Raw genomic sequence first — 226,057 nt, forward strand, 5'->3', positions numbered from 1 at the left:
CAACCACGGGCCGGTGCCGATGGGGCGGCGCGAGCTGATGGACGTGATCCTGCCGCCGTTCGGGCCGGGCCGCCCCTCCCCCTTTTCGTCTCAGGCCCAGAGCTGGCCTTCGAGCCGCTGCTCGGCCTCGTCCAGGGTGCCTTCGTACGCGCCCGTGGACAGGTACTTCCAGCCGCCGTCGGCGACCACGAACACGATGTCGGCCCGCGCGCCCTCCTTGACGGCCTTGCGCGCCATGCCCAGCGCGGCGTGCAGGGCGGCCCCGGTGGACACGCCGGCGAAGATGCCCTCCGACGTCAGCAGCTCGCGGGTGCGGCGCAGCGCGTCGGCCGACCCCACCGAGAAGCGCGTGGTCAGCACGGACTCGTCGTACAGCTCAGGGATGAAGCCCTCGTCCACGTTGCGCAGCCCGTAGACGAGCTCGCCGTAGCGCGGCTCGGCGGCCACGATCCGCACGTCCGGCACCCGCTCGCGCAGGAAGCGGCCGACGCCCATGAGGGTGCCGGTCGTGCCGAGCCCGGCCACGAAGTGCGTGACGGACGGCAGGTCCGCCAGGATCTCCGGCCCGGTCGTCTCGTAGTGGGAGCGCCAGTTGGCCGGGTTTCCGTACTGGTAGAGCATCACCCAGTCGGGATGCTCCGCCGCCAGGCCCTTGGCCACCCGCACCGCCTCGTTGGAGCCGCCCGCCGCGGGCGAGGAGATGATCTCCGCACCCCACATGCGCAGGAGCTGGCGGCGCTCCTCGGAGGTGTTCTCCGGCATGACGCAGATCAGCTTGTAGCCCTTGAGCTTGGCGGCCATCGCCAGCGAGATGCCGGTGTTGCCGCTGGTGGGCTCCAGGATCGTGCAGCCGGGGGTGAGCAGGCCGTCCTTCTCCGCCTGCTGCACCATCCACAGAGCCGGCCGGTCCTTGATCGAACCGGTCGGGTTGCGGTCCTCCAGCTTGGCCCACACCCGCACGTCAGTGCTCGGCGACAGCCGGGGCAGGCCGACCAGCGGGGTGCGGCCCACCGAGTCGATCAGCGAGTCGAAGCGCATGTCACCCGCCGGCGACGGCCGGCAGCACGGTCACCGTGTCGCCGTCGGACAGCGGGGTGCCGAGACCGCCGAGGAAGCGCACGTCCTCGTCGTTGAGGTAGACGTTGACGAACCGGCGCAGGCCGGACTCGTCCACCAGCCGGTCCTTGATGCCCGGGTGGCGGGATTCCAGGTTGGTGATCAGGTCGTCGAGGGTGGCGCCCTCGGCGTCGACGGCCTTGGCGCCGTCGGTGTAGTTACGCAGGATGGTCGGAATGCGAACCTCGATGGCCATCGCTGTCAGTCTCCTCGGATCAGGTCGTCCCATCGGCGGCAACGCCGAATGCTGGCTGGCGAATTCCGGCTCAGCGACAGTCGTAGACGACAACGGCAGGGGTGTGCGCGAAGAGGAAACTCTGCACCGGCCTGACCATCATGGGATGAACCTTACCTCTTCCTCGGAAATCTCTCCGTCGAGGATCCGGTACGAGCGGAACTCCACCTGGTCCTCGTCCCGCGTGGAGACCAGAACGTAGTGGGCGTCCGGCTCGGAGGCGTAGGAGACGTCGGTGCGCGACGGGTAGGCCTCCGTCGCGGTGTGGGAGTGGTAGATGACGACGGGCTCCTCGTCGCGGTCGTCCATCTCCCGCCACACGCGGAACTGCTCCATCGAGTCGAACCGGTAGAAGGTGGGCGAACGCTCGGCGTTCTCCATCGGGATGAACCGCTCCGGCACCCCGTTGCGCCCCGCGATCACGCCGCACGCCTCGTCGGGGTGGTCGGCCCTGGCGTGGGCAACGATCTTGTCAACCAGTTCCTGCGAGATCGTCAGCATGCTGCGGAAGTTACCAGAGCGCGCGCACCAGGCTGTCCTGGAGGTAGGTCAGCCAGTCATAGGTGACGAACGCCGGATAGCGGGGATCGTCCTCGGACATCTTCTCGATCTCCTCGTGGATCTCCTCCGTCACGCCCAGCTTGGTGCCGAGCGTCAGCCGCACGTCGTTGAGCGCCCGCAGCCACGCCTGCGCCTGCTCGGGCGTCAGCTCGCCGCGCCCCGGCTCGGCCGTGTCGAGCAGCGTCTGCGCGTCGGCCCGCTTGCCGTCGCGCAACGTCGCCTCGGTGTAGCGGCGGAACTCCGACGCGTCCTGCGCGTCCTCGTACGCCGACGGGAACAGCCGCGCCAGCACCGGATCGGACGGCGCCACTCCCCCGCCGATGCCCAGCGCCCGCTCCAGCGGGTCGTCGCTCGTCTCACCCGGCGCCACCAGGCCCAGCACCATCGACACCAGCGAGCGCAGCAGCGCCACCTCGCCCGCCTCGAACGTGGCGACCACCTTGCCGCCCCGGCCGGCGGAGAACCCGGAGCTCACGTGGCCGAGTCCGGCTGGACGGTGGCCCACAGGCCATAGGAGTGCAGGATCTGCACGTCGCGTTCCATCTCCTCGCGGGTGCCGCTGGACACCACGGCCTTGCCCTTCTGGTGGACGTCCATCATCAGCTTCTCGGCCTTGGCCTTCGGGTAACCGAACACGGTCTGGAAGACGTACGTCACGTACGACATCAGGTTGACCGGGTCGTTCCAGACGATCGTGACCCATGGCAGATCGGGCCGGACGTCCGTTGCCGGGCGCTCGACGGTGGTTGGAGAGGTGCTACCCACATCCAGCAGTCTGCCCTATGTGAGCCGTAGTCTTCGACTCGTGAGGATGAGCATGAGCACCGCGTTGCTGACGGATCACTATGAGCTGACGATGCTCCAGGCGGCCTTGCGGAGCGGCGCCGCGCACCGGCGGGCGGTCTTCGAGGTGTTCGCCCGCCACCTGCCCGGCGGGCGCCGCTACGGCGTCGTGGCCGGCACCGGGCGCGTCCTCGACGAGCTCGAACGCTTCCGCTTCGGCGAGGAGGAGCTCGCCTTCCTGCGCGACAACCACGTGGTCGACCAGCCCACCCTCGACTTCCTGGCCGACTACCGCTTCTCCGGCGACGTCTACGGCTACCGCGAGGGCGACCTGTACTTCCCCGCCTCTCCCATCATGGTCGTCGAGGGCACGTTCGCCGAGGCCGTGCTGCTGGAGACCGTGATCCTGTCCGTTCTGAACCACGACTGCGCCATCGCCTCGGCCGCCTCCCGCATGAGCGTCGCCGCCGGCAAACGGCCGCTCATCGAGATGGGCTCGCGCCGCACCCACGAGCGCGCCGCCGTCGCCGCCGCCCGCGCCGCCTACCTGGCCGGCTTCGCCTCCACCTCCAACCTCATGGCCGGGCACGTGTACGGGGTGCCGACCGCGGGCACGGCCGCGCACGCCTTCACCCTGCTGCACGACTCCGAACGGCAGGCGTTCGAGACCCAGATCGCCTCGCTCGGGCCCGAGACCACGCTGCTCGTCGACACCTACGACGTGGCCGAAGCCGTCCGCACCGCCGTCGAGCTGGCCGGGCCCAAGCTCGGCGCCGTCCGCATCGACTCCGGCGACCTGGCCGCCGCCGCCCAGGAGGTCCGCGAGCAGCTCGACGCGCTCGGCGCCTTCGACACCCGCATCCTGGTCACCTCCGACCTGGACGAGTACGCCATCGCCGCGCTGGCCGCCGCGCCCGTCGACGGCTACGGCGTCGGCACCTCCCTGGTCACCGGCTCCGGCGTGCCCACCGCCGCCCTGGTCTACAAGCTCGTGGCCCGCGAGACGGCCACCGGCAAGCTGGAGCCCGTGGCCAAACGCTCGGTCGGCAAGCCGTCACGCGGCGGGCGCAAGGAGGCCTACCGGCTGCTCGACGACACCGGCCACTACGAGACCGAGCTCGTCACCACCTCCGGCCTCGTCCCCGAAGGCGGCATCCCCCTGATGCACGAGCTGGTGCGCGACGGCCGGGTCGTCGGCCGCGAACCGCTCGACGAGGCCCGCGCCAGGCACGCCGACGCCGTCGCCCGCCTGCCGCAGGACGCCCTCCACCTGGGCAGGGGGTACGCGGCCATCCCCACCGAGTTCGCCTGACGTATCGTGAGCCGTATGGGAACCGCGCTGATCATCGTGGACGTGCAGAACGACTTCTGCGAGGGAGGCAGCCTGCCCGTCGCGGGCGGCTCCGAGGTCGCCGCCGCCATCACCCGCCACGTCGCCGAGCACGGCTACGACCACGTCGTGGCCACCCGCGACTACCACGTCGACCCGGGTGACCACTTCTCGGCCGCGCCCGACTTCGTCGCCTCGTGGCCCGCCCACTGCGTCGCCGGCACCCCCGGCGCCGACTTCCACCCCGCCTTCGACGTCGCGGCCGTCGAGGAGGTCTTCAGCAAGGGCGCCCACGCCGCCGCCTACAGCGGCTTCGAGGGCACCAGCGGCGACGGCGTCCCGCTCGCCGACTGGCTGGCCGAGCACGGCGTCCACGACGTCGACGTGGTCGGCATCGCCACCGACCACTGCGTCCGCGCCACCGCCCTCGACGCCGTCAAGCACGGCCTCGCCGTGCGCGTCCTGCTCGACCTGACGGCCGGGGTCGCCCGCCAGACCACCCAGGCGGCGCTCGCCGAGCTCGACGCCGCCGGCGCCACGCTCCACGGCGCCCCGATCGTCCGCTGACACCCGGCGGGACCGGCCCTAGTTCAGGTCGGCGGGCAACACGGTGAAGCAGTCACCCCACAGCGGCTTCATCGCCCGGAAATGCCGCTGATCCAACGTCAGCACCCGGGTGGTGCTGTGCCGTGCGGCGATCAGCGCCACGGACGCGTCGGTGAGCCCGATCTCCATGTCGGCGTAGCGCTCGGCGATGTCGACCGCCCGCCGCACGTCGAGCGTCGACATGTTGACCATCTCGTAGTCGCCGGTGCTGACGCTTCGGAGGAACTCCAGCTCCCGGCGCACGCCGGCGAGCTTGAGGATCATGTAGTCGGTCTCCGCGAGCACGTAGGGGGACAGCAGGACCGGCCCCGTCTCGGTCCGGAGCACCTCCCGGGCCTCCTTGTGCTGGGGCTGCCTGGGGTCGATGGCGGCCAGCAGGCCGCTGGTGTCGAGGACGAGCATCAGTCGAGCCCGTCCCTTCCGTAGCCCTCGGCGAGGATGTCGTCGAGCCGCTCGGCCGTGACCGGCTCGTCGCCGACCTCGAAGACCGGCAGGCTCGCCCGCTGCCGTCGCTCGACGACGATCTCGTCGCTGAGCACGCGCGCGATCGCGTCGCGCATGTAGTCCTCCTCGGACAGGCCGTGCGCCCGCGCCGCCTCGGCGACGCGGTGCTTCATGTCCTCGGGCAGGTACAAGCTCACCTCTGGCACCTTTCTACGTTAGCTCGGCACCCATGTGCCGTCACCGATCACGAAGAGTACGCATCCGGCAACGCTCTGGTCAGGCGAGTTTCCAGATACGCGAAAGGTGCTCCCGATACGGGAGGAGGATCGTTCTACCGGGGTGGCAGTTTCTCCAGCCAGGGATGATCCCCCAACTCCTCGGTGAGGGCCGCGGCCAGCCAGGACCGCTGTTCGCCGGTGAGCAGGGGCGCCAGGTGGGCGAAGTCGGCGTCGTCCTTGGGGCGGCGGTGCTTGGCCTTGTAGAGGAGCTGGATCTCGGACGCCAGCCGGGGCGGCCCGGCGTCGCGGACAACGACGGTGTCGAGGGGCCGCCGGATGCCGGGGGCGCGCCGGTAGACCCAGTCGTCGCCGTCGGACTCGTCGAGCATGAGCTGGAGCCGCCACGGCCCGCCGGTCGCCTCGCGTACCCAGATGTCGTGCACCCGGGCGGGCAGCGTCTCGTCCACGGGCCAGGGGCGCAGGGAGCCGGCGGGGTCGGCCGCCCAGCAGTCCCAGCCGGACAGGAGCCGCCGCACGGTGAGGTGGTCGCGCCGCAGCACGCCGACGTCCACGTCGCCGTGCTCGCGGAAGGCGCGTCCGACGGCGAGTTCGACGGCGTGGCCGCCGCCGATCCACCAGGGCGCGTCCAGGCCGGCGAAGAACCGGGCGACCTCGGACACCGGGATCGGCTCCCAGGGGTGGTCGACAGGGGACATGCGGATCACCTCCAGCGAGGGTCCAGCCTAGCGACGGACCGGCGGCCCGCGCGGGGCCGCCGGTCCGGGGGTCACTCGGTCACGCTGTTGAGGCTCGGACCGTCGTCCTCGCCTCCGGTGCCGGAGCGGACCCCCTGCTCGCCCGGCAGGGCCGGGGCGGTGGGCTCCGGCATGGCCACCGGCTCGCACGGCGCGACCTCACCGTCCACGACGGTCAGCGACATCGAGGTGGGCGGCTTGCCCGGGTCGTCCCGGTCGACGCCGGCCGCGAGCACGAGCGTCTGCCCGTCCTTGATCTGGCCGGCGGTGACCGAGAAGGAGATGCCGCCCCGCTCGCTGCCGATCTTCGTCTCCAGCCGGCCGCCCGGCGCGGGGTGCGCGCCCCTGGGCTCCTTGCAGGTCTGGCCGGCGGGCAGGTAGTCCACGACGGCCTTGACCCCGGCCGCGGCGAGCTCGGCCTCCAGGTCGCCGGGGTCGCGGAACTCGTTGATCCACACCTCGACGGTCCCGTCGGCCTGCTTGTCCACCGCGAACGCCGGTGTCGCCGTCGTCCCGTACAGGGTGACGGCCGCGACGGCGGCCGCCGCGGCCCCCGCCAGCGCGGCGCCCACCCTGCGCAGGCGGCGGCGCGGCGTGCGCCGGGCCAGCGTGGCGCGTGCCGAGCCGTCGGCGCCGGCCGCCAGCGGTTCGTACGGCTGCGCGGTGGCGCCACCCATTGCCGTGTTCATGACCGTGTTCATCATCGTGGCCCGCATGCGGGTCAGGCGGTCGGCGGCGGGCTCGGGGGCGTCGGCGCGCATCTCCTGGAGCATCCGCAGGTCATCCATGGTCTGCCTCCTCGGCGATCTGGGTCGGGTCCGTGCCGCCCAGCGCGGCACGGGTCTTCTTCCTGGCCCGGTGCAGCCGGGACCGCACGGTCCCCACCGGGATGCCGAGCGCCACGGCCACCTCCTCGTAGCCGAGGTCCGCCCAGGCGATCATGAGCAGCACGTCCCGCTCGTCCGGGGTGAGGGCGGCGAGCGCGCGGGCGAGGTCGCGGTGCGCGGCGGAGGCCGACACCCGTGACTCGACGCGCTCGGCGTAGCTCTCGGCCACCTCGTCGACGCCGGTCCTGGCGAGCGCCTGGTAGGCACGGACCTCGGCGCGGCGGTGCTTGCCGACGAGGTTGGCGGCGATGCCGTACAGCCAGGGCCGCGCGTCGGCGTGGCTCAGGTCGTAGCGGTCGCGCCGCCGGAAGGCGGCCAGGAACGTGTCGGCGACGACGTCGTCGGCGAGCGAGTCGCCCAGACGCCGGGTGACGTAGCGGTGCAGGGCCGGAGCGTGCCGGTCGAACAGGGTGGAGAAGGCCGCCGGTTCCTGCCTGGAGCGTTGGATCACCTCGGCGTCGGTGGACACGCGTGCAGTGTCCGTGATCAAACTCGCCCCCTTTCGTCGGGTGTCGTCACCTGCTATCACCCGGACGAGGAAGACGGGTTCTCACGAGTTCGCGTGGCGCAGCGCCTCTTCGTAGGTGTCGAAGACCTCGAAGGCGTTGCGCAGCCCGGTGATGTAGAGGACGCGGGCCATGACGCCCTGCACGCCGCCGAGCAGCAGGCGGGTGCCGCGGGCCTCGCACCGGTGCATGATGTCGACGAGCTCGTTGAGCCCGATCGAGTCGCAGAAGCCGACCCCGGCCAGGTCGATGATGAGGTAGGGGGTGGGCGCGATCTCCCACACGCGCTCCAGGTGGTCGCGCAGGATGAGCACGGCGTCGCCGTCGACCTCGCCGTCGAGCCGGACGATGACGGCGTTGCGCGAGAGGCCGGAAGAGACGCTCAGCAGTGACTTTCCCGTGGCCTCAGACGACATCGGCAACGTCCTTCTTCATCTCCCAAGGCGGCCAAGGTCAGTGTTGCCTCATCCGTACGTGCTCTAACGGAAGGTCACGACTCTGTCGCCAAACGAACAGAGTCGCGCAGCGTGACGGTCACCGGCCGGGCCGGTGACCGTCAACTGACCTGGCGGGCGCTCAGCGGCGCTGGGTGGCCCACTGGCGGATCTTGTCGATGCGCTCCTGGATCTGCCCGGCCGTCGCCTGGGCGATGGCCGGGCCGCCGCAGGCGCGGCGCAGCTCGGAGTGGATGACGCCGTGGGGCTGGCCGGTGCGATGGTTCCAGGCGCCGACGAGGCCGTTGAGCTCGCGCCTGAGCTCGGCGATCTGCTCGTGCGGGGCCAGCGCGGGGGCCCGCTCGGCGGGCTGGGCGCGCTTGGCGGCCTGCTGCTCGGACTGGCGCTTGCGCAGCAGCGTGGCGACCTGGTCGGGCTCCAGCAGGCCGGGCAGGCCGATGAAGTCCTCCTCCTCGGCGGAGCCGATCTCCGCGCCGGTGCCGAACTCGCCGCCGTCGAACAGGACCCGGTCGAACGTCGCCGACGTCTCCATGGTCTCGAACGGCAGCTCGTCGCCCAGGACGTCGGGGTTGTCCTTCTTGCGGTTGGCGTCCTCCAGGAGGCTGTCGTCCAGGCCGTCCTCCGGCGGCCTGCGGTTGAGCACGTGGTCGCGCTCGACCTCCATCTCGTTGGCCAGGCCCATGAGCGTCGGCACCGACGGCAGGAACACCGAGGCCGTCTCGCCGCGCTTGCGGGCCCGCACGAACCGGCCGACGGCCTGGGCGAAGAACAGCGGGGTCGAGGTCGAGGTGGCGTAGACGCCCACGCACAGGCGGGGGATGTCGACGCCCTCGGACACCATGCGGACCGCGACCAGCCAGCGGTCGCCGGACGCGGCGAACTGCTTGATCTTCTTGGACGCGCCGGGGTCGTCGGAGAGCACGACCGTGGCGCCCTCACCGCTGATCGAGCGCAGGTGGCGGGCGTAGGCGCGGGCCGTCTCGTGGTCGGTGGCGATGACCAGCCCGCCGGCGTCGGGCACGCCGCGCCGCACCTCGGTCAGGCGCCGGTCGGCGGCCTGCATGACCTGGCGGATCCAGTCGCCCTTGGGGTCGAGCGCGGCCCGCCACGCCTGGGAGAGCTGGTCCTTGGTGAGCGGGGTGCCGAGCGTGGCTGCCAGCTCGTCGCCGGCCCTGGTGCGCCACTTCATCTCGCCGGAGTAGGCCAGGAAGATGACCGGCCGCACGACGCCGTCGTCGAGCGCCGGGCCGTAGCCGTAGGAGTAGTCCGAGACGCTGCGCTTGGCGCCGTCGGCGTCCTCCTCGTAGGTGACGAACGGGATCGGGCTGTCGTCGGAGCGGAACGGGGTGCCGGTGAGCTGGAGCCTGCGGGTGGCGGGCTCGAACGCCTCGCGCACGCCGTCGCCCCACGACTTGGCGTCGCCCGCGTGGTGGATCTCGTCGAAGATGACGAGGGTCTTGCGGGCCTCGGTGCGCGCCCGGTGCAGCGCCGGGTGCATGGCGACCTGGGCGTAGGTGACGGCGACGCCCAGGTAGTCGCGGCTGGTGGCGCCCTGGCTGTTCTTGAACTCGGGGTCGATGCTGATGCCGACCTTGCCGGCGGCGTCGGCCCACTGGCGCTTGAGGTGCTCGGTGGGCGTGACGATGGTGATCGCCCGGATCACGCCGTTGGCGATCAGCTCGCTGGCGATGCGCAGGGCGTAGGTGGTCTTGCCCGCTCCGGGGGTGGCCACGGTGAGGAAGTCACGCGGCTCGCGCCTGAAATACAGGTCGAACGCCTGCTGCTGCCAGGCCCGGAGCTTGGGGGCGGTGCCCCACGCGGCCCGGTCCGGATAGGAAGGCGACAGGTGGGATGCGGCGAACGTGCTCACCGCATCACCTCTGGGGTTCGTGTGCTTCGCTCTCTCACAGTGACCCAAGAGTAATCGGGCTCACCGACAAGACGTGCCGTGCATCGTCGATCCTGGCCAAGCCGCCCCAGGAGTGGTATGGGCGGGTCGCGGCATATCGCACGCTGGCGAGCACGGTGTCCACGACCTGCCTGCCCGTCTCGTCCTCGGGCTGGAGCAGGCCGACGAGCAGTGCCGATCTGCCGTTCTCGGTGACGAGTGTCACGCGCAGGTAGGCGGGCCGGTTCACCACGTCGTCGTACTCGGCCCGCAGCGCCCTGGTGTGCCCGAGGGCCAGGGGCTCGTCGGAGACGACGGTCACCCGGTCGCCCTTCAGGAGCAGCTCGGAGTAGCGCTCGGCGGCCTCCTTGACCGCCCCGGCGGGGTCGGCCGGGGCGCCGGTGACCGGTCTGGCCATGACGAGCGCGCCGCCGCCGGGCGCCCTGGCGACCGAGGTGAACCCGGTGACGGGCGGCACCTTGCCCTCCTGCCATCCGGCGGGCAGCGCCAGCCGCACCCCGGCGATGGTGTCGGTGAGCGGCGCCCCCGCGCCGCCCGGCGCGGTGATCCGCAGCACGACGGCGGTCAGCCCGGCCACCGCCGCCACGGCCACGGCTGCGCCCAGCACGGCGCGGCCCCACCGGCCTCCCGCCAGCCCCCGCAGGAGGGCCCACACGCGGCGCAGGGCACTGCGCCGGACCCGGGGGCCGCCGGGGGCGGCCGGAGCGCCGTAGAGGCGGGCGGAGGGCGGCAGGGAGTCCCACGCCTGGCCGACCGGCTCCTCGGGTTCGAGGCCGCGCGTGGCGGCGCGGGCGGCCGGGTCCCACAGCTCCTCCGGCTCGCCGCCGCGCCTGCCGCCGCGCCCGCTCCCGTGCCCGCCGCCGTAGGGCCGCCTGCGGTGATCACGCTCCATGGCACCTCCTCGTGCCGCAGTCGTATCACCGCAGGACGCGAGGCTTCAGGCGTTCCGTGATCGCTGTGGCGGGAGGGGCAGAATCACCTTGCCGCGACCCGTGAGGACAGCAGCAGGGCGGCGACCGCGATGGCCGCCATGAGCCCGCAGATCACCGCGAACCCCCACACGAGCTCGGCGGGGCCGTGCCCGATGAGGTTCACCAGCGCGCCGCCGATGCCCAGCGTGAGCGCGGAGCCCAGCATGTCGGTGACCGACAGGGCCGCGCTGTTGGCGCCCTGCTCGCTGACCGGCGACTGCTTGAGCGCGGTGACGTTGACCGTGGTCAGCCCGAGCCCCATGCCGAACCCGGCCACCACCCAGGCCGGCACCGCGATCCAGCCGGTGACGCCGGGCAGCACCGCCAGGACCGACAGCGCGATGCCCACGGTCACGCAGGCCGCGCCGAACCTGATCCGCCGGTGCGGCTCGGCGGTGCGCCTGCTCTGCAGGTACGAGCCCGCCGACCAGCCGAGTGCGCCCGTGGTGAGCGCGAGGCCGGCGGCGCCGGTCTCGAACCCCTTCACGTCGTGCAGGGCCAGCGGGATGAAGCCGTTCACCCCGAAGAACGCGGCGGAGAACAGGCCGCGCATCATCACCGTGGTCGGCAGCCCGCGACCGAACCGCAGCGCGCCCTTTGGCAGCAGCCTGACGAGCCCGTACAGCAGCAGCGCCAGCCCGCCGGCGCACGCGAGGCCGCCGATCAGGGCGGCCTTGTGCACCGTGTCGACGCCGTACAGGAGCACGCCGGCGCCCAGGGCGGAGGCGGAGGCGGCGACGGTCATGGCCACGGGCCGCGAGCGCGGCCCCTCGCCGGGCGAGGTCTCCTCGTCGGAGGGACGCCGCTTGAGCGCCGGGACGAGCATGACCAGGGCGGGCAGCACGAGCGGGATGATGCCGTAGAACACCCAGCGCCAGCCCCAGGTGTCGCCCACGAAGCCGGCGACGGCGGGGCCGACCATGGCGGGCACCACCCAGGCGGCGGACAGCGCGGCGAACACGCGGGGCCGCATCACGGCGGGATAGACCCGGGCGATCATCACGTAGAGGGCCACGATCGACGCCCCGGCGCCCAGGCCCTGCACGGCCCGGGACACGAGGAACAGCATCTCGTTCACGGCGGCCCCGGCCATGCCCATGCCGAACACGAACAGCACCACGCCCGCGACGAACGGCAGCGCGTAGCCCCGCCGGTCCGACCACAGGCCGGCGACCACGTTGGCGAACAGGCTGGCGATGAGGAAGGCCGAGAAGCTGACCCCGTAGATCTCCTGCGCGTCGAGGTCGGCGGCGACCTGCGGCATGACCACACCGACCGACATGCCCTCGAAGGCGATCAGGGTGACGACGAGGAGGATGCCCACGGTCGCCACCCGGTACGGATGGCTGAAGATGCGGGGGATCTCGTGAGGGGCATCTAGTGCGTTTGGTGCTGTCACCCGGACATCGTAGGGCGCACCCGGTATGCCGCCCACATCTGGCGCATACGCAGGCCCTGGCCCGCGGTGAACTCGCGCATGCACCGGTCCTGCGCGTAGTCCATGAAGTTGTGCACGCCGTCGAGGCCCGGCGCCGCGCAGGTGTCCTGCTCCACCGGGCAGCCCTCGGTCGGCCCGGCCTGCGCGGGGGTGTCGGCCACGCCGTCGCCGGGCTCCTCGCAGCCGTTCTCGAAGGTGTGGAACAGGCCCAGCCAGTGGCCGATCTCGTGCACGCCGGTGTAGCCCTGGTCGTAGCCGTCGAGCGTGCCGCCGGGCAGGCCGCGCCAGTCGATCACCACGCCGTCGAGCCGAGGCTGGGACTCGTACCAGTAGGGGTAGGAGGAGAAGCCGAGCACCAGGTCGCCGGGCTGGGCGAGGTAGAGGTTGAGCGTCTCGGGCCCGCCCTTGCGCAGCGACGTCTTCATGGCGCGCTCGTGCGCGATCGGCGCGGTGAACCAGGCGGCGTCGCGGGTGACGGCGATGCCGTCGAGTCGGAAGCTGACGCCGGTGTCGGCCCCGCCGAGACGGCCCGCGTAGGCGTCGTTGAGCGTGGCGATCTGCGCCTTGACCGCCTTGGTGGTGGCCTTGGCGGCGCCGTCGGTGATGACGTGCACCCAGGTCGGCACCGTGATCCGGGCGGGCGTCCTGACGCCGCGCAGCCGCTGGGCGAGCTCGGCGGTGACCGCCGCCACGTCACCCGGCTTGGGCGCGCGCGGCTCGGGCGAGCGCGGATGACCGGCCGCGCGCAGGCAGCTCGACGCCGCCGCCGGCGAGGCCGGCGGCGTGAACCCGGCCGCGAGCACGCAGACGATCAGGACGGCGGCGCGCCGGGTCATGTGATCTCCCGTTACGGTAGGGGGCGGTCCGGATACGAACCGTAGCCCTCCCGTGGGCGATCACCGGTCAGCAACACTCACTGCTTGTCGTCACCCTCGCCGCCACCGGACGGCAGGCCCTCGTAGATCTCCTTGCACTCCGGGCAGACCGGATATTTCTTGGGATCGCGGCTGGGCACCCAGATCTTGCCGCACAGCGCGCGGATCGGCGTGCCCGTCACCATGGACTCAGTGATCTTGTGCTTGTCGGCGTAGTGGGCGAACCGCTCGTGGTCGCCGTCGCCGTGCGAGGTCTGCGGACGGGTGTCCTGCTCTGGAAGGATCTTCGTGCTCACCCCATCGAGTCTATTCCCGCCGCCGACCGCTCCCGCTCGCGAACAGCGATACGGCTCCCGTCCCCGAAAGGAAGGGAGCCGTACGGGAGAGAGCGTCAGCCGACGTGGACCGGCGCGCCCTCGGTCTTGCGGCCGGCCTTGACGAACAGGGCCAGGACCGCGGTGAGCAGCGCGATGCCGGTGCTGACCAGGAAGGCCAGGTGCATGCCGTCCATGAACGCGCTGTTCACGGCCGGGCCCACGACCTGCACGAGCTGCTCGGGCGTGCCCGCCGGCAGGCCGCCGAACGCGGCAGCCTTCTCCAGCAGCCCCAGTTGGTCCGGTGGGATGCTCGCGGCGGCCGGGCCGAGGTAGCCGGGCAGCTTGTCGGAGATCTCACCGGCCATGACGGCGCCCAGGATCGCGGTGCCGAGCGCGCCGCCGACCTGCATGGCCGACTGCTGCAGGCCGCCCGCGACGCCGCTGAGCTCGACGGGCGCGTTGCCCACGATGACCTCGGTGGCGCCGACGAAGACCGGCGAGAGGCCGAAGGCCAGCACCACGAACGGAATCGCGCTCTCCAGGAACGAGGCGTCCATGCTGAGGCGGGACATCAGGAACATCGCACCGGCGGTGACCACCAGGCCGGACGCCATCGTGATCTTCGGTCCGAGCTTGCCGATCATCATGCCGGCCAGCGGCGAGGCGACGATCATGCCGGCGCTCATCGGCAGCATGCGCAGGCCGGCGTCCAGCGGGCTCAGGCCGTGCACGCCCTGGAAGAAGAAGCCCAGGAAGAACATCGCGCCGAACATCGCGAACGCGACCATCATCATCAGCACGGTGCCGATGGAGATCGAGGCGTTGGTGAACAGCGACAGCGGCACCAGCGGCTGCCGGGCCCGGCTCTGCCAGAAGATGAACGCGGCGATCAGCACCGCGAACGCGCCCATGAAGCCCAGCGTCGTGGAGTCGCCCCAGCCCCACTCGGGCGCCTTGATGATGGTCCACACGAGCGCGAACATCGCGCCCGACAGCAGCACCACGCCGCCCCAGTCGATGCGGTTGAGCACCTTGACCGGGCTCTCCTTGATCAGGAAGATGCCCATGACGAGGGCGATGACGCCCACCGGGGCATTGATGAAGAAGACCGACTCCCAGCCCTGGTCCTGGACCAGCAGGCCGCCCACGATCGGGCCGGCGGCGCTGGACAGGCCGATGATCGCGCCCCACGCGCCCATCGCCTGGTTGAGCTTCTCGCCGGGGAAGGCGTTGCGCAGCAGCGCCAGCGCGGCCGGCTGCAGCAGCGCGCCGAACAGGCCCTGCAGCACGCGCAGCCCGATGAGCGCGCCGACCGGGGTGACGCCGGGCACGATGTCGGCGAGCTGCTGGCTGAGGCCGATGCCCACGGAGGTGATCGCGAAGCCGGCGACGCCGATGAGGAACACGCGCTTGTGGCCGAACAGGTCACCCAGCTTGCCCGCGGTGATCAGGAAGACCGCCAGCGCGAGCAGGTAGCCGCTCGTCACCCACTGCAGGTCGGCGAGCGAGGCGCCCAGATCGGACTGGATCACCGGGTTGGCGATGCCGACCACGGTGCCGTCGAGCATCACCATGATGACGCCGAGGCTGACCGCGAGCAGCACCAGCCACGGATTGGCGGCCTTCTCCCCCGGTGGTGGCGCCTCTACCACCTTCGTCTGTGCCATGAAGTCCCCCTAAACACATCCCGCCCCACACCGGGGCGTACGTCTCATAAGCCCGGGTAATCTACGTCAGAGTCTGCCAGATGACAAATGAGTTTTATTCGTCGCATCCTGACTTGTGTCATACTGTGACAGGAAGGTTTCAAGGGAGTGACGCCGGTGGGTCTACGGGAACGCAAGAAGGAGAAGACGCGGCTCGCGCTGCTCGACGCCGCGCTGGACCTGTTCCTCGAACAAGGGTACGACTCCACCACCGTGGAGCAGATCGCGGGGGCGGTCGACGTCTCCTCCCGCACCTTCTTCCGCTACTTCACCAGCAAGGACCACCTGCTGCTCTGGTACCACGACCAGGGCGAGGAGACGATGCTGGAGACGCTGGCCGCCAGGCCGCCCGACGAGCCGCCGTTCACCGCGATGACCCACGCCGTGCGCGCGGTGCTGCGCGAGATGGAGCAGTCGACGACCGCCGACACCGAGAGGTTCCTCAAACTGCGGCGCGTCCTCGACGACAACCCCCACCTCGTCGCCTTCACGATCGCCCGGGGCATGGAGAGCGAGCTCCGCCTGGCCGAGGCGGTCGCCGCCCGGATGGGCGTCACCCTCGACTCCGGCCCGCTCCCGGCGCTGGTCGTGGCGTTCGCGATGTCGCCCATGCGCGTCGACTACGGCTGTGCGTCGGACGCGCTCGACCTCAAGCTCATGGTGCGCCGCGTCGAGCAGACCCTCCAGGTCGTGGAACGCTCGCTGCGGCCCGGCTGGGACGCCTAGCTCATCGGACTAGTTCATCGTCGGGTCGTCCGGGCACGTGGCGACGAAGGCCAGCTCGCCCGGCTGCCGCCGCAGCACGTGACGCCAGAGCGAGCCCGGGTCGGTGTGGAAGGTGTCGCCCGCCTCGGAGTCGACGACATACCAGGCGCCCTCGGCGATCTCGCTCTCGAGCTGCCCCGACGTCCAGCCCGCGTAACCGGCGAAGATCCGCATCTGGGCGATCTCGCCCTGGAGGATCTCCGGCGGCGCGTCCAGGTCGACCGTGCCCAGCCGTGACACCGCCGGCGTGCCCGCGTGGAGGCGGCGCCAGCCCAGCGGCTCCTCCCCGCTCGGCACCGCCGCGAGCGCCAGCGCGCTGTCGGTCTGCACCGGGCCGCCCTCGAACAGCACCGGCGGGCCGGTCACCAGCGGGTCCCACACGGGCAGGACCTGCGTCACCGAGATCTCGCTCGGCCTGTTGAGAACCACCCCGAGGGTGCCGCCGTCGAGGTCGTGTTCGAGGATCAGCACGACGCTACGCCGGAAGTTGGGGTCGTCGAGGAGCGGCGTCGCCACCAACAAACCGCCGACGTAGATCGCCTCCGCCATACCTCCATCATGAGGGGTCAACCGGCCTTCCCGCTCCCCCGGTCCGGCGATGTTACTTTTCGTAGTCATATGGGCACGGTAGGTACCAAAGTTCGCGAACTCGGGAGGGTCACATGCGCCGTCTCGCCCTGGCAGGTCTGGGACTGCTCCTGGGTCTCATCCTCTTCCCTCCCGCGGCGGCGCCCGCCTGGCCCAAGCCCGACACCGGCGACCCCTTCACGATGAGCGTCGACCGCATCGGCTGCCGGGCCGGCACCGTACGCGTGACACTGCGCAACCAGACCCGCCAGCTCGCCCGGTTCGACCTGCGCGCCGACTCCGCGACCGTGGCGACGGGCTCCATCCCCGCACGCAAGGCGATCACCCGGCACGTGCGGATCCGGCACGGCGGCAGCGTCGAGATCGAGGCGTACTCGGTCAGCGAGAGCCACCCCGACACCCTGATCGACTCCACGCGGGTGCGTAACGACTGCCCCGGCGGCCGGCGTCACCTGCCCTTCACGGGGCCTCCGGTGGACTTGATGGGCAAGCTCGCCACCGCCGGCGGCATGGTGCTCACCGGCGGGATCATCTGGTGGTACGGGTCGCTGTGGCCCCGGTCGCGGCGGGACCCGTACTGACGCCCGGCACGGCCGGCTCCGCACCGAGGCCGGGCACGGCCGGATCCGCACCGAGGCCCGCGGTGGCGGGGCCGGTGACGAAGGCGCCGGCCCGGGCCGCGATCAGGGCGACGGTCACGGCGCGCACCGCGGCCTCGCGGTCGACCGGCTCGCGCGTCACCACCAGGCGGTAGTAGAGCGGCGCGGAGACGGCCTTGATGAGCTCCTGGCCGTCGGTGCCGGGCGGCAGGTCGCCGCGCGCGATCGCCTGGTCGGCCACCGTCGCCCACTCCGCGATGCGGCGGCCGTAGAAGGCGCGCAGCGCCGCGGCGGCGCCCTCGTCACAGGTGGCGGCCGCGATCACGGCCTGGAAGGTCGCGCCGAGGCGCGGGTCGTTGACGGCCTCCATCACGCTGATCGCGTTGGCCTCCAGATCGCCCTGGATGCTGCCCGTGTCGGGCGGCGGCGAGGACTGGGCGGCCAGCTCGGTCATGAGCTCCGTGACCAGCCCGGCCGTGGTGCCCCAGCGGCGGTAGATAGTGGTCTTTCCGATGCCTGCCCTGGTGGCCACCTGCTCCATGTTGAGGCCGTGGAAGCCGCGTTCGACCAGCTCGTCCTGGGTTGCCTGCAACACTGCCGCGCGCACCTTCGCCGTACGGCCGCCAGGACGGACCGTTCCCGCCAAACGGGACCCTTGTTCCATTAATTCTCCCCATGTGTTAAGGTCACGCCATCCTAATGGAACAGATTACCCGTTAAGGGGGATGACGTGACTGTGCTCGATGAGCGGATGACCGATCGGATGAGCTCCCGGCAGCGCTTGGTCCTCGTGCTGCTGCTGGGCTCCCAGTTCATGCTCGCTGTTGACTTCTCCATTCTGAACGTGGCGCTCCCGGTGATCGGCGCCGGACTCGGGTTCGGCCTCGCCGACCTGCAGTGGGTGGCCACCACGTTCGCGCTGGCCGCCGCCGGGTTCTCGCTGCTGTTCGGGCGGATCGCCGACCTGTTCGGACGCCGCCGCCTCTTCCTGGCCGGGATGGCGCTGCTCGGCCTGTCGTCGCTGGCCGGCGGGCTCGCCACCTCGCCCGGCATGCTGCTCGCCGCCCGCGTCGCCCAGGGGCTCGCCACCGCCGTGGTCACGCCCGCCGGGCTGTCGCTGCTCACCACGTCCTTCCCCGAAGGGCCGCTGCGCGCCAGGGCGCTCGGGCTGAACGGCGCGCTGATGTCGGCCGGGTTCACCTCCGGCGCGATCCTCGGCGGGCTGCTGACCGAGCTGCTGAGCTGGCGCTGGGCGTTCTACGTCAACGTGCCCGTCGCCCTGGCCGTCCTGGTGGCCGCGCCCGTCGTGCTGGCCGAGAGCCGGCCCGACCGCCGCCCCCGCATGGACGTGCTCGGCGCCGTCACGGTGACCGGCGGCCTGCTCGCCCTCGTCTACGGCCTCACCCGCGCCGGCGAGCACGGCTTCGCCGACCCGGTCGCGCTCGCCGGGCTGGCCGCCGGAGCGGTGCTGCTCGTCGCCTTCTGGTTCGCCGAGAAGCGCGCCGTCGCGCCCCTCGTGCCGGTCGCCGTCCTGGCCCGCCCCAGCGTCAAATGGGGCAACCTGGCCGGCCTGCTCGCCTTCGCCACCGAGACCTCTCTCGTCTTCCTCATGACGCTCTACCTGCAGAAGGTGCTCGGCTACTCGGCGCTGGCCACCGGCCTGGCGTTCGGCGTGCTCGGGCTCGGCACCGTCGTCGGCGGCGTGCTCGCCCCGCGCGTGCTGGCCCGCGTCGGGCTCCGCAAGGCGCTGGCCACCGGCTTCGCCCTCCAGGCCGCGGCCACCGCGTCGCTCGCCCTGCTGGGCACCGCGCCCGGCTGGATCTGGCTGCTGCTGGCCGCCACCTTCGCCGGCGGGATCGGCAACATGGTGGCGATCGTGGCCTTCATGGTCACCGCCACCTCCGGACTGCCGGACTCCGAGCAGGGCCTGGCCACCGGCCTCGCCACTATGACCCAGCAGGTCGGCATCACCATGGGCATCCCGGTCATGAGCGCCGTGGTCACCGCCGCCATGGGCAGCGTGCTCCAGGGCGTGATCGTCGCCGTGCTGGTCAACGCCGCCCTCGCCCTGGCGGGCGCGTTCATCCGCGTGGCCCGCTGACATCCCCATCACGGGCTCTCCCCCGCTTCCGACGCGGCCCGCGAACCCCGCGACCGGCCCTCGTCACGACATCTCCCCGGTACGGACCCCGTACCGGGGAGAACGCGTCGGCGGCGAGGGCCGCCGCTGCGGTCACGCCTCGGTGAAGCCCCGGGCACGGCCCCCGGCGGACTCGCGGACGGCGGCGGCCACGGCGCTCGCCACGTCCGGGTGGAAGACGCTCGGGATGATGTAGTTGGGGCCCAGCTCCTCGGGCGTGACCACGGCGGCCAGCGCTCCGGCGGCGGCCAGCAGCATCTCCGAGGTCACCTCGGTCGCCTGCGCGTCGAGCAGCCCCCGGAAGACGCCCGGGAAGGCCAGCACGTTGTTGATCTGGTTGGGGTAGTCGGAGCGCCCCGTGGCCACCACCGCGGCGTGCTCGCGGGCGTCGTCGGGAGAGACCTCCGGCTCCGGGTTGGCCAGCGCGAACACCACGGCGCCCGGCGCCATCGTGGCGATGTCGTCACCGGTCAGGATGCCCGGCGCGGACACCCCCACGAACACGTCGGCGCCCTTGACCGCCCCGCGCAGGTCGCCCGAGTAGCCCTCGGCGTTGGTGTGGTCGGCGATCCAGCGCAGCGAGTCGTCGAGGTCGTCGCGGCCCTGGTGGACGGCGCCGAGATAGTCGCAGACGATCACGTTGCGGGCGCCCGAGGCCAGCAGCAGCCGCAGCACGGCGTTGCCCGCCGCGCCCGCGCCCGCCATCGTGATGCGCACGTCCTCGATCCGCTTGTCGACCACGCGCAGCGCGTTGGTCAGCGCGGCGAGCACGCAGATCGCGGTGCCGTGCTGGTCGTCGTGGAAGACCGGGATGTCGAGCAGCTCGCGCAGCCGCCGCTCCACCTCGAAGCAGCGCGGCGCGCCGATGTCCTCGAGGTTGATGCCGCCGAAGCCGGGCGCGATGAGCTGCACCGCGCGGACGATCTCGTCGACGTCCTGGGTGTCGAGGCAGATCGGCCAGGCGTCGATGCCCGCGAACCGCTTGAACAGCGCCGCCTTGCCCTCCATCACGGGCAGCGCGGCCTCCGGCCCGATGTTGCCCAGCCCCAGCACGGCCGAGCCGTCGGTGACGACGGCGACCGTGTTGCGCTTGATGGTCAGGCGGCGGGCGTCCTCCTTGTTGCGGGCGATCGCCATCGACACCCGGGCCACGCCCGGCGTGTAGGCCATGGAGAGCTCGTCGCGGTTGCGCAGCGGCACCTTCGACTTCATCTCGATCTTGCCGCCGAGGTGCATGAGGAACGTGCGGTCGGAGACCTTGTGGATGACGACGCCCTCGACCGCTTCGAGCTGGTCGACGATCGCCTGGGCGTGGTCGGTGTCGCGCGCCGCGCACGTGACGTCGATGCGGAGCTTCTCGTGGCCCGCGTTGGTGACATCGAGGGCGGTGACCACCCCGCCGGCCGACTCTACGGCATGGGTGAGCTGGCTGACGGCCTTGCCGCCGGCCGGCACCTCGAGCCGCACGGTGATGGAGTACGACACACTCGGGACGGTCGCCACGTCAATCGCTCCTTCGCGCCTGACCAAGAAGTCCTCCCATGGTAGGGGGCAACTGGTCAAGCGAGCGCCGTCGCGGCTGTCACGATCAGGTCGACACAGGCCGCCACCGGGATCGCCGTGCTGTCGACGACCAGGTGGTAGAGCCGGGGGTCGGCGGGGTCGGCACGATAGAAGTGGCGCACGTAGGCGGTGCGGGCCCGGTCGTTGTCCTCGATGATCCTGCGCGCCTCGCGCTCGGTCAGCTCGCCGAGCGTGGCGGTCTGCCGGACGCGGCGCTCGATCGGGCCGTCGAGCCGCACGTGCAGCGCGCCCGGATGCTCGGCCAGCACCACCGCCCCGGCCCGGCCCAGGAAGACGCCGCCCTGGTCGCGGGCGGTCTCGGTGAGCACCCGCTCGGTGTGGCGGACGAACTCCTCCGGCGCGTGCGGCAGCACCCCGGGCACGTACATGTCGACCCCACCGAACGTGACCGTCGGCAGCCGCATCGCGCCCGACAGCAGCCTGCCCAGGCCGCGCTCGGCCCGGTCGTCATGGGCGAGCGCCTCCTCCAGCGTGCAGCCCAGCTCCTGGGCCACGGCGCCGGGGATCGCGCGGTCGACGAAGGGCACGCCCAGCCGCTCGGCCACGGCCGGGCCGATGTGGCTGCCGGCCGTGCCGTAGGTCGCGGAGAGCGTGACTACACGCATACCTCCAGGTTAGAACAGAGCGCTCGACAAAGCTCTACGCGCCTTCGCCAAAGACGGATCCTCGGCCGGCAGCGCGTCGAACAGGCCCAGCAGATGCCGCCTGGCCTTGTCACGGTCGTCGCCGGACGTGCGCTTGACCACCGCGATGATCCGGTTGAACGCCTCGTCGACCGAGCCCGACAGCATCTCCAGGTCGGCCGCCAGGAGCTGGGCGTCGATGTCGGCCGGGTCGTCCAGCCTGCGCTGCACCTCGGCCGGGTCGGCGTCGGCCGTCCGCTTGATCAGGCTGACGCCCGCCAGGCCCATCCTGGCGTCCTCGTTGCCGGGGGCGCGGGCCAGCAGCCGCTCGTAGGCCGCCGCGGCCGCGTCGAGGTCGCCCTGGTCGATGGCCTGCTCGGCGGCCACCAGGTCGGGGTCGGCCGGGGGCGCCTGCGGCGCCTCCTCACCCGGCTCCGCCGCCGGCGGCCGGGCGCCCGGGTTGGCCTGGTAGAACTGCTCGACCGCGCCCATCAGCTCGTCGAGCCAGCGCTGCACCTCCTGCTCGGGCAGCACCTGCTGGAAGCCGGTCACGGCCTGCCCCTGGAAGATCGCCAGCACCGTCGGCACCGCCTGCACGCGCAGCGCCTGCGCGATCTGCGGGCTGGCGTCGACGTTGACCCGGGCCAGGACCACCTTGCCGCCGGCGTCGCCGACCACCTTCTCCAGCACGGGGCTGAGCTGGGCGCTGCCGGGCGCCCGCGGCGACCACAGGTCGAGGACGACCGGCGTGGTCATCGAGCGGTCGATGACGTCGCTCGTGAACGTCTCCTCGGTCACGTCCACGACCGAGGCCGGCGAGGCCCCCTGGGGACCCGCCGCCTCCCGCCGGGCCTGCGATTCCAGGGCTTGCTTGCGCGCGCCCAGATCCACGGCTCCGTAGAGCGATCCGGGCCTAGAGAAGTCCGCCATGCTCCTCATCTTGCCGCATGTCCGGCCCGGAGAAGTCACCCGCCGCCACCCGCAGGGTGCGCAGCTGCTCGAACATCTGCCGCAGTTCGGTCTCGCCGTACATGCCCAGGCCGAAGTCGGCGCCCATGAGCTCGGCGGTGGCGCGCCGCACGACGTCACGGCCCGCCTCGGTGATCTCGGCGAGCACACCACGGCCGTCCCGCGGATTGGGCATGCGGCGGACCAGGCCGGACCTTTCGAGCCTGTCAACCGTGTTCGTGACGCTGGTCGGGTGGACCATCAGCCGCTCCCCGATTTTCCAAAGCGGCAGCGCCCCGGTCCGGCTGAAGGTCAAGAGAACCAGAGCCTCGTACCTGGCGAAGGTCAAGTCGTACGGCTTCAGGAGCGAGTCAAGTTGCGACAGCAGGATCTGATGCGCTCTCATGATCGACGTGACGGCGGCCATGGCGGAAGAGGGACCGAAGTGAGCGCGCCAGGACTCCGCGGCACGGTCGATGGGATCGAACGGCAGGTTGAGGGGCTTGGGCTGCGACACAGCGCTACGGTAGCGCGCTGCTCGTCCAGGTTCGTGCGCTTACGGAGCGCGATCGGATTCTTCGCTTGGCCAAGAATCCGGGCGGCAATCATCACGCTCAGTTATGGTTCTCGCATCGAATGGTGACGGGGAAGCCAAGTCCATCAGCCGTGGGGACGGCCGGGCCTGACCGCTTCGCCGCGCCTACGGGGCACGGGGGGTGCTTTGATGAACTTCAACGGGGACAAGGGTGCGTGAGCACGGGGGCGTTTCACGGGAGGAGCTGAGACAGAGCGCGGCCGTCACGGTGGCCGTGCTCCTCGCTCTCGGCCTGGTCGCGGCGTGGAGCGTCCTGATCCCTGGCGTCGACGCCTGGGAGAACATCGTGGCGGCGGTCATCGGATCGCTCCGGCTGACCGGGCCCGTCGCCGCCGCGTTCGCCGCCTGGGTGGCGCTGCGCAAGCGCCGGGCGTCACGCGGCCTGCAGCTGACGACCTGGCGAGCCCTGCGGGCGCCGCTGGCCATCCTGGTGGTGGTGCTGGGCTCGTTCGCCGCGACCGTGCTGGTGCTGGCCGTCAAGACGGTGCTGACCGAGCAGTCGGGGCGGCTGAGCCTGTCGGGCCTCGGCATGGGCATGGCGGGGCTGGCGCTCTACTCGGTGATCGGGTGGGTGGCCGGCTGGGTGCTGCCGTACGCGGTCACGCCGCCGATCGCCGGCCTGGCCTGCTACGGGCTGTTCACCTGGCTGGCCGACGGCGAGGGCTGGGCCGACCGGCTGGCGCCGGGCACGGGCGAGCCGTACGACCTGTTCCAGGGGCTCAGCGGGACGATCTTCCTCAACCAGATCATCTGGCTGCTGGGCGTCACCTGCGCACTGCTGCTGGGCTGGGCGGCGCTGGTGACCCGGCAGGCGCTGGTGCTGGCGTTCGCGCTGCTCGCGGTGCTGCTCGCGGGCACCGGCGTCGCGCGGGTGCTGGCCGAGCCGAAGCCCGCCGCCGCCCAGGAGATCGCCTACAGCTGCCAGGAGTGGCCGATCACGGTCTGCGTCCATCCCGGCATGCGCGCCGGGCTCACCGAGCTGGGGGCGGCGTTCACCGAGATCGCCTCCCGCCTGGCCGAGACGCCGGCCGCGTTCACCCGCGTCGAGCAGCGTCCGCTGGACGACCCGCTCACGCCGTCGTCCGGGCTGGCGCCGATCCACCTGCCCGACCTGTCGGCCGGTTTCGCCGACGAGGCCGCGCGCGAATACCTCGACGCGCTGGCCGCCCGCTGCCACGGCCGGCCCGCCGACGGCTACCGGGAGATCGTGATGGCGTGGCTGCGCGGCGAGCCGCTGCCCGGCGGCCCGCTGCTGGAGCACGAGTACGCCGCCGCCTGGTTCTCCGGGCTCAACGAGCACCAGCGCCGCGAGTGGCTGCGGATGTTCTTCAGCGACTTCCAGACCTGCAAGCTGTCGACCACCCACTTCGGCGGCGGCCCGGCCGGCACGTCCGTCCAGGTGGCCACCCCGGTCGCCACCGAGCCCGACACCGCGAGCAGCCCCCAGGTCTACCCGGTCTACCCCGACCCGAGCGCCTCTCCGGGCTGGGGACCGAAGATGTCACCCCACGGGTGGCACTGATGATCTCTCCTCGGGTAGGCAAGCAGCATGACGACATCCCGTACGGCGCCGCCCGCGCCAACCCCCCGGCGGCGCCGCAGGTGGCGATATCTGGCCGGGCTGCTGGTCCTGGCGGTCCTGCTCGTGGTGGCCGGCCGCGTGGCCTGGACCTGGCTCAACCCGCTCGGCGAGCGCGCGATCGACCGCTCCGGCCCGGCCCTGCTCCAGTCCATCAAGGACATGAGCCGGTACGAGGCCGCGACCGGCTCCTTCCAGGTCGTGGTGGACCTGGAGAAGGACGCCAACTTCCTCCCGGACGCCGTCAAGGGCAGCCGCACGCTGTTCGTCGGGGCGGGCAGCGTCGACGCCTACGTGGACTTCTCCACCCTGGCCAAGGACGCCATCACCGTGTCGGAGGACCGCACCCGGGCTGACGTGCGCCTGCCGCGCGCCCAGCTGGAGAAGCCCAACCTGGACAACACCCGCTCCTACGTCTTCGCCCAGCAGCGCGGGCTGATCGACCGGGTCCAGGACTTCCTGTCGTCCTCCCCCGGAGACCAGCGGGAGCTGTACGTGCTCGCGGAGAAGAAGATCGCCGAGGCGGCCGTGGCCAGCGACCTGCGCAGCCGCGCCGACGCCAACACCCGCGCCATGCTGGAGGGCCTGCTCAGGTCACTGGGCTTCACCAAGGTCACCGTCAGCTACGCTGGGGAGCCTTAGGCCGTGCCCGCCGTGCCCGGCGCCGTCCTAAGTACCCTCTAGGCCCCCGGACCGGGGCAGATAAGGCATCCGCCCGATGTGTCGCCCGGGGCCTTAGGACCATTCTTGAGAGTGCAGGGAAACAACAACCAAGGAGCACTCTCCATGAACGCCGAGTTCGAATACGTAGTCATGCAGAACCACGCGCGTGAGCTGCGCGAGGCCGCCGCCGAGCACCGCAGGGTCCGGCAGGCCGTCAAGGAGCAGCGCGGCGAGGGCCGCCACCGCTCCGTCTTCGCCCGCCTGCTCTCGTCATGACCGCCCCAAGCACGCCCGGCCGCAACCTCCCTCGCGGCCGGGCGCATCAGCCGCCCTGAACCCGCGCCCCGCTCTCCTGGGTTGGAGAGCGGGGCGCTCCTTTTCTCACGACATATACGGATGCGCCCTTATATGGGTGCGCCCTGCTGCTCGGACTACTCGGACACGTCCTGCGCGGGCACGCTGATGATCAGCGCGTCGCCCTGACCGCCGCCGCCGCACAGCCCGGCCGCGCCGAGACCGCCGCCCCGGCGCCTCAGCTCGTGGGCCAGCGTCAGCACCAGGCGGGCCCCCGACGCCCCGATGGGGTGACCGAGCGCGATCGCGCCGCCGTTGACGTTGACGATCTCCCTCGGCACGCCGAGCTCCTTCGCCGACTGGATGACCACGCTGGCGAACGCCTCGTTGATCTCCACCAGCGACAGGTCGCCGGGCGTGAGACCCTGCTTGCCCAGGGCGTGCTTGATGGCGTTGGCCGGCTGCGACTGCAGGGAGGCGTCCGGCCCGGCGACATTGCCGTGCCTGCCGATCTCCGCCAGCCAGGGCAGCCCCAGCTCCTCGGCCTTGGCCTTGGACATCACGACCACCGCGCACGCCCCGTCGGAGATCTGCGACGCCGACCCGGCGGTGATCGTCCCGTCGGCCGCGAACGCCGGCCGCAGCCGCGCGAGCGCCTCGACCGAGGTGTCGCCGCGCACGCCCTCGTCGTCCTTGACCACGATCGGCTCGCCCCGCCGCTGCGGGATCTCCACCGGCACGATCTCCGACTCGAACGCGCCGTTCTTGGCGGCCGCGGCGGCGAGCTGGTGCGAACGGGCCGACACCTCGTCCTGCTCCTCGCGGCCGATGCCCAGCCTGGCGTTGTGCCGCTCGGTCGACTCGCCCATGGCGCACTGGTCGAAGGCGCAGAACAGCCCGTCGTGCGCCATCGAGTCGACGACCTGCGAACCCCCGTACTTGACGCCCTTGCGCAGGCCCGGCAGCAGGTGCGGCGCGTTGGTCATCGACTCCATGCCACCGGCCACGACCACGTCGAACTCACCGGCGCGGATCAGCTGGTCGGCCAGCGCGATGGCGTCCAGCCCCGACAGGCACACCTTGTTGATCGTGATGGACGGCACGGTCATCGGGATGCCCGCCTTGACGGCCGCCTGGCGTGACGGGATCTGCCCCGCCCCCGCCTGGAGCACCTGCCCCATGATCACGTACTCCACGGCCTCCGGCGACACCCCGGCCCGCTCCAGGGCCGCCTTGATGGCGATCCCCCCGAGCTCCACGGCCGACAGCCCGGACAGGGCGCCTAGCAGCTTGCCGATTGGGGTGCGAGCTCCGGCGACGATGACGGAACCAGACATGGCGGGCCTCCTGTGCGCACGGTGGATTCTTTGACACGATACCCACGCATCGCCGGGTGTCCGCTATGGAGGTTGGCCACACATGTTCATGCGTATCGACCACATCGGGATCGCCTGTCACGACCTCGAGGAGAAGATCCGGCTGTTCGCCGAGACGTTCGAGCTGACCGTCGTGGCACGGGAGGTCAACGAGGAGCAGGGCGTCAAGGAGGCCATGCTGCACGTCGCCGACGGCGAGGGCGGGGGCTCCTACATCCAGCTGCTGGAGCCGCTCTCGCCCGATTCGCCGGTCGGGAAATTCCTGGCCAAGCGGGGTGAGGGAGTGCACCACGTGGCGTTCGGGGTTCCGGACGTCGCCGAGGCGATGGGTAAGATCGGTAACAGGGGCGTCCGGTTGCTCGACGAGCGTCCCAGGCACGGCTCGATGGGGTCGCAGATCGCGTTCCTGCACCCCAAGGATGTTGGAGGAATGCTCACGGAGTTGGTTCAGGCGACTAGGCCCTAGCTAACGCAAAAATCGTTCATTTGTAACTAGTCACGCAGAAACCTGGACGGGGCTTCGCACGCGGCAAGTGCGGAGTACGCTGGCTTTCCACCGGACGAGGAGCCTGCCGCGAGGCACAGGCTCCTGGCTCGGGTGCCCCGAACCCCCCGTCCGGCCCGTGTAGCCGTCTCGACAACCCAGGATCGAGCCTCCATGCAGTCCGACATCGACGCCCAGCTCAACAACTTCTTCGAGGATGCCCCAGCCCGCGAGTTCGACGTCGTGCTCCGCGGTTATGACCGGCACCAGGTGCACGATCATCTGAAGCAGCTCGACGCCGAGTTGCGGCAGGCCCGCGAGCAGGTCTCCGGCCTGCAGCGCGATCTGTCCGACTCCCAGCGCCAGCTCCAGGAGCAGGAGCGTCCCACCTACTCCGGTCTGGGCGCGCGCATCGAGCAGCTCTTGCGGCTGGCCGAGGAGCAGGCCACCGAGCTCGTGCAGGCGGCCAGGGCGGAGGCCAACGAGATCAAGGCCGCCGCCAAGGTGGAGGCCGCCGATCTGCGGGCCGCCGCCGAGGCCGAGGCGGCCGACAAGCGGGCGCAGGCCACTCGCGAGAGCGAGGAGATGCGCACCAGCGCCGAGCGGGATGCCGAGGAGATCCGTTCGACGGCCCGCCGGGAGGCCGACGAGCTGACCGCCACGACGGAGCGGGAGGTCGCCAAGCTGCGCGCGACCGCCGACCACGAGGTGGCGGAGAAGCGGGCCGACGCCGAGCGCGAGATCGCCAAGCTGCGCACGACCACGGAGCGGGAGGTCGCGCAGCTGCGCGCCTCGACCAAGCGTGAGCGTGACGAGGTGCTGACCACCGCCAAGCGTCAGGCCGACGAGATGCGCGCGCAGGCACAGCGCGTGCTGGAGGAGTCGGAGGCCAAGCGGGCGCAGGACGAGGCGGAGTTCGAGATCCAGCTGGCGTCGCGCCGCGAGGAGGCGGAGCGCCAGGAGGCCGAGCGCCACGCCACCACGCAGGCGGCGACGCAGAAGCTGGTCGCGGAGGCCGAGCAGCGCGCCGCGACGGCGGAGTCCCGGGCCACGAAGGCGACGCAGCAGGCCGACCAGACCCGCCGCGAGGCCGATCTGCACGCCAAGCAGCTGGTCGCCAACGCCCGTAAGAGCTCGGAGCAGATCGTCGCCGACGCCAAGAGCAGCGCCGAGACAATCGTCACCGAGGCCAAGAACGAGGCCGAGCGCACCCGCACGTCGATGCAGCGTCAGGTCGACGAGCTGACCCGGCAGCGTGACAGCATCACCAGCCACCTGGCCCAGCTGCGTCAGCTCCTGGGCGGCGCGGCCTTGCCGGGCCTGGAGCCGGAGCCCGCGGTCACCGCGGCCCCGCCGAAGCCGGCTATCGCCGCTCCGGCGCCCGACCCGGTCGAGGAGCGTCCGGCCTCGGCTCCGGTCACGGCCAAGGCGGAGACCAAGTCCGAGGACGACGCCGAGTGGTGGCAGGAGTAGCCACGACGAGCTGACATGGGCGACATGCACGGGGGCTGATCTGGCAGCCGGAGAGAGCCTGGCGACCGCGAAGGTCGCTAGGCTCTCTTTCTGTTCACGCCCCCGCCTCCGCAGGAGCCCGCCCGGTGACGACTGACGTCGAGTCCCCGAAGCCCGCCGCCGACGACAGCCCGCCGGTGCCGCCACCGCCGCCGTACGGGCTGCCGGGCAAGCCGCTGGCCCGGGGGCCGTTCCTGTTCGGGCTGGTGGGCGGGCTGGGGGTGCTGACGGCGATCGGGCTGGCGCAGATGGTCGTCAGCTCGCTGAGCACGATCATCCTGGTGATCGTGGCGATGTTCCTGGCGGTGGGGCTCAACCCGGCGGTGGAGGCGTTGCAGCGGCGCGGGATGGCCAGGCGGTGGGCGATCTCGATCGTGTTCGCGGCGGTGATCGTGGCGTTCACCCTGTTCGGCCTGGCGGTGGTGCCGCCGGTCAGCCAGCAGTTGTCCGATTTCGTCCAGGCGGTGCCGGGGTATGTCGCCGAGTTGCGGGCGCATCCGACGGTGCGGGCGCTGGAGGCCGACTATCAGATCCTGCAGCAGCTCGCCTCGTTCGTGACGGGCACGCTGGCGGCGTCGCTGGCGAGCGGGGTCGTGGGCGCGGGGCTGGTGGTGCTCGACGGGCTGTTCACGACGGTGACGCTGCTGGTGCTCATGCTCTACTTCCTGGGCTCGCTGCACACGATCAAGGCGTATCTGCTCAAGCTGGTGCCGGCGTCGCGGCGGGAGCGCACGAGCGCGATCAGCGAGCAGATTCTCGCGGGGATCGGCGGTTACGTGGCGGGCAACGTGCTCATCTCGGTGATCGCGGGCGTGATCACGTGGATCTTCCTGTCGATCGCCGGGGTCGACTACGCGCTGGCGCTGTCGTTGATCGTGGCGCTGACCGACCTGATCCCGCTGGTGGGCGCCACGATCGGGGCCGTGGTGGTGACGAGCGTGGCGTTGCTCGGCTCGGTGCCCGCCGGCATCGCGTGCGCGATCTTCTTCCTGATCTACCAGCAGGTGGAGAACTACCTGATCTACCCGCGGATCATGAAGCAGTCGGTGAACGTGACGCCGGCGGTGACGGTGATCGCCGCGCTGTTCGGCGGGGCGCTGCTGGGGATCGTGGGCGCGTTGCTGGCGATCCCGGTGGCGGCGGCGATCGCGCTGATCATTCGCGAGGTCGTGATCCCGAGGCAAGCTCGGAGCTGAGGAAGCGCTCGACCGCCGCGTTGAACGCCTCGGGCTGCTCGACGGCGGTCAGGTGGCCGGCCTTGGGGATGACCTCGACGCGGCTGTCGGGCACGGCCCTGGCCATGGCCTCGCCTTCGGGCAGCGGCGCGAGCTCGTCCTCCTCGCCGACGAGCACGAGCGTCGGCACCTTGAGCGCGCCGAGCGTGTCGAAGGAGTCGGGCCGGGCGGCCATCGCCCGCTGGGCCCAGGCGACGGCCTGGGGCGGGGCCGACTGCACGAGGCCCTTGACGCGCCCGAACACCATCGCCCTGCGCTGGCGGGTGGTGGGCCCGATGAGGGTGGGCAGCACGTCGGTGACGAGCACGTCGTTGCCGTCGGCGAGGACGGCCTGGGCGATGCGCTCGCGGTTGTCGCGGACGGGCTCGGTGTCGGGCCCGGCCTTGATGCTGGCCAGGATGACGCCGAGCAGCCGGTCGGGGTGGCGGCGGCAGAAGGCCATCGTGACGTAGCCGCCCATCGACAGTCCGCCGACCACGGCCCGGTCGATGCCTTCGGCGTCGAGCACGCGGGCGACATCGTCGGCCATCACCTCGACCGACGGCTCGTCGTCGCCGAGGCGTGATCCGCCGAAGCCGCGCAGGTCGGGGGTGATGACGCGGCAGGAGCCGGCCAGCCCTTCCCGTTGCGCCAGCCACATGGCCGACGAGAGCGGGAACGCGTGGAGCAGGACGACCGGGAGCCCGGTCCCGGCTGATCTCGTGTAGAGCTGCACTCACACAAGGTAGCCTCGTTCCCCGCGACAATCACTCCGCCCGATAGACCGATATACCGGATTTACCTGACCGGTTTACGCGGCTGTCGCGCCACCGTCGACGAACAGCACCTGTCCGGTCACGTACGCGCTGGCCGGGGCGGCGAGGAAGACGGCGGGCTGGGCCATCTCCTCGGGGGTCCCCCAGCGCCGCATCGGCACGCCCGCCACCGTGGCCTGGTTGCTGGCCTCGTCCTCCCACAGGTTGCGGTTGAGGTCGGTGGCGGTCCAGCCGGGGCACAGCGCGTTGACCCGCACCCCGGCCTGCGCCCATTCGAGCGCGAGCGTCTTGGTGAGCGCGACCAGCCCGGCCTTCGCGGCGGCGTACGGGGCCAGGAAGGGGGCGCCGAGCGCGGCGACGGAAGCGACGTTGATGACGGACCCGCTGCCGCGCCCGAGCAGGTGGGGCGCGACGGCGTGGCAGACGGCCATGGCGGAGTCGAGGTTGAGCCGCATGATCTTGTCCCAGCCCGACAGCCGCAGGTCCTTGAACTCGACGAGGAAGTTGGAGCCGCCCGCGTTGTTGACCACGACGTCGAGGTGGCCGAGCCCGTCGACGGCCCGGGTGACGGCCTCGCCGGCCGCCTCCCTGCTGGTCAGGTCGGCGGGGATGACGACGGCCCGCCGGCCGTGCGCCTCGACCTCCTTGGCGACCCCGGCCAGCGACTCGGCGTTGCGTGAGACCAGCGCCACGTCCGCGCCCGCCTCGGCGTAGGCGAGCGCGATGGCCTTGCCGATCCCCTTGGACGCCCCGGTGACCAGGGCCTTCTTACCGTCGAGGGCAAACGCGCCCATCGTGCCTCCTCGCTCGGGACCGAACAAGATTCTAGCGCGATCAGACCTCGGTCGGCAGGGGGTACGCCTCCGGCACGACGCGCCGGACGATCTCGTTCAGGACGACGCGCACGTACGGCTCGCCCACCCACAGGTGCTTGGCCCCGTCGACGCCGACGACCTCCGCCTGCGGCACCCGGGCGAAGCGCCGCCTGGCCTCCTCCGGACGCAGGTAGTCGTCGAACTCCGGCACCAGCGCCACCAGCGGCCGGCCGAACGCCGCCCAGGCGTCGAGGTCGTCGTCGGTGGCCCTGTGGAGCGGCGGGGAGAGCAGGATCGCGCCCTCCACCAGCGGGTCGTGCGCCCACTTGAGCGCCAGCTCGCTGCCGAACGACCAGCCGACCACCCACACGCGCGGCAGGTCGTGATACTCGGCGTACTCCAGCGCCGCGGCCACGTCGAACCGCTCGCCCTCGCCGCCGTCGAACGCGCCCTGGGAGGTGCCGCGCTCGGACGAGGTGCCGCGCGTGTTGAAGCGCAGCACCGCCATCCCGGCCAGGGCGGGCAGCCGGTTGGCGGCCTTCTTGTACACGTGGCTGTCCATGAACCCGCCGTGCGTGGGCAGCGGGTGCAACGTCACCAGCGTCGCCACAGGGGGCCGGTCCTCGGGCTGGGCCAGCTCGCCGACCAGGGTCAGGCCGTCACCGGTGTGCAGCTCGATCGGCTCCCGCCGGGCGGGCAGCACGCTCGCCGCGCGAATCTCCACGTCGTTCCTCTCAGTAGCGGCTGCGGCCGGGGCCGCGGTCACGTCTCTTGCGCCAGCACACCGTGTGCCAGTGGCGGCGCTCCTCGTCGCCGCCCGTCCAGTTGGGCCAGGTCACCAGGTGCGGCTGGCCGGTGCGGATCTCCTGGTCGCAGCCGGGACAGCGGTAGTTCTTGGCCGAGGAGGCGCCGCTGAGCGCGCGCACCTTCCACTCCCCGTCGGGCCACTCCTCCACCCGGTCGGTGGCGCTGGGGAAGGCGATCGGCCGGGTGGACTCCTTGCGGCGGGCGCGGCGCGGGCTCATGGCCGGGGGAAGGCGCGCACGCCGGCGGTGACGAGCTGGTCGAGCAGCGGCGCGGGGGCGTAGGCGGGCTCGCGGTACTCGGCGTAGAGGGCGCGCAGCCCGTCGCGCACCACGGCCAGGCCGATCGTCTCCAGCGTCTCGAACGGCCCCGCCGGGTAGCCGCAGCCCAGCCTCATGGCGGTGTCGATGTCGCCGATGGAGGCGTAGCCCGACTCGTACATGCGCACGGCGTCGTTGAGGTAGGGGTAGAGCAGCGCGTCGGTGACGAAGCCGGCCCGGTCGCGGCAGGCGACGGGCGTCAGCCCGATCACCTTCATCAGGTCGCGGGCGCAGCGCGCGGCCTCCGGCGAGGTGAGGATGGTGGCGGCGAGCTCGGCGACGCGGTCGCCGACGACGCGCACGCCGACGAGCTTGGCCGGGTCGCGCAGCTGGACGGCGTGCTCGATCACCGGCCGGTCGGCGGCCCGCAGGATCACGTCGGGCTCGTCGGAGGACTTGAAGCCCGCGGCGCGCAGCCGCTCGCCGATCCCGGCGGGGTCGGGCCCGTCGACGCCGAAGGTGATGACCGACGATTTCTCGGGCTCGCGGCGCATCGGCTCGTCGCCGTGGAAGCCGCGCCCGGTCTTGCGGCCGAGCAGCCGGGCGGCGACGAGCTCGCGCAGCAGCGGCGCGGGGGCGTGCCGCCGGTCGCGGGTCTCGTCGAACAGCACCCCCATCACCTCGTACGCGGTGTCGAGCCCGATGAGGTCGAGCAGCTGGAAGGGGCCCATCGGCAGCCCGGCGCCGCGGGTCATGGCGGCGTCGATGTCGTCGCGTCCCGCCACGCACTGTTCCAGCAGCACGGCGGCGTGGTTGAGGTAGGGCAGCAGGAGCCGGTTGACCACGAACCCGGCGCGGTCGCCGACGGTCACCGGGGTCTTGCCCAGCCGGGCGGCCAGCTCGGCGATCTCGGCGGGCAGCCCGTCGTCGGTCACGACGGTGCCGACGACCTCGACGAGCTTCATGACCGGTGCCGGGTTGAAGAAGTGCATGCCCACGACCCGGCCCGGCCTGCCGGTGGCGGCGGCCAGCGCGGTGACCGGGAGCGAGGAGGTGTTGGTGGCCAGCACCGTTTGCGGCTTGCAGATCCGGTCGAGGTCGCGGAACAGGCCGATCTTGTGGTCGAGGATCTCCGGGATCGCCTCGACGGCCAGGTCGGCGTCACGCAGGTCCTCGCGTGAGGTGGTCAGCGTGATCAGGCCGAGGATCCGGTCCCGGCCGGGGCCGTCGAGCCTGCCTCTGTCGACCGCCCGTTGCGTCGATCTCTCCAGGTGGCCGCGCCCCCTGGCCAGGGCGTCGGCGTCGGCCTCGACGCCGATCACCCGCAGCCCGGCCCGTGCGAACACCTCCGCGATCCCGGCCCCCATCGTGCCGAGCCCGACCACTCCCACCATTTCGAACGCCATACCTGTAGTTTTCCAGAGCCGATAGGGTTGCCAGTCATGCGGCTGGTCATCGCGCGATGCAGCGTGGATTACATCGGACGGCTCACGGCACACCTGCCGATGGCGCCGAGGCTCGTTCTCATCAAGGCTGACGGCAGCGTGTCCATTCACGCCGACGACCGCGCCTTCAAGCCGCTCAACTGGATGAATCCGCCGTGCAAGCTCAAGGAGGACGACGGCACCTGGACCGTCACCCACGGCAAGACCGGCGAGAAGCTGGTCCTGACGATGGCGGAGATCCTGCACGACTCCAGCCACGAGCTGGGCGTCGACCCTGGCCTGATCAAGGACGGCGTCGAGGCGCACCTCCAGGAGCTGCTGGCCGAGCACATCACCACGCTGGGCGAGGGCTATTCGCTGATCCGGCGCGAGTACATGACGGCCATCGGCCCCGTCGACATCCTGTGCCGTGACGGCGGCGGCGCCACGGTGGCGGTGGAGATCAAGCGCCGCGGTGAGATCGACGGCGTCGAGCAGCTCACCCGCTATCTGGAGCTGCTCAACCGCGATCCACTGCTGTCGCCGGTGCGCGGTGTGTTCGCCGCGCAGGAGATCAAGCCGCAGGCGCGGGTGCTGGCGGCCGACCGCGGCATCGACTGCGTGACGCTCGACTACGACGCCCTGCGCGGCATCGAGCCGGAGAACCCCACGCTCTTCTAGTAAGTGCTGATTTACCGGTCTATCGTGACGCCATGACGACGCTCACGTTCGACTCGCTCAACCCGGCCACCGGCGCGGTCGTCGGCAGCCATCCCAACCAGGACGCCGAGGCGGTGAGCGCGGCCGTGGCGCGGGCGGAGACGGCCGCCGCCTGGTGGGGCGGGCTGGGTCACGCCGGGCGCCGGCGGCGGCTGCTCGACGCCAAGGCGGTCGTCACCCGCCACCTGCGGGAGCTGGCCGCCCTGGTGCACGAGGAGACGGGCAAGCCGGTCGGCGACGCCACGCTGGAGATCGTGCTGGCCATCACGCACCTCGACTGGGCGGCCAGGCACGCCGAGAAGGTGCTGCGCAGGCGGCGCGTCGCGACCGGGATGATCGGCGTCAACCTGGCGGCCAGCCTCGAATATCTGCCGCTGGGCGTCGTCGGCGTGATCGGGCCGTGGAACTATCCGGTCTTCACGCCGATGGGCTCGATCGCCTACGCGCTGGCGGCGGGCAACGCGGTCGTGTTCAAGCCGAGCGAGCTCACGCCGGGCGTCGGCGTGCGGATGGCGGAGCTGGTGGCCGAGGCGGTGCCGGAGCACCCGATCTTCCAGACGGTGACCGGCCTGGGTGAGACGGGCGCGGCGCTGGCCCGTGACCCGCGGGTCAAGAAGGTCGCGTTCACCGGCTCGACGGCGACGGCCAAGCGCGTCATGGCCGCCTGCGCCGAGAACCTGACGCCGGTGGTGATCGAGTGCGGGGGCAAGGACGCGTTCATCGTCGACGCCGACGCCGACCTGGAGGCCGCCGCCGACGCGTGCCTGTGGGGCGCGCTGTCCAACGCCGGGCAGACGTGCGTGGGCGTCGAGCGGGTGTACGTGGTCGACGCGGTCTACGAGCCGTTCATGCGCGAGCTGTCGCAGCGGGCCGCCTCGGTCCGGGCGGGCGAGCACTACGGGCCGATCACCATGCCGGGCCAGCTCGACGTCATCAGGCGGCACATCGACGAGGCCGCCAAGTCGGGCACGGTGGTCACCGGCGGGCCGGACTCGGTGCGGGCGCCGTTCGTCGACCCGGTGATCGTGGCGGACGTGCCGGAGGACTCCCCCGCCGTCCGCGAGGAGACGTTCGGGCCGACGATCACCGTACGGCGCACCCGCGACGTGCACGAGGCGCTGGAGCTGGCCAACGCCTCGGCGTACGGGCTGGCGGGCACGGTGTTCTCGCGCAACAGGCGCCGGGCGATGGAGCTGGCCCGCGCGATGCGGACCGGGATGACGGCCGTCAACTCGGTCATCTCGTTCGCCGGAGTGCCCGCGCTGCCGTTCGGCGGGGTGGGAGACTCGGGGTTCGGGCGCATCCACGGCGCCGACGGGCTGCGCGAGTTCGCCCGGCCCAAGGCGGTCTCCCGTCAGCGGTTCGCGCTGCCGGGGATGAACCTGACGTCGTTCACCAGAGGCGAGCAAGAGCTTGAGCGGCTGATCAGACTTGTCACGTTCTTGCACGGCCGACGTAAGAGATAATCTTCATACTCTTTCCCTAATGCGATCATCCATCCATAATTGTGTGCTCGGGGGCCACGATCATGCGGACGGGTGGAATGTGAACCGGTCTTACCGGGGAATGTCGGCTGAGCAAAGGCTGGCGGACAGACGCGAGCGGCTGATGACAGCCGCCTACACGCTATACGCGAAACCAGGTTTCACGGTCACGACCATCGAAAGGCTGTGCTCGGAGGCGCGGATCTCCAACCGCGCCTTCTATGAATGTTTCAGCAGCCAGGAGGAACTCCTTCAGGTCCTCCACGAGCGGTGCGTGGAGGAAAGCCTGGCCGTCGTGGCCAAAGCGTTACAAGATGCGCCTAACACACTCGACGGGCGGATCAAAGCGGGGATACGGGCATATATCGAGTTCGCTACTGCCGACTGGCGCCGAGCCCGCATCATGCACGTCGAGGTGCGCCGGAGCGGCGACATCCTCTCGGCGTCCCGGCAGCGCGCCATCGACTCCTTCGCCCGCCTCGTGGAGGACGCCTCGGCCGAATTCCCGGCGGCCATCGTGGCGAATCGACGCCTGGTGGCGCTCGGCGTAATTGGGGCGCTTCAGGAGCTACTCATCGAATGGCTCCTGGCAGAGGATCCGCCCGAGATCGACGAACTGGTGGCCGTGGCCGTGCACATCTTCGGCCGGTCGCTCGGAGCGTCGTGATGATTTGATTACGCACCGTGGTTTCATGGCCGAGTGATACGCGGGATTATCGGCATTTTCCTTATAGCGACGACCACCTCCTGCGCCGGACAAGTCCGGCAAATCAGCACACCTAGCGAGCCGCCCGGGGAAAAGGCCGTCCAGAAGACGGCCACCCGGCGCGATTGGTGCGAAAGCGTGCGCTGCGGTCTCGCCGACGGCGAACGGCCACCCCAGTTCGTGGTCATCTCCTTCGACGGCGCCGGGGTGGGCAACGGCTGGTTCCGCGCCTTCCGCGAGGCCGCGGCCCGCAACCGGGCCACCCTCACGTTCTTCCTGTCCGGCGTCTACCTCCTGCCCTCCGACCACCGCCGCCTCTACCGTCCCCCCGGCCACCGGCGCGGCAGCTCCGACATCGGCTTCCAGCGGCCCGCCCGGATGCGGCTGCAGGCCCGCGAGCTGACCGCCGCCTGGAACGCCGGCCACGAGATCGGCACCCACTTCAACGGCCACTTCTGCGGCAGCCGCGGCGTCAACTCCTGGTCGGCCGCCGACTGGCGCAGCGAGATCCGCCAGTTCCACCGCTTCGTCACCGACTGGCGGCGCAACTCCGGCCTGACGCACCTGCCCGACCTGCCGTTCCGGGTCCGTGACGCCGTCCGCGGCGGCCGTACCCCCTGCCTGCAAGGTGACCGGCAGGCGATGTTCCGGGCCTTCCGCTCGTACGGGTGGCGTTACGACGCGTCGGGCACCGGCGTGGCGGCCTGGCCGCGCAAGCGGGCGGGCCTGTGGCAGTTCCCGCTGCCGGGCATCGACGTGGGCGGCCGGCAGGTGCTCGCCATGGACTACAACCTCTACGCGGTGCAGAGCGGCGCCAGGCCCGGCCCGCGGCGGCTACGGGACCGCTGGGAGCGGCAGGCGGGCCGCGCCTACGAGCGCGCCGTGGAGCGCTCGCTGCGCACCGACCGGGCCCCGGTGTTCATCGGCCACCACTTCGCGAGCTGGAACGGCGGCATCTACCAGCGGGCGCTGCTCGGGCTGATGGACCGGGTCTGCACCCGGCACGAGGTGCGCTGCGTGTCGTTCGAGCAGCTCGCCGACTGGCTGGACGCCCAGACGCCGGCCACGCTGGCCAGGCTGCGGGGCAGGACCTGAAGGGAGCGGGCGGCGGCTGATCGCCACCCGGTCCGATATGTGTCGCTCAGGCCACCGCGGCGTGCGTCACCTCGACGTGGAGCACCCGATTCAGCCGGGTCACCGCAAGTATCCGCATGATCCGCGGGGGCACCCCCCGAAGGACGAGGCGGCGTTGCGCGCTCAGCGCGAGCCGATGCGTGCCCACGAGCACTCCGAGACCGGTGGCGTCGATCATCTCCAGCTTGGAGAGGTCGAGGATCAGGTCGCCCTCGCCGGAGTCGACGGCCTCGTGCAGCATCGTCCGCACGCCCGCCGACGTCCCCGCGTCGAGCCGCTGACCGGTCCGCACCACCTGTGCCTTCGGATTGCCCCGGACGCGCATGCCACCTCCTCAGAACAACGTGCGCCGGGGCGAACCCCGACACCTTCCCACTACCCAGCAATCGGCAACGACACGACCGCTCGCAGCAGAAAGTGCCCGTCGTCGACCGGACCGGCCGTCAGCGTGCCCCGCACGGCGCCCACCCGCTCGGCCAGCCCCGAAAGCCCGCTGCCCAGCTCGTCGCCGCTGCGGCCGGTCGCCCCGTCGTTGCGGACCCGCACCTCCGCCTCCTCGTCGGTGAACCGGATGAGGATGTCGCAGAAGGTGGCCGTGCTGTGCTTGAGCACGTTGGTCACCGCCTCGCGGACGACGTAGGCGAACACCGGCGCCACGCCTTCGGGCAGCTCGCGGTGGGGCAGGCGCGTCTCGCAGCGCACCCCCGCCGCTTCCAGGACCCCTTTCACGCTATTCAGCTCCGCGCCCAAGTCAAGCTCGCGGTAGCCGCGCACGGCCTGCCGCAGCTCCTTCAGCGCCTTCCTGGTGAGCGCGTGGACCTCGGTCATCTCCGCCTTGGCCGCCCCGGTGTCGGCGTCGGCCAGGCGCACCGCCAGCTCGGTCTTGACCGCGATGGCCGAGAGCTGGTGGCCGACCAGGTCGTGCAGGTCGCGGGAGAAGCGCAGCCGCTCCTCGGCGAGCGCGAGCCGCGTGTGCGCCTCCTTGCCCTCGCTGGCCTGGACGGCGAGCTGCCAGATCCACATCCACACCCGGTTCGTCCACGGGAACGACACGCAGAACAGCCCGTAGATGAAGACCAGGTACGCCACGACGGGGCCGGCGGTCACGTCACGCAGGAGCAGGACGTCCGGGTCCAGCAGGTAGTTGCCCAGGCCCAGCAGCACCCCGGCGGCCATCGTGCCCACCGCCATGACCGTGGCGGTGCGGACCCGTACGCCGATCGCCGCCACCGACAGCCAGGCCGCCAGCGTGAATCCCCAGCTCATCGGGTCGGCCCCGCCGGCGCTCGCGGTCACCAGCGCGAGCGCCCCGGCGATCGTGACCTCCCGCCGGGCGTAGCGGTCGCGCAGCACGGCCGAGACGGCCCGGTGGTAGTACCAGGTGAACGCCGTCACCGCGATCAGCCCGGGCACGACGCGCTGCCAGTGGACGTCCTCGGCGTGCAGGAACAGCCGCCCGATGATGAACAGCCACAGCATCACCACGATGGAGGCCATCATGTGCAGCGTGTGGCGCCGTGCCCGATCGATCGGATTCATCACTTGGCGCGCAGCACTTCACCCAGCTTGACCCGGGCGCCGGTCCGCAGCACGGCCCGCTCGTACACCTTGGCCCCGAAGGACAGCGTGGCGAGCACGGCGACGATCATCAGCGCGGCCGAGGCCCCGACCTCCCACAGCGGCACCTCGGTGGCGGCCATCCGCACCGGCATCACCATGGAGGAGAACGGCGGGACGAACGACACGATCGTGGCCAGCGTGCCGGTCGGGTCGCTGGTGGCGTAGAAGGCCACGAAGTAGGCGGCCATGATGAGCATGGTCAGCGGCGACATCACGTTGCCGACCTCCTCCTGGCGGGAGACCAGCGAGGCCAGGGCGGCGGCGAGCGTGGCGAAGAAGGCGTAGCCGAGCACGAACCAGACCAGCACGCCCGCCACGATGCCCGCCATGCCCGGCGGGAAGTCGGCGGCGAAGCCGGAGGCGAACGAGGCGGCGAGGCCGACCACGAGGATCGTGCCCAGGTTGATCAGGCCGAGCACGCCCAGCCCGATGATCTTGCCGCCGAGGAGCTGCCACGGCCGGATCGAGCTGAGCAGGATCTCCACGATCCGGCTGCCCTTCTCCTCGACCACGCCCATGGCGACCATCATGGTCTGTCCGATGATCAACATGAAGAGCACCAGCACGAGCACCACGGCGATTCCGGTGCGGGCGGCCTCGTAGCGGGTGTCGGCGCCGACCGACTGCATCTGCAGCGGCGGGATCGACACCCCGGCCGCGCCCAGCTTGACCTCGCGGTTCGTGCTCTGCATGAGCACGCCGAGCTCGGTCTCGATCTCGCCGTCGGTGATGACCTTGACGCCGTCGATGAGCGCGGCGTCCACGTCGCCGGCGAGCACCGCCTCCTTGGCCGCCTCCTCGTCCGGGAACGCACGCCACTCGAACGTGGCGTCGGGCGCCGCCTGCGCCAGCGGGAGCTGCTGGGAGTTGACCGTGCCCACGGTGTAGGAGTCGGGGCGGTCGAGCAGCTTGGGGGCGAAGGCCAGCGCGCCGACCAGCACCGCGGTGATCAGCAGGCTGATCTTGAAGGCCCGCGTCCTGACCTGGGTGCCGATCTCGCGCCTGGCCACCAGCATCATGCCGTTCACGCCACGGCCTCCTTGAAGATCTCGGTGAGGGTCGGCTGCTCGACGCCGAAGTGCTCCACGTGCCCGGCCTTGAGTGCGCGGCGCAGGATCTCCTGGTCGTCGCCGCCGGCGACGAGCAGGGTGTGGCGGTCGCCGGTCACGCTGAGCTCGCCCGGCAGGCCGTCGGCCCAGCCCGGCGTCGCGCCGCGCACCACGACCCGCAGGGTGCCGCCCTCGGCGGCGCGCAGGTCGCCGACCGTGCCGCTGGCCACCATCCGGCCGGCCGACACGATGCCGACCGAGTCGCACAGCCGCTCGACCAGTTCGAGCTGGTGACTGGAGAAGATGACGGGGACGCCGCCGCGGCAGCGCTCCTGGAGGGCCGTGGCCAGCGTCTCGACCGCGATCGGGTCGAGCCCGGAGAACGGCTCGTCGAGGATCAGCACCTCGGGGTCGTGCACCAGCGCGACGGCGAGCTGCACGCGCTGCTGGTTGCCCAGCGACAGCGACTCCACCGAGTCGTTCCTGCGCTCGGTCAGGCCCAGCCGCTCCAGCAGGTCGTCGGTGGACTTCTTGGCCGCCGGCGCGCTCAGGCCGTGGAGCTGGCCGAAGTACTCGATCTGCTCGCCGGCGCGCATCTTCTGGTAGAGGCCGCGCTCCTCCGGCATGTAGCCGAACCGCTGCCGCTCGCCGTAGCCCAGCGGCTTGCCCTGCCAGCTGACCGAACCGGAGTCGGCCTTCAAAACCCCCATGACGATCCGCATCGTCGTCGTCTTGCCGGCGCCGTTCGCGCCGACGAACCCGAACATCTCCCCCGGCCGGACCGTGAAGCCGATCCCGTCCAGGGCGAGCTTACCCTCGGTCGCCCCGGGGGCCGCGGCGAAGCGCTTGCGCAGTTCGCTGATCTCGAGCATCAGGTTCTCTCCTTCGTCATGCACCAATCGTCCCGTAACAGGCGTTCGCCCTGGTAGGTGCTGAAATCAGGAGCCTGGCATGCGCTACGCGTCCGTTCCGGATGACATTTGTCATTACGCTGGGCTCATGACGCGCGCAGACAAGGACAAGCCGGTCGTCCTCTCCCGCATCTACACCCGCACCGGAGACGACGGCACGACATCGCTCAGCGACATGAGCCGCACGTCCAAGACCGATCCGCGACTGGCCGCCTACGCGGACGTGGAAGAGGCCAACGCCCACCTCGGGCTGGCCCTCGCGCACGGCAGCCTGCCCGCCGACCTCGTGGAAGTGCTGGTACGGGTCCAGAACGAGCTGTTCGACCTCGGCGCCGACCTCGCCACCCCGGTCACGGCCGACCCCGAGTTCCCGCCGCTGCGCGTCGAGCAGTCCTACATCGACCGGCTCGAAGAGCAGTGCGACCACTTCAACGCCCGGCTCAAGCCGCTGCGCAGCTTCATCCTGCCCGGCGGCGACCCCGCCACCGCGAGCCTGCACGTCGCCCGCGTCACCGTACGCCGGGCCGAACGCACCACATGGGCGGCCCTGCACACCCACGACGACATGAACCCGCTGACCGCCACTTACCTCAACCGGCTGTCGGACCTGCTGTTCATCCTGTGCCGGATCGCCCACGCGGGCGACGAGATCCTCTGGAAGCCCGGCGGCACCCGCTGATCAGGCCCGCTGATCAGGCCCACTGATCAGGCCCACTGATCAGGCGACGTCCAGGTAGGCGCTCGGCGGCGCCGACTCCAGCCAGGCCAGGAAACCGGTCAGCGCGTCGGCGCTCATCGCCAGCGACAGGTCACGGGTGGAGCCGGAGCAGTCGACCGCGTACAGGCCGCCGTCGATCTCCCTGCGCTGGGAAACGACGAGGCCGCGCCTCGCGATCGCGTGGCGCGGCCTCAGTCGCACACCCATGAGCGGAATCCAGTGGAGCTCTCCGTCGGCGTAGCGCGCTACGCCGCTCTGCCAGGCCCCCTGCCCGACACGCAGCCGACAGGGTACGCTCCCCCGGCGCGCAAGCATGAAGTAACGCACGACCGCCAGAGCGGCGGCAAGCAGCGCACAGATCACCAAAGTCTCGACCATGCCTGCCGCCCCCTAGCGCTCGTAATATCAGACCTCTTCGCCCGCCGCGCGCAGCCGGGCCCTGGCCCGCTTCGCCTCGATGGCCGCGTCAGCGTCCTCCTGGTTGGCCTCGATCGAGGCCTGGGCCCGGTCGAGAGCGTCACGGGCAGCCGCGACGTCGACCTCGGAACCGAGCTCGGCCACCTCGGCGAGCACGGAGACCTCGTCGTCGGCCACGGAGATGAAACCGCCGTGGACCGCGGCGACCAGGTCGTCCTGGCCCTCCCGCTTCACCTTCAGCACGCCGCCCTCGACGAGGACGCCGAGCACGGGTGCGTGTTGCGGCATAATACCGATCTCGCCGTCCACGGTCTTGGCAATCACCATGTCGGCCTCGCCCGACCAGATCTCACGCTCGGGTGAGACAACCCCTACGCGTAGCTTCGCCACTTGTGTAGGTTCCTTTCCGATCAGGTGGTGGCCCGGCCGCAACCGCGCCACCACCGGTAGGGCGGCTTAGCGACGCTCGAGTTCCTTGGCCTTGGCCACGGCCTGCTCGATGCCGCCGACCATGAAGAACGCCTGCTCGGGCAGGTGGTCGTACTCACCCGCGCAGAGGCCCTTGAAGGAGGCGATGGTCTCGTCCAGCGGCACGGTCTCGCCCGGCTGGCCGGTGAAGGCCTCGGCCGCGTACATCGGGTGCGACAGGAAGCGCTCGATGCGGCGGGCCCGCTGGACGGTGACCTTGTCCTCCTCGGAGAGCTCGTCGATACCGAGGATGGCGATGATGTCCTGGAGCTCGCGGTACTTCTGCAGGATCCGCTTGGTCTCCTGGGCCACCCGGTAGTGCTCCTCGCCGACGATCTGCGGGTCGAGGATCCGGGACGAGGAGTCGAGCGGGTCCACCGCGGGGTAGATGCCCTTCTCCGAGATCGGCCGCGAAAGCACGGTCTGCGCGTCGAGGTGCGCGAACGCGTTGTGCGGGGCCGGGTCGGTGATGTCGTCGGCGGGCACGTAGATCGCCTGCATGGAGGTGATCGAGTGACCGCGCGTCGAGGTGATGCGCTCCTGGAGCACACCCATCTCGTCGGCCAGCGTCGGCTGGTAGCCCACCGCGGACGGCATACGGCCGAGCAGCGTGGACACCTCGGAACCGGCCTGCGTGAAGCGGAAGATGTTGTCGATGAACAGGAGCACGTCCTGTCCCTGAACATCGCGGAAGTACTCCGCCATGGTCAGCGCCGACAGCGCCACCCGCAGACGGGTGCCCGGCGGCTCGTCCATCTGACCGAAGACGAGCGCGGTGTCCTTGAGGACGTCCGCCTCCTCCATCTCCAGCCAGAGGTCGTTGCCCTCACGGGTGCGCTCACCCACGCCGGCGAAGCACGAGGTGCCACCGAAGTTACGGGCGACGCGGCGGATCATCTCCTGGATGAGAACGGTCTTGCCGACGCCCGCGCCGCCGAACAGACCGATCTTGCCACCCTGCACGTACGGGGTGAGCAGGTCGATGACCTTGATGCCGGTGACCAGCAGCTCCGTGCGGGACTCGAGCTGGTCGAAGGCCGGCGACGGACGGTGGATGCCCCACCGCTCCTCGATCTTGAGCGAGGAGGTCGGCACGTCGAGCGTCTCGCCCAGCGCGTTCCACACGTGGCCCTTGACGACGTCGCCGACGGGCACCGAGATCGGCGCGCCGGTGTCGAGCACCGCCTGGCCGCGGACCATGCCGTCGGTCGGCTGCATCGAGATGGCCCGGACGAGGTTGTCACCCAGGTGCTGGGCGACCTCGAGGGTCAGGGTCTTGGTCTCGCCGCCGAGGGTCACCTCGACCTTGAGCGCGTTGTAGATCTCGGGCATCCCCTCGACGGGGAACTCCACGTCAACGACGGCGCCGGTGACGCGGGCCACGCGGCCAGTGCCGGCCGCGGGGGTTTCTACAGTTTCAACAGCCTCTGCAGTCATTTCACTCTTTCCCCGCTGCGGCGTCAGCGAGCGCGTTGGCGCCACCGACGATCTCGCTGATTTCCTGGGTGATCTCGGCCTGACGAGCCTGGTTCATCTGCTGGGTCAGCATCCGCATCAGCTCGTTGGCGTTGTCGGTGGCCGACTTCATCGCGCGCCGCCGCGCGGCCTCTTCGGAGGCCGCCGACTGCAGCAGCGCGGTGAAGATGCGCGACTCCACATAACGCGGCAGCAGCGTCTCCAGCACGTCGCCCGCCGTGGGCTCGAACTCGAAGTACGGCGGGATCGTGGTGGACTCCGTCGCCTCGGTCTCCTCGACCTCCAGCGGCAGGATCCGCCTGACCACGACGTTCTGCGTCAGCATCGAGACGAACTCGGTCGAGACGATGTGGATCTCGTCGATCCCGTTGTCGTCCTTGAAGGAGTCGATCAGCGTGTTGGCGATCTCCTTGGCGTCGGCGTAAGCCGGGTTCCTGGAGAAACCGACCCACTGCCCGCCCATCTCCCGCTGGCGGAAGGAGTGCCAGGTGACACCCTTGCGCCCGGTGACGAACGGGACGACGCTGAGGCCGCGGCCCTCCAGCAGCCCGCGCAGGGCCTCGGCCTCGCGCAGGACGTTGGCGTTGAAGCCGCCACAGAACCCGCTGTCGCTGGTGACGATGAGGACGCCCGCCTTGGCGGGGTTCTCCTTCGCCACGGTCAGCGGATGGTCGACGCTGGCCGCGTTGCTGACGACGCCGGTGACGGCGCGAGTGATCTCACGCTCGTACGGCAGCGCCGCCTGCATCCGCATCTGCGCCTTCACGATCCGCGAAGAGGCGATGAGCTCCTGGGCGCGCGTGATCTTCGCGGTCGACTTGACCGAGCTGATCCGCCGCCGCAGCAGCCTTAGCTGGGCACCCATGTCCTACTTCTCCGCCGCCGGACGGACGACCTTCTTGATCTTCTCCTGGCCGACCTCGTCGGCACCGAGCGGCGCCACCGGCTCGTCCTTGACCAGCAGCTCACCCGAGGAGGTGGTGAAGCCCTTCTTGAACTCCACGATCGCGTCCTTGAGCACGGTCACCGCGTCGTCGGACAGCTCGTTGGTCTCCCGGATGCCGTCGAAGACACCCTTGTGGGAGGAGCCGAGGTAGTCGAGGAACTCACCCTCGAAGCGGCGCACGTCCTCGACCGGCACCTCGTCGAGCTCACCGGTGGTGCCGGCCCACACCGACACGACCTGCTTCTCGACCGGGAACGGCGAGTACTGCGGCTGCTTGAGCAGCTCGACCAGGCGCTGACCGCGGTCGAGCTGGGCCCGGGATGCGGCGTCCAGGTCGGAGGCGAAGGCCGCGAACGCCTCCAGGTCGCGGTACTGCGACAGGGAGAGCTTGAGCGTGCCGGCCACCTTGCGCATGGCCTTGACCTGCGCCGAACCACCGACTCGGGAGACGGAGATACCGACGTTGATCGCGGGACGGACACCCGCGTTGAACAGGTCGGTCTCCAGGAAGCACTGGCCGTCGGTGATGGAGATGACGTTGGTCGGGATGAACGCCGAGACGTCGTTGCCCTTCGTCTCGATGATCGGCAGACCGGTCATCGAGCCGCCGCCCATGTCGTTGGAGAGCTTCGCGCAGCGCTCCAGCAGGCGGGAGTGGAGGTAGAACACGTCGCCGGGGAAGGCCTCACGGCCCGGCGGGCGACGCAGCAGCAGGGACACGGCGCGGTAGGCGTCGGCCTGCTTGGTCAGGTCGTCGAAGACGATGAGAACGTGCTTGCCCTGGTACATCCAGTGCTGGCCGATGGCCGAGCCGGTGTAGGGGGCGAGGTACTTGTAGCCGGCCGGGTCGGAGGCGGGGGCGGCGACGATGGTCGTGTACTCGAGCGCGCCGGCCTCCTCCAGCCGCGCCTTGACCTGCGCGATGGTCGAGCCCTTCTGGCCGACGGCGACGTAGACGCAGCGGACCTGCTTCTCCGGGTCGCCCGACAGCCAGCCCTCGCGCTGGTTGAGGATGGTGTCGACCGCGATCGCGGTCTTACCGGTGCCACGGTCGCCGATGATCAGCTGACGCTGGCCGCGGCCGATCGGCGTCATGGCGTCGATGGCCTTGATGCCGGTCTGCAGCGGCTGCTTCACCGGCTGCCGCTGGACGACCGACGGGGCCTGGAGCTCAAGGGCGCGCAGGCCCTCGGACTCGATGGCGCCCTTGCCGTCCAGGGGGTTGCCCAGGGGGTCGACCACGCGGCCGAGGAAGGCGTCACCGACGGGCACGGACAGGACCTCGCCCGTCCGGCGGACCGTCTGGCCCTCCTCGATGCCGCTGAACTCGCCCAGGACCACGGCACCGATCTCACGGGTGTCGAGGTTCAGTGCCAGGCCGCGCGTGCCGTTCTCGAACTCGAGCAGCTCGTTCGCCATCGCCGAGGGAAGGCCGGAGACATGGGCGATGCCGTCGCCGGCGTCGACGACGGTCCCGATCTCCTCGCGCGCGGCGCCTTCCGGTTCGTACGCCTGGACGAAGCGCTCAAGCGCGTCCCGGATCTCGTCCGGCCGGATCGTAAGCTCCGCCATCTCTACTCTGTCTCCCTCTTCGCCTAGCCGGCCAACCGGCGGCGGACTTCTTCGATTCGTCCCACGATTGTGGTGTCGATGATCTCGTCGCCGATGCGGACCGAGAACCCACCGAGCACTCGCTTGTCCACCTCGACATTCAGGTGCACGTCTCGGCCGTAGGAGGAGCGCAGCCAGGCGGCGAGCCGCTGCTTCTGCGTCTCCGTCAGCTCGACGGCACTGCGCACGACCGCCACGAGACGCTGGCGCTGCTCGGCCACAAGGCGGCCGAACTCCTCCAGCCCCGTCTCCAGGCTACGTCCTCGCGGATGCACTGCCACCTGCGCGATGAGCCGCTGGGTGGTCGGTGCTGCCTTGCCGCCGAGCAGACCCGCGAGCAGCTCGCGCTTGCCCGCCTCGGGGGCGGCGGCATCGGCGAGCGCCCGGCGCAGGTCCGGGTTGGCGGCGACGATGCGGCCGAAGCGGAAGAGCTCGTCCTCCACCTCGTCCAGCTTGCGCTGACCCTCCGCCTCGGCGGCGGCGGCGACCACGCCCAGGCGCTCCAGCACGTCGGCCAGGTCGCCGGCACGCGACCACCTGGCCGAGACGGCGGCCTCGGTCGTGGCGACCGTGGCCTCGCTGACCTTGCCCTGGAGCAGCGCGCGGGCCGTGGCGGCCTTCTGCTCGCCGGCCCGGGACTGGTCGGACAGGGCGCGACGCAGGCCGTGCTCGCGGTCGAGCAGATCCGCGACAGCGAACAGCTCGTCGGAGAGCGCGCCGAGGTCGGCACTACCGGCGACCGCGTTGAAGCGCTCCTCGACCTCTGCCAGCGAAGTCCTGCTCAAGCCCCTCATTAACGCACCGCCTGCGCGTTGGAGCTCTCCAGCTCGTCGAGGAACCGGTCGACGATGCGGCTCTGCCGCGACTCGTCCTCCAGGGACTCGCCGACGATGCGGCCGGCGAGCTCGGTCGACAGGCGACCGACCTCGTTGCGGAGCTGGGCGAACGCCGCCTGCCGGTCGGCCTCGATCTGGGCGTGCGCCGCCTCGACGAGACGGCGGGCCTCGGCCTGCGCCTCCTCGCGGAGCTCAGCCTTGATCTGCGCGGCCTGCTCGCGAGCCTCCTCGCGCAGCCGGGCCGCGTCACGCCTGGCCTCTTCGAGCTGCTCGGCGTACTGCTGCTGCAGGACCTGGGCCTGGGCCTGGGCTTCTTCCGCCCTCTTGATGCCGCCTTCGATGGCGTCGGTGCGCTCGGCCAGCGTCTTCTGCACACGCGGGACGAGGATCTTTCCGACGACCAGGACGACGACGAAGAACGCGAAGACGCCGACGACGAGCTCGTAAGTGTGCGGCATGAGAGGGTTGGCGCCCTCCTCCGCAACGATGAGCTTAGCTGCCGTGATCATGGTTGCAGCCTTTCGTCAGAGGGGATGATCAGGCGATGCCCTGGAAAATGAACGGGGCGACCAGACCGATCAGGGCGAGGGCCTCGGTGAGGACGAAGCCGAGGAGCATGTTCTGGCGGATCAGGCCGTAGGCCTCGGGCTGACGCGCGATGGCCTGCACGCCCTGACCGAAGATGATGCCGACGCCGATGCCGGGGCCGATGGCGGCGAGACCGTAACCGATGGCGGTGACGTTGCCGGAGACCTCAGCGAGAACGCTCATTGCTGTTTTCCTTTACTGGACGGCCGGTGATTCGGAATTTCACCGGTCTGGACTAATCCGGTCTGTGGTTCTCAGTGATCCGCGTGCAGCGAGCTGCCGATGTACATCGCGGCCAGCATCGCGAACAGGAACGCCTGCAGGTACATGATGAACATCTCCAGGCCCGTGAGCAGGATGGTCATCACCACCCCGATGACGCCGATGGGGGCGCCGAGCGGGGTCAGCTTCTCGAAGAGGAACCAGAAGCCCACCATGCTGAAGAAGGCCAGCAGCATGTGGCCCGCGAACATGTTGGCGAACAGTCGCACCGCGTGCGTGAAGGGCGCGATGATCATGTTCGACAGGAACTCGATCGGGGCCAGCAGGAAGTAGATCGGCTTCGGCAGTCCCGGCGGGAACATCATGTTCTTGAAGTAGCCGATGCCGCCCTGGTGCTTGATGCCCAGGTAGATCTTGAGGATGTAGATGGTTGCCGCGAGCACGATCGGGAAGGCGATGTGCGAGGCGACCGGGAACTGGAGGACCGGGACGACGCCCAGGAGGTTCCAGACCAGCACCAGGAAGAAGATCGAGACCAGCAGGCCCATCCACCGGTCGGCGTCCTTGCCCAGGAAGGGCCGGGCGACCTGGTCGCGGACGAACATGTAGCCGAGCTCGACGACGTTCTGCATGCCCCGGGGCACCAGCTTCGGGCTGGCGAAGGCCGCCCAGCAGATGCCGATCACCAGGACCGAGCTGAAAAGGGCGAGGAGCACCGGCTTGGTGAACCATTCGACCCCGGGAATGATCGGGGGCAGAGTGAACAGCTCGTCAGGCGTAGGCGCCCCGAACTCTCCCGGAGGTGCTAGGACCGTCAGCGCACTCACGCGGCGTTCCCTTCAACGTCGTAGTGGATCACAGAAGTTTCCTCGGAGATGCGGTCGCGCCGTACGGCTAGCGACCGTGTCTCCGGTAGACCGCGTAGCCGGCGAGCGAGACCCCCAGGACGATGCCTATGGGGAAGAACGCGGACATGTCGAGCCAGCGGTCCAACAGCCACCCGAGTCCGCCGTAGACTGCCATCCCGGCGAGGAGGTAGCTGGGGACCGACCACATGGCGTCGGAGAAGTCCCGACCGTCGGTTTCCGGTCGGCGTTCCTGTTGGCTCATCGCGGCCCTGACGATAGCAGGCGAGCAGAGGACTAGTCATATCGGACCCCGCGTTTTACCAGGCTCATCAGTCGCCCTGCCCGGGGACCTTGGCGTCGGGGTCGACGTAGAGCATCTTCGTCTTCATGAAGGCGCGGACTTCGAAGGCGGTCCAGACGACGGTGCCGGCCACGACGGTCCAGGCGAACGCCTGCGTGTTCCACAGCGTGGTGTCACGGAAAGTGACCAGCATCACCATGATGACGATGACTTTGACGAGGTAGCTGACCATCGCGGCGATGGCCATCATCTGCGGAGAGACGCGCGCCGCGTAGGCGACGGCCACCACGCTGATGCTGAAGAAGACGCCGACGAGCAGAACGCCGAGCAGTGCGCCGAGGGCGCCGCCGCCGCCCGCCACCAGAAGGCTCACGACCACGGCCACCGCCCCTACCCCGAGGGTGGGAATCGCGGCGCTTTTGAGTACGCGCACGTCGTTGGCCTGCATCGGAGCTCCATCAACGAGTTATCAAGCGAGCGTTTGCTACCCCCAGAACATTCGCGTTTGGGGGTCCCTGCTCGTGAAAGATATCACAAGCTCACGGAAGACCGCTTTTACCTGTGGTTTCTAGTTCACGATCATGAACGGCCCGGGTAGACCGGAATGACCGGGTTACGCTCCGCGCTCGCCCGGTCCTGCTGCGACGGGCCAGCCTCCGGCGGCATCCGCCGCCTGACCTCGGACTCCGGCACGATCGGCGGCATCGGGCCGGTGGGCGGGCCGTCGTCGTCATGGTTTCCGCCGGCCCTGCGCGCGCCGCCCCGGCCCCGCCACCGGGGCGCGGCCATCAGCAGCACCAGCACCGCCAGCGCCACCACGATCACGATCGGGAACAGCAGCACCGGCACACCCCACGTGGCCATCGCCACGATGCCGAACGCGAACACGAACGCCCACGCGTACATGATCAGCACCGAACGCCGGTGCGAGTGGCCGATGTCCATCAGCCGGTGGTGCAGGTGACCGCGGTCGGGCGCGAACGGCGACATGCCGTGAGAGGTGCGCCGCACGACGGCGGTGATCAGGTCGATCAGCGGCAGGACCAGCACGCCCGCCGGGACCAGCAGCGGCAGCAGCACGCCGAAGCGGTTGATGCCCTCGATGACCGACGGGTCGACCGGCGTCACGGTGACGATCGACGACGCCAGCACCAGGCCGATCAGCATCGCCCCGGTGTCGCCCATGAAGATCTTGGCCGGATGGAAGTTGTGCGGCAGAAAACCCAGGCAGGTGCCGATGAGGACGGCGGCGATCGCCGCGGTCGTCGTGATGCGGTCACCCGAGATGCTCTGCGCGAGAAAGATCGAATAGGCCCAGGTGGCCATGCCCGCGATGCACACGATCCCGGCCGCCAGCCCGTCGAGCCCGTCGACGAAGTTGACCGCGTTGATCGCCACCACCACGACGAGGATCGTGATGATCGTGCTCAGCGTGTAGTCGAGGCTGGTGGAGCCGCCCCAGTCCTTCGGCAGCGGGATGTAGGTCAGCCGCAGGCCGAAGGCGACCAGCACCCCGGCCGCCGCGATCTGGCCGGCCAGCTTGATGAAGGGGTCCATGCCCCACCAGTCGTCCAGGAAGCCCGTCACCGTGATCAGGCCGCCAGCCACGATGAGCGCCAGCACCGGCTGGCCCTCCGCGACGCCCAGCGCCCGGCCCGTGTTGGCCAGCTCGCTCGCGATCAGCAGGCCCGCGACCAGCCCGCCGTACATCGCCAGCCCGCCCAGCCTGGGCGTCGGCGTGGTGTGCACGTCACGTTCGCGAATCTCCGGCGCCGCCCCGATGCGGATGGCGAAGCGGCGCACCAGCGGGACGAGCAGATACGTCACCGCGGCCGCGACGAGTGCCATGAACAGATATTCGCGCACGGACCTAGTTTCCCGGATGCTCCGGCCGGCTGTGACCGGAAAACGACACAGACCAGCTTAATATTCGCTGAGATATGGCCGATGTATGGCGACGAGAGCGGCCACCCTTTCCCGGACCTCCGCCGCCGCACCAGGCTCTCGCACCACCCGCGCGACCAGCGACCCGATCTCCTTCAATTCCTGGAGCCCCATCCCCTGCGTCGTCACGCACGGCGTGCCCACCCTGATCCCCGACGTCACGGCGGGCGGCTCCGGGTCGTACGGGATCGCGTTGCGGTTGAGCGTGATGCCGGCCGCCGCGCACCTGCGCTCCGCCTCCGCGCCGGAAACCCCCAGCTCACGCAGGTCGATAAGGGCCAGATGCGTGTCGGTGCCGCCCGACACCGGGCGCATCCCCTCCGCCGCCAGCGTGTCGCACAGCGCCCGCGCGTTGGCCACCACCTGCCGCGCGTAGCCGGCGAACTCCGGCCGCAACGCCTCCCCGAACGCCACCGCCTTCGCCGCCACCGCGTGCATCAGCGGCCCGCCCTGGATGAACGGGAACACCGCCCGGTCGATCCGCGCCGCCAGCTCCTCCGTGCACAGGATCCCGCCGCCGCGCGGCCCGCGCAGCGCCTTGTGCGTGGTGAACGTGACCACGTCCGCGTACGGCACCGCCGACGGGATCGCCCCGCCCGCCATCAGCCCGATCGGGTGCGCCATGTCCGCCAGCAGCCACGCGCCCACCTCGTCCGCGATGCCGCGGAACACGCCGTAGTCGATCAGCCTCGGGTACGCCGTCGCCCCGCACACGATCAGCTTCGGCCGGTGCCGCAACGCCAGGTCACGCACCTCGTCGTAGTCGATGAGCTCGGTGTCACGGCGCACCCCGTAGGAGGCCACGTCGAACCAGCGGCCCGAGAAGTTCACCCGCGAGCCGTGCGTCAGATGGCCGCCGTGCGGCAGCGCCATCGCCAGCATCGTGTCGCCCGGCTGCAACAGCGCCGCGTACGCGGCCAGGTTCGCCGACGCGCCCGAATGCGGCTGCACGTTCGCGTGCTCCGCGCCGAACAGCTCACGCGCCCGGTCGATCGCCAGCCGCTCCGCCCGGTCCACCACCTCGCAGCCGCCGTAGTAGCGCCGCCCCGGGTAGCCCTCCGCGTACTTGTTGCTCAACGTCGAGCCCAGCGCCGCCAGCACCGCGGGCGAGGTGAAGTTCTCGCTCGCGATCAGCTGCAGGCCGCCGCGCACCCGCGCCATCTCGTCGAGAAGCACCTGCGCGACCTCGGGATCCTGCTCCCGCAGCCGCCCGAAGTCGGGCCCGTAGTCGGGTGTCGCACCCATGATCCCACTGTACGACCGAGTGTCCGGATTTCCCACTTCCCCGGCTCAGGAGAACGCGTGCGGCGCGCCGATCGGGCTCGGGATCCAGCGCGGCGTGTCGGCCGCCTCGTCGCTGATCGACGTCAGCACCGCCTGCCGGTAGAGCGCCAGCCTCGACCGCCACTCGCCGATGTCCTCCACATACCGGCCGCCCACCGGCGCGTCCCACGTCTGCGGGCTCCTGGCCAGCTGGTAAGCCTTGTCCAGCGCCGCCGACATGCTCTCCAGCAGCGGCATCACGTTCTGCCACGCCGTCACCAGGCGCTGGTAGTCGGGGTTGAACTCCCACGCCCTCGGCTGGCCGTCCAGCGGGCCGCCGCCCCCGGCCTTGGGCGGCATCTCCCCCGGCTGCCGCGGCCTCGGCGCGGGCGGATCGACGTACATCACACGCTCCTCTCCTGCGTCCGCGGATCGACCGGCCCGTCAGGCCCGTCAGGCCCGTGGTCCTCAGGCGCCTCGACCGACGGCATGTCCATCGGCCGCACCTCCGTCGCGCTCTCGACCAGGGCCCGGATCGCCTCCTGGCTCGGCGGTCTCACCTCGACCGACACCACCCTGCCGTCACCCTGCCTCTCCCGGTACGCCCCCTCACCCCGCCGGGGGTCCTGCTCCGTGGAGCCCCCGGGCTGCGGGTCCGGGTTGCCGGAACCGCCGGGGTACGGGTTACGGGGTTGCTGGTCCTGGCCGGAGGGGCTGCCGGGCTGCGAGTCCGGGTTCCCGGAGCCACCGGGGTACGGGTTACGGGGTTGCTGGTCCTGGCCCGTGGAGCCGCCGGGCTGTTGCTCCTGACCGGCGGAGCCGCCGGGCTGCGGGTCCGGGTTCCCGGAACCGCCGGGGTACGGGTTACCGGGCTGTTGGTCCTGGCCGGAGGAGCCGCCGGGTTGTGGCTTCTGGTCGATGGGGGCGTCGGGTTGACGGTCTCGGTCGGGGGTGGGTTGGGAGGGTTCCGGGCAGTCCCGGGGGGCTTGTGCGTTGTCGGGTTGGCGGGGGTCGGCGACGTCTTGCGTGCCGTTCCGGCCGCCGTCGACGGGGGTGTCGGGTGCGCCGCCGACTGCTGGCGGTGTGCTGGCCCCGCCCTGCGCTTCAGGACCGCCGTATCCGCCCACTGCGCCGCCCGTGACGCCGCCTTGGGCACCGCCCTCTATGCCGCCTTGGGCACCACCCGTGACGCCGCCTTGGGCGCCGCCTGCCGCTCCGCCATGCACGCCGTCACCCAGGCCGCCGTACGCTCCTGTGGCTCCGCCTGAGACGCCCCCAGGTGCGCCTCCTACGGCGCCATCCGGGACGCCCGCCGTGCCCAAGGGGGCGGCGCCTCCCTGGGCTGGTGGGCCGCCGTAGCCGCCTTCTGCGGCGGGCAGGGGGTGGGGCTGGTACTCGCGGGCGTTCTCCGTCACCGTGCCGAGGGCTTCGGGGTCGAGAGGGCGGCCTCCGATCGAGATCACGTTGGCGCCGTCGCCACCCGCACCCGTGCCTGCGACGCTCTGGGCGGTGGATCCGGCGCCTCCGGTGGCTGAGTCCGGTGGCGGGGTCGGTGGTACGACGAAGCCTTGCCCGTCGTTACGTGGTGCCTCCGGGGTGCCGTTGTGGGCGCCGTTCTGGGCGGCGTCACGTACGGGCGCGTCGTCGGGCCGGCCGTTGCCGGGCTGTTTGTCGCAGTCGTCCGTGGTGGTCGGGGGCTGCGTACCGGTGGAGTCGTCGGGCGTCGACGGCATGTCGGCGGGCTGGGCGCGGTCGAGGTTGTCGAGGATGCCTTCGAGCTCTCTGGCCGTGGGCGGGTCCAGGGGGATCTGGAGCACCTTGGTGCCGTCGACCTCGACGACCTGCGGCCTGCTGGGGTCGGGGTCGTCGGGGTGGTCCTTGCCTGGGGTGTCGGCTATGCCCTGGTCGCGGTTGCAGTCCTGGTCCTGTTCGCCGCTGCGGTCCGGCTCGGCGCCGTGGTCTCGCCTGCTGCCCCGGTCCTCGTCCTTCGGCTCGTCCTTCGCCTCAGGCTTTCCGTCGGCGTCGGACTTTCCGTCAGGCTTGGCATCCGGCTTGGTGTCCGCCTCGGGCTTTCCGTCCGGCTTGGTGTCCGCCTCGGGCTTCCCGTCGGGCTTGGCGTCCGGCTTGTCGCCCGCGTCCGGCTTTCCGTCCGCTTCGGGCTTGCCCTCCGGTTTGGCGTCCGGCTTTCCGTCCGGCTTTCCGTCCGCTTCGGGCTTGCCTTCGGGCTTGGTCTCACCCTCCGGCTTTCCGTCCGGCTTGCCGTTCGCGTCCGGTTTGGGGTCCGGCTTCGGGTCCGGCTTGGCGGTGGGGGTGTCGTCCGTGGTGGGGAGGGAGGGCTTGGGCGGATCGGCGCGCTTCTCCAGCACCGCGAGCCGGGCCTTGACGTCCTTGACCATGCGGTCGGCGGCGTCCGCGATCTGGACCGGGCGGTGGGTGGTCTGGGTGGAGAGCCCGGCGGTGGACATGATCTGCGTGACCCGGGCCTCGACGCGGCGCAGCTCGGCCGTGGCCCGCTCCGTCTCGGCCAGCAGCTCACGGACCAGCTTGGGATCCATGCCGTCGAACTTGCCCATGGGTCACTCCCGGACGTCGCAGCTCCGGGCTCAACCGTAGGCACGTGGCACCGCCCGGCGCAGCCGGGATAGCCAGACGGTATATCTCAGTCCTCGGTGGCGACGTACCCGATGATGCCCCGCAGCTTCTCGACGGGGATGCTGCCGCGGCGCAGCAGGCGGGGCACGGCGGTGGTGAGGTCGAGGATGGTCGAGGGCGTGTTGTCGCTGGTCCTGCCGCCGTCGAGGTAGACCGAGACGGACTCGCCGAGCTGCTCCTCGGCCTCGGCGGCCGTGACGGCGGCCGGGGCGCCGGAGCGGTTGGCGGAGGAGACGGCCATCGGGCCGGTCTCCTTGAGCAGGTCCAGCGCGACGGGGTGGAGCGGCATGCGCACGGCCACGGTGCCCTTGGTGTCGCCGAGGTCCCACGACAGGGCGCGGTTGGCCTTGCAGACGAGGGTCAGCGGCCCGGGCCAGAACGCGTCGATGAGGTCCTGGCCGTAGGGGCCGAGGTCTTCGACGAGCGCGTTGGCGGCGCGTACGGTGCCGACGAGGACGGGCGGCGGCATGTCGCGGCCACGGCCCTTGGCCTCGAGCAGCGAGGTGACGGCCGCGGCCGTGAAGGCGTCGCAGCCGATGCCGTAGACCGTGTCGGTCGGCAGCACCACGAGCTCGCCCCGGCCGACGGCGGTGGTCGCCTCGCGCAGGCCCTCGGCCCGCTGGTCGGCGTCGGTGCAGTCAAAGCGTCTTCCCACGGCGTGCATCCTAGTCCTGGCCGAGTCGGGCGGTGACGAAGCGGTCCCTGCGGGTGAGGTCCTGGCGCAGCCGTACGTCGCGCCAGCCGTTGTCCTCGGGGAAGGTGAGGTAGACCGACCGGCCCTGCTCGTCGGCGTGCTCGACGGCGACCCAGCCGCCGGGGCGCAGCAGCCGCCGGGCGGTGCGCTCGACGGCCCGGACCTCGCCGAGGCCGTCGTCGCCGGTGCCGTAGAGGGCGCGCGCCGGGTCGTAGTCGCGCACCTCGGGGTCGCGCGGGATCGCGCCGGGCGGGATGTAGGGCGGGTTGGAGATGACCAGGTCGACCTTGCCGTTGAGCTCGGGCAGCGCTTCGGCGAGGTCGTCGGGGTGCAGGTGGGTGCGGCCCTGGCCGTGCTCGGTGATGTTGCGCTTGGCCCAGCTGTAGGCCCGGGGGTCGACCTCGACGGCGTGCACCTCGGCCAGGGCCACTTCCTGGGCGATGGACAGCGCGATCGCGCCGGAGCCGGTGCCGAGGTCGACGACGAGCGGCGCGGTGACGTCCATGGCGCGCAGCGTCTCGATGGCCCATCCGGCCATGACCTCGGTCTCGGGCCGCGGCACGAACACGCCGGGGCCGACGTCGAGCTCCAGGTAGCGGAAGTAGGCGTGGCCGGTGATGTGCTGGAGTGGCTCGCGGGCTTCACGCCGGGCGACGCCCTCCCAGAACAGCGCGTCGAAGTCGGCGTCCTTGACGGTGTGCAGCTCGCTCCGGCGCACGCCGTGGACGAACGCCGCGATCTCCTCGGCGTCGGTGCGCGGGGACGGCACACCCGCCTCTGCCAGCCGCGCGGTGGCGAGGGCGATCTCGTCCAGCAGGAATGTCATGAGTGTTGTGCGAGCTTCTCCGCCATTTCGGCGTCGATGAGGGCCTGGGTGACGGCGTTCAGCTCGCCGTCGAGAACCTGGTCGAGGTTATACGCCTTGAAGCCGACGCGGTGGTCGGAGATGCGGTTTTCCGGGAAGTTGTAGGTGCGGACGCGCTCGGAGCGGTCGACGGTGCGCACCTGCGACTTGCGTTCGGCCTGAGCGGCCGCGTCGGCCTGCTCCTGGGCGATGGCCAGCAGCCGGGCGCGCAGGATGCGCATCGCCGACTCCTTGTTCTGCAGCTGGCTCTTCTCGTTCTGGCAGGAGACGACGACGCCGGTGGGCAGGTGGGTGATGCGCACGGCGGAGTCGGTGGTGTTGACGCTCTGGCCGCCGGGGCCGCTGGAGCGGTAGACGTCGATGCGCAGGTCGTTGGGGTCGACCTGGACCTCGACGTCCTCGGCCTCGGGGTAGACCAGCACGCCGGCGGCGCTGGTGTGGATGCGGCCCTGCGACTCGGTGACGGGCACCCGCTGCACGCGGTGCACCCCGCCCTCGTACTTGAGCCTGGACCACACGCCGTCGTCGCCCTTGGCCTTGATCGCGACCGTGACGTCCTTGTAGCCGCCGAGGTCGGACGGCTGGCTGTCGATGATCTCGGTCTTCCAGCCGATGCGCTCGGCGTAGCGCAGGTACATGCGCAGCAGGTCACCGGCGAACAGCGCGGACTCCTCACCGCCCTCGCCCGCCTTGATCTCCATGATGATGTCCTTGTCATCGTTGGGATCACGCGGGATGAGCAGGTGTTTGAGCCGTTCCTCCAGCTGGGGGATGCGCGTCTCGATCTCGGCGGCCTCTTCGGCGAACGCCTCGTCCTCGCGGGCCAGCTCCTTGGCGGCCGTCAGGTCCTCGCGGGCCGTCTCCAGCTCGCGGTAGGTGCCGACGATCGGGGTGAGCTGCGCGTAACGCTTGCCGAGCGTGCGGGCCCTGCCCTGGTCGGCGTGCACGGCGGGATCGGCGAGCTGCATCTCCAGCTCGGAATACTCCTTGAGCAACTCGTCGAGGTTCACCGTGGGTCCTTCGTCGTGCGGGTGGGCGGGCCGTGCACCAAGAAACGCCGGCCCGGCGCACGCGGGTGCGTCGGAGCCGGCGTCGCTGAAGCTACTTGCCCGAGGCCTTCTTGCCGAAGCGCTTCTCGAAGCGCGCCACCCGGCCGCCGGTGTCGAGGATCTTCTGCTTGCCCGTGTAGAACGGGTGGCAGGCGGAGCACACGTCGGCGTGGATGACGCCGTTCTTGGCGGTGCTGCGGGTGGTGAACGTGTTGCCGCAGGTGCAGGTGACCTGGGTCACGTGGTAGTCGGGGTGGATGTCGGGCTTCATGGTTTTCCTTTCGGGGTGCGGTCGCCGGGTCGCCTCTGAGCTCATGGCGGGAACCGGTACCGCAGCAAGCGGTCGGCTACCAGTGTGCCAGATGGTTCAACCAGCCCGGGCCACCGGCCATTCCCCGATCTTCCCCCGGTCTTCACTGCGGCGTCACGCTAGGCTCCCCCGCACATACCATCACTTTCACCACCGAAGGGTCACTCATCGGATGAGAAGAACGGTGCGGTCGCTGATAGCGGCCGCCACGGGGGTCGCTGTTCTGTTCGGGGGTCCTGCCGCAGCCGCCCAGGAGGCCAAGCAGCCGGACTTCACCAGTGCCGGCTGGTCCGGCGCGTACGTCCCGCTCCAGGGGGAGACGGGAGCCACGGCCACGCTGAAGCTCAGGGACCCGGAGACGGTCAAGGGCGTGAAGGGCGCCATCGAAGCCCCGGGCAAGGCCGAACGGCCCGTCACGTTCGACGTGAAGCCCGGCGAGGCCGTGGTGACCGGCCGCTGGGCCATCGGCGCGAACGACCCGCCCGGCGACTGGAAGCTCACCGTCACCGTCACGCGCGACGCCCCGCGTGACAACACCTTCAGCGTCAAGGTCGCCGGCAAGCAGAGCATCACCGACGCCTCCGTCACCCCCGACCCCGTCAGGCTCGTCAAGGGCAAGGACGTGGAGGTCAAGGTCGAGGCCGCGGTCAAGGGCGCCCGGACGGTGACGGCCAAGCTGCGCAGCGACACGACCAGGAAGTTCTACGACCTCGGCGTCATGGCGCTGGAGCCCGACGGCCACCACCGCGGCTCCACGTACTTCAGCGACGACACCGCGCCCGGCGCGTGGACGCTGGAGGTGTACGCGACCCGCGGCGGCGAGGCGCTCAAGGGCGTCGTCCCGTTCACCGTCGAGGCCCCGGCCGCCGGCGTCAGCCGCAAGGCCACCGCCAGGGTCACCATCAGCGCCGCCAAGAAGGTCAAGCAGGGCAGGAGCTTCAAGGTGTACGGCAAGGCGTACCGGGGGGCCAAGCCGTACAAGGGCACGAAGCTGCGCATCTACTTCAAGGCCAAGGGCACCAAGACGTACAAGCTCGTCGCGTACGCGAAGACGAACGCCTCCGGCAGGTACACCCGCACGTTCAAGGCCGTGAAGGACGGCTACTACCGCGTCAGGTCGCTCGCCACGAGCAAGACGCGCGGCGCGCTGTCGCCGCAGCGGCTCGTGGACGTCCGCTAGAACGCCACCAGAACACACAGAAGCGGCGGGAGGGGATCCTCCCGCCGCTTCCGCGTCGTGCGCGCTAGTCGCGGTCGTTGCTCACCGTGGTCTTCTGGACCTGGAGCAGGAACTCCGCGTTGGACTTGGTCTCCTTCATCTTCTCCAGGAGCAGCTCCAGCGCCTGCTGCATGTCGAGCGCGTGCAGCACCCGGCGCAGCTTCCAGACGATCTGGAGCTCTTCCTTGGCCATGAGGATCTCTTCCTTACGGGTGCCGGACGCGTCGACGTCCACCGCGGGGAAGATGCGCTTGTCGGCCAGGGAGCGGTTGAGCTTGAGCTCCATGTTGCCGGTGCCCTTGAACTCCTCGAAGATGACCTCGTCCATCTTGGACCCGGTCTCGACCAGGGCCGTGGCGAGGATCGTCAGCGAGCCGCCGTTCTCGATGTTGCGGGCGGCGCCGAAGAAGCGCTTGGGCGGGTAGAGGGCCGTGGAGTCGACACCACCCGACAGGATGCGCCCGGACGCCGGGGCCGCCAGGTTGTAGGCGCGGCCGAGCCGGGTGATCGAGTCGAGCAGGACGACCACGTCGTGGCCCAGCTCCACCAGGCGCTTGGCGCGCTCGATGGCGAGCTCGGCGACCGTGGTGTGGTCCTCGGCCGGACGGTCGAAGGTCGAGTGGATGACCTCGCCCTTGACCGACCGCTGCATGTCGGTGACCTCTTCGGGCCGCTCGTCCACGAGCACGACCATCAGGTGGCACTCGGGGTTGTTGCGGGTGATCGCGTTGGCGATCGACTGCAGCACCATCGTCTTGCCGGCCTTGGGCGGCGAGACGATGAGACCGCGCTGGCCCTTGCCGATCGGCGACACGAGGTCGATGATCCGCGTGGTCAGGATGTTGTGCTCGGTCTCCAGGCGCAGGCGCTCCTGCGGGTAGAGAGGCGTGAGCTTGTTGAAGTCGGGCCGGTTGCGGGCCTGCTCCGGGTCCATGCCGTTGACGGTGTCGAGGCGGACCAGGGCGTTGAACTTCTCGCGGCGCTCGCCCTCGCGCGGCTGGCGGACGGCGCCGGTGATGACGTCGCCCTTGCGCAGGCCGTTGCGGCGGATCTGCGCCAGCGAGACGTACACGTCGTTGCTGCCCGGCAGGTAGCCGCTCGTCCTGACGAACGCGTAGTTGTCGAGGATGTCGAGGATGCCGGCGATCGGGATGAGGACGTCGTCGTCGCCGATCACGGGCTCGCTGCTGTCGAAGCGGTCACGGCCACGGCCGCGGTTGCGCTCCCTGAACCGGCCGCGCCGGCCACGGCCGCCGCGCTCGTCGTCGTCGCCGCCCCGCTGGTCGCCGCGCTGGTCACCGCGCTGGTCGCCGCGCTGGTCGCCGCGCTGGTCACGCTGGTCGCCACGGCTGCCGGAGTCAGCGGTCCGCTGGTCGGCGCGACCGTCACGACCGTCGCGACCGTCACGGCCATCGCGACCGTCACGACCGCCGTCGCGGCTGTCGCGGGTGTCGCGGGTGTCGCGGGCGCCGTCGCGGCTGTCGCGGGCGGCATCGCGGCCGCCCTCGCCGCGGTCGTTGCCGGAGCGGTCACCGCGGTCACGGCGCTCGCCGCGGCTGCGGCGCTCACGACGGCTCTCGCCGCGCTCGCCACGCGAGTCGCCCTGCGGCGCCTCCGCAGGCTGTACGGGCTGCTCGACGACCGACTCGGCCGGAGCCGCCACGGTCTCGGCGACCGGGGCCGCGGCCACCGGCTCGGGGGCCTGCACCGCGGGTTCGTCAGCGGTCTTCGCACGGGAACGTTCCCGGCGCGTCCTGGTGGGCCGCTCGGCGGCCGGGGCCGCGTCGACCGCGGCAGGCGCCTCGGCCGCCGCAGCGGGGGCGCCGTCTCCCGTGCCACCCTGCTTCTCCTGGATGGCCGCGATGAGCTGGCTCTTCCGCATGCGCCCGGTCCCGCTGATGCCCAGTTCGGCGGCCATCTTCTGCAGCTCGGGCAGCACCTTGGCGGACAGGCCGGTGCCGGAGCGACGCGCACGAGGCTTGGCCGCGGCGCGGGTGGGGGTGTCGCCGGACGCCGCAGATGTGCCTGGTGCGTCGGAGAGGAGTTCGGTGGTGTCGCTCAACTAAAAGGTCCTTCCCAGGGGTCGGGCGCCGGTTTCGTTCAGCCGGGCGTCCCGGAGGTGCTTGCGATCCGGCGGGACAGACCGGGTCGGGGTGCACTTTGCGATCTTCGGCCGCCGCTGGGGACGGTCGCCACTCTTGGCCAGGGGTTCTTCCGCGCAGTCACAGAGCCGTGACGCTTGGCTGACACCCCCGAGATTGCTGCCGCCAGCCAGATGTCGAGGTGATTCGAACGCGCAGCTCCCCGTCGTCGCCACCTCACGTCGGGCCAACCGGGTGTGGGCCAACCGGAGGCAACGGATTCCGGGGAGACAGCCGCGCTGCTCACGCCTCGCGACGTGAAGCATGATGCAGCGATGTACGGCTGACAAGCACGCACCCAACAAGGGGGCATCTGGTGCGGCTATCAGCCTAACATCACCAGCGCACACGGCTATTCCCTGAAGGTCTAAAGAGGCATCAGCGTGTCTCGGGGAACTGAACGGTCGCACCACCAGGGTCGACGTCCATTAGCTGGATGTGCCAGTCATTACCCACTTCTGGCGCGATCAAATCCTGCGAATCCGAGGTCGAAAACGCAAGGACCGTGGGACCCGCTCCCGAAACGACCGCGGGCACGCCCACTGCACGCAGACGTTCTACCAGATCCGCGCTCTCAGGCATCGCAGGCGCGCGGTAGTGCTGGTGGAGCCTGTCTTCGGTGGCGGCGAGCAGCAGCGCCCGATCCGGGCTCCGGGTCAGCGCCGCGATCAGCAACGCGGCCCGGCCGGTGTTGAAGGAGGCGTCCTTGTGGGGCACGTCCTTCGGCAGCAGCCCCCGGGCGGTCTCCGTCGACAGCCGCGTCGCCGGAACGAGCACGACAGGACGGACGCCCGCGTCGGGAACCAGCTTCACCCTACGCGGTGCGCCGTCATGCTCGGTCCAGGCGATCGTCAGGCCCCCGGCCAGGCACGGGGCGACGTTGTCCGGGTGCCCTTCCATCTCGGTCGCCAGCGCCAGCACGTCGTCGTCGCTCAGCACCGCGTCGCCGTGCGGCGGGTCACCGCGTGTCACGTCGCCGTGCGTCGTGGCGCCGTGCGTGGCGCCGGCCAGGCTCCGGGCCGCGAGGATGCCCGCGCAGACGGCCGCCGACGAGCTGCCCAGGCCGCGCGCGTGCGGGATGCTGTTACGGCAGTGCATGCGGATCCCGGCGGGCTGGGGCAGACCCATCCGGTCGTACGTCTTCCGCATCGCCCTCACGACGAGATGGCCCTCGCCGGTGTCCACCTCACCGGCGCCCTCGCCCTCGACGGTCACCCGCGCCCCGTCGCCGTCGAGCGTCACCCGTACGTGGTCGTACAGGCTCAGCGCCAGGCCCAGGGAGTCGAACCCGGGGCCCAGGTTGGCCGACGTGGCCGGCACGCGGATGTCAACGGTGGTCATTCATCGGCCCTTTCTTCGTGGGGCGTGCCGGTTCTCGCACGCCCCCTCCGCACACACCTGCCCCCGACGCACACCCCGAGCCCGGGACGTACGCCGTGAGGCCGTGCCGTTCGTTCGTGAGGCCCTCGCCTCCACCCCACCCGGAGCGCCGTACTGGGGCGCCGGGCTCCACCGCACCCGCACTCGCCGTACCGGCGCCGGGAGGGGGCGGGGGCGCCTTGCCCAGCGCGTCGCGCCTGGTCGGGCCTGGGGTGCCGGGCTCCGCCGTACCGCAAGCCGCCGTACCGGCGCCCTGGGGCGTTCGGCTCTCCCACCCTGGGCGCCGTTCCAGGGCGCCGGGCTCCGGCGTACACCGACTCGCCGTACCGGCGCTGGGAGGGGGACGGCGGGTGGGTGCTCGGGTGGGTTCGCGTCTCCCCGCCCCGTCCCTCGCCTTGGCGCCATTGCCAGGAGCCGCCGGGGCGGTGGGGAGGGGGTGCCGCCCTGGGGCGGGCATGGTCAGGCGAGGCCGAGGGCTGCGGCGGCCGCGTGGACGTCGATGGGGATGGTGACCGGCGAGGGGGCGCCGGAGATGGCCCAGTCAGGGTCCTTGAGGCCGTTGCCGGTGACCGTGCAGACGATCCGCTGTCCCGGCTTGACGAGGCCCTGGGCGTGGGCCTGGAGGAGGCCGGCGACGCTGGCCGCCGAGGCGAGCTCGACGAAGACGCCCTCTTCCTGGGCGAGGAGCTTGTAGGCGGCGGCGATCTGCCGGTCGGTGACCGACTGGATGGCGCCGCCGGACTCGTCGCGGGCCGCGGTGGCGAGCTGCCAGGAGGCGGGGTTGCCGATGCGGATGGCCGTGGCGATGGTGTGGGGGTGGGTGACGGGGGCGCCGTCGACGATGGGCGCCGCGCCGCTGGCCTGGAAGCCGAACATGCGCGGCCGCTTGGTGGCGATGCCGTCGTCGGCGTATTCCTGGTAGCCCATCCAGTAGGCGGAGATGTTGCCGGCGTTGCCGACGGGGATGCAGTGGATGTCGGGGGCGTCGCCGAGCGTGTCGACGATCTCGAACGCCGCGGTCTTCTGCCCCTGGAGGCGGAACGGGTTGACCGAGTTGACCAGGGCGATCGGGTAGTTGGACGACAGCTTGCGCGTCATCTCCAGGCAGTCGTCGAACGAGCCCTCGACCTGGAGCAGCGTGGCGCCGTGGACGAGCGCCTGGGCGAGCTTGCCCATCGCGATCTTGCCTCGGGGCACCAGGACGGCGCAGGTGAGGCCGGCGCGGACCGCGTAGGCGGCGGCCGAGGCGGAGGTGTTGCCGGTGGAGGCGCAGATGACCGCCTTGGCCCCTTCCTCCACGGCCTTGCTGATGGCCATGGTCATGCCACGGTCCTTGAAGCTGCCCGTCGGGTTGGCGCCTTCGACCTTGAGGTAGACGTCGCAACCGGTGAGGGCGGAGACGCGGTGCGCGGGCACCAGCGGCGTCCCGCCTTCGAGGAGCGTGATGACGGGCGTCTTCGCGGTGACCGGGAGCCGCTCTCGGTACTCCTCGATGAGGCCACGCCACGACCTGCTCATTGGTCTCTCCCTACCTGCGCTGTTGGGCACCGAGTGTACGGGGTCCGCAGGGGGGAGGCGGATGGGCGTCCAGCGTGTGGACACGGGCCCTGACATCCCCATTATTCAGGAAATTCTCAGCATCCCCCGCTAGGGTCGGAGCAGGGGGTTCACAACCATGAACGCGCGTCCTGCTTTGCCGCAGAACGACTATTCAGCCTTGACGCCACCGGAGCTCGGCTCCTGGTCGCCTGCCCTGTCCGTGAGCGTGGTGATCCCCGCGCACGGCGGGCCGCATCTCGATCTGACGCTGGCGGCGCTGGCGGCGCAGACGTATCCCGGCCACCTCATGGAGGTCCTGGTCGTGGACGACGGCAGCGAGCCGCCGATCCGCCTGCCGGAGATCCGCCCGGACAACACGCGGATCGTCCGCCCGAGCACGGGCTGGGGCATCTCCAACGCCGTCAACGCGGGCGCCAACGCCGCCGACGGCGAGATCATCCAGCGGCTCGACGCCGACATGGTGACCTGCCGCGAGCACATCGAGGCGCTGGCCCGCTGGCACCACGTGACGGACTATCTGGTCACGATCGGCATGAAGCAGTTCGTGGAGGCGCCGCCGCTGACCGCCCGCCAGGTGGCCGGGGCCGCGCATCTGGGCGAGCTGTTCGACCTGGACGCGGCGGTGCCCAGCTCGACCGAGGCGACGATCGCCAAGACCGACGGCCTGCGCAAGAGCCGCAACCCGTACCACGTCTGCACCGGCCCGACGTTCGCGCTGCCCAGGGACGTCTTCCACGCGACCGGCGGCCTCGACCCGAACGTGCTGCGCGGCGAGGACACCGAGTTCGCCTACCGGCTGGCCATGCAGGGCGTGGTGTTCGTGCCGGACCCGGAGGCGCGGGCGGTGCACCTGGGACTGCCCGCCCAGCACCGCGACCGCGAGCGCGCCGTGCGTGCCGTCGAGCCTTACCTGGCGCACCGCATCCCGCTCCGGCGCGACCTGCGCAAGGACCGGGGCCGCCGGTGGCTGGTCCCGTACGTGGAGGTCGTCCTTGACGTGACGGACACCTCCGAGTCAGTGGTGCGGCAGGCGGTGTCGGCGGCGCTGGACGGCAAGCTGCAGGACGTGGCCGTCACGCTGGTCGGGCCGTGGTCGCGGCTGCACGACGGGCGGCGTTCGGTGCTCGGCGACCCGTGCTTCGAGCTGCGGCTGATGCGTGACCTGTTCGCCCACGACGAGCGGGTCAGGCTCATCGACGAGGCGGCGCCGACGCCCGCGCCCGCGCCGTTCCGCTACCGGGGGCCGGTGGACGTGCCGCTGCACCGGGTGACGCTGGACCGCATGATCGAGACGGTGCAGAAGGACCTGACGGGCGTGCTGGTCGTGGACCTGCCCGACGGCCGCGCCGCCCGGCTGGAGCGCACGTCGGCGCTGGCCCGGGCGTTGCTGCTCACCGGGCCCGGTGACGACCTGGACGAGGTCGTCCGTGAGACCCACGGGGTGCGGCACGTGTCGCCGGAGCGTTACTGGCCGCAGCCGTCGGAGCGGCAGCCCGCGCCGGTGACGATCCCCTCGGCGCCCGGCGTCACCGCCGACGCCGAGGCCGAGCAGTCCTCGCTGTTCGGCCGCCTGAAAGCGGCCCTCCGCCCCAACTGAGGGGTGGCGGGTAGGGCGGCTAAGGGCGTTGGGTTTTGCCGAGGGCGCGTTTGAGCGTGGTCGCCACCAGGGCGCGCAGGCTTTCCTGGGCGCGGGTGGCGGCGGCGAGCCTGCGGCGCAGGTCGGCGCTCTCACGGCGGAGCGTGCCGACCTCGCGGCGCAGCTCGACGGCGCTCTTGCGCCAGCGGCCCGCCTCCTCGCGCCACCGGGTGACCTGGGCGCGCAGGCGTTCGGTCTCGGCGGCCAGCCGGGCGTTCTCGGCCTCGGCGGCCAGCCGCGCGTTGTAGGCGGCGCGCCGCCCGGTGGGCTTGCGCGGCTCTCTGGTGAAGCCGTACGCCTCGCCCTCGACCCAGGCGACGCCCGACACCTCGTCCACGACGTCGTCGAGCCGTTCGCCGGGCCTGGCGAGCAGGCGAGCCCGGGAGAAGTAGGCGACGCGCTCCAGCCGGGCGGTCTCGATGCCCGTGGCCGATTCGGCGAGCAGCACGTTGACCAGCCCGAACACCTCGCCACGCGCCAGGTCCAGGAGCCGGGCCAGGGAGTCCTCGCCGGGCGCCCAGCCGGGCGGCAGGCGCAGCAGGAACGGCACGCGCGGGTCGACCTCGTCGGTGGTGACCAGGCCGACCCGGCCTTCGTGCTGGTAGTGGCCGTGCACGAGCACCTGGTCGAGGCGCGGGTCCTTCAGCGGGGCGCGGCGGTCGCGGTCGAGCTCGTCCCAGGGGCCGACGAGGTGCACGCGCACGTCGTTGACGGTGCCGGCGAGCAGCGCGTCGACGGTGGCGCGCACGTCCTCGTACGGCGCGGTGCCGTCGACCAGGGCGACGACGCTCGGGACGAGCCACTGGCGGGCCGGGTGGGAGCGCAGCCAGCGGTAGGCGGGGATGCGGTCGGCCACGAAGGCGTGGCTGACGCGGTCGATGCGCGGCTTGTCGCGCATCCGCATGGTGGGGCCGAGGTGGTAGGCGCGGGCGCCGGGCTCCGGCACGAACACGGCGCCGGCCTGCGCGAGGCGGTAGCCCATCTCGGTGTCCTGGCCGAGGATCAGCTCGTCGTCCATCGGCCCGGCGGCCTCGACGAGCCGGGCGCTGACGGAGGTGTTGCCGCCGACGTGCACGCTGAACGGGCGCGGCGAGTTGGCGGTGAGCCCGTCGGTGCGTTCGACCAGGTCGACGATCCAGGCGTGGGGTTCGGCGGGCTCGAAGTACGCCTCGAGGTCGGCGGGCAGCTCTGCGGGCAGCTCGGCCTCGCTGAAGCGCAGGTGGCCGTAGACGACGAGGTAGGGGGCGGCGTGGTGCCAGCGCATGTGGGCGGTGAGCGCGCCGGGGGTGAGGACCACGTCGGAGTCGAGCCAGTGGATGACGTCGCCGGTCGCCTCGGCGAGGCCGGCGTTGCGGGCGCTGGCGCGGCCGGGCCTCTCGCAGCGGATCAGGCGGGTGCCGGCGGGGCGTTCGGCGGGCAGGCGCAGCGGCGGCGTGGTGCCGTTGTCGACGACGACGACCTCGGTCAGCCCGGCCGGGTAGGTCTGCCTGGCGAGCCCGGCGAGCGCGAGGTCGAGCTTGTCCTGGCCGCCGTAGGCGGGCACGATCACGCTGACGCGCAGCTCCGGGGTGTAGCCGGCGGGCGGTCGCAGCGGACGGTAGTCGTTGCCGCGCAGCCTCATGCGGCTTCCATGAGCAGGCTGGGGCGGAAGCCGTGCCACTGGTTGGCGGCGACCTTGAGGAAGTGGCCGAGGGGAAGCTGCCAGGTGTGACCGCCGCCGAGGCCGCGCCGCAGCATGTAGCCGAGGCCGTGAGTGCGGTAGATGCGGGCGCCGGACTCGTGGGCGGCCTTCAGGAACTCGCGGTCGACGGACCGGGGCAGCGCCGGGAAGCCCCCCAGGTCATGAAATGCCGCCCGGGAGACGGTGATCGTGCCGCCCGCCACGTGGTCGGACCACACCTCGCTCGGGTACGAGGCCCCGCTGGCGAACGTGACGCGCCTGACCGTGACGTGGAGCGGCTCCAGGTAGAAGAACTCGCCGGTGGTGCCCACGACGTCGGCGCCGGAGTAGGCGGCCGCCATGACGAGGTCGGCCAGGTGGTCGGGGCCGTACCAGTCGTCGTCGTCCCACTTGGCCAGGTGGTCGCCGGTGGCCTGTGCCGCCGCCCGGTTGAGCACCTCGCCGAACGGCACCGCGCGCTCGGCCTCCACCCAGGACACCGGTAGCGGGCAGGACTCGACCGCCGGGCGCACCTCGTCGTACGTGAACCCGTGCAGCCCGAGCACCACCTCGGCCTCGACGCCGCGCTGGCGTGCCATCTGCGCCAGGGCCTCGCCCACCAGGCCCGGCCGCATCGTCGCCATGACGATGCTGACCTTGGGCGTCGCGGTGGGCCTGGCCAGGCGGCGCAGGCGTACGCTGTGCTCCTCGCGCCGCAGGTCGGCCAGGCAGCGCAGGCCGCCGCCGGGCTCGTGGGCGAGCCAGTCGCGGTCGGTGAGCAGCGCGGCCAGGCCGGCGGGGACCCAGGCGGGCGCGTGGGCGGCGGTCAGCGGCACCCCGGCGGCGGCGAGCTCCATGACGTCGTCGAGCGGCACCTCGCCGGCGGGCCAGTCGATCTCCAGGCCGCGCAGGCGGCGCAGCTCCGCGGCGGGGGGCCGCACCCAGCCGCCGTCGTGCCAGTGGAGGCGCGCGAATCCCTGGTCAGCCGTGCGGGCGAAGCCGGCCGGGGTGAGGGACATGCGCTGCTGCTCCTAGCGGGTCGGACTTGATCGGCGCCTACCTTACGCCGCTTTTTACTGACACGTACCCGCAGGGTTCCCATCCGGTATGGGCGGTCACGGCAGATTCACAGTGTGTACACAGGAAACTCTGGCACGGTGGTGACTGTTGTTGAATAAGGTGTCATTAATGCCCTAACGCCCGGATAAGTCATAACGAAAGGTTTGAGCGGATGCTTGCGCCACGCCGGCCGGCAGCCACCGCCGCCGCTCTGGGAGCACTGGCCCTGGCCGTGCTCGTGCTGCTGGTGCTCGCCGGCCTGTTCTCCCTCGCGGAGGCCGCGACGGCCGGTGGATTCGTGATCTCGCTCGCCGCGCTCGCCTTCCTGGTCCTCGCCGTGCGCCGCATCGACGGCAAGGCGCACCGCATCGACCTGCGCGTCAAGAAGTACGAGGCCGAGCTGGCCAGGACCACCACCGCGCTGCGGCAGATCGACGCGCGCCTGGACAAGCTCACCCGCGCCGTCGAGGAGTCGGGCGCCCGGCGCGGCGACGACATCGGCGCCATCCTGGCCTCGCTCGGCGAGGACCGCGTCAACGCCATGGCCAGAGCCCGAGAGGTGGAGGAGCTGCGCGAGGAGGTCCGCGCGCTCTCCAAGGACCGGGTATGACCCGCGTCCGGCACAACGACTACGGGGTGCTGAGCCCGCCCGCGCTCGGCTCGTGGCGGCCCGAGCTCAGCGTGTCCGTGGTCATCCCGGCCTACGACTGCCAGGAGGCGCTGGAGCGCACGGTGGCCTCGCTGGCCGCCCAGACCTACCCCGCGCACCTGGTCGAGGTGGTCGTCGCCGACGACGGCAGCGACCCGCCCGTCCACCTGCCGGGCGCCCGCGTCGTGCGGGTGGAGCAGGGCTGGGGCCGGGGCGCCGCCCGCCAGGCCGGGCAGCTCGCGGCCACCGGCGACGTCGTCCACTGGCTCGACTCCGACATGGTGCTGAACCCGGGCCACCTGGAGGCGCACCTGCGCTGGCACCACCTCATCGACCACGCCGTGGTGATCGGCGAGACGAGGTTCGTGGACGCGCCGGGCGACGAGGGCGCGCCGACCCCGTACACGCTCAAGACCCTGGAGTCCACCAGGTGGCTGCGTGACGCCGGCGCGAGCGCGTACCTGCTGCACACGGGCGCGTCCAGCTCGGTCCGCAGAGAGCTGCTGCGCGCGGCGGGCGGCGTCGACCCCGGCCTGAACATGGCGGAGGACACCGAGCTCGGCTACCGGCTGGCGCAGGCGGGCGCGGTGTTCATCCCCGACCCGGAGGCCGTCGGCAAGCACGTCGGGCCGTCCACGGTCATGCTGCGGGAGAAGGAGGTGCACCGGCACAACTGGTCCTACCTGGGCGACTACATCCCCGACCTGCGCTGGCTGCGCCGCCATCCGCGCCGTACCTGGCTGGTCCCGTACGTGCGCGTGGTCGTGACGGCCACCACGTACGAGGAGACGCGCACCACCGTCGACTCCGCGCTGGCCGGGACGCTCGTCGACGCGGCGGTCACGATCGTCGGCCCGTGGGGCGAGCTGACCGGCGGGCGCCGCGCCAGTCTGGACGAGCCGCTGCTGGACCTGCGCCTGCTCGGCAACCTGTACGCGCACGAGCCGCGCGTGGCGTTCGCCGAGAGCGCGCCCGCGTCCGTCGCGCCCGCGCCCTTCTCGCTGCGCGTCCCCGCCGGCTGGCCGCTCGGCGCCGGCACCCTGTCCTCCCTCGTACGCCTCGCCGAACAGGACACGCTCGGCCTGGTCAGCGCCGTGCTGGCGGAGACCGCGACCGGGGTCGTGGCCGCCAGGCTGGAGCGCACGGCGGCCTTCGCGCGCGCGGCGCGCTTCCCCGGGGCGGCGGACGACCTGGTGGACGAGCTGTTCGGCTCGCTGTGGGTGGGCGGGGACGAGCACGGGTTCGTCCCCGCCGATGAGGCCGAGCCGCCGGGCGGCGACGCGGCCAGGTGGCGGGCCGTCGCCGCCGAGCGGGCCGCTGAGCTGAAGGCGGCCAAGGCCGAGATCGACCGGCTGACCGCCGAGGTCGAACGCCTGTCGGCGCCCGCCGCCGACGACGACGGGACCAAGGGGCCGCTGTCGTCCCTGATGAGGCACCTGCGGAGCGCCGGATGATCGACCGGTTGCTGGCCGAGCTGCCCAAGGCCAGGGTGTTCCTCGCGGGGATCGACGACGCGGCCGTGCCGGGCGTCGACCTGGACCGCGACCTGCTGGAGCCGGGCGGCGACGCCGAGCAGGCGGCGGAGGTGCTGGTGATCGCCCGCACCCCGGCCGACCTGCGGCGCGCCGCGACGCTGCACAAGCTCCTGCCGGAGGCCCGCCGGGTGGTCGTGGCCGTGCTCGACACCCCGGCCGCCCACCCCGCGCCGGTGCCGACGCCGACGCCCGCGCACCGCTGGCGCTCCCTGTCGGACCTGCGCGTCTACCGGCCCAAGGACCGGGTGTGGGTGGTGGACGCCCGCTTCTCCGCGCCCGCCCCGGCAGGCCGTACCGTGACGGCGACGGCCCGCGCGTTCGCCGGGCACCGGCTCGACGTGATCGCCGCGCCCGCCGCCGCGATCGCCGGCGTCGGCGCCGCCGACTGGCGGCCGGGCGACCCCAACGCCACCCCCGCCGACGTCGCCGGGCCCGTCCCGGAACGCGTCGGCGCGCCCGGCAGCGACCTGGTGCTGCGCACACTGGACACCGAGACCGCGCCCCCGTCGGCCGCCGGCTCCGCCCGCTCCTGGGACGGCGCCGAGACCCCCGTCGAACGGCCGACGCTCCGGGCGGCGAGCTGGGAGCGGCTGGGCCGGCCCGGCGGGTCGGAGCTGCCGCTGGCCGACCCGGACGTGCTCGCCGAGCCGTCCATGATCCCGCCGGTGGACGAGCGCCTGGTGAACCCGCAGGGCTTCGTCACCACTCCGACCCGGGGCGTGGCCGCGCTTGCCGAACGCGACGGCCGCTGGACGGTGCTGCTGGACGGCAAGCCGGTGACGACGTTCGCCGAGTCGGGCGGCGTCACCGACGCCGACGTGTCCCGGCTGCGGCAGATCCGCGCCGTCGAGATCGACTGGCACCACGCGCACAGCGGCCCGCTCGCCGCCGTGCGCGTGCTGGCCGGGCTGGCCGCCGCCGGCGTGCCGCTGTTCTCCGGGCCGGTGCCCCGCTGGGCGGGCGCGCTCGGCGAGGAGCTCGTCGCGCTCGTCCAGTCTCCGCCCGACCTGGCCGACGACCTGCGGCGCGAGGAGCACAGCATCCGGCTGCGCCGCACCGCGCTGCGCACCCACGGCGTGGCCGCCCGCTGGGAGCAGCTCGGCGCGCCGCCGCCCGCTCCCCCGCTCACCTCGGTCCTGCTGGCCACCCGCCGCACCGACATGGTCGGCTTCGCGCTCGACCAGATCGCCCGCCAGCGCGACGTCCGGCTGGAGGTCGTCCTGGCGCTGCACGGCGTCCCGCCGGGGCATCCCGACGTGGCCGCCGCGGTCGCCGCGTACGACGGGCCGCTGACCGTGTTCGAGGCGGGCGCGCAGGCGGTGTTCGGCGAGGTGCTGAACGAGGCCGCGGCCAGGGCGTCCGGCTCATTCCTGCTGAAGATGGACGACGACGACTGGTACGGCCCGGACTTCCTGTCGGACCTGCTGCTCGCGCACTCCTACTCGGGGGCGCAGGTGGTGGGGACCGTGCCGGAGTTCGTCTACCTGTCGTCGATCGACGTCACCGTGCACCGCAAGCAGTTCACCGAGCAGATCACCAGCTTCGTCGCGGGCGGCACCATCCTCGTGGAGCGCTCGGCGTTCCAGGCGGTGGGCGGCTTCCGGCCGCTGCGCCGCTCGGTCGACACCCAGTTCCAGGAGGCGCTGCAGGCCGCCGGCGGCCAGATCTACCGCACCCACGGCCTCGGCTACATCCTGCGCCGCGGCCCCGCCGCCAACCACACCTGGCGGGAGCCGATCGGCACGTTCCTGCAGCGCAACCGGCAGCAGTGGCGCGGCTTCCGGCCGAACGCCCTCATGGAGCTCGACGGGAGCCCGCGTCCATGACTCCCCGCATCCGCCGCAACGACTACGGCGTCCTCACCCCGCCCCGCCTGGGCGCGTGGGAGCCCGCCCTCACCGTCACCGTCGTCATCCCGGCGCACGACCGCCAGGCGACGCTGGACCTCACGCTGGCGGCGCTCGCCGCCCAGTCCTACCCGGCCGAGCTGATGGACGTCATCGTGGTGGACGACGGCAGCGCCGTCCCGCTGCGCCTGCCGCCGCTCGTGCCCGGCCGCACCAAGCTCATCAGCAGCCCGCCCGGCGGCTGGGGCCGCGCCTGGGCGGTGCAGGCGGGCATCGACGCCGCCGCCGGCGACGTCGTCTTCGTGCTGGACGCCGACATGGTCCCGCACCGCCACCACGTCGAGGCCCAGCTCCGCTGGCACCACCTGGCCCCGTACGTGGTCGCGCTCGGCTGGATCGACTTCACCTCGGCCACCGACGAGCTGCCCGCGCCCGAGACCGTGCGCAAGTCCGTGGAGAACGGCCGCGCGGACGAGCTGTTCCCGCTGTCGGCCCTGCGCCACGACTGGGCCGAGAAGATCATCCACGACCACGACGGCCTGCGCACCGCGCCGAACTCCCTGGCCACCCGCATCCACGTGGGCGCCACCGTCTCCTACCCGGCCGCGCTGCTGCGCTCGATCGGCGGCATGGACACCTCCCTCGTCCTGGCCGAGGACACCGAGCTGGGCTACCGCCTCACCCAGGCGGGCGCGGTCTACGTACCGGACCCGGAGTCGCGCGCCTGGCACCTCGGCCTGCCGACCGCCATGCGCGACTTCGCCGCGCTCAAGCGCTACAACGACCCGTACGTGGCCGACCGCGTCCCCTACCGCCGCTACCTGCGCACCGACCGGGGCCGCCAGTGGCTGGTCCCGTACGTGGACGCGACCGTCCCGGCGGGCGGCTACGAGGACGTACGGGCCACCGTCGACGCCCTGCTCGGCGGCTCGCTCCCGGACGTGCGCGTCACGATCCCAGGCCCGTGGGAGTCGCTGACCGACGGCCGCCGCTCGCCGCTCGGCGACCCGGACCTCGACCTGCGGCTGATCCGCGCCACGTTCGAGCACGACCCGCGCGTCCACCTGGCGGACGCGCCCGGCGGGACGTCGCCCGCGCCGTTCAGGCTGATGGTCCCGCCCGGCTGGGTGCCCGGCGAGGACACCGTGGAGCGGCTGGTCGCCCACCTGGAGGAGCACGACGGCGGCTCGCTGTGCGTGGCGCTGGATGAGACCGCCGACGGCGTCGTCGTCGCCCGCCTCGACCGCACCGCCGCCCTGTCCCGTGCCGCCCTGGTCGCCGAACCCGGCGAGCATCCGGACGACGTGCTGGACGAGGTCTTCGGGCTGGAGTGGACGGACGGCGAATCGTGGGGGTTCGCGCCCCGCCCGGAGGTGTACCCGCCGCGCCGCCGGCCGCCCTCCGAGGCCGAACGGCTCGCCGCCCAGCGGGAGAAGGAGCTCGCCCTCTACCGCAAGCGCACCGCCGCGCTGCGCGCCGAGCTGTCGCAACTGCGGCGCGAGGCGGGCAAGAACGGGCGGGACGCCGCCCGGTGGCGCGAGAAGGCCGAGGAGTGGCGGCGCGAGGCGGTCCGCCTGGCGCGCGCCCGCGAGCGCGAGCGTGACCGCACGGTCATCAAGCGCGCGGTGCGGCGCGTCCGCAAGCTCGCCTTCCCCGACGGGCCGTAGCCCCGGCCGCTCTCCTGGTCCTCAGGACCGCAGGAACGTCACCTGCGTGGAGCCCTCGATCACGCCTGCCCGCTCATGCGCCCCTCTGAGCGCGTCCGACTGGAAATGCGCCCGGGTGGCCTCGACGTCGGCGCAGGCGAACAGCACCACGGCCTCGTCCGGGCTGTCCACGTTCGTGGACACCAGCACGGTGCGCATGCCGGCCGCGGCCCGGCGCTCGTCCAGGCTGTCGAAGGCGGTCCGCCAGGTGTCGTGGTCGGCGAACCTCTGACGTACCAGCAGGTGGAACTCGGCCATGCGGATTGTGCCCCTTTACCGGTCCGAAACTTGACTGGGTCACCTGACGGTAGCAGCGACATGATCATTCATTGCGTGATTTATGCACATAAATCGGCCCACAAAGATCTTCTACGCCAGAGGAAGATTCACATCCCACCGGTGCATTGGGACCACTCCACGGCGATTGACCATCCGAGACGACTCGAATGCGGACAGTAATCTCCCGCCCATGGTTACCCCCCTGCACGAGGGTCTCATCAGCATCACGACCCTCGACACCACCCGGACCGGGCACATGCTCCGGTCCCTCTTCGACCTCCCACTCCCCCGGGACTCGGAAGCCCGCCTCGTGTCCCCCGACCTGTCGGAGTGCGTCCCCGCCAGCTTCCACGCCGACGCCGCCCTGCTGTACGGCGAGAAGGAGGAGAATCTCGGCGTCATCGCGGAGGTCCAGCTCAAACGGGACCCGATCAAACGCTGGACCTGGCCCGTCTACCTGGCCACGATGCGCGCCCGCGACCGCTGCAAGGCCACCCTCGTGGTCATCTGCCCCGACCACTCCACCGCCCGCTGGGCGGCCGAGCCCATCGACACGGGGCATCCCGGGTACGTCCTGCACCCGCTCGTGATCGGGCCCCACAACACCCCGGTCATCACCGACGTCGCCGAAGCGGTCGGCGACATCGGCCTGGCCGCCATCTCGGCCATCACCCACAGCGACCACCCCGAGATCCACGCCATCCTCGCCACCTTGGCCGAGGCCCTGGACAACATCGATTCCAAGCTGGCGCGTCGGTACGCTGAATATGTCACCGTGGCGTTGACCGGCAGTGCACAGAAAGAGATGGAGCGCCTGATGGCCACCGAAACCTACCTCTACCAGGGCGAATACGCCCAGAGCCTCTTGACGAAGGGCCAGGAGCGCGGCAAGGCGGAAGGCAAAGCCGAGGGCAAGGCCGAGGGCGAGGCGCGAGCAGTGCTGCTGTACCTGAAAGCCAGGGCGATCCCGGTCCCGGACGAGGCCCGCGAACGCATCTCCGCGTGCACCGACATCCCCACGCTGGAGACGTGGATCGAGCGCGCGGTCGTCATCGACACCATCGACGAACTCTTCGCCTGAGCCCAGCTCAGACTCCAGGCGGGCTCCCCCTCGACACCGCGGCCCGCACAGCAAACAAAGGAGCTGAGCGCATGATGACCACCGAGACTTACCTGCACCAGGGCGAATACGCCCAGAGCCTCCTCGCCAAGGGGCAGGCGCACGCGCTGCTGCTGATCCTGAAGGCCAAAGGAATCCAGGTCACTGGCCAGGACCGCGAACGCATCTCCACCTGCACCGATATCCCCACACTGGATACCTGGATCGGGCGAGCAGCGGTCAGCGACACCCTCGACGAGGTCTTCGCCTGACCCTCCACCCCGGCCCGACTCAGGGCGCCTGCCAAGGGGGACCCCGGGTGGCGCCTGCGAAGATTGCGCCATGCTGCAGGTTTGTCTCAACGGTGCTCGAAGCCGGGCCGAGTGTCCCCATCTGCCGGTGACCCCCGACGAGCTGGCGGTGGCAGCCCGTGATGCTGTCGCCGCCGGCGCCGAGGACATCCACCTGCACCCCAAGGACCACGACGGCCAGGACACGCTGGAAGCCACCGCCGTCGCCGCCGCCGTGAGCGCGGTGCGGGCTGCCGTCCCAGGCATCCCGGTCGGCGTCACCACCGGCGCATGGGCCACAGCGGACCCTCATGCCCGTGCCGCCCAGGTCCGGGCCTGGACCGTGCTGCCTGACCACGCTTCCGTGAACTGGCACGAGGACGGCGCCACCAAGGTCGCCGCAGCCCTGCTGGACAGGGGGATCGGCATCGAAGCGGGCATCTACTCCGGCACTCCCGCAGCACGACGGTTCCTGAGCGGGCCCGGATCCCGCCGATTCCTGCGTGTCCTGGCCGAGATCACCGAAGCCACCCCGCAGGACGCGCTTCACTCCGCAGCCGGCCTGCTGGACGAACTCGAACCGGCTGCCGCGCCGATTCTCCTGCACGGCGAGGACGCCACCGCGTGGCCCGTCCTGCGGCTTGCCGCCTCCCGCCGCCTGCATGCCCGTATCGGCCTGGAAGACGTGCTCCACCTCCCCGACGGCACCCCCGCCCCGGACAACGCCGCCCTCATCCGCGCAGCCCGCGAGATCATCCAGCACACACCACAGGGCACGACTTAGCGAGTCGCTATCACGCACCCGTGCGGGAGGTTCGCGGCCGCAGACCCCCGAAGGTCGAGGCCACGCACCAGAGCGTCGGGGAGCGAGCTGCGCGAGGAGTCTACGTCGGTGAAGTCGCAGGCCGCTGAGGCGTGGGAGGAGTCGGCGCACGCGGCTGGCGCCGTGGCGGTGGCCATGCACGCCGGGACAGGCACCAGGCCGGACGGCTTCAGCTACGTCTTAACAGAGGCCACCGCCGCATAGGGCCGCGCTCACGTGAAGAGCGCGGCCTGGCCTTAGCTGCTCGCAGGATCGTCCGGCCCTGCCGTGGGCTCCCTCAAAGATGCGAGCGAGAAGGTCGCGCGATACTGCCCGAGATCATCGAAGCTGCGCGAGTACAGGGTGATGTCATCGTCCAGAGTGTCGTAGAGGGCAGCGCGTACGTCCGCGATGCCTATGAAGGACCAGGTGACGGTCTCGTCGTAGACGTTCTTATAGGAACTCGTCTCCTCATGACCCATCGCTTCGGCCGCAGCGCGCGCTTCCTCAATAGAGGCGGCGTGGATCAACACGATGTCCTCGCTGTAACGAGGGCGCGCGTAGCCTCCTTCGACCGTCGTTGCATAAACCAAAATCGCGATGTGCGGGCTTTTCGGATGGTCGTTCACGCTGGCCCCCTCCTGCATGGCGCACGCCGACCCCATTCGCATGGGGGTCGGCGCGTATTGGGAACGTTTAGTGTCCCGTTCCATGCTGGCTTTGTGAACCGGTTATTGGTGAGCAGCTTCCATGCTTCCGGCCCTGCGTGTTGATGGCGCACCCGGGTGTGATGAAGCTCGCGGCGGCGACCGAGCTCAGTGCCGATGATGCAGGCGGCGCAGGGGGTCGGACTATCGTCTTCATGGTTGCGACCCTCCTCACTTGTTCATGTCGGTCTTCCGTCGGGTTCAACTGTCGGCGGCGGGTCTCCTCTCTTCGCGGACCTTCATCCGGACGATGACCGTGCCCGGAACGCGAGGTGGCGCAGGGCCCCTCGCGTCGGGGCCGGAGGTTACTTCCTTGTCGTCGAAAGACGTGACCGCGACGTTCCCCCTGGAAATGTCGGTGTGCGCGGGCATGGCCATGGCTAATTGGATTTATTTCAAAGTCTTGACAGCCGTCCAGAGCGGCCAGCGCGAGGGCGTGCGGCGGCCCGGCTGGGGTCCGGTGCTCAGGTCGGGTGGATGCGCAGTGCCTGGAGGTTGGCCAGTTCGTAGACGCCCCACCTGCCGAGTTCGCGCCCGTAGCCGCTGGCCTTGATGCCGCCGGTCGGGAGGCGCGGGTCGGTGGCGGAGATCGTGTTGACGAAGACGGACCCCGCGTGGATGCGCTCGCTCACGGACGCGGCGTGTTCGCTGTCGGTGCTCCACAGGCTGCTGCTGAGCCCGTAGCGTGAGGAGTTCGCGAGGGCGATGAGTTCGTCGTCGTCCGCGCCGGTCGTCAGCGCGCCGAGCGGGCCGAACGTCTCCTCGGTCAGGAGGGCGGAGTCGTGCCCGTCCACTTCGACGATCGACGGCGGGAACCAGGCGCCTGCGGCGGAGTCGGGTGCGGTCGCCTGTGCGATCACCTTGGCTCCCGCCGCCAGGGCTCGGGCGCGCTGGTCACGGAGCGTGTCGCGCAGGTCGTGGCGGGCGAGCGGGCCGACGTCGACGGTCTCGTCCGTCGGGTCGCCGACTCTCAGCGCGTGGACGTGGGGGGTCAGTGCCTGCGCGAACGCGTCACGTACGTCGCGGTGGACGAGGATGCGCTTGGCGGCGATGCAGCTCTGCCCGCTGTTGAGGAACCGGGATCGCACGGCGGCGGCGGCCGCGGCCGGGAGGTCGGCGTCGGCCAGGACGATGAACGGGTCGGACCCGCCGAGCTCCAGCACGCACTTCTTGATCTCGGCGCCGGCGCGCGCGGCGACGAGGGCGCCGACGCGGTCGCTGCCGGTGAAGGTGACGGCGGCGATCCGGCGGTCGCCGATGAGGTTCGACGCCGTGGCCGCGTCGGCCACGACGGTCTGCAGCACCCCCGTCCCGAACGCCTCCTGGAACGCCTCCTCGATCGCCAGGGCGTTGCCCGTGACGGAGTCGGCGTGCTTGAGCACGACGGTGTCGCCGGCCGCGATCGCGGGCAGCATTGCCCGGATCACCTGCCACCAGGGGTAGTTCCACGGGAGGATGGCGAGCACGACGCCGATCGGCACGATCCGGACGATCGCGGTGTCGCCGTCCAGATCGAACGTCTCCGGCCGCAGGATCTCGGGAAGCCGGTCGGCGTAGTAGCGGCAGGCGGTGACGCATTTGTCGATCTCGGCCCGTGCCTGCGTGATCGGCTTGCCCATCTCGAGCGTGATGAGTGCGGCGAACGTCTCTCGCCGCTCCGCCAGGACGGCGCCGAGCCGGCTGATCGCCGCGACGCGTTCTTCCGTACGGGATCGTCCCCAGGTGGAGGTCGCGGCGGTGTCGAGCACCCGATCGATTCCCTTGGGAGTGGTGTACGGGTGGAAGCCGAGTTCGTCGCCGGAGGCGGGGTTGACGGTGACGATGCCGCCCATGCCGCCGATGTCGCGGGTCACGCCGCGGCCTCGGCGACGGCATGCACCTCGCGGAGCCAGCGGGTGAAGCGTCCCGTGAGCGAGACGGGGTCGACCAGCAGCTTCTCGACGTCTGGAGCGTTCCCTTCCTCGATCGTGGCGTACAGGAACGCCGGCCCCTCCACCGTGAGCAGTTCGGCGAAGGCGGCGCTCAGCCCATCGGCGGTTCGCGCCGCGCGCGTGGTCCAGCCGGCCGCGTCGGCCAGGCGTCGCAGGTCGACCTTCGGTGAGTAGGTCGGCAGCGCCCCGGTGGACCCGTACACCCCGTTGTCGAGGAGGACGAGGAGCAGGTTGGGCGGCGCGAGGTAGCCGCCGGTCGGCAGCACGTTCGGGTTCATGAGCAGCGAGCCGTCCCCTTCGATGGCGACGACCTTGGGCGTCGACGGGTTCACGCTGAGCGCCAGCCCGGTCGCCACCGATCCCGCCAGGCCCATCGCGTCGAGGAGGTAGAGGTGGTTGTCGCTGTCCTTCACCGAGGCCAGCTCTCTGCTCGTCGCCGCGCAGGTCGCGATGACGGGATGGGAGCTCGTCAGGTCCGCCAGCACGCCGAGTGCTTCGATCCGCTTCATCAGGCGACCTTTCCGTCGGTGTTCCAGAAGGACCCGAGGACGACCACGGGCCGGTACGTCATGACCGCGTGCCTGCCGGCCTCCTGTACGGTGTCGTGCCAGTCTTCGGGGCCGCTTGTCCTGTCCAGTTCGATGACGGGCAGCCCGACGGCGCGCAGGAGGGCCGGCACGGGCTGGCTGATGGAGTGGATCATCGAGTTGTACTCGCCGAGCCCTCCCCGGGTGTTGGCGAACACGAGCAGCGGCAGGTGGTAGGAGAGCGTGAACGTCGTCAGCGCCGTGAGCGCGTTCCCGAAGCCGTTGTCCTGCATGACCACGGTGCCGAGCCCGCCGGTGAACGCCACCGCCCCCATGACGCCGACCGCTTCCTCCTCCCGCGACAGCGGGGTGACGCGCGGCGAGACCCCGTTCGTGCCGCCGTCGTACGCGACCAGCGCGTTGATGACCGGCGCCACGGTCACGGACGGGATGTAGCCGACCCGGGTGGCTCCGGCCGCCCAGATGCCGTCGGCGACGGCTTGTGCGTATGTCATGGGTGTGCTTCCTCGGGTGTCGTGGATGCGGTTCCTCCGGGTGAGGAGGTGAGCGCGCGGACGAGGACGGCCGGGTCGACGTTGCCACCGGACAGGACGGCGACCGCCCGCCCGTACCTGCCGGGATCGGCGAGCTGGGCGGCGACGCCGAGGGCTCCGCTGGGTTCCGCGACGAGACGGGCGTGACGGGCCAGGCTCGCCACCGCGGCGAGGATCTCGTCCTCGCTCACCGTGACGATCTCCTCGACGGTCGCCTGGATGATCGGGAAGGTGAGTTCGCCGACGAGCGGCGTCCGCGTTCCGTCGGCGATCGTGCGGTGCGTGGCGCGGGCGTCCCAGGCGACCCGTCGTCCGCTCGTGAGCGAGTCGCGCGCGTCCGCGGCCAGTTCCGGCTCCACGCCGACCACGCGCGTGCGCGGGGACGAGGCCGCGATCGCGACGCCCACTCCCGAAATCAGCCCGCCGCCGCCGACCGGTACGAGCACGGTGTCGATGTCGTCCAGGTCTTCGAGCACTTCGAGGGCGAGCGTGCCCTGCCCGGCGATGACGTCGGCGTGGTCGAAGGGCGGGATCGTCGTCATCCCGCGCTCCGCCCGTACGGCGTCGGCGACGGCCTCCCTCCGGTCACTGGGGACGAGGACGACTTCGGCTCCCAGCGCCCTGGTGGCCGCCACCTTGACCGCTGTCGCCGAGTCCGGCATGACGACCACGGCCGGGATGCCCGCCGCGCGTGCGGCCCAGGCGACCGCCTGCCCGTGGTTGCCGCTCGAATGCGTGACCACGCCGTGCGCGCGGGTCTCGGGGCGGAGCCGGGCGATCGCGTTCACGGCCCCGCGGAGTTTGAAGGCCCCGATCGGCTGGAGGCTCTCCGCCTTCAGCCACAGCTCTCCTGGCGTCCAGGGGGCGGGGAGCAAGGGCGTCCGTACGACGTGGCCGGTGATCCTGTCCCGTGCCGCGACGACGTCGCGGATCGTCACGGGGAGCGCGGGCCTCGGCCCGGTCGCGTCCTGAGGAGCGGTCCGCATTCAGGCTCCGCCCCGCGCGGCGATGGCGTCGAGCTCGATCCGGGCGCGATAGGGCAGCTCCGCGACCGCGACGCAGGTGCGGGCCGGCCGCGGTTCGGGAAGGATCTGCTCGTAGATGGCGTCCACGGTGGTGCGGTCGCCCATCGACGCCAGATAGACCGTGATCTTCACGACGTGCCGGAAGTCCAGCCCGGCCGAGGCCAGCCTGGCGCGCAGGTTCGCCAGGGCTTGGCGGGTCTCGTTCGCGACACCGCCCGCCACCAGTTCGCCGTCGGCGATGCCGAGCTGTCCTGAGAGGAAGACGAGTCCGGTCTCGGTCTCGCGCACAGGGCTGTAGGGGTGGCGCGCCTGTGAGGGGCTCGCCGGTGCGAGGTTGGTCATGCTCGATCTCCTAGGGGTGGTTCACGGGCACGCCCGTGACGAGGTGGCCGCGCATCCTGCGCACCAGGAAGGTCCCGGGGATGGCCGCGAGGACGAAGACGCAGCCCGCGACCGCGATGTAGGAATGCACGCCGAGCGAGGAGTTCACGGTCTGCCCGTCGACCACGAGGTCCGTCGCGCCGAGGATCGCCGAGCCGATGAAGCTCATCGTCACGGAGCCGACCGCGACCATGACCATGACCATGCTGGAGACGGTGCCCTGCCGCTCGCGCGGCGCCAGGATGGAGGCCAGGTTGAAGCCCGAGGTGACCAGCGAGCCCGCCGTGAGGCTCAGCAGGAACGAGCAGACCACGGCGATCGGCAGATTTCCCGCGCCGACGAGGAACATCCCGAGGGAGGCGATCGTCCCCAGCGCCACGCCGACGGCCAGCGGCCAGGCGGGGCCCACGCGGGTGGCGATCGCGCCAGCCACGATGCCGCCGAGCATGATCCCGATCGACGGGATGCCGAACATCAGGCCGAGCGCCGCCGGTCCCGCGATCCCGTAGCCGAGGCCGTCGTCCGGGGAGACGTCGATGAGCAGGCTGAACAGCGCGAGCAGACTGCGATAGGCACCCGTTCCCATGACGACCACGAGAAGTCCGAGCCCGAGGGCCAGCGGGATGCCGCGGATGTCGATCACGGGCTCCGGGACGCGGCTCAGCACGACGAACCAGACGACCAGCGCCACGACCCCCGCGACGAGGACGACCAGCGGCACGAGCGCCAGCCAGCCGAGCTCCTGCCCCAGACTGATGTACACCAGCACTCCCGCGAGCCCGCCGCCGAGCAGCAGCCCGCCCGCGACGTCGACCTTGCCCGTTGTCCTGAGCCGCGTTCGCGGGATCACGGCGCGGACGAAGAGCGCGCCCACGACCGCGAACGTCGCGGAGACCACGAACACGAACTGCCAGCCGAAGGCCTCCGTGGCGACCTGCAGGATGAAGGGTGAGACGATGCCGAAGACCGCCGAGCCCGAGGTGACGACACCGGTCACGATCATGGAGAACGTGGGGGCGCAGAGGTCACGGATGATCGCGACAGTGAGGAACAACGCCGCGACGGCGGCGCCCTGGAGGACCCGCCCAAGGACGAAGACGCCGATGTGCGGCGCGGCCAGGCAGATCACCCCGCCCAACCCGGCGACCAGCAGCGTGATCACGAGGACCTTGCGCTTGCCGTAGATGTCGGCGGACTTGCCGAGCAGCGGCGCCCACATCGCGCCCGCCAGCATCGCGCTGGAGTCGAGCCAGGCGAACTGGGTGGTGTCGAAGGCGTCGCGCAGTTGCGGAAGGACGAAGGTCGGCGCGGCGAGCACGGTGTCGACCATGACGTTCACCAGGACGAGGACGGCTACGTACCCGATCACCCGGCCGGTCCAGCCGGTGTGCAGATCATCGGGTGCGGGCGTTCCCGCTGTGGTGCTGGAGCTCATGTCCTGCATGAGCGTCTCCTTTCTGCGGAACACGCCGGGCTCAGGGGCGTGCCCCGGCGTGCGGTCCGTTCCGTCCGGCTGCTCGCGGCTCCGCAGGGGGGAGGGCGAGCCTGTGGATGACGCCCTGCTGGGCGACCAGGGCGATGTTCTCCGGCGCCGACAGCACGCCGATGTCCCGCAGGGGATCGCTCGCGCAGAGGACGAGGTCGGCGGCGTATCCGGTGCGCAGGGTCCCGAGCGTGTCCTCCACGCCGAGCAGCCGGGCGCCGGCCGACGTCGCCGCGCGGATGGCCTCCATCGGCGACATCCCCAGCTCCACCAGGCACGAAAGCTCGAAGAGGTTCTGCCCGTGCGGCGTGATCCCGGCATCCGTGCCCGCCGCGATGCGCACCTTCCGCGCGATGGCCTCGGCGAGGTTCTCCTTGGCCAGCTCGTTCCAGCGCAGCTTCTTCTGGTAGCGCCACGGCGTGGTCGTACGGGGGTCCAGCGGCTGGAAGACGGCCGACAGGGTCGGCACGAGGAAGGCCCCCTTCTCCCCGATGAGGTCGCAGCCCTCGTCGTCGATGCCGAAGCCGTGCTCGACCGAGCGGACACCGCCGCGGATCGCGGCCAGGATGCCGGCCCGTCCCTGCGCGTGCGCGGCGACGGGGCGCCCGCCGTGGCGCCGCGCCTCGTCCACGACCGCCGTGATCTCCTCGTCGAGCAGATCCTGGTCGTCGGGGTCGTCGTGCGCGCTGCTGATGCCGCCGCTCGTGCAGATCTTGATCACGTCGGCGCCCGACCGGAGCATCCGCCGCGCGGCCTTCCGTACGCCGGGCACGTCGTCGGCGAGCTCGCAGTAGTCCAGACCGAGGCTCCTGCCGCCTGGCAGGGTGTCGTCCGCGTGGCCGCCGGTGTGGCTGATGACGCCGACCGAGGTCTGCACGCGCGGCCCGGCCACCAGTCCCGTGGCGACGGCGTCGCGGAACGCGGCGGGGAGCCCGCCCAGATCCCGGACCGACGTGATCCCTGACGCGAGCGTGCGGCTCAGGCGTTCGGCGGTCCGGAGCGTCGCCAGGACGGGGTCCGTCAGCAGGGCGGTCTCCACGAGCGAACGGTCGGAGGGCAGGCCCAGGTGGGTGTGGCAGTCGAACAGCCCAGGCAGCAGCGTGCCGCCGCGGCCGTCGATCACCCTGACGTCCGGGTGCGCCTCGGGGGCCTGGGCGGCGGGGCCCGCGTAGGTGATCCAGCCGTCGGCGTCGGACTCCAGGACGGCGTCGTCCACCACGTCATCGCTGACGCCGTCGATGAGCCGTACGTTCTCGACCCGCAGCGCGGCCCCGCTCCGTTCGAATGTCGCCTGTCCGAGTCCCACGCGCTCTGAACCCCCTCGTCCGGCCTGCGTTCTCACGCCGGCTGCCGGTTGTGTCGGTTCTCGTCACGGTAGGGTGATCCTGAGATTCGGCCGCGATATCGCAGGTAATCTCCATTGACTGCTTGATTCGCGCAGGAAAGTTCGAATGACATGGCCGCTACGTCCTATGACGAGCTCGACGTCGCCATCGTCGACGCCGTGCGATCCGCGCCGCGCGCGAGCTGGCGGAGCCTCGGGGAGGTTCTCGGGGTCGACCCGGTGACCGTGAGCCGGCGCTGGGCGCGCATGGAGTCCGAGGGGGTCGCCTGGGTCGCCGCCCACCCCTCGGGACACGCGACCCCGGCGTGCGCGCTGGTGGAGATCGACTGCGCGCCGGGACGGACGACCGAGGTCGCGCGTACGCTCGCGGAGCACCCGCAGGCCGCCACCGTCAAGGTGACCGGCGGCGCACGAGACGTGCTCGTGCTGGCGCAGGCGCCCGACCTCGCCTCGCTCTCGGTCTATCTCCTCGACCTCGTGGGGCGGGTCCCCGGGATCGCGAAGATCCGCAGCCATGTGGTCACCCGGTCGATCCTGCAGGCGAGCAACTGGCGGGAAGGCGCGCTCGACCCGGAGCAGCGACGCCGCCTCGGCCCGGCCACGGAGCCGGGGTCAGGAAGGGCCGACGCCGTCGACCGGACCGACCTGCGTATCGTCCGCGCGCTGCACCTCGATGGGCGGATGTCGTTCGAACGGCTCGCCGAGCAGGTGGATCTCGGGCCGGTGTCGGTACGTCGCCGGTTGTCGCGCCTCCAGGAGGCCGGGCTCATCCGCTTCCGCTGCGACATCTCCCGGCATCTGTCCGGCCGGTCGGTCTCGGCGGTGTACTTCGGCTCCCTGGACGTCCAGGACATGCGGGCGGCGGAGAAGCGCATCCGTTCCTTGCCGGGGGTCCGGGCCTGCACGTTCGTCGCGGGGCCGTTCAACGTGACGGTCGACGCGTCGTTGCGGTCGGCGGCCGAGGTGCACGACCTCGAATGGCGCATGAGCCAGGAGTTGCCGGCCCTGCGCGTGCAGGACCGCTCCGTCGTGCTCAGCATGACCAAGCTGCTGGGCCGGGTCCTGGACGCGGAGGGACGATCCGTACGCGCCGTGCCGCTGGTGTTCGACGAGGGCGATCAACCGTAGGCGCGCAGAAAGGCGTCCACCCCGTCGGCGATGATCGCCAGGATCTCCTCGACCTCGGCGTCCTTCCTGGTCTCGAGTGCCTCCAGCGCGAGGCTGAGCGTCAGGGCGGTGTAGTGCCGGGCCATCAGACGGGGGTTCGCGGCGCGGATCTTCCCCTGGTCCGCCAGCGCGGCGAAGCGTTCCTCCAGCATCAGGTCCGGACGGTCGCGCTCGGCCTCGGCCAGCTGTGGTATCGACCACCGTTGCGAGGTCAGCCGCCGGAAGGTCAGGTACGCGGGCGACGGGAAGGTCTGCGTGACGATGCGCCGGCCGAAGGCGGTCAGCGCGTCGCGCAGGTCGCGGCCCGGGCTCAGCTCCTCGTCGATCGCGGCGCGTACGGTGTCGGCGAGCGTGTCGTTCACCCGCTCGAGCACGCGCAGGAAGATCGTCCCCTTCTCGCCGAAGTGGTCGTAGACGGTGCGCTTGGAGACCTGCGCCCGGGCCGCGATCGCGTCGACGCTCGTCCGTTCGTAGCCCTCGGCGATGAACAGGTCCTCCGCGGCATCCAGGATCGCCGCCTTCTTGCCCTCCGACCGTCGACGGCGTCCTGGCGTCTGAACCGCCGCTATACCCCTCGACATGATCTCAGCGTACGGCACCAGATGAAAGCACACTGACAAGTGTGCTTTTATGGGGATGCCCGCCGCACGCCCGGCGAGCGCACCCCGGCACCGCCCGCGGCGGTGCCCCTGCCGCATGGAGGTAGTGAGCATGGCATTCGATCCGGCAGACCACTGGGAGGGCTACCTCGCCCCGCCCGCCTTCGACGAGTACGCGGCCAGGTACGCGGACTTCTTCCGCATGAGGCGCGAGGACGGCATCATCGAGGTCCGCCTGCACACGAACGACGGCCCGTACGCCCACACCGCCGCCGCGCACAACGCGTGGCCGCGCGTGTGGCAGGAGATCGGCAACGATCCGGAGAACCACGTCCTGATCATCACCGGCACCGGCGGCAGATGGATGACGGGCGACCCCAAGGGGCTCAACCCCAAACCCGCCTCCGAGCTGGACCCGGACCACATCTACCAGCGCATGGCGGACGGCTGGAAGCTCATCGAGAGCTTCGTCAACAACATCGACATCCCGACGATCGCCGCCGTCAACGGTCCTGGCGTGCACACCGAGTTCGCGATGATGAGCGACATCACGCTCGCCGCGCCGGACGCCGACTTCATGGACCCGCACTTCTGGCTCGGCTCCCCGCCGGGAGACGGCCAGGGCATGGCCCTCCAGACGCTGATGGGCATCAAACGCGCCGCGTACTACATCTACGCCGCCAAGCCGATCCCGGCGGACAAGGCCCTTGAGTGGGGCATCGTCAACGATGTGCTCCCTCGCGAACACCTCCTCGACCGCGCCTGGGAACTGGCCAGGTTCATCATGAAACGACCGCGTTACACCAGGTGGGCCACTCACAACATCGTGTCCCGGCACTGGAGGAAGGTCGTCGCCGAGGACTTCGGCTTCCACATGGCGCACCAGATGCTCGCCAACGTCGCCAGCAAGTCCCGGGTGCCCGACCCGGACCTGTTCGCCGACTCCGAGGCCCGCAAGCTGTTCTGACCGGAAGCCCCACGATCGGAGCCCTCCGCCATGCCCGACCCCTCGCAACCGCTTTCGCGCCTCCTCACGGACGCAGCCAGGCGACTCCGCCCCGAGTCGCCCTGGCTCGTGGTCGCCGCGGTGCCGGCACACCCGGCGCCGGCCGAGCTCCTTGCCACGAGCGGGGAGGACCTGCGGCGATGGCTCAGGCGACATGTCGCGCACTGGCCGGCTCCCATCGCCATCGGCGCGGAGCCGCCACAACCACGCCCGGACGGCGCGCTGGCCTTCGCGCCGTCACGGCATCCGGGCCACCCGGCCGCTGGCGGGTACTACTGCGAGTTCCACCCGGACGGCTCCGCGCTCGCAGGACTGCAGGTGGCGGCACTGCGCGACAGCCCCGCCGACGGCCGCCAGGTCTGGGCGCTCGGCGAGGGCGCCGTCGCGTGGATCACCGTCGCGCTGGTGCGCCTCCTGGCGGCGAACGCCGCACGAGCCTTAGGGGAACGCGATGCCGACCCCACCGCCGAGCTCGCCGTCGAAGCGGCCCTCATCCCCGCTACGGACGCCGGCCGCGCGGCGCCGATAGAGGTGTGGAATCACGCCGGCACAACGTACGGCCCGGCGGGAGACCGCCGGCTCACCGGGACCGCCTCCGCTCGCCACCTCGCCGACCTGGCGGCATGCCTGTCACCCGCGCTCATGACGGCGGTACGACCGCTCATCGTCGATCTGCTGCGCCGGTTCGGGCTTTCCGGGTCACGCCACATCGACCCCGCCGGGGTCCTCCGGCGCGACCATTTCACCGGCTATGACCAGGAGATCCACGCGTGGGCCGACGCGATCGGCGTCCCCTCCCGCTCCGGCCCGCCCACCGCCGCCGTACGCGACCGGACAGGAGAAACGCATGAGACCGCCCCCCACCGGCCCGGGTGAGCGGCACGCCGCGAACCCGTCATGGGAGTACAGCGGGCGCCGGTGCCCACCCCGCCAGGCTCAGTCCACCCGGCTGAGGCCGGACGGGTCGATGACGACGAATCCGTTTCGGCGGTGACATCGTCCTGGCGCCGTGAGGAACATCGGGTCCTCACGGTGCCAGGTCGCGGTCCCGCTGAACCGGTCACCGGGCAGAAGATTCCCGACACCGGGCAGCACGACGCCCCGGCGCTCCCCCGCGCGGAACGGCGCCGCGCCGATCGGCCACAGGGGCACGACCATGCTGCCGCCGATGTCCACCGCCAGACAGGACTGGTCGCCGACCCACGTCAGCCGCCCGCTGAAGGGCACGCGGGCACCCACCTGTGTGTCGTGCACGAGGATCTGCGGATCCGCGCCGACCATGCACACGGCGGCCCGGCACGCTGTCGTGGGCGGTGATGCGAGGACGGGCTGGGCCGGCGTGCCTGACATGCTCGGCAAGAGTGCAAGGCCGACGAGCGTGGCGGCGAAGGGCCATGACTTCATGGCGACCTCCAAAGGTGAGCGGAAGGCATGGCCGTCGACAAGGTGCTCCAAGCATGCTTGGCACGGCGGCTCAGTGGCAGGCTAGCGGGTCCAAACGTAGTATTTTGCCCCGTTGTAATATCGGTTCACGGGAGTGAAGGCGCATCGGAGGTAGTTGTCCTCATCGACGAGGGCGCCTTTGAGAACTCCGTAGGCTTCCGCGTCCCGGTAGAAAGGGCCGCCGCTGTCGCCGAAAGTGCAGGTATCAGAGCCGTTGAGAATGGTCGTGAGGACCTGGCCGCCGACCACCACTCCGAGGTCGCCGTCATAGACAGTTTGGTTGAGCGCGATGACTCTCCCGCAATCGCGTTTGGACTTCTGCCCGAATTTGCAGACCGGATCATTGATCTTGGGGCCTGCGGAGCGGGCGTCGGCGTAGCGCTTGCTGCCCACGTCCCAGTAGAACGTGCGGGTGGCGACCCAGCCGTTCGGACCGTGGTCGTACATGGCGATATCGCCGCCAGGCCCGTAATGCACCCATTTGCGTTCCGTCGTGGTACCACAGCCGCCGTCCCCGGACTGGTTGCAGTAGTACCGGTAGCGTTCGTTGCCCTCATCAAGGGCGCAGTGTCCAGCCGTTCCGAGTCGCTTGGTGTTTCCGCTCTCGGAGATCAAGTTGAAGCTGGTCGTGCAGTCTTCGAAATTGCCGCCGCCTCGGATGTACGTGTCGTAATTCTTGAACAGCGGCCCTTTGCCGAGCTTCACGCTGACGTGGATGTGCGGGTTGCTCACCGCGGAGGCGGCAGTGGCCTGCAACGTGTCGGCCGAGGGTGCGGTCTTCACGCGTGATGAGGGCACAACGAGGGCGCCCAGTCCGGTACGAGGGTCATACCAGGTGGAGACGTTTGACACGTCGGGACGGCTCTGCAGCGCCTTTTGAAGCTGTTCCTGAGCCTTCGGGAGGTCAGTTTCGGCGTAGCCGAGGTTGCCGCGCAGTTGCACCCGAACGGGAAGGGTCTTCGCCATTTCGACAGCTTGCGGCGGGATCGCACCCTTGAAACCTATCCACGCGCTCCCGTCGTCCTGGGTAGCGAACCCGGACAGCTCGGCGGGGAATGTCTGGGCGAGTTGGTCGGCCACTCGAGTGTTGTACTTGTAGTAGCCGTAGCGGTCGATGGATGCTTCCAGGGTGATCTTGTCGGCTTCCGCCAAGCCCTGTAGGTCAAGTAGTTGTACTGCCGACAGGTCGTCGATCAGGACGTCCGGGGTGTCCACCGGGCCATCTGGCCAGTTGGCGGTGGCGGCCGGATCAGTCTTGGCCTTCTGATCGACATAGTCCTTGATGACGTCGATGAGGGGCACATTCTTGGCCGTGGCCTCAGCCTTGAGCTTCTCCAGGGTAGGCCGTGGCACTTTCGGCTGGTGTTCAACGGCAAGCGTGATGTCGCTGGCATGGGTCAGGGCGGTCGCTGTGGCTGCCGTAGCTGCTGATGGTGCGCTGACACTGGAGAGCGTCAGGGCCGCTGTGGCCAGCGCGATAGACAGTCCGACCCGTCGTGGACGTTTCGCCGGTAAGTGCACTCGCTTTCCTCTCCTTGACGAAGTAGTCAAAGGGCATCGTCAGCGCAGCGGCGGTCGACAGCAAGGTGAGAAAGGCCCGGTGTGACGGGATCGGTATGCGGTAATGCCTCTATCCGCTTGGGCTTCCGACAGCAGTCATCCTGCCGATCCAAGGGATGTCGATGTTGCCTCGTGCCTGAGCATGTCTCGGCCCAAACGCGACTTTCGCTGAAGTCCGCCCCTTGACCTGGGCACGACCTGAAGGCTGCGGCCGTCACACTGGAGGACGTCAAGGCCAGATCTTGCTGGGTTCCGCCGCCACGCCCCTCCTGCCGGCAAGTACGATCACGCCCGTTTGAAGGGATTGCGCCACAGGATGGACTCTTACCCAAGTTGCTGCAGCACGCGTCGTGACCGAGTGGGCGGCCACTACGGCTACCCTCCAGGCAGCCTGGTCATACGTCTTTGGGGTGGCCGCATTGATCCTGCGTGCGCAGGTAGGCTCGGTGAGCGCAGGGATGAACTGGGGACTGCCAGCGGTCAGAATGATCGACGGCGGGCGGCATCTGCGGTCGGCGGCGAGGTGAACCTTGCTGATCCGCCCGGCCCGCAAGCGCCCCCAGGAGGATGACCCTCAGGCCAAGCTTTCAGCGGCACCGGACGCGTCTTTCCTCCCACTTGGGACCCGATTCGGCGCCTCGTCGGGAATGCGCGATGGGGCCCTCCAGCACGCCCTTGCACACACCGGCGTCACGCCACTGGCGGACGGGTTGGAGACGGTCGACCAAGCACCGAACTCATGCGGCATCTCCGGCCACTATCCGACCGGGCTTGAACCGCCAGATCATGTCCTTGAACTGCTGCCGCAGCCGCTCGGGATACAGGCCATACTCGCCGATCGGCAGGTATGGCCGGATGAACTCACCCTCTTCGCCCGCCAACCGCACAGGCGATTCACCGCATCACCATCCGACACCCGCCCACACGCGGGGGTCCGGGGGCCGGAAGGCCCCCGGCAAGGGGGCTCGGGGGAGCTGGGCTCCCCCGGACGACACAGCCCGAGCCCGCCGGGTGCGAAGCGCCTGACGGGCGAGGACCTTCGCGTGAACAGGGGCCCTACTCGTCCCCCTCCACCCGCATCACGCTGGCGATGGCCCGGACGATGTCGAGCTCCCGCAGCCCCTCCATGGTCGCCGTCAGGGCGGCGTCGCTGGCCCGGTGGGTGACGATGACGAGCTGGGCGTCGTCGCCGTGCCCTTCCTGCCTGACCGTCTGGATGGACACGTCGTGCTTGGCGAACAGCTCCGCCACCCGGGCCAGGACACCGGGCTTGTCGGCCACGTCGAGGGCCACGTGGCAGCGCGTGACGGTCTCCCCCATGGGGTGGACGGTCAGCGAGGCGTAGGTGGACTCCTCGGGCCCGCGGGTGCCGGCCAGGCGGTTGCGGGCAACGGCGACGAGGTCGCCGAGGACGGCGGAGGCCGTGGGGGCGCCGCCCGCGCCCTTGCCGTAGAGCATGAGCTGCCCGGCCGACTCCGCCTCGACGAAGACCGCGTTGTACGCCTCCCGTACCCCGGCGAGTGGGTGGGTGCGCGGGATCATGGCCGGGTGGACGCGGACGCCGATGGAGCGGCCGTCGTCGGAGCGGGCGCAGATGGCCAGCAGTTTGATGACGTAGCCCATGGCCTTGGCGGAGGCGACGTCGGTGGCGGTGATCTCGGTGATGCCTTCGCGGTGCACCTGTTCGGCGGTGACGCGGCTGTGGAAGGCGAGCCCGGCGAGGATGGCGGCCTTGGCGGCGGCGTCGAAGCCTTCGACGTCGGCGGTGGGGTCGGCTTCGGCGTAGCCGAGGGTCTGGGCCTCTTCGAGGGCGTCGGTGAAGGACGCCCCGGTGGAGTCCATCTTGTCGAGGATGTAGTTGGTGGTGCCGTTGACGATGCCGAGGACGCGGTTGACGTGGTCGCCGGCGAGGGATTCGCGCAGCGGGCGCAGCAGCGGGATGGCTCCGGCGACGCTGGCTTCGAAGTACAGGTCGCCGTTGCCGGTGCGGGCGGCCTCGTGGAGGGCGGCGCCGTCCTCGGCGAGCAGCGCCTTGTTGGCGGTGACGACGGACTTGCCGCGGGACAGGGCGGCGATGATGAGGGAGCGGGCGGGCTCGATGCCGCCGATGACCTCGATGACGATGTCGATGTCGTCGCGCGTGACGAGGGCTTCGGCGTCGGTGGTGAGGAGGGCGGGGTCGACCTCGACGTCACGCTTGCGGCCGAGGCGGCGTACGGCGACGCCGGCGAGCTCCAGGGGGGCGCCGATGCGGGCGGTCAGGTCGTCACGCTGCTCGTGGATGAGCCTGATGACCTGGGAGCCGACGACGCCGCAGCCCAGCAGGGCCACCTTCAACGGTTTGCTCATAGTTGCCCCCTCAGCAGGTCGTCCTCGGTCTCGCCCCGTACGATCACCCGCGACTGCCCGCTGTTGACGGCGACGACGGCGGGCCTGGGCAGGTAGTTGTAGTTGCTGGCCAGCGACCGGCAGTAGGCGCCGGTGGCGGCGATCGCGATCAGGTCGCCGGGCGCGAGGTCGGCGGGCAGGTAGCAGTCGCGCACGATGATGTCGCCGCTCTCGCAGTGCTTGCCGACGATGCGGCTGAGCATGGGCTCGGCGCTGCTCTCGCGGCTGGCGAGCACGGCGGTGTACTCGGCGCCGTAGAGGGCCGTGCGCACGTTGTCGCTCATGCCGCCGTCGATGCTCACGTACGTGCGGAGCCCTTCGACGTTCTTGACGGTGCCGACCTCGTACAGGGTGATGCCGCCGGGGCCGACGACGGCGCGGCCGGGCTCGACGGTGAGGCGGGGGACGGGCAGGCCGGCGTCGGTGCAGACCTTGCGGACGATCTCGCGCAGGCCGTCGGCGATGCGCTTGACGTCGAGGGCCTCGTCGCCGTCGAGGTAGGCGATGCCGTAGCCGCCGCCGAGGTCGAGCTCGGGGAGCACGACGCCGTGCTCGTCCTTGATCTGGACGAGGAGGGTGGCCAGGCGGCGGGCGGCGACCTCGAACCCGGCCACGTCGACGATCTGGGAGCCGATGTGGGAGTGGAGGCCGACGAGCTCCAGCGACGGGAGCTGGAGGATGCGGCGGACGGCCTCGGCGGCGGCGCCGGCGTTGAGCGAGAGGCCGAACTTCTGGTCGTCGTGGGCGGTGGCGATGAACTCGTGGGTGTGGGCCTCGACCCCGGTGGTGACGCGGATCATCACCTTGGGGCGCAGGCCGCGCTGCTCGGCGAGGTAGCCGAGGCGGGCGATCTCCTCGAAGGAGTCGACGACGATGTGGCCGACTCCGGCGTCGAGGGCGCGGGTGAGCTCGGCGGCGGACTTGTTGTTGCCGTGCAGGGTGATGCGTTCGGCGGGGAAGCCGACGCTGAGGGCGACGGCGAGCTCGCCGCCGCTGGCCACGTCGAGGCCGAGCCCTTCGGCCTCCAGCCAGCGGACGATCTCCTTGCACAGGAAGGCCTTGCCGGCGTAGTGCACGTCGGAGCCCTGGAAGGCGGCCGCGTAGTCGCGCATGCGCGAGCGGACGTCCTCCTCGTCGAGGACGTAGAGGGGGGTGCCGTGCTCGCGGGCCAGGTCGCGTACGTCGGCGCCGCCGATCGTGAGCGCGCCATCGGTCCGGCTCGACGTTCGGGGCCAGATCGCGGGGTTGATCCGGTTGAGGTCGTCGGGCGCCAGCGGGGGGCGCTCGTGGGGCGGCGTCTCGGCGTGCCGGTCCCCGGCAGGATGGGCGAATCGACTCACCCGATCGAGGCTATCGGACCCGGTGTTCACCACGGACCCGATGCCCACGTATCGAGACGCGATCACCGCCCAAACGCGAATATTTTACGATTTTTCACCGTTTGGCCGGATATTTTGTGATCCCTCAGAGCTGATCCGGCCCCACCAGCACATCCCGTACGGCCCGCGCCAGCCTCACCCGGGCCCCGTGCAGCGGCCCCGCGGGCGTGTCGCCGATCGGCACGGCCGGGGCGTGCTCGTGCGCGTCGTGGTAGGCGAGCGCCAGCCGCACCAGGAAAGCCTCCCATCCCGGGTCGCGGCTCGCCAGTCGTCCGGGCACCTCGGCCAGCGCCCGCAGCACCGCCCGGTCGCGGGGATCGTCGAGCAGCTCGGGCCGGAACTCCTCCGGCACCCCCAGCTCGCGCCCCCACCGCTGCACGGCCACCGCCCTGGCATGGGCGTAACGCACCACGAATCCGGGGTTGTCCCACGTACGAGGAAAGTCCGGCCAGCCGGGATCGCGGAGCTCCAGCGGCTCGATCTCGGTCACCAGCTCCCCCGGCACGGGCACCACCACGCGCAGGAACCCGTTGCCCCGCACCTCGACCGGCCCCACGCCGGGCAGCTCCCGCACCCGCGCGGCCAGCTCGGCGGCGGGGACGCGGCGGCGCAGCGCGGCGGCCGACACGTAGGCGGCCTCCCGCTCCCACGTGCCGTCGGGCACCGGCGGCTCGCCGAGCACCCCGGCCAGCCGCCCGGGCGTCACGGGCTCAGATGAGCGCGTGCGGCTCGGCGGAGCCGTACTCGACCAGGTGGGCGGCGCCCAGCAGCCACCGGTCCTCGTCACGGACGCGCACGTAGCCGAAGCGGTCGGCGGAGAAGACCTTGATCCCGTCCTCGCGGCAGCGGCGCATGAGCACCTCGTCCCAGCCGTCGGTGAGGTCGGCGAAGCCGAGCTCGCGCAGCGTGTTGCGGCGGGCGAGCAGCGTGCCGCCGGTGATCTCCGGCAGGTAGGTGTACTCGGCGTCGGGCTGCTTGAGCAGCGTGGCCTGCGGCTTGCGCAGGTGGGCGTAGAAGGCGGCCTTGCCGACGATGTCGGCGGTGCCGAACAGGAACGCCCGCCGCAGGTCGGTCAGGTAGTGGGAGCCGTAGACGTCGCGCGGGTCCATGACCGCGACCAGGTCGGCCTCGCACAGGTCGAGACCGCGGCCGAGCATCGCGCCGACGGTCATGCCCGGCTGCAGCGGCCGATGGATGACGTCGGCGCCGGGCAGCGTGTCGCGGGCACGCTGCTCGGCCTCCGGCGGGCCGATGACGATGAGCTGGGTGATGCCGCTCTGCCGGCCGACCTGGGCCAGCGCGTGCTCCATGCGGGTCGCGTCGGGGACGGCCAGCAGCACCGACACGTCGAGCGTGGCGCGGGCGCTGGGCAGCCCGATCGTCTCCAGGAGCGCGTCGACGTGCTCGGTCATGGTGCCGGAGGCGTAGGCGCGGCGCAGGGCGACGTGCGCCCGGCGGCTGTCGGGGTCGTCGCCGATCGGCGTGCCGCAGGCGGCGAGCTCGGCCAGCCGCCACGTCGGGGTGCCGGGCGGGCAGGTGACCGCGGCCGGCCAGCGGTAGGAGGTGAGCACGTCCGGGTAGGCCAGGTGGTCCGGCAGGAGCTGGTCGAGGCTGAGCACCCGGTCGATGCGCCCGCCGGCCAGCGGCAGCGGGTTGTGCACGCGCGGCTGCACGCCGAACGGCAGCCTCGGCCAGGCCGCGGCCGGGTCGGCGGAGAAGCGGTGCTCGAACAATCCGGCCGAGGCGGCGAAGTCGGCGGGGTCGCCGTGGGTGTGCCAGAACACGGTCCGGATGCCGCGCTCGGCGCACCAGGCGAGCAGCGCGCGCAGCCCCTCGCCGGGCTCGCCCAGCAGCTCCTCGGCCCACGGCCCCTGCGTCACGGACTCGACCAGCAGCAGGTGCGGCACCTCCTGCGGCAGCACCCGGGCGAAGTCGCGCGGGGTGAAGCCGGTGGTCTGCCGCCACTCGTAGCGCAGCAGCGCCTCTGCGTGCGGCTCGGCGACGACCGCCGCGGTGATGTGCGGGCGGGCGTTGGGGCCGGTCGGCACCCGGTAGGGCTTGAGCTTGAAGGAGGCGCCGCCGAGCGTGCGGGTGGTGGCGGTGGCCTGGTAGGCGGCGCCGGGCCGCTCGTCCTGGGCCCTGGCCGCGGCCACGGGCTTGCGCTTGGGCGCGGTCGGCCGCTTGACCGGCCGGGCGGCGCCCTTGAGCTCCTTGGCCAGGCGGACCGGGTTGCTCTTGCCGGTCTTGATGGCGTCGCCCAGCCGGTTCCAGCGGGCGACCTTGATCGAGGAGAGCTTCCAGTTGGCCACCTCGGCCTGGTAGCGCTGCTCGGCGAGCTCCTTGCGGAGCTTGTCGGCGGCGGCGCGCTCGTCGGCCAGGCGCTCCTCGGCCTCGCTCAGCCGGTCGGCGAGGGCCTTGACCTCCTCGGCACGGCTCTCGGCCTCGGCCAGCCTGCTCTGGGCGGCGTCCAGCAGCCTGGCCAGCTCCGCCGCGTGCTCGGCCTGCGCGACCGCCTCACGCAACGCCCTGCGCGTGCTTTCCAGCTCGGTAGACAACAGGACCTCCGTCTCTCAGCCCGGCAAAGGATACTCTTTTGCGGGAAGCGCCTCGAAGGGATGAGATCCGGTGCAGTTCAACGTACGACCCTACGTCTGCGGCGGTCTCGGCCGGATCGACACCGCGGTGCTCGGCAAGCTGTCGGCCGCGGGCCCGCGGGTGCGTCCCGCTCTCCAGACGGCCGAGGCGGCCCTGTTCAGCTCGGCGCCGCTGCCGCCCTACCGGCGCTCGGGCGAGGCGTTCGCGTTCGCCTGGGGCGAGCGCAGGCCCGCCGGCGAGAGCGACTGGATGACGGTCGCGGAGACGTACGAGGCTCCGGGCCTGATGGGCGACGGCCCGCGCGTCACGCTCCACACGGGCGCGCTGGGGCTGGTCGACGTCTATTACGTACGGGTGGGCGAGGCGGTCTACTTCTCGTCCCTGATCGAGCCGCTGCTGTCGCTGGCGCCGGTCGAGATCGACTGGGCGGCCTGGGCGTCGATCCTTCAGGTGACGTTCCCGCTGGGCGAGGCGACGCCCTACCAGCGGATCAAGCGGCTGCCCGGCTCCAGCGCGCTGGTGTGGGACCAGGGCAGGCTGTCCACCGAGCGGCGCCTGCCGCGCTGGCTGCGCACCGAGCCGTACGAGACGTGGACGAGCGCCGGGGAGATCCTGGAGCTGCTGCACGAGGTCTACAAGGACTACGACGGGCGCAAGCTGCTGGTGCCGATCAGCGGCGGCTACGACTCGCGGCTGCTGGGCAGCGTGGCCAAGGCGCGCGGGTTCGACGTGGAGTCGTGGACGACCAGCCCCGACGACGGCACCGACACCGACATCGCCTTCGCCCGGGCCATCACCCGCGAGCTGGGCATCCCGCACCGGGTGATCGAGCAGGACCCGGCCGCCTACCCGGACGACGCCGTGGAGGTGGCGCGCAGGCTCGAATACCTGACGCCGCATCACGCCTGGTACGCGCCGTTCGCCAAGGAGGTGCACCAGGCGGGGCGGGTGCTGGTCGACGGGCTGGCGGGCGGGCCGCTGCTGAAGAACTTCATGGTCAGCGGCGCCGCCCTGGAGGCCACCACGCAGGCCGAGCGGTCGGCGGCGGTGCTGGGCTCGCTGAGCCTGGGCGCGCCGTCGCAGCCGTTCCTGTCGAAGGCGGCGGCGCAGTGGATGGCCGAGACCGTGCAGGAGCAGTTCCTGGCGGCCACCTCGATGCTCCACGGGCACCGGGCCGAGCTGCCGCTGTCGGTGCTGCACACGCGCACGGTGCGGGGCATCGCGCGCTCGGCGGTCAACCTGGTGGGGCCGGAGGCGTCGTTCGCGGCGCCGTTCATCCATCCCGACTTCTTCGACGCCGCGCTCTCGGTCGGGGTGGCGCGCAAGGCGCAGGGCCGCTTCTACCGCGAGGTGCTGCACGCCGCCAACCCGCGCGTGGCCGCGCTGCCCTCGACGAACGTGGTCAAGCAGCCGCTGCGGCGGGTGCCGCTGCGCTCCACGGCCGCGCCCGCGCGCGCCTACTCCCACCGCATGCTGGACGTGGTGGCGACCCGGGTGCCGGGGCTGCTGTCGGACGAGCTGCACGAGGTGGTGGCGGGCGGGCCCGACGCGCTGACGCGGTTCAACGGCTGGAACGACCGGTTCTGGGTGCGCGGTCTGGTGCTGTTCGGGCTCTGGCTGAGCGACTTCGAAAGCGAGCTGGACGACCTGTCTGCCCCCTTCTAGTTACAGGGAGAAGAACGGTCGGTAACATCACGATTACACAGCGATCTCTTGGGTATTACAGCTCGCACAGCACAAGCGGGTTCCGGAAAGCCAACGGGCTGGTAGTGTTCGGCCCGTAAGCGCCGCACAAGCGGGCACCGGATCACAAATCCGGTCCTGTCGAGGGCATGGGATCGCAGGGATGACGACCCAGGCGGCGCGGTCACCAGAGATAACAACGCCGGGGAAACCGGTGACTTCGTCCTGCCCACATCTCCTTCTGTGAGCGACATATGATCAACGCATCCCCAACGCCGGAGCCGGTCGCCGAGACCTTCATTTCGGAAGACCCGTCCTGGTACAAGCGGGCGGTGTTTTACGAGGTGCTCGTCCGGGGGTTCAAGGACTCCAACGGCGACGGCACCGGAGACCTTCGCGGCCTCGTGGAGAAGCTGGACTATCTCGAATGGCTCGGCGTCGACTGCCTGTGGCTGTTGCCGCTGTACGAGTCACCGCTGCGTGACGGCGGTTACGACATCTCCGACTACATGAAGATCTTGCCGGACTTCGGCGACCTCGCCGACTTCATCCAGCTGATCGAGTCGGCGCACGAGCGCGGCCTGCGAATCATCACGGACCTGGTGATGAACCACACCAGCGACCGTCATCCCTGGTTCCAGGCATCCCGGCACGACCCCGAGGGGCCGTACGGCGACTTCTACGTGTGGGCGGACGAGCCGACCGCATACCCCGACGCGCCGATCATCTTCATCGGCGCCGAGGAGTCCAACTGGACCTACGACCCGGTGCGCAAGCAGTACTACTGGCACCGGTTCTTCCACCACCAGCCGGACCTCAACTACGACAACCCGGCGGTCCAGGAGGCCATGCTGGAGGTCCTGCGCTTCTGGCTGGACCTGGGCATCGACGGCTTCCGCCTGGACGCGGTCCCGTACCTGTTCGAACGGGAGGGCACCGCGTGCGCCGGCCTGCCGGAGACGCACGCGTACCTGAAGAAGATCCGCGCCGAGGTCGACCGGCTCTACCCCGACCGGGTGCTGCTGGCCGAGGCCAACGGCTGGCCGGAGGACGTCGTCGAGTACTTCGGCGACCCCACCACCGGCGGCGACGAGTGCCACATGGCGTTCCACTTCCCGCTCATGCCGCGCATCTACATGGCGGTCAAGAAGGAGACGCGCGAGCCGATCTCGGAGATCATGTCGCGCACGCCCAAGCTGCCCGACTGCGCCCAGTGGGGCATCTTCCTGCGCAACCACGACGAGCTCACGCTCGAGACGGTGACGGAGGAAGAGCGCGACTACATGCACAGCGAGTACGCCAAGGACCCGCGCATGCGGGCCTACCTGGGCATCCGCCGTCGCCTGGCGCCGCTGCTCGACAACGACCGGGACCGCATCGAGCTGTTCACGGCCCTGTTGCTGAGCCTGCCGGGCTCGCCGGTCATGTACTACGGCGACGAGATCGGCATGGGCGACAACATCTGGCTGGAGGACCGTGACGCGGTCCGCACGCCGATGCAGTGGAGCCCCGACCGCAACGCGGGCTTCTCCACGGCCGACCCGGGGCGGCTCTACCTGCCGGCCGTCATGGACCCGATCTACGGGTTCCAGGCGGTCAACGTGGAGTCGCAGCAGAGGAACGAGGGTTCGCTGCTCCACTTCACCCGGCGGATGCTGCAGATCCGGCGCGACCACCCGGTGTTCGGCGTCGGCGCCTACACGGAGATGTGGTCGTCGAACCCGGCCGTCCTGACCTACGTCAGGGAGGACGGCGACGACATCATGCTGTGCGTGAACAACCTGTCGAAGTTCCCGCAGCCGGTCGAGCTCGACCTGCGCAGGTTCGAGGGCATGACGCCGGTGGAGGCGCGCGGTGGCGTGCACTTCCCCGTCGTCGGCGAGCTGCCCTACCTGCTCACGCTGCCGGGGCACGGCTTCTACTGGTTCGCGCTGAAGAAGCTGCCTTCAGCGTGAGGTGACGGGCACCTGGGCACGGGCCGCCCGCCGCGCGGGAATCAGCGCGACGGCGAGCGCCGTGCCCACGGCCACCAGCACGGCGACGGTCAGCGTCATGGCCGAGGGCGGACGGGCGATCCCGGCGCCCACCCCGCTGGTGTGGCCCTGAAGGTCGATCAGCCCGGTCACGACCGACGCCCCGACCGCCGCGCCCGCTCCCACTCCCAGCACCACGAGCAGCCCGGTGCCGGTCACCAAGGTGGCCATCACCTGGCGCGGCGTCAGCCCCATCGCCTTGAGCACGGCCAGGTCGAAGGCGTGGTCGCGCAGGCCGAGCGCGCTGGCCGTGAGCAGGTTGGCCAGCCCGATCAGCGTGAGCACGGCGATCAGGGCCACGATCACCACCCGGATGACGGCCAGCCGGTCGGCCGGGTTGACCACGATCTGCACGTCCAGGCTCTCCGACGACTCGGTGAGCAGCCTCCCGGCCACCTCCGACGGGTCGGCGCCCGGCTTGAGGGCGAGCGCGTAGAACTCGGGCGGCACGGTGTCCTTGGCGGCCAGGCTGTCCAGCCCGACCGACAGCACCTCGCCGTCGGAGTCGGGTTCGATGGCCCGGCCGACGATCCGCACGATCAGCGGCGAGCCGCCCACGGTCAGCCGGACCCGGTCGCCGATCTTCACACCCAGCAGGTCGAGCAGCCCCTGCCCGGCGACCGCCTCGCCCGGCTCGGCGTACATGCGGCCCTCGACGACGGGGAACGGGTAGGGGTCGGTGGTGGAGCCGCCGATGGCGCGCACCCGCACCGAGCGGCCCTCTCCTGGGGCCAGCGCGTTCACCTCGACGCCCGGGTAGACGGCCCGCACGTCGCGGTCGGCGCGCACGTGGCGCTCGGCCTCGACGGCGGTCAGCTTGCCGGGCCCGACGTGCAGGGCGGCGTGCTGGCCGACCTGCTCGGGATGGCCGGCGAAGTTGTCCAGCGTGGCCCACACGCCCAGCCCGATCGTGATCATCATCATCGGCACGGCCAGCCCGAACGCCGTCAGGAACGCCGGCACCCGCCGGGTGAAGGCGTCGCGGGCGCCCAGCACGAGCGCCGGAGGCAGGCGTACCAGGAGGGCGAGCCTGGCCAGCCGGGACAGGTGACCGCGCGGCGGCAGGGCGGGCGCGGCCGGGATCGGCGGCGTGCGTCCGCCGCGCCAGGCGGGCAGCCCCACGGCGGCCAGCACGACCAGCGCGGTGCCCGCGAGGATGGCCAGCACCGGCATGGGGGCGACGGAGGTGGTGCCGAGCACCGCGACCGTGCCGCCCCACCCGGCCAGCGTGCCGACGGCGATGCCGAGCAGGCCCAGCGCGCCGTGCTCGACCAGCAGCAGCAGCGCGATCTGGCCTCTGGTGAAGCCCATCGACTTGAGCGTGGCCAGGTCGCGGAGCTGGCCGAGCACCCGGCCGCCGGCCGCGTTGGCCAGCGCGAGCGCGGCGGCGACCAGCCCGACGACGCCGAACAGCGCCAGCAGCGTGCCGAGCAGCCGGTTGTCCAGCTCCATCGCGGCGCGGATCTCCCGCCAGGTGTAGAGGCGCTGGAGCTCGTCGTCGAGCATGACCACGACCCGCTGCGAGACGACCTGGGCCGACTCGGCGTCGGTCAGGCGCAGCCCGGTCACCCACTGGCTGCGGCCGAGCATCGGCTCGACCCGGTCCAGGGTCTCGGGCAGCACCCAGGCCAGGCCGGGGGTCCATTCCGGGTAGAAGCCCTGCTCGGCGGAGTCGGCGATGCCGCGTACGTGCAGGCTGTGGCGCTCGCCGCTGAGCGCGATGATCGTGAACGGCGCGCCGATGCGCAGGCGCAGGGCGCGGGCGTAGGAGCGTTCGACGACGACGCCGCCGGGCTCTGCGGCGTCGAGCCAGCGGCCCTCGGTGACCACCGGGTGGGCCACCGCGGGCGGCTTCGCCGGCAGGGCGCGCAGCTCGGCGGGCTCCTTCTTGCCGTCCTGGACGACGGTGGCGGGCGCCGAGCGGTAGGGGCCGGCGGCGCTGGTGACGCCGTCGATCTCGCGGGTGGCGACGACCTGGGCGGTGCTGTCCTTGGTGTAGAACCACACGTGCGCGCCCTCGGTCTGGGCGAACAGCCCGCGCCAGGGGTTGGTGCCGTCCTCCAGGAGGGTGACGGCGGCGATCAGCGCGGCCACGATGGCGGCCACGACGAGCACGGTGAGTGTCGCCTGGCCCTTCCTGGCCCGCAGGTCTGCCCGGATCCAGCGGATGCCCGCCCGGGTGGTGCTCATCGGAGGTCGATCACCGCGCCCGCGGTGCCGGTGCGGCGCCGGGTGATCCGGCCGTCGTCGACGACCTCGCCGTCGTGCAGGGCGACGACCCGGTCGGCCAGCCCGGCGACGCGGGCGTCGTGGGTGACCATGACGATGGTCTGGCCGTCGCGGTGCACCTCGCCGAGCAGGCGCAGCACGTCGCGGGTGTTGCGGCTGTCGAGGTTGCCGGTGGGCTCGTCGGCCAGCAGCACGCTGGGCTTGTTGGCCAGGGCCCGGGCGAGCGCGACGCGCTGCTGCTCGCCGCCGGAGAGCCGGGCGGGCGGGGCGTCGGCGCGGTCGGCCAGGTTGAGCGCGCCGAGCAGGTGCCGGCTGCGCTCGCGGGCCTCGCGCGGCGAGGCGCCGCCCAGCAGGGCCGGCAGCTCGACGTTGTCGGCCACGGTCATGCTGGCGACCAGGTTGAAGAACTGGAAGACGAAGCCGATCTTCTTGCGGCGCAGCAGGGCCCAGGCGCTCTCGGAGAGCGTGTCGGCGCGGGTGCCGTCGATCCAGATCTCGCCGCTGGTGCGGGTGTCGAGGCCGCCCAGCATGTGGACGAGCGTAGACTTGCCCGACCCGGACGGGCCCATGACGGCGATGAACTCACCCGGCTCGACCTGCAGATCCACCCCGCGGACGGCGTGCACGGGCACGGCGCCGCCGGAGTAGACCTTCACCAGGTTGACCGCCTTGAGGGCGGGATCACTCATGCCAGGTCCTCCTGACAACGTTCGAGCCAGTCCAGATCGGCTTGCAGATGCAGCATGGCACCCTCGATCAGCAGCAGCGCCACCCGGTCCTCGGGCGGGGTGCGGGCCATCAGGTCGTTGAGGTCGCCCATGAGCGACAGGTAGTGGCGGCGCTGGCGGTTGATCAGCGCCATCCGGTCGGCGATGCCGGTGAGCGGGGCCAGCACGAGCTTCATGAAGAACTCGTCACGCACCCGGGGCCCCTCGGTGGGCTCGTCCGCCCAGAGGGTGAGCACGTCACGCCCCTTGGCGGTGCAGTAGTAGACCTTCTTGTTGGGCCGGTTGGACTGCTCGACGTCGACCGCCCTGACCAGGCCGTCCTTCTCCAGGCGGCCCAGCGTCACATAGATCTGGCCGATGTTGGGCGAGGGGTAGGCACTGCCGAACGTCTGCTCGAGGGCCTGTTTGAGCTCATAACCGTGGGCAGGCTCCTTGGCCAAGAGCGCCAGCAGGTGAAGCCGCACACCTCACCTCCCCGCGCGTTACGGATGCGTTACATGGCCAGCAGTTGACCTTCAGATTACATGTATGGATAACATGCATGCATCTACCTAACACGAATGTAGCCCCCTCTAAACCTGGAGGAAATCGAGGTGTTTCGCCCATTTGCTGTTGCTCTGGCCGTTCTTGCGGCGGCCGGGTGCGCGGCGGCGGGCGAAACCGGCGGCGGCGAGCCGGGAACGGGCGGCACTGGCCCGATCACCTTCGCCACCGGGCGCGACACCACGGCGTACCTGCAACCCCTGCTGGACCGCTGGAACCAGGCCCACCCGGCCGAGAAGGTGACGCTGCTCGAGCTGCCCGAGGCCGCCGACGAGCAGCGCGCTCAGATGGTGGCCAACCTCCAGGCCCGCAGCAGCCGCTACGACGTCCTCGGCCTGGACGTGGTGCTGACGGCGGAGTTCGCGGAGAACGGCTGGATCATCCCCTTGGAGCGCGGGTACTTCCCGCTCGACAAGTTCCTGCCGCCTGTCGTGGACACCGCGGTCTACAAGGACAAGCTCTGGGCCGTGCCGTACACGAGCAATGCCGGGCTGCTGTACTACCGGACCGACCTCGTGAAGAAACCGCCCAGAACCTGGGCGGAACTTCGCGAACAAGCCCAGGAGATTACGAAAAAACACGATATTGAGGGCTATGCCGGGCAGTTCCTCGCGTACGAGGGACTGACCGTCAACTTCTCCGAGGCCGTGCAGTCCGCCGGCGGCCAGATCCTCGGCCCTGACGGCGACGAGGTGACGCTCGACACCGCCAAGGCCGCGACCGCGCTGGGGTTCCTGCAACAGGGCCTGCGCGAGGGCTGGATCCCGGAGGAGTCCCTGAACTACAAGGAGGAGGAGTCCCGCCTGGCCTTCCAGGAGGGCCGCCTCGCCTTCGCCCGCAACTGGCCGCACGCGTACGGCCCGGCCAGGAGCAGGCTCGGCGAGAAGATGGCGGTGACCAGGCTGCCCGGGCTCGACGGGCCCGGCTCCAGCTCGCTGGGCGGCAGCAATCTGGCCATCAGCGCCTACTCCAGGCACCAGCACACGGCTCGTGAGTTCATCCGCTACTTCACGAGCCTGGAGAACGAGCGCCGTGTCCTCACCGAGGGGTCCTTCCCCCCGGTGTGGGCCGAGCTCTACGACGACCCCGAGCTGATCAAGCGCTTCCCCTACCTGCCCGTGCTCAAGGAGAGCATCCTCGCCGCCAAGCCGCGGGCTGCCAGCGCCAACTACAACCAGCTCAGCCTGGTGATCGCCAGCTCGGTCGCCAAGGCGCTCAACCCCCCGTTCAAGGACACGGCCGACGACGTCGCGGCGTCCTTGAAAGCCGAACTCGAAGAGATCATCAGAACCCAGTGAGGCAGCCATGCGAAAAGGCAGAGCAGCAGCGATCCTGGCCGGACTGGCCGTAGCAGTCGCGGCCTGCGGCAACGCGCCGACCACCAACGACCCGGCGGCCTCGGCCCCCGCCTCGGGCGAGGCCACGAGCGGCGCCAAGACGCTCGAAGGCGTCACGCTCGAGGTCGCGGCGAAGTGGACCGGCGAGGAGCAGAAGAACTTCGAGCAGGTGCTCAAGGCCTTCTCCGAGAAGACCGGCGCGAAGGTCACCTACGCCTCCACGGGCGAGGACACCGGCGCCTACCTGGGGCCGCGCATCCAGGGCGGCAGCCCGCCCGACGTGGCGATCCTGCCGCAGCCCGGCCTGGTCCAGCAGTACGCCGACCAGAAGGCGCTCAAGCCGCTCACGGCCGACGTCACCAAGGAGATCGACGCCAACTACACGCCGTACTGGAAGGAGCTCGGCTCCGCGGACGGCCAGGTCTACGGCGTGCTGATCAAGGCGGCGCACAAGTCGCTGGTCTGGTACCGCGACCAGGCGCTCAAGGACGCCGGCGTGCAGCCTCCCACCACGTGGGAGGAGCTGGTCAAGACCTCGCAGACGATCGCCGACTCCGGCACCGCGCCGCTCTCCCTCTGCGGCGCCTCCGGCTGGACGCTCACCGACCTGTTCGAGAACGTCTACCTCTCCTCGGCCGGTCCCGAGAAGTACGACCAGCTCGCCAAGCACGAGATCCCGTGGACCGACGCGAGCGTCACGACGGCCCTGGAGAAGATCAAGGAGCTCGTCAGCAAGGACGAGTACCTGGTCGACGGCCGCTCCAACACGATGCAGACCGACTTCCCGACCTGTGTCACCAAGGTCTACGGCCAGGACAAGGCCGCCATGGTGATCGAGGCCGACTTCGTGGCCGTCACGGCCGTCGAGTCCGGCGCCAAGGTCGGCGAGGAGGCCAAGTACGTGCCATTCCCGAAGGTCGGCGAGACCGCCCCGGTCGTGCTCGGCGGCGACGTCGCGGTGGCCATGAAGGACTCCCCCGGCGCGATGGCGCTGCTGCAGTTCCTGGCCTCCAAGGAGGGTGGCGAGATCTGGGCCAAGCTGCCCGGCTACCTGTCCCCCAACCGCAACGTCTCGCCCGACAACTACCCGGACCCGCTGACGCAGGAGCTCGGCAAGACGATCATCTCGGCCGGCGAGACCGTCCGCTATGACATGTCCGACCTCGCGCCCAGCGCCTTCGGCGGCACCGACGGCAAGGGCGAGTGGAAGATCCTCCAGGACTTCCTGCGCGACCCGTCCGACATCAAGGGCGCCCAGGAGGCGCTCGAAGCCGAGGCCAAGAAGGCCTGGAAGTAAAGAGGAATGGCCGTGACCGAAAGGTTGGACGGCCCGAAGGTCCCGCCCGAGAGCACCTCGGGCGGGCCTGCCTCCGGACCGGCTGATACCCCCCGTAAGAAAAGCCGCCTCGGCCCCTCCCCGTGGCTCGCGATCGCCTTCCTGCTCCCGGCAGCGGTGCTGCTGGGGGTCTGGGTGGTCTATCCCATCGGGTTCTCGATCGTCCGAAGCCTGTACGACGCGTCGAACACGCAGTTCGTCGGGCTCGACAACTTCGCCACGATCTTCAGCGACGGCAACATGTTGCGGACCATCCGCAACAACCTCATCTGGGTGATCGTCGCGCCCATCGTGGTCACCACGCTGGGCCTGATCTTCGCGGTGCTGACCGAGCGCATCCGCTGGTCGACCGCGTTCAAGCTGATCGTGTTCATGCCGATGGCCGTCTCGCTGATGGCCGCCGGCGTCATCTTCAGGCTGGTGTACGACGGCGACCCGGACAAGGGTGTGGCCAACGCCATCCTGACCACCGTGCACGACACGTTCTCCTCCTCCCAGGGCTACCCGGAGGCCCGCCCGCGTGAGGGCGAGCAGTCGCCGGTCGCGGCCGAGGGCGGCGGCGTCGTCACCAAGCAGCCCGTGCAGGCCGGCCAGCCGGTGCTCATCCCGATCGTCGGCGTCAAGCCGGAGGTGCTGCCCTCCGACGCCGCGCCGGCCAAGGCGCCCGCCGGCGGCGACACCCTGTCCGGCACCGTCTGGTTCGACTTCACCCCGGGCGGCGGCGGCGTCAACGGCCAGCTCGACGGGAGCGAGAAGGGCCTGCCGGGGATGACCGTCGAGGCGGTCAGCGATGGCAAGGTGGCGGGCACCGCCACGACGGCCGAGGACGGCACGTTCGCCTTCGACGGCCTGCCCGCCGGCTCCTACACGCTGCGGCTGCCGCAGTCGAACTTCGAGGGGGCCTACAACGGCCTGGCCTGGCTGGGCCCGACACTCATCACGCCGGCGATCATCGGCGCGTTCGTCTGGGTGTGGGCCGGATTCGCGATGGTGCTGATCGCGGCGGGTCTCGCGGCGATCCCGCGTGACGCGCTGGAGGCAGCCCGCATCGACGGCGCCTCGGAGTGGCAGGTGTTCAGGAAGATCACCGTGCCGCTGCTGTCGCCGGTGCTGCTCGTCGTCTTCGTGACGATGATCATCAATACGCTGAAGGTGTTCGACCTGGTCTTCATCATCGCGCCGTCGTCGGTCCAGCCGGAGGCGAACGTGATCGCGCTGGAGATGTGGCGCGTGGCGTTCGGCGGCGGGAACAACCAGGGACTCGGCAGCGCGCTGGCGATCTTCCTGCTCATCCTGGTGCTGCCCTTCATGGTCATGAACATCCGCAGGTTCAAGAGGGGAGAGTCATGACCACCGCGACCGCATCCGCACCCCGCGGGGCGCACGCGGGAGCCCCGCGCCGGAGCTTCGCCGGCCGCATCGTCGACCGCCTCGGCAGCGGCGCCGTCCAGGTCGTGATGATCCTGCTGGGCCTGTTCTGGCTGGTGCCCACGCTGGGCCTGCTCGTGGTCTCGCTGCGCTCGGTGGAGACCAACACCGCCGAGGGCTGGTGGACGATCTTCACCAAGCCCGCCGAGCTCACCCTCGAGGGCTACGCGAACCTGCTGGCCAGCGGCTTCACCGCGTCGTTCTGGAACACGATCGCGATCACCGTGCCGACCACGATCCTGGTGATCGGCATCGCCGCGATGGCCGCCTACGCGTTCGCCTGGATGGAGTTCCGGGGCCGCGACACGCTCTTCCTGGTCGTGGTCGGGCTGCTCATCGTGCCGATCCAGATCGCGCTGATCCCCGTGGCCGCCCTCTACGGGCAGGCGGGCATCTTCGGCTCGATCCCCGGCGTGGTGCTGTTCCACGTGGCGTTCGGCCTGCCGTTCGCGATCTTCCTGCTGCGCAACTTCTTCGTCGGCATCCCGGCCTCGCTGCTGGAGGCGGCGCGGATGGACGGGGCGCCGGAGTGGAAGATCTTCGTCTCGGTGGTGTTCCCGCTGGGCAAGCCGGCGATCGCGTCGCTGGGCATCTTCCAATTCCTGTGGGTGTGGAACGACATGCTCATCGCGCTGGTCTTCGCCAACACCGAGAACCAGCCGATGACCAAGGCACTGCAGTCGCAGATGCGGCAGTTCGGGACGAACATCGACGTGCTGTCCTCCGGGGCGTTCCTGTCGCTGATCATCCCGCTGATCCTCTTCTTCGCCTTCCAGCGCTACTTCGTCCAGGGCATGATGGCCGGCTCGGTCAAATAGCCCCACCCGAGCTCACGGGCGTCCGGCACGACCGGGCGCCCGTGATCATTTCTCCCGGTTCGGTACGCATGCCGTACCGGACCTGACTAAGCTGATCGGCCATGGCCGGTCGTCCCCTGAACGAAGTCGTCGAAGCCGGATGGGCCCAAGCTCTTGAGCCCGTGTCCGAGCGCATCTCCCTCATGGGCGAGTTCCTCCGCAAGGAGATCGCCGAGGGCAGGCAGTACCTCCCCGCGGGCCCCCACGTCCTGCGTGCCTTCAACCAGCCCTTCGACGACGTCAAGGTGCTGATCGTGGGCCAGGACCCCTACCCGACGCCCGGCCACCCCATCGGCCTGTCGTTCTCCGTCGCCGCCGACGTGCGGCCGCTGCCGGGCAGCCTGCTCAACATCTACAAGGAGATGGAGAGCGACCTGGGCCTGCCCCGGCCGTCCAACGGCGACCTGACGCCGTGGGCCGAGCAGGGCGTGCTGCTGCTCAACAGGGTGCTCACGGTCATGCCGGGCAAGCCCGCCTCCCATCGGGGCAAGGGCTGGGAAGAGGTCACCGAGCAGGCCATCCGCGCCCTCGTCGCGCGTGACAAGCCCATGGTGGCGATCCTGTGGGGGCGCGACGCGCGCAACCTGGCGCCGATGCTCGGCGGCGTGCCGCGCATCGAGTCGGCCCACCCGTCGCCGCTGTCGGCGCGTAACGGCTTCTTCGGCTCGCGGCCGTTCAGCCGGGCCAATGAGCTGCTCGTCCAGCAAGGCGCATCCCCTGTCGAGTGGAAGCTGCCCTAGGCTCGCTCCATGAGTGATGCACAGAAGTTCCTACGCCTCACGGTCGAGCTGACCGTCGAGGTGCTCGACGTTGACGCCCTCCAGGCCGCCGCGATGGCGGAGATCCGCCACCCCGACGCCGAGCTGACCGACGAGGAGCGCACCGAGCAGGCCGAGCTCGTCTCCTCCGACGAGACCGGCGCGTCCGCGTTGCAGTGGCTCATCGAGCCCGAGCACGTGCTCCAGCTCGTCGACCACATCGAGGAGATCGAGCCGCGCGAGGCCGTCCTGGGCGTGGAGCCCTCCGAGGGTCCCAGCGAGGACGAGGACGACGAGGACCACATCCACGCGTGATCCCGTAGCGTCCGGCATCCGGTGTGATGCGGACGAGATGGCCGGCGCCGGCCTGCTCCGGCGGCGTCGGTCGGCGGGGCGGGCTCCGGCCCGTCCTGGCGCGCTCACTAGGATCGATCTTCCGGGCCGGTGAGCGCCTTTCTTCCTGATCGCGGGCGCTCCTGGCCGAGTTCGCCGGCGCGGCCGGTCCGCGCCGTGACCCCGGGAGGGCACACCGTGATCGTGGCATTCTCCATCACCCCGCTGGGCGTCGGCGAAGGCGTCGCCGAGCCGGTCGCCCGCGCCGTCAAGGTCGTCCGCGACAGCGGCCTGCCCAACCGCACGGACGCGATGTTCACCACCGTCGAGGGCGAATGGGACGAGGTGATGGGCGTGATCAAGCAGGCGGTCGACGCGGTCGCCGAGGTCGCGCCGCGGGTCAGCCTCGTGCTCAAGGCCGATCTGCGGGCCGGGGTCACCGACGGCATGACCAGCAAGCTGGAGTCGCTCGAACGCCACCTCTCCTGACGCCGCCCCCGCCTCCCAAACGCGATATGTCTTGACCTGTCGGACACTCGCGACATATCGTGTCGCTCGCACACGACACGATAGTACGCGTTTCCGGAGGTGGGTCATGGAACAGCCGCGAGTCCCCGTCCTCGTCGTCGGCGGCGGCTACGCGGGGCTGAGCGCCGCGATGATGCTGGCCTGGCGCGACGTCCCCGTCATGCTCGTCGAACGGCACCCGGGCACGTCCGTCCAGCCCAAGGCGTTCGGCGTCGGGCCGCGGGCCGTGGAGCTCATGCGCCCCGTCCCCGGCGTCGAGCAGGCGCTGGCCGACGTCTGGGCCGGCATCGGCGACAACATGCGCATCGCCATCGCCACCAGCCTGAACGACCCCGACCCGCAGATGATCATCTCCGACGAGAAGGAGGAGTTCGCCTTCCTCGCCGACGCGACGCCCGCCGCCCAGGTGGGCGCCCCGCAGGCCGAGGTCGAACGGGTGCTGCGCGCCAAGGCCGAAGAGCTCGGCGCCGACCTGCGCTTCTCCACCGAGCTGGTCTCCATCGAGCAGGACGGCGACAGCGTGCTCGCCGTCCTGCGCTCCGGCGGGCAGGAGAGCGTCGTCCGGGCCGACTACGTGGTCGCCGCCGACGGCTACCGCAGCCCGCTGCGCCACCAGCTCGGCATCCCCGTCGGCGGCAAGGGCGAGCTGGGGCAGATGTGCTCCATCATGTTCGACGCCGACCTCACCGGGCTCGTCCGCGACCGCGAGGTCACCCTCTGGTACCTGCGCAACGACACCTTCACCGGCGTCATCGTCACCGGCACCGGTGCCGGCGCGCACGTGCTGGGCGTCAACCACGGCCCCGGCCAGAGCGCCGCCGACTTCACCCCCGAACACTGCGCCGAGCTGGTCCGGCTGGCCGTGGGCGTGCCCGACCTGGACGTGCGCGTCCTCGACACCACCACGTTCCCGATGGCACACGTGCTCGCCGAGCGCTACCGCGAGGGCCGGGTCTTCCTGGCCGGCGACGCCGCCCACACCATGCCGCCGACCGGCGGCCAGGGCGGCAGCACCGCGCTCCAGGACGGCTGCGACCTCGCCTGGCGGCTCTGGCTCGTGATCACCGGGCAGGCCGGGCCCGGCTTCCTCGACACCTACGACGCCGAACGCCGGCCCATCGGCACGCTCACCGCCGACGCCCAGCTCGCCAACCTCGGCGTACGCATGCCGCCCGCGGCCCGCATCGGCTACCCGGAGCCGCTCGACGACCCCATGAGCGCGATCCTCGGCTACCGCTACCACTCGACGGCCGTCATCCCCGAGCCCGGCGACGACGGCTCCCTGCTGGAGGACCCGCGCCACCCCACCGCCCGCCCCGGCAGCCGCGCGCCGCACGTGCTGCTCGACTGGGACGGGCAGCCGATCTCCACCATCGACCTGTACGGGTCGGGCTTCGTCCTGCTGGCCCACCAGCACGGCGGCCGTCCCTGGGCCGAGGCGGGCAGGCTGGTCGCCGAACGGCTCGGCGTACGGCTCGCCAGGATCCTGGTGGACGAGGAGCTGATGGACGTCGAGGGCCGCTGGCAGGAGCGTTACGGCGTCAGCGGGGGCGGCGCCGTGCTCGTCCGGCCGGACGGCTACGTCGCCTGGCGCTCCCCCGGCCTGACCGGCGACCCGGCGGCCACCCTCGAACACGTCCTGCGCACCGTGCTGAGCCGCTGAGCTCCTGGCCCGCGTCCCGTACCAGAACAAGCCCGTACGTTCCGGGCCGGCGAGGCGCTGCGGCTCGAACGGCTCATCCTTGTCGTGGACCGGCTGCGGGTCGTCCGGCACGTCGCCTTCCCGTGCTGGACATCCCCTCCGCCATCGCCGCCGCCCACGAAGCGGCCAGAGCCGTATGACGTTTGTCGGACCCGCGTGGGAGCATGCCGTCATGGCGACCTCGAAACAGCCAGTGACCGTCCCGACCGGCGCCGACGTGGACGCGTTCCTGGCGGCGGTCCCCGGCGAGCGCCGCCGGGCCGACGCCCTGCGCCTGCGCGCGATCATGACCGAGGTGGTCGGCGAGCCGGCCGTGATGTGGGGGGCCGAGCATCGTCGGCTTCGGCAGCTACCACTACGTCTACGCCAGCGGCCACACCGGCGACTGGCCTCTCGCCGGGTTCTCACCGCGCAAGCAGCACCTGGTCGTCTACCTGGTCGGCGGCTACGAGGAGCGGCACGCGTCCGTGCTCGCCCGGCTCGGCCCGCACACGACCGGCAAGGGGTGCCTCTACCTGAAACGGCTCGACGCCGTCGACGAGGGCGCCCTGCGCGAGCTCATCGACCGTACGGTGCGCGTCCACCGCGGCGTCGACCGAGCCGGCCGCCCTCCTGGGCCCTGACCTCCTCAGCGGGCCCGGTCGTAGACCATGGCCATCTCGCCCATCGCGCCGGTCTCCTGGTGGGTCAGCTTCCACGACGTGGCCGGCAGCCCGTCCTCGAACAGCCGCTGCCCGCCCCCGGCGATCTCGGGGAAGATCATGAGGTAGAGGCGGTCGATCAGGTCCGCCGCCAGCAGCGGCTTGATGACGCTCGCGCTGCTGTTGACCAGGATGTCGCCGCCCTCCTGAGTCCTGAGCTCGGCGACGACGTCCGCGGCGGGCGCGTTCACCACCCGGGCCCGCCCCCACGGCGCCTCCGTCAGCGTGCTGCTGAAGACCACCTTCTCCACGTCGACCAGCCACTTCGCGTAGCCGCGGTCACGCGGGTCGGCGTCCTCGTCCTCGGCGACCGGCGGCCAGTAGCCCAGGAACCCCTCGGCGTTCACCCTTCCGAGCAGCGCCGTCGTCGCGCTCTCCCACATGCGGGTCATGTGATCCCTGGCCACCTCGCTGGTCACGTACGGCGCGAACGCCGCGAAGTCGGCAGGCCCGCCGGGGCCGTTGTAACGCCCGTCCATCGTGAGGCTGAGGTTCGCGGTGACCCTGCGGTTGTCCTGAGTGGTCATGTCGTGCTCCCTGTAGTGGTGTCGTCCGTGTGGTTGGCCTGTCCGGCCTGATTGACCTGATCGGCCTGATTGACCTGATCGGCCTGATTGGCCTGGCGGGTCTGATCGGCCTGGAGGGCCTGGAGGGTCGCAGCGAGCTTGTCGAGACTCTGCCCGAACCCGAGCTCGATCCCCGCGATGAAGTCCGCCGAGTCCACCGTGCTGTCGGCGACCCGGAACCGGACCTCCAGCTCCGTCCCCCCGCCCGTACCGGCGCCGCCGGAACGCAGGTCGAGGTCGAGGTGAGCGGTGAACGCGACGCCCCCACCGGGCAGCCGGGGAGAGAGCCGATAGGACAGCCGCTCCCCTGGCTGCGCCTCGACGACAACCCCCTCCGCGCGCCCGGCGACCGGATCGGAGCCGTCGGTGTCCTCGGCGTCGCGATACTCGTGCACGATCCGCCCGCCCGGCCGCGCCTCGAACACCAGCTCCGAGACGCGCAACTCGTCCGGCGTCCACCAGCGGGCGAGCAACTCCGCCTCGGTCAGATGCCGCCACACCAGCTCGGGCGATGCGGCCAGCGACCGATGGAAGCGGAACGAGCGACCATCGGCCCACCCCGCCTCCCGCGCGGCCAGCCGCTCCGCCTGAACACTGAGCCCATAACGGTCATACGTCTCACCGGCCTGATCCGCGGAATCGGCCAGCCCGTTGAGCACGGCCGCCAGATCCCGCAGCGGCCCGGGCCGGAGCGCGTAGATCCGGCGCTGGCCCGTGCGCTGCGAGACGACAACCCCGGCCCGCTCAAGGTTCTGCAGGTGCTTGGTCGTCTGCGGCTGCCGTGCCTCAGCCAGCCGCGCGAGCACCCCCACGGGCCGCGGCCGCTCAGCCAGCAGCCGTACGAGCCGCCAACGCGCCGGATCCGCCAACGCAGCGAGGAGTTCGTCCATGCCTAGAAGTATTCACCATGACGAATATTCGTGTCAAGGAATAACTGGGCAGCTCGCTTGCACCACACCGCCCCGCTTCCGACCCGCCCCCTCCCGAGAGCAGACCGAACCCAGGGACCCCCAAACCGCACCGTCGGGGCTGGGACCGGACCAGCGGTGGCCGGGAGAACCGGCGGCGCCCACGAACGGACCGGCGGCGCGTCCGCACGACAGGCCAGCGGACGCGGCGGACGACGCCCACACCGCACCCCGCAGCCCCGAGGGCCGACGCCCACACCGCACCCGGCAGGCTCGGGGAACGACGGCCGCACAACACCCGGCAGGCCGGGGGCCGGACCGGCCGGACGCGGGACCAGAGCAGCGCCCACGAACGGACCAACGGCGCGCCCGCACGACAGGCCAGCGGACGCGGCGGACGACGCCCACACCGCACCCGGCAGGCCCGGAGAATGACGCCCGCACCGCACCCGACAGGCCGGAGGCCGGACCGGCCGGACGCACGACCAGAGCGGCGCCCGCGAACGGACCGGCGGGGGTGCCCGCGCGACGGACCAGCGGCGCGCTACGGACAAGGTCCATACCCGGCTCCGCAAGGCCCAAGACCGAACCAGGCCGGACCGCCGAGGCCGGGATCGGATGGCCTGGACCCAGGGCCGGATGGCAGCGCGCGGAGGCCGCCGGGCTCGTGGAGGGTGCCGGGCTCGTGGAGGGTGCCGGGCAGGTGAGGGCGACCGGGCTCGTGGGGAGCGAGCGGGCAGGTGCCAGCGCGGGGGTACGGTGCGGGGCTGCGAGAGGGCGCGGCGCCAGGTGGGCGCGATGCGGGAGGCAGGTTCGATGCGGGGACTGCGGTCCGATGCGGGGACTGCGGCAGCCCGGTCCGGAGGTGGGCCCGATGCCAGGGACGGGGCGGGCGGCGCGCTGGCAGGCGGGCGCGATGCCAAGCGGCGGGGCGGCAGGGGACAGCGGGCGTAGGGGCGACAGCGGGCGTAGGGGCGACAGCGGGGACCGGGGCCGGGTGGGAAAGCGGGTGGGCTTGGGCGTGAGGCGGGTGGGTGAAGGGCGAGGTGGGGGCTGGGGTGAAGGGGCGGGGGCTTGGGCTTCGGCGGGCGGTGCCAGGTCCGTGGGTTGCGGCGCTTTGGGGCACGGGGGCGTGCCCCTGGTTGGTGGGGTTAGGCGGTTAGGAGGTGTTCTCGTTCCTGGAGGAGTTGGGTGTGGAGGGCCGCGAGGTCGTTTCGCTGGGCGGTGAGGGTGTGGAGGGAGGTGCCCAGCCACTGGGACATGGCTGTCACGGCGTTGCGGGTGCGGTTGATGCGCTGGTGTTTGAGGGCGTCGGTGATGATGTTGTCGAAGAAGGTGTCGGCGAACCAGCGGGTGTCCACCTTGGGGAGTCGTGGGGTGGCGGTCCAGCCGATGTCGGCGAGTTCGCGGGAGAAGACGTCGAGGGCGCGCTGGGCGTGCCAGGCGACCTGGTCGGCTGCTCTGAGGTGGTGGTGTTCGACCGCGTCGGCGAAGGCACCGCCGCCGAGCATGTCGAAGGTGGAGGCGCCGTGGGCATGCTTGAGGAGGGCGAGCATCTCGGCGACCGCGCGGCGGGCCGTGTCGCCCGCCTGGATGGCCTCGTCGTGCTCTCGGAGATCGGCCTCCGTGTCGGCTAGTCGGGTGGCCAGGTCGATGAGGCGTTGCGCCCGGGGGTCGGCCAGGTTGACCAGGAGGCGTTCCTTGTCGGCCAGCGCCTGCTCGTAGGCTTCGGCGGCGCCGGCCAGGTGGGACAGCACCCGGCCCGTGGCTTCGAGGTCGGCGGTGAGGTCGGTGAGGCGGTGGCGCTGGCCGTCGAGGCGTTCGGCGGCGGCCTGGGCCTCGGCCCGTTCGCGGGTCAGGCGCTCTTGTTTGCCGCCCGTCAGGCCCGCCAGGAACCCTGAGAAGCCGCCCTCCAGTCGGGTCACGTCCCGCTGTTCCTTCTTGAGCTCGGCCTCCAGCCGGGTGACTGCTTCGGTGACCTCCCTGAGCTGGGTGTTGACGGTGGAGCGCCGGGCGGCGAGCTGGTCGAACCTGCGAACGGCTTCACGTGTTTCCCGCAGGCGACGGTCGAGGTCTTCGATTGGGTCCACGACTTTGTGGACGAATGGGGGGCGGTGGGTGTTCCTCGGAGGGTTCCCGTGCCGGGTGGCGTTCCTGCACGGGGCGGGGGCTGGCGTTTCTGAACGGGTGGGCGGGGTTCTAGCACGGGTGGGCGGGGTTCTAGCACGGGTGGTGGGTTCCTCAGGGTGCCGTGTGGTGGTCGCTTGGGCTGGGGGGTGGGCGCGGGGCGGGGCGGGGGGCGGCGTTTCAGGCCGCCAGGGCAGGGTCGGCGTTTCAGGCTGCCAGGGCGGGGGTGGGGTGGGGGGCGCAGAGCCAGTCGTTGAGGGAGCCGGTGAAGCCGGAGGGTGGGCCGACGCGCAGGCAGGTGATCTGGTCGCCGCCGGTCGTGGGGGCGATCTTGAGGCGTCTGATGCTGCCTGTGCGGCCCAGGTCGGTCGGGGTGGTCGAGCAGGGGGTGAGGCGGACGCTCAAGGATGATGGCGGGCCGATGCGCAGGTGGTCGTCGATGAGGCGGAGACGGGCGTCCGGGTGGGCGGCGAGGAAGGCCAGTTGGTCGGCCACCAGGCGGTGGGCGACCGTGCGGAGCAGGTCAGTGGCGCACAGGCGGTGGGCGCAGGCCGCGCCGTCGAGGGTGATCTCCGGCAGGGCGAAGCGGCTCAGCCCTCGGGAGGTGACGCTCAGCGCGTCGCAGGTGCCCGTGTCGGCGGGGTTCCACGGTGGGCAGGTGGCGTCGTCGTGGACGCGGACGTCCCAGCCGAGCCAGCCGTCGCCGAGGTGGAACTTAGCGGGTTCCGCCACGGGGCGGGCGGGGATGGGCTGAACAGGGTGGGTGGGGGTGGGCCGAAGGGGGTGGGGCTGGGTGGTGCCGGTCAGGGGGTCGATGAGGAGGCCGGCGCTGGCGTGGGCGAGGGTGCGGGCTGTGGCTCGGGCGAGCTGGGCGGCGGCCGGGAGGGCGGTGGGCGGGGTGGTGGCGGAGATGACGACGTGCTCGGTGGAGCGGCGCAGGAGGCGGCGTTCGGCGTCGGTGAAGGTGGTGGTGCCGGGCTGTCTCCAGGGGGACGGGTGGTGGGTGAGGAGGAGGGACCGGGCGCCCACCTGGGCGATGGCGGCCCGGCGGTAGGGGGTGCCGACGCGCCACGGCAGGGCGGTGAGCTCGAACGGCAGCCGTTCGACGGCGACGACGAACAGTGAGGTCAGCAGGGCGGGCAGGGCAAGGGCGATCTGCATGGCGGCCTCCCGGGGGATGGGTGCGGTGAGGCAGCCAGGATCGGGCAGCGGGGCGGCGGGGCGTGGAGGAGAACGGCGTTCTGTGGACGCTGGAGGAGGGAGGCCGCCGCGCCTGTGGACGACGGGCGCGCGGGCCCTCTCCTGTGGACGGCGGGCGCCCCGGCCCTCTCCTGTGGATGACGGGGCGCCCGGCCCCCCTTCTGGATGACGGACGCCCAGCCCTCTTCTGTGGATGGCGGGTGGAGGGGCTAGGGCGTGGGAGGCAGGGGGCGGTGGATGACCAGGGATTGGCCGGGGAGGCGGATGCCGTCCTCACCTGCCTCGATCGGCTCGTCGGAGGCCAGGAGCACCGTGCCCAGCGTGCCCGGCAGGGTGCGGGTCTCGGTGCTGAGGTTGACGCTGACCGCCAGCGGACCGCGCCGCACCACGAGCCAGTCGCCCGCCGGGTCCGTCTCGACGCGCACCCGGTCCAGGCGTGGGTCCGACAGTTCGGGCAGCGCCTTGCGCAACGCGATGAGGTCGCGGTACCAGCACAGCAGCGACCAGTGCTCCTCCCCCTTGAGCTCGTCCCAGTCGAGTTTGGAGCGCAGGAACGTCTCCTCGTCCGACGGGTCGGGCGCCTCCCAGGCGTAGCCGAAGCCTTCGAACTCCTTCTGCCTCCGCCCGCCCTCGCTCTCGCGCAGGTGGGGCTCGACGTGGTCGGAGAAGAACAGGAACGGCGTCCCGGCCCCCCACTCCTCCCCCATGAACAGCATCGGCGTGAAGGGTGAGGTGAGCAGCAGCCCGGCGCCGAGTTTGAGCGCGGGCATCGGCAGCCGGTCGCCGGCGGGCCGGTTGCCGATCTGGTCGTGGTTCTGCAGGCAGGCGACGAGCCGGTGGCCGGGGACTCCGGTGAGGGGGGCGCCGTGGGCGCGTTCGCGGAAGCTGGAGTGGCCGCCGTCGTGCAGGACGCCGCGGGTCAGCACCTTGGCCAGGGCGGGCAGGCCGGCGAAGTCGGCGTAGTAGCCGTGGGTCTCGCCGCTGACGGCGGTGTGGAGGGCGTGGTGGACGTCGTCGTCCCATTGGGCGGTCATGCCGAGCCCGCCGGCGTCGCGGGACCGTACCGTGCGGGGGTCGTTGAGGTCGGATTCGGCGATGAGCGTGAGGGGCCGGCCGAGGGAGCAGGCGAGGGCGTCGGTCTCGTCGGCGAGTTCGGCGAGCAGGTGGGTGGCCCGGCGGTCGTGCAGCGCGTGGACGGCGTCGAGCCGGAGCCCGTCGAGGTGGTAGTCGCGCAGCCATTGGAGCGCGTTGTCGATGAAGTAGCGTCGCACCACGTCGGAGCCGGGCCCGTCGAGGTTGACCGCTTCGCCCCAGTAGCTACCGGCGAAGCCGGAGAAGTACGGGCCGAAGGGGTGCAGGAAGTTGCCCGACGGCCCGAGATGGTTGTAGACGACGTCGAGGAGGACGCCGAGCCCGGCCCGGTGGCAGGCGTCGACGAAGGTCTTGAGGCCGTCGGGGCCGCCGTAGGTCTCGTTGACGGCGTAGAGGTCGACGCCGTCGTAGCCCCAGTTGCGGGTGCCGGGCACGGGCGCGACCGGCATGATCTCGACGAGGTCGACGCCGAGCTCCACCAGGTGCTGGAGCCTGTCGGCGGCCGCCTCGAAGGTGCCCTCGGGGGTGAAGGTGCCGATGTGCAGCTCGTAGATCACGCTGCCGCGCAGGTCGCGGCCCTTCCAGTCGTGGTCGGCCCAGGTGAAGCGGTCGTGCTCGTAGACGGCGCTGGGGCCGAAGACGCCTTCGGGCTGGCGGCGCGAGCGCGGGTCGGGGTAGGGCCCGTCGCCGTCGAGCACGAACCCGTAGCGGCTGCCGTGGCCGGCCTCGGCCACCTCGGCGGACCACCAGCCGCCCGCGCCGGCGGTGAGGGGGTGCCGCCGGCCGTCCACGTCCACGTCGACGGCCGTGGCTCTGGGTGCCCACACCTCAAAGATCATGTCTCTCCAGGAGTGCGACGGGATACGTACCGAGCAGGTGGGCGAGCGGGACGCGGCCGGTGTGCCGGCCGCCGGCGAGCAGGTCGCGCCAGTAGCCGGGCGGCAGCGTCAGCGTGGTGGCCCCCCAGCCGCGCCGGGCCAGGCGCACGGGCAGGCGGGTGGCGACGGCCACGGCGGCGGGCCGGTCGCCGCGGGCGAAGGCGATCACGTGCTCGGCGGCGTCGCCTTCGGCGCTCATGGGGGTGTACGCGGCGGCGGGTTCGAGGCGGCGGCGCAGCCGCAGCGCCTGGGTGGTGACGAGGAGCTTGGCCGCGTCCCACTCGGTGGCGGGTTCGCGGGGGAAGCTGACGGGCCGCCGGTTGTCCGGGTCGACCAGGGAGAAGTCGGTCGTCTCGTTGCCCTGGTAGACGTCGGGCACGCCGGGCATCATGAGCTGCACGAGCTTGGCGCCGAGCGAGTTGGACATCGCGTAGGGGTCGATGCGCCGGGTGAACGCGCCCACGTCCAGCCGCACCGCGGCCTCAGCGAAGGCGCGCAGCCGCTGCTCGTAGCCGGGGTCGGGGCGGATCCAGGAGATCGCGGTCTTGGCCTCGCGGGCGGCCTTGAGCAGGTAGTCGGTGAACCGCTCGGCGGAGATCGGCCAGGCGGCCATGAGGTTCTGCCAGGCGAGGTAGTCGAGGTGGCGGTCGAAGCTGAGCTCGGCCGACCAGCCCGCGACGGCCTCGGCCCACTCCTCGGGCAGCTCCGACAGCACCGACAGCCTGGCCCGCACGTCCTCGGAGCGTTTGGTGTCGTGGGTGGACAGCGTGGTCATGGAGTGGGGCGGCATGCTCGCGCAGAACGCGTGGAACTCCTCGGCGGAGAGCCCGAACAGGTCGGGTTCGCCGCCGACCTCGTTCAGGCACGACAGCGGGAACCACCGGTAGAGCGCGGTGTCCTCGACGCCCTTGGCCATCACGGGCCCGCACGCCTGCTGAAAGCGGATGATCGCCTCGGGCGAGCCGTACAGGGCCTGCTGGACGAGCGGCCGGACGGCGGGTGAGCAGGCCGCGGCGGCCTGCTCGACGATCTCCACGGACCGGCGCGGCGGCGGCTCGCCGGGCACCACGTAGGCGCGGTAGACGGGCATGGCGGCGAGCAGTTCGGCGGCGGCCTCGGGGGTGCAGGAGGCGGCGCGGGCCAGGCGGCGCACCTCGGGGCCGAAGAACAGGTCGATGACCTCGCGTTTGGCCCTGGCCATGACCGCGTGGTAGTCCTCGGGCTCGCCCGTCAGGCGGGTGAACAGCTCGACCAGCGGCGCCTTGCCCTCGGGGTCGACGAACAGGCCGTTGACGCGGTTGAGCGCCTCGTAGCCGGTGGTGCCGTCGCACGCCCAGTCGCCGGGCAGCCGTTCGGCGCCGATGAGGATCTTCTCCACGACCGTCCACACGCCGCCGGTCCTGGCGCGCAGCGCCTCCAGGTAGCCGCGCGGGTCGGCGAGCCCGTCGGGGTGGTCGATCCGCAGTCCGTCGACGAGGCCCTCGTCGAGCAGCCAGAAGATCACCTCGTGGGTGGCGAAGAACACCTCCGGGTCCTCGACGCGCAGCCCGATCAGCGTCGAGACGTCGAAGAAGCGCCGGTAGCCGGGGCCCTCCCGCCAGTCGACCAGCTTGTGGTGGCCGGGCTGGGGGTAGCCGCGCTCGGCCTCGGCCGGGTCGGTGTCGTCGCCGAGGACCGGCAGCGCCACCTTGCCGCCGTCCCACTCGATGTCGAACCAGCGGGCGTACGGCGAGCCGGGCCCGTCGCGGAGCACGGCCATGAACCGCTCGTTCTCGGTGTTCATGTGGTTGGGGACCAGGTCGAGGACGATGCCCAGGTCGTGGGCGGCCAGCCGCTGGGCCATCTCCCTGAAGCCCTGCGCGCCGCCGAACTCCTCGCGGACGCGGGAGTGGTCGGTGACGTCGTAGCCGTGGCGGGAGCCGGGCACGGCCTGGAGGATCGGCGACAGGTAGACGTGGGTGACGCCGAGGTCGCGCAGGTAGCCGGCGAGGTCGGCGACCTGGGCGAAGCCGAAGTCGGGGGTCAGCTGGAGGCGGTAGGTCGAGATCGGCCTAGACACGGCGCAACACCCGCACGCTGCGTCCGGGCACGGCCACTCCCTCGCCCGCCCGGCACATCCGGACGTCCAGCCTGATCGGCATGGCGGTGTCGATCTCGGTCTGCCACATCTCTCCGTAGTCCTTGGGGATCGTGAACCTGATCGTGTCGTGGTGCGCGTTGAACAGCAGCAGGAACGAGTCGTCCCTGATGGGCCGGCCGCGGCGGTCGGGCTCGGTGATGGCGTCGCCGTTGAGGAAGACGGCCAGCGACTTGGCGTAGCCGACGTTCCAGTCGCTGTCGGTCATCTCCTCCCCGGACGGGGTGAGCCAGGCGATGTCGCTCAGGCCGCGCACCGGTTTGCCGTAGAAGAACCTCCTGCGGCGGAACACCGGATGCTTCTTGCGCAGCGCCGCCAGGCTCTGGGTGAACTCCAGCAGCAGCCAGTTCTCCCTGACGTCGGACCAGTCGACCCAGGTGATCTCGTTGTCCTGGCAGTAGCCGTTGTTGTTGCCCTGCTGGGTGCGGCCGAGCTCGTCGCCGTGGGAGAGCATCGGCACGCCCTGCGACAGGAACAGCGTGGTGAGGAAGTTGCGTTTCTGCTGCTCGCGCAGGGATTCGACGGCCCAGTCGGCCGGGCCTTCGGCGCCGCAGTTCCAGGACCGGTTGTCGTCGGTGCCGTCGCGGTTGCCCTCCTTGTTGGCCTCGTTGTGCTTGTGGTCGTACGAGACGAGGTCCTGGAGGGTGAAGCCGTCGTGGCAGGTGACGAAGTTGATCGAGGCGGCGGGGCGGCGGGTGTCGGCCTGGTAGAGGTCGCTGGAGCCGGTGAACCGGTAGCCGAACTCCGGCATGGTGGCCGGCTGCCCGCGCCACAGGTCGCGGATGGTGTCGCGGTAGCGGCCGTTCCACTCGGTCCAGCGTGAGGGGAAGTTGCCCACCTGGTAGCCGCCGGGGCCGACGTCCCAGGGCTCGGCGATGAGCTTGACCTGGGACAGCACGGGGTCCTGCTGGACCAGGTCGAAGAAGGCGCTCAGCCGGTCGACCTCGTGCAGCTCGCGGGCCAGCGTCGAGGCGAGGTCGAAGCGGAACCCGTCGACGTGCATCTCGATCACCCAGTAGCGCAGCGAGTCCATGATCATCTGGAGCACGTGCGGTGACCGCATGAGCAGGCTGTTGCCGGTGCCGGTGGTGTCGACGTAGTAGCGCTTGTCGGTGGGCACGAGCCGGTAGTAGTCGGGGTTGTCGATGCCCTTGAAGCTGAGCGTCGGCCCGAGGTGGTTGCCCTCGGCGGTGTGGTTGTAGACGACGTCGAGGATGACCTCGATGCCGGCCTCGTGCAGCGCCCGCACCATGGCCTTGAACTCCAGCACCTGCCCGCCGCGCTGGCCCTGGCTGGAGTAGCGGTTGTGCGGGGCGAAGAAGCCGATCGAGTTGTAGCCCCAGTAGTTGGACAGCCCGCGCTGCTCCAGGATGTGGTCGGTGACGAACTGGTGGACCGGCATGAGCTCCAGCGCGGTCACGCCGAGCTTGGTCAGGTGGTCGAGGATCTCGGGGTGGCCGAGGGCCGCGTAGGTGCCGCGCAGGTGCTTGGGGATCTTCGGATGCCCTATCGTCAGCCCGCGCACGTGCGCCTCGTAGATCACGGTGTCGTGGTACGGGGTCGCGGGCGGCCGGTCGTGGCCCCAGCCGAAGAACGGGTTGATGACGATCGAGCGCGGCACGTACCGGGCGGAGTCCTTGTCGTTGCGCGTGTCGGGCGAGCCGAAGCGGTAGCCGTAGACCGCCTCGTTCCACGTCACCCCGCCCTCGATCGCCATCGCGTACGGGTCGAGCAGCAGCTTGGCCGGGTTGCAGCGCAGGCCGCGCGCCGGGTCGTAGGGGCCGTGCACCCGGTAGCCGTAGCGCTGGCCGGGGCCGATGCCCGGCAGGTAGCCGTGCCAGATGAACCCGTCGACCTCGCTCAGCCGTACGCGGGACTCCTTGTTGTCGTCGTCGAACAGGCACAGCTCGACGGCGTCGGCGACCTCGGTGTAGAGCGAGAAGTTGGTGCCCGCGCCGTCGTAGGTGGCCCCGAGTGGATACGGATCTCCCGGCCAGACTTCGATCATCGAGGCTCCCTCACGGTCTCTCCCATGTTCCGTTCCCCCGCTCCCCCGGACAAGCCGTGGGGCATCACGTTCCTTCCCCGGCCCTCCGGACGATCACCTCAAGGCTGCGGCAAAACGGGTGGGCCGCCTCCCCTGGCGCGGCTGGGGAGGCGGCCCACGTACTCCAGCATGAGGGTTTGGTCCGCTTTTGCCCGGCTACATAGCCCTTCCATGGGTGGTTTCAAGAAATTCCTGTTACGCGGAAACATCGTGGAGCTGGCGGTCGCGGTGATCGTCGGGGCCACGTTCAGCGGGCTGGTGCAAGCGCTGGTCAGGGACCTGGTGACGCCGCTGATCGGGGCGGTCACCGGCGGGCGGCAGCCGAACTTCGCCGAGTACTCCTTCACCGTCAACGGCAGCGAGTTCAAGTACGGCGACTTCGTCAACCATCTGATCACGTTCCTGCTGATCGCGGCCATCGTGTACTGGCTGGTCGTGATGCCGATGACGCGGCTGATCAGCCTGTTCGACCGGAACGAGAAGGCGGCCACCAAGCAGTGCCCCGAGTGCGTCGGCGACATCCCGGCCGAGGCGCGCCGGTGCATGCACTGCACGGTGGAGCTGGTCCCGGCCTCCGAGAAGCCGGACCGATAACCGACATATCCGGAAAAGATGCGACCCACCACGCCGACGCCACGCGGACGACGGGCGCGCTGGGCGTGGGTTTCGTGTTCTTACGGCCACTACCGCACCAAGTGCGGCGACAGTTCGACAAGATGGACGGGTGAGCGTTGAGTTGATGGTCTGGGACGAGCCCGCCCCTATCTCCAGAGACCGGGCGCGGGCCGCGTACCTGGAGGTCAAGAAGACCGAGCCCGTCAGCGGGGAGCTGCCGGAGATCGCCAAGGAGCTGCCCGGGATCGTCACCGCCTACGACGATCACGTGCTGGTGACGATGGACCTGGACACCATGGACGAGATGTCGGCCCAGGTGTTCGCGACCGCGCGGGCGCACGGGCTGGTGTGCTACGACCCGCAGCGCGACCTGGTGCACAACGTCGCGCCGCTGGGCGTCTACGCGGGCATGCAGCTCCACACCGGCGACGGCCTGATCGTGCACGACCCGGACCTGGGCCTGGTGCACGACGTGCTCGCGACGATGTCGCCGCAGAACCCGTTCACAGCCCTGGTCACCTTCGGCCACCACTTCATCCAGGTGTCGCCGGGCTTCGAGCTGGAGTACAAGGAGGGCTCGCTGGTCCGCACCCTGGTGGAGGACCTGGAGGAGGTGCGGCGTGCCTTCCACGAGTACGCGACGGGCGAGCGGGGGTTCCTGACCCGTCACGAGTGGTCGGCCTAGCGGGCGGCCAGGCGTAGCCGGGCCAGCTTGACGACCGGGGTGACGGCGCCCACCAGCAGCAGCGCGAACAGGGGCGCGAGCACCAGGCCGAGCACGAACCCGGCGGCCACGTCGTGCGGGTAGTGCACGCCGACGAACACCCGCGAGAACGCCATGACGGCCGCCAGCGGGACGACCACCCAGGCGAGCGTGCGCCACGCCAGCACCAGCGCTCCCGCCGCGCCCGCGGCGATGACCGCGTGGTTGCTGGGGAACGACCAGTCGTCCACCGGCGGGCAGGCGGCGATCGTCGCGATCCCGCCCCGGCACGGCCGGTCCTCGCGCACCACGGTCTTGAGCACCTCGCTCACCACGTACGCGCACACCACTCCGGCCGGGCCGGCGATGGTGATCGCCAGGTCACGGGCGGGGGCGTTGCGGGCCCGCCAGAAGCAGAGCAGGAAGAGCGCGGCGAAGACGAACAGCCCGCCGTCGGTGCCGACCTCGGCGAAGGTGTGCAGCCAGGCGGGCGTGGAGAGTGCGAAGTCGACGATGTCGCGGTACAACTCGTGTCCAATCCATTAACAGGTGATGGACACGACATTATGAATGGATCTTGGGCTTCGCCTCAGCCGAAAGGACGACCTAGGCGAGGAACCTGCGATCGAGGTCCAGATACTGCTGGCGCAGCTCGCCCTCGGTGATGAGCCCGCGGTCGAACGCCTCGGTCGTGGCGTCGCGCTCCGCGACGTAACAGGCGGCCATGATCTCGCTGCGCAGCGGCGTGAAGCCGCGCTCGACGCAGTCGGCGAACACGCTGACCTTGCCCGCCACGGTTTCCGGGGCGACGGTGCAGGCGAGGTCCTGGGCCTTGAGCTGGGCTACGGCCTCACGCAGCGTGACCGGGCCGAGGGAGCCGTTGAACCTGGTGTCAAGAGTGATCTTCACTTTCTTACGCCTCCGCATGTTTGAAACGTCCTGAAAAGGCGGCGTATTCCCTGGTCACAGCGGGTAAGAGGGCATGCGTGATCGGAGAGCACGTGATCGTCGGCTACACCGACGACGCCGGCGGGCGTGACGCTCTCGCCCTGGGCGCCGCCATCACGCGGATCACCGGCGGAGAGCTCACGGTGGCGGCGATCTACCCTCCGGGCAGCCCGGGGCTGGCCGTCGAGGCGCAGGCCGCGCTGGCGCACGCCGCCGGGCTGCTGGAGGACACCCCGGCCGGGTTCATGGCGTTCGAGAGCCGGGGCGCGGGACGCGGCCTGGCCGTGCTGGCCAGCCGCATCAAGGCCGACCTGGTCGTCGTCGGGTCGGCCGACGGCGGGCAGCACGGGCTCATCTCCCTCGGCAGCACCGCCTCCCACCTGCTGCACCTGTCGCCGGAGGCGGTGGTGGCGGTGCCCGCCGGTTACGCGCCGCCCGAGCGGCCCGCCCGGCTGACGCTGGCGTACGTGCACCGGCCGCAGTGCGACGCGGCGGTCCCCCGGGTGGCGGAGGCCGCGCTCAGGCTCGGCGTGCCGCTCCGGCTGATCACCTTCGACCTGCGCACGGACGACCCGGAGCGCATCCGCGACGACCTGGCCCTGGCCGTCCGCCTGGCCTGGGAGAGCACCGGCCTCGAAGCCGAGGCGGACGTCGCCGAAGGGCACGACGTGGCCGCCGCCGTGGCCGCGGCCGAATGGCTGCCGGGCGAGCTGCTGGTCTGCGCGGCCAGCGAGGACGCCCAGCCGCACCGGGTGTTCATCGGCGAGCTGGCGATGAAGCTGCTGCGCGCCTCGGCCTGCCCCGTCGCGGTGCTGCCCCGGGGTTTCGTCTAGCGGCGCCGGGCCCGCTCGTACAGCTCCAGGTAGCGATCGGCCATGACGGCCGGGGAGAAGCGGCGGCGGGCCTCACGCCGGCACTCCTCCGGGTCCAGCTCGTCCACCCGCAGCACCCACTCGGCCAGCTCCTCCTCGGTGTCGGCGAGGAAGCCGGTGCGGCCGTGCTCGATGATCTCGGGCAGGCAGCCGCGCCGCAGCCCGATGGGCGGGACGCCGAGCGCCAGCGCCTCGACGACGGCGGTGCCGCCCGGCTCGTCCCACTGGATGGGGAACAGCGACGCGCGGGCGGAGGCGTACAGCCCGTCCCGCTCGGCGCCGCCGACCGAGCCGACCCACCGGGTCAGGTCGCCGTCCAGGTACGGGGTGACGCGCTCGACGAAGTAGCGCACGTCGGGATGACCGTGCAGCGGATGGCCCGGGTCCTGGGCGACGGCCTCCAGCTCGGCGGGTGAGTTCAGCCCGCTGACCGGGCCGGCCAGCACCAGCGGCAGGCCGAGCTTCTGGCACACCCGGGCGGCGATGTGCTGGCCCTTGAGCCCGCAGACGCGGCCCATGACCACCAGGTGCTCCCCCCGTTCGACCCGGACGTCCTGGTCGGCGAGCGGCGTGGCCAGGTGGATGGCGCCGAGCGCGGCCTCGCGCAGCGCCTGCGGGGCACGGGCGAGCTGCGAGTGTGAGACGCCGTTGACGGCGATCGACTGCGGGAACGCGGAGTAGAACTCGTGGTGCTTGCGCAGGTCCCAGTGCAGCGTGTGCAGGACGGGCGGGCCGCCCAGCGCGGACAGCACGGCGGGGCCGACGACCTCCAGGTGGTCGTGGACCAGGTCGATGTCGTCGCGCCCGCGCAGTTCGGCGGCCAGCCGCGTCTGGTGGGCGTGCGCGAGGCCCATGACCTGGTTGTAGGGCTTCTGCAGGTGGGCGAACTGCCCTTCGGGGAAGACGCTGATGTGCTCGTCGGCCTCCAGCGTGCTCGATCCGACCGTCGCCAGCACGACCCGCACGCCGCGCTCGCGCAGCGCGGGGACGAGCGTGGCGACCACGTTCTCGATCCCGCCGTAGCCGGGAGGCGGCACCGCGAGCCACGGCCCCGCGTTCACCAGGACGTTCATGCCACATCCTCCTCCAGTACGAGCGAGGCCAGCGGTGGCCGCTCGGCCACGGCCACATCCACCACGTCGGCCTGCCCTTCGAGTCCGAACTGCAGCAGCGTGTGCGCGGGAGGTTGCGAGGCGAGCACCCGGCCCTGGCGCTCCAGCCGGGACCAGGCGGTGAGCATGATCTGCCCGGCCATGCGGCCCAGCGCGGTGACCGACTGGTGGCTGTGGGTGCGGCAGCCGAGGTCGACCTGGGCCATCGCGTCCAGCCCGGCCACCTGGAGGAGGTCGACGAGCAGCCCGAACTCGACGCCGTACTCGGTGACGAACGGCACCCGCTCCAGGATCGAGCGGCGGGCCGCGTACTCGCCGCCGAGCGGCTGGCAGAAGCCGGACAGCTCGGGCCAGAACATGTTGAGCAGCGGCCTGGCGACCAGCTCGGTGACGCGCCCGCCGCCGCCGCGCCTGGCGACGCCGTCCTCGCCGGTGTAGGGCCGCTCGTAGGCGCCCTTGACGAACTGGATCCGGCGGTCCACGAGCAGCGGCCCGACCAGGCCGGAGACGAAGTGGGAGTCGAAGTCGCGCAGGTCGGAGTCCACGAAGACGACGATGTCCCCGGTGGAGGCGGCCAGGCCCTTCCACAGCGCCTCGCCCTTGCCGGTCAGCGGGGGCAGGTGGGGCAGCACGGCGTCCTGGGCCACCACGCGGGCTCCGGCGGCTGCCGCGCGGACGGCGGTGGCGTCGGTGGAGTGCGAGTCGACGACGAGGATCTCGTCCACGAGCGGCGACCGCTCGACCAGGTCACGGCGGATCGTGGTGACGATGTCACCGACGGTCGATTCCTCGTCGCGCGCCGGGAGCACGACGCTCACGGTGGTCGTCCCCTTGGCGAGGAGGAGGGCGTCGACCGGCCAGTCGGCCGCGGTGCTCGAGTGCGGCCCGTACCACTCCTCGACCCTTGCCAAGGCTCGCAGATCTGTCTCCATACAGTCAGCCCCGATCTCTGAGGTCACGGTCGGCGACATCTGCCCGCTCTACGAGTCTTCGAACATGTCTGTTTGTTTTCTGCAATACGTGGGATATGCCGGGTTATGTTCCCCACAACCCGCGTCGGCATCATCGGTGCCGGTAATGTCGCCGCTCGACATGCGGAAGTGCTGTCCGGATTCCCCGACGTGAAGATCGCCGGAATCGCCGACACCGATCTCGGCAGGGCTGAAGCACTGGCGTCGCAGCATGGCGCCCCCGCTTATGGCGGCCACGCCGACCTGCTGGAGGCCGGCGAACTGGACGCCGTCTATGTCTGTGTGCCTCCTTTCGCGCACGGTAACCCTGAGTTCGACGTCCTGTCGTGCGATATCCCCATATTCGTAGAAAAGCCACTCTCGCTGGACCTGGCCACCGCCGAGAAGATCGCCGACGAGCTCGACCGCCGCGGCCTGCCCTCGGCCGTCGGCCACCACTGGCGCTACCTGGACATCCTGGACCGCGCCCGGCACCTGCTGGGCGAGCGCCCGGTACGCCTCGCCCTGGGCCACTGGATGGACAAGGTGCCCCCGGTCGGCTGGTGGCTGAACTCCGCCATGTCCGGCGGCCAGACCGTCGAGCAGGCCGTTCACGTCCTGGACCTGGCGAGGCTGCTGGTGGGCGAGGTGGCGATGGTGCACGCGGTGCCCGTCGACGGCGCGATGGACGGCGAGGTCGACCGGGCCACGGCGGCGGTCATGCGGTTCGCGGGCGGCGCGGCCGGGCTGCTGGCCACCACCTGCCTGCTGCGCGGCAAGCACCGGGTGGGCCTGGAGGTGTGCGCCGACGGCATCTCGCTGGAGCTGAGCGAGACCCGGCTGATGGTCGACGGCCAGGAGCTGGTGCAGGACGGCGGCCGGGCCAAGGAACTGGTGGACCGCGCGTTCATCGACGCCGTACAGGGTAAGGAGGCCGACGTGCGGGCGCCGTACCGGGAGGCACTGAAGACCCACCGGCTGGCGCTCGCCCTGGCGCGGTCGGCGCGGGAACGGGAGCCGGTGATGGTCGATGGCTGACAACGGGAACGGCTGGGTGCTGAGCATCGAGGGCCCCGGCGAGGTGACGCTGGCCGAGGACAAGCTCGGCGAGGTGCCCGACGGCGGCTTCCGGGTGGAGACCACCCACAGCGGCATCTCCGCCGGCACCGAGCTCACCTACGTCAAGGGCGACAACCCGTACCTGACCTCCACCTGGGACCCGGCGCTCGGGCTGTTCCAGCGGGGCGCGCCGTCGGTGGCCTATCCGGTGCGCGGCATCGGCTACATGCAGGTCGGCATGGTGGTCGAGACCCGCACCCGGGCGGTCGAGGAGGGCGCGCTGGTCGCGATGGCGTACGGGCACCGCACCGGCTACGTCGCCGACCCGATGCAGGACCGGTTCGTCGAGCTGCCCGGCGACCTCGACGCGATGCTCGGCGTCTACGTCGCCCACATGGGCCCGATCTGCGCCAACGGCCTGCTGCACGCCGCCGCCGACCTCTACGGCCAGAACGTGCACCAGCTCGGCGACGGCGTGCGCGGCAGGCGCGTCGTGGTGGTGGGCGCGGGCGTCGTCGGCCTGCTGACGGCCTCGTTCGCGCTCGCGCACGGCGCGGCGGAGGTCGTGGTCGTGGACGAGACGCCGGCCCGGCTGGCGGTCGCCGAGGCGCTCGGCGCCGACGCGCTGTCGGTCGCCGACGACCCGGCGGTGGAGCTGAAACGCCGCTGGCGGCACGGCCCCAACGACCGGGGCGCGGACGTGGTCTTCCAGTGCCGCGGCCAGGCCAGGGCGCTGGCCCTGGCGCTCAAGCTGCTGCGGCCCCAGGGCACCGCGATCGACCTGGCCTTCTACACGCACGGCGCCGACGAGGTGCGGCTCGGCGAGGAGTTCCACCACAACGGGCTGTCGCTGCGGTGCGCCCAGATCGGGCGGGTGCCGCGCGGGCTGGCCCACGCGTGGGACCGCGAACGGCTGTCCCACGAGACCGTGGACCTGCTCAGGCGGCGCGGCGACCTGCTACGCCGGCACGTGATCACCGATGTCGTCGGCTTTGCCGAGGCTCCCCAGCTGCTGGCCGACCTCGCGGGCCGCCGGCGGCATGCCGTGCAGGCCGTGCTCTGCGACCACGTCGAGGACGAGGGCCGCTGACCAGCTGAAGTCGCGCGAGCCGTGGCCGTCGAGCGTGGCCGGGTCGAAGTACTCGCGGAACCCGGAGCGCGTCGCGGCGGCGATCATGCCGTCGGCCAGCGCGTCGGCCAGGTCGGCCCGCCGCTCCCGCAGCCCCTGCCACACCAGCCAGGTGACGTTGAGCCAGCTCGGCCCGCGCCAGTAGCGGGCGGGGTCGTACTCGGGCGCGGTGGGCGAAAAGCTGGGCAGCACGCCGTCCTTGAGCATGAAGCGGTCCAGCCCGGTGCCGATCAGCGCGTTGGCGATCTCGCGCGGCAGGCCGGGCAGCAGGAGCGGCACCAGCCCGGCGGCGCTGGCGGAGCGGATCAGGCAGCCGGTGCGCACGTCGCGCGGCTGGAAGAGGCCGTCGTCGTAGAGGTGCTCGATCATGGCCGCGGTGATGCGGGCGGCCTCGGCGCGGTGCGGCCCGGGGTCGTGCCCGAGCTCGGCGGCGATCTCGGCCAGCGCCAGCTCGGCCACCCCGTAGGCGGCGTTGAACAGCGGGTCCTCGACCTGGAAGTCACCCGGGTCGCGGTAGCCGGAGTCGCGGTAGGCGCGGGCGAGCGCGGTGTAGCGCTCGTAGTCGCGGTCGGTGGGCCGCTCGGCGGCGGCGACGTGCCCCAGGTCGCGGCGGACGAACCCGGTGGCCCCGGCGGGCACGGCGCTGAGCGGCCGGTCCCAGGCCGGGCTGTTGTCCATGCCCGACTCCCAGGGGTGGACGATGGAGATCAGCCCTTCGGGCGAGCGCCGGGCGGTGCGCAGGAACTCCTGCTGCGCGACCAGCCGAGGGTAGATGCGGCGCAGGAAGCCCGGGTCGGGCTCGGCCTGGTGCACCTTCCAGGCGGCCAGCGCGTGCACGGGCGGCTGCACGATGCCGGAGGTGGCGGAGCCGGAGGGCGAGCGCGCCTGCCAGAACTCCGGCCCCGGGAAGTAGGCGCCCTCGGGCACCTTGGGGTTGAACACGATGTGCGGCACCCTGCCGTCGGCCCACTGGGCGCCGAACAGCGACAGCAGCTCCGACCGGGCCCGCCGGGGCGACCAGCGGGCGTTGCCGATGGCCACGAAGGCGGAGTCCCAGCTCCACTGGTGGGGGTAGAGCCGCCGGGAGGGAACCGTGTAGCTGCCGTCCCAGTTGTCGACGAGGACACGTACCGCGTCGCGGAGGATCATAGGAATTTCCTGATGAAGGCGGCCGTCTCGGGCAGGACGACCTCGGGTTCGCCGCGCAGGCGGCATTCGAGGGCGAGGTAGCCGTCGTAGCCGACGGCGTCGAGGGTGGCGAGCTGCGCGCCCCAGTCGAGGTGCCCGGTGCCGGGCTGGTTGCGGTTGGACTCGCTGATCTGCATGTGCGCCAGGTAGGGGGCGGCCTCGGCCAGCGAGCGGCAGGGGTCGTCCTCCTCGATGTTCATGTGGTACGTGTCGCCGACGATCCTGATGGAGTCCATGGCGCAGTAGGACACGGCGTCGGCCAGCGTGTTGACCATGTGGTTCTCGTACCGGTTGAGCGGCTCCAGCATGATCAGCACGCCGTTGCGCTGGGCGTGCTCGCCGAGCACGGCCAGGGCCTCGGTGAGCACCTCGCGGTCCTGCTCGGGGCTGCGCGGCGGCTCGAACGGCGGCAGCCGGCGGGAGAACTGGCCCCAGGAGGCGGGGGTCATGACGCCGATGCCGCCCAGCTCGCCGATGACCGTGAGCTGCGACCTGAGCTGCTGGATCGCGTCGGTGCGCTTGGCCGCGTCGAAGTCGCCGATGAAGTGGGGCATGTCCACGCACACGGTCGGCATGACGACGCCGTCGGCCAGCGCCCGCTTGAGCTCGGTGAGGCGGCCGGCGAAGTGGAAGTCGCCCTTGCCGCGCAACTCGATGGCGTCGAACCCGGCGTCGACGGCGAAGGCGAACTTCTCCTGCAGGGACCGGCCGGGCAGGAGCTGCTCCTGGGCGGCGAGCTTCACTGTGACTCCTCGAAGGTGAAGACGAGCTGCAGCACCTCGGACTGGTGCTTGTCGATCAGGTCGAAGGCGTCGGCGGCGTCGTCGACCGGGACGACGTGGCTGATGAGGTCGTCGACCTCGACGTCGCCCCGGTGGACGGTCTCCATGAACGTGCGCTGCAGCCGCTCGACGTCCCACCGGTGCGCCAGCCAGGAGGCGACGCCGCCGATCTGCGAGGAGACGAGCTGCACCTGGTTGTGGTGGAACTCCTCGCCGAGCCGCAGGCCGATGCCGTCGCCCTGGTAGAAGCCGGCGGCCACGACCCGGCCGCCCTTGCGGACGGTGCGGATGGCCTCGTGCAGGCCGTGGTGGCTGCCGCTCAGCTCGATCGCGGTGTCGGCGCCCTCGATCCGCTTGCGGATGAGCTCGGCGACGGAGCCGGCCTGCACGTCGACGGTCTCGGCGGCGCCGTAGCGCCGGGCGAGCTCCAGCCGGGCCGGGATGGCGTCGGCGGCGACCACGCGGGCGCCGCTCAGCACGGCCAGGCGGGTGGCGAGCAGGCCGATGACGCCCTGGCCGAAGATCGCCACCTGGTCGCCGAAGTGGATGTCGGCGGCGTGCACGGCGTTGAGCGCGATGGCGCCGACGCGGGCGAAGACGCCGCTCAGCGGGGCCGCGCCGGGCGGCATGACGTGACCGACGAGCTTGTGGGCGGGCAGCACGGCCTCGGCCCGGTGGCCCCAGATGCCCCAGACGAGGCTGCCGACGGGCGGGTCGGCGACGTCGGGCGCCGCCTCCACCACTTCGCCGACCTCCTGGTAGCCCCAGCCGGTCAGCGGGTAGGCGTGGGTCTGGCCATCGAGGAAGAGACGCTGCTCGGTGTCCCACTTGTGATTGAGGTATGGATTGGTCCCGCGATAGGCGGTGAGCTCGGTGCCCGCGGAGACGCCCGAGTACATCGTACGAACCCGCACGCTGCCCGGAACGAGCTCGGCGGGCTGCTCCAGGCTTACGGAAACGTGACCTGGCTCTTGGAAGGTGATGACGCGCATTGCCCACACTTACGCTTTTTGATCAAACAAAAGTAAGAGATTTAGTGCTTGTTTGCACACCATAGTTGTGCTTGGAACACTCGTAAGTCTACGACTTCCGCCGAGGGCTCCGGATTACCTTGGGGTTTCTGATCGCCCGTCTTCAGGAAAGCGACCTTACCGGCATTGCACACCCCCTGGTCCAGCAGGGATATCAGGCGTGATCCAGGGCGGAAAAATCTTCGCCGAGATCAGACCGCCCCTTTGCCTCAGGGGTACAGGAGCCTTATCCCGAACCGGAGGAGCGTGCCATGCCGCAGAAGGTAACCGCCGTCCTCTCCGCCGCGCTGCTGGCAGCGACCTGCCTGGTGGCCTGCGGCGACGACGGCGAGCGGGCGGCCGACGAGATCACCGTCTGGACCGAGGAGAACCTCGAGGACCGGATGGCCGTCCAGCAGAAGATCATCGACGAGTTCACCCAGAAGACCGGCATCAAAGTCAAACTGGTCGGCGTGGCCGAGGACCAGTTCAGCCAGGTGGTCACCTCGGCGGCGGCGGCCGGCGACCTGCCCGACGTGATCGGCGCCCTGCCCCTGGCCTCCGTCCGCGAGCTGGAGTCCAACGAACTGCTCGACACCGAGACCCCCGCGAAGATCGTCGACCAGCTCGGGCGCGACACGTTCTCGGCGCGCGCCCTGGAGCTCGACTCCTCCGGCGGCAGGCTGCTGGCCGTGCCCAGCGACGGCTGGGCCCAGCTCATCCTCTACCGCAAGGATCTGTTCGAGAAGGCCGGGCTGCGTCCCCCCGACACCTACGAGGCGCTGCGGGCCGCGGCCGCCGAGCTCAACACCGGCGGCGTCGCCGGCATCACGCTGGCGATCGCGCCCAAGGACTCCTTCACCGCGCAGAGCTTCGAGCACGTCGCCCTGGCCAACGGCTGCCAGCTCGTCGACGGCTCCGGCAAGGTGGCGCTCGACTCGCCGCAGTGCGTGCGCGCCTTCGAGTTCTACGGCGACCTGGCCAGGAACCACTCCGTCAAGGGCATGCAGGACGTCGACTCCACCCGGGCCACGTACTTCTCCGGCAAGGCGGCCATGATGATCTGGTCGTCGTTCATCCTGGACGAGCTGGCCGGGCTGCGGAAGGACGCGCTGCCGAGCTGCCCGCAGTGCCGCGAGGACCCCGAGTGGCTGGCCGCCAACACCGGCGTCGTCACCGCGCTCAAGGGCCCCGACGGGAGCGCCCCCGCCCAGTTCGGCGAGGTCGTGTCCTGGGTCGTCATGCGTGACGCCGCCACGGACCCGGCCGCGAAGTTCGTCGCGTACATGATGAACGAGGGCTACGAGCGGTGGATCGGGATGGCCCCCGAGGGCAAGTTCCCCACCCGCGAGGGGTTCGCCGACAAGTGGCAGGCGCTGCCCGCCGGGGTCGACACCAAGAAGCCGCTGGCCGACGTCTACCCGGCCGAGGTGCTGGAGGCGCTGCGCACCAGCCCCGGCACGTTCGCCCGCTGGGGCATCCCGCAGGGGCAGGGCAAGCTGGTCGGCGCCACGATGGGCGAGCTGCCGGTGCCCAAGGCGCTGGCCGGCGTGGCCGACGGCTCGCTCACCCCGCAGGCCGCCGCCGCGCAGGCCAGGACCGAGGTCGAGACCATCAAGCGCGGGATCCGCGAATGAGCCGCGGGCGCACGCTGCGCGAGCAGGAGGGGCGGGCCGGGCTGGCGCTGATCTCGCCGACGCTCGTCATCACGCTGGTCGTGGTGGTGCTGCCGCTCCTGTGGGCGATCATGCTGGCGTTCCAGGACGTCCGGCTGATCAACATCCGCCAGGCGGGGCTGTTCGGCAACTACACGCTGGAGAACTTCACGTACGTGATCTCCGAGCCGGGGTTCTGGTCCGCGCTGGTCAACACACTCGTCTACACGGTCGCGGGCACCGCCCTGTCGATCGTGATCGGGCTGGTCGCGGCGCTGGCGCTGCGCGACAGGTTCCGGCTGCGGACGCTGGTCAGGGCCTCGATCCTGATCCCGTACGTGGCTCCGGTGGTGGCCGTCGCGTTCCTGTGGGAGACGATGCTCAATCCCCAGTACGGCATCGTCAACTCCTGGCTGGACGAGCCGATCGCCTTCCTCACCCAAGCCCGGGGCACGTTCCTGGGCCTGGAGGTGCCGGTGGCGCTGCTGACGGTGATCGCGTTCGAGGCGTGGCGCTACTTCCCGTTCGCGTTCCTGTTCCTGCTGGCCAGGCTCCAGGCGCTGCCGGCGGAGCTGGACGAGGCGGCGGTGGTCGACGGGGCCACGCCGACGCAGCGGTTCCGCTACGTGATCATGCCGCAGCTCTGGCGGATCATCGCGCTGCTGTCGGTGCTGCGGTTCGTCTTCACCTTCACCAAGTTCGACGACGTCTACCTGCTGACCGGCGGCGGAGCGGGCACGGAGGTGGTCAGCGTGCGGGTCTACAACTTCCTGACCGCGCGCGACGACATCGGGGCCTCGGCGGCGCAGGCGATCGTGCTCGCGGTCGTGCTGGTCGTGTTCCTGGTGCTCTACCTGCGCTTCTTCGGAGGTGGCGAACGTGAGCAGGGATAGGTTCGAGCGGGCGCTGCTCAAGGTGCTCAGGCCGCTGGTGATCCTCTTCCTCTTCGTGATCACCGCGTTCCCGTTCTACTACATGGTGATGCTGTCGTTCCGGGACATCCAGGAGCTCATCCTGGACCCGGGCTCGCTGTGGCCGGCGACGTTCACGCTCGACACGTACGCGAACGTGCTGGACCGGCAGGGGTTCCTGATCTTCATGCGCAACAGCGCGATCGTGGCCGTCGCCTCGGTTGCGGTCACGCTGCTGATCTCGATCCCGGGGGCGTACGCGGTGGCGCGGCTGCGCTTCTTCGGGCGGCGGCAGGTGCACTTCCTGTTCCTGGCCGTCTACCTGTTCCCGGCGATCGTGCTGGCCATCCCGCTGTTCGTGCTGTTCACGATGCTCGGGCTGCGGGGGTCGCTGGTCGGCCTGATTCTCGTCTATATCGCGCAAACCGTGCCAGTCACGGTATACATGCTCCGCAACTACTTCGAGACCGTGCCGCAGAGCGTCGAGGAGGCGGCGGCGATCGACGGCTGCACGCGCCTGTCGACCATCTGGCGGGTGGTGCTGCCGCTGTCCAAGCCGGCGCTCATGGCCACCGGTCTCTACGCGTTCATGATCGCTTGGAACGAGTTCCTGTTCGCCCTTCTCTTCCTGGTGGAGAGGCGGGAGAGCTGGACGGTCTCGCTGGGGCTCTCGCAGCTCGCGGGCAGCATCGAAATCCCGACCACGGTGCTCATGGCGGGATCGGTGGTGCTGACGCTGCCCATCGTGATCGTCTTCTTCGCCAGCGAGCGATTGCTGACGGAGGGGCTCACGGCAGGAGCGGAGAAGGGATAGACCATGCTGACGGCAGGGCAGGTCCTCCAGCTCATCCGCGACGGCTCCTGCCGCACCCGCAAGCAGCTGATCGAGTTCACCGGGCTGTCCCGCTCGACGATCACCGACCGGGTGGACCGGCTCATCGAGGCGGGCTACATCCACGAGTCGGGCGTGGCGTCCTCCGGGGGCGGGCGGCCGCCCTCGGTGCTCGACATCGACGCCGGCAGCCGGCTCGTGCTGGTGGCCGACCTCGGGGCCAGCCACGCCCGGGTGGCGCTGACCGACCTGGCGGCCCGGCCGCTGGCCGAGGAGCACACCGAGATGCGCATCGAGCGCGGCCCCGACGCGGTGCTGTCCTGGGTGCGGGAGGCGTTCCGGCGGCTGCTCGACCGCACCGGCCGCCCGGCCGCCCAGGTGTGCGGGATCGGCGTGGACCTGCCGGGCTCGGTCGACCACACCTCGGGCCGGGCCATCCGGTCGTTCCTCATGCCCGGCTGGGACGACCACCCGATCGGCCCGGCCGTCGGGGCGGACTTCGACGTGCCGATCCTGGTGGAGAACGACGCCAACGCGATGGCGCTGGGCGAGTGGTGGTCGTCGTGGCGGCACACCGACGCGCTCGTCCTGGTCAAGGTGTCCACCGGCATCGGCACCGGCATCGTGCTCAACGGCGGCATCTACCGGGGCGTGGAGGAGGCCGCGGGCAACATCGGCCACGTCCGGCTGCACGAGGCCGACGACCGGGTGTGCACGTGCGGCTCGCGCGGCTGCGTGGCGTCCCTGGCCAGCGGTCACGCGGTGGCCGCCGACCTGGGCATGGAGACCAGCCGCGACGTGGTCCGCCTGGTGCAGGCGGGCGACCCGGCGGCCATCGCGCGCACCCAGGAGGCCGGGCGGACGCTCGGCATCGTGCTGGCGACCGCGGTCAGCCTGCTCAACCCGGGCGTCCTGGTACTGGCCGGCGACATGGCCGAGACCGCCGAGCACTACCTGACGGGCATCCGGGAGAGCGTCTACCGGCGCAGCCTGCCGTACACGACCCGCAACCTGGAGATCGTCACGAGCTCGCTGGGCGACCGGGCGGGCATCGTGGGCACGGCGGTGCTCGTCATGGAGCACGTGCTGTCGCCGGAGGCGGTCGACGCGGCGCTGGCCGCCTCAGGCGGGCCGGCCCGCCCCGATCTGGCCGGCTAGCTCGGCCCTGGCGGTGAGCAGCGACGGCCCGTACCAGGTGAGCAGCCGCCCGCTGACCAGCGCGCACGGCAGGCCGGGGAAGCACTCGGGGCCGTCGTCCGCGCTGAAGGCGTACGGCTCGTCGGGGAGCACGACCAGGTCGGGCCGGGCCTCGACGAGCTCGGCGAGCGGGATCTTGGGGTAGCGCTCGGGGTGGCCGGCGTACAGGTTGTCGACGCCCAGGCGGGCGAGCACGTCGCCGGTGAACGTGTCGCGCCCCGCCACCATCCACGGCCGCCGCCAGACGGGCACGATCGCGGTCCGGCGCGGCCCCCGGTGCGGCTCGCGCCAGACCCGCTCGGCCCGGACGAGCCAGTCCGGCCGGGGCACCCGGCAGGCCAGCTCGAACATCCTGGCCAGCGAGGCGAACGCCTGGTCCACGGTCTCGATCCTGGTCACCCACACGGCCAGCCCGGCGGCGCGCATCGCCTCGAGGTCGGGGGGCCGGTTCTCCTCGGCGTTGGCCAGGACCACGTCGGGGCGCAGCGCGGTGATCGCGGCGAGGTCGGGGTTCTTGGTGCCCCTGACCCTGGTCACGTCCAGGCCGGGCGGGTGCGAGCACCAGTCGGTGGCCCCGACCAGCGCTTCGGGGACGGTCGCGGCGACCGATTCGGTGAGCGACGGCACCAGTGACACGATCCGGCCCACGGTGGCGGGCACGGGGACGCGTACCCCGGTGTCATCGACAAATTCGACGGAATCGCTCACAACAACACCCTAAATCCCCCCACGAAGGGATACATATCCATACAATCTTGAAATGTGAATCTGGGGGATCACCAGCACGAACCTCGGGGCTTCGATCCGACCAAGCCCAACGTCGCCCGGCTGTACGACTATTACCTGGGCGGCAAGGATCATTTCCCGGCCGATCGCGAGGCGGCCGAGCGCATCCTGAAGGTGGCGCCCGAAGTGCGGGCCGCCGCCCGGGCCAACCGCGCCTTCCTCGGCCGGGCCGTGCGGTTCCTGGCCGGCGAGGGCATCAGCCAGTTCCTCGACATCGGCACCGGACTGCCGTCGCAGGGCGCCGTGCACGAGGTGGCCAACTCCGTCTCGCCCGGCAGCCGCGTCGTCTACGTGGACCGCGACCCGGTCGTCATGGTGCACGCGCGGGCCATGCTCGCCTCCGACACCGACACGGTCGCCGTCGAGGGCGACCTGCGCAAGCCCCGGCAGATCCTCGACGACCCGGTGGTGCTGGACACCATCGACTTCAACCGGCCCGTCGGCGTGCTGCTCGTGGCCGTCATGCACTTCATCGCCGAGTCCGACGACCCGGCCGGCATCCTGCGCACGCTGCGCGAGGCCATGGCGCCCGGCAGCTACCTGGTCCTGTCCCACGGCACCAGCGACGCCCGCCGCGCCGCCGTCCGCAAGGGCACCGAGGTCTACCGCAACGCCACCGCGCCGCTGACGCTGCGCGACCGGGCCGGCATCGCCGCCATGTTCGACGGGTTCGACCTGGTGGACCCGGGACTGGTGTGGCTGCCCGAATGGCGTCCCGGCGAGACCGACGCGATCGACTTCACCGACGATCCCGCCTCGTCGCTCATCCTGTGCGGCGTGGGCAGAAGGGCCTGAGGCGATGCGGATCGGCCTGGCCGCGCCGCAGTACGGCAGGTTCGCCTCGCTGGAGAGCCTGCGCCTGGTGGCGCGCGAGGCCGAGGAGATGGGCTTCGCGAGCCTGTGGGTGGGCGACCGGCTGCTGACGCCGCTGGAGCCCAAGGACCGCTATCCCGGCGGCGACGGCTCGATCCCCGAGGCGCACGGCGTGTTCCTCGACCCGTTCGCGGTGCTGTCGGTGGCCGCCGCGACGACCTCGCGCATCCGGCTCGGCACCAGCGCGCTCAACGCCTGCTGGTACGCTCCCCCGCTGCTCGCCCGCTCGCTGACGACGATCGACCAGCTCAGCGGCGGCCGGCTGGACGTGGGGCTGGGGCTCGGCTGGTCGTCGGACGAGTACGCCGCCGTCGGCGTGCCCTGGAAGTCGAGGGCCGCCAGGTACGAGGCCACGCTCGACGCGCTGGAGGCCATCTGGCACACCGACCCGGTCGCCTACAGCGGCGAGCTGTGGACGGTGGCGCCCAGCCGCATCCACCCCAAGCCGGTCGGCCGCCCGCCGCTGCTGCTGGGCGGGTTCGCCCCCGACGCGCTGCGGCGCATCGGCCGCCGGGCCGACGGCTGGCTGACCGCCTCGCTGCCGATCCGGATGCTGACCTCGATGTGGGGCACGGTGCTGCGGGCCGCCGAGGAGGCGGGCCGCGACCCGGCGGCGCTGCGCATGGTGCTGCGCGCCAACCCGGTCGTCGAGGCGGGCGGCACGCCGCCCAGGAGCGGCACCGTGGCGCAGATCGCCGCCTATCTCGACGAGGCGGCGGCGGCCGGGGTCCACGAGTGCGTCCTGGACCTCCAGCACACCGCCGAGAACGCCCCGCACCTGCTGGAGCTGGCCGGGGAGTTCAGGTCCTACGTGAGCGCGGCCAGCGCGGCGTCGTAGTCGGGCTCCTGGGTGATCTCCGGGACGAGCTCGGAGTAGATCACGTTGTTGGCGCCGTCGAGCACGACCACCGCGCGGGCGGCGAGCCCGGCCAGCGGGCCGCTCTCCTGGGCCACCCCGTAGTCCTTGAGGAACGAGCGGCCGCGCATGAGCGACAGCGTGGTGACGTTGTCGAGGCCCTCGGCGCCGCAGAACCGCTTCTGGGCGAACGGCAGGTCGGCCGACACGCAGAGCACGGCCACGCCGGGGTGCTCGGCGGCGATCTGGTTGAAGCGGCGCACGGAGGCCGCGCACACGCCGGTGTCGACGCTCGGGAAGATGTTGAGCACCTTCACCGCGTCGCCGAAGTCAGCCAGCGTGCGGTCGGAGAGGTCGGCGCCGACCAGGCTGAACCCGGGCGCCGGGTCGCCCTGCTTGGGGAAGGAACCGCCCACGATGATGGGGTTTCCCTTGAACGTGACGTCGGACATGAAGCCTCCTGATGGCAGTGGAATCCCGCGTCCGGATCTTATCGTCCGCCGTCAGGCCCAGCCGTTGCGGGCGGCGTGCCAGCCGAGCTGCACCCGGGTGCGCAGCGACAGGTCGAGCCGGCCGAAGGCGACAAAGCCGCCTTCGGCCCCGAATCGTGACAGCACGGTTATCCGGCCGGTGAGCGCCCTAGACGTTGCGCCTGTACTGGCCTCCCGCCTCGAACAGCGCCTCGGTGATCTGGCCCAGCGAGCACACCCGGGCCGCCTCCATCAGCACCTCGAACGCGTTCTCCTCCGACATCGCCGCCTCCCGCAGCCGGGCCAGCGCCGCCGGGGCCTCGGCCCGGTTGCGCTCGTGGAAGGCGTGCAGCCGGTCGAGCTGCGAGCGCTTCTCCTCCTCGGTGCCCCGGGCCAGCTCCAGCTTGTGCGGGCCCGGCTCGTCGCCGCCCGGGTTGCGGAACGTGTTGACCCCGATGATCGGCAGCGACCCGTCGTGCTTGCGGGTCTCGTACAGCATGGACTCGTCCTGGATCCGGCCGCGCTGGTAGCCGGTCTCCATCGCGCCCAGCACGCCGCCCCGGTCCGACAGCCGCTCGAACTCGCGCAGCACCGCCTCCTCCACCAGGTCGGTGAGCTCGTCGATGATGTACGAGCCCTGCAGCGGGTTCTCGTTGCGCGCCAGGCCCCACTCCCGGTTGATGATCATCTGGATGGCCATGGCCCGGCGCACCGAGTCGGCCGACGGGGTGGTGACCGCCTCGTCGAAGGCGTTGGTGTGCAGGCTGTTGCAGTTGTCGTAGACGGCGATCAGCGCCTGGAGGGTGGTGCGGATGTCGTTGAAGTTCATCTCCTGGGCGTGCAGGGAGCGGCCCGAGGTCTGGACGTGGTACTTGAGCTTCTGCGACCGCTCGCCCGCGCCGTAGCGCTCGCGCATGGCCACCGCCCAGATGCGCCGGGCCACCCGGCCGAGCACGCTGTACTCGGGGTCCATGCCGTTGGAGAAGAAGAACGACAGGTTCGGCGCGAAGTCGTCCACGTTCATGCCCCTGGCCAGGTACGCCTCCACGTAGGTGAAGCCGTTGGCCAGGGTGAAGGCGAGCTGGCTGATGGGGTTGGCCCCGGCCTCGGCGATGTGGTAGCCGGAGATCGACACAGAGTAGAAGTTGCGCACCCCGTTGCGGATGAACCACTCCTGGATGTCGGCCATCATCCGCAGCGAGAACTCGGTGGAGAAGATGCAGGTGTTCTGGCCCTGGTCCTCCTTGAGGATGTCGGCCTGGACCGTGCCCCTGACCGTGGCCAGGGTCCGGGCCCTGAGATCGGCGGACTCGGCCTCGTCGGGCTCGCGGCCGTGCTCGTCGCGGAAGCGCTGGAGCGCCTGGTCGACGGCGGCGTTGAGGAAGAAGGCGAGGATCGTCGGGGCCGGGCCGTTGATCGTCATCGAGACCGAGGTGTTGGGCGCCGACAGGTCGAAGCCGTCGTAGAGCACCTTCATGTCGTCGAGGGTGGCGATCGACACCCCCGAAGTGCCCACTTTTCCGTAAATGTCGGGCCGGAGGTCGGGGTCGTTCCCGTACAGCGTCACCGAGTCGAACGCCGTCGACAGCCGGGTGGCCGGCTGGCCCTCCGACAGCAGCTTGAAGCGCCGGTTCGTGCGGAACGGGTCGCCCTCGCCGGCGAACATCCGCGTCGGGTCCTCGTCGTCCCTCTTGAACGCGAACACCCCGGCCGTGAACGGGAACCGGCCCGGCAGGTTCTCGCTCCGCAGGAACCTGAGCAGCTCCCCGTGGTCCTCGTAACGCGGCAGCGCCACGCGCGGGATGCGGTTGCCCGACAGGGTCTCGCGCCACAGCGGCGTGTGGATCTCCCGGTCACGCACCTTCACCACGAGCTCGTCGGCCGTGTACTGCTCCTTAGTGGCGGGCCAGCTCTCCAGCAGGGCGCGGCTCTCGTCGCTCAACTCCGCCTCGGCCCGCGCCGACAGCTCGTCGAGGCGGTCGTCCTCCAGCAGCGCGCTCACGGCGGCGAGCTGCTGGCGGCGGCGGGCCACCTCCATCTGGGCCCGCGTCTCCTCGTGGTAGCCGCGCACGGTCTCGGCGATCTCCGCCAGGTAGCGGACCCTGGCCGGCGGCACGATCGCCGCCGACGCCTGCGACGTGCGCCCGCGCACCGGCGCGAGCAGCCCGGGACCGGCCGGCATGCCCTTGTCCACCAGCAGCTCCTTCAGGTGCTGGTAGAGCGCGGTCACGCCCGCGTCGTTGTAGCGGGCCGCGATCGTGCCGAAGACCGGCATCTCCTCCGGGGAGACGCCGAACGCCTCCCGGTTGCGCACCAGCTGCCGCCGTACGTCACGCAGCGCGTCCTCGGCCCCGCGCCGCTCGTACTTGTTGATCACCACGGCCTCGGCGAAGTCGAGCATGTCGATCTTCTCCAGCTGCGAGGCCGCGCCGAACTCCGGCGTCATCACGTAGATCGGCACGTCCACGTGCGGCACGATGCCCGCGTCGCCCTGGCCGATGCCCGGCGTCTCCACCACCACCAGGTCGTAACCGGCGGCCCGGCAGGCGGCGATCACGTCGTCCAGGCAGGCCGGCACCTCGTTGGCGGCGCCCCGGGTGGCCAGGGAGCGGAAGTACGTCTGCGGGCTCAGGCTGTTCATCCTGATGCGGTCGCCGAGCAGCGCGCCGCCGCCCCGCCGCCGCGTCGGGTCGATGGCGATGACCGCGATGCGCAGCTTGTCGTCGTTGTCCACGCGGAGCCGGCGCACCAGCTCGTCGGTGAGCGACGACTTGCCCGACCCGCCGGTGCCCGTGATGCCCAGCACCGGAGCCGAACGGCCCGCCGCCCGCACCCCCTCGACCAGCCCGGCCGGCGCCCGGCCCGCCTCGATCAGCGTGATCGCCCTGGCCAGCGCCGCCTGGTCGCCCGACACCACCGCCTCGACCGACGGGGCCTCGTCCAGCTCGACGTCGCACTCCTCGATCAGCTTGTTGATCATCCCGGGCAGCCCGAGCCGCTGCCCGTCCTCCGGCGAGAAGATGCGCGTGACACCCCGCTCGTGCAGCAGGTCGATCTCGTCCTGCACGATCACCCCGCCACCGCCGCCGTACACCTTGACGTGCCCGGCGCCGCGCTCGCGCAGCAGGTCCACCAGGTAGGAGAAGAACTCCACATGCCCGCCCTGGTACGAGCTGATCGCCACCCCCTGGACGTCCTCCTGGATGGCGGCTGTGACGATCTCGTCCACCGATCGGTTGTGCCCGAGGTGGATCACCTCGGCGCCCTGGGTCTGCAGGATGCGCCGCATGATGTTGATGGCCGCGTCATGGCCGTCGAACAGCGCTGCCGCTGTCACGAATCGGACCGGGTTGACCGGAACGTGCACGCCTGATCACTCCTTCGTGGGGCCCTGATTCGAAGATACTAGGACGTCCTACTAATTCCCAAGGTGCCCTGGTGGGTAGGGGTGAAGCATGCGTGCGATCACATTCGTGCCGGGCAAGCAGGGCACGCTCGGCGTCACAGAGGTTCCCGAGCCGGAGCCGGGGGCGGGCGAACTGCTCGTCCAGGGCCTCGCACTCGGCATATGCGGCACCGACCGCGAGCTCATCTCCGGCGAGTACGGCTGGCCGCGCCAGGAGCCCATGATCCTCGGCCACGAATCACTCGGCCGGGTGCTCCAGGTTCCCGACGGCTCCGCCTACTCCCCCGGCGACCTCGTCGTCGGCGTCGTCCGCCGCCCCGACCCCGTACCCTGCGGCGCCTGCGCCCGCGGCGAGTTCGACATGTGCCGCAACGGCGAATACACCGAGCGCGGCATCAAGGAACGCGACGGCTACGGCAGCGAGCGCTGGACCGTCGAAGCCGCCTACGCCGTCAAGATCGACCCCGCGCTCGGCACCCTCGGCGTCCTCGTTGAACCCGCCTCCGTCGTCGCCAAGGCCTGGGAGCACATCGAGGCCATCGGCTCCCGCGCCTGGTTCGAGCCCCGCACCGTCCTCGTCACCGGCGCCGGGCCCATCGGACTGCTCGGCGCCCTGCTCTCCCGCCAGCGCGGCCTGGAGGTCCACGTCCTCGACCGCGCCGCCGACGGCATCAAACCCGCCCTCGTCGCCGACCTCGACGCCACCTACCACGCCGCCAGCGACCTCAAGGCCGTCGGCTTCAAACCGGACATCATCCTCGAATGCACCGGCGCCGGGCCGCTCGTCTTCGACGCCATGCTCAACACCGCCGAAGCCGGCATCGTCTGCCTCGCCGGCGTCTCCGCCGGCGGCCGGCCCATCAGCGCCGACGCCGGGCAGATCAACCGCGACATCGTCCTGGAGAACGACGTCGTCTTCGGCACCGTCAACGCCAACCTGCGCCACTACCGCGCCGCCGCCGACGCGCTCTCCCAGGCGGACCCCGCCTGGCTCGAACGCCTCATCACCCGCCGCCTCCCCCTGGACCGCGCCCCGGAAGCCCTCGAACGCGGCCAGGACGTCAAGGTGGTCATCGACCTGACCACCTGACCCACCCCGCGGCGCGGCCGATCCCTCCCCCCGGAAGGGTCCACCCGCCCGAAGCCGAGGCAACCGGGTGCGCACCCGGGCGCGCCCTGGTCCGGGGTGTGCCCTCCCCCGGAGACGCCGCGCCACCCAGCGGCCACCGCCCCAGCGAGGCACCGAACCTGGGCCCGCCCTCTCCCCGAAGACGCCGCGCCACCCAGCAGCCACCGCCCCAGCGAGGCACCGACCCTGGGCCCGCCCTCTCCCCGAAGACGCCGCGCCACCCAGCAGCCACCGCCCCAGCGGGGCACCGACCCTGGGCCTGCCCTCCCCCCGAAGACGCCGCGCCACCCACCGGTGCCGTACCCGGGTACTCCTGCCCCGGGAGGGTTCTGCCGGGAGGTGGGGTCAGGGGTTGGGGTTGTAGGGGTGGCGGCGGGTGGGGGTGGCGCCTACGGGGACGCGTGGGGCCGCGGGGTCCGCGGACGGCGGCTGGGCGGGCTCCGGAGGCGCGGGGGGCGTTGGCGCGTTCCAGGGGCCGGTGAGGCGGCGGTGGTGGCCCGCGCGGCGGCCGGCGACGCGGAAGGAGACCACAACGGTGGTGACGATGATGACGGCGAGCAGCGCCAGCGGACCGCCGAGCGCGTCGAAGGGCGAGGCGGCGGGCGGGTCGGCGCGTTCGCGGAGGGGGAACGGCTGCTGGCTGGAGCGGATCTCGCTCAGCTCGGCGTTGGCCTTGACGACGCGCGGCAGCCCGTACCCGACGACCTTGTCGGTTTCGCGGACCTTGCGCTTGAGCCAGACGCGGTCCACGTTGGCCTCGATGGTGTGGATCTTCTTGCCGGCGACGCGTTCGACGATGCCGACGTGGTCGACGCCCTTGTAGCTGTCACCGCCGCGCCAGTCGAAGAAGACCAGGGCCCCCGGTTCGGGTTTGCGCGTCCAGGCGCCCTGTTTGATGAACCAGACCGCGTGGGAGGGTGTCCAGGCGAACTGGCCGACGTATTCGCCGACGCCTGCCTTGTCGGCGGCCCAGGCGATGAACATGTCGCACCAGGCGGCGTTCTTGTACTGCGGATCCTGCACCCGGTCGGCGTACCAGTGGCCGAACTTGGTGTGCTGGCCGGACTTCTCCCGGTAGCCGAGTTCCTTACGGACGGTGGCGAGTAACTCTTCCGCGATCGGGTCCAGCTCGACTCCCCCCAGAAATGTGGCAGATCATGATGGACTGTAATAGCGACATCACGACCACGCGCAGAGCATTCCGAAAGTGTCTAGCCATGAGGGGAAATAACGGTCTTGTGGCTGGTGGGACAGGAGTCCGGATTACGCCCCGGCGCCTACCCGGAAGACCTGCGTGTCGCCCGCGCCCGCCGCGACGACGTCGGCCACGATGACCGTCACGTTGTCGGGCGAACCGCCCTCGTTGGCAAGATCGATGAGCCTCTGGACGGCCGCCGCCGGGTCTGCCACCGTGGTCAGCACCTCGTGCAGGACCTCGGGCCCGAGCACGGTGGTGAGCCCGTCGGAGCAGAGGAGATAGCGATCGTCCGGGTCGGCCTCGCGCAGCGCCATGTCGGGCTCCGCCCTGCCCTCGCTGCCGAGGACGCGCAGCACCATCGAGCGGCGGGGGTGCACGGCGGCCTGGTCCTCCGTGATGCGCCCTTCGTCCACCATCGACTGCACAAGTGTGTGATCCTTGGTCATCTGGTAAAGAGCACCATCGCGAAGCAGGTATCCGCGGGAGTCGCCCAGATGAGCCAGAGCGAACCGGTAGCCGTCCCACAGCATGGCGGTGACCGTGGTGCCCATCCCCCTGCGCGCCGGGTCGATGTCGGCCAGCTCGACCAGCCTGCGCGCGGCCTCGTGCACGGCCCCTTCGAGCGCGGCCTCCAGGTCGGTGCCCGTCTCGGGAAGCGTGGCGTCCAGCTCGCGCATCACCGCGATCGCCGCCGAGCTCGCCAGCTCGCCGGCGGCGTGCCCGCCCATCCCGTCCGCCACCACGAGCAACCGGCCGCTCGCATAGCCAGAATCCTCGTTCTGCTCCCTGCGGCGGCCCACGTCTGATCCGGCGGCATAGCGGATGTTGTGCTTCATACCTGCAGTAAATCACTGGTTGAAAGACTTCACAAGCAGATGCGCTGAAGACTCGGTTGAACTAGTCTGACCCTCATGAGCCACGACCCGACCCTGAACGCCGGGGACATCGCCCGGCTCGCCGGTGTCGGGCGTGCCGCGGTGAGCAACTGGCGCCGCCGCCACGACGACTTCCCCGCCCCCATCGGCGGAACCGCCAACCAGCCCCTCTTTTCGCTGCCTCAGGTCGAGGACTGGCTGCGCCGCTATGGGAAGTCCTACCAGGTCTCCCTGGCGGATCGGGCATGGCAACGCCTGAAAGCCGCGGGCGATTTGCGGCTCGGCGAGGTCGTCGCCCAGGCCGGGGCGCTGCTGACCACCGGTGAGAGCGAGCTGGAGCCCGAGTCGGCCTCGCTCGTGTCGGAGCTGGCCGAGCGGCATGGGGCGCTGACGGCGTACGAGTTCCTGGTGGAGCGCTATCTGGAGGCCCACTCCCGGCAACTGTCGGTCACCCGCGACGACGTCGCGGAGCTGATGGTCCGCCTGGTGCCGCCGGGCGAGGGCGTGCCGCGCGTGCTCGACCCCGCCTGCGGGGTCGGCACGCTGCTGCTGGCGGCCGGCGACGCGCGGGTGCTCGGGCAGGAGCTGAGCGAGACGTCCGCCGCCATCGCCACCGCGCGGCTGCGCCTGCGCGGGGCCGAGACGACGATCGTGGCGGGCGACGCGATGCGTCACGACGGCTTCCCCGGCGACCGGGCCGACGCCGTGCTGTGCGACCCGCCGTTCAACGAGCGGGCCTGGGGCTACGAGGAGCTGGTCGGCGACCCCCGCTGGGAGTACGGGCTGCCGCCGCGCGGCGAGCCGGAGCTGGCCTGGGTCCAGCACTGCCTCACCCACGTCAGGCCGGGCGGCCTGGTCGCGATCCTCATGCCTCCGGCCGCTGCCAGCCGCAAGGCCGGCCGCCGCATCCGCGCCAACCTGCTCAGGGCGGGCGCGCTGCGCGCGGTCATCGCGCTGCCGGGCGCCGACCTGTGGCTGCTGCGCCGCCCGGCGGCCGGTGAGCGCCCGCCGTCCGACGTGCTGATCCTCGACGCGGCCGCCGACATGTCCCTCGTCGAGCCCGCCTGGCGGGCCTACCTGGCCGACGGCTCGGGCCAGGCGGTGCGGATCATCGACCTGCTGGCCGACGAGGTCGACATGACCCCGGCCCGCCACCAGCGCCGCGACGACGTGGGCCGGGCCTTCGCCGAGGCGCGCGACCGGTTCCTGGCCGCCGCCGCCGCGCCGCCCGACCTCAAGGTGCTCGACGAGCCGCTCGACCAGCCCGCCACCACGATCGGCGACCTGATCAAGGAGGGCCTGGTGAGCGTGTTCCAGGCACCGCCTCGGATGGCCGCCGAGGGCGGCGACGTGCCCGTGCTCACGGCCGACGACGTGGCCGGCGACGCGCCGCCGTCGGGCCTGACCACGGCCCAGAAGGGGCTGGTGGCCGTCGAGCCGGGCGACGTCGTGGCCTCCTACTCCAGCGTGCGCGTCATGGCGGGCGGCGGGATGGTGCTGGGCCCCCACCTGACGCTCTACCGGGTCGACGCGCGGCGGCTCGACGCCGACTTCCTGGCCGGGTTCCTGCGGGCGGCGGGCAGCCGGGCGACCACCGGTTCCAGCAGGTTCGACGTGCGGCGCACCCGCCTGCCGAGGCTCCCGCTCAAGGACCAGCGGGCCTACGGCGAGGCGTTCCGGCAGCTCGCCGTGCTGGAGGACGCGCTGCGGGAGACGTCCGCGCTGGGCCAGACGCTGATCCGGCTGGGCCTGGACGGGCTCACGGGCGGCCACCTGCACCCGCAGTCCTGACGGTGTAGTTTTTCCCGGAAGGATGCGGGAGGGGGGACTTGTGGTCATCGGCGACCGCTATGAGCTCGACGACCTCCCCCTCGGCCAGGGCGGCATGGGCGCCGTCTACGCGGGTCATGACCGTCACCTCGACCGGCGCGTGGCCGTCAAGCTCCTCCGCCTGCCCAGCGGCCCCGACCAGGAGCTGGAGCGCCGGTTCATCCGCGAGGCCCGCATCCTGGCCAGGCTGGAGCACCCCGGCGCGCCCGTCCTGTACGACTTCGGCACCCACGAGCAGCGGCTCTTCCAGGTGATGCAGTTCATCGAGGGCGTCACGGTGGCCGACGTGGTGAGCGAGCACGGGCCGCTGCCGGTGCCGTGGGCCGTCGCGATCGCCGCCCAGGCGTGCGCGGTGCTGTCGGCGGCGCACGCGCTGGCGATCTGCCACCGCGACCTGAAGCCGACGAACCTGATGCTCTGCCCCGACGGCAGCGTCAAGGTGCTGGACTTCGGGCTGGCCATGCTCCGCGACGCCGACGTGACGACGTTCACCCGCATCGGCCAGATCCTCGGCACGCCCGCCTACATGGCCCCCGAGCAGATCCAGCACGGCATCGCCGAGCCCCGCAGCGACCTCTACGCGCTGGGCTGCGTGCTGCACGAGATGCTGACCGGCAGGCAGCTGTTCACCGGGCCCACCGACTACGTGGTGTTCGAGAAGCAGGTCAAGGAGCGGCCGCCCGCCGTGCCCGGGGTGCCCGCCGGGCTGGGCGCGCTGCTCGGGCAGCTCCTGGAGAAGAACCCGGGCGACCGGCCCCGCGACGCCCACGAGCTCTACCGGCTGCTGGAGCCGTTCGCGGTGTCGCTGCCGATGCTGCCGGGCTTCCTCGCCCGGTCCCCGAGCCCGGGGCGCATGTACGCCCGGATGGTGGGGCGGGTGCTGAGCTGATGGAGGCGTTCGAGGAGCACCGTGACCACCTGTGGGCCGTCGCGTACCGGATTCTCGGCACCGTGGCCGACGCCGACGACGCCGTGCAGGAGACGTGGCTGCGCTGGCGGCAGGCCGACCGCCAGGCGGTGAGCGACGCGCGCGCGTACCTGACCACGGCCGTGAGCCGGGTCTGCTACGACCTGCTGACCTCCGCCCGCGCCCGCCGGGAGTCCTACGTCGGCGAGTGGCTGCCCGAGCCGGTCGTCGCCGAGCTCGGCCCCGAGGACCGGGTGACCCTGGACGATTCGGTCAGCCTCGCCCTGCTCGCCGTGCTGGAACGGCTCTCCCCGGCGGAGCGGACGGCGTTCGTGCTGCACGACGCGTTCGAGGTGCCGTTCGAGGAGATCGGCGAGATCCTCGGGCGCAGCCCCGGGGCCGTGCGGCAGCTCGCGTCGCGGGCCCGCGCGCGCGTGCAGGAGTACGCGCCGCGCGGCACCGCCGACCGCGCCGCGCACCTGAAGGTCGTGGAGGCGTTCGCGGCGGCGGCGACCTCGGGCGACCTGCCGGGGCTGGTCGCGGTGCTCGACCCGGGCGTGGTGTGGCGGGCCGACGGCGGCGGCGTGGTCACGGCCGCGGCGGTGCCGGTGGTGGGCTCCGATCGGGTCGCCAGGATGGTCCTGGGCATGGTCGAGCGCTGGTTCGACGGCATGACGGCCGAGTTCCTCGACGTCAACGGGGCTCCGGGCGTGGTCATCCGCGACGGCGACGGGGTCCCCGACAGCGTGATGGCCTTCGTGGTCTCCGGTGGCCGCGTCGTCCAGGTCGACGTCGTACGCAATCCCGCCAAGCTGCGCAACGTGTGACGCACCTCACTCAGACATCGCGTCCGCCGGCGCCGTCTCCCTTGCATGAACATCGTGGTCATCGGAGCGGGATACGCGGGTCTGACAGCGGCGCTGCGGCTGGACCGGACCCATCACATCACCCTGATCAGCGCCGAGGCGCACTTCACGCAGCGGATCCGGCTGCACGAGCTGGCCGCGGGCCGGCCGACCGTACGGGTCCCGCTGGCGGAGCTGACGCACGGCACCGGCATCGAGACCGTCGTCGCCCGGGTCGCCGCGCTCGGCCCCTCGGCGCGCGTGGTGCGCACGGAGGACGGGCGGGAGTTCGGCTACGACACGCTGGTGTACGCGCTCGGCAGCCGGACCGACGTGAGCGTGCCCGGGGTGGCCGAGCACGCCTTCACCGCCGAGTCGGCCGCCGCCCTGCGGACCCGGCTGGCCTCCGGCGGCGGTGACGTGGCGGTGGTCGGCGGCGGGCTGACCGGCGTCGAGATGGCGGCCGAGCTGGCCGAGACGTACCCGGCGTGGCAGGTCACGCTGGTGTCGGGGAACGAGCCGGTGCTGTCGGCGCGCGGCCGCCGGCACGTCGCGGGGGCGCTGTCTCGGCTCGGCGTCACCACCCGGTACGGGGTCCGCGCATCGGGCGTGTCGGCGGGGACCGTCCACACCACCGACGGCGACATTTCCGCAGATGTCGTGGTCTGGGCTGGTTCGTTCACCGTCCCGACGCTCGCCGCCGAAGCCGGGCTGACCGTCGACGCCCGCGGCCGGGCCGTCGTGGACGCCACCATGCGGTCCGTGTCCCACCCGGACGTCTACGTCGTCGGCGACGCGGCGGCCGTCCGGATCCCCGGCGCCGGCGAGTCCCGCATGTCCTGCGCGGCCGGCATGCCCATCGCCGCCCACGCCGCCGACTCCGTCAACGCCCGCGCCGCCGGACGCCAGGCCAGGCCGTTCCGGTTCCGGTACCTCATCCAGTGCGTCAGCATCGGGCGCCACGACGGGCTCATCCAGTTCGTCCGGCACGACGACTCGCCCGTGGAGACGGTGCTGCTCGGGCGGCTCGCGGCCTTCGTCAAGGAGCAGGTGTGCCGGTTCACCGTCGGCTCACTGCGCCTCGAACGCCGCCGGCCCGGCACGTACCTGTGGCCCAAGGGAAAGGCCCGCGCCACCAGGACACTGACCACCGCCCCATAGAAAGCGGGACGAAAGCGCGCACGCATAGCTTGTCCCCACTGGACGCCGAACCGGGGAGGACCCGCCATGCTCACGCACCTTGCCGCCGCCGCGCTGCTGACCCTGACGCCCACCCCGTCGCCGTCGACCGCGGCCCAGGTCGACGGCCGGTGGGACTGCGCCAACGAGTTCCGGCAGGACGACGGCGACGCGGGCGGCTCCTCCGGCGAGACCACCGGCTACTGGTCCGGCTCCACCTCCCCCTCGGTGACGGCCTCCTTCGCGGCGAACGGCGAGGTGCTGCGGCTGCGCAACGGCCTGAGCCCCCGCTGGGTGGACGCCAACCTCTACCGGATCACGCCCAGCGGCAACACCTGGCTCGCCGACGCGTCGACGGCCGCCTCCGGCCGCACCCGCGACCTGAGCCTCGCCGAGGGCCTCAAGGTCTTCATCCGCCTCACCTACAACGGCAACGTCTGCACCAGCAACGTCTTCACCAGCTGACGACCGGATGGCACAATCGCGGGCATGGTGCCATGCCGACCGTCGTGATCCGGATGACCAAACCGTCCGGCGAGACGGTCGCGCTCATGGAGATACTCCGCGCCCTCCCCGACAACGCCTGGACGTGGACGATCCTGGAGCTCTGGGCCGTCGGCATCCCGCCCGAGGGGATGACCATGCCGTCCTTCGAGGACCTCATCTCGTCCTCCGAGTCGGGCTACTCCATGACCTGGCCCGAGCTGCTGGACCTCGCCGCGCGGCTCGACCAGGTCATGGACTGCCTGATCGTGGCGACCGAACGGCCGCACCCCGCGCCGCGCCGGCTCGCCGACCAGGACGACGCCCCGGAGCTCCTCGTCCGGATCGACGCCCTGGACAGCACCGAATGGCACATCACCACCAATGCCAGGCTTCGCACACTGGCCCATCCATGCGTGCATGCATGTTGCATGCTAAAATGCTTGCATGGGGACCATACAGATCAGGGATGTCCCTGACGCGACCGAACGGACGCTGAAGGCCAGGGCCGAGCGTGAGGGCAAGTCGCTGACCGCCTTCGTACGCGACCTCCTGAACGAGGAGGCGGCCACGCCGACACTGGACGAGGTGATGGCCAGGATCGCCGCCGACGAGCCGGTGGCGTACGACCCCGACTTCGTCCGGGAGACCATGCGCGAGGGCGGCCGGTGAGCCTGGTCGTCGACGCCTCGATCGTCTTCCGCCTGCTGGCCAACGTCAAAGGCGACGACCTTCTCCGGCAGCGGCTGGCCCGGAGACTTCACGCACCGGCCCTGATCGACGTCGAGATCGCCTCCGTCGTGCGCGGGCATGTCATCACCAGCAAGCCCGAGGTGCGCATCTCCGAGGCGAGGGCCGAGATCATGCTGGAGCGCTACGCCCAGCTGAAGATCGTCCGCCATCCGATGCTGCCCCTGCAGCCGCGCGTGCTGGAGCTGCGCAACAACCTGACCGCCTATGACGGCATGTACGTGGCGCTCGCCGAACTGCTCGGGGTGCCGCTGCTCACCGACGACGCCAAATTCGCCGGCTCGACAGGCCACCGGGCGGAGATCCACCGCTACCCAGCACCGGCATAACCGCCTTCTCTTCAGGAAAGAAATGCTTTCCATCCTCATGCCTTCTGTGTAACCGGGTGACGGCCCGCAGTTCTGGATCAGCTCTTCGCGGGGTGCGAATCTTGGGGCGTCAACCGATGTTGTGAAGGAACGGTGGTCCTGTGTCGATCAGCTTCAGGAACCCCGAGGCGTTCGCCCGTACCGTGGGCATTTCCGCCGGCGCCGTGGCCACCTTCAAGAGCATCGCCACTTGGGTCGCGGCGGCGTCGACCGTCGTGGGTGTCGTTGCCGTGGCCGCCGACATCATCAAGGCGATCATCGGCGGCAAAGACCCGATCCAGGAGGCACTCGACCAGATCCGCGAAGAAATCAAGAAGATCGGCGACCAGAATCACCGCACACTCATTTCCGATCGCCTGGAACGGGCTACCGGAACGCAGGGGCTCATCAAGGATGTCGCCGACGGAATTCGGTCCTTCGCGGCGGACCATTCCGCCCAGCACCGGCGCGAGCTGGTGAACGCCCTGAACGTGATGCGTCCCAAGCTTCTGGGGCATGCCATGCCCGAGGCCAATCTGCTGCCGTTCCATCCCGAGACCTACACGATGCTGTCCGGGAACCCGGCGCCGCACTGGATGATGGGCGGCGACCAGGTCTACGCCGGGGCCCATTTGATGGGCCAACCGGAAAGTGTGTTCGCGAGTTCCCTGCCTCCCTCGGAGAGGTCGTGGCCGAACGAGACAAGAGTGGTTCCGGCGACCGTGTGGCCGGTCCAGGTCATGCGTCCGCTCTCCGCCTCCTACCATGATTGGCAGACACCGGACAGCCTCAATGCCAGCCATCTCCGCTGGGACGGGCGATTCCATGCACCGGTTCTGATGGCGGGAGCGCTCTGCTATCTCAATGGAATTCGCTTCGTCGAGCCCTATTTCCGTTCGACGGGACATGAGCGGGAGCGTCTGCTGGGCTTGATCGAGGCGCTTTCCCAGTTCGCCGCCGACTGGTACGCGCAGATTCTGGTCAGCGCGCCGATGCCCGCTCCGCATTTCGACCATGTTCCGGCGACCCCGTTCAGCGAGGAGCGGTATCTGCCCCGCTTCACGTTCTCCAGCTGGCCGTGCGGGGCGGCCGACCCGGCTTTCGGCACCAGTGCGTACCAGCCGGGGTGGTGGGTGCCCGATCCGGCGGGGTTCTCGACGGGGCTGATGGGCCAGGATCAGATGGGCGGGTTCTTCCGTGACCGTCAGGCATCGCTCAAATGGGTGTGCCGGAACAACGGGCTCAGCGACCTCTGGTCAGTGATCAACAGTATGGGGCAGCTGCTCTTCCCTCCCCCTCAGTCGGAAACGCTGGGCATCTACGCGGACCGCGCCCAGACGGAGACCTTGAGCGTCCTCTCCACCGCACAGACCAGCGCGGAGACGTTCAACATCCTGGTCCCGCCCACCACGTTCGACGGCGTACGTGAAGCCCGCGCGGTGAAGGTACGGGTGCCGATCGCGATCCAGGCGAACCCCGGCCTGGACGGCGTACCGAACCTTCGCCGGCTCGCCTCCAGCGACGTCACGTTCGGCTACAAGGTCGAGTTGGTCGGCAACGACGGCACCCGGATCTCCGTGTTCGAGTCCCAGGTCCGCCGTCTGGAAGGCGAGGAGGGGCTGTGGCACACCGGCGACCCGGGACCGGCCGGTCTCAAGCCGGTGCCCCGTTTCGGCCCGGACCATGACGTCGAGCTGGAGGCGGCGACCTACCTGCGTTTCGTCGATTCGTCCGGCGCGACCTACTGGACCGAGGAGGAAGGCGAAGGGCGGGTGCTCTTCAGCTGCCGGGTCCAGGTCAGCGACCCGGCGCACGACCCCATCCCGGGACTGGAGAAGGAGTGGCCGCCTCGCGGCGTGCTCTGGCTGGAGGTGACCAGCGAGAACGCGGCCAACCCGTCGTTCAGCGTGTCATTCGCCGTGACCGAGACGATCAGGGTTGCGGGGGACGGAACCCCCAGCGACGACGAACTCGTGACCTACACCGCGGAGGACTCCGTCTCCGTGGACGCCCAGGTCGCCGTGTTCCCCACGCAGTACTTCGAGCAGTACGAGGCGGAGCGGGAGATGTTCTACGCGAAGATGCAGGAGACCAACAGGAAGTATCGCCCGGTCAAGCAGATCTTCGACGTCGGACCGCCGGAGGAACTCATCGATCCCCTCGGTCCGCTGTACGGCCCCGACCACCTTGCGGGCATCACGCATCTTCTCGACGACCACGCCTCATCCTCGGCCGTCGTCGAGGAGATCCGCCGCGCCACGTCCGACGGGATCGAGGTCAACGCGTCGACGATCCGACACGGGATCGCGAAGGCCGTCCACAGTCAGGCGAAGGCACACGTGAAGTCCGTACAGGTCGGGCGTTGGACCGCCGGGCCCGGCTGAGCCGCCCGGCGGGCCTTCACGTGGCGAGCGGACCGCGCCCCTTCGGTTCGGCGAGGCCGGTCGACATGGAACTCACTCCGACCAGGTGACTGTCAGGTTGTCTCGGGTGCCGAAGCGTTCGAGGTGGTCGGTGACGACGTAGCGGACTCGGCCCAGGCTCTCCTCGTCCGGGGCCTCGATGGTCAGGTGGAGGGCGTCCGGCTCGGCCAGCAGGGCGCAGGTGCCCCAGTCGAAGGTGGCCGTGCCCTTCTCGTCCGTCCATTCGGCGGGCACCTTGCGGGCGAAGTGCTTGCAGAGCTGGACGAGGTAGCGGGTGGCGCGGTCGGTCTCCACCCGGGACGTGCTGGTCAGCATGGGGTTCCTTTCGCGGGCAGGAGGCCGGTCGCCCGGCAGTGGGCGAGGTAGCGGCGCATGGTGTCGCGGTCGATGGGCGGGCAGGGGATGCCGTCGGATCGGCCGGCGTGGACGTGGCCCATCGGCGGCGGCGGTCCGGTGGCCAGGTCGAAGAAGGCGGCGGTGGCCGCGGATTCGGCGTCGCCGTTCCTGAGCCGTCGCACCCATGCGTCCAGGGGGACGACCGGCAGGTCGTAGCCGTCGTCGGCGACCCATTCCAGGGCTTCGGCGAGGTGGACGGGCGGGAGGGGGGCGAGGTTGTGGACGCCGGTGGAGCCCGCGTGGGAGAGGGTGACGACGGCGCGGGCGGCGTAGTCGACGGGGGTCCAGGGTTCGGCGAGGTCCAGGTCGGGGCGGGCGCCCGCGAGGACGCCGGCGCGGACGATGCGCCAGAACAGGTCGCCCGGGTTGACGTGGCCGTCGGCTCCGGTGACGCGGCCGAGGCGGTAGACGGCGGTGTGCAGGCCGCGTTCCCCCGCCTGACGGACGAGCTCTTCCGACGCCCATTTGGACTGGGTGTAGCCGTCGCGCAGGCCGGGGTGCGGGGGGACGTACTCCTCGGGCACGGACGGGCCGGGGGAGGCGACGGCCAGGGTGGAGATGTAGTGGAAGGGGGCTCCGAGACGGAGCAGGTCGAGGGTGGCGGTGACGTTGGCGGCGCGCATGCTGCTGTACGGGCGCGTCACGCTGACGACGGCGGCGTTGTGGTACACGGCCTGGTAGTCGCCGGTCAGCTCGGCTTTCGTGAGGTCGGCGGGGATGGGGAGGACCCGGCCCCGGGGGAGCTCCGGCAGTCCTTGGGCTGCCAGGGCGTCGGCGAGGCGTTGGAGTGCGGCGGGCTCGTCGGCGGCGCGGACGGGGCAGGCGATGCGGGCGTCGGTGGACGTGAGCAGCTCCGCCAGCAGGTGGGCGCCGACGAAGCCGGTCGCGCCCGTGAGCAGGTACGTGGGCGGCCGGGTGGCGGGGAAGGCCCGGGGCAGGACGTCCGGGGGAAGCACGGCGTCGGCGACGTAGGAGGGCGCCTCGGCCGTGGCCCGCGCGCCCGGGGGGAGGGCGGCGGCGAGGGCCGCCGCCGTCGGGTGGCGGAACAGGAGGGTCGCCGGGACGTCGCGGCCGAGTTCGGCGGCGAGCCTGTTGACGACCTGGATGGTCTGCAGCGACTGCCCGCCGAGCTGGAAGAAGTCGTCGGCCGGGGTTATCCCGGTGGCGCCCAGGACCTCCTCCCACACGCGCAGGACCACGCCCACCAGCCCGTCGTCGCCCCGGGGCGCGGTCTCGACGGCGGCCTCCTTGAGGGCGGAGCGGTCGATCTTGCCCGTGGTGGTCCTGGGGAGGGTGGCGGTGAAGACGTAGGCGGAGGGGATCACGGCGGCGGGCAGCAGCCCGGCCAGGTGCTCCCTGAGGCCGGACGGTTCCTCGCCGGCGGGGACGACGTGGGCGACCAGGCGCCTGGCTCCGCTGTCGAGCACCTGCCCGACCACCGCGGCCTCCCGCACGCCGGGGTGCAGCAGCAGCGCGGACTCGACCTCGGCGGGGTCCACCCGGTGCCCGCTGATCTTGAACTCGTCGTCGATGCGCCCCAGGTGCAGCAGGGCACCGTCGGCCCGCACCCGGACCCGGTCGCCGGTGCGGTACGCGGGCTCGCCCGCGTGGCTGCCGAACGGCGCGTCCAGGTAGCCGCGGGCCAGCCCGCCGCCCATCAGCACCAGCTCGCCGTCCACGACCGCGGCCCGCACCCCGGGCAGCGGCCGTCCGATGGGCACGTCGGGGTCCCCCGGCACCAGCTCGGCGACCGTCGCCACGACCGTGGCCTCGGTGGGCCCGTACGTGTTGAGCAGGCGGGCGGAGCCGCGCACGGCGGCGTGCCAGCGGGCGACCCGTTCGGGCAGCGCCGCCTCACCGCCGATGATCACCGTGCGGACGCGGGGCGGCAGCGCGGCGGTCCCGGTGGACAGCGCGTACACGACCTCGTGCCAGAACGCGGTCGGCAGGTCGAGCACGGTCACGCCGAGGTCGGCGCATGCCTGGAGGAGCCGGCCGACGGACTGCAGCATCTCGTCGGTGCGCAGCACCAGCGTCGCCCCGGCGCACAGGGTCAGGAAGATCTCCTCCACCGAGGCGTCGAAGTGCAGCGGCGCGAACTGCAGCACCCGGTCGTCGGCGCGGAGCCCGTACACGCCGGTGGCTCCGGCGACGAAGTGGGCCAGCGCCTCCTGGCCGACCGCCACGCCCTTGGGACGGCCGGTGGAGCCGGAGGTGTACATGACGTACGCGAGCCCGGGGTCGCGCGGGACGCCGGGGCGGCGCTCCACCCCGCCGGCGGTGACGAGGACGTCGGGGCGGGCGGCGGCGAGGATGCCGTCGACGCGCGCCCTCGGCCAGGCGGGGTCAAGCGGCAGGTACGCGGCGCCGGCCAGGACGGTCCCGACTATCGCGGTGACGGCGTCGAAGCCCCTCGGCAGCATGATCGCCACGAGGGACGCGCCGGCGACCCGGTCGGCGAAGGCCCGCGCCGACGTCAGCAGCTCCCGGTACGTGAGCCGCCGCCCTTCCTGCTCGACGGCGACGGCGTGGGGGGTGGCGGCGGCCTGGGCGGCGATCAGGTGGGCGACGGGCACGGCGGGCACGGACAGCGGCCCCCCGTCGAGCACGACTCCCCCGGTCAAAGGCTTCCAGACGCGCGACAGCGGCTGGTCCGGGTCTGCGGTCAGCTCCTGGAGCAGGGACAGCCAGCCGTCGGCGTGGGCGTCCAGCTCGTCCCGGGAGTAGGCGGCGGCGTTGGCGTCGAAGTCCGCGCACGGCCCGCCCCGGTCCGACACGGCGATCGACAGGTCCTCCACCGGCCCGGCCGACACGTTGTGCACGGTCCCGCGCGCCTCCCCGAACCGCAGGTCGTAGCCGAACGGCAGCACGTTCACCACCGGCCCGAACAGCCTCCGGTCACCGCCCACGAGCCCCAGGTCACGCCGCAGCCATTCGTAGCGGTAGCGGTGGTGGGGACGCCCGGCGCGGATCTCGGCGGCCACGTGCCCGGCCAGCGAGGACAGGGTGTCCGACGGGGAGACGGGCACCCGGAGCGGCACGATGTTCATGGCCATGCACGGCACCTTGAGCGAGGCGGACCCGAGCCGGTTCATGACCGGCAGCCCGAGCACCACCTCGGCCGCGCCGGTCCGGGCGTGCAGGTAGGCGGCGGTGGCGGCGACGGCGACCTCCGGCGGCACCCGGTCGGGCAGTTTCGCGGTGCGCCGGTGGACCTCGCCGCTGACGGGCGCGGCGGGGGCGAGCAGCGGCGGCGCGGGCATCCCGGCGCACCGGCCGACCCAGTAGGCCCGGTCGCGAGCCCTGGTGCCATCGCCGCCTTCGTAACGGGCCGCCTCCTCCAGCACGGCCGCGTACGACCCGAAGGAGCCCGGCCGCCCCGAGTACGCGTCGGCCACCCGCCTGGCCAGCAGCGAGAACGCGTAGCCGTCGGCCGCGATGTGGTGGATGCGCTGGTACCAGAGGCGCCGGTCCTCGTCGATCCGGATCAGCGCCTGCGCGAACAGCGGCCCGGCGGCCAGGTCGGCGCAGATCCGCAGGTCCTCGCGCATCCACGCCTCGGCCTCCTCCACGGAGGACGCCGAGAGCCGGTGCAGCGGCCACCCGTCCGTCTCGCGGACGACCTGCCCGGCGTCCGAGAACACCGCGTGCAGGGCCGGGGCCGCGCCGATCACCTCCCGCAGTGCCGCCTCGAAGCGCCGCTCGTCCAGGGCGCCCCGGATGTCCACGTACTCCCCCGCGTTGTAGACGGGGCTGCCCGGCGACAGCGCCTGCCCCGTCCAGATGCCGAGCTGCGCGGCCGTCAGCGGCTCAGCCACGGATCAGCTCTCCCCAGGCGCGCAGGGTGGGCCGCTCGGCCAGGTCGGCGAAGTCGGCGCCGAGCCGGTCGGCGACGGCCATCAGCCTGATCGAGTCCATGCCCAGCTCCAGCAGGTCGTCGTCCGCGCCGGGCTGCTCGCCGAGCAGCTCGCCCACGTACGACCGCAACTCCTCGTCGCTCACGCGCCCTCCACGATCTGTCCGGTGGTCACCACGCGCGCGCAGCGCGAGGCGGCGTAGTCCAGCGCCGACTCGTGGTGGCCGAGGGAGAAGTCCGCCACGGCGTCGGCCACGACGAACGCCTGGATGTCGCGCATGAACGCGTCCAGGGCGGTGGCCAGCACCCCGATGTGGGCGTAGACGCCGACCAGGATGAGCTGGTCGCGTCCCTCCAGCCGGTCGGCCAGGTCGGTGCGGACGAAGGCGCTGTAGCGCCACTTGGTGAGCACCGCGCCGGGGTCCTCCGGCTTCAGCTCGTCCACGATCGCCGCCGCGAACGGCTCGGCGCCGAGCCCCGGCCCCCAGAAGTCGGTCAGCAGCCCGCGCTGCCGGGGCGGCTGGGCGCCCGGCTGGGCCGAGTACAGCACCGGGATGCCAGCGTCGGCGCAGTGCTCGCGCAGCCGCTGGATGTTGCCGATCACCTCGGGGATGGGCGCGGCCTGGAACGGGGCGAGGAAGTGGTTCTGCATGTCGTGGACGAGCAGCGCGGCCCGGCCGGGGTCGAGCTCCCAGCCCACCCGGCCCTCGGGCGGCGACGACGGCAGCGGGTACGGCTCGATGACGGGCAGTCCCATGGTCAGGAGTCTCCTTCCGCACGCGCGCGCAGCGCGGCTCGCAGGTCCTTCTTGCTGGTCTTGCCGACCCCGGTGACGGGGAACTCGCCGGCGAACTCGATCCGGTCGGGGATCTTGTACGCGGCCAGCCCGCGCTCGCGCAGGAACGCCCTGACCTCCGCCACGGTGACGGGCTCGCGGTTGAGCACGAAGGCGTGGCTGCGCTCCCCCAGGTACGGGTCGGCCACGGCGACCACGGCGGCGTCGCGGATGCGGGGGTGGGCCAGCAGGTGGCTCTCCACCTCCTCGGGCGACACCTTCTCGCCGCCCCGGTTGATGACCTCCTTGGCCCGCCCCTCGACCACGAGGTGCCCGGTGGGCGTCACCCGGACCAGGTCGCCGGTGCGGTAGAAGCCGTCGGCGGTGAACGCGCCGGGGTCGGAGTCGCCGTAGTAGCGGCGGATCGTGTACGGGCCGCGCGTGAGCAGGTGGCCGACCTCGCCGGGCGGCACGGGCCGGTCGTCGTCGTCCACCACGAGGATCTCGTCGTCCGGCGAGATGGGCCGGCCCTGGGTGGTCTCCACGATCTCGTCGGGGTCGTCGGAGCGCGTGTAGTTGACCAGTCCTTCGGCCATCCCGAAGACCTGCTGGAGCCGGCAGCCGAGCTCGGGGCGTACCCGGCGGGCGGTCTCGGCGGCCAGCTTGGCGCCGCCCACCTGCAGCACCTCCAGGCTGGACAGGTCGCGGCCGGTGCGCCGGGCGGCGTCCAGCCAGAGCAGCGCCAGCGGCGGCACCACGGCGGTCATCGTCACCCGCTCCCGCTCGATCAGCCCGAACGCGACCTCGGCCGACGGCTGCGGCGCCAGCACGACGCGCCCGCCGGCGTGCATCACGCCGAGGACGCCGGGCGAGGACATCGGGAAGTTGTGCGCCACGGGCAGCGCGCACAGGTACACGGTGGACGGCGACAGCTCGCAGATCTCCGCGCTGGCCCGCACGCTGTAGAGGTAGTCGTCGTGGGTGCGCGGGATCAGCTTCGGCAGCCCGGTGCTCCCGCCGGAGAGCTGCAGGAACGCCACGTCCTCCGGGCGCGGCCCGTCGAGGTCGATCGGGTCCTCGTACGGCAGCGCGTCGGCGTGCAGGACGCGCGGCACCGGGGCCGGGACCTCCAGCGCGCGGGTCGTCACGTAGGCGGCGGCGCCGCTGTGGGTGACCAGGTGGGTGATCTCGTTGAGCCGGTGGGCTGGGAGCGCGAAGACGGGCAGCGCGCCGAGCCGGAACAGCGCGAAGATCACCTCGAAGTACACCGGCTCGTTGGGGAGCTGCACCACCACGCGGTCGCCGCGCCGCAGCCCCAGCCCATGTAACCCGGCGGCCAGCCGGTCCGCGCGGGCGTCCAGCGCGGCGTACGTCAGCCTGTCGACCGCCTCCCGGTCCCCGTGCTCCTTGGCCAGCTCCCTCAGCCAGTCCCCGAAGGTCTGGCCGGTCCAGTAGCCGGCGGCCCGGTAGCGGGCGGCGTAGTCATCGGGCCACATGCAGCGCTCCCAGCGTCGTGCGGAATTTGGCGGAGGTCTCGGCGAGTTCGGCGTCGGGGTCGGAGTCGGCCACGATGCCGGCGCCGGCGTACAGGGTCAGGGCGGTGCCGTCGGCGACCGCGCAGCGGATGGCGACCACCCATTCGCCGTCGCCGGCGGCGTCCTGCCAGCCGACGAGGCCGGTGTAGAAGCCCCGGTCGAACGGCTCCAGCTCGGCGATGAGCTGCCGGGCGGCGTCGGTGGGGGTGCCGCAGACGGCGGGGGTGGGGTGCAGGGCGGCGGCCAGCTCCAGCGACGTGGTGGCGGGGTCGGCCAGCTCGCCGGAGATGCGGGTGGACAGGTGCCACATCGAGGCGGTCGGCACCAGCGACGGCTGCTCGGGCACCGACAGCGTGCTGCAGTAGGGCCGTAGCGCGGCGGCGACGGCCTCGACCACGAGGGCGTGCTCGCGCCGGTCCTTGGCCGAGGTCATCAGGTGGCCCGGGTCGGCGCCGCGCGGCGCGGACCCGGCCATCGGGTTGGCCACGACGGTCCGGCCGGAGCGGGAGACGAGCAGCTCGGGGCTGGCGCCCAGCAGGGTGCGGCCGCCGGGCAGCGCGGCGGCGAACGTGTAGCCGGTGGGGTCGCGTTCGGCCAGCGCCTCGACCAGCGGCGTCAGGTCGCCCTCGTACGGGATCGTGAGGGAGCGGGCCAGCACCACCTTGTCCAGGTCGCCGGCGCGCAGCCGTTTCACGGCCCGGCGTACCGCCTCGGCGTACTCCAGGGGCGGCGGGATCTGCTCGGAGTCGCCCGGGTCGGCGGCGAGCGGGGCGGCCGGGGCGCCCGGCCCCGGCGGCGGCCCGTGGCGTACCCAGCGGGGGACGTACAGGCAGGCGTCGGCATCGGGCGCGAACGGGATCGCGCCCACGACGACCGGCGCGGTGTGCCCGGCCGCCAGCGCCACCCCGAGCGCGCCGGCCGCCCGCGCGGGCAGGTCGGCCAGCGCGTTCCTGCGCGCCGACGGCGGCACCGCGAAGTACGGCCCGCCGGCCAGCAGGGTGCCGCGCGGCGAGGCGAGGAAGAACTCGTCCATCGGTGTGTCCTTCACAGTGAGGCCCCGCCGTCCACGTACAGGTCGTGCAGGGTGATGTGGCGCGCCCTGTCGGAGGCGAGGAAGACGACCGCGTCGGCCACGTCGGTGGGGTCGGCGATGCGGCCGAGCGGGATGCCGAGCCGGTACATCTCGGGCGCGCCCTTGATCGGGTCGGCGGTCATGGCGCGCTGCATGGCGGTGTCGGTGGAGCCGGGCGCGACGACGTTGCAGCGGATGCCGTGCGGGGCCAGCTCCAGCCCCAGGCACTTGGTGAACATGGTGGCGGCGGCCTTGGAGGCGGCGTAGCCGGCCATGTGGGCGCGGGGCACGCCTGCCGCGTTGGAGCCGACGGTGATGATGACGCCGTCGCCGCGGGCGACCATCCGGCGGGCGACGGCGCGGCTGGTGTGGAAGACGCCGTCGGCGTTGACGGCGAACAGGCGCTGCCAGTCGGCGTCGCCGAACTCCAGCACCGGGCCGAGCGCGAGCACCCCGGCGACGTTGACGAGGATGCCCGGCGACCCGAACTCGGCCTCGGCCTCGGCGACCGCCCGCTCGACGGCGGCCGCGTCGCTGACGTCGGCGGGCCGGGCGGTGGCCAGGTGGCCGGCCTCGCGCAGCCGGGCGGCGACGCGTCCGGCCAGTCCGGCGTCCACGTCGACGACGGTGACGGCGGCGCCGAGCCCGGCGAGCTGGGACGCGACCGCTTCGCCGATGCCCCGGCCCGCGCCGGTCACGAGAGCATGACTCCCCCGAAACTCCATCTCACTCCTTAGGTAAGGCTTGCCTAATCTAGAGCGAGACGGTCCGGCGTTCAAGATAAGGTAAGCCTTGCCTAAAGAGAGGGATTTCATGCGCTTGACGGGACTTGTGGTCTTGAGTGCGGTTTTCCTGTGTATGAGCGTTTTGAGCCTCGCGGTCGGCGCGCAGGACATCCCGCTCGGCGAGGTGTGGCAGCAGTTCTGGCAGCCCGACGGAGGCGAGACCGCCGCCGTCGTCCACGACCTGCGGGTCCCGCGCACGCTGCTCGGCATCTGCGTCGGCGTCGCCCTCGGCCTGGCCGGGGCGCTCATGCAGGCGCTGACCCGCAACCCGCTGGCCGACCCCGGGCTGCTCGGCGTCAACTCCGGGGCGTCACTGGCCGTCGTGTGCTCGATCCTCTTCTTCGGCGCCTCCGACATGTCGACGTGGGTGTGGTTCTCGATGGCCGGGGCGCTGATCGCCTCCGTCGTCGTCTACGCGCTGGGCGCCCACCATCCGACCCGGCTGGTGCTGGCCGGGGCCGCCGTCAGCGCGTCGCTGATCGCCGCCATCAACGGCGTGCTGTCGCTGGACTCCGGGGTGTTCGACCAGTGGCGCTTCTGGGACGTCGGGGCGCTGGCCGGGCGCTCGCTCGACGTGGTGCAGCAGGTCGTGCCGTTCGTCCTGGCCGGCACGCTGCTGGCGCTGGGCCTCGGGCGCGGGCTCAACGCGCTCGCCCTCGGCGAGCAGACCGGCCAGGCACTCGGCGTACGGCTGGGCCGCATCCGGCTGCTGACCGGCATCGCGATCACGCTGCTGTGCGGCGCGGCCACGGCGGCGGCGGGGCCGATCGGGTTCATCGGCCTGATGGCGCCGCACGCGGTGCGCGCCTTCACCGGGCCCGACCACCGGTGGGTGATCGGCTACTCGGCGGTGTTCGCGCCCGCGCTGCTGCTGGCCGCCGACGTGCTCGGCCGGGTGGTCGTCCGGCCGGCCGAGCTGGAGAGCGGCATCGTGACGGCGTTCGTCGGAGCGCCGATCTTCATCTATCTCCTGCGCAGGCGGAAGGCGATCCCGGCGTGAAGACGGTACGGATGTCCGGGATCGCGGTGCGGGTCCACCCGCGCGCGTCCGCGGTGGTGCTCTGCCTGGCCGCGGCCGGGCTGGCAGTGGGGCTGTTCGGGCTGAGCACCGGCTCGGCGGTCGGCGTCGGCGAGGCGCTGCGCACGCTGCTCGGCCAGGGCGACGCCACCAGCGAGATGGTCGTCTACTCGCTGCGCGCGCCCCGGGTGCTGCTCGCCCTGCTGGTCGGCGCGGCGCTCGGCGTGGGCGGCGCGGTCGTGCAGAGCCTGTCGCGCAACCCGCTCGGCAGCCCCGACATCATCGGCGTCAACGCCGGAGCCGCCGCCGGGGCCGTGCTCATGCTCCTGGTGTTCGGCGCGGCGAGCGCGCAGGCGATCTCGCTGGGGGCGCTGGCGTGCGGGCTCGGGGCCGGGCTGCTGGTGTACGTGCTGTCGTTCCAGCGCGGGGTCAAGGGGACGCGGCTCGTGCTCGTCGGCATCGGCGTCACCGCGATGCTCCAGTCGCTCATCGCCTACCTGCTGACCAGGGCCGACCTGTACGAGTCGCAGGGGGCCAAGGTCTGGCTGATCGGCAGCCTGTCCGGGACCGGCTGGGAGAAGGTGTGGCCGGTCGCGCTGGCCGTGGCGATCGGGCTGCCGGTCACGCTGGGGCTCAGCCGGGCGCTGGCGCTGATCGAGATGGGCGACGCGGCGGCCGGGGCGCTCGGGGTCCGGGTGGAGCGGCTGCGCCTGGTGCTGCTGCTGGTCGCGGTCGGGCTGTCCGGGGTGGCGGTGTCGAGCGCCGGGCCGATCGGGTTCGTCGCGCTGGCCGCGCCGCAGCTCGCCCGGCGCGTCACGCGGGCCCCCGGGCCGGGGGTGGGCTCGTCGGCCGCGATGGGCGCGCTGCTCCTGGCCGCCGCGGACCTGCTCGTCCAGCGGCTGCCCACCCCCGGCCAGCTCCCGGTCGGCGTCCTGACGGGCGGCCTCGGCGGGATCTACCTGGCGTGGCTCATCTACCGCGAATGGCGCAAATAGCCAGGGCCCGATCCGCCGCGGCCCGATCCGCCGAGGGCGATCAGCCGTGGAGGGCGATCAGGCCGTCCGCCAGCTCGTTGCGCCAGCAGTAGCGGTCGTGGCCGCCCTCGAACGCGGCATGGGTGCCCGCGTCGCCGAGCGCCTGCCGCAGCCGCTCGGTGGGGCCGTGCAGCGCCCACTCCAGCGTGCCGGTCTGCAGGTGCACCCGGGGCGGCCTCCCAGCGATCTGCCCGGTGAGCCATTCGGGCTCCGGGCCGTTGGGCCACCAGAACGACCCCGACTGCGACAGCGCCGCCGCGAACCGGTCGGGATGCCGGTGCGCGGCGTGCACGGCGGCCAGGCCGCCGAAGCTCTGCCCGGCGATCACGGTACGGCCCTCGTACGGCAGGGCGTCGGCGAAGGCGGCGTCGCAGGTGAGGCGGGCGGCCCGGTCCGGCCCCGACTCGACGAGCCAGGCGGTGACCGGCGGGATCGCGCCCGCGCCGATCAGGTTGTCGAGGATGACGGGCAGGTCGTCCACCCAGTGCTCGCCGTCGAGCATGACCAGGCTGCCCTCGGCGGGCCGTACCGGGTCGTAGCGCCAGCCGAGGGGCAGGCGGGACAGGCGGTGGCGCGGCTCGCCGGGGGCGAGCCAGGGGGACGGCGGGGCCGTCTCGGCGATCGAGAAGCCCCGCCAGCGGCGCGGGTTGAGCGGGTCGGGCACGTCCTGGCCGTCGACCGTCAGCAGGTAGGACGAGCGCCAGCCGGGCCGCACCAGGTAGGTGCGGTGCCACAGGTCGCCGTCGCGTTCCATGAGGGCGGCGTCGCTCTGGTGGGTGAGCTTGTTGGCCCGTACCCGCACCTCCCCGGCCCGGCCGCGCCACAGGAACGTGACGGCGCGGCGGTCCGGGGCGGGCTCGGTGATCACCGGCGAGGTCGTGCCGTCCACCGGCGGGGTGGGCACGACCTGCGGCGGCGCGGGTCTGGGCACCTGGGGAGGCTGATCGCGCATCAGGAGAACTGCTGCTCGATCCGGTCCACGATGTTGGAGGCGCTGTAGTAGTCGATGCGGAAGGAGTCGAGGCCGAGGTCGTGCACGCGCTTGCCGGCGACGGCGGGCAGGTCCTTCCACAGCGGCTTGGCGCTGGTCGCGGCGATCTGCTCGGGGCTGTGCGAGACGAAGAAGAGCGAGCTGTCGCCGAACGCCTTGACCACGTTCTCCTGGGCGACGTTGACGATGTCGGTGCGGCCGCCGCCCTCCTTGCTGGACTCGGCCGCCATGGAGGCGTCGATGGGGTGGATGGCGAAGCCGAGGGAGGCGAGCAGCCCGCCCTGCGCGGACTTGTCGGTGAAGACGGGGATGTCGGTGTTGTTGTCGCGCAGCAGCACCGCCTCCTGCTCCGGCACCTTGATCTTGCCCTTGACCTCGGCGATCCTGGCGTCGTACGTCTCGACCAGCTTGGTGGCGTTGGCCTCCAGGCCGAGGGCCTTGCCGAGCTTGGCGCTGAGGTCCTGCCAGGTCAGGTTGTCGTGGCGGAACAGCACGGTGGGCGCGATGGCCTGGAGCTTGTCGTAGACCTTGGCGGCGCTGTCGGCGCCGGTGGCCGCGCCGACGATCAGGTCGGGCTTGGCCGCGATGACCTTCTCCAGGTCGGGCTCGAAGCCCTGGTAGAGGACCTGGACGCCGCGCTGGGCAGCCACGTCGGCCCACTGCTTGAAGAAGCCGTTGCCGTCGGTGATCGGGCCGGGCGCGGTGGCCTGCGACGCGACGACGGGCGCCTCCAGGGCGAGCAGGTGACCGGTGATGGTCACGCTGACCGAGACGACGCGCTTGGGCGCGACGGGCACCTCGGCGGTGCCCGCGTCGTGCTGGACGGTGCGTGTCTGCGCCTTCGCCGCCGCCTGACCGCCCTCGGCGGTCGTCCCGCCCGACCCGCAGGCCGCCAGGCTGACGGCGGCCAGGAGCGCGATCAGGCTCGCGCGGATGGAGGATGCCACAGTCGACTCCCATGTTAGGTAAGCAAAGCCTAAGCAATATTAGGGCAGCCTTACCTAATAGGCACTACCGGGCGGTCCTCTCCTTCACGGCCAGCGCGCCGGCCACCAGCCACGGGCCCAGCGCCACGGCGGCGCAGCCGATCGCCCACCAGAACCCCCAGGCGCCCGGCCCGGCGGCGACCTCGCCGGCCGTCCACGCCAGCAGCCCGGTGACCACCGGCAGCACGAAGTAGGCCAGCCACACCGCCACCACCAGCAAGCCGCCCAGCCACACCCAGCGGAACCAGCGCCCGGCCCGCACGTCGTTCGGATCGGCGGCCGCCAGCTCCGCCTCCTGCTCGGCACTCAGCCGGCCGAACGCCCGGCGCAGCATCAGCGACTTGACCCGCCACAGGTCCTTGCAGCCCAGCCGGGTGGCCAGCACCGCGTACAGGTCGGTGCGCAGGAACACCATGCACTGCCAGGCGATCTGGAACAGCAGCACGAACGCCCAGGCCGCGAGCAGCGGCGAGGTCACCACGAGCTGCCCCGCCAGCAGCACGGCCAGCATCACCGCGTCGATCGCCAGCCCGGCCAGCAGCGGGCCGTAACGCTGCCGCCTCGGCACCGACCACAGCTGCGACAGATCGGTCTCGAACACCAGGAACGCCATCCGCCGGTCCAGCCCGAACCGCGCCGGGATGTCCAGCGACCGGGCCGCCAGCCAGTGCCAGCACTCGTGCACGGCGACCAGGCCGAGCTGGAAGGCGTACAGCAGCACCGCGCTCAGCCCCACGTCGTCCAGGACGAACGCGTCCTGCGCGGGCGCCGGGCGCAACGACGGCACCAGGACCAGCACGGCCAGGTCGAACACCGCCGCCAGCGCGTACACCGTCCACGCCACGCGGCCGAACAGCGGCCTGGCCACCCACGCGGGCACCCCGCGCAGCCACCGGCGGCCCTGCACGGGCGCGGTCGCGACCGGCGCCCGCTCGCCCTCGTCGAGGAAGCCCAGCTCACGCAGCGTCTCCACGAACGACGGCACGTCCACCGGCTCGCCCGCGAACTCCTCGGCGCGCCGGGCGGCCTCCTCGACGCTCGCGCCGTCACGCAGCGCCGCGATCACCACGCCGCCGACCGCCGGGATCGCCACGAACGTGCCGGTCTCCGGATCGCCGACGAGGACCTCGTCACCCTCCTCGACCAGGCTGAGCGGGCGCAGCGCGACAGTCCCGCCGCTCATCGCGGGCACACCGGGCAGGCGTCGTCGCGGGTGAACGGGTGCCGCGACGGCGCCAGGCCGTCACGCAGGTCCAGGCGGATGTACGCGCCCGCCGCCCGCGGCTCCTCGAACCCGGTCAGGTAGCGCAGCGCCTCGTAGGCGACCAGCGAGCCGATCTGCATCGCCAGCGGCCCGATCAGGGTGTTGCTCAGCGCCAGCCGGTCCCGGTTGCGCTCGACGAAACCGCCGCTGCTCGCCTCGTCCGCCGGCGGCCGGTCGCTCCAGTCGCACCGGACGCACGCGCTGCGGCCCGGCGACACCGAGTAGTAGACGACCTCCGAGCGGGTGATCCCGCCCACCACCAGCGGCACCCCCGCGCCCACGGCGGCGTCGCTGATCCACAGGTTGGCGTCCGGGTGCCCGTCGAGGCCGCCCGCGACCAGGTCCACGCCGTCCAGCAGGTCCTTCAGGTCGTCGGGGCCGGAGATCCAGCGCTCCACCGGGCGCACCTCGATCTCCGGGTCGAACGCGCGCACCCACTCGGCCGCGCACTCGACCTTGGACCGGCCGATGTCGGCGTGATGGTAGAGGAACTGCCTGGCGAAGTTGCGCGGCTCGACCTCGTCCCGGTCGACCAGCGTCAGCCGGCCCACGCCGAGCCCGGCCAGGGCCTGCACGACCGAGGAGCCGCCACCGCCGACGCCCAGCACGAGCACGTGCGAGCGGCGCAACCGCGAGACGAACTCGGCGCGCGGCCTGTCGAGCCGGGAGTGCGTGCCGAAGAAGGCCAGGTTGGAGAAGTGGCGGGCGTCCAGGGCCGGGTCGCCGAGCGTGCGGTCGGCCTCGTACTCGACCAGGCCGAGCGAGTCCAGCGCCGCCACGGCACCGTGCACGTCGTCCTCGCCCAGCGCGACGCCGCCCTCCGCGAGCCGCTCGCGCAGCTCGGGCACCGTGCACGGGCCCCGGTCCAGCGCGGCGAAGAGCGCGGCCACCTGGCCCTCCTCGTCGGCCAGCGTCACCACCTCGCGCGGATCGGTGATGACGAACAGATCACCGCCGAGCGACTCCCAGACGCATTCCTTCAGCGCAATCCGCACAGCTCCTCCTCGCATCCCCCTCGAAGACAGACAAAAAAGCGGGTGGGAACGGGACCCCGTTCCCACCCGGCAGAGCACTCGGCTCAGACGGCGAAGCCGGTGGCCTTGACCGCCTCGACCTTGCGGACCTCGATCTTCATGGGGACCTCCTTCCGTTGCGCTCGTTCGCGACCGATCATCGCCGCCGCCGCCACACAATCGCCACAGCCGGGCCACACGCCCGGGGCCAGACCCGAGAGATCGCTCTCTTGATAACAGCGATCGTTACCGACGATCCGTTGACAGGGCCGCACGATGCCCACGAATCTGGCGAGAGAGCGCTCTCTCGTCCACCCCCCTAGTACGAACCCGAGGAGGGTTCCATGACCCCTCGCACCCGGCGGATCGTTCCGTTGGTCACCGCGTCGCTGCTCGCCCTCGCGGCCTGCGGGAGCGGCGGCGACACCGCCACGCCGGCGGCCGCGCCGGCCGAGAAGATCAAGCTGACCATCGGCCTCTTCGGCGACTTCGGCTTCAAGCCCCTCTACGAGGAATACAAGAAGACCCACCCGAACATCGAGATCGCCGAGAACGTCACCCAGTTCAACGACCACCACAACAACCTGGTCAAGCGCCTGGCCACGAACGCCGGCGCGGAGGACGTGGTGGCGGTCGAGGTGGGCTACGTCAGCACCTTCACCGCCCAGCCGCAGAAGTTCACCGACCTCAAGCAGTACGGCCTCGACCAGCGGCAGGGCGACTACCTGGACTGGAAGTGGCAGCAGGGCCTGAGCAAGGACGGCGGCCAGGTGCTGGGCCTCGGCACCGACGTGGGCGGGCTGGCCATGTGCTACCGCAAGGACCTGTTCAAGAAGGCCGGGCTGCCCGAGGACCGCGACGAGGTGTCGGCGCTCTGGCCCACCTGGGAGGACTACATCGCGACCGGCAAGAAGTTCGCCGCGGCGGACGTGGCCGGCGCCAAGTTCGTCGACTCCCCCGGTGAGATCTTCCGCGCGATGGTCAACCAGGCGCCGGTCGGCCTCTACGACGCCCAGGACACGATCATCGTGGACTCCAACCCGGACGTGAAGAAGGCCTGGGACCTGTCCAACCAGCTCACCGCCGAGGGCCTGACGGCCAAGCTGGCCGCCTTCTCGCCGCCGTGGAACACCGGCTTCGCCAAGGGCTCGTTCGCCACGATCATCTGCCCGGCCTGGATGACCGGCTTCATCCAGGAGCAGGCCAAGGACTCGGCCGGCAAGTGGGACATCGCCACCGTGCCGGGCGGTTCGGGCAACAGCGGCGGCTCCCACCTGATGGTGCCCAAGCAGAGCAAGCACCCGAAGGAGGCCGCCGAGCTGATCGACTTCCTGACCTCCAAGGAGAACCAGGCCAAGGTCTTCAAGGAGGAGGGCACGTTCCCGTCGATCCCCTCGCTCTACGACGACCCGTCGATCCAGAACTTCACCAAGCCGTTCTTCGGTGACGCCCCCATCGGCAAGATCTACTCCAACGCCGCCAAGGCGCTCAAGCCGCAGCACCTCGGCCCAAAGGAGGCCGACGTCCGCGTCGCCATCGGCAACGGCCTGGGCCGGGTCGAGCAGGGCAAGCAGACCCCGGACGAGGCGTGGGCGCAGGTGCTCGAGGACGTCAAGAAGATCAAATGAGCACGCTCCCCCTCGCGGTCACGCGACGGCGTAGGCGCGGTGTGCGGCACACCCTCGACACGAGGGTGTCGCCGTACGCCTACGTCGCCCCGTTCTTCCTGCTGTTCTGCGCGTTCGGGCTGTTCCCGCTGATCTACACGGCCTGGGTCAGCCTGCACGAGTGGACGCTGCTGTCGGAGACGCAGACGTTCATCGGGCTGGGCAACTACGGGACGCTGCTGGCCGACGGCTACTTCTGGAACGCCACGTTCAACACGCTGTCGATCGGCGTGCTGTCGACGGTCCCGCAGCTCGTGCTGGCGATCTGGCTGGCGCACCTGCTGAACAAGCGGCTGCGCTTCGCCACGCTGTTCCGGATCTCGCTGCTGCTGCCGAACGTGACGAGCGTGGTGGCGGTGGTGGTGATCTTCAGCCAGCTCTTCGGCCGGGACTTCGGGCTGATCAACTGGGTGCTGGGCGGGCTGGGCGCCGGTCACATCGACTGGGCGGCCGGCACCGCGACCTCGCACCTGGCGCTCTCGGTGATGATCATGTGGCGGTGGACGGGCTACAACGCGCTCATCTTCCTGGCCGCCATGCAGGCGGTGCCGCGCGAGCTGTACGAGGCCGCCACGCTCGACGGGGCGAGCAACCTCAAGCAGCTGCGTAGCATCACCATCCCGATGATCCGGCCGACGATCATCTTCGTGGTGATCGTCTCGACGATCGGCGCGATGCAGATCATCGCCGAGCCCATGCTGTTCGGGCAGAGCACCGGCGGCGGGGGCGGGCTGGCGACCGGCGGGCCGGACCGGCAGTTCCAGACCCTGGCGCTGTTCGTCTACGAGCAGGGCTTCGCGAACTCGACCTTCGACTTCGGCTACGCCTCGGCCGCGTCCTGGCTGATGTTCCTGGCGGTGGTGATCGTGGCGGGGATCAACTTCCTGCTGACCCGCAAGGTGAAGGGCGGGCTGGTATGAGACTGCGTTACCTGACGCTGACCGGGGTCGCCTTCTTCTCGGCGTTCCCGCTCTACTACAGCGTCGTGGTCGCCTCCCGGCACAACTCGGCGCTGGCCCAGGTGCCGCCGCCGCTGCTGCCGGGCGGCAACTTCTTCGCGAACGTGGCGCGGGTCTTCGACACGGTGCCGTTCGGGCTGGCCCTGCTGAACTCGCTCATCGTGGCCGGGTCGATCTCGGTCGCGGTGATGTTCTTCTCGACGCTGGCCGGGTTCGCCTTCGCCAAGCTGCGCTTCCGGGGCAAGAACGCCATGCTCGTCATCACGGTGGCGACGATGATGGTGCCGGCCCAGCTCGGCATCATCCCGCTCTACATGCTCATGGTGAAGCTGGAGTGGACCGGCACCAACTACGCCCTGATCGTCCCGGCGCTGGTCAACGCGTTCGGCGTGTTCTTCATGACGCAGTATCTGTCCCGGGCGCTGCCGACCGAGCTGCTGGAGGCGGGGCGGGTCGACGGGTGCACCACGTGGGGGCTGTTCTGGCACGTCGTGCTGCCCACGGCCCGCCCGGCGGCGGCGGTGCTCGGCATGCTGACGTTCATGTCGGCCTGGAACGACTACTTCTGGCCGCTCGTCGTGCTCAGCCCGGACAACCCGACGGTCCAGGTGGCGCTCTCGACGCTGGCGAGCGGTTACGTCAACGACTACGTGCTGGGCCTGGCGGGCACGGCGGTGGGCACGCTGCCGCTCGTCCTCGTCTTCGCCCTGTTCGGCAAGCAAATCATCGGTGGAATCATGCAAGGAGCGGTCAAGGGATGATCTTCCCGGAAAACTTCGTCTGGGGTGCCGCAACGGCTTCCTATCAGATCGAGGGGGCGGTCAAGGAGGACGGACGGGGCCAGTCGATCTGGGACACCTTCTCCCACACCCCCGGCAAGGTGGCCGACGGCGACACCGGCGACGTGGCGTGCGACCACTACCACCGCTATCCCGACGACATCGCGCTGATGCGTGAGCTGGGCCTGGGCGCCTACCGGTTCTCGGTGGCCTGGCCGCGCATCCAGCCCGACGGCGCGGGCGCGGCCAACCCGCGCGGCCTGGCCTTCTACGACAGGCTCGTGGACGGGCTGCTGGAGGCCGGGATCACCCCGTACGTCACGCTCTACCACTGGGACCTGCCCCAGGCGCTGGAGGACCGGGGCGGCTGGGCCGACCGCGACACCGCCTACCGGTTCGCCGAGTACGCCGAGCTCGTCCACGACCGGCTCGGCGACCGGGTCGGCGACTGGGCGACGCTGAACGAGCCGTGGGTGTCGGCCTTTCTCGGCTACGGCAACGGCGTGCACGCCCCCGGCCGCCGCGACCCGGGTGACGCCCTGCGCTCGGCCCACCACCTGCTGCTCGGCCACGGCCTGGCGGCGGCCCGGCTGCGCGAGCTCGGCGCGCAGCGGCTCATGCTGGTCGTCAACTCCTCTCCGGTGCTCACCCCGGCCCAGGTCAACGACCCGCAGGCGGTGCCCTCCGAGGCGGACCAGGCGGCCGTGGATCGCATCCACGCGCTGCTGACCCGGCAGTTCCTCGACCCGGCGATCCACGGCCGCTACCCGGAGGAGGTGCTGGCCGCCGCCGCCCGCAACGGCGGCACCGGCCACATCCTGGACGGCGACCTGGCGCTCATCAACGCCCCCGTCGACGTCGTCGGCGTCAACTACTACAACCCGTGCGTGGTGGAGGCCGGTCCCGGCCTGCCCGCCGACGCGGCCTGGCCGGGCTCGGAGGACGTCCGGTTCGCCCCCGCCGACGCGCCCACCACGGCCATGGGCTGGCCGATCGTCCCCGACGGCCTGTCCCGGCTGCTCGTCCGGCTGTCGCAGGACTACCCGCAGGTCGGGCTCATGGTCACGGAGAACGGCGCGGCCTTCGACGACGTCGTGGAGAACGGGCGGGTGCACGACGCCGACCGCGTCTCCTACCTGGACGGCCACCTGCGCGAGGTCGGCAGGGCCATCGAGGCGGGCGCCGACCTGCGCGGCTACCTCGTCTGGTCGCTGCTGGACAACTTCGAGTGGGCCGAGGGCTACCGGCGCAGGTTCGGCATCGTGCACGTCGACTACGCGACGCAGACCCGGGTGCTCAAGGACAGCGCGCTCTGGTATCGGGACGTGATCGCCGCCAACCGGTTGTAGATTTCGTTGCGTGCTCTCCCACATGGTGAAGTCATGAGACGTCCCACTCTGGAGGCGGTCGCCGCCCGCGCCGGAGTCTCCCGGGCCACGGCGTCGCGCGTGGTCAACGGGCAGACGACGGTGGCCCCGCACATCCGCGACGCGGTGCAGCAGGCCATCGACGAGCTGGGCTACGTGCCCAACTCGGCGGCGCGCAGTCTGGTCACCCAGCGCACCGACTCGATCGCCCTGGTCGTCTCCGAGCCGCCGACCAGGGTGTTCTCCGAGGACCCGCTGTTCTCGACGGTGATCCGGATGGCCAGCGTGGAGCTGGAGGCGGTCAACAAGCAGGTCGTGCTGATGCTGGCCTCCTCCGCCAAGAGCCACGCCAGGGTGGAGCGCTACATCGCGGGAGGGCACGTCGACGGCGCGATGCTCATCTCGATGCACGGCGCCGACCCGCTCCCGCCGGCGATCGCCCGCCTGCGCGTGCCGGTCGTCTCCTACGGCCGCCCGGCCGTGCCCGTCGACATCCCGTACGTGGACAACGACAACGTGGGCGGGGCCGAGGCGGCGGTCCGGCACCTGGTGGAGTCGGGGCGGCGGCGGATCGCCACGATCGCCGGGCCGCAGGACATGATCGGCGGCCAGGACCGGCTCACCGGCTACCGCAACGTGCTGCGCGACTCCGACCGGCGCTCGATCGTGGCGGTGGGCGACTTCACCCGCGAATCGGGCGCGGTGGCGATGCGCCAGCTCCTGGGCGACGATCCCGGGCTGGACGCGGTGTTCGTGGCCAACGACCTGATGGCGGTGGGCGCGCTGCAGTCGCTGCGGCAGGCGGGGCGCCGGGTGCCGGACGACGTGGCCGTGGTGGGCTTCGACGACATCGAGGCGGCCAAGTACACCGAGCCGCCGCTGACCACGATCCGCCACCCGATCGCCGAGCAGACGGCGGCGATGGTGCGGCTGCTGCTCGACCTGTTCGAGGGCGGGCCGGGCGATCCGGTCATCCTGCCGACCGAGCTGGTGGTGCGCGAGTCGGCCTGACAGGCTTCTTGACAGCCGATCTACGTCGGCGGATCGTCCGTCCATGATGTCGAAACGGGCCGCCGTCCTGGCGGCGCTGTGCCTGGCCCTGCCCCTCACCCTGTCGCTCCCCTCCCCCGCCTCGGCCGACGTCACGGGTCCGCCCGTGATCGGCGGGCCGGTGTTCAACGACCCGGTGGCCGGCTCGGGCGTCCCCGGAACCCCCAGCGCCGCCCAGTCGGCGGTGATGGACCAGCTCATCAGGCTGATCCGGGCGGCGCGGCCCGGCAGCGACATCCGGTTCGTCATGTTCGAGTTCGGCGAGGGCCAGCGGTCGAGCGAGGTGGCCGACGCGCTGATCGACGCGCACGCCCGGGGCGTACGGGTCAAGGTGATCCTCGACAGCACCGACGACGGCAAGAACGACTCCGTCCTGGCGCGGCTCGGCGCGGCCCTCGGGAGCGCGGAGGGCGCCGCCTCGTTCGTCGTGCAGTGCGAGTACCCGGACCCGGCGGCGGTGGACCGGGGCTGCATCGCGCGCAACTACCTGCACAGCAAGTTCGCCACGTTCTCCGAGCTCCAGGTGGGCGGGGTCACGCGCGCCGACGTGGTGTTCCAGACGTCGTCGAACCTGTCGGACTGGTATCTGTACAACTCCTACAACGACGCCTACACCTTCCAGGACGCGGTCGTGCACGACGCGTACGTGCGCTACTTCGACGACCTGCGGGCGGGCCGGCACCGGCCGGTGAACCCGGACTACTTCTGGACGACGCCGACCGGGACCAAGCACCGGGGTCACTTCCTGCCGCGCGACTCGGCGACCGGCGACCACATCGCGAACGTGCTCAAGCTCGTCGAGTGCTCCTACCGCGACACCGACGGCGTCACCCGGCAGACGGACGTCCGCCTGGTGCTCACCGCGTTCAACTGGTCGCGGGTGGAGATCGCCAGGGAGCTGCTGCGGCTGCGCGGCGAGAACTGCTGGGTGGACGTCGTCTACAACGACGGCAGCGCGGTCACCACGGCGATCCGCGAGGAGCTGGCCAAGACCGTCAACGGCAGGCGCATCCAGCTCACGCCCTGCCGCTTCACCGTGGGCGGCCGTTCGGTGGTGCCGCACGCCAAGCTGATGATGATCGACGGCTTCTACGACGACGACATCACGCCGCGCGTCTACACGGGCAGCGCCAACTTCACCACGCTGGAGAACGCCGACGACAGCCTGCTGCGGATCTCCGGCCGGGACGTGCACACGCCGTACCTGTCGTGGTTCTACAAGATCCGTGATACGTGCCGCGCCTAGAGACACCGTTGTGACCAAATACTGCGATTGTGGGTCGGCTACGACAAACCGCTCCGATGAGGGGGATGGACGGTGCCGTCCTCGCGTTCCGCCTTAGGCGTGCTGCTCGTCCTGACCGCGGCGCTGGCGGGCCTGGCCCCGCCCGCGCTGGCCGCGGACAAGACCCTGACCGTGTCCTACACCTGCTCGGGCGGGCCGTTCAGCAACGCCTCGCTGAGCGTGCCGGTCGTCGTGCCCGACTCGGCGACCGGGACGTTCGACGCGGAGTGGGCGATCCCCGCGCTGACGCTCCGCACCGCCGCGACGGCCGCCACGCAGGTCCAGGTGAACGGCAAGCTCGTCGTCAACGGCGGCACCCACGCGGACCTGGTCGCGACGGGCGCGAGCGTGGCCGCCGGAGCCACGTCCGCCGCCGCGAGCACCGTGACCAGCCAGGTCACGGTGACCTCCACGACCGAGGTGACGGTCAAGCCGTCGACGGAGACCGGCAGCCTCAAGCTGTCGCTGGCGAGCGCCCCCAACGACGTCACCTCCTGCACGACCAGCAGCACCCAGGGGGTGACCGTCACCGTCGGCCCCGGCGGCGGCGACACCACCGGCGGCGACATCGTCCTCTACACCTGCAAGCCCACCTCGGGCGCCGAGCAGGAGGTCGACGTCAAGGTCACGCTCACCCTGCCGACGACGAACCCGGCGCCCGGCCAGCAGTTCACGATCGGCTGGAAGGGCGTCTACGAGAGCGGCGCCGAGCTGGAGGCCCCCAACGGCCTGCCCACGACCGGGCTCAAGATGTACGCCTACGCGTCGATCTCCGGCCTGACCGGGCTCACCTCGGCGACGGGCGTGGGCGAGCTGAGCGGCGTCACCGTCGGCCAGCCGATCCCGCTGCCCGCGTCGGTGGACATGAAGACGACCTCGCAGCAGGCGGGCACCGCGACCGTCAAGCCGGCCTCCATCAACTTCGGCCTGCAGCCGACGAGCCCGCTCATCGAGTGCGAGCCGGACAACTCCGACCTGCTGAAGACGTACACGCTGACCATCGGCGCGGGCGGCTCGACCTCCACCCCGACCCCGACCCCGACGACCACCACGCCCACCCCGACGCCCACCACGACGCCCACGGACGACGACCCCGCCGACGAGCCCTCGGCGGACGAGTCCAGGACGCCCAAGGACGGCGTGGCGACGGGCGCGGGCGGCACGGCGGGGCCGGACGGGCGGCTGTTCGTGCTGACCGGGTCGGCCCTGGTGCTGGCGGCCGGCGTCGGCGGGCTGCTCCTGCGCCGCCGCACCGCACGGTACTAGCCGGCCCTAGCCTGCGCGGAAGACGCGGAGCTGGAGCGCCAGGGTGGCGTAGTAGCCGGTCAGCGTCGTCAGCTCGAACAGCATCGGCTCCGGCAGCAGGGCGTACTCGTCGTCGTCCACGTCGCCCCTGGCGGCGAGCGCGCGGGTGACCCGCAGGACGGCCGCCTCCTGCGGGTCGGCCAGGTCCAGGGGCTCGCCCGCGCGGATCGCGGCGAGCTCGGCGGCGGTGAAGCCGAGCCCGGCGGCCAGCTCCTCGTGCACCCGCCGCTCGAAGGCGCTGTCCCAGTGCGCGGCCACCACCAGGATCGCGAGCTCCCGGCACCGGCCCGGCAGCGCCGAGCGGTAGCGGACGGCCGCGCCCAGCTCCTGGAGCGGATCGCCCAGGGCCGGGCTGAGCAGCATGGCGTTGAACGGCCCGGCGAGCGCGCCCCCGTCGCCGACCATCGACAGGCCGCGCGGGCCGGCGACGATGCGGTCGTAGAGGGCGCGGGCGTCGGGGTCGAGCCCGGCGGGCGGCATCGGGCGAAGGCGCGTCACCGCACCGATGCTAGCCCGCCCCCGATCGGCCCGGCCCTCTGGTCAGCGCACCCAGGCCGTGGTGTCCGGGGGCAGCGCGCCGTCCTCCAGGCCCCCGCTGGCCAGCAGGACGACGCCGTCGGGGAGCGGCACCGTCTCGGTCCCGAGGTTGGTGACGCAGGTGACGCCGGTGTCGCGGGTGAAGGCCAGCACCCGGTCCGCCGCCGGGAGCCAGGTCAGCGTGCCGTCGCCGAGGTGCTCCCGGCGCAACCGCAGCCCGTGGCGGTACAGGTTCAGCATCGAGTCCAGGTCGGCGAGCTGCGACTCGGCGGTGAGCTTGCGCCAGCTCTCCGGCTGCGGCAGCCACGGGCGCGAGCCGCCGAAGCCGAACGGCGGCTCGTCGCCGGACCAGGGCAGCGGCACGCGGCAGCCGTCGCGGCCCGGGTTCGTGCCGCCGGAGCGGGCGTACATGGGATCCTGGCGCAGCTCGTCCGGCAGGTCCTCGACCTCGGGCAGGCCCAGCTCCTCCCCCTGGTAGACGTACAGCCCGCCGGGCAGCGCCATCGCCAGCAGCGCGGCCGCCCTGGCGCGGCGGTAGCCCAGCTCGGGGTCCGACGGGACGCCGTGCAGCGCGCCGCCGTGCGCGAACGACGTGTCGGACCGGCCGTACCTGGTCACCGGGCGGGTGACGTCGTGGTTGGACAGCACCCACGTCGGCGGCGCGCCGACGGGGGCGTGCGTGGTGAGCGTGAGGTCGATGACCCGGCGCAGCTCGTCCGGGTCCCACGGGCACGCCAGGAAGTCGAAGTTGAACGCCGTGTGCAGCTCGTCGGGCCGCAGGTAGCGGGCGAACCGCTCCTGGTCGGCCAGCCACAGCTCCCCGATCAGCACGCGGTCGTCGTACTCCTCGGCCACCTGCCGCCAGCGCCGGTAGACGTCGTGCACGGGGTCGAGGTCCTCGTACGCGGTGTCGGACTTGACGAGGAGCGCGGCCGAGTCGATGCGGACGCCGTCGACGCCCCGGTCCAGCCAGAAGCGCAACACGTCCTCGAACTCGCGGTGCACCTCCGGGTTGTCCCAGTTGAAGTCGGGCTGCTCGGGGGCGAACAGGTGCAGGTACCACTGGCCGTCGGGGACCTGGGTCCAGGCGGGGCCGCCGAAGATCGACTGCCAGTCGTTGGGCTCGTCGCGGAACCAGAACCGGTCGCGGGCCGCCGGGTTCGCCAGCGCCTCCTTGAACCAGTCGCTCTCCGTGGAGCTGTGGTTGGGCACGACGTCGATGATGACCTTGATGTCCAGCTCGTGCGCCTCGGCGATGAACCGCTCGGCCTCGCCCAGCGTGCCGAACACCGGCTCGATGCCGCGGTAGTCGGCCACGTCGTAGCCGCCGTCGGCCATCGGCGACGGGTACCACGGGTTCAGCCAGACGGCGTCGACGCCCAGGTCCTTGAGGTAGGGCAGGCGGGATCGGAGCCCGGCCAGGTCGCCGACGCCGTCGCCGTTGCCGTCGGCGAAACTGCGCAGGTAGACCTGGTAGATCGCGGCCCCCCGCCACCACGTGTGCGACATGCTCATCCCTTGATAGATCCGGCGGTGAGACCCGCCATGATGTGACGTTGGAAGATGAAGAAGACGATGATCGTCGGAATGCTCGCCACGACCAGGCCGCCCATGATGGCGTTCTGGCTGACCATGCCGGCGGTCTGCGACAGGCCCACGCTGAGCGTCATCTTGTCGCTGTCGGTCATGACCAGCAGCGGCCAGGTGAAGTCCTTGAACGAGGTGACGATCGTGAAGATCGACACGACGCCGAGGATCGGCCTGGAGATCGGCAGGATGACCGACCACAGCACCCGCACCGGGCCGGCGCCGTCGATCTGCGCCGCCTCGACGAGTTCCTTCGGGATCGAGTCGAAGAAGCGCTTGAGCAGGAAGACGTTGAACCCGTTGGCCGCCGCCGGGAACCACAGGCCCCACGGGTTGTTGAGCAGCCCCAGGTCCACGACCGTGACGTAGAGCGGGATCAGCACGACCATGGCCGGGATCATCAGCGTGGCCAGCATGGCGCCGAGGATCACGGTGCCGAACATCGGCCGCAGCTTCGACAGCGCGTAGGCGGCCGACACGTCCACGAGCATGCAGAAGATCCAGCCGCCCAGCGAGTAGTAGGCGGTGTTGCCGAGCAGCGTGCCGAGGTCGAACAGGCTCCACGCCTCGGCGTAGGCGTCGAGCGTGGGGTCGGCGGGGAAGAGCGTGGGCGGCATCTGGGCGATCTCCTCGCCCGTCTTCATCGCCCCGGTGATCATCCAGTAGAGCGGGAAGACGAAGGCGAGCGTGAAGGTGACCACGACCGTGACGAGCACGGTCCAGTAGATGCGCCGTCCCCACGGGCTGTTGAGCTGGAGCGGGGAGATGATCGTACGGAACTGGCCGGAATGGATGGTCATGCCTTGTCCTCCCGGGTGAGCCGGAGCTGGAACGCGGCGAAGACCAGCAACACGATCATGAGCATCATGCCGAGCGCGCCCGCCACGCCGTAGTTCTGGTTCGTGAAGGCGAACTGGAACATCATGTAGGCGACGGTGACGGTGGATCCCGCGGGTCCGCCGCCGGTGAGCATGTACGGCTCGATGAACACCTGCATGGTGGCCACGATCTGCAGCATCAGCATGAGCAGCAGGATCAGCTTCGTCTGCGGGATCGTGACGTGCCGGATCCGCTTGAAGATGCCGGCGCCGTCCAGCTCGGCCGCCTCGTACAGCTCCGGCGGGATGTTCTGCAGCGCCGCCAGGTAGATCAGGGTCGCGCTGCCCATGTTCATCCAGGTCGAGACGATGACCAGGGAGATCAGCGCGGTGTGCGGGGAGTCCAGCCAGGCCAGGCCGGGCAGGTTGACGAGTCCGAGGATCTGGTTGAACAGCCCGGGCCCCGGGTCGAAGAACCACCTGAACAGCAGCACCGCGACGATCGGCGGCAGCATGACCGGCAGGTAGACCACGAACCTGAGATAGGCCCGGGCGTGGCGCAGCTCGTTGAGCACGAGCGCGACGACGAACGGGACGACGAAGCCGCACACCAGCGCGAGGAACGTGAACTGCAGGGTGGCGATCCAGGCTTCGGTGAAGCCCGGGTACTTCACGGCGTACTCGAAGTTGTCCAGCCCGACCCAGGTGGGCGGATCGATCAGGTTCGTCTCCTGGAAGCTCAGGATGAACTCTCTGATCATCGGATACCAGGCGAACACCGCGAAGCAGAACAGCGCCGCGCACAGGAACCCGTAGGCCGTCAGATTGCGCCTGAGAACACCCATGCGTCAGCCCTTGGCCGCCAGCACGGCGTTCACCTTGGTCTCGGCGTCGGCGAGCAGCCGGTCGATGTCGGCGTCCTTGTCGGACAGCACGCCTGACATGGCCACGTCGAGGATCGCGTAGATCTCCTGGGCGTGGACCGGCTCGGCCTTGGGCGGGATCGTGGCGGAGGCCTTGACGTACGGGTCGTAGTTCTCGACCGGCAGGGAGGCGTTCTTCACCCGGTCGGCCTGGATGGCCTGCCCGGTGGGCGAGTCGCCGTAGACGGCGTTGTCGGGGACGCCGACCGGGTTGCCGTTGGCCTTGCCGCGGGCGTAGTCGAAGCGGCCCTTGCCGGGGGTGTTGAAGCGGAAGTCGAGCCACTGCATGCCCGCCTTCGCCTCCTCGGGCGTGGCCTTCGGGTTGATCATGAAGGCTTCGCCGCCGCTCAGCGACGCCTTGGCCTCGGGGAAGCCGGTGATGCCGTAGTCGGCGACGTTGCCCTTGAACTTGCCGACCACGTCGGTGACCACGTCGGGGGCGCCGAGCATCATGCCGACCTTGCCGCTGCCCATCGCCACCATGAGCGACTCCCAGCCGACCAGGAGCTTGCTGCCCATGCTGTTGTCGATCCAGCGCATGTCGTGCAGCGTCTGGAGCACGGCCTTGCCCTCGGGCGAGTTGAAGGCGGCCTTCTTGCCGTCCTCGGTGAGGATGCTGCCGCCGCGGCCGTAGATGGCCTGGGTGAAGTGCCAGCCGCCGGTGTTGCCGCCGGAGTACTCGCCGTAGCCGACGTGGCCGGGGCCGAGCGCGGCGATCTTCTTGGCGGCCTCGCGGATCTCCGCCCAGGTCGCCGGCGGCGTGTCGGGGTCGAGCCCGGCCTCGGTGAAGAGCTTGCGGTTGTAGACGAGGCCGACGCCGTAGTGGACGTTGGGGACGCCGTAGACCTTGCCGTCCTTGGTCACCAGGTCGCGCACGTCCTGGCGGAGGTCGTTCCAGTTCTTGATCTCGCCGGTGAGCTGGGTGACGTCCTTGGCCTGGCCCTGGGCGATCACGTCGTCGTAGTTGGTCACGGGGACGACGAAGACGGTCTCCATCTGGCCGCCGGCAAGCTTGGGGCCGAACGTCTTGGGGTCGAAGCACGGCTGCTGGTCGGTGCTCTTGACGGTCACGTTCGGGTGCGCCTTCATGAAGGCGGCCACGTCGTCGTCCCAGGCCTGGCGCTCCTTGGGGGCGGACTTGGCCGGCTGGCAGGCCACGGTGATCGTCACCTTGGCCGCTCCGCCGGCCGCGGGCTCGGCCGGCTCGCCGGAACCACAGGCGGTGGCGGCGAGGCCGAGCGCGGTTGCAACTAAGAGTCCCGTGGATCTCTTCATGGGCTGACCCTTCTGATGCGAGGTGCCCACACCATAGGATCGCCAACGAAAGTCCGCAAGATTTCGACGGGCTATTGCAAGATAACGACTATGTTACGCCCTGGGACGCGCGGTCGACGCCCGGACCACCAGCTCCGGCTCGAACAGCAGCTCGTCGGCCGGGACGACAGCCTTGTCGATCTGGGCCACCAGCAGGTCGACCACGGCCCGGCCCATCGCGTCGATCGGCTGGCGCACCGTGGTGAGCGGCGGCTCGGTGCAGTTCATCAGCGCCGAGTCGTCGAAGCCGACCACCGACACGTCACCCGGCACGCTCAGCCCGGCCCGCCTGGCGGCCCGCACGGTGCCGAGCGCGAGCAGGTCGCTGGCGCAGATCACCGCCGTCACACCGCGCCTGACCAGCCTCGCGGCGGCCGCGTGCCCGCCTTCCAGCGAGAACATCGTGTGCTCGACCAGCTCCGGGTCGCCGCCCTCCGCCTGGAACGTCTCCAGCTTGCGCCGCGACGGCACGTGGTCCTTGGGGCCCAGCACCAGGCCGATCCGCTCGTGGCCGAGCGCCCGCACGTGGCCCAGCGCCATCTCGGCGGCCACCACGTCGTCGCACGACACCTGCGGGAAGTCCAGCCGCTCCACGGCGGCGTTGACCAGCACCGTGGGCAGCTTGCGCTCGTGCAGCAGCTCGTAGTGGCCGTGCGAGGCGTCGGCCTGGGCGTAGAGCCCGCCGGCGAACACCACGCCGCTGACCTGCTGCTGGAGCAGCAGATCCACGTAGTCGGCCTCGGACACCCCGCCGACGGTCCTGGTGCACAGCACGGAGGTGAACCCCTGCTGGGCCAGCGCGCCGCCGACCACCTCGGCGAAGGCGGGGAAGATCGGGTTCTGCAGCTCGGGGAGGACGAGGCCGACCAGGCGGGCCCGGTCGCCGCGCAGCTGGGTGGGGCGCTCGTAGCCGAGCACGTCGAGCGCCGTCAGCACGGCCTCGCGCGTGGCGTCGGACACCCCCGGCTTGCCGTTGAGCACGCGGCTCACGGTCGCCTCGCTCACCCCGACCTTCTTGGCCACCTCTGCCAGTCGTCGCGTCATGCGCAAACTATACGGCTATCAACGCAAGTCCTTGCAACCGCTTACGCTCGGCCTTGCGGGGCGCTCACGCCTTGCCTCCAGGGCCCTTTCGCGGCTTGACCAGCGCCTTGGCCGTCGACCGTCCGGCATCAGTCAGTCAATTGTTTGCGAAATCTCGTCGGAATATTGCTGACATCTGCTGAACAACCTATGGTTCGGCCAACCGACTTCTTCGAAGGGCCACCCCCCATGAGAGCACTGTTAGCCGCCCTCGCCCTGGTCATCGGAATCCTCGCCGCACCCGCCTCCCCCGCCCATGCGGCGGCCGACGTCAACCTCGCGGCCGGCCGCCCGGCCACCGCCAGCAGCCACACCCAGACGTACGCGGCGGCGCACGTCACCGACGGCAACCAGGCCACCTACTGGGAGTCCGCCAACAACGCCTTCCCCCAATGGGTCCAGGTCGACCTGGGCGCCACCGCCACCGTCAACAGCCTCACGCTCAAGCTGCCCTCCGGCTGGCCGAGCCGCACCCAGACGCTGACCGTCCAGGGCAGCGCCGACGGGTCCGCCTTCACCACGATCAAGGCCCAGGCCGCCTACGCCTTCGCCCCCACCGCCACCGTCCCGGTCAGCGCGAGCACCCGCTACGTGCGGCTGCAGTTCAGCGCCAACACCGGCTGGCCCGCCGGGCAGCTCGCCGAGTTCGAGGTGTGGGGCGCCGGCGGCGGACCCGGCCCCGACCCGGGCGCGAACCTGGCGGCGGGCAAGCCGGTCACCGGCTCCGCCCACACGCACACGTACGTGCCGGCCAACGCCAACGACGGCGACCTGACCACCTACTACGAGGGCGCCGGCCACCCCAGCACGCTGACCGTCAAGCTCGGCGCCGACCACGACCTCACCTCGGTCGCGGTCAAGCTGAACCCCGACGGCGCGTGGGGCCCGCGCACCCAGGCCATCCAGGTGCTCGGCCGCGGCCAGAACGCCACCTCCTTCACCAGCCTGGCCGCCCAGGCCACCTACGGCTTCAGCCCGGCCACCGGCAACACGGTGACGATCCCGGTCACCGGCAAGGCCGCCGACGTGCAGCTCCGCTTCACCGCCAACTCCGGCGCGCCGGGCGGGCAGGTCGCCGAGTTCCAGGTGTTCGGCACCGCCTCGGCCAACCCCGACCTGACCGTCACCGCGCCTGCGGCCTCCCCCTCCGCACCGGTCGAGACCGACACGATCACCCTGTCCGCCCAGGTCAGGAACGCGGGCACGGCCCCGTCCGCCGCCACGTCCGTCACGTTCTCCCTGGGAGACGCCGAGGCCGGCAGCGCGGACGTCGGCCCGCTGGCCCCCGGCGCCACCGCCACCGTGACCGCCGCGATCGGCGCCCGCGACGCCGGGACGTACGCCGTCACCGCCGAGGTCGACCCCGGCGGCGAGATCATCGAGCGGGACGAGACCAACAACACCGCCACCGCGAACCTGACCGTCAAACCGGTCGACACCGCCGACCTGGTCGCCGCCCCCGTCGCATGGACCCCGGGCAACCCCGCGCAGGGCGACACCGTGACGTTCTCCGTCGCGATCAGGAACCAGGGCACGATCGCGTCCAGCGGCGGCTCGCACGGCATCACGCTCACCGTCGCCGACGCCTCCGGCGCCGTCGTCCGCACGCTGACCGGCTCCGCCTCCGGCGTGATCGCGCCCGGCGCCACCACCGCCCCGGTCAGCCTCGGCGCCTGGACCGCCGCCGACGGCCGCCACACGGTCAAGGTGGTGCTCGCGGCCGACGCCGCCGAGCTCCCGGTCAAGCGCGCCAACAACACCAGCACCCACCAGCTCGCCGTCGGCCGCGGCGCGAGCATGCCGTACGACACCTACGAGGCCGAGGACGCGGCCGTCGGCGGCGGCGCCACCCGGCTGGGCCCCAGCAGGGAGGTCGGCCACCTGGCCGGCGAGGCGTCCGGCCGCCGCGCGGTCACGCTCGGCAGCACCGGGTCCTACGTCGAGTTCACCGCCCGGGCCCGCACCAACACGCTCGTGACCCGGTTCTCCATCCCCGACGCGCCGGGCGGCGGCGGCATCGACTCCACGCTGAACGTCTACGTCGACGGCACGTTCCTCAAGGCCATCCCGCTGACCTCGCGCTACGCCTGGCTGTACGGGCCGGAGGCGAGCCCGAACAACTCCCCCGGCTCCGGGCCGCCCCGGCACATCTACGACGAGGCCAACCTGATGCTCGGCACCACCGTCGAGGCCGGCAGCAAGATCAGGCTGCAGAAGGACGCGGCCAACACCTCCACCTACACGATCGACTTCGTCGACCTGGAGCACGTCTCCCCCGCCGCCAACCCCGACCCGGCGCGCTACGCCGTGCCCGCCGGCCTCGGGCACCAGGACGTGCAGAACGCGCTCGACCGCGCCCGCCAGGAGCCCGGCCTGGAGGGCGTCTACCTGCCCCCGGGCGACTACCGGACCTCCGGCAAGTTCCAGGTGTACGGCAAGCCCGTCAAGGTCGTCGGCGCCGGGCCCTGGTACACCCGCTTCCACGCCCCCGCCGGGCAGGAGAACACCGACATCGGCTTCCGCGCCGACGCCACCGCCAACGGCTCCACGTTCGCCGGATTCGCCTACTTCGGCAACTACACCAGCCGCATCGACGGCCCCGGCAAGGTGTTCGACCTCGCCAACGTCGCCCGCATGACGATCGACAACCTGTGGGTCGAGCACCAGATCTGCATGTACTGGGGCTCCAACACCGACGACATGACGCTGAAGAACTCGCGCATCCGCAACGTGTTCGCCGACGGGCTCAACATGACCAACGGCAGCACCGGCAACCACGTGACGAACATCGAGACCCGCTCCACGGGCGACGACAGCTTCGCGCTGTTCTCGGCCATCGACAACAACAGCGGCCAGCAGCACGGCAACGTGTACGAGAACCTGACGTCGCTGCTCACCTGGCGGGCGGCCGGGGTCGCGGTCTACGGCGGCTACGACAACGTGTTCCGCAACATCTACGTGGCCGACACGCTCGTCTACTCGGGCGTCACGATCAGCTCGCTCGACTTCGGCATCCCGATGCACGGCTTCGGGGCCAGCCCGCCCACGCGGTTCGAGAACATCTCGCTGGTCCGGGCCGGCGGGCACTTCTGGGGGCAGCAGACGTTCCCGGCGATGTGGCTGTTCTCGGCCTCGAAGGTGTTCCAGGGCATCCGGGTCAGCAACCTGGAGATCGTGGACCCGACGTACTCGGGGATCATGTTCCAGACCGGGTACGCGGGCAACCAGCCGCTGAACCCGGTCACGGACACCGTGTTCGAGAACGTCTCCATCACCGGGGCGCGCAAGAGCGGTGACGCCTTCGACGCCAAGTCCGGGTTCGGCATCTGGGTGAACGAGATGCCCGAGCCGGGGCAGGGTCCGGCGGTCGGCTCGGCGACGTTCCGGGGGCTGCGCTTCGGCGGCAACCATCAGGACGTCAGGAACACCACCTCGACGTTCACCCTGAACATCCAGTAACCGGAGCCCGGGCGGTCAGAGTTCGCCCCGGTGCGGCAGGCCCTGCCAGTCGCTCGCGCTGGACACCGCGGCGGCGCTCAGCAGCGTCCCGCGGTGCAGCCGTTCGGGCGGGGTCAGCCCGTCCAGGGCGGCGCTGACGTACCCGGCCACGAACGCGTCGGCCGCGCCCGAGGTGTCGACGATCGGCACCTGCGGGCCGGGCGCGTCGTAGCGCATCCGGTCGGCCCGCACGCTCGCGCCCTTCGCGCCCCGGTCGACGACGACCTCGCGCTCGGGCGTGAGCGCGGGCTTGACCAGGTCCAGCTCGTCCTGGTGGACGAAGAGCAGGTGCGCGTCGCAGGCGAGCTCGCTCAGCACGTCCTCGGCCTCGCGCACCGACGGCCACAGCTCGGGCCGGTACTCGACGGCGAAGGAGACGACCACTTCGGCGCGTTTCGCGGCGGCCACGGCGGCGCGTACCGCCTCCAGCGCGTCCCTGCCGAGCGCGGCGGTGACGCCGGAGACGTGCAGCATCTTGGCCGCGCCGACGCGGTCGATGGGCACGTTGCCCGGGGTCAGCCGCGATCCGGCGGAGCCCGTGCGGTAGTGGCTCACGTGGGGCGCGCGGCCCACCCGGGTCTCGCGCAGCAGCAGCCCGGTGGCGGCGCCCTCCGTGACGCGCACGTCGGCCACGTCGACGCCCTCGCCGCGCAGCGCGGTCAGCACCCGCGCGCCCAGCTCGTCGGCGCCCACCTTGCCGGCGAACGCGCACCGGTGACCGAGCCGCGCCAGGCCCACGGCCAGCGTGAACTCCGGCCCGCAGACGTCCAGCCTGGCTTCGCTCTCGTGCCGGACCCGGCCACTGGACACGACCCCCAGCGCCTCGCCGAGGGTGTAGACGTCAATCATGAAGACCGACTGTAGTCGGTCATCTGTCCCAAAACGGATTTTCTATCAAGGCCCCAGGTAAACACCGTGATCATATTTTTCTCGTAACTTTTGCGAACCTTTTCCTCCTACTGTGACTCAAAGGAGTAGACGGAGCTGGTCATCCCGGACCGGCTCCAGCGATACGGGGAGAGGAATCAGCACCCTCATGCAGAAAATCGCTGTAGGAATCATCTCCGCCCTGGTGGGCGGCACCATGTTGGTGTCCGGTGGCGCCGCGAGCGCGACCGCCAAGGCGTCCGAGGTCGAGATCCTCGACATCTCGCCCAACCCGGTGGTCGTGCGGGGCGACGGCGAGACCACCGCCAAGTTCAAGGTCGGCGCCAGCTCCGACGTCGAGCGCGTCGAGCTCAGCGTCGAGCCCGACGGCCGCGCGGCCCGCACCCTCGTCGCCCGCGACGTGCGCGAGCTGGAGAAGTGGCTCTTCTCGGTGCCCTTCAACAAGAACGACGTCGAGGGCAAGTGGAAGGCCACCGCGGTCGCCTTCGACGACGACGGTGACAAGGTCGCCACCGACACGATCCGCTTCTACGTGGACATCCGCGCGGGCAAGGCCGACACCCGGATCACCCGGTTCTCCGCCGACCCGTACAAGGTCCGCAAGGGCCGCACCATCCACTTCTCCGGCCGCCTCCAGGCCGACGACCGTGGCTGGGAGCCCCTGCGCAACCAGAAGGTGCACATCTACTACCGCGCCAACGGCCACAGCGGCTGGAAGTGGGTCGACTCCGACCGCACCAACTGGCGCGGCGACTTCCACGCGAGCACCAAGGCCTACAAGAGCGGCACGTTCAAGGCCGTCTACAAGGGCGACTGGAAGCGTGACGGCGCCGAGAGCCGTCACGACTACGTGCGCGTCTCCTCCTGGGGCTGGCACCGCTAAGCCCTGACGACTGACGACTGACGGCCCGGTCCCCCACGTGGGGGGCCGGGCCTTCGCCGTTCGGCGGCCCCGGTGAGAGGTGCGGTCCTGGGGGTAGCGACGCAGGTATGGCTGAAGATCTGCTCCGCGACTTCGACCCGTTCGACATCTTCGACACCGAGGCGGCCCGGCTGGACCGGTTCTTCTCGGGGCTGGACGAGGAAGGCTGGCGGCGTCCCTCACGGGCGGCCGGGTGGACGGTCCGCGACGTGCTCGGCCACCTGGCCGGCGAGGAGCTCTACAACCAGGCGTGCCTCGACGGCACCCTGCCCGAGCTGCGCGAGCTGATGGAGTCGCAGGGCATCTCCGGCTATGACGAGTTCAACGAGTGGTGCGTGCGGGAGCGGCGCGGCGTGCCGGTCGCCGAGGTGCTGGAGGAGTGGCGTACCAAGAACGGCGACACCCGGGCCCGCATGCGCGAGCTCGGCCCGTACGCGACGCTGGAGACCATGGCCGGGCCGTACCCGGTGGGCAAGCAGACCTTCCACTACGACTCCGAGTACGCCACCCACGCCGACGACGTCGGCGCGCCCGTCTCCGACGAGGAGGCGGAGGGCCGGACGCTCTGGCGGGCCGCCGTCGGCCGCTTCGCGCTGGCCGAGCGGGGCGCGGACGTGCAGGTCGAGCCGACGGCCGAGCAGATCTGGGCGCACGCCGGCGGGGCGAGCGCCAGCCTGTCCTATCCGGAGTTCGTCGCGGCCACTGTGGGGCGGCTGCCCGAGACGCACCCGCTCGACCAGCGGCTCGTCTCGGCGCTGCGCTGCCTGGCCTGAGAGGAGAGCCGTCATGTGGCTGCGGAACCGTGAAGGCACCGAGCCGGTGACCGCGCGCAGCCCGCTGGGCGCGCGCCGGGTGCTGTCGGTGGTCGCGCTGGTGCTGGGCGCGGCGGCGGCCGTGTTCTTCGTCGTGCGGGCCATGAGCACCGGAGAGGCGGTGTGGGCGTGGGAGGCGGCGATCGCGGCCGCCGTGGCGCTCATCGCCGCCCTCGACCTGCTGGTGCTCAGGCACCGGCGGGCGCGGTCAGGCGGTCGCGACCGCCACCGCCAGTAGGAACACCATCAGCGTCACGGCCAGGACGACCATCCAGCGGCGCACCACCGGCCTGCCGCGCGCCCGGGTGACCCGCAGCGCGGGCGGATCGGCGGCGCGCGTCATCGCGTCGCCGCCGGACTCGATCCTGTTGATCGCCGCCACCCGCCTGGCCAGCTCCGGATCGTCCCTCTCCAGAGCCAGCTCGATGTCCGCGAGGATGCGGCGCTCCCTTCCAGACAGACCCATCGTGCGCTCACCATCGTTCTCACGCCGGTGAGAAGCATTTACCCGCCGTTGACCGGGGCATGCTTGACGACGGGTCACGCCTTCCCGTAGCGCTGGCGGAAGCGCTCGACCCGGCCCGCGCTGTCGACGATGCGGCCGCGTCCGGTGTAGAAGGGGTGGCTCGCGGACGACACGTCGACGTCGACGACCGGGTAGGTGCGGCCGTCCTCCCACTCGACGCGCTCGCGGCTGGTCACCGTGGAGCGGGTGAGGAAGGCGAACCCGGCGCTGGGGTCGCGGAAGACGACGGGGCGGTATTCGGGGTGCAGGTTCTTCTTCATGGCCCGTGCAACCATGCGGCAATGGTTTTCATTCCCGTGCTTCCGGGTCGAGCCCGAGCACCGTCCGGCCGCCGTCCACGGGCAGCGTGACGCCGGTGACGAAGGAGGCCGACAGCAGGTACGCCACCGCGTCGGCCACCTCGGCCGGGGTGGCGACCCGGCCCAGCGGGTGCAACACCGCCATCTCCTCCTCCGTTCCCGGCCGCTCGGCCAGCAGCCGCTCGTACCGCTCGGTCGCCACCGAACCGGGCGCCACCGCGTTCGCCCGGATGCCGTGCCTGCCGTACTCGACCGCGACCGCCCTGGTCAGACCCTCGACGGCGGCCTTGGCCGTCGCGTACGGGAGGCTGCCGGGGACCGGGCGGCGGGCCTGGTGGGAGGTGACGTTGACGATCGCGCCCCCGGTCCCGGCGGCCAGGAAACGGCGCACGGCGACGGCGCAGCCCGTGACCGCCAGGTCCAGGTTGGCGGCGATCAGCGCGCGGATCTCGCCGGCCGGGGACGTGTGGAGCGCGGCGTCGCGGAAGACCGCCGCGTTGTTCACCCATCCGGTCAGCGTGCCGGCCTCCTCGGCGAGCCCGGCGGCACGCACGAGGACGGCCTCGTCGGCCGCGTCACCGATCACCGGGATGACGCCGGGGCCCGCCCAGCCGAGGGCGGCGGGATCGCGTTCCACGGCCACCACGGTGGCGGGGCCGAGCCGCTCCACGACAGCCCTGCCGATTCCACGTCCGGCTCCGGTGACGACATAGCTGTGATTCATAACGGGGGCTCATGCCCGGCGCGTGAGGATTATCACTGTATGCCGGGACTGGAGGCCGTATGCCGGGCCGGGGAAGCGGGAAGGGCTCCGGGCGTGACCATGCGGGCGGCGCGGATGGTGGGGGCGCTGGCGATCACGCAAACCGCCGGATACGGCGTCCTTTATTACGCTTTTTCGGTTTTTATCACGCCGATGTCCCGCGAACTGGGCGCCGGGGTGGCGGAGCTCACCGGGGCGATCACGGTCTCGGTGCTCGTGTCGGCGCTCGTCGCGCCCGCCGTCGGGCGCGGCCTGGACCGCTACGGCGGGCGCGGCATCATGACGGCCGGCTCGGCGCTGGGCGCCGCCGCCGTGCTGGCCTGGTCGCAGGTCCGCACCGTCGCGCAGCTCTACCTCGCGTGCGCGGCGCTCGGCGTCGCCTCCGCGATGGTCCTGTACGAGGCCGCGTTCGCGGTGCTCGTGGCCTGGTTCGACGCCGCCCGGCGGGCGCGGGCACTGCTGGCCGTCACGGTGGTCGCCGGGTTCGCCTCCAGCGTCTTCCTGCCGCTGACCGGGTTCCTCGTCGACCGCTACGGCTGGCGGCAGGCCCTGGTCGTGCTGGCCGCCGGGTACGGGCTGGCCGCCGTCCCGCTGCACGCGCTCGCCGTACGAAGCCGTCCACGGGCCCGGGCGCCCGGCCGGCCCGTGGGGGCGGCGCTGCGCGACCGGGCGTTCTGGCTGCTGGCGGCGGCGTTCCTGACGCAGACCGGGGCGGTGGCCGTCATGGGCGTGCTGCTGGTCACGTACCTGATCACGCTGGGGCACTCGCCGCTGTTCGCCGCGACGGCGGCCGGGCTGCTCGGGGTGCTGTCGGTGACCGGGCGGATCGTGACCACCGGGCTCCAGGCGCGCTGGCGCGTGTCGCTGATCACGGCGGCGATGTTCGCCCTCCAGGGGGCGGCCGCGCTGCTGCTGCCCGCGATCGGGCGCGACCCGGCGGGGGCGGTGGCCGCGGTCGTCCTGTTCGGGCTGGGGTTCGGCGTCGGCACCATCGCCCGGCCCGCCCTGCTGGCCGACCGCTACGGCACGGACTCGTACGGGAGCATCAGCGGGGCCCTGGCGCTGCCCATCACCGTGGCCAAGGCGCTCGCCCCGCTGCTCGCCGCCGGGGTGGCCCAGGTCGCCGGCTACCCCACCGTGATGGCGGCCGTCGCGGCCTGCTGCGTGCTCGGGGCGCTCGCCCTGATGGCCTACGATCGCCGTGGGCGAACTGGGCCTGCGACCGACCCCGAACACGTAAGGTAGCCGCATGGATACCCCCATCGAGGTTCTGCACCGCGTGTTCGGCTACGACTCGTTCCGGGCGGGCCAGCAGGAGATCATCGATCAGGTGGTGGGCGGCGGCGACGCGCTCGTGCTCATGCCGACCGGCGGCGGCAAGTCGCTGTGCTACCAGATCCCCGCGCTGGTGCGGCCCGGCACCGGCCTGGTCGTCTCGCCGCTGATCGCGCTCATGCAGGACCAGGTCGACGCGCTGAGAGCGCTCGGCGTGCGGGCGGGGTTCCTCAACTCGACCCAGGACCACGACGAGAGACAGCTCGTCGAGGCGGAGTTCCTGGCCGGCGAGCTCGACCTCCTCTATCTCGCGCCCGAGCGGCTGCGGGTCGAGTCCACGGTGCGGCTGCTGTCCAAGGGGCGGATCTCGCTGTTCGCCATCGACGAGGCACACTGCGTCTCCCAGTGGGGCCACGACTTCCGGCCCGACTACCTCGCACTGTCGGAGCTGCCCGCGCTCTGGCCGGACGTGCCGCGCATCGCGCTCACCGCGACCGCCACGCCCGCCACCCACGCCGAGATCGCCGAACGGCTCGGCCTGCAGCAGGCCCGCCACTTCGTGGCCGGCTTCGACCGCCCCAACATCCACTACCGGATCACCGCCAAGAGCGAGCCCAAGCGGCAGCTCCTCGACTTCCTGCGCGAGGAGCACCCCGGCGACGCCGGCATCGTCTACTGCCTGTCCCGCTCCTCCGTGGAGAAGATCGCCGCGTTCCTGGTGGAGCACGGCATCGCCGCCGTCCCCTACCACGCCGGGCTCGACGCCCGCACCCGCGCCGCCCACCAGGCCCGCTTCCTGCGCGAGGACGGCCTCGTCGTGGTCGCGACCATCGCGTTCGGCATGGGCATCGACAAGCCCGACGTGCGCTTCGTCGCCCACCTCGACCTGCCCAAGTCCGTCGAGGGCTACTACCAGGAGACCGGCCGGGCCGGCCGCGACGGCCTGCCCGCGACCGCCTGGATGGCCTACGGGCTGCAGGACGTCGTCCAGCACCGGCGCCTCGCCCTGGAGGGCGACGAGCAGCACCGCCGCCGCCAGGCGCTCCACCTCGACGCCATGCTCGCCCTCTGCGAGACCGTGAGCTGCCGCCGCGCGATGCTGCTCGACTACTTCGGCCAGCCCGGCAGCCCCCCGTGCGGCAACTGCGACACCTGCCAGGCCCCGCCCGAGTCCTGGGACGGCACGGTCGCCGCCCAGAAGGTGCTCTCCACCGTCCTGCGCCTCAAGCGCGAGCGCGGCCAGAAGTTCGGCGTCGGCCAGATCGTCGACATCCTCCTCGGCAAGACCACCGCCAAGGTGCTGCAACACGGCCACGACTCGCTCACCGTCTTCGGCGTCGGCTCCGAGCTGGGCAACGCCGAGTGGCACGGCGTCGTCCGCCAGCTCCTCGCCCACGGCCTGCTCGCCGTCGAGCCCGCCCACGGCACCCTCGTCCTCACCGACGCCAGCGCCGACGTCCTGCGCGGGCAGCGCGAGGTCCCGCTGCGCCGCGACGCCAAACGCCCGCCGCGCCCGGCCCGCTCCTCCTCGTCCGGCGGCTCCGCCCGCCCCGCCGCCGACCTCGACCCCGACGCCGCCGCCCGCTTCGAGCTCCTGCGCGCCTGGCGCGCCGCCACGGCCAAGGAGCAGGGCGTCCCGGCGTACGTCATCTTCCACGACGCCACCCTGCGCGAGATCGCCACCCTCTGCCCGACCTCCCTGTCCCAGCTCGGCACGGTCACGGGAGTCGGCGAGAACAAACTGGCCAAATACGGGCAACAGGTTCTGGAAACCCTCGGCACCGACCCCACCGACGACGCCCAGGGCACCCTCCTCCCCTGACACGCCGGCACGCCGGACCCGCGGCCCGTCACACCGCGGGCCGGGCCGCAAAGCCCGGCGAGGTCGTTCCGCAAGTCCGTCGGGTCAACCCCCCGCAACTCGCTGCCCCGATCATGCTCGAAAGTCGAACGGTCGGTCCTGGCGGGCTCCGCCAGAGCAGATCACTCCTCGTAAGGATCTTCTCCCAGGCCGATGTGGACAGCCAGCAGATGCAGGACGTGCCGGGCGTCGAAGCTTCCGTCCTGGTCGGCGAGCCCGGCGTTCCAGACCGCGGCGGTGGTCCGCACAGCGGCCTGCGCCAGGTCAGGCTCCAGCGCCTCCTCCAGAACCACGGCGATGAGTGCTTTCTCCATCAGGCCCTCCCAAAGGGCTTCCACACTCTGGCGGCGGTCGTCCCCCTGGGTGAGGTACGGGGATCGAGCCGGCGGCGTGAGCGCCTGCGGGGGCGGGGTGAGCTCCTCTCTGTAGGAGCGCAGCCTGCGCTGGACGGCCGTCGCTCGATCGCCCCGCCGCCGGGTGACGATCAGCTCCCACGCCTCCGCGAACGGACCCTCCGATGGCGGAGCCGGCAGCAGTTGTTCGACGGCGAGCCGGATGATGTCGTGGAGTCGCTCCGGAGTGGGCTCGTTGACGATCTCGGCGAGCCGGTGGTCGGCTTCGATGATGCGGCGGTGTTCGGCCGGCGGCCTCAGCGGCGGGAGTCCGGTGGAGGGCGGATCGGGGTGCAGAGCGATCTTCAAATGCCGCTGGGCCCACCACGCCTCGTCGAGTCGCACACCGGACAACGTCTCACCGAGGGTCAACGCGGCGGCGTACCAATCCTTACGCCACTGTGCAGGTGTAACGGGCAGGCGGTGTAGCCAATCCCGGCCGGATTCGGGGGTCACCGCCTCGGGGCTCATCGGGTCGAAGAGGGCGACCAGGGCGCCATGGGCGGCATAGCCGACGGTGGTGGCGAGATTGGCCGTCCAGCGCAGGGTGAGCGCCTGGCCCTGCACCGACAGCCGTTCGATGCGCTCGGACGCGGCACCGTGGAGCGGCTCGACGAGGATCGTCCAGTCTCCATGCCGGGCGGCGAGAAGCACCCCGCCCTGCGATTCGCCGTAGTGCTCGACCGCCTCCGCCTCTACGTCGTCCCATGAGGCGGGCGTCACCGCCGCGGGATCACCGCCCAACGTCTTGACGAGCTCGTCGAAGCCCACGCCGTGCACCCACGTGATCGCGGCCTGATCGGGAAGGCGGGTACGGCTGCCGCTGTAGGGGTTCTTCGCCTGGTTCATGTATCTCCATCGCCGATGGGGACGGCCATGTTGCCGCCCCCATCGAATGGTTGTCAGCTGGTGCCGTCGACGGTGCACATGTCGAACTCCAGCTCCCGGTAGCGGGACGCGGCTTGTCAGGAGGCGCCGGGGTCGCGGCCGAGGCAGGCGAGGAGGCGGGCTTCGGCCGGGGCGTTCGAGGGGACGTTGCGGGGTGGGGCGAAGCGGGTGGGGCGGTCGGCGGGGGTGACGAAGAGGGCGGCCAGTTCCAGCAGTTCGATGGCCAGCGTGGCCGGGATCGGCCGGGGGCGCCCGCAGGCCTGGGCGACGTCCCAGCCGTGCACGGTGACCTCGACGGCGCCGACGCCGGCGACCAGCTCCGCCGCCAGCGGGAGCCCGCCGACGGAGACCACGGCGCTTCTGACCGCCCCGGACCACGCGCCGAGCGTCGCGCAGGCCGCTCCGCGCAGCTCACCGGCCTCCGTCCTCGCGTTCTGAGGGAAGGGGCATTCCAGGGCGCTGGGGGGAGGCACCGGGGCCGGGATGCCGTGCGGGCCGGCTGTGGGGACTTCGCGTGTGAGGGGGACGGCGGGGCGGGGTGCGACGGTTCCCGGGGTGGGGGCGCCGTGGGCCGGGGGTGGGATGTGGCCGTGGGTGGCGGCTTCGTACAGGGTCTGGAAGGAGTCGTTCATGTGGGCGAGCAGGTCGGCCAGGGTCCAGGCGGCGCACGGGGTGGAGCGGTGGAGGGCGGCGGGGGTGACGAGGTGCAGGGAGCCGGTGGTGTAGGCGATGGCCCGGTCCAGGAGGGCCGCGGTGGACGGCGTCGGGACCGTGGGCGTCTGCGGTTGGGCCATGGTTGCGCCTCCTCCTGTACGGAACGCGTACTCGGAAGGGTTGACGCCGGGGGCGGGTGAAAGTCATCGGTCGATGATGCGGTTGTCCGGGAACCTGCCGGGGGTTCGGGCTGTAGGGGTGGTATGCGGCTGATGGTGGTGGGTGCGGTGTTCGTCGTACTGGTGGCTGGGTGTGCGGCGGAGTCCGCGGGGGCGGGCAGGGGCGAAGAGGCGGGGGTATCCGCGCCCGTGGCCACGCCCGCGGCCTCTTCCGTGTCCACGCCTGCCACCTCTCCCGTGGCGTCTCCCGGGGATGCGCGCAGGACCTGTGGGGGGACGGTCATGAGCACGTCGGAGGCGGGGTTTCCCGAGGTGGAGGGCACGGGGCGGGGGGCGGAGTTGTGGGGGTTGCTGTTCGCCGAGGTGCCGTTCGAGGCGGGGGCGGAGGTGAAGATCGTGTGGCGGATGACCGGGGAGGGCCCGTTGCGGGCGGCGGCGTCGCTGGATGGGCGGCGGGCCAGGCTGGTGTGGCTGGAGGAGCACGGCGGGTCGAGCTGGCGGCGGCCCGGTCATGAGTGGGGCACGGGGTGGGTGTTCCCGGAGCCCGGGTGCTGGAAGGTGGAGCTGTCCAGGACCCGGGGCTCCGGGTACGTGTGGTTAGACGTCCGGTGAAGTCAGGGTGCGGTCGATGAAGGCGGTGACGTCGGCGAGCACTTCGTCGTGGTTCGTCTCGTTGAACACCTCGTGCCGGGCTTCCGGGTAGATGCGCTCGGTGAGGTCGTCGCCCCGGACGGCGTCGATGCCGGTGCGGCTGCCGGCGAGGGGGACGAGCTGGTCGTCGGCGCCGTGGATCCACAGGGTGGGGAGCGGGCCGAGGCTGCCGGTCTTGGTGATCGTCTCCAGGGTGGTCGCGAGGGCGCGGAGCGTGGGGCGTTTGAACGGGCCGTGCCAGACGAGCGGGTCGGCGGCGTAGGCGGCGCCGACGGCCGGGTCGCGGGAGAGCGTGGCCGGGTCGAGCGGCGTGTCGGGGAGTTCGTCGAGCGGGAGGAGCGTGTCGACGACCTCCCAGACGCCGATCACCGGCCCCGACAGGACGAGCGCGGCCAGGCCGGCGCCGTAGCGCTGGGCGTAGCGGGCGGCGATGAGGCCGCCCATCGAGTGGCCGATGAGCACGACGGGCACGCCGGGGTGTTCGGCGCGGGCCTGCCGCTCCACGGTGTGCACGTCGGTGACGACGTCTTCGAAGTCCTCGATGAGCACCCGTTCGCCGGCGGACCTGCCGTGGCCCATGTGGTCGGGGCCGTAGACGGCGGCGCCGTGTCGGACGAGGGTGTCGGCGACGTGCTCGTAGCGGCCGATGTGCTCGCCGTAGCCGTGGACGAGGAGCGCGACGTAGCGGGGGTCGGGGTGCGGCCACTCGCGGACGACGTTGACGCCGCGCGTGCCGTTGAACTGGTGCTCCCGGGATTCCGCCATGACTACACTCCTCGTTCGGCCGTACGCCGATCGTACGCAGGTGTTCAGAGGTCCGAAAACTGCCGACTTCCCGGGCGGCGGCGGTGTTTATCTGGTTATGAACCTGGACGAACTCGACGCCTACGGCTTCACGCTGACGGAGCCGCTGCTCACGCCCGCGCAGTGCGCGGAGATCGCCGGACTGTACGACGAGGCCGGGCGGTTCCGGTCGACGGTGGACATGGAACGTCACCGGTTCGGCCGCGGACAGTACCGATATTTCCGGCACCCGTTCCCGCTCCCGGTCGCCGAGCTGCGCGAAGCCCTCTACCCGAGGCTGCTGCCGATCGCCCGCGACTGGGCGGCGCGCCTGGGCCGCCCCGCGCCCTGGCCCGACGACCTGGGCGCCTGGCTGGAGCTGTGCCACGAGGCCGGGCAGACCCGGCCGACGCCCATCCTGCTGCGCTACCGCGAAGGCGACTGGAACGCGCTGCACCGCGACCTGTATGGGGACCTGGTGTTCCCGCTCCAGGTGGTGATCGGCCTGGACCGGCCTGGCGAGGACTACACGGGCGGCGAGTTCATGATGGTCGAGCAGCGGCCCCGGGCCCAGTCGCGCGGCACGGCGACGCTGCTGCCGCAGGGTCGCGGGCTGGTGTTCACCACCCGCGACCGGCCGGTGCGCTCCTCGCGCGGCTGGTCGGCCGCGCCGGTGCGGCACGGCGTCAGCGTCGTACGGTCCGGGCTGCGGCACACGCTGGGCCTCGTCTTCCACGACGCCGCGTGAGCACGCCGACGGCGGCGGAGCTGGACGCCGTGCTGCGGCTGCTGGCGCAGGCCCGGGCGGAGACGGTCGTCGTGGGGCACGGCCGGGGCGCCTCGGTGGACGCCTTCCTCGCGGCCTGGCCGGGCACCGTGCTCGCGGTGGTCGACTGGCCGGAGGAGGCGGCGTCGTGGCTGCGTCAGGCCAGGCGGTTCGCCGCCGGGCCGCCGGACGCCTGGGTGGTGGCCGGGCCGCCCCTCGGCTGGGCGCGGATGGCCGCCCGGCTGCGGCAGAGCACCGGCTGGGACCCGGCGCGCACGTTCGGCTTCGCCTCGACGGCCGGGGCCGTGGCGCTGGCGCCGCCAGGCACGCTGGAGGGCATGCGCGGAGCCTGCCGGGGCGGCGGCACCTGGCGGCTGGGCCGCAACCTGATCATCCGCGGGCCGGAGCGGGAGTCAGAGCGCGGGTGACTTGTCGGTCACGTAGTCGAACTCGTCGTCGGACAGGGTGCGCCGCAGCACGCGGACGACCTTGCCCGGGTCGTCGACGGGACCCGGCTGGTAGAACGGCCTGCCGTCACGGCCGAACGTGATCGCCGACGGCCCCTCCCACGTGCCGAGCAGCGGCGACACGGACGCGAAGTCCTCGTGCGGCTCGAAGCCGAGCGTGCGCGCGTACTGCTCCGAGCCGAACACCAGCGTCTGCGCCAGCTCCAGCGGCACCTCCTGCCAGCTCTTGTAGTCGCTGAAGAAGTAGTCGCGGAAGCGGCGCAGGTCGCGCTCGCTGAGCACGTCGGGACCGGCCACGTACTTGATGCCCAGGCAGTAGACGTCGGCGAGGAAGCCGCCGACCGTCATCTTGTCCCAGCCGTGGCGGCGGGCGACCAGCACCGACACCATGCCGCCGCCCGTGCCGGGCTCGTCGTCGGTCCAGCCGCGCGCCGGGTCGACGCCGAGGCCGTCGCTCCAGCCGGCGTTGGTCCAGCAGCCGATGAGCTCGGCCTCGCCGCCGGAGCCGGCGCCCTCGGCCGCGATCTCGCGCACCAGCGGCGCGACGACCGACGGCGACACGCCCAGGGCGCGGGCGATCTCCTTGGGCGAGCGGCCCTCGGCTCGCAGCTCGCGTACGCGGTCCTTCAGTTCTGCGCTGTCCACTCGCGCAGCCTAGCGGCCCGGCCGTGGACCGCGTGCGACCGCCGTGCCGCGGTTCGGGGGGCCGTAAGGGCGGCTGAAGGCGATCGTAAGCGCCGCCCGGCACCGTAGGAGCGTGGGAGCGTCAACCCCTGGGAAAGGCGGCACGTTGAGCCAGTACGAGATCATCCGCGTCTTCGACGCGCCCCGGGAGCGGGTCTTCCGGGCGTGGACGGAGGAGGGGCGGTTCGCCCGGTGGTTCGGGCCGCCGGACATGAGCACGGAGGCGGTGCTGGACGTGCGTCCCGGGGGGGCGTGGCGGGCGAGGTTCCGTGACGGCGACGGGTTCGAGGTGCTGCTGGACGGCGTCTACCGGGAGGTGGCGGCGCCGGGGCGGCTGGTGTTCACCACCGGCGATCCGGACGATCCGGGCGACGGGCCCGCGTCGGTGGTGACGGTGGAGCTGACCGAGGCGGCCGGCGGCACGCTCATGCGCTTCCGCCAGCGCGGCGTCAACACCGGCGGCGGCTCTGGCTGGTCGGGCTTCCTCGACCGCCTCGGGGAGACCCTCGCATAGCCGCCGGACGGCGCCCGGTCAGCCGCCGGACGCCGCCCGGTCAGCCGCCGGACGGCGTCGCGGCCAGGTCGGCGGCGTCCTCCAGCTTGAGGCGGGCCCCGTCCTCGTACGCCTCGGCGAACCCCGGCTCGCCGAGACCGGCGCGGGCGGCGGCGGTGACGCGGGCGATCTCCTCCTGCTCGGACGGCCCGGCCGGGGTGTTGTGGTGGTCGCGGACGGCGGCGGCCAGCCCGAGCAGGCGGGCGGCGGCGCGGTGCGAGCCCGCCGCCGCGAGCGCCGCGGCCAGGCCCTCCGCCGCCCCGGACGACGAGCGCGGGTCGCCGATCCGCTGCGCGGCCTCCAGCGCCTCCAGGTGCAGGCGCGCCGCGCCCGCCGGGTCGCCGCGCAGCTCGGTGAGGAAACCCAGCTCCGTGAGCGTGACCGGCAGGTGCAGCGCGGGCTCGACGCCCGGCCCGCGCGGCACGCCGTCGAGCAGCCGGTGCAGGTGCCGGCCGGCCAGGTCCAGCTCGCCCGTGCGGCGTGCGGCGAGCGCCAGGCCCATCTCGGCCATCAGCCCGATGTCCCGGTGGCCCTGGGAGGCGGCCTGGCGCAGCGCCTTGCCGCACAGCTCCAGCGCCCTGCCGTACTCGGCGCTCTGCAGGGCGATCCAGCCGAGCCAGGCGGTGTGGCGGGCCGCCTCCGACCACAGCTCCAGCTCCTCGGCCATGCGCAGGCCCTCGGTGAACAGCTCGACGGCCCGCTCGACGTCGCCCGTCATCTCGGCGTGCCCGGCCAGCCACTCGGTGGCCTGCAACAGGCCCCACCGGTCACCCAGCTCCCGGAACAGCCGGGCGCCCTCCTCGCCGTCACGCGCCAACGCGTCGTGGTCGCGGCGGGTGAACGCGGACATCGCCTGCTTGCTCAGCGCCGCCGCCACGCCCCAGGTGTCGCCGTTGCGGCGGAACACGGTCAGCGCCCGGCCGATCAACTCGTCGCACGTCGGCAGGTCGGGCGCGTTCATGCCGAGGAACAGCTCCGCCCGCGCCCGTACCCCGGGGTCGGCGATGTCGCGCAGCGGCCCCTCCCTGTCGGTCTCCTCGCCCAGCACCAGCGCGAACCCGGCCCGCCAGGCGGCGGCCCGCGCCGCCGCCTGGTCGCCCGCCGGGGCCCCGGCCAGCGCCACGTCGAACGCGCGGCGGGCCTCGGCGGGCCTGCCCCGCAGGTACCAGTACCAGCCGAGCGCGTTCACCAGGCGCAGCGCGGTCGCGGGCGTGCCCTGGTCGGCGGCGGTGGCCAGGGCGGCGCGCAGGTTGGCGGACTCGGCGTCGAGCCGTTGCAGCCAGGCGTGCTGCTCGCGCCCGTACAGGTGCGGCTCGGCCGCCTCGGCGAGCTCCGCGTAGTAGCCGGCGTGCGCACGGCGTACGGCGTCGAGCTCGCCCGCGTCGGCGAGCCTGGCCAGGCAGTATTCGGTCACCGACTCCAGCATGCGGTAGCGGACGCCCGACGGGCCGTCGGCCACGACGACGAGCGAGCGGTCCACCAGCCGGCCCAGCAAATCGAGCACGTCCGAAGACGCCGCATCGGCGGAGGCGCACACGGCCTCGGCGGCCTCCAGCGTGCAGCCGTCGGCGTGCACCGCCAGGCGGCGCAGCACCGCCCGCTCCGGGTCGGACAGCAGGTCCCAGCTCCAGTCGATCACGGCCATGAGCGTCTGCTGGCGCGGCGGCGCGCCCCGCTGCCCGGAGGCCAGCAGCCGGAACCGGTCGTCCAGCCGCGCCACCACGCCGTGCACGCCGAGCAGCCGCACCCGGGTCGCGGCCAGCTCCAGCGCCAGCGGGATGCCGTCGAGGCGGCGGCAGAGCTGCGCGACCGCCTGCGCGTTGCCCGCGTCGAGCGCGAACCCGCGCGCCGACGCGGCGGCCCTCGTCACGAACAGCCGCACCGCGTCCGAGCCCGCCATGACCGTCAGGTCGGTGCTGTCGGGCACGCCGAGCGGCGGCACCGCCCACAGCACCTCGCCGTCGACCGCCAGCGGCTCCCTGCTCGTGGCCAGGATGCGCAGCTCGGGCGCGGCCCGCAGCAGCAGCTCGGCCAGCTCGGCGACCTGCTCGACGACGTGCTCGCAGTTGTCCAGCACGAGCAGCAGGGGGCGGTCGCGCAGCGCGTCCGCCAGCCGCTCAGCCGGGATGCCCGAGCCGGCGTCCTGCCGGATGTCGAGCGTCGCCAGCACCGGCTCCGCCAGCGACGGCGTGCGCCGGTCGAGCGGCGCCAGCTCCACCAGCCACGCCCCGCCGGAGAACTCCCCCACCATCCGGGAGGCCGTCTCCAGCGCCAGCCGCGTCTTGCCGACGCCGCCGCTGCCGGTGAGCGTCACCAGCCGTTCGGTGCCGAGCAGCGAGCGCACCTCCGCCAGCGCGTCCTCGCGGCCGATCAGCTTGCTCAGCGCGGCGGGCAGGTTCGTCGCGGGGCGTTCGGCCGGCGCGTTGAGCGCGGGGTCCTGGCCGAGGATCGCCTGGTGCAGCGCCACCAGGCCGGGCCCGGGGTCGAGGCCGAGCTCGTCGGCCAGCCGCTCGCGCAGCTCGGCGTAGGCGGCCAGCGCGTCGCTCTGCCTGCCGGCCCGGTACAGCGCCCGCATCTGCGCCGCGCGCAGCCGCTCGCGCAGCGGGTGGCGGGCCACCAGGTCGCCCAGCTCGCCCACCAGCAGGCCGTGCTCGCCCAGCTCCAGGCGGGCCTCCGCGTGCAGCTCCAGCGCCGTCAGCCGCTGCTCCTCCAGCCGGGTGACCGCCGTGCGCAGGTGCTCCTCGTCGGCGAAGTCCGCGTACGCCGCCCCGCGCCACAGCGCGAGCGCGTCGCCGAGCAGCGCCGCCCTGGCTCCCGGGCTGCCCGCGGCCTCGGCCCGGGCCAGCAGCTCCGCGAACCGCACGGCGTCCACGTCGGCGGCGCGCAGCAGGTAACCAGGGGCCTTGGAGACGATCAGCTCCCGGCCGCCGGGCTCGGCGTCCTCCAGCGCCTTGCGGAGCTGGGAGACGCGGACCTGGAGGGCGGCCAACGGGTTGCCGGGCGGCTCGTCGCCCCACAGGTCGTCCACGAGCCGGTCGGCCGACACCGTACGGCCCTCGTGCGCGAGCAGGTCGGCCAGCAGGGCGCGCACCTTCAGCCCGGGAATCGTGACCGGCTCCCCCTCGTCGGTCCACACGGCCAGCGGGCCAAGCACCCCAAAACGCATGCCCGTCACCTTATGCGGTGCCGCTTCCCCCCGGGGTTGTCACGGGGAGGCGGGCGGGGCCTTGCGGGCGGAGCCCCGGTAGGCGTCGCTCGGGTAGCGGTGCTCGACCGTGTCGAGCTTGGCCGAGGCCGCGGCGACGAGGTCGACGCCGAGCACGTCGGCGAGCCGGACCAGGTAGTTGGTCACGTCGCCCAGCTCGGCGGTGACGCGGGCGAGCGTCTCCGGGTCGGGGGCGCGGGACTCGTCGGGCGTGAGCCACTGGAGCTCGGCGACCAGCTCGCCGACCTCACCGGCCAGGGCCATGGCGAGGTTCTTGGGCGTGTGGAACTGCTCCCAGTCGCGTGCCGCGGCGAACGCGCGCAATCGTGCGGCATGCCGCTCCAACTCCGTCACAGGACACGACCTTACGGCGTCAGAGGTCGGCGTCGTGGACGAGGATGGCGGCCTGGACGCGGTTGGTCAGGTCGAGCTTGGCCAGCACCCGGCTCACGTGGGCCTTGACCGTGGCCTCCGACAGGTGCAGCTCGCGGCCGATCTCGGCGTTGGACAGGCCGCGGGCCAGCGCCCTGACCACCTCCTCCTCGCGGCCGGTCAGCGAGGCGAGCTGCCTGCGGGCCGCCTCGGCGCGGGTGGGGGCCTTGTCGACGAAGGCGTGGATGATCCGCTTGGTGACCGACGGCGACAGCATGGCCTGCCCGGCGGCGACGGCGCGCACGGCGGCGATGAGGTCGCGGGGCGGGGTGTCCTTCAGCAGGAACCCGACCGCGCCGAGCCGCAGCGCCTCGTGCACGTACTCGTCGAGGTCGAACGTGGTCAGCATGATCAGCTTGGGCGGCTCGGGGGCGGCCAGGAGCCGCGCGGCGGCGGTCAGCCCGTCGGCGCCCGGCATGCGTACGTCCATGAGGACGACGTGCGGTCTGAGTCGGGTCACGGCCGTGACGGCCTCGTCCCCGTCGCGGGCCTCGCCGACGACCACGATGTCGCCGGCCGCCTCCAGGATCATCCGGAGGCCGGACCTGACCAGGGCCTCGTCGTCGGTCACGAGCACCCGGATCACGCGCTCACCCCGCCTGCCGCGTCCGCCGGGATGGCGGCGACCACGTCGAAGCCGCCGTCGTCGCGCCGGCCGGCGTGGAGCGTGCCGCCGAGCAGCTCGACCCGTTCGCGCAGGCCGACGAGCCCCCAGCCGGCGCCCGGGAGGGTCCGGCCGGGGCCGGGGGGCGGCTCGTTGCGCACCTCGACCCGGAGCTCGGCAGGCAGGTAGCGGATGTGGACGTCGGTACGGGCGTCGGCGGCGTGTTTGTGCACGTTGGTCAGGGCCTCCTGGATGACGCGGTAGGCGGTGCGCTCCACGGTGGCGGCGAGCTGCCGGGCCTCGCCGTGGGTGTGCCTGCCGATCGTGATGCCGAGGGCCCTCGACTGGTCGAGCAGGCGGTCGAGGTCGTCGAGCGTGGGCTGCGGGGCGAGGGCGGGCGGCTGGGCGGGGCCGCGCAGGACGCCGAGGATCTCGCGCAGGTTGGTCAGCGCCTCCCGCCCGATGTCGCCGATCATGGCGGCGGCGCCGGTGGTGCGCTCGTCGGCGGCGCCCACTTCGAGCGCGCCGGCGTGGAGCACCATGAGCGAGACGCGGTGCGCGACGACGTCGTGCATCTCGCGGGCAATGCGGGCGCGCTCCTGGGCGCGGGCCTGCTCGGCGCGCATGACCTGCTCGCGTTCGAGCCGGTCGGCGCGCTCGCGGGCGGCGGCGAGCACCTCGCGCTTGGCGCGCACCCACAGGCCGAGCAGCAGCGGCAGCCCGATCATGGCGGCGGCCATGAGGGCGGCGTTGGCGGGGGTGGCGGTGACCATCTCGCGGGTGCCGCCGCTCGCCCGGCCGGCCAGCACCGAGGCGGCCATCATGACGACGGCCAGGCCCAGGTAGGCGCCGAGCTCGCGCCGGCTGCGCCAGGTGGTGCCCGCGTAGTAGGACGCGACGACGACGGGCGGCCACATGACCAGCCAGGGGTAGAGCACGGCGCCGATGATCGCGAGCGGCCACCAGGACCTGCGGACGGCCACCACCGCCGCGCCGCCCGCCACGAGGGCGGCGACGCCCCGCAGCGCGGGCGAGGCGGACGCGGCGCCGCCGGTGACGGCCACCGCCGAGGCGACGAGCACCAGCGCGCCGACCAGCGCCGGCACGGCGGCCTCGATCTGTTTGCTCACCTGCACGTTCGCCAGCGTACGGTGGCCGCCCGGGTGGACGGATCCGACGTTCGTCTACATACGTGACCGACGAACGGCTACACCGCCGTGGGCAGGCGGCCGCCTTGCGTCCCGGCGTTCAGCGGAAGCGGCCGGCGTTCCTGGCGGCCCACTCGGCGTAGGCGTGCGGCGGGCGGCCGGTGGCCTGGCGCACCCCGGGGAGGATGGGGGCGGTCGTGCCGGTGGCGGCGGCCAGGACGTCGATCATGGCGTCCGCGACCGCGGGCGGGTGGCCGGCGAGGAGTTCCGCGCGGAGCTCCTGCGGGGACAGCTCGGCGAAGCGGAGGGTCCGTCCGAGCACCTCGCCGAGGATGGCGACCCGTTCGACGGTGGTCAGCGCCTGCGGCCCGGACAGCTCGTACGTGCGTCCGGCGTGGCCGTCGTCCAGCACGGCGGCGGCGACGACGGAGGCGACGTCGTGCTCGTCGACCTGGGCGAGCGAGGCGGCGGGGAAGGCGGCGGGCACCGTGTCCCCGGCCCGGATCGCGGGCGCCCACGGCAGGTCGTTGGCCATGAAGGCGGTCGGCCGGACGAACGTCCAGGGCAGGCCGGAGGCGCGTACGGCGTCCTCGTTGGCCCGGTGCTGCCGCTCGATGAGGCCGGGCCCGCCGGGCAGCGACGCCGAGGACAGCAGGACGATCCGGCGCACGCCGGACTTCCGGGCGAGCGCCAGCAGGCCGGCGAGGGCCCAGCCGGGCACGGGGCACAGGTAGGCCACCTCCACGCCGTCGAACGCCTGCTCGACGGACGCCGCCTCCCGCAGGTCGCCGGGCACGGCGACGGCGCCGCCGGGCAGCCGGGCCTCGCCGGGGCGTCTGGTGAGCGCCCGCACGGGCGCGCCCGCCTCGGTGAGTTCGTGGACGACCCGGCCGCCGATGCGGCCGGTGGCTCCGGTCACGAGTATCACGTGCGTGCTCCTTGCTCAGACGCCCAGCAGGGCGATGCTGTAGACGACGATCCAGGCAGCCCAGCCGACCCAGCCGAGCAGGCCGATCACCCCGACGCGGCCGGCGCCCTCGGCGTTGTACGGGGCGGCCGTGGAGGAGACGAAGAGCAGGGCGGCGCTGATCCAGCCCAGCCAGGCGTGCCAGGCGGGGATGAACGCGAGACCCGCCCCGGCGGCGGTGAAGCCGAGCACCGCGATGGCCAGGAAGACCTGGTTGAACCCGAACAGCACGTTGCCGAACGCCCACAGCCCGGCGACCGAGCCGCGGTGGTGCCGAGCGGCCGCGGCCGTCCCGAACCGGAGCGACTCGACCACCATGAAGGTGGCGTTCTGCATGAGGACCCCGGCGAACCCGGTCAGGGCCCAGATGTTGCTGCCGGTCTGCCCGTCGCGCCAGAGCACGGCGAGCAGCCCGGCGGCGAACAGCGTGGTGAACACCCAGGTGGCCGGCACGACCACGGAGGGCGCGTTGATGCGCTTGCCGATCCCGGCCAGCGCGTCGGTGGTGGCGTCCAGGGACAGGCCGGAGGTGGGCAGCGGGAGCCCGGCGCGGACGTAGAGGACGTTGACGACGATGGCGAGCAGGACGAATCCCATGCCTGCCGCACCCGCCAGACTGGTGACGGTCACGGTGACCACCAATTGGTTTTACGGTACATATATTGAATGTAAGTCACGGAAAGTCTGGACGCAATCATGGAGAACGAGACCGGGCGGCGCCGCTACACCTCGCTGCGCCGCGTGGCGCAGGCCCATCAGACGCGGGCGGAGATCGCCGAGGCCGCACGGAGGCTGTTCCTGTCCCAGGGATGGGCCGCGACCACCGTGCGCGACGTCGCCCGGGAGGCGGGGGTCTCCGTCCCGACCGTCTACGCGGCGTACCAGAACAAGGCGGGGCTGGTCCGGGCGCTGGCCGACGCCGCGGACCTGGCCGCCGACCTGCCCCAGGCGATCGAGGAGCTGGAGGCCACCGGCGACCCCCGGCGGCACCTGGCGGCGATGGCCGGCTACGACCGGCGGCTGTTCGAGCGGGCGGGCGACCTCATCACGCTGATACGTGAGGCGGGCCGCACCGAGCCCGAGATCGCGGACTTCTACCTCCAGGGCCGGCGGCAGGTCGGCGAGCTGCGCACGCAGGTGTTCGCCTCGTGGCCGGACGGCACGCTCCGGCCCGGCCTGGACGTCGCCACCGCCGTCGACATCTACGCCGCCCTGTGCAACATCGACGTCTACACGACGCTCCACGTCGAGCGCTCCTGGTCACCCGGCCGGATCGAGCAGTGGTGGGGCGAGGCGCTGGCCCGCGAGCTGCTGAGCCCGGCCACCGCCCGCTGAGATCAGAGGCCCAGCAGTCCGGCGACGGGCACGGGCGGGGCCGCCGCCTGCGGGATGCGGGCCGGGTCGGGGTCGCGGACGGCCAGGCGGTTCAGCAGGAAGGCGAGCGTGGTCCCGTACACGACGTGCCCGGCGGCCATCACGGCGGGACGCCCGGGGGCGTCGCGCCCGATGGGCGGGAGCTGGCTCAGGCGCGGCGCCCAGCCGGAGTAGCTGACGACCCAGATCGTCAGCGCGTAGCCGACGGCGAGCGGGGCGCGGCGGGTCCGGCCGCGGGTCAGCAGCGCGAAGGCGGCGCCCGCGCCCGCGCCGAAGCCGAGGTGGGCCAGCGCGCCGAGAACTCCCTCGCCGGGCTTGCGGCGGTGCTTGCTGCCGGGCAGCAGGCCGCGGGCGATGTGCTTGGGCGGCTGGCCGCGCATCAGCCCGGCCTTCTCGCCGGCCACCATGACGCCGCTCATGGCGACGGTGGCCAGCGTGCCGCTCACGGCGCCGTTGACGAGGTCACGCATCATGCCCTGCGGCTGCCCCGCGCCCCGGCGCCGAAACGCTAGACGGCGGCGGTGCTCTCGCGGACGATCAGCTCGGTGGCGAGCTCGACGCGCCGGGCCTCGGGCGACTCGCCGCGCCGCATGGCCAGGACGGTGCGGGTGGCCAGCGCGGCCATCTCCTGCAGCGGCTGGCGCACGGTGGTCAGCGGCGGCCAGGCGGACTCCGACAGCGGCAGGTCGTCGAAGCCGACGACGCTGAGGTCCTGCGGGACGCGCAGCCCGCGCTGGCGGGCGGCCTCGAAGACGCCGAACGCCATCAGGTCGGAGCCGGCGAAGATGGCCGTGGGCGGCTCGTCGAGCGCGAGCAGCGCGTGGCCCTGGTCGTGGCCGGAGTCGACGAGGAAGGTGCCGCGGCGGATGAGCTCGGGCGCGAGCGGCACCCCGGCGGTCTCCAGGGCGGCGCGGTAGCCGTCGATCCTGGCCTGGCTGCACAGCATGTCGGCGGGCCCGCTGATCATGCCGATGCGGCGGTGGCCGAGCTCCAGCAGGTGGCGGGTGGCGGCCAGGCCGCCGTTCCAGTTGGTGGCGCCGACGGACACGACGCCGGGCGCGGGCTCGCCGTCGGGGTCGACCACGACGAACGGCAGCGAGCGGGCGGCGAGCTGGTCCTGGACGCCGGCCGACAGGCGGGAGGCGACGATCACCACGCCGTCGGTGCGCCGTCCGGCGAGCCGGTCGAGCCAGTCGCGGCCGGGCCCGGCGTGGGTGTGCAGGACCGAGATGACGACGCTGGCCCCGGCCTCGTGGGCGGCGGACTCGGCGCCGCGCACGATCTCCATCGCCCAGGGCGACTCCACCTCGGCGAAGACCAGGTCGACCAGCCCGGCCGGGGTGTCGTCCTGGCTGATGCGCCGCTGGTAGCCGTGCTTGTGGAGAAGCCGTTCGACGCGGTGCCGGGTCGCCGGCGCGACCTCGGGACGACCGTTGATGACCTTGGACACCGTGGGGATCGACACCCCGGCCTCCTCGGCTATCAGGGCGATCGTCACCCGCCTCTTCGCAGACATAGATCAGAAGTTTAGCCGAAACTTTCGGAATCCGGGGTGACGAGGGTAGTGGGATCGCTCCCACGACACCTATTGACGCGTAACGCAGCGTTTACCTATGCTCCGGACATTGAAATTATCGGGGGGTTCACGAAATTTTCGTTCGCACATGAAGGGCGCCCCTGAAATGAAACGAACGGTCACCTTGATCGCGGCAGCCGTGCTCGTCGCGGGTTGCGGAGGCGGCGAGGCGCCGCAGCCCGGATCCGAATCCGGCGCGCCGCAGAAGGTCACGCTGGAATGGTGGCACCTGTCCACGTCCGACCCGCTCAAAACCGTGTACGAGAAGCGCGCCAAGGAGTTCCAGGCCGCCAATCCCAACGTCACCATCAAGATGACGGTGCTGGAGAACGAGGCGTACAAGTCCAAGGTCACCACGCTCACCCAGTCGGGCAAGGCGCCCGACCTGTTCGCCACCTGGGGCGGCGGCGTGCTCAAGCAGCAGGTCGACGCCGGCCTGGTCAAGGACATCTCCGCCGACGTGGCCCCGGTCATCGACACCTTCACCACCGCCGCCCTGGCCGCCTACCAGTTCGACGGCAAGACGTACGCGCTGCCGACCGACATCGGCATGGTCGGCTTCTGGTACAACAAGAAGCTCTTCGAGAAGGCCGGCATCGCCGAGCCGCCGACCACCTGGTCCGGCTACCTCGACGCGGTCAGCAAGCTCAAGGCCGCCGGCATCACGCCGATCGCCCTGGCCGGCAAGGAGAAGTGGCCGGGCCACTACTACTGGGCCTACCTGGCCATGCGCATCGGCGGGCTGCCCGCGCTCCAGCAGGCGGCGGTGGACCACGACTTCACCAAGCCCGCGTTCGTCCAGGCCGGGCAGCAGCTCAAGGCGCTGGCCGACCTGCAGCCGTTCCAGAAGGGCTTCCTCGGCGCCGCCTACTCCACCCCCGACGGCCAGGCGGCCACCGTCTCCAACGGCAAGGCCGCGATGGAGCTGATGGGCCAGTGGGCCCCGAACGTGCAGATCGACGCCGGCAAGGGCCTCGGCGAGGACCTGGGATTCTTCCCGTTCCCGGCGGTCGAGGGCGGCCAGGGCGCCATCACCGAGGCGTTCGGCGGCGGTGGCGGCATGGCCGTGGGCGCCGACGCGCCCCCGGAGGCGATCGAGCTGCTGAAGTTCCTCACCAGCGAGGAGAACCACACCAAGGCCGTCGCGGAGAACGCGGTGCTCCCCGTGCTCAAGGGCGAGGAGAGCGCGGTCAAGGACGCCAACCTCAAGATCGTGGCCGACTCCCTGGCGACCGCGACGGGCTTCCAGCTCTACCTCGACCAGGCCTACCCGCCCGCCGTCGGCGCCGAGGTCAACGACAGCGTCGCCGAGCTGCTGGCCGGCGCCAAGACCCCGGAGCAGGTGGCCCAGGACATCACCGAAGTGGCCAAGAGCGAATGACGACGATCACCCGTAGGCCGGAGGCCAGGCGGCTTCCGGCCCACGCCCGCCCGGACCGGGGAAGACGGCGGAGCTGGGTGACGATCACCCTGTTCGTCCTGCCGGCCCTCGCCCTCTTCCTGCTGCTGGTGGTGGCCCCGATCGTGGTGGCCGTCTACGCCAGCGGCTTCAAGTGGAACGGGTTCGGCGGGCTTCCCACCGACTTCATCGGCTTCGACAACTTCACCCGGCTGCTCGAGTCCGAGATCTTCTTCACCGACATGTGGCACCTGCTGGTCCTGGTGCTGCTCTGCCTGGTGGTCCAGCTCCCGATGGCGCTGGGCATCGCCATGCTGCTCAACCAGCGCATCCGCGGCCGGGCGATCTACCGGCTGGTGTTCTTCTCGCCGTACGTGCTGTCCGAGGTCATCACCGGCGTGCTGTTCTCGCTCATCCTGTCGCCCACCTCCGGGCTGGCCAACGGGATTCTCGGACTGGTCGGGCTGGAGTCGGAGTTCCTGGCGGACCAGGACACCGCGCTCATGTCGCTGTTCGTCGTGATGACCTGGAAGTACTTCGGCTTCCACATGATGATCTATCTGGCGGGCCGGCAGAACATCCCGAACGAGCTGCTGGAGGCCGCCAGGATCGACGGCGCGACCGGCTGGGAGGTCTTCCGGCACGTCACGCTGCCGCTGCTCGGGCCGACGATCCGGATCAGCGTGTTCCTGTCGGTCATCTACACCATCCAGCTGTTCGACCTGGTCTGGATCCTCACCGAGGGCGGCCCGGCGCACTCGACCGAGACGCTCGCCGTCACCATGTTCGACATCGGCTTCGGCCGCTCCCAGGTGGGCTACGCCAGCGCGATCAGCGTGGTGATGTTCGTGCTCAGCCTCGTCTTCGCCCTGGGTTATCAGCGGTTCGTGATGCGCCGCGACCTGGAGGGCGCGACCACCGCCATGGGAGACACCCGTTGAAGCGACCCACCCTGCCCCTGCACGCGATCGCCTGGATCGTCGGCGCGTTCATCCTCATCCCGATCGTGTACGCGGTCCTCGGCGGCTTCAAGGACACCAGCCAGCTCTCTACCAACCCGTTCGGCCTGCCCAGCCCGTGGGAGACCGGCAACTACACCGAGGTGCTGGCCGCGGGGTCGTTCTGGCGCCAGATGTGGAACAGCACATTCATCGCGGTGCTCACCACGATCGTCACGGTGTCGCTGTCGGCCATGGCCGCGTACGTGTTCGCCCGCTTCGCCTTCCGGGGCAGGGAGCTGCTGTTCACGGTCTTCACGGCCGGGCTGATGTTCCCGTTCGCGGTCGCCATCCTGCCGATCTTCGTCATGCTGCGCACGCTCGGCCTGGTCGACAACGCGTGGGGCGTGATCCTCGTGCAGGCGGCGTTCGGGCTCCCGCTGACGATCATCATCCTGCGCGGCTTCTTCCGGAGCATCCCGGGCGAGATCGAGGAGGCGGCCACGCTCGACGGCTGCGGCCCGTTCGCCTTCTTCTGGCGCATCCTGCTGCCGATGGCCCGGCCCGCGCTCGCCACCGTGTCGGTGCTGGCCATCGTCGGGAGCTGGAACAACTTCATGCTGCCGCTGGTCGTCTTCAGCGACGAGGCGAGCTGGACGCTGCCTCTCGGCATCCAGCAGTTCCAGGGCCAGTACAGCTCCGACACCTCACGCATCCTCGCCTACCTGGTGCTCGCCATGGTGCCCGCGCTCGGCTTCTACGCCGTCGCCGAGCGCCACCTCATCGGCGGTCTCACCGCAGGAGCTACGAAAGGCTGACCATGCTGCACGTCTCCGGAACGCGGCTCCTCACGGCCGAGAACCAGCCCGTACGGCTGCGCGGCGTCGGGCTGGGCGGCTGGATGAACATGGAGAACTTCATCACCGGCTACCCGGCCGACGAGTCGTCGATGCGCGCCTCGGTCAGGCAGGTGCTGGGCGAGGACCGGGCCGCGTTCTTCTTCGACCGGCTGCTCACCTCGTTCTTCACCGAACAGGACGCCGACCTGCTGGCCGGGCTGGGCATGAACTGCGTGCGCATCCCGGTCAACTACCACCACTTCGAGTCGGACGAGCGGCCGTTCGAGATCATCGAGGACGGGTTCCGCCACCTCGACCGGGTCATCGACCTGCTCGGCGAGCGCGGCGTCTACAGCGTGATCGACCTGCACGCCCTGCCGGGCTCGCAGAACCAGCACTGGCACTCCGACAACGCCACCCACGTCGCCGCGTTCTGGCGGCACCGGCACTTCCAGGACCGGGCGGTCAACCTGTGGGAGGCCATCGCCGACCACTACCGCGACCATCCCTGGGTGGCCGGGTACAACCCGGTCAACGAGCCCGGCGACCCGACCGGCAAGGTCGTCGGCCCGTTCTACGACCGGCTGGTCAAGGCCGTACGCGCGGCCGACCCCGGGCACGTGCTCTTCCTGGACGGCAACACGTACTCGACGGACTTCTCGATCTTCCGGGAGGTGTACGAGAACACGGTGTTCGTCTGCCACGACTACGCGCTGGCCGGGTTCGCGCACGGCGGCGGCTACCCGGGCTACACGCGCGGGGAGTGGTGTGACCGGCGCGAGCTGGAGCGGACGTTCGAGCGGCGTTCGCGCTTCCAGCGGGAGACGGGGACGCCGCTGTGGGTGGGCGAGTTCGGGCCCGTCTACACGGGCGATCCGGAGCGTGACCACGAGCGCTACCAGATCCTGCGCGACCAGCTGGAGATCTACGACCGGCACGAGGCCGGCTGGGCGCTGTGGACGTACAAGGACGTGGGGTTGCAGGGGCTGGTCAGCGCGTCCGGGCCGTACCTGGAGAGGTTCGGGCCGTTCATCGCCAAGAAGGCGCGGCTGGGCGCGGACCGGTGGGGCTCGACCATGGAGGAGTCGGCGGACGCCGTCGGGCCGCTGCACGCCCTGGTGGACGCCGAGTTCCCCGGCTGGGCGCCCTACCCGTGGGGCGCCCGCTACCAGACCGACGACCTCGTCAGGCACATCCTCATCGCCCAGGCGATGCTGCCCGAGTACGCCGAGCTGTTCAGGGGCCTCGGCGACGACGAGCTGGCGGCGCTGGCCGACTCGTTCGCGCTGGAGCGCTGCGTGCGCCGGCAGCCGCTGCTCGACCTGCTGGCCCAGAGCCTGTCAGGGAGTCCAGGTCGCTGAGACCAGGGTCGGCAGCGCGCACTCGCCCGGGTCGACGAAGACGAGCACGGGCGAGGTGACCGGGGCCGGCAGGTCGAGCTCCAGCGTGTTGCCGGTCGTGGTCCTGGTCGGCATCGGCAGGGCGCCGTCCTGGACGCTCATGACGCCGGTCACGGAAGGCGCCGCCGAGCACAGCACCTCGCGGGCGGCGTGACGCAGCCGCCTGGCCTCGCCGCCCGCCCGCCGCACCGCCCGGCGCATCAGCGCGCGGTCGCGGGCGGTGGCGGGGCGCAGGGTGGTGTCGGCCCGGCTGCCGAGCCGGATCGTCAGCCGCCCGCCCGAGCCGAACATGCCAGGCGGGACCGGGTTCACGACGAACATCCCGGTACGCACCGTACGGGGGCCGCGCCGGTTCGGGTTGGCCAGCCCGCCCGAGCTGATCAGCGACAGGATCTCGCAGCGGGCGCCGTCGAGCGTCTCCCCGCCGCCGGGCTCGCCGTCGTCGCGGCCCTCCTCGAACGCGACGCCGTCGATGCGCAGCCCGGCGGTGCCGCACTCCATGATCACGTCCGCCACGGCCGCGCGCACCCCGGCGTCCACGCCCCCGCCCTCGGCGATGTCGAGCGCCTCCACGCACACCAGCCCGTCGTCGGGCACCTCCTCGGGCAGCAGGTCGAAGGCCGCCTGCGCGCTGCGGATGCCGTTGCCGCCCTTGAGCAGCACGCACTGGCGCAGCCGCCCCTGCGAGCGCACCTGGATGAGCCGGGGCCGCGTCGCCGCCCTGCCCTGCGCGTCCGGCAGATGCCAGCCCGGCATCGACGTGGCGTCCACCGCCAGCGACACCTTGACCCGCAGCCGCCTGCCCCGCGCCGCCACCTTGAACCCGGCCAGCCCGGACCGCTCGAACCGGCCCACGATCTGCTCGCCGCGATGCAGCTGGTCGGTCACCTGCAACGCCGCCGCCCGCCCGCTGAACACCTCGACCGGCGGCGACAGCGGGACGATCTCCTCGTCGAGCGTCGTGGCGGCCCCGGTCAGCGTTGTCGTGCTCATCATGCGCTCCTCGATGCGGTCAGGGCCGCGGCCAGCCCCGCTTGGTCCCGGAAGTCGAACCGGCTCAGCAGCGGCTCGCGCCGCTCCCACATGCGGCGCACCGCGCAGTGCAGCGGATCGCCGTCGCGCTCCACGTGCCGCATGCTGACGGACAGCGCCCGCAGATACTCCTCCCCGTCGCCCAGCTCCCAGTGCGGCAGCAGCGGCGAGGACACGTCGGCGCCGCACCGGTAGAGCCACAGCCACAGCCGGGCCCGCTCACGCTGCTCCGGGCCGAGCGTCGACTCGCCCTTGGCATGCCGGGCGACGGCGTCGGCCAGCAGCCGCCAGTAGTCGGCCCGCGTCTCGGCCACGTTCGACAGCCCGCAGCCGCTCCACTCCGACCAACCGGCCTGGATGACGGGGATGCCGAACGCGGGCAGCTCGCTGGAGACGCTGCCGCGCACGGTCACCCCGGCGTCCGTCAGGCTCCACAGCATGTTCTTCGACAGGTCGAGGCTGGGCGCGAACGCCAGATGCGACCGCCCCGCGTAACGGGCCGCGACGGACCCGAAGTGCCCCGTGACGTCGTAGCGCTCCTGGCTCGGATGGTCCAGGAACAGCCAGCTCACCGACTCCTCCGCCGCCGCGAACTCTGCGGTCTCCTCGAACCACTCGGCCAGGTCGCCGAACACCTCCCGGTTCGCCCCCACCGCGTCGGACACGGCGTGGTTGAACACGGTGAAGATCGGCCGGTCCGGCTCGATGCCGAGCCGGTCGCAGGCGTGCCGCCGGAGCTGGCGGCGCTCGGTCTCCGTACGGACCTCGAACGAGCTCACGTTGCCCGCCCGCCACCAGCTCGGCCTGCCCAGGTTGCCCTTCGCCCGCCAGGCCACCAGCTCCGCGCCCGGCCTGATCAGCTCCCGGTTGGCCCACACGTGCTCGTCGAAGTAGGCGGCGATCCTGCGGGTCAGCTCCTCACGGAAGCCGCCCGGGCCGCGCGCCTCACCCGGGAAGAGCGCGTACGCCTTCAGCGACCCGGTGCTCTGGGCGTGCACCACCGGAACGTCGCGGCGCATCGCGGTCTCGACCGCGAGCCCCCACTGGTCGTAGTCCACGTGGCTGGTGACCAGCGCGGCGGGCGCGAGCTCGGCGAACAGCCGGTCGTACACGGCGGAGAAGGCCCGGGCGCGGGCCCGGCGGGCGCGGTGCTGCTCGTCCTCCGCGTGCGGCAGCCGGGGCACCAGGTTCAGCCGGATCAGCGTCGCCTTCTCCACGACGTCCAGCGCCGCCGCGTCGACGCCCTCGGCGGGCGCGTCCCCCTCGTCGGCGAGCCGCCGATCGGCCAGCTCGTGCACGTCGACGACCTCGGCCGCGCCGAACGCCTCGGCCAGCCGCCGCACCCGCTCGACGTCGTAGTCGTCCCACAGCGCCCGGGTCCAGTCACGGTCGGTGCCCACCAGCACGACCAGCCGGGCGGCGGTCAGATCGCACAGCGCGTTCGCCAGCAGCAGGTTGCGGACGATCACGCGGATGTCCTGGTGCATGGCCTCCGCGACCACGCACGTTCCCGGCCCGGCGGGGCGCCTGCCCCAGTAGGCCCTCGCAGCGGAGAGCAGCCGGTCGAACTGCTCCCCATCCCCGGCACGTCGCATCTGGCCCTCCCAGCTCGTCGCGGCGCCGTCGACCCTGCCAGCACGGGCGGAGCGCCCGCCCGGCCGACACGCCATCCTTTGCCATCGCCGCCGTGCGCCTTTACCTGCGCGCGCTCGGCCCGAACACGTGCGTGTTGTCGCCCCGCTCCGGGTCCAGGTGGGAGATCGGCACCCGCACCCGGTACGAGGCCCGCTCCCCGGCGACGCCGCGGACCGGGAACGACACCGTGACCGGGTCGCCGGGCCGCACCACACCCGCCGGGCACGTCACCTGCCGCCCGCTCGCCCGGCAGCGCGACCCCGGCGCCAGGCTCACGCCGTGCGGCAGCTCGAAGGTCACCGGCACGCTCGCCGCCACCAGCCCGCGCATCGTCACGACCGCGCTCACCCGGGCGCCCGAGACCGACCCCTTGACCGACAGCGCGTCGTAGACGCCGTGCGGGTCCGCGTCACGCACCAGCGCGCCGTAGCTGGCCCGGCCGAACGGGTTGGCGACCGCGTAACCGGCCGTGGACTCGTCCGCCGCGCCCGACGACAGCACGCCCAGCAGCAGGCCGGTGTCCCGGTCGAGCCACGGGCCGCCGCTGTTGCCGCCGAACAGGTGACAGTTGTCCGTGTAGAGGCGGCCCGTCACCCTGCGGTCCGGGCGCGCGTACCCGGACCAGGGCTGCGTCCGGCCCAGGCACCACAGCTGCCGGGTGCCGTCGTACGGCTCGTCGCTCGGGTAGCCGAGCGTGGTTACGGTGAACCGGCCGCCCTCGTTGCGCAGCGGCGTGTACGCGCCGACCGTGCCCTGCAGCGTCCGGTCACCCCGCCGCCCGACCTCGACCAGCGCCAGGTCGTAGATCGAGTCCCAGTCCCAGTGCCCCTCCCCGGTGAAGGCGCGCGGCTTCCACACCCGCCGCGCGCCCCACACCCCGTAGGGCGCGCGATCGGCCGACGCCTTGGCATGGCCGTCGTACGCGGGCACGAACGCCAGGTTCGACGACCACCGGCCGCGGTTGTCGCGCTTGGACACCCCGTACACGCAGTGCGCGGCGGTGGCCAGCAGGAGCCTGCTCCCCGAGTTGACCACGGCGCCGCTGCACGAGCGGCGGGTGCCGTCGGCGTCCAGGAAGAACAGGCGGCCGGTGGCGCGGCTGTTGGCGGCCCTGGTGTAGGGCCTGCGCATGCGGCCGTAGCCGTTGGCGTCGGCGCCCGGCGTGAGCCGCTCGGCCACCGGCACGCTCACCGGCCGGCCCTCGCTCCCCAGCACCGCCGGCCTCGGCCCCGGCTGCTCGCCGGGCCCTTCCACCGGCCGCTCCCCCGGCCGCCCTCCTGGCCGCTCCCCCGGCCGCCCTCCTGGCCGCTCCCCTGGCCGCTCCCCTCGCTCTGCCGAGCGCTCCCTCGAGCGCTCCCCCGAGCGTTCGCCTGGCCGTTCGCCCGGCCGTTCGCCGGGCCTTGCCGCCGGGCGGTCGCCCGTGCGCCCGCGTCGTTTGCCGGCCGGCAGCACCATGGCCTCCGGCAGCTCGGCGGCGTCGGCCTTGGACTGCTTCCTGGCCGTCCAGTAGTCCACCGCGCGTGCCGGGTCCATCACCGGCGACGCGTCGGCCGGCGGCACGGGCTCCGGCGCCGCGTGCGCGGGCGGCGCGGCCGGCCCCAGCGGCACTGTCCAGGCCGTGCCGGCGACGGCGAGCGCGAGCAGGGTCCTTCGGCGTGACATCGGTCCCCCTGAGCATCGAGATCAAATCCCCCTCAGCACACTAAGTCACCGTTGCCGCACAATCAGTGAGCCGCGCGCTGCCACCGCCGTACCGGCAAAATGGCTGGATATGACGGAAATTACGGGCCGAGTCATGCTCGTCCCCCTGACGGTCGCCGACGCCGACGAGATGGTCGGCGTGCTCGCCGGCGACCTCTACGCCTTCACCGGCGGCACCGCCCCCACCCTGGACGAGCTGCGCACCCGCTACGCCCGCCAGGTCACCGGCGGCCCGCCCGGCCAGCAGTGGCACAACTGGATCATCAGGGTCGCCGGCGAGGCCGTCGGCTACGTCCAGGCGACGATCACCCACGAGGGACGGCGGGCCGAGATCGCCTGGGTCGTCGGCGAACGACAGCAGGGCCACGGCTACGCCACCGAGGCCGCCCGCGCCCTGGTCGCCTGGCTCGACGAGCACGGCGTCACCACCGTCGAAGCGCACATCCACCCCGACCACGCCGCCTCCGCCGCCGTGGCCCGCCGCGCCGGTCTGACCCCCACCGGCCGCTTCGACGACGGCGAACGCCTCTGGCGGCGCGGCCCCGCCTGACCGGCAACCGCCCGCCCGTCACCGACAATGGCAGGGCAACGCGATCAGGGGGAACACATGCGCATCGACCTCACCGGCAAGACCGCGCTGGTCACCGGCTCCACCCAGGGCATCGGCGCCGCCATCGCCACCGGCCTGGCCGCCGCCGGGGCCACGGTCGCGGTCAACGGCCGCGGTGAGGCGTCCGTCGCGTCCGCGCTCGACCGCATCCGCGCCGCGCACCCCGGCGCCGTCCTGCTGGCCGCCCCCGGCGACCTGGCCACCGACGAGGGCGCAGCCCGGGTGCTGGAGGACCTGCCCGCCGTGGACATCCTGGTCAACAACCTGGGCATCTTCGGCGCCCAGCCGGCGCTCGACATCACCGACGCCGAATGGCGCCGCTACTTCGAGGTGAACGTGCTCGCCGCGGTCCGCCTGACGCGCGCGTACCTGCCCGGCATGCGGGAACGGTCCTGGGGCCGCATCCAGTACATCGCCAGCGACTCCGCCGTCGTCATCCCCGCCGAGATGATCCACTACGGCATGACCAAGACCGCGCTGCTCGCGGTGTCGCGCGGCTTCGCCAAGGAGGCGGCGGGCAGCGGCGTCACCGTCAACTCGGTGATCGCCGGGCCCACCCACACGGGCGGCGTCGAGGACTTCGTCTACCAGCTCGTCGACCGCGACCTGCCGTGGGAGGAGGCGCAGCGGGCGTTCATGCGCGAACACCGGCCCCAGTCGCTGCTGCAACGCCTCATCGAGCCCGAGGAGATCGCCAACCTGGTCGTCTACCTCAGCTCCCCGTACGCCTCCGCCACCACGGGCGCGGCCGTCCGCGTGGACGGCGGGTACGTGGACTCGATCCTGCCGTAGGAATGTCGGTGCGCTCTGCCAGGCTCCGGCGTCATGACACGCCAGGAATCCCCCTGGGACGAGCTGCGCCGCCTCATCGACGCCGGTGACGTCCCCGGCACCGTCGCCGCGGTGACCGCCCTCGACGCCGCCGGCCGCCGCCTCGTCGCCCGCGAGCTGCCCGGCCACGTCCAGGTCGCCCGCGCCCACGCGGCCGAGGTCGCCGCCGCCCGCCGCGCCCACCGCGAGCAGGAACGCCGCCTCGCCTCACCCTTCCCGCGCCCCTGGGGCCATGAGCACGAGATCGACGACCATCCGGAGTGGGCCGAGCCGATGCGGATCGCGGGGGCCGGCGTGCTCGGCCCCGCCGCCGCGGCCGCCTGGATCACCCGGCGCGACTTCGACCTGTGGGACCTCGACGGCTACCCGCTGTTCGCCGACCACGGCCCCCTCCTGGACGTGATCGCCGCCCGCCCGCCCGAGTGGCAGGCCGACGTGGCCGTGCGGCTCGCCCTCCGCATCCGGCCGCCCCGCCCGCGCGGGCGCGGCTCCGACCGCACCCTCCCCCTCGTCCTGGCGCTGCTGCGCGCCACCGGCGTCACCCCGCCCGATCACGACCCGCTGGTGGTGGCGTACGTGTCACGCGACGCCCTGCTGAGCAGCCTGCGCGGCGACCCGCTGCTGCCCGGCCTGCTGCCGCGCCTGTTCACCGCCCAGGGCGTCGGCCTGGCGCTGCGCGACCAGCAGCACGGGCCGCTGTCCTGGCTCACCGCCCCTGCACACCCTTGCGCGGGAGGGCGTGATCAGCCGCGACTCGCTGCTCGACGGCTGCCGCCGCCGCTTCCTGCTCGGCGGCGACGCGATCGAGCTGCGCTTCTTCACCCGGCTCCACGAATCCCTGGCGCCCACCGAGGCCGAGATCACCGCCCACGCGACCACGTACCTGCGTCTCCTCCCGACCGCGCCGGGCCCCGTCGCCGAGCTGGCGCTGACCCACCTGCGGCGGCTGCCCGCCCTCGACCCGGCCGACGTGGTGGAAGCCCTGGAGGCGCTGCTGTTCCGCCGGGAGACCGGCCTCGTCCGCGCCGGGCTCTCCTGGCTCGCCGCCGTCCTGCGCGCCTCCCCCGCCCTGGCCGACACCCTCACCCCGGCCCTGACGCCCACCTTCGGCCACCCCACGCGCTCCGTCCAGGAACGAGCCGTCCGCCTGCTGCTCCGCCACGCCACCCACCTCACCCCGGCCACCGCCACCACCCTGCGCCAAGCCGCCGCCCCCCTGGACGACGACCTCCACACCCACCTCACCACCACCCTCACCCGAGCCTGACCTCCCCGCACCCCGGCAAGCCACTTCGACGGGCGCCGCCCCCCTGGCCACCCGGCGTGCCAGCAGGCTCATCGAGGACCGCCCGCCCCTAACCCCACCGTTTGCAGCGGCAAGGTGGCCCACGTGGGCCCCCTCACTTGGTGATCTGGTGCGACCGGCTTGGTGTGGACGGTAGGCGGGCCGGTGGCGAGGCCGGCGTGTGGGTGGGCACCCCGCCGCACGGCTGCGGGGTGGGCGGCTGTGCCGGCCCTTGGCCTGCTGCCGGTCGTGGGTGGAGGGGCCGCCCTGGGTGGAGGGGCCGCCCTGGGTGGAGGGGCCGCCCTGGGTGGAGGGTTCCTCTGTGGGGGGTTCCCGGGGGCCAGCGGGGGTCACGGATGCCAGGCGTACGGGGTGGTGGTGGGGCCGGTGGGGGTGGTGGCGGTGATGGTG

220 protein-coding genes (1 of these 220 cut by a window edge) are annotated in these 226,057 nt (G+C 71.6%); 87 read left to right on the plus strand and 133 right to left on the minus strand.

The genetic code is table 11. From position 1 onward, the window contains the following. Nucleotides 1-90: 90 nt before the first annotated feature. From AB0J53_RS31620 to clpS, 5 genes are all read right to left on the minus strand, one after another. Nucleotides 91-1,038, minus strand: coding sequence for a cysteine synthase (locus AB0J53_RS31620; protein WP_364179233.1), 948 nt, complete (start codon nt 1,036-1,038; stop codon nt 91-93). A gap of 1 nt (nt 1,039) precedes the next feature. After that, nucleotides 1,040-1,312, minus strand: coding sequence for a MoaD/ThiS family protein (locus tag AB0J53_RS31625; protein WP_219510378.1), 273 nt, complete (start codon nt 1,310-1,312; stop codon nt 1,040-1,042). A gap of 138 nt (nt 1,313-1,450) precedes the next feature. After that, nucleotides 1,451-1,852: a M67 family metallopeptidase gene (locus AB0J53_RS31630; protein ID WP_364179235.1), complete on the minus strand. Its 402-nt coding sequence runs from the start codon at nt 1,850-1,852 to the stop codon at nt 1,451-1,453. A 10-nt stretch (nt 1,853-1,862) separates the two neighbouring features. Next, entirely contained in the window at nt 1,863-2,387 is a 525-nt protein-coding gene (locus AB0J53_RS31635; RefSeq protein WP_357591269.1) for a DUF2017 domain-containing protein, read from the minus strand. Further along, nucleotides 2,384-2,677, minus strand: a complete 294-nt coding sequence (gene clpS, locus AB0J53_RS31640; RefSeq protein ID WP_219510375.1) for an ATP-dependent Clp protease adapter ClpS — start codon at nt 2,675-2,677, stop codon at nt 2,384-2,386. Before clpS ends, AB0J53_RS31635 begins: the two co-directional genes overlap by 4 nt. Before the next feature lie 46 nt (nt 2,678-2,723). Here clpS and AB0J53_RS31645 point away from each other — a divergent pair, with 46 nt between their 5' ends. Together AB0J53_RS31645 and AB0J53_RS31650 are read left to right on the plus strand one after the other, a co-directional pair. Then, nucleotides 2,724-4,007 (plus strand): nicotinate phosphoribosyltransferase, encoded by a 1,284-nt coding sequence (locus tag AB0J53_RS31645; RefSeq protein ID WP_219510374.1) that lies wholly within the window; start codon nt 2,724-2,726, stop codon nt 4,005-4,007. 15 nt (nt 4,008-4,022) lie between these two features. Then, nucleotides 4,023-4,592, plus strand: a complete 570-nt coding sequence (locus tag AB0J53_RS31650; protein WP_219510373.1) for an isochorismatase family protein — start codon at nt 4,023-4,025, stop codon at nt 4,590-4,592. Between the two features lie 18 nt (nt 4,593-4,610). Here AB0J53_RS31650 and AB0J53_RS31655 read toward each other — a convergent pair whose 3' ends face one another. The 12 genes from AB0J53_RS31655 to AB0J53_RS31710 form a co-directional block, all read right to left on the minus strand. After that, on the minus strand, nt 4,611-5,033 hold the full coding sequence (locus tag AB0J53_RS31655; protein WP_219510372.1) for a PIN domain-containing protein: 423 nt from the start codon (nt 5,031-5,033) through the stop codon (nt 4,611-4,613). After that, nucleotides 5,033-5,272 (minus strand): ribbon-helix-helix protein, CopG family, encoded by a 240-nt coding sequence (locus AB0J53_RS31660; RefSeq protein WP_364179239.1) that lies wholly within the window; start codon nt 5,270-5,272, stop codon nt 5,033-5,035. The genes AB0J53_RS31655 and AB0J53_RS31660 overlap by 1 nt, the downstream gene beginning before the upstream one ends. A gap of 134 nt (nt 5,273-5,406) precedes the next feature. Beyond that, nucleotides 5,407-6,009 carry an amino acid transporter gene (locus AB0J53_RS31665; protein WP_364179241.1) on the minus strand — a complete coding sequence of 201 codons (603 nt, stop codon included), beginning with the start codon at nt 6,007-6,009 and terminating at the stop codon, nt 5,407-5,409. 71 nt (nt 6,010-6,080) lie between these two features. Continuing rightward, nucleotides 6,081-6,836, minus strand: a complete 756-nt coding sequence (locus tag AB0J53_RS31670; RefSeq protein WP_364179243.1) for a hypothetical protein — start codon at nt 6,834-6,836, stop codon at nt 6,081-6,083. After that, nucleotides 6,829-7,404 carry an RNA polymerase sigma factor gene (locus AB0J53_RS31675; RefSeq protein ID WP_308125783.1) on the minus strand — a complete coding sequence of 192 codons (576 nt, stop codon included), beginning with the start codon at nt 7,402-7,404 and terminating at the stop codon, nt 6,829-6,831. The genes AB0J53_RS31670 and AB0J53_RS31675 overlap by 8 nt, the downstream gene beginning before the upstream one ends. 81 nt (nt 7,405-7,485) lie before the next feature. Beyond that, on the minus strand, nt 7,486-7,857 hold the full coding sequence (locus tag AB0J53_RS31680; protein WP_219505759.1) for an anti-sigma factor antagonist: 372 nt from the start codon (nt 7,855-7,857) through the stop codon (nt 7,486-7,488). A gap of 160 nt (nt 7,858-8,017) precedes the next feature. Beyond that, nucleotides 8,018-9,766, minus strand: coding sequence for a DEAD/DEAH box helicase (locus AB0J53_RS31685; protein ID WP_364179245.1), 1,749 nt, complete (start codon nt 9,764-9,766; stop codon nt 8,018-8,020). A 34-nt stretch (nt 9,767-9,800) separates the two neighbouring features. Further along, nucleotides 9,801-10,697: a hypothetical protein gene (locus AB0J53_RS31690; RefSeq protein WP_364179247.1), complete on the minus strand. Its 897-nt coding sequence runs from the start codon at nt 10,695-10,697 to the stop codon at nt 9,801-9,803. 83 nt (nt 10,698-10,780) lie between these two features. Continuing rightward, the gene (locus AB0J53_RS31695; RefSeq protein ID WP_364179249.1) at nt 10,781-12,175 is read right to left on the minus strand and encodes an MFS transporter; all 1,395 of its coding nucleotides are present in this window, start codon (nt 12,173-12,175) and stop codon (nt 10,781-10,783) included. Further along, nucleotides 12,172-13,050 (minus strand): zinc metalloprotease, encoded by an 879-nt coding sequence (locus AB0J53_RS31700; protein WP_219505766.1) that lies wholly within the window; start codon nt 13,048-13,050, stop codon nt 12,172-12,174. The genes AB0J53_RS31695 and AB0J53_RS31700 overlap by 4 nt, the downstream gene beginning before the upstream one ends. 77 nt (nt 13,051-13,127) lie before the next feature. Then, nucleotides 13,128-13,385 (minus strand): DUF3039 domain-containing protein, encoded by a 258-nt coding sequence (locus AB0J53_RS31705; RefSeq protein WP_219505768.1) that lies wholly within the window; start codon nt 13,383-13,385, stop codon nt 13,128-13,130. Nucleotides 13,386-13,480: 95 nt separating this feature from the next. Then, nucleotides 13,481-15,073, minus strand: coding sequence for a DHA2 family efflux MFS transporter permease subunit (locus tag AB0J53_RS31710; protein WP_219505770.1), 1,593 nt, complete (start codon nt 15,071-15,073; stop codon nt 13,481-13,483). Nucleotides 15,074-15,229: 156 nt separating this feature from the next. Between AB0J53_RS31710 and AB0J53_RS31715 the strand changes: the two genes are divergently transcribed. Then, nucleotides 15,230-15,838, plus strand: coding sequence for a TetR family transcriptional regulator (locus tag AB0J53_RS31715; protein WP_364179252.1), 609 nt, complete (start codon nt 15,230-15,232; stop codon nt 15,836-15,838). 9 nt (nt 15,839-15,847) lie between these two features. On the opposite strand, the gene AB0J53_RS31720 is transcribed toward AB0J53_RS31715, so the two are convergent. Then, nucleotides 15,848-16,426 (minus strand): YqgE/AlgH family protein, encoded by a 579-nt coding sequence (locus AB0J53_RS31720; protein WP_219505781.1) that lies wholly within the window; start codon nt 16,424-16,426, stop codon nt 15,848-15,850. 113 nt (nt 16,427-16,539) lie between these two features. On the opposite strand from AB0J53_RS31720, the gene AB0J53_RS31725 reads away from it, so the two are divergent. Then, a complete protein-coding gene (locus AB0J53_RS31725; RefSeq protein ID WP_364179255.1) occupies nt 16,540-17,046 on the plus strand; it encodes a hypothetical protein in 507 nt (168 codons plus the stop codon). Here AB0J53_RS31725 and AB0J53_RS31730 read toward each other — a convergent pair. Continuing rightward, on the minus strand, nt 16,994-17,659 hold the full coding sequence (locus tag AB0J53_RS31730; protein WP_364179257.1) for a TetR/AcrR family transcriptional regulator: 666 nt from the start codon (nt 17,657-17,659) through the stop codon (nt 16,994-16,996). The genes AB0J53_RS31725 and AB0J53_RS31730 overlap by 53 nt on opposite strands. A gap of 135 nt (nt 17,660-17,794) precedes the next feature. Here AB0J53_RS31730 and AB0J53_RS31735 point away from each other — a divergent pair, with 135 nt between their 5' ends. Further along, on the plus strand, nt 17,795-19,165 hold the full coding sequence (locus AB0J53_RS31735) for an MFS transporter (RefSeq protein WP_364179259.1): 1,371 nt from the start codon (nt 17,795-17,797) through the stop codon (nt 19,163-19,165). A gap of 132 nt (nt 19,166-19,297) precedes the next feature. Here the strand turns inward: AB0J53_RS31735 and AB0J53_RS31740 are convergent, their stop codons facing one another. Genes AB0J53_RS31740 through AB0J53_RS31755 form a run of 4 tightly spaced genes read right to left on the minus strand, consistent with a single transcriptional unit; the run spans nt 19,298 to nt 22,876 of the window. Continuing rightward, a complete protein-coding gene (locus tag AB0J53_RS31740) occupies nt 19,298-20,707 on the minus strand; it encodes an NAD-dependent malic enzyme (protein WP_219505787.1) in 1,410 nt (469 codons plus the stop codon). A gap of 56 nt (nt 20,708-20,763) precedes the next feature. Next, complete coding sequence (locus AB0J53_RS31745; protein WP_219505789.1) at nt 20,764-21,393, minus strand: cytidylate kinase-like family protein; 630 nt, start codon at nt 21,391-21,393, stop codon at nt 20,764-20,766. A 9-nt stretch (nt 21,394-21,402) separates the two neighbouring features. Then, complete coding sequence (locus tag AB0J53_RS31750) at nt 21,403-22,341, minus strand: tetratricopeptide repeat protein (protein WP_357591279.1); 939 nt, start codon at nt 22,339-22,341, stop codon at nt 21,403-21,405. Beyond that, nucleotides 22,325-22,876: a MarR family transcriptional regulator gene (locus AB0J53_RS31755; RefSeq protein WP_219505794.1), complete on the minus strand. Its 552-nt coding sequence runs from the start codon at nt 22,874-22,876 to the stop codon at nt 22,325-22,327. The genes AB0J53_RS31750 and AB0J53_RS31755 overlap by 17 nt, the downstream gene beginning before the upstream one ends. A 229-nt stretch (nt 22,877-23,105) precedes the next feature. On the opposite strand from AB0J53_RS31755, the gene AB0J53_RS31760 reads away from it, so the two are divergent. The 3 genes from AB0J53_RS31760 to AB0J53_RS31770 all read left to right on the plus strand — a co-directional run bounded on the left by AB0J53_RS31760 (nt 23,106) and on the right by AB0J53_RS31770 (nt 25,472). Continuing rightward, nucleotides 23,106-24,476, plus strand: coding sequence for a hypothetical protein (locus tag AB0J53_RS31760; protein ID WP_219505795.1), 1,371 nt, complete (start codon nt 23,106-23,108; stop codon nt 24,474-24,476). A gap of 27 nt (nt 24,477-24,503) precedes the next feature. Continuing rightward, nucleotides 24,504-25,175: a DUF4230 domain-containing protein gene (locus AB0J53_RS31765; protein WP_219505797.1), complete on the plus strand. Its 672-nt coding sequence runs from the start codon at nt 24,504-24,506 to the stop codon at nt 25,173-25,175. Between the two features lie 144 nt (nt 25,176-25,319). After that, nucleotides 25,320-25,472: a hypothetical protein gene (locus AB0J53_RS31770; protein WP_219505799.1), complete on the plus strand. Its 153-nt coding sequence runs from the start codon at nt 25,320-25,322 to the stop codon at nt 25,470-25,472. Between the two features lie 155 nt (nt 25,473-25,627). Here the strand turns inward: AB0J53_RS31770 and AB0J53_RS31775 are convergent, their stop codons facing one another. Then, entirely contained in the window at nt 25,628-26,827 is a 1,200-nt protein-coding gene (locus AB0J53_RS31775) for an acetyl-CoA C-acetyltransferase (RefSeq protein ID WP_364179263.1), read from the minus strand. An 82-nt stretch (nt 26,828-26,909) separates the two neighbouring features. On the opposite strand from AB0J53_RS31775, the gene mce reads away from it, so the two are divergent. The 3 genes from mce to AB0J53_RS31790 all read left to right on the plus strand — a co-directional run bounded on the left by mce (nt 26,910) and on the right by AB0J53_RS31790 (nt 30,058). Continuing rightward, nucleotides 26,910-27,332: a methylmalonyl-CoA epimerase gene (gene mce / locus AB0J53_RS31780; protein ID WP_219505802.1), complete on the plus strand. Its 423-nt coding sequence runs from the start codon at nt 26,910-26,912 to the stop codon at nt 27,330-27,332. 192 nt (nt 27,333-27,524) lie between these two features. After that, nucleotides 27,525-28,823 carry a DivIVA domain-containing protein gene (locus AB0J53_RS31785; RefSeq protein WP_364179265.1) on the plus strand — a complete coding sequence of 433 codons (1,299 nt, stop codon included), beginning with the start codon at nt 27,525-27,527 and terminating at the stop codon, nt 28,821-28,823. Nucleotides 28,824-28,948: 125 nt separating this feature from the next. Continuing rightward, nucleotides 28,949-30,058, plus strand: a complete 1,110-nt coding sequence (locus tag AB0J53_RS31790; RefSeq protein ID WP_364179267.1) for an AI-2E family transporter — start codon at nt 28,949-28,951, stop codon at nt 30,056-30,058. On the opposite strand, the gene AB0J53_RS31795 is transcribed toward AB0J53_RS31790, so the two are convergent. The 5 genes from AB0J53_RS31795 to AB0J53_RS31815 form a co-directional block, all read right to left on the minus strand. Continuing rightward, the gene (locus AB0J53_RS31795; RefSeq protein ID WP_364179269.1) at nt 30,018-30,812 is read right to left on the minus strand and encodes an alpha/beta fold hydrolase; all 795 of its coding nucleotides are present in this window, start codon (nt 30,810-30,812) and stop codon (nt 30,018-30,020) included. The genes AB0J53_RS31790 and AB0J53_RS31795 overlap by 41 nt on opposite strands. Nucleotides 30,813-30,887: 75 nt before the next feature. After that, complete coding sequence (locus AB0J53_RS31800; RefSeq protein WP_364179271.1) at nt 30,888-31,646, minus strand: SDR family NAD(P)-dependent oxidoreductase; 759 nt, start codon at nt 31,644-31,646, stop codon at nt 30,888-30,890. Between the two features lie 40 nt (nt 31,647-31,686). After that, nucleotides 31,687-32,391 carry an alpha/beta fold hydrolase gene (locus AB0J53_RS31805; protein ID WP_219505820.1) on the minus strand — a complete coding sequence of 235 codons (705 nt, stop codon included), beginning with the start codon at nt 32,389-32,391 and terminating at the stop codon, nt 31,687-31,689. A 10-nt stretch (nt 32,392-32,401) separates the two neighbouring features. Then, complete coding sequence (locus tag AB0J53_RS31810) at nt 32,402-32,692, minus strand: ATP/GTP-binding protein (protein ID WP_219505822.1); 291 nt, start codon at nt 32,690-32,692, stop codon at nt 32,402-32,404. After that, nucleotides 32,689-34,137 (minus strand): 3-hydroxyacyl-CoA dehydrogenase NAD-binding domain-containing protein, encoded by a 1,449-nt coding sequence (locus tag AB0J53_RS31815; RefSeq protein ID WP_364179274.1) that lies wholly within the window; start codon nt 34,135-34,137, stop codon nt 32,689-32,691. Before AB0J53_RS31815 ends, AB0J53_RS31810 begins: the two co-directional genes overlap by 4 nt. Before the next feature lie 36 nt (nt 34,138-34,173). On the opposite strand from AB0J53_RS31815, the gene nucS reads away from it, so the two are divergent. The 4 genes from nucS to AB0J53_RS31835 all read left to right on the plus strand — a co-directional run bounded on the left by nucS (nt 34,174) and on the right by AB0J53_RS31835 (nt 38,160). Next, a complete protein-coding gene (nucS, locus tag AB0J53_RS31820) occupies nt 34,174-34,836 on the plus strand; it encodes an endonuclease NucS (protein ID WP_219505826.1) in 663 nt (220 codons plus the stop codon). Nucleotides 34,837-34,868: 32 nt separating this feature from the next. Further along, entirely contained in the window at nt 34,869-36,341 is a 1,473-nt protein-coding gene (locus AB0J53_RS31825; RefSeq protein ID WP_364179276.1) for an aldehyde dehydrogenase family protein, read from the plus strand. 142 nt (nt 36,342-36,483) lie between these two features. Next, nucleotides 36,484-37,026 carry a TetR/AcrR family transcriptional regulator gene (locus tag AB0J53_RS31830; RefSeq protein ID WP_246645039.1) on the plus strand — a complete coding sequence of 181 codons (543 nt, stop codon included), beginning with the start codon at nt 36,484-36,486 and terminating at the stop codon, nt 37,024-37,026. Between the two features lie 177 nt (nt 37,027-37,203). Continuing rightward, complete coding sequence (locus tag AB0J53_RS31835; protein ID WP_364179279.1) at nt 37,204-38,160, plus strand: hypothetical protein; 957 nt, start codon at nt 37,204-37,206, stop codon at nt 38,158-38,160. A 46-nt stretch (nt 38,161-38,206) separates the two neighbouring features. Here AB0J53_RS31835 and AB0J53_RS31840 read toward each other — a convergent pair whose 3' ends face one another. From AB0J53_RS31840 to AB0J53_RS31855, 4 genes are read right to left on the minus strand one after another with little or no spacing between them, the layout of a single operon-like run. Next, nucleotides 38,207-38,524: an STAS domain-containing protein gene (locus AB0J53_RS31840; protein WP_219505833.1), complete on the minus strand. Its 318-nt coding sequence runs from the start codon at nt 38,522-38,524 to the stop codon at nt 38,207-38,209. A 50-nt stretch (nt 38,525-38,574) separates the two neighbouring features. Further along, entirely contained in the window at nt 38,575-39,738 is a 1,164-nt protein-coding gene (locus AB0J53_RS31845) for a histidine kinase (RefSeq protein ID WP_364179281.1), read from the minus strand. Further along, entirely contained in the window at nt 39,738-40,838 is a 1,101-nt protein-coding gene (locus AB0J53_RS31850; protein WP_357591307.1) for an ABC transporter permease, read from the minus strand. The genes AB0J53_RS31845 and AB0J53_RS31850 overlap by 1 nt, the downstream gene beginning before the upstream one ends. 5 nt (nt 40,839-40,843) lie before the next feature. Continuing rightward, complete coding sequence (locus tag AB0J53_RS31855; RefSeq protein ID WP_364179283.1) at nt 40,844-41,740, minus strand: ATP-binding cassette domain-containing protein; 897 nt, start codon at nt 41,738-41,740, stop codon at nt 40,844-40,846. 127 nt (nt 41,741-41,867) lie between these two features. Between AB0J53_RS31855 and AB0J53_RS31860 the strand changes: the two genes are divergently transcribed. Further along, a complete protein-coding gene (locus AB0J53_RS31860; protein ID WP_364179285.1) occupies nt 41,868-42,458 on the plus strand; it encodes a cob(I)yrinic acid a,c-diamide adenosyltransferase in 591 nt (196 codons plus the stop codon). A gap of 39 nt (nt 42,459-42,497) precedes the next feature. Here the strand turns inward: AB0J53_RS31860 and AB0J53_RS31865 are convergent, their stop codons facing one another. From AB0J53_RS31865 to rpmE, 19 genes are all read right to left on the minus strand, one after another. Then, complete coding sequence (locus AB0J53_RS31865) at nt 42,498-42,875, minus strand: DUF2550 domain-containing protein (protein ID WP_219505851.1); 378 nt, start codon at nt 42,873-42,875, stop codon at nt 42,498-42,500. Nucleotides 42,876-42,902: 27 nt separating this feature from the next. Next, complete coding sequence (locus AB0J53_RS31870; protein ID WP_049561059.1) at nt 42,903-43,304, minus strand: F0F1 ATP synthase subunit epsilon; 402 nt, start codon at nt 43,302-43,304, stop codon at nt 42,903-42,905. A gap of 66 nt (nt 43,305-43,370) precedes the next feature. Then, a complete protein-coding gene (atpD, locus tag AB0J53_RS31875) occupies nt 43,371-44,819 on the minus strand; it encodes a F0F1 ATP synthase subunit beta (RefSeq protein WP_219505866.1) in 1,449 nt (482 codons plus the stop codon). A 1-nt stretch (nt 44,820) separates the two neighbouring features. Continuing rightward, nucleotides 44,821-45,723, minus strand: a complete 903-nt coding sequence (locus tag AB0J53_RS31880; RefSeq protein WP_219505868.1) for a F0F1 ATP synthase subunit gamma — start codon at nt 45,721-45,723, stop codon at nt 44,821-44,823. A 3-nt stretch (nt 45,724-45,726) separates the two neighbouring features. After that, on the minus strand, nt 45,727-47,376 hold the full coding sequence (gene atpA, locus AB0J53_RS31885; RefSeq protein ID WP_219505869.1) for a F0F1 ATP synthase subunit alpha: 1,650 nt from the start codon (nt 47,374-47,376) through the stop codon (nt 45,727-45,729). A gap of 23 nt (nt 47,377-47,399) precedes the next feature. Beyond that, nucleotides 47,400-48,209 (minus strand): F0F1 ATP synthase subunit delta, encoded by an 810-nt coding sequence (locus tag AB0J53_RS31890; protein WP_219505870.1) that lies wholly within the window; start codon nt 48,207-48,209, stop codon nt 47,400-47,402. Beyond that, nucleotides 48,209-48,760 carry a F0F1 ATP synthase subunit B gene (locus AB0J53_RS31895; RefSeq protein WP_219505872.1) on the minus strand — a complete coding sequence of 184 codons (552 nt, stop codon included), beginning with the start codon at nt 48,758-48,760 and terminating at the stop codon, nt 48,209-48,211. The genes AB0J53_RS31890 and AB0J53_RS31895 overlap by 1 nt, the downstream gene beginning before the upstream one ends. Before the next feature lie 28 nt (nt 48,761-48,788). After that, nucleotides 48,789-49,022 (minus strand): ATP synthase F0 subunit C, encoded by a 234-nt coding sequence (gene atpE / locus AB0J53_RS31900; protein WP_049561045.1) that lies wholly within the window; start codon nt 49,020-49,022, stop codon nt 48,789-48,791. A gap of 71 nt (nt 49,023-49,093) precedes the next feature. After that, a complete protein-coding gene (gene atpB, locus AB0J53_RS31905; protein WP_364179290.1) occupies nt 49,094-49,777 on the minus strand; it encodes a F0F1 ATP synthase subunit A in 684 nt (227 codons plus the stop codon). A gap of 178 nt (nt 49,778-49,955) precedes the next feature. Then, nucleotides 49,956-50,171, minus strand: a complete 216-nt coding sequence (locus AB0J53_RS31910) for an AtpZ/AtpI family protein (protein ID WP_246645040.1) — start codon at nt 50,169-50,171, stop codon at nt 49,956-49,958. Nucleotides 50,172-50,238: 67 nt separating this feature from the next. Continuing rightward, on the minus strand, nt 50,239-50,658 hold the full coding sequence (locus tag AB0J53_RS31915; protein ID WP_219505875.1) for a hypothetical protein: 420 nt from the start codon (nt 50,656-50,658) through the stop codon (nt 50,239-50,241). A 131-nt stretch (nt 50,659-50,789) separates the two neighbouring features. After that, nucleotides 50,790-52,076, minus strand: coding sequence for an MraY family glycosyltransferase (locus AB0J53_RS31920; RefSeq protein ID WP_364179293.1), 1,287 nt, complete (start codon nt 52,074-52,076; stop codon nt 50,790-50,792). Nucleotides 52,077-52,133: 57 nt separating this feature from the next. Beyond that, on the minus strand, nt 52,134-53,399 hold the full coding sequence (gene glyA / locus AB0J53_RS31925) for a serine hydroxymethyltransferase (RefSeq protein WP_219505877.1): 1,266 nt from the start codon (nt 53,397-53,399) through the stop codon (nt 52,134-52,136). Nucleotides 53,400-53,444: 45 nt separating this feature from the next. Then, nucleotides 53,445-53,822 (minus strand): hypothetical protein, encoded by a 378-nt coding sequence (locus tag AB0J53_RS31930; protein ID WP_219505879.1) that lies wholly within the window; start codon nt 53,820-53,822, stop codon nt 53,445-53,447. After that, the gene (locus tag AB0J53_RS31935; protein ID WP_364179294.1) at nt 53,822-55,990 is read right to left on the minus strand and encodes a hypothetical protein; all 2,169 of its coding nucleotides are present in this window, start codon (nt 55,988-55,990) and stop codon (nt 53,822-53,824) included. Before AB0J53_RS31935 ends, AB0J53_RS31930 begins: the two co-directional genes overlap by 1 nt. A gap of 86 nt (nt 55,991-56,076) precedes the next feature. Beyond that, nucleotides 56,077-56,724: an L-threonylcarbamoyladenylate synthase gene (locus AB0J53_RS31940; protein ID WP_364179296.1), complete on the minus strand. Its 648-nt coding sequence runs from the start codon at nt 56,722-56,724 to the stop codon at nt 56,077-56,079. A gap of 10 nt (nt 56,725-56,734) precedes the next feature. Further along, nucleotides 56,735-57,589, minus strand: coding sequence for a peptide chain release factor N(5)-glutamine methyltransferase (gene prmC, locus AB0J53_RS31945; RefSeq protein ID WP_049559024.1), 855 nt, complete (start codon nt 57,587-57,589; stop codon nt 56,735-56,737). After that, entirely contained in the window at nt 57,586-58,638 is a 1,053-nt protein-coding gene (gene prfA, locus AB0J53_RS31950) for a peptide chain release factor 1 (protein ID WP_364179299.1), read from the minus strand. Before prfA ends, prmC begins: the two co-directional genes overlap by 4 nt. Nucleotides 58,639-58,729: 91 nt before the next feature. Further along, nucleotides 58,730-58,948, minus strand: a complete 219-nt coding sequence (gene rpmE, locus AB0J53_RS31955; protein ID WP_219505884.1) for a 50S ribosomal protein L31 — start codon at nt 58,946-58,948, stop codon at nt 58,730-58,732. A gap of 211 nt (nt 58,949-59,159) precedes the next feature. On the opposite strand from rpmE, the gene AB0J53_RS31960 reads away from it, so the two are divergent. Further along, nucleotides 59,160-60,167, plus strand: coding sequence for a hypothetical protein (locus AB0J53_RS31960; protein ID WP_219505885.1), 1,008 nt, complete (start codon nt 59,160-59,162; stop codon nt 60,165-60,167). A 64-nt stretch (nt 60,168-60,231) separates the two neighbouring features. Here AB0J53_RS31960 and rho read toward each other — a convergent pair whose 3' ends face one another. From rho to thrC, 3 genes are all read right to left on the minus strand, one after another. Continuing rightward, entirely contained in the window at nt 60,232-62,268 is a 2,037-nt protein-coding gene (rho, locus tag AB0J53_RS31965) for a transcription termination factor Rho (RefSeq protein ID WP_364179302.1), read from the minus strand. A gap of 457 nt (nt 62,269-62,725) precedes the next feature. Further along, entirely contained in the window at nt 62,726-63,688 is a 963-nt protein-coding gene (thrB, locus tag AB0J53_RS31970) for a homoserine kinase (RefSeq protein WP_364179304.1), read from the minus strand. Between the two features lie 498 nt (nt 63,689-64,186). Then, entirely contained in the window at nt 64,187-65,245 is a 1,059-nt protein-coding gene (gene thrC, locus AB0J53_RS31975) for a threonine synthase (protein WP_364179306.1), read from the minus strand. A 199-nt stretch (nt 65,246-65,444) separates the two neighbouring features. On the opposite strand from thrC, the gene AB0J53_RS31980 reads away from it, so the two are divergent. Continuing rightward, the gene (locus AB0J53_RS31980; protein WP_364179308.1) at nt 65,445-66,884 is read left to right on the plus strand and encodes a glycosyltransferase; all 1,440 of its coding nucleotides are present in this window, start codon (nt 65,445-65,447) and stop codon (nt 66,882-66,884) included. Nucleotides 66,885-66,903: 19 nt separating this feature from the next. On the opposite strand, the gene AB0J53_RS31985 is transcribed toward AB0J53_RS31980, so the two are convergent. Both AB0J53_RS31985 and AB0J53_RS31990 read right to left on the minus strand, forming a co-directional pair. Next, nucleotides 66,904-68,544, minus strand: coding sequence for a glycosyltransferase (locus tag AB0J53_RS31985; protein ID WP_364179310.1), 1,641 nt, complete (start codon nt 68,542-68,544; stop codon nt 66,904-66,906). Then, on the minus strand, nt 68,541-69,602 hold the full coding sequence (locus AB0J53_RS31990; protein ID WP_364179312.1) for a glycosyltransferase: 1,062 nt from the start codon (nt 69,600-69,602) through the stop codon (nt 68,541-68,543). The genes AB0J53_RS31985 and AB0J53_RS31990 overlap by 4 nt, the downstream gene beginning before the upstream one ends. 212 nt (nt 69,603-69,814) lie before the next feature. Between AB0J53_RS31990 and AB0J53_RS31995 the strand changes: the two genes are divergently transcribed. From AB0J53_RS31995 to AB0J53_RS32010, 4 genes are read left to right on the plus strand one after another with little or no spacing between them, the layout of a single operon-like run. Continuing rightward, entirely contained in the window at nt 69,815-70,252 is a 438-nt protein-coding gene (locus tag AB0J53_RS31995) for a hypothetical protein (protein WP_219505895.1), read from the plus strand. Beyond that, on the plus strand, nt 70,249-71,745 hold the full coding sequence (locus AB0J53_RS32000; protein WP_364179314.1) for a glycosyltransferase family 2 protein: 1,497 nt from the start codon (nt 70,249-70,251) through the stop codon (nt 71,743-71,745). Before AB0J53_RS31995 ends, AB0J53_RS32000 begins: the two co-directional genes overlap by 4 nt. Then, nucleotides 71,742-73,652 carry a glycosyltransferase gene (locus tag AB0J53_RS32005; protein WP_364179315.1) on the plus strand — a complete coding sequence of 637 codons (1,911 nt, stop codon included), beginning with the start codon at nt 71,742-71,744 and terminating at the stop codon, nt 73,650-73,652. The genes AB0J53_RS32000 and AB0J53_RS32005 overlap by 4 nt, the downstream gene beginning before the upstream one ends. Continuing rightward, a complete protein-coding gene (locus tag AB0J53_RS32010; RefSeq protein ID WP_364179317.1) occupies nt 73,649-75,340 on the plus strand; it encodes a glycosyltransferase in 1,692 nt (563 codons plus the stop codon). Before AB0J53_RS32005 ends, AB0J53_RS32010 begins: the two co-directional genes overlap by 4 nt. Before the next feature lie 21 nt (nt 75,341-75,361). Here AB0J53_RS32010 and AB0J53_RS32015 read toward each other — a convergent pair whose 3' ends face one another. After that, the gene (locus AB0J53_RS32015; RefSeq protein WP_219505906.1) at nt 75,362-75,637 is read right to left on the minus strand and encodes a hypothetical protein; all 276 of its coding nucleotides are present in this window, start codon (nt 75,635-75,637) and stop codon (nt 75,362-75,364) included. 211 nt (nt 75,638-75,848) lie between these two features. On the opposite strand from AB0J53_RS32015, the gene AB0J53_RS32020 reads away from it, so the two are divergent. The 3 genes from AB0J53_RS32020 to AB0J53_RS32030 all read left to right on the plus strand — a co-directional run bounded on the left by AB0J53_RS32020 (nt 75,849) and on the right by AB0J53_RS32030 (nt 77,831). Further along, a complete protein-coding gene (locus tag AB0J53_RS32020) occupies nt 75,849-76,739 on the plus strand; it encodes a hypothetical protein (protein ID WP_364179319.1) in 891 nt (296 codons plus the stop codon). 71 nt (nt 76,740-76,810) lie between these two features. Beyond that, nucleotides 76,811-77,029, plus strand: coding sequence for a hypothetical protein (locus tag AB0J53_RS32025; protein ID WP_364179321.1), 219 nt, complete (start codon nt 76,811-76,813; stop codon nt 77,027-77,029). A gap of 70 nt (nt 77,030-77,099) precedes the next feature. After that, nucleotides 77,100-77,831 (plus strand): 3-keto-5-aminohexanoate cleavage protein, encoded by a 732-nt coding sequence (locus AB0J53_RS32030; RefSeq protein WP_364179323.1) that lies wholly within the window; start codon nt 77,100-77,102, stop codon nt 77,829-77,831. Nucleotides 77,832-78,106: 275 nt separating this feature from the next. Here AB0J53_RS32030 and AB0J53_RS32035 read toward each other — a convergent pair whose 3' ends face one another. The 8 genes from AB0J53_RS32035 to AB0J53_RS32070 form a co-directional block, all read right to left on the minus strand. Continuing rightward, nucleotides 78,107-78,478, minus strand: a complete 372-nt coding sequence (locus tag AB0J53_RS32035) for a DUF4288 domain-containing protein (protein ID WP_364179325.1) — start codon at nt 78,476-78,478, stop codon at nt 78,107-78,109. A 542-nt stretch (nt 78,479-79,020) separates the two neighbouring features. Next, entirely contained in the window at nt 79,021-80,409 is a 1,389-nt protein-coding gene (locus AB0J53_RS32040; RefSeq protein WP_364179327.1) for an aldehyde dehydrogenase family protein, read from the minus strand. After that, nucleotides 80,406-80,996, minus strand: a complete 591-nt coding sequence (locus AB0J53_RS32045; protein ID WP_364179329.1) for a thiamine pyrophosphate-dependent enzyme — start codon at nt 80,994-80,996, stop codon at nt 80,406-80,408. The genes AB0J53_RS32040 and AB0J53_RS32045 overlap by 4 nt, the downstream gene beginning before the upstream one ends. After that, nucleotides 80,996-81,529, minus strand: a complete 534-nt coding sequence (locus tag AB0J53_RS32050) for a hypothetical protein (RefSeq protein ID WP_364179331.1) — start codon at nt 81,527-81,529, stop codon at nt 80,996-80,998. Before AB0J53_RS32050 ends, AB0J53_RS32045 begins: the two co-directional genes overlap by 1 nt. Further along, nucleotides 81,526-82,554 (minus strand): threonine/serine dehydratase, encoded by a 1,029-nt coding sequence (locus AB0J53_RS32055; protein WP_364179333.1) that lies wholly within the window; start codon nt 82,552-82,554, stop codon nt 81,526-81,528. The genes AB0J53_RS32050 and AB0J53_RS32055 overlap by 4 nt, the downstream gene beginning before the upstream one ends. Beyond that, nucleotides 82,555-82,935, minus strand: coding sequence for a Rid family hydrolase (locus tag AB0J53_RS32060; protein WP_364179335.1), 381 nt, complete (start codon nt 82,933-82,935; stop codon nt 82,555-82,557). Between the two features lie 10 nt (nt 82,936-82,945). Continuing rightward, nucleotides 82,946-84,418, minus strand: a complete 1,473-nt coding sequence (locus AB0J53_RS32065; RefSeq protein ID WP_364179337.1) for an MFS transporter — start codon at nt 84,416-84,418, stop codon at nt 82,946-82,948. A 31-nt stretch (nt 84,419-84,449) separates the two neighbouring features. Then, complete coding sequence (locus tag AB0J53_RS32070) at nt 84,450-85,763, minus strand: amidohydrolase family protein (protein ID WP_364179339.1); 1,314 nt, start codon at nt 85,761-85,763, stop codon at nt 84,450-84,452. A 150-nt stretch (nt 85,764-85,913) separates the two neighbouring features. Between AB0J53_RS32070 and AB0J53_RS32075 the strand changes: the two genes are divergently transcribed. Further along, a complete protein-coding gene (locus AB0J53_RS32075) occupies nt 85,914-86,930 on the plus strand; it encodes an AsnC family transcriptional regulator (RefSeq protein WP_364179341.1) in 1,017 nt (338 codons plus the stop codon). Here AB0J53_RS32075 and AB0J53_RS32080 read toward each other — a convergent pair. Further along, nucleotides 86,921-87,550, minus strand: coding sequence for a TetR/AcrR family transcriptional regulator (locus tag AB0J53_RS32080; protein WP_357583724.1), 630 nt, complete (start codon nt 87,548-87,550; stop codon nt 86,921-86,923). The two genes, AB0J53_RS32075 and AB0J53_RS32080, sit on opposite strands and share 10 nt — an antisense overlap. Before the next feature lie 130 nt (nt 87,551-87,680). Between AB0J53_RS32080 and AB0J53_RS32085 the strand changes: the two genes are divergently transcribed. Further along, nucleotides 87,681-88,535 (plus strand): enoyl-CoA hydratase/isomerase family protein, encoded by an 855-nt coding sequence (locus tag AB0J53_RS32085; protein ID WP_364179343.1) that lies wholly within the window; start codon nt 87,681-87,683, stop codon nt 88,533-88,535. Nucleotides 88,536-88,655: 120 nt separating this feature from the next. After that, nucleotides 88,656-89,450, plus strand: coding sequence for a hypothetical protein (locus tag AB0J53_RS32090; protein WP_364179345.1), 795 nt, complete (start codon nt 88,656-88,658; stop codon nt 89,448-89,450). A gap of 60 nt (nt 89,451-89,510) precedes the next feature. On the opposite strand, the gene AB0J53_RS32095 is transcribed toward AB0J53_RS32090, so the two are convergent. The 7 genes from AB0J53_RS32095 to AB0J53_RS32125 form a co-directional block, all read right to left on the minus strand. Continuing rightward, nucleotides 89,511-90,029: a hypothetical protein gene (locus AB0J53_RS32095; protein WP_364179347.1), complete on the minus strand. Its 519-nt coding sequence runs from the start codon at nt 90,027-90,029 to the stop codon at nt 89,511-89,513. Between the two features lie 30 nt (nt 90,030-90,059). Then, complete coding sequence (locus tag AB0J53_RS32100; protein ID WP_364179349.1) at nt 90,060-91,538, minus strand: S1 family peptidase; 1,479 nt, start codon at nt 91,536-91,538, stop codon at nt 90,060-90,062. A 776-nt stretch (nt 91,539-92,314) separates the two neighbouring features. Then, complete coding sequence (locus AB0J53_RS32105) at nt 92,315-92,458, minus strand: hypothetical protein (protein WP_364179351.1); 144 nt, start codon at nt 92,456-92,458, stop codon at nt 92,315-92,317. Nucleotides 92,459-92,633: 175 nt separating this feature from the next. Beyond that, on the minus strand, nt 92,634-93,926 hold the full coding sequence (locus AB0J53_RS32110; protein ID WP_364179353.1) for a homoserine dehydrogenase: 1,293 nt from the start codon (nt 93,924-93,926) through the stop codon (nt 92,634-92,636). Next, entirely contained in the window at nt 93,923-95,305 is a 1,383-nt protein-coding gene (lysA, locus tag AB0J53_RS32115; RefSeq protein ID WP_219505936.1) for a diaminopimelate decarboxylase, read from the minus strand. Before lysA ends, AB0J53_RS32110 begins: the two co-directional genes overlap by 4 nt. Nucleotides 95,306-95,429: 124 nt before the next feature. Further along, on the minus strand, nt 95,430-96,050 hold the full coding sequence (locus AB0J53_RS32120) for an anticodon-binding protein (RefSeq protein WP_364179355.1): 621 nt from the start codon (nt 96,048-96,050) through the stop codon (nt 95,430-95,432). A 4-nt stretch (nt 96,051-96,054) separates the two neighbouring features. After that, on the minus strand, nt 96,055-97,899 hold the full coding sequence (locus AB0J53_RS32125) for a hypothetical protein (protein WP_364179357.1): 1,845 nt from the start codon (nt 97,897-97,899) through the stop codon (nt 96,055-96,057). Between the two features lie 70 nt (nt 97,900-97,969). On the opposite strand from AB0J53_RS32125, the gene AB0J53_RS32130 reads away from it, so the two are divergent. Beyond that, nucleotides 97,970-99,604 (plus strand): asparagine synthetase B family protein, encoded by a 1,635-nt coding sequence (locus AB0J53_RS32130; RefSeq protein ID WP_364179359.1) that lies wholly within the window; start codon nt 97,970-97,972, stop codon nt 99,602-99,604. Between the two features lie 272 nt (nt 99,605-99,876). After that, nucleotides 99,877-101,577 (plus strand): maltose alpha-D-glucosyltransferase, encoded by a 1,701-nt coding sequence (gene treS, locus AB0J53_RS32135; RefSeq protein WP_219505951.1) that lies wholly within the window; start codon nt 99,877-99,879, stop codon nt 101,575-101,577. Here treS and AB0J53_RS32140 read toward each other — a convergent pair. Genes AB0J53_RS32140 through AB0J53_RS32150 form a run of 3 tightly spaced genes read right to left on the minus strand, consistent with a single transcriptional unit; the run spans nt 101,569 to nt 105,076 of the window. Next, nucleotides 101,569-103,845: an FtsX-like permease family protein gene (locus AB0J53_RS32140; RefSeq protein ID WP_364179361.1), complete on the minus strand. Its 2,277-nt coding sequence runs from the start codon at nt 103,843-103,845 to the stop codon at nt 101,569-101,571. The two genes, treS and AB0J53_RS32140, sit on opposite strands and share 9 nt — an antisense overlap. Further along, on the minus strand, nt 103,842-104,573 hold the full coding sequence (locus AB0J53_RS32145; RefSeq protein WP_219505955.1) for an ABC transporter ATP-binding protein: 732 nt from the start codon (nt 104,571-104,573) through the stop codon (nt 103,842-103,844). The genes AB0J53_RS32140 and AB0J53_RS32145 overlap by 4 nt, the downstream gene beginning before the upstream one ends. Next, nucleotides 104,570-105,076, minus strand: a complete 507-nt coding sequence (locus AB0J53_RS32150) for a PadR family transcriptional regulator (protein ID WP_219505957.1) — start codon at nt 105,074-105,076, stop codon at nt 104,570-104,572. Before AB0J53_RS32150 ends, AB0J53_RS32145 begins: the two co-directional genes overlap by 4 nt. 129 nt (nt 105,077-105,205) lie before the next feature. On the opposite strand from AB0J53_RS32150, the gene AB0J53_RS32155 reads away from it, so the two are divergent. The 9 genes from AB0J53_RS32155 (at nt 105,206) to AB0J53_RS32195 (ending at nt 114,057) form a co-directional block, all read left to right on the plus strand. Continuing rightward, nucleotides 105,206-106,453 (plus strand): ABC transporter substrate-binding protein, encoded by a 1,248-nt coding sequence (locus AB0J53_RS32155; protein ID WP_357583736.1) that lies wholly within the window; start codon nt 105,206-105,208, stop codon nt 106,451-106,453. Nucleotides 106,454-106,460: 7 nt separating this feature from the next. Then, a complete protein-coding gene (locus AB0J53_RS32160; protein ID WP_219505961.1) occupies nt 106,461-107,789 on the plus strand; it encodes an ABC transporter substrate-binding protein in 1,329 nt (442 codons plus the stop codon). 6 nt (nt 107,790-107,795) lie between these two features. After that, a complete protein-coding gene (locus AB0J53_RS32165; protein ID WP_219505963.1) occupies nt 107,796-109,178 on the plus strand; it encodes an ABC transporter permease subunit in 1,383 nt (460 codons plus the stop codon). Continuing rightward, on the plus strand, nt 109,175-110,074 hold the full coding sequence (locus AB0J53_RS32170) for a carbohydrate ABC transporter permease (RefSeq protein WP_219505965.1): 900 nt from the start codon (nt 109,175-109,177) through the stop codon (nt 110,072-110,074). The genes AB0J53_RS32165 and AB0J53_RS32170 overlap by 4 nt, the downstream gene beginning before the upstream one ends. A gap of 101 nt (nt 110,075-110,175) precedes the next feature. Then, a complete protein-coding gene (locus tag AB0J53_RS32175; RefSeq protein ID WP_364179365.1) occupies nt 110,176-110,853 on the plus strand; it encodes a uracil-DNA glycosylase in 678 nt (225 codons plus the stop codon). A gap of 9 nt (nt 110,854-110,862) precedes the next feature. Further along, nucleotides 110,863-111,186 carry a hypothetical protein gene (locus AB0J53_RS32180; RefSeq protein ID WP_219505972.1) on the plus strand — a complete coding sequence of 108 codons (324 nt, stop codon included), beginning with the start codon at nt 110,863-110,865 and terminating at the stop codon, nt 111,184-111,186. A gap of 216 nt (nt 111,187-111,402) precedes the next feature. Further along, the gene (locus AB0J53_RS32185; protein ID WP_219505975.1) at nt 111,403-111,693 is read left to right on the plus strand and encodes an MTH1187 family thiamine-binding protein; all 291 of its coding nucleotides are present in this window, start codon (nt 111,403-111,405) and stop codon (nt 111,691-111,693) included. Nucleotides 111,694-111,799: 106 nt separating this feature from the next. Continuing rightward, complete coding sequence (locus AB0J53_RS32190; RefSeq protein ID WP_364179368.1) at nt 111,800-113,395, plus strand: FAD-dependent monooxygenase; 1,596 nt, start codon at nt 111,800-111,802, stop codon at nt 113,393-113,395. Between the two features lie 371 nt (nt 113,396-113,766). Then, on the plus strand, nt 113,767-114,057 hold the full coding sequence (locus AB0J53_RS32195; protein ID WP_364179533.1) for a DUF1801 domain-containing protein: 291 nt from the start codon (nt 113,767-113,769) through the stop codon (nt 114,055-114,057). A gap of 5 nt (nt 114,058-114,062) precedes the next feature. Here AB0J53_RS32195 and AB0J53_RS32200 read toward each other — a convergent pair whose 3' ends face one another. From AB0J53_RS32200 to glgX, 7 genes are all read right to left on the minus strand, one after another. Further along, on the minus strand, nt 114,063-114,662 hold the full coding sequence (locus tag AB0J53_RS32200; protein ID WP_364179370.1) for a dihydrofolate reductase family protein: 600 nt from the start codon (nt 114,660-114,662) through the stop codon (nt 114,063-114,065). Then, nucleotides 114,659-115,591 (minus strand): metalloregulator ArsR/SmtB family transcription factor, encoded by a 933-nt coding sequence (locus AB0J53_RS32205; RefSeq protein ID WP_364179372.1) that lies wholly within the window; start codon nt 115,589-115,591, stop codon nt 114,659-114,661. The genes AB0J53_RS32200 and AB0J53_RS32205 overlap by 4 nt, the downstream gene beginning before the upstream one ends. 1,169 nt (nt 115,592-116,760) lie before the next feature. Further along, complete coding sequence (locus AB0J53_RS32210; RefSeq protein ID WP_364179374.1) at nt 116,761-117,699, minus strand: hypothetical protein; 939 nt, start codon at nt 117,697-117,699, stop codon at nt 116,761-116,763. Nucleotides 117,700-117,943: 244 nt separating this feature from the next. Next, complete coding sequence (locus AB0J53_RS32215) at nt 117,944-118,897, minus strand: hypothetical protein (RefSeq protein WP_364179376.1); 954 nt, start codon at nt 118,895-118,897, stop codon at nt 117,944-117,946. Nucleotides 118,898-119,145: 248 nt separating this feature from the next. After that, nucleotides 119,146-120,855, minus strand: coding sequence for a malto-oligosyltrehalose trehalohydrolase (gene treZ / locus AB0J53_RS32220; protein ID WP_364179378.1), 1,710 nt, complete (start codon nt 120,853-120,855; stop codon nt 119,146-119,148). A gap of 1 nt (nt 120,856) precedes the next feature. Continuing rightward, a complete protein-coding gene (treY, locus tag AB0J53_RS32225; RefSeq protein ID WP_364179380.1) occupies nt 120,857-122,965 on the minus strand; it encodes a malto-oligosyltrehalose synthase in 2,109 nt (702 codons plus the stop codon). Continuing rightward, nucleotides 122,958-125,051: a glycogen debranching protein GlgX gene (gene glgX, locus AB0J53_RS32230; protein WP_219505537.1), complete on the minus strand. Its 2,094-nt coding sequence runs from the start codon at nt 125,049-125,051 to the stop codon at nt 122,958-122,960. The genes treY and glgX overlap by 8 nt, the downstream gene beginning before the upstream one ends. 210 nt (nt 125,052-125,261) lie before the next feature. On the opposite strand from glgX, the gene mscL reads away from it, so the two are divergent. Both mscL and AB0J53_RS32240 read left to right on the plus strand, forming a co-directional pair. Further along, the gene (mscL, locus tag AB0J53_RS32235; RefSeq protein WP_219505535.1) at nt 125,262-125,684 is read left to right on the plus strand and encodes a large conductance mechanosensitive channel protein MscL; all 423 of its coding nucleotides are present in this window, start codon (nt 125,262-125,264) and stop codon (nt 125,682-125,684) included. Nucleotides 125,685-125,814: 130 nt separating this feature from the next. Continuing rightward, nucleotides 125,815-126,390 (plus strand): hypothetical protein, encoded by a 576-nt coding sequence (locus tag AB0J53_RS32240; protein ID WP_364179383.1) that lies wholly within the window; start codon nt 125,815-125,817, stop codon nt 126,388-126,390. Here AB0J53_RS32240 and AB0J53_RS32245 read toward each other — a convergent pair. Both AB0J53_RS32245 and AB0J53_RS32250 read right to left on the minus strand, forming a co-directional pair. Beyond that, nucleotides 126,387-126,935, minus strand: coding sequence for a phosphatase PAP2 family protein (locus AB0J53_RS32245; RefSeq protein WP_364179385.1), 549 nt, complete (start codon nt 126,933-126,935; stop codon nt 126,387-126,389). The genes AB0J53_RS32240 and AB0J53_RS32245 overlap by 4 nt on opposite strands. Before the next feature lie 79 nt (nt 126,936-127,014). Then, nucleotides 127,015-127,317: a hypothetical protein gene (locus AB0J53_RS32250; protein ID WP_219505532.1), complete on the minus strand. Its 303-nt coding sequence runs from the start codon at nt 127,315-127,317 to the stop codon at nt 127,015-127,017. A 77-nt stretch (nt 127,318-127,394) separates the two neighbouring features. Here AB0J53_RS32250 and AB0J53_RS32255 point away from each other — a divergent pair, with 77 nt between their 5' ends. Continuing rightward, nucleotides 127,395-128,189, plus strand: coding sequence for a universal stress protein (locus AB0J53_RS32255; RefSeq protein ID WP_364179387.1), 795 nt, complete (start codon nt 127,395-127,397; stop codon nt 128,187-128,189). On the opposite strand, the gene AB0J53_RS32260 is transcribed toward AB0J53_RS32255, so the two are convergent. Together AB0J53_RS32260 and AB0J53_RS32265 are read right to left on the minus strand one after the other, a co-directional pair. After that, nucleotides 128,186-129,301 carry a glycosyltransferase gene (locus AB0J53_RS32260; RefSeq protein ID WP_364179389.1) on the minus strand — a complete coding sequence of 372 codons (1,116 nt, stop codon included), beginning with the start codon at nt 129,299-129,301 and terminating at the stop codon, nt 128,186-128,188. The two genes, AB0J53_RS32255 and AB0J53_RS32260, sit on opposite strands and share 4 nt — an antisense overlap. Beyond that, nucleotides 129,298-130,251 carry a glucosyl-3-phosphoglycerate synthase gene (locus AB0J53_RS32265; protein ID WP_364179391.1) on the minus strand — a complete coding sequence of 318 codons (954 nt, stop codon included), beginning with the start codon at nt 130,249-130,251 and terminating at the stop codon, nt 129,298-129,300. The genes AB0J53_RS32260 and AB0J53_RS32265 overlap by 4 nt, the downstream gene beginning before the upstream one ends. 126 nt (nt 130,252-130,377) lie before the next feature. Between AB0J53_RS32265 and AB0J53_RS32270 the strand changes: the two genes are divergently transcribed. Then, a complete protein-coding gene (locus tag AB0J53_RS32270) occupies nt 130,378-131,328 on the plus strand; it encodes a Gfo/Idh/MocA family oxidoreductase (RefSeq protein ID WP_364179393.1) in 951 nt (316 codons plus the stop codon). Next, a complete protein-coding gene (locus AB0J53_RS32275) occupies nt 131,321-132,439 on the plus strand; it encodes a zinc-binding dehydrogenase (RefSeq protein WP_364179395.1) in 1,119 nt (372 codons plus the stop codon). The genes AB0J53_RS32270 and AB0J53_RS32275 overlap by 8 nt, the downstream gene beginning before the upstream one ends. A 1,184-nt stretch (nt 132,440-133,623) precedes the next feature. Here AB0J53_RS32275 and AB0J53_RS32280 read toward each other — a convergent pair. Together AB0J53_RS32280 and AB0J53_RS32285 are read right to left on the minus strand one after the other, a co-directional pair. Next, nucleotides 133,624-134,409 (minus strand): sugar phosphate isomerase/epimerase family protein, encoded by a 786-nt coding sequence (locus tag AB0J53_RS32280; RefSeq protein ID WP_219505520.1) that lies wholly within the window; start codon nt 134,407-134,409, stop codon nt 133,624-133,626. Next, a complete protein-coding gene (locus AB0J53_RS32285; RefSeq protein WP_219505518.1) occupies nt 134,406-135,440 on the minus strand; it encodes a zinc-binding alcohol dehydrogenase in 1,035 nt (344 codons plus the stop codon). The genes AB0J53_RS32280 and AB0J53_RS32285 overlap by 4 nt, the downstream gene beginning before the upstream one ends. A gap of 290 nt (nt 135,441-135,730) precedes the next feature. Here AB0J53_RS32285 and AB0J53_RS32290 point away from each other — a divergent pair, with 290 nt between their 5' ends. The 4 genes from AB0J53_RS32290 to AB0J53_RS32305 are packed head-to-tail and all read left to right on the plus strand — an operon-like array spanning nt 135,731 to nt 140,014. Beyond that, entirely contained in the window at nt 135,731-137,095 is a 1,365-nt protein-coding gene (locus AB0J53_RS32290) for an extracellular solute-binding protein (protein ID WP_364179397.1), read from the plus strand. Beyond that, the gene (locus AB0J53_RS32295) at nt 137,092-138,006 is read left to right on the plus strand and encodes a sugar ABC transporter permease (protein ID WP_219505506.1); all 915 of its coding nucleotides are present in this window, start codon (nt 137,092-137,094) and stop codon (nt 138,004-138,006) included. The genes AB0J53_RS32290 and AB0J53_RS32295 overlap by 4 nt, the downstream gene beginning before the upstream one ends. Continuing rightward, nucleotides 137,993-138,838 (plus strand): carbohydrate ABC transporter permease, encoded by an 846-nt coding sequence (locus AB0J53_RS32300; RefSeq protein ID WP_308125767.1) that lies wholly within the window; start codon nt 137,993-137,995, stop codon nt 138,836-138,838. The genes AB0J53_RS32295 and AB0J53_RS32300 overlap by 14 nt, the downstream gene beginning before the upstream one ends. A gap of 3 nt (nt 138,839-138,841) precedes the next feature. Further along, nucleotides 138,842-140,014 (plus strand): ROK family transcriptional regulator, encoded by a 1,173-nt coding sequence (locus tag AB0J53_RS32305; protein ID WP_364179400.1) that lies wholly within the window; start codon nt 138,842-138,844, stop codon nt 140,012-140,014. On the opposite strand, the gene AB0J53_RS32310 is transcribed toward AB0J53_RS32305, so the two are convergent. Next, nucleotides 139,979-140,761 (minus strand): helical backbone metal receptor, encoded by a 783-nt coding sequence (locus AB0J53_RS32310; protein WP_364179402.1) that lies wholly within the window; start codon nt 140,759-140,761, stop codon nt 139,979-139,981. The genes AB0J53_RS32305 and AB0J53_RS32310 overlap by 36 nt on opposite strands. Nucleotides 140,762-140,815: 54 nt before the next feature. Between AB0J53_RS32310 and AB0J53_RS32315 the strand changes: the two genes are divergently transcribed. Next, nucleotides 140,816-141,634 carry an SAM-dependent methyltransferase gene (locus AB0J53_RS32315; RefSeq protein ID WP_308125766.1) on the plus strand — a complete coding sequence of 273 codons (819 nt, stop codon included), beginning with the start codon at nt 140,816-140,818 and terminating at the stop codon, nt 141,632-141,634. A gap of 4 nt (nt 141,635-141,638) precedes the next feature. Then, on the plus strand, nt 141,639-142,550 hold the full coding sequence (locus AB0J53_RS32320; RefSeq protein ID WP_364179404.1) for a TIGR03619 family F420-dependent LLM class oxidoreductase: 912 nt from the start codon (nt 141,639-141,641) through the stop codon (nt 142,548-142,550). On the opposite strand, the gene tpx is transcribed toward AB0J53_RS32320, so the two are convergent. Beyond that, entirely contained in the window at nt 142,520-143,020 is a 501-nt protein-coding gene (gene tpx, locus AB0J53_RS32325; RefSeq protein WP_219505497.1) for a thiol peroxidase, read from the minus strand. The genes AB0J53_RS32320 and tpx overlap by 31 nt on opposite strands. A gap of 187 nt (nt 143,021-143,207) precedes the next feature. After that, complete coding sequence (gene icmF / locus AB0J53_RS32330; RefSeq protein WP_364179407.1) at nt 143,208-146,405, minus strand: fused isobutyryl-CoA mutase/GTPase IcmF; 3,198 nt, start codon at nt 146,403-146,405, stop codon at nt 143,208-143,210. An 88-nt stretch (nt 146,406-146,493) separates the two neighbouring features. Here icmF and AB0J53_RS32335 point away from each other — a divergent pair, with 88 nt between their 5' ends. After that, complete coding sequence (locus AB0J53_RS32335) at nt 146,494-147,534, plus strand: glucose 1-dehydrogenase (RefSeq protein WP_364179409.1); 1,041 nt, start codon at nt 146,494-146,496, stop codon at nt 147,532-147,534. Nucleotides 147,535-147,918: 384 nt separating this feature from the next. On the opposite strand, the gene AB0J53_RS32340 is transcribed toward AB0J53_RS32335, so the two are convergent. Together AB0J53_RS32340 and AB0J53_RS32345 are read right to left on the minus strand one after the other, a co-directional pair. Then, the gene (locus tag AB0J53_RS32340) at nt 147,919-148,596 is read right to left on the minus strand and encodes a CHAP domain-containing protein (protein WP_364179411.1); all 678 of its coding nucleotides are present in this window, start codon (nt 148,594-148,596) and stop codon (nt 147,919-147,921) included. Nucleotides 148,597-148,836: 240 nt separating this feature from the next. Further along, nucleotides 148,837-149,607, minus strand: coding sequence for a protein phosphatase 2C domain-containing protein (locus tag AB0J53_RS32345; protein ID WP_219505488.1), 771 nt, complete (start codon nt 149,605-149,607; stop codon nt 148,837-148,839). 75 nt (nt 149,608-149,682) lie between these two features. Between AB0J53_RS32345 and AB0J53_RS32350 the strand changes: the two genes are divergently transcribed. From AB0J53_RS32350 to AB0J53_RS32390, 9 genes are all read left to right on the plus strand, one after another. Then, on the plus strand, nt 149,683-151,437 hold the full coding sequence (locus tag AB0J53_RS32350) for an N-6 DNA methylase (protein WP_364179414.1): 1,755 nt from the start codon (nt 149,683-149,685) through the stop codon (nt 151,435-151,437). Between the two features lie 40 nt (nt 151,438-151,477). Beyond that, complete coding sequence (locus tag AB0J53_RS32355) at nt 151,478-152,365, plus strand: serine/threonine-protein kinase (protein WP_219505484.1); 888 nt, start codon at nt 151,478-151,480, stop codon at nt 152,363-152,365. Further along, complete coding sequence (gene sigJ / locus AB0J53_RS32360; RefSeq protein WP_364179416.1) at nt 152,365-153,210, plus strand: RNA polymerase sigma factor SigJ; 846 nt, start codon at nt 152,365-152,367, stop codon at nt 153,208-153,210. The genes AB0J53_RS32355 and sigJ overlap by 1 nt, the downstream gene beginning before the upstream one ends. Before the next feature lie 45 nt (nt 153,211-153,255). After that, a complete protein-coding gene (locus AB0J53_RS32365; protein ID WP_364179418.1) occupies nt 153,256-154,389 on the plus strand; it encodes an FAD-dependent oxidoreductase in 1,134 nt (377 codons plus the stop codon). Between the two features lie 66 nt (nt 154,390-154,455). Beyond that, complete coding sequence (locus AB0J53_RS32370) at nt 154,456-154,872, plus strand: hypothetical protein (protein WP_364179420.1); 417 nt, start codon at nt 154,456-154,458, stop codon at nt 154,870-154,872. A 32-nt stretch (nt 154,873-154,904) separates the two neighbouring features. Next, nucleotides 154,905-155,369, plus strand: coding sequence for a hypothetical protein (locus AB0J53_RS32375; protein ID WP_364179422.1), 465 nt, complete (start codon nt 154,905-154,907; stop codon nt 155,367-155,369). After that, nucleotides 155,338-155,562, plus strand: coding sequence for a hypothetical protein (locus tag AB0J53_RS32380; protein ID WP_364179424.1), 225 nt, complete (start codon nt 155,338-155,340; stop codon nt 155,560-155,562). Before AB0J53_RS32375 ends, AB0J53_RS32380 begins: the two co-directional genes overlap by 32 nt. Next, nucleotides 155,559-155,969 (plus strand): type II toxin-antitoxin system VapC family toxin, encoded by a 411-nt coding sequence (locus AB0J53_RS32385; protein WP_364179426.1) that lies wholly within the window; start codon nt 155,559-155,561, stop codon nt 155,967-155,969. The genes AB0J53_RS32380 and AB0J53_RS32385 overlap by 4 nt, the downstream gene beginning before the upstream one ends. A 140-nt stretch (nt 155,970-156,109) precedes the next feature. Next, on the plus strand, nt 156,110-158,371 hold the full coding sequence (locus tag AB0J53_RS32390) for a hypothetical protein (RefSeq protein WP_364179428.1): 2,262 nt from the start codon (nt 156,110-156,112) through the stop codon (nt 158,369-158,371). 72 nt (nt 158,372-158,443) lie between these two features. Here AB0J53_RS32390 and AB0J53_RS32395 read toward each other — a convergent pair whose 3' ends face one another. From AB0J53_RS32395 to AB0J53_RS32425, 7 genes are read right to left on the minus strand one after another with little or no spacing between them, the layout of a single operon-like run. Continuing rightward, nucleotides 158,444-158,725: a DUF2218 domain-containing protein gene (locus AB0J53_RS32395; RefSeq protein WP_219505474.1), complete on the minus strand. Its 282-nt coding sequence runs from the start codon at nt 158,723-158,725 to the stop codon at nt 158,444-158,446. After that, nucleotides 158,719-162,624 (minus strand): thioester reductase domain-containing protein, encoded by a 3,906-nt coding sequence (locus tag AB0J53_RS32400; RefSeq protein ID WP_364179430.1) that lies wholly within the window; start codon nt 162,622-162,624, stop codon nt 158,719-158,721. The genes AB0J53_RS32395 and AB0J53_RS32400 overlap by 7 nt, the downstream gene beginning before the upstream one ends. Beyond that, nucleotides 162,617-162,808, minus strand: a complete 192-nt coding sequence (locus tag AB0J53_RS32405) for a phosphopantetheine-binding protein (RefSeq protein WP_219505472.1) — start codon at nt 162,806-162,808, stop codon at nt 162,617-162,619. Before AB0J53_RS32405 ends, AB0J53_RS32400 begins: the two co-directional genes overlap by 8 nt. After that, the gene (locus AB0J53_RS32410; RefSeq protein WP_219505471.1) at nt 162,805-163,419 is read right to left on the minus strand and encodes an isochorismatase family protein; all 615 of its coding nucleotides are present in this window, start codon (nt 163,417-163,419) and stop codon (nt 162,805-162,807) included. The genes AB0J53_RS32405 and AB0J53_RS32410 overlap by 4 nt, the downstream gene beginning before the upstream one ends. A gap of 2 nt (nt 163,420-163,421) precedes the next feature. Beyond that, nucleotides 163,422-164,933, minus strand: coding sequence for an AMP-binding protein (locus AB0J53_RS32415; RefSeq protein ID WP_364179433.1), 1,512 nt, complete (start codon nt 164,931-164,933; stop codon nt 163,422-163,424). Further along, the gene (locus AB0J53_RS32420; RefSeq protein ID WP_364179435.1) at nt 164,920-166,005 is read right to left on the minus strand and encodes an isochorismate synthase; all 1,086 of its coding nucleotides are present in this window, start codon (nt 166,003-166,005) and stop codon (nt 164,920-164,922) included. The genes AB0J53_RS32415 and AB0J53_RS32420 overlap by 14 nt, the downstream gene beginning before the upstream one ends. An 11-nt stretch (nt 166,006-166,016) precedes the next feature. Beyond that, nucleotides 166,017-166,769, minus strand: a complete 753-nt coding sequence (locus tag AB0J53_RS32425; RefSeq protein ID WP_364179436.1) for a 2,3-dihydro-2,3-dihydroxybenzoate dehydrogenase — start codon at nt 166,767-166,769, stop codon at nt 166,017-166,019. Nucleotides 166,770-166,902: 133 nt separating this feature from the next. On the opposite strand from AB0J53_RS32425, the gene AB0J53_RS32430 reads away from it, so the two are divergent. Further along, on the plus strand, nt 166,903-167,829 hold the full coding sequence (locus AB0J53_RS32430) for an iron chelate uptake ABC transporter family permease subunit (protein WP_364179438.1): 927 nt from the start codon (nt 166,903-166,905) through the stop codon (nt 167,827-167,829). Next, complete coding sequence (locus AB0J53_RS32435) at nt 167,826-168,842, plus strand: iron chelate uptake ABC transporter family permease subunit (protein ID WP_364179440.1); 1,017 nt, start codon at nt 167,826-167,828, stop codon at nt 168,840-168,842. Before AB0J53_RS32430 ends, AB0J53_RS32435 begins: the two co-directional genes overlap by 4 nt. Nucleotides 168,843-168,882: 40 nt before the next feature. Here the strand turns inward: AB0J53_RS32435 and AB0J53_RS32440 are convergent, their stop codons facing one another. The 5 genes from AB0J53_RS32440 to AB0J53_RS32460 all read right to left on the minus strand — a co-directional run bounded on the left by AB0J53_RS32440 (nt 168,883) and on the right by AB0J53_RS32460 (nt 173,419). Next, nucleotides 168,883-169,812: an alpha/beta hydrolase-fold protein gene (locus tag AB0J53_RS32440; protein ID WP_364179442.1), complete on the minus strand. Its 930-nt coding sequence runs from the start codon at nt 169,810-169,812 to the stop codon at nt 168,883-168,885. A 20-nt stretch (nt 169,813-169,832) separates the two neighbouring features. Beyond that, nucleotides 169,833-170,819, minus strand: coding sequence for a Fe2+-enterobactin ABC transporter substrate-binding protein (gene fepB / locus AB0J53_RS32445; RefSeq protein ID WP_364179444.1), 987 nt, complete (start codon nt 170,817-170,819; stop codon nt 169,833-169,835). Nucleotides 170,820-170,883: 64 nt separating this feature from the next. After that, complete coding sequence (locus AB0J53_RS32450; RefSeq protein ID WP_364179446.1) at nt 170,884-172,041, minus strand: hypothetical protein; 1,158 nt, start codon at nt 172,039-172,041, stop codon at nt 170,884-170,886. Beyond that, nucleotides 172,038-173,117 (minus strand): ThiF family adenylyltransferase, encoded by a 1,080-nt coding sequence (locus AB0J53_RS32455; protein WP_364179448.1) that lies wholly within the window; start codon nt 173,115-173,117, stop codon nt 172,038-172,040. Before AB0J53_RS32455 ends, AB0J53_RS32450 begins: the two co-directional genes overlap by 4 nt. A gap of 83 nt (nt 173,118-173,200) precedes the next feature. Then, nucleotides 173,201-173,419: a hypothetical protein gene (locus AB0J53_RS32460; protein ID WP_364179450.1), complete on the minus strand. Its 219-nt coding sequence runs from the start codon at nt 173,417-173,419 to the stop codon at nt 173,201-173,203. A gap of 60 nt (nt 173,420-173,479) precedes the next feature. Here AB0J53_RS32460 and AB0J53_RS32465 point away from each other — a divergent pair, with 60 nt between their 5' ends. The 7 genes from AB0J53_RS32465 (at nt 173,480) to AB0J53_RS32495 (ending at nt 181,508) form a co-directional block, all read left to right on the plus strand. Beyond that, complete coding sequence (locus AB0J53_RS32465) at nt 173,480-174,763, plus strand: ABC transporter substrate-binding protein (RefSeq protein WP_364179452.1); 1,284 nt, start codon at nt 173,480-173,482, stop codon at nt 174,761-174,763. Beyond that, nucleotides 174,760-175,722, plus strand: a complete 963-nt coding sequence (locus tag AB0J53_RS32470) for a sugar ABC transporter permease (protein WP_219505444.1) — start codon at nt 174,760-174,762, stop codon at nt 175,720-175,722. Before AB0J53_RS32465 ends, AB0J53_RS32470 begins: the two co-directional genes overlap by 4 nt. Further along, nucleotides 175,719-176,522, plus strand: a complete 804-nt coding sequence (locus AB0J53_RS32475) for a carbohydrate ABC transporter permease (RefSeq protein ID WP_357583798.1) — start codon at nt 175,719-175,721, stop codon at nt 176,520-176,522. The genes AB0J53_RS32470 and AB0J53_RS32475 overlap by 4 nt, the downstream gene beginning before the upstream one ends. Continuing rightward, nucleotides 176,519-177,889, plus strand: coding sequence for a GH1 family beta-glucosidase (locus AB0J53_RS32480; protein WP_219505441.1), 1,371 nt, complete (start codon nt 176,519-176,521; stop codon nt 177,887-177,889). Before AB0J53_RS32475 ends, AB0J53_RS32480 begins: the two co-directional genes overlap by 4 nt. Before the next feature lie 33 nt (nt 177,890-177,922). Then, a complete protein-coding gene (locus tag AB0J53_RS32485) occupies nt 177,923-178,918 on the plus strand; it encodes a LacI family DNA-binding transcriptional regulator (protein WP_219505440.1) in 996 nt (331 codons plus the stop codon). A gap of 43 nt (nt 178,919-178,961) precedes the next feature. Further along, nucleotides 178,962-180,203: a phospholipase D-like domain-containing protein gene (locus tag AB0J53_RS32490; protein WP_364179455.1), complete on the plus strand. Its 1,242-nt coding sequence runs from the start codon at nt 178,962-178,964 to the stop codon at nt 180,201-180,203. 72 nt (nt 180,204-180,275) lie between these two features. Continuing rightward, on the plus strand, nt 180,276-181,508 hold the full coding sequence (locus tag AB0J53_RS32495; protein ID WP_364179457.1) for a hypothetical protein: 1,233 nt from the start codon (nt 180,276-180,278) through the stop codon (nt 181,506-181,508). A 6-nt stretch (nt 181,509-181,514) separates the two neighbouring features. Here the strand turns inward: AB0J53_RS32495 and AB0J53_RS32500 are convergent, their stop codons facing one another. From AB0J53_RS32500 to AB0J53_RS32525, 6 genes are all read right to left on the minus strand, one after another. Further along, on the minus strand, nt 181,515-182,045 hold the full coding sequence (locus AB0J53_RS32500) for a carboxymuconolactone decarboxylase family protein (RefSeq protein WP_364179459.1): 531 nt from the start codon (nt 182,043-182,045) through the stop codon (nt 181,515-181,517). Nucleotides 182,046-182,087: 42 nt separating this feature from the next. After that, complete coding sequence (locus tag AB0J53_RS32505) at nt 182,088-183,593, minus strand: glycoside hydrolase family 13 protein (RefSeq protein ID WP_364179461.1); 1,506 nt, start codon at nt 183,591-183,593, stop codon at nt 182,088-182,090. 2 nt (nt 183,594-183,595) lie between these two features. After that, the gene (locus AB0J53_RS32510) at nt 183,596-184,471 is read right to left on the minus strand and encodes a carbohydrate ABC transporter permease (RefSeq protein ID WP_364179463.1); all 876 of its coding nucleotides are present in this window, start codon (nt 184,469-184,471) and stop codon (nt 183,596-183,598) included. Beyond that, a complete protein-coding gene (locus AB0J53_RS32515; RefSeq protein WP_364179465.1) occupies nt 184,468-185,334 on the minus strand; it encodes a sugar ABC transporter permease in 867 nt (288 codons plus the stop codon). Before AB0J53_RS32515 ends, AB0J53_RS32510 begins: the two co-directional genes overlap by 4 nt. Nucleotides 185,335-185,337: 3 nt before the next feature. After that, the gene (locus tag AB0J53_RS32520) at nt 185,338-186,687 is read right to left on the minus strand and encodes an extracellular solute-binding protein (RefSeq protein WP_364179467.1); all 1,350 of its coding nucleotides are present in this window, start codon (nt 186,685-186,687) and stop codon (nt 185,338-185,340) included. Nucleotides 186,688-186,780: 93 nt separating this feature from the next. Further along, nucleotides 186,781-187,770 carry a LacI family DNA-binding transcriptional regulator gene (locus tag AB0J53_RS32525; protein ID WP_219505424.1) on the minus strand — a complete coding sequence of 330 codons (990 nt, stop codon included), beginning with the start codon at nt 187,768-187,770 and terminating at the stop codon, nt 186,781-186,783. 228 nt (nt 187,771-187,998) lie between these two features. Between AB0J53_RS32525 and AB0J53_RS32530 the strand changes: the two genes are divergently transcribed. Then, complete coding sequence (locus AB0J53_RS32530) at nt 187,999-191,268, plus strand: discoidin domain-containing protein (protein WP_364179469.1); 3,270 nt, start codon at nt 187,999-188,001, stop codon at nt 191,266-191,268. A gap of 15 nt (nt 191,269-191,283) precedes the next feature. Here the strand turns inward: AB0J53_RS32530 and AB0J53_RS32535 are convergent, their stop codons facing one another. Further along, the gene (locus tag AB0J53_RS32535; protein ID WP_219505420.1) at nt 191,284-192,156 is read right to left on the minus strand and encodes a sugar kinase; all 873 of its coding nucleotides are present in this window, start codon (nt 192,154-192,156) and stop codon (nt 191,284-191,286) included. A 187-nt stretch (nt 192,157-192,343) separates the two neighbouring features. Here AB0J53_RS32535 and AB0J53_RS32540 point away from each other — a divergent pair, with 187 nt between their 5' ends. From AB0J53_RS32540 to AB0J53_RS32550, 3 genes are all read left to right on the plus strand, one after another. After that, complete coding sequence (locus AB0J53_RS32540) at nt 192,344-193,078, plus strand: hypothetical protein (RefSeq protein ID WP_219505418.1); 735 nt, start codon at nt 192,344-192,346, stop codon at nt 193,076-193,078. 107 nt (nt 193,079-193,185) lie between these two features. After that, complete coding sequence (locus tag AB0J53_RS32545; RefSeq protein ID WP_364179472.1) at nt 193,186-193,890, plus strand: maleylpyruvate isomerase family mycothiol-dependent enzyme; 705 nt, start codon at nt 193,186-193,188, stop codon at nt 193,888-193,890. A 13-nt stretch (nt 193,891-193,903) separates the two neighbouring features. Next, nucleotides 193,904-194,167, plus strand: coding sequence for a DUF6343 family protein (locus tag AB0J53_RS32550; RefSeq protein WP_219505414.1), 264 nt, complete (start codon nt 193,904-193,906; stop codon nt 194,165-194,167). On the opposite strand, the gene AB0J53_RS32555 is transcribed toward AB0J53_RS32550, so the two are convergent. From AB0J53_RS32555 to AB0J53_RS32565, 3 genes are all read right to left on the minus strand, one after another. Continuing rightward, complete coding sequence (locus tag AB0J53_RS32555; protein WP_364179474.1) at nt 194,138-194,395, minus strand: DUF3040 domain-containing protein; 258 nt, start codon at nt 194,393-194,395, stop codon at nt 194,138-194,140. The genes AB0J53_RS32550 and AB0J53_RS32555 overlap by 30 nt on opposite strands. Nucleotides 194,396-194,469: 74 nt before the next feature. Then, a complete protein-coding gene (locus AB0J53_RS32560) occupies nt 194,470-194,715 on the minus strand; it encodes a type B 50S ribosomal protein L31 (RefSeq protein ID WP_364179535.1) in 246 nt (81 codons plus the stop codon). Nucleotides 194,716-194,743: 28 nt separating this feature from the next. Continuing rightward, nucleotides 194,744-195,478 carry an SDR family oxidoreductase gene (locus tag AB0J53_RS32565; protein WP_364179476.1) on the minus strand — a complete coding sequence of 245 codons (735 nt, stop codon included), beginning with the start codon at nt 195,476-195,478 and terminating at the stop codon, nt 194,744-194,746. A 114-nt stretch (nt 195,479-195,592) separates the two neighbouring features. Here AB0J53_RS32565 and AB0J53_RS32570 point away from each other — a divergent pair, with 114 nt between their 5' ends. After that, nucleotides 195,593-196,762 (plus strand): MFS transporter, encoded by a 1,170-nt coding sequence (locus AB0J53_RS32570; RefSeq protein ID WP_364179537.1) that lies wholly within the window; start codon nt 195,593-195,595, stop codon nt 196,760-196,762. A gap of 4 nt (nt 196,763-196,766) precedes the next feature. After that, complete coding sequence (gene recQ / locus AB0J53_RS32575; RefSeq protein WP_364179478.1) at nt 196,767-198,614, plus strand: DNA helicase RecQ; 1,848 nt, start codon at nt 196,767-196,769, stop codon at nt 198,612-198,614. A gap of 161 nt (nt 198,615-198,775) precedes the next feature. Here the strand turns inward: recQ and AB0J53_RS32580 are convergent, their stop codons facing one another. Then, nucleotides 198,776-199,894, minus strand: a complete 1,119-nt coding sequence (locus tag AB0J53_RS32580) for a DUF6461 domain-containing protein (RefSeq protein WP_364179480.1) — start codon at nt 199,892-199,894, stop codon at nt 198,776-198,778. A gap of 116 nt (nt 199,895-200,010) precedes the next feature. Further along, entirely contained in the window at nt 200,011-200,727 is a 717-nt protein-coding gene (locus tag AB0J53_RS32585) for a maleylpyruvate isomerase N-terminal domain-containing protein (RefSeq protein WP_364179482.1), read from the minus strand. 321 nt (nt 200,728-201,048) lie between these two features. Here AB0J53_RS32585 and AB0J53_RS32590 point away from each other — a divergent pair, with 321 nt between their 5' ends. After that, nucleotides 201,049-201,378 carry a hypothetical protein gene (locus AB0J53_RS32590; RefSeq protein ID WP_364179484.1) on the plus strand — a complete coding sequence of 110 codons (330 nt, stop codon included), beginning with the start codon at nt 201,049-201,051 and terminating at the stop codon, nt 201,376-201,378. Here the strand turns inward: AB0J53_RS32590 and AB0J53_RS32595 are convergent. Next, on the minus strand, nt 201,364-202,182 hold the full coding sequence (locus tag AB0J53_RS32595; protein ID WP_364179486.1) for a lysophospholipase: 819 nt from the start codon (nt 202,180-202,182) through the stop codon (nt 201,364-201,366). The genes AB0J53_RS32590 and AB0J53_RS32595 overlap by 15 nt on opposite strands. 97 nt (nt 202,183-202,279) lie before the next feature. On the opposite strand from AB0J53_RS32595, the gene AB0J53_RS32600 reads away from it, so the two are divergent. Together AB0J53_RS32600 and AB0J53_RS32605 are read left to right on the plus strand one after the other, a co-directional pair. Further along, nucleotides 202,280-202,948, plus strand: coding sequence for a 2OG-Fe(II) oxygenase (locus AB0J53_RS32600; protein WP_364179488.1), 669 nt, complete (start codon nt 202,280-202,282; stop codon nt 202,946-202,948). Beyond that, on the plus strand, nt 202,945-203,394 hold the full coding sequence (locus tag AB0J53_RS32605; RefSeq protein ID WP_364179490.1) for a hypothetical protein: 450 nt from the start codon (nt 202,945-202,947) through the stop codon (nt 203,392-203,394). Before AB0J53_RS32600 ends, AB0J53_RS32605 begins: the two co-directional genes overlap by 4 nt. Here AB0J53_RS32605 and AB0J53_RS32610 read toward each other — a convergent pair. After that, nucleotides 203,380-204,078, minus strand: coding sequence for a helix-turn-helix domain-containing protein (locus tag AB0J53_RS32610; protein WP_308125762.1), 699 nt, complete (start codon nt 204,076-204,078; stop codon nt 203,380-203,382). The genes AB0J53_RS32605 and AB0J53_RS32610 overlap by 15 nt on opposite strands. A 145-nt stretch (nt 204,079-204,223) precedes the next feature. On the opposite strand from AB0J53_RS32610, the gene AB0J53_RS32615 reads away from it, so the two are divergent. Next, nucleotides 204,224-204,631, plus strand: a complete 408-nt coding sequence (locus tag AB0J53_RS32615) for an SRPBCC domain-containing protein (protein WP_364179492.1) — start codon at nt 204,224-204,226, stop codon at nt 204,629-204,631. Between the two features lie 40 nt (nt 204,632-204,671). Here AB0J53_RS32615 and AB0J53_RS32620 read toward each other — a convergent pair whose 3' ends face one another. The 6 genes from AB0J53_RS32620 to AB0J53_RS32645 form a co-directional block, all read right to left on the minus strand. Then, nucleotides 204,672-207,836: a BTAD domain-containing putative transcriptional regulator gene (locus AB0J53_RS32620; protein WP_364179494.1), complete on the minus strand. Its 3,165-nt coding sequence runs from the start codon at nt 207,834-207,836 to the stop codon at nt 204,672-204,674. A gap of 39 nt (nt 207,837-207,875) precedes the next feature. After that, nucleotides 207,876-208,229: a nucleotide pyrophosphohydrolase gene (locus AB0J53_RS32625; protein WP_364179496.1), complete on the minus strand. Its 354-nt coding sequence runs from the start codon at nt 208,227-208,229 to the stop codon at nt 207,876-207,878. A gap of 19 nt (nt 208,230-208,248) precedes the next feature. Beyond that, complete coding sequence (locus AB0J53_RS32630; RefSeq protein ID WP_219505389.1) at nt 208,249-208,893, minus strand: response regulator transcription factor; 645 nt, start codon at nt 208,891-208,893, stop codon at nt 208,249-208,251. Next, nucleotides 208,890-210,047 carry a histidine kinase gene (locus AB0J53_RS32635; RefSeq protein WP_364179498.1) on the minus strand — a complete coding sequence of 386 codons (1,158 nt, stop codon included), beginning with the start codon at nt 210,045-210,047 and terminating at the stop codon, nt 208,890-208,892. The genes AB0J53_RS32630 and AB0J53_RS32635 overlap by 4 nt, the downstream gene beginning before the upstream one ends. A 112-nt stretch (nt 210,048-210,159) precedes the next feature. Further along, nucleotides 210,160-210,987, minus strand: coding sequence for an NAD(P)H-binding protein (locus AB0J53_RS32640; RefSeq protein ID WP_364179500.1), 828 nt, complete (start codon nt 210,985-210,987; stop codon nt 210,160-210,162). A gap of 15 nt (nt 210,988-211,002) precedes the next feature. Continuing rightward, the gene (locus AB0J53_RS32645; protein ID WP_364179502.1) at nt 211,003-211,656 is read right to left on the minus strand and encodes a hypothetical protein; all 654 of its coding nucleotides are present in this window, start codon (nt 211,654-211,656) and stop codon (nt 211,003-211,005) included. A 66-nt stretch (nt 211,657-211,722) separates the two neighbouring features. On the opposite strand from AB0J53_RS32645, the gene AB0J53_RS32650 reads away from it, so the two are divergent. Beyond that, nucleotides 211,723-212,361: a TetR/AcrR family transcriptional regulator gene (locus AB0J53_RS32650; RefSeq protein ID WP_219505380.1), complete on the plus strand. Its 639-nt coding sequence runs from the start codon at nt 211,723-211,725 to the stop codon at nt 212,359-212,361. Between the two features lie 2 nt (nt 212,362-212,363). On the opposite strand, the gene AB0J53_RS32655 is transcribed toward AB0J53_RS32650, so the two are convergent. Next, a complete protein-coding gene (locus AB0J53_RS32655; RefSeq protein WP_364179505.1) occupies nt 212,364-212,873 on the minus strand; it encodes a DUF6789 family protein in 510 nt (169 codons plus the stop codon). A 35-nt stretch (nt 212,874-212,908) separates the two neighbouring features. Then, nucleotides 212,909-213,916, minus strand: a complete 1,008-nt coding sequence (locus AB0J53_RS32660; protein WP_219505378.1) for a LacI family DNA-binding transcriptional regulator — start codon at nt 213,914-213,916, stop codon at nt 212,909-212,911. Between the two features lie 166 nt (nt 213,917-214,082). Here AB0J53_RS32660 and AB0J53_RS32665 point away from each other — a divergent pair, with 166 nt between their 5' ends. From AB0J53_RS32665 to AB0J53_RS32680, 4 genes are all read left to right on the plus strand, one after another. Then, complete coding sequence (locus tag AB0J53_RS32665) at nt 214,083-215,357, plus strand: extracellular solute-binding protein (RefSeq protein WP_357583833.1); 1,275 nt, start codon at nt 214,083-214,085, stop codon at nt 215,355-215,357. Nucleotides 215,358-215,434: 77 nt separating this feature from the next. Next, nucleotides 215,435-216,316 (plus strand): sugar ABC transporter permease, encoded by an 882-nt coding sequence (locus AB0J53_RS32670; RefSeq protein WP_364179508.1) that lies wholly within the window; start codon nt 215,435-215,437, stop codon nt 216,314-216,316. Then, nucleotides 216,313-217,131 carry a carbohydrate ABC transporter permease gene (locus AB0J53_RS32675; protein ID WP_219505373.1) on the plus strand — a complete coding sequence of 273 codons (819 nt, stop codon included), beginning with the start codon at nt 216,313-216,315 and terminating at the stop codon, nt 217,129-217,131. The genes AB0J53_RS32670 and AB0J53_RS32675 overlap by 4 nt, the downstream gene beginning before the upstream one ends. A 2-nt stretch (nt 217,132-217,133) precedes the next feature. After that, the gene (locus tag AB0J53_RS32680) at nt 217,134-218,513 is read left to right on the plus strand and encodes a cellulase family glycosylhydrolase (RefSeq protein WP_364179510.1); all 1,380 of its coding nucleotides are present in this window, start codon (nt 217,134-217,136) and stop codon (nt 218,511-218,513) included. Here AB0J53_RS32680 and AB0J53_RS32685 read toward each other — a convergent pair. The 3 genes from AB0J53_RS32685 to AB0J53_RS32695 form a co-directional block, all read right to left on the minus strand. Beyond that, the gene (locus AB0J53_RS32685) at nt 218,493-219,545 is read right to left on the minus strand and encodes a hypothetical protein (RefSeq protein WP_364179512.1); all 1,053 of its coding nucleotides are present in this window, start codon (nt 219,543-219,545) and stop codon (nt 218,493-218,495) included. The two genes, AB0J53_RS32680 and AB0J53_RS32685, sit on opposite strands and share 21 nt — an antisense overlap. Further along, entirely contained in the window at nt 219,545-221,179 is a 1,635-nt protein-coding gene (locus tag AB0J53_RS32690; protein ID WP_357583841.1) for a hypothetical protein, read from the minus strand. The genes AB0J53_RS32685 and AB0J53_RS32690 overlap by 1 nt, the downstream gene beginning before the upstream one ends. 100 nt (nt 221,180-221,279) lie before the next feature. Continuing rightward, nucleotides 221,280-222,881 (minus strand): trypsin-like peptidase domain-containing protein, encoded by a 1,602-nt coding sequence (locus AB0J53_RS32695; protein WP_364179515.1) that lies wholly within the window; start codon nt 222,879-222,881, stop codon nt 221,280-221,282. Nucleotides 222,882-223,014: 133 nt separating this feature from the next. On the opposite strand from AB0J53_RS32695, the gene AB0J53_RS32700 reads away from it, so the two are divergent. The 3 genes from AB0J53_RS32700 to AB0J53_RS32710 all read left to right on the plus strand — a co-directional run bounded on the left by AB0J53_RS32700 (nt 223,015) and on the right by AB0J53_RS32710 (nt 225,628). Continuing rightward, nucleotides 223,015-223,470 (plus strand): GNAT family N-acetyltransferase, encoded by a 456-nt coding sequence (locus tag AB0J53_RS32700; RefSeq protein WP_364179517.1) that lies wholly within the window; start codon nt 223,015-223,017, stop codon nt 223,468-223,470. Nucleotides 223,471-223,527: 57 nt separating this feature from the next. After that, complete coding sequence (locus AB0J53_RS32705; RefSeq protein WP_364179519.1) at nt 223,528-224,322, plus strand: SDR family oxidoreductase; 795 nt, start codon at nt 223,528-223,530, stop codon at nt 224,320-224,322. Nucleotides 224,323-225,076: 754 nt separating this feature from the next. Then, a complete protein-coding gene (locus tag AB0J53_RS32710) occupies nt 225,077-225,628 on the plus strand; it encodes a DUF6493 family protein (RefSeq protein ID WP_364179539.1) in 552 nt (183 codons plus the stop codon). 368 nt (nt 225,629-225,996) lie between these two features. On the opposite strand, the gene AB0J53_RS32715 is transcribed toward AB0J53_RS32710, so the two are convergent. Continuing rightward, nucleotides 225,997-226,057 carry the final stretch of a DUF4434 domain-containing protein gene (locus AB0J53_RS32715; RefSeq protein ID WP_364179521.1) on the minus strand. 1,598 nt of this gene lie beyond the right edge of the window, so only the last 61 of its 1,659 coding nucleotides appear in the window; the start codon falls outside the window, past its right edge; it ends in the stop codon at nt 225,997-225,999.

Source organism: Nonomuraea sp. NPDC049725 (assembly GCF_040674795.1).
Lineage (GTDB): Bacteria > Actinomycetota > Actinomycetes > Streptosporangiales > Streptosporangiaceae > Nonomuraea > Nonomuraea ceibae.

Coding starts and splice junctions, on each gene's coding strand:
- AB0J53_RS31620 (WP_364179233.1), bottom strand. CDS start 1,038: ATGCGCTTCGACTCGCTGATCGACTCGGTGGGCCGCACCCCGCTGGTC.
- AB0J53_RS31625 (WP_219510378.1), bottom strand. CDS start 1,312: ATGGCCATCGAGGTTCGCATTCCGACCATCCTGCGTAACTACACCGAC.
- AB0J53_RS31630 (WP_364179235.1), bottom strand. CDS start 1,852: ATGCTGACGATCTCGCAGGAACTGGTTGACAAGATCGTTGCCCACGCC.
- AB0J53_RS31645 (WP_219510374.1), top strand. CDS start 2,724: ATGAGCATGAGCACCGCGTTGCTGACGGATCACTATGAGCTGACGATG.
- AB0J53_RS31650 (WP_219510373.1), top strand. CDS start 4,023: ATGGGAACCGCGCTGATCATCGTGGACGTGCAGAACGACTTCTGCGAG.
- AB0J53_RS31655 (WP_219510372.1), bottom strand. CDS start 5,033: ATGCTCGTCCTCGACACCAGCGGCCTGCTGGCCGCCATCGACCCCAGG.
- AB0J53_RS31665 (WP_364179241.1), bottom strand. CDS start 6,009: ATGTCCCCTGTCGACCACCCCTGGGAGCCGATCCCGGTGTCCGAGGTC.
- AB0J53_RS31670 (WP_364179243.1), bottom strand. CDS start 6,836: ATGGATGACCTGCGGATGCTCCAGGAGATGCGCGCCGACGCCCCCGAG.
- AB0J53_RS31680 (WP_219505759.1), bottom strand. CDS start 7,857: ATGTCGTCTGAGGCCACGGGAAAGTCACTGCTGAGCGTCTCTTCCGGC.
- AB0J53_RS31690 (WP_364179247.1), bottom strand. CDS start 10,697: ATGGAGCGTGATCACCGCAGGCGGCCCTACGGCGGCGGGCACGGGAGC.
- AB0J53_RS31700 (WP_219505766.1), bottom strand. CDS start 13,050: ATGACCCGGCGCGCCGCCGTCCTGATCGTCTGCGTGCTCGCGGCCGGG.
- AB0J53_RS31710 (WP_219505770.1), bottom strand. CDS start 15,073: ATGGCACAGACGAAGGTGGTAGAGGCGCCACCACCGGGGGAGAAGGCC.
- AB0J53_RS31720 (WP_219505781.1), bottom strand. CDS start 16,426: ATGGCGGAGGCGATCTACGTCGGCGGTTTGTTGGTGGCGACGCCGCTC.
- AB0J53_RS31725 (WP_364179255.1), top strand. CDS start 16,540: ATGCGCCGTCTCGCCCTGGCAGGTCTGGGACTGCTCCTGGGTCTCATC.
- AB0J53_RS31745 (WP_219505789.1), bottom strand. CDS start 21,393: ATGCGTGTAGTCACGCTCTCCGCGACCTACGGCACGGCCGGCAGCCAC.
- AB0J53_RS31750 (WP_357591279.1), bottom strand. CDS start 22,341: ATGGCGGACTTCTCTAGGCCCGGATCGCTCTACGGAGCCGTGGATCTG.
- AB0J53_RS31765 (WP_219505797.1), top strand. CDS start 24,504: ATGACGACATCCCGTACGGCGCCGCCCGCGCCAACCCCCCGGCGGCGC.
- AB0J53_RS31770 (WP_219505799.1), top strand. CDS start 25,320: ATGAACGCCGAGTTCGAATACGTAGTCATGCAGAACCACGCGCGTGAG.
- AB0J53_RS31775 (WP_364179263.1), bottom strand. CDS start 26,827: ATGTCTGGTTCCGTCATCGTCGCCGGAGCTCGCACCCCAATCGGCAAG.
- mce (WP_219505802.1), top strand. CDS start 26,910: ATGTTCATGCGTATCGACCACATCGGGATCGCCTGTCACGACCTCGAG.
- AB0J53_RS31785 (WP_364179265.1), top strand. CDS start 27,525: ATGCAGTCCGACATCGACGCCCAGCTCAACAACTTCTTCGAGGATGCC.
- AB0J53_RS31800 (WP_364179271.1), bottom strand. CDS start 31,646: ATGGGCGCGTTTGCCCTCGACGGTAAGAAGGCCCTGGTCACCGGGGCG.
- AB0J53_RS31810 (WP_219505822.1), bottom strand. CDS start 32,692: ATGAGCCCGCGCCGCGCCCGCCGCAAGGAGTCCACCCGGCCGATCGCC.
- AB0J53_RS31815 (WP_364179274.1), bottom strand. CDS start 34,137: ATGGCGTTCGAAATGGTGGGAGTGGTCGGGCTCGGCACGATGGGGGCC.
- nucS (WP_219505826.1), top strand. CDS start 34,174: ATGCGGCTGGTCATCGCGCGATGCAGCGTGGATTACATCGGACGGCTC.
- AB0J53_RS31825 (WP_364179276.1), top strand. CDS start 34,869: ATGACGACGCTCACGTTCGACTCGCTCAACCCGGCCACCGGCGCGGTC.
- AB0J53_RS31830 (WP_246645039.1), top strand. CDS start 36,484: ATGACAGCCGCCTACACGCTATACGCGAAACCAGGTTTCACGGTCACG.
- AB0J53_RS31840 (WP_219505833.1), bottom strand. CDS start 38,524: ATGCGCGTCCGGGGCAATCCGAAGGCACAGGTGGTGCGGACCGGTCAG.
- AB0J53_RS31845 (WP_364179281.1), bottom strand. CDS start 39,738: ATGAATCCGATCGATCGGGCACGGCGCCACACGCTGCACATGATGGCC.
- AB0J53_RS31850 (WP_357591307.1), bottom strand. CDS start 40,838: ATGATGCTGGTGGCCAGGCGCGAGATCGGCACCCAGGTCAGGACGCGG.
- AB0J53_RS31855 (WP_364179283.1), bottom strand. CDS start 41,740: ATGCTCGAGATCAGCGAACTGCGCAAGCGCTTCGCCGCGGCCCCCGGG.
- AB0J53_RS31860 (WP_364179285.1), top strand. CDS start 41,868: ATGACGCGCGCAGACAAGGACAAGCCGGTCGTCCTCTCCCGCATCTAC.
- AB0J53_RS31865 (WP_219505851.1), bottom strand. CDS start 42,875: ATGGTCGAGACTTTGGTGATCTGTGCGCTGCTTGCCGCCGCTCTGGCG.
- atpD (WP_219505866.1), bottom strand. CDS start 44,819: ATGACTGCAGAGGCTGTTGAAACTGTAGAAACCCCCGCGGCCGGCACT.
- AB0J53_RS31880 (WP_219505868.1), bottom strand. CDS start 45,723: ATGGGTGCCCAGCTAAGGCTGCTGCGGCGGCGGATCAGCTCGGTCAAG.
- atpA (WP_219505869.1), bottom strand. CDS start 47,376: ATGGCGGAGCTTACGATCCGGCCGGACGAGATCCGGGACGCGCTTGAG.
- AB0J53_RS31890 (WP_219505870.1), bottom strand. CDS start 48,209: ATGAGGGGCTTGAGCAGGACTTCGCTGGCAGAGGTCGAGGAGCGCTTC.
- AB0J53_RS31895 (WP_219505872.1), bottom strand. CDS start 48,760: ATGATCACGGCAGCTAAGCTCATCGTTGCGGAGGAGGGCGCCAACCCT.
- atpE (WP_049561045.1), bottom strand. CDS start 49,022: ATGAGCGTTCTCGCTGAGGTCTCCGGCAACGTCACCGCCATCGGTTAC.
- AB0J53_RS31910 (WP_246645040.1), bottom strand. CDS start 50,171: ATGAGCCAACAGGAACGCCGACCGGAAACCGACGGTCGGGACTTCTCC.
- AB0J53_RS31915 (WP_219505875.1), bottom strand. CDS start 50,658: ATGCAGGCCAACGACGTGCGCGTACTCAAAAGCGCCGCGATTCCCACC.
- glyA (WP_219505877.1), bottom strand. CDS start 53,399: ATGGGTGCGACACCCGACTACGGGCCCGACTTCGGGCGGCTGCGGGAG.
- AB0J53_RS31930 (WP_219505879.1), bottom strand. CDS start 53,822: ATGTACGTCGATCCGCCCGCGCCGAGGCCGCGGCAGCCGGGGGAGATG.
- AB0J53_RS31935 (WP_364179294.1), bottom strand. CDS start 55,990: ATGGGCAAGTTCGACGGCATGGATCCCAAGCTGGTCCGTGAGCTGCTG.
- prmC (WP_049559024.1), bottom strand. CDS start 57,589: ATGACATTCCTGCTGGACGAGATCGCCCTCGCCACCGCGCGGCTGGCA.
- rpmE (WP_219505884.1), bottom strand. CDS start 58,948: ATGAAGCCCGACATCCACCCCGACTACCACGTGACCCAGGTCACCTGC.
- AB0J53_RS31960 (WP_219505885.1), top strand. CDS start 59,160: ATGAGAAGAACGGTGCGGTCGCTGATAGCGGCCGCCACGGGGGTCGCT.
- thrB (WP_364179304.1), bottom strand. CDS start 63,688: ATGACCACCGTTGACATCCGCGTGCCGGCCACGTCGGCCAACCTGGGC.
- thrC (WP_364179306.1), bottom strand. CDS start 65,245: ATGAGCAGGTCGTGGCGTGGCCTCATCGAGGAGTACCGAGAGCGGCTC.
- AB0J53_RS31985 (WP_364179310.1), bottom strand. CDS start 68,544: ATGAGGCTGCGCGGCAACGACTACCGTCCGCTGCGACCGCCCGCCGGC.
- AB0J53_RS31990 (WP_364179312.1), bottom strand. CDS start 69,602: ATGTCCCTCACCCCGGCCGGCTTCGCCCGCACGGCTGACCAGGGATTC.
- AB0J53_RS31995 (WP_219505895.1), top strand. CDS start 69,815: ATGCTTGCGCCACGCCGGCCGGCAGCCACCGCCGCCGCTCTGGGAGCA.
- AB0J53_RS32000 (WP_364179314.1), top strand. CDS start 70,249: ATGACCCGCGTCCGGCACAACGACTACGGGGTGCTGAGCCCGCCCGCG.
- AB0J53_RS32005 (WP_364179315.1), top strand. CDS start 71,742: ATGATCGACCGGTTGCTGGCCGAGCTGCCCAAGGCCAGGGTGTTCCTC.
- AB0J53_RS32010 (WP_364179317.1), top strand. CDS start 73,649: ATGACTCCCCGCATCCGCCGCAACGACTACGGCGTCCTCACCCCGCCC.
- AB0J53_RS32015 (WP_219505906.1), bottom strand. CDS start 75,637: ATGGCCGAGTTCCACCTGCTGGTACGTCAGAGGTTCGCCGACCACGAC.
- AB0J53_RS32020 (WP_364179319.1), top strand. CDS start 75,849: ATGGTTACCCCCCTGCACGAGGGTCTCATCAGCATCACGACCCTCGAC.
- AB0J53_RS32025 (WP_364179321.1), top strand. CDS start 76,811: ATGATGACCACCGAGACTTACCTGCACCAGGGCGAATACGCCCAGAGC.
- AB0J53_RS32030 (WP_364179323.1), top strand. CDS start 77,100: ATGCTGCAGGTTTGTCTCAACGGTGCTCGAAGCCGGGCCGAGTGTCCC.
- AB0J53_RS32045 (WP_364179329.1), bottom strand. CDS start 80,996: ATGAAGCGGATCGAAGCACTCGGCGTGCTGGCGGACCTGACGAGCTCC.
- AB0J53_RS32050 (WP_364179331.1), bottom strand. CDS start 81,529: ATGACATACGCACAAGCCGTCGCCGACGGCATCTGGGCGGCCGGAGCC.
- AB0J53_RS32055 (WP_364179333.1), bottom strand. CDS start 82,554: ATGCGGACCGCTCCTCAGGACGCGACCGGGCCGAGGCCCGCGCTCCCC.
- AB0J53_RS32060 (WP_364179335.1), bottom strand. CDS start 82,935: ATGACCAACCTCGCACCGGCGAGCCCCTCACAGGCGCGCCACCCCTAC.
- AB0J53_RS32065 (WP_364179337.1), bottom strand. CDS start 84,418: ATGCAGGACATGAGCTCCAGCACCACAGCGGGAACGCCCGCACCCGAT.
- AB0J53_RS32075 (WP_364179341.1), top strand. CDS start 85,914: ATGGCCGCTACGTCCTATGACGAGCTCGACGTCGCCATCGTCGACGCC.
- AB0J53_RS32080 (WP_357583724.1), bottom strand. CDS start 87,550: ATGTCGAGGGGTATAGCGGCGGTTCAGACGCCAGGACGCCGTCGACGG.
- AB0J53_RS32085 (WP_364179343.1), top strand. CDS start 87,681: ATGGCATTCGATCCGGCAGACCACTGGGAGGGCTACCTCGCCCCGCCC.
- AB0J53_RS32110 (WP_364179353.1), bottom strand. CDS start 93,926: ATGAGCAAACCGTTGAAGGTGGCCCTGCTGGGCTGCGGCGTCGTCGGC.
- treS (WP_219505951.1), top strand. CDS start 99,877: ATGATCAACGCATCCCCAACGCCGGAGCCGGTCGCCGAGACCTTCATT.
- AB0J53_RS32140 (WP_364179361.1), bottom strand. CDS start 103,845: ATGAGCACCACCCGGGCGGGCATCCGCTGGATCCGGGCAGACCTGCGG.
- AB0J53_RS32145 (WP_219505955.1), bottom strand. CDS start 104,573: ATGAGTGATCCCGCCCTCAAGGCGGTCAACCTGGTGAAGGTCTACTCC.
- AB0J53_RS32160 (WP_219505961.1), top strand. CDS start 106,461: ATGCGAAAAGGCAGAGCAGCAGCGATCCTGGCCGGACTGGCCGTAGCA.
- AB0J53_RS32165 (WP_219505963.1), top strand. CDS start 107,796: ATGGCCGTGACCGAAAGGTTGGACGGCCCGAAGGTCCCGCCCGAGAGC.
- AB0J53_RS32170 (WP_219505965.1), top strand. CDS start 109,175: ATGACCACCGCGACCGCATCCGCACCCCGCGGGGCGCACGCGGGAGCC.
- AB0J53_RS32175 (WP_364179365.1), top strand. CDS start 110,176: ATGGCCGGTCGTCCCCTGAACGAAGTCGTCGAAGCCGGATGGGCCCAA.
- AB0J53_RS32180 (WP_219505972.1), top strand. CDS start 110,863: ATGAGTGATGCACAGAAGTTCCTACGCCTCACGGTCGAGCTGACCGTC.
- AB0J53_RS32190 (WP_364179368.1), top strand. CDS start 111,800: ATGGAACAGCCGCGAGTCCCCGTCCTCGTCGTCGGCGGCGGCTACGCG.
- AB0J53_RS32200 (WP_364179370.1), bottom strand. CDS start 114,662: ATGACCACTCAGGACAACCGCAGGGTCACCGCGAACCTCAGCCTCACG.
- AB0J53_RS32205 (WP_364179372.1), bottom strand. CDS start 115,591: ATGGACGAACTCCTCGCTGCGTTGGCGGATCCGGCGCGTTGGCGGCTC.
- AB0J53_RS32215 (WP_364179376.1), bottom strand. CDS start 118,897: ATGCAGATCGCCCTTGCCCTGCCCGCCCTGCTGACCTCACTGTTCGTC.
- glgX (WP_219505537.1), bottom strand. CDS start 125,051: ATGATCGAAGTCTGGCCGGGAGATCCGTATCCACTCGGGGCCACCTAC.
- mscL (WP_219505535.1), top strand. CDS start 125,262: ATGGGTGGTTTCAAGAAATTCCTGTTACGCGGAAACATCGTGGAGCTG.
- AB0J53_RS32260 (WP_364179389.1), bottom strand. CDS start 129,301: ATGAACGTCCTGGTGAACGCGGGGCCGTGGCTCGCGGTGCCGCCTCCC.
- AB0J53_RS32270 (WP_364179393.1), top strand. CDS start 130,378: ATGTTCCCCACAACCCGCGTCGGCATCATCGGTGCCGGTAATGTCGCC.
- AB0J53_RS32275 (WP_364179395.1), top strand. CDS start 131,321: ATGGCTGACAACGGGAACGGCTGGGTGCTGAGCATCGAGGGCCCCGGC.
- AB0J53_RS32285 (WP_219505518.1), bottom strand. CDS start 135,440: ATGCGCGTCATCACCTTCCAAGAGCCAGGTCACGTTTCCGTAAGCCTG.
- AB0J53_RS32290 (WP_364179397.1), top strand. CDS start 135,731: ATGCCGCAGAAGGTAACCGCCGTCCTCTCCGCCGCGCTGCTGGCAGCG.
- AB0J53_RS32295 (WP_219505506.1), top strand. CDS start 137,092: ATGAGCCGCGGGCGCACGCTGCGCGAGCAGGAGGGGCGGGCCGGGCTG.
- AB0J53_RS32305 (WP_364179400.1), top strand. CDS start 138,842: ATGCTGACGGCAGGGCAGGTCCTCCAGCTCATCCGCGACGGCTCCTGC.
- AB0J53_RS32320 (WP_364179404.1), top strand. CDS start 141,639: ATGCGGATCGGCCTGGCCGCGCCGCAGTACGGCAGGTTCGCCTCGCTG.
- tpx (WP_219505497.1), bottom strand. CDS start 143,020: ATGTCCGACGTCACGTTCAAGGGAAACCCCATCATCGTGGGCGGTTCC.
- AB0J53_RS32335 (WP_364179409.1), top strand. CDS start 146,494: ATGCGTGCGATCACATTCGTGCCGGGCAAGCAGGGCACGCTCGGCGTC.
- AB0J53_RS32345 (WP_219505488.1), bottom strand. CDS start 149,607: ATGAAGCACAACATCCGCTATGCCGCCGGATCAGACGTGGGCCGCCGC.
- AB0J53_RS32350 (WP_364179414.1), top strand. CDS start 149,683: ATGAGCCACGACCCGACCCTGAACGCCGGGGACATCGCCCGGCTCGCC.
- sigJ (WP_364179416.1), top strand. CDS start 152,365: ATGGAGGCGTTCGAGGAGCACCGTGACCACCTGTGGGCCGTCGCGTAC.
- AB0J53_RS32365 (WP_364179418.1), top strand. CDS start 153,256: ATGAACATCGTGGTCATCGGAGCGGGATACGCGGGTCTGACAGCGGCG.
- AB0J53_RS32370 (WP_364179420.1), top strand. CDS start 154,456: ATGCTCACGCACCTTGCCGCCGCCGCGCTGCTGACCCTGACGCCCACC.
- AB0J53_RS32375 (WP_364179422.1), top strand. CDS start 154,905: ATGCCGACCGTCGTGATCCGGATGACCAAACCGTCCGGCGAGACGGTC.
- AB0J53_RS32380 (WP_364179424.1), top strand. CDS start 155,338: ATGGGGACCATACAGATCAGGGATGTCCCTGACGCGACCGAACGGACG.
- AB0J53_RS32395 (WP_219505474.1), bottom strand. CDS start 158,725: ATGCTGACCAGCACGTCCCGGGTGGAGACCGACCGCGCCACCCGCTAC.
- AB0J53_RS32410 (WP_219505471.1), bottom strand. CDS start 163,419: ATGGGACTGCCCGTCATCGAGCCGTACCCGCTGCCGTCGTCGCCGCCC.
- AB0J53_RS32415 (WP_364179433.1), bottom strand. CDS start 164,933: ATGTGGCCCGATGACTACGCCGCCCGCTACCGGGCCGCCGGCTACTGG.
- AB0J53_RS32420 (WP_364179435.1), bottom strand. CDS start 166,005: ATGGACGAGTTCTTCCTCGCCTCGCCGCGCGGCACCCTGCTGGCCGGC.
- AB0J53_RS32425 (WP_364179436.1), bottom strand. CDS start 166,769: ATGGAGTTTCGGGGGAGTCATGCTCTCGTGACCGGCGCGGGCCGGGGC.
- AB0J53_RS32430 (WP_364179438.1), top strand. CDS start 166,903: ATGAGCGTTTTGAGCCTCGCGGTCGGCGCGCAGGACATCCCGCTCGGC.
- AB0J53_RS32450 (WP_364179446.1), bottom strand. CDS start 172,041: ATGAGCGGCGGGACTGTCGCGCTGCGCCCGCTCAGCCTGGTCGAGGAG.
- AB0J53_RS32465 (WP_364179452.1), top strand. CDS start 173,480: ATGACCCCTCGCACCCGGCGGATCGTTCCGTTGGTCACCGCGTCGCTG.
- AB0J53_RS32470 (WP_219505444.1), top strand. CDS start 174,760: ATGAGCACGCTCCCCCTCGCGGTCACGCGACGGCGTAGGCGCGGTGTG.
- AB0J53_RS32475 (WP_357583798.1), top strand. CDS start 175,719: ATGAGACTGCGTTACCTGACGCTGACCGGGGTCGCCTTCTTCTCGGCG.
- AB0J53_RS32480 (WP_219505441.1), top strand. CDS start 176,519: ATGATCTTCCCGGAAAACTTCGTCTGGGGTGCCGCAACGGCTTCCTAT.
- AB0J53_RS32485 (WP_219505440.1), top strand. CDS start 177,923: ATGAGACGTCCCACTCTGGAGGCGGTCGCCGCCCGCGCCGGAGTCTCC.
- AB0J53_RS32490 (WP_364179455.1), top strand. CDS start 178,962: ATGATGTCGAAACGGGCCGCCGTCCTGGCGGCGCTGTGCCTGGCCCTG.
- AB0J53_RS32505 (WP_364179461.1), bottom strand. CDS start 183,593: ATGTCGCACACGTGGTGGCGGGGGGCCGCGATCTACCAGGTCTACCTG.
- AB0J53_RS32510 (WP_364179463.1), bottom strand. CDS start 184,471: ATGACCATCCATTCCGGCCAGTTCCGTACGATCATCTCCCCGCTCCAG.
- AB0J53_RS32515 (WP_364179465.1), bottom strand. CDS start 185,334: ATGGGTGTTCTCAGGCGCAATCTGACGGCCTACGGGTTCCTGTGCGCG.
- AB0J53_RS32520 (WP_364179467.1), bottom strand. CDS start 186,687: ATGAAGAGATCCACGGGACTCTTAGTTGCAACCGCGCTCGGCCTCGCC.
- AB0J53_RS32525 (WP_219505424.1), bottom strand. CDS start 187,770: ATGACGCGACGACTGGCAGAGGTGGCCAAGAAGGTCGGGGTGAGCGAG.
- AB0J53_RS32530 (WP_364179469.1), top strand. CDS start 187,999: ATGAGAGCACTGTTAGCCGCCCTCGCCCTGGTCATCGGAATCCTCGCC.
- AB0J53_RS32535 (WP_219505420.1), bottom strand. CDS start 192,156: ATGATTGACGTCTACACCCTCGGCGAGGCGCTGGGGGTCGTGTCCAGT.
- AB0J53_RS32540 (WP_219505418.1), top strand. CDS start 192,344: ATGCAGAAAATCGCTGTAGGAATCATCTCCGCCCTGGTGGGCGGCACC.
- AB0J53_RS32545 (WP_364179472.1), top strand. CDS start 193,186: ATGGCTGAAGATCTGCTCCGCGACTTCGACCCGTTCGACATCTTCGAC.
- AB0J53_RS32550 (WP_219505414.1), top strand. CDS start 193,904: ATGTGGCTGCGGAACCGTGAAGGCACCGAGCCGGTGACCGCGCGCAGC.
- AB0J53_RS32555 (WP_364179474.1), bottom strand. CDS start 194,395: ATGGGTCTGTCTGGAAGGGAGCGCCGCATCCTCGCGGACATCGAGCTG.
- AB0J53_RS32560 (WP_364179535.1), bottom strand. CDS start 194,715: ATGAAGAAGAACCTGCACCCCGAATACCGCCCCGTCGTCTTCCGCGAC.
- AB0J53_RS32565 (WP_364179476.1), bottom strand. CDS start 195,478: ATGAATCACAGCTATGTCGTCACCGGAGCCGGACGTGGAATCGGCAGG.
- AB0J53_RS32570 (WP_364179537.1), top strand. CDS start 195,593: ATGGTGGGGGCGCTGGCGATCACGCAAACCGCCGGATACGGCGTCCTT.
- recQ (WP_364179478.1), top strand. CDS start 196,767: ATGGATACCCCCATCGAGGTTCTGCACCGCGTGTTCGGCTACGACTCG.
- AB0J53_RS32580 (WP_364179480.1), bottom strand. CDS start 199,894: ATGAACCAGGCGAAGAACCCCTACAGCGGCAGCCGTACCCGCCTTCCC.
- AB0J53_RS32585 (WP_364179482.1), bottom strand. CDS start 200,727: ATGGCCCAACCGCAGACGCCCACGGTCCCGACGCCGTCCACCGCGGCC.
- AB0J53_RS32590 (WP_364179484.1), top strand. CDS start 201,049: ATGAGCACGTCGGAGGCGGGGTTTCCCGAGGTGGAGGGCACGGGGCGG.
- AB0J53_RS32595 (WP_364179486.1), bottom strand. CDS start 202,182: ATGGCGGAATCCCGGGAGCACCAGTTCAACGGCACGCGCGGCGTCAAC.
- AB0J53_RS32600 (WP_364179488.1), top strand. CDS start 202,280: ATGAACCTGGACGAACTCGACGCCTACGGCTTCACGCTGACGGAGCCG.
- AB0J53_RS32620 (WP_364179494.1), bottom strand. CDS start 207,836: ATGCGTTTTGGGGTGCTTGGCCCGCTGGCCGTGTGGACCGACGAGGGG.
- AB0J53_RS32650 (WP_219505380.1), top strand. CDS start 211,723: ATGGAGAACGAGACCGGGCGGCGCCGCTACACCTCGCTGCGCCGCGTG.
- AB0J53_RS32655 (WP_364179505.1), bottom strand. CDS start 212,873: ATGATGCGTGACCTCGTCAACGGCGCCGTGAGCGGCACGCTGGCCACC.
- AB0J53_RS32660 (WP_219505378.1), bottom strand. CDS start 213,916: ATGTCTGCGAAGAGGCGGGTGACGATCGCCCTGATAGCCGAGGAGGCC.
- AB0J53_RS32665 (WP_357583833.1), top strand. CDS start 214,083: ATGAAACGAACGGTCACCTTGATCGCGGCAGCCGTGCTCGTCGCGGGT.
- AB0J53_RS32680 (WP_364179510.1), top strand. CDS start 217,134: ATGCTGCACGTCTCCGGAACGCGGCTCCTCACGGCCGAGAACCAGCCC.
- AB0J53_RS32685 (WP_364179512.1), bottom strand. CDS start 219,545: ATGAGCACGACAACGCTGACCGGGGCCGCCACGACGCTCGACGAGGAG.
- AB0J53_RS32690 (WP_357583841.1), bottom strand. CDS start 221,179: ATGCGACGTGCCGGGGATGGGGAGCAGTTCGACCGGCTGCTCTCCGCT.
- AB0J53_RS32695 (WP_364179515.1), bottom strand. CDS start 222,881: ATGTCACGCCGAAGGACCCTGCTCGCGCTCGCCGTCGCCGGCACGGCC.
- AB0J53_RS32700 (WP_364179517.1), top strand. CDS start 223,015: ATGCTCGTCCCCCTGACGGTCGCCGACGCCGACGAGATGGTCGGCGTG.
- AB0J53_RS32705 (WP_364179519.1), top strand. CDS start 223,528: ATGCGCATCGACCTCACCGGCAAGACCGCGCTGGTCACCGGCTCCACC.